This window comes from Paenibacillus sp. CAU 1782 (assembly GCF_054551715.1).
This window is the reverse complement of sequence record NZ_JBTOLL010000001.1, coordinates 1,166,459-1,397,144: the sequence shown is the minus strand read 5'-3', so window position 1 is coordinate 1,397,144 and position 230,686 is coordinate 1,166,459. Positions and strand designations below refer to the sequence as shown.

Here is a 230,686-nt window from a genome sequence, read left to right as displayed (position 1 = left end):
CCCCATTGACTTCAGCTGCCCCCGATAGCGATGAAGCAGAGCATAGGGATTATCCGTGTCGGAGTGGGTGGCGATATTTTTGACTGAGGAAGCGGATGCGGCGTCTTCGGCGTCGAGAGCGGGCACAATCAGCAGCGGCTCTTGGCCTGGAGCCAGCACTAATCCAAGAAAACGCTCATGCGGATTGCTTGCAAAACCGGTTAAATAATAAATGTGTTTGGGATCGGTAATCAGCGCGGCGTCAAGGCCTTGTGCCGTCAGACCGGCTTCCAGACGGGATAATGGAGATTCAATCATGACAGGAGTATCCACCTTTCGTTCTTATGTATCACTTTCTATTATAGGAGAAGATGGGCGTATGACAAAATACCGCTGGAAAAAGGATTTATTTTCATGCTGCCGCATGTAGTGGTAAAAAAGAGTTGACGGGCTTCGGCGAGATATGGTATATTATTTTTCGTTGAAACAAATTATGCGGTCATGGCGGAATTGGCAGACGCGCTAGATTCAGGTTCTAGTGTCAGCAATGACGTGGAGGTTCGAGTCCTCTTGACCGCACCATACCCTGCATATAAGCTTCCTCGTCCAGTGGCGATGGAAGTTTTTTTGTTGCTTGATTGTGAAGAAAAGAAGAACAAGCTTGTAATGTTTGATAAATTGCTTTACTATTAGTTAGTTAATGGATGTCTAGTCTGCCATTCAGTTATTATTCTAGAACTGGGAGATACTCCAGGGACTCGCACCATGACTATTTCCTAGTAAAGAGGGATGCCGAATGTTAGAACAAAAAAGGGATATTCCGGTTAGCACCCAGGTGTTGAATGAGTCAGCGGTTTTGGCGGCTATTGAAAATTCGTTGGCTATGATTGAATTTGATTTGCAAGGCAAAGTGCTTTGGGCAAATCATCATTTTGCCCAGGCGATGGGATATGAATCGACGGAAATGCCAGGTATGCTTCACAGGCAATTTTGCACGTCTTCGTTTGCGGACAGCCCGGAGTATGTGGAGTTTTGGCAAAAGCTCAACAGCGGGCGGCCCATTCAGGAGAAGATTTTCCGCGTTCATAAAAATAAACATTTATTGTGCTTTGAAGCTACATATACACCGGTGTTTGATGAAGAAGGCACCGTGCGGGGCGTCATCAAAATCGCTACGGATATAACGGAACGGGAAGAAGCCGTCAACGAGGTAACAAAAGGTTTGATTGGAATGGCTGAAGCTTTATTCGACCGAACGGAGGCAGGTATTTCCAGCAATCAAGAGATTGAAGTGGCGATGGAGCGGGTAGTCCAGAGCGCAAATGAAAATATGCAATCGCTGGATATGCTGAAGGAAAAGGTTCATGCCATGCGCGGGATTCTGCAATCCATTAAGGAAATTTCGTCCCAGACGAATTTGCTTGCCTTGAATGCGGCTATTGAAGCGGCTCATGCCGGCGAATACGGGCGCGGTTTTAGCGTGGTTGCCGATGAAGTTCGCAAGCTTTCCAAGCAGGTCGAGCTTGCGGTAAAAGAAGTTAACGGCAATCTGGAGGCTGTCACGGCGCAGGTTGGCGGTATCGCCAAAGGGACTTCCTTGTCCCAGAATGCGATAAAGGAAAACCGTGACCGGATACAGCAAGCCGTGGACGGCTTCAAGGAAATTGGCAAAGCGGCGGAGCAGCTTGAGCTGCAAGCCAAACAATTTGCCCAATTAGTTTAATTATCATTACTGCATATAGGGACTTCTTCTATCAGACTCGTCGTTGCTCAGGCAACGGCGGGTTTTTTTTGTGCGAAAAAGCGATCCGAATAAGGTTTTGTGAAATGCTGGGAAAAAATCAATTGACTAATTAGAATTACAAATGTAATATTAATAAAAGAAAATGAATTTACAAATGTAAAAGTTTAAGTCGGAGGAGGTGTACTTATGGAGGGAATCCCTAAAATATCGGAATCCGAGTGGGAAATTATGAAGGTGATCTGGAAGAGGAACCCCGTGACTGCGGAGCAAATCATGGAGCAGCTTCCGGAGGAGATTCAGTGGAGCGATCAGACGATCCGAACGTTTATTAACAGACTTTTGAAAAAAAGCGTCATCGGTTTTACGAGAACAGGCAGAAGCTATAACTATTTCCCTCTTTTATCGGAAAAGGACTGCGTGATGGCGGAAAGCCGCTCCTTTATTAAACGTGTATTTGGCGGCGTTTCAAATTTGCTTGTCACCAATTTTTTGGAGGAAGCCGAATTGTCCCCAAAAGAAATTCAGCAGCTTCAAAAAATATTAGAAGAAAAACAAAAGAAAAACGATGATGCCCCACATTCCTGATCCGGCGGCACGCTTGTTCCGAGAGGAAGGAAGAACATGGAGATGTTAGATAGCGCGTTCAAATGGTTTCTATTTTCAACGCTTGGGGGCAGCATAACCATTTTGGTTGTCCTTGCAGCAATTGGTTTGTTTCGTCGCCGGATTTCGGTTAGGCTCAGGCATGTGCTTTGGCTGATCGTATTGGTTCGATTGCTGTTGCCGGCTTTTCCAAGCAGCCCGGTCAATCTGTTTCAACTAACGAATATCAATCTGGGGCAGATGTTGTCGTTCGCCCCTTATTTTACGAGTAACGTAGAAACGGAAGGAGCTTCGGAAGCTATACCGCTTGCGCCTCTTATAGGTGGAAGGATCAAGGAAGCAGAGGAGTCGCCTCCATTCATTGAAAGCTTGTCTGCCGGCACACTCCAGATGGAGGAGAAGGCGATGCGAGGTATTATCTTTACCATGTTTTCATGGCTCTGGATTGCCGGTGTCGCAACCATGCTGGCCGTTATTCTGAGGCATTGGTGGAGATTGAAGACCATTTTTAGACAAATGCGGCTTATTGAGGAGGCCCGTCTGGTTGACATCCTGGAGGAATGCCGAGTCAAGCTAGGGATAAAAGGGCGGATCGGGCTTTATACCGGAGGAGCTGCTACGTCTGGCCCGTTTATATATGGCGTGTTCCGGCCCAAAGTGTATCTCCCGGAGGTATTGTGCCAGTCGCTAAACGGTGAGCAGTTAAGCCACGTTCTTATGCATGAATTGGCGCATCGCAAAAGATATGATGTCCTATGGAATTGGCTGGGGAGCGTTGCATTAGCTATTCATTGGATGAATCCGCTCGTATGGCTGGCGATTAAAAAAATGAAGGCCGACCGCGAGCTTGCTTGCGACGCTTGTGTACTGAATGCACTTGGATCGCGTGAGGTGCTGCCATACGGACAAACCATCCTTGAGGTGCTCAGAGCGTTTGCTTCCAGGCGCGAACAAGGGCAAGTGATAGGCTTTTCCGGGGCGGGCGCCCGCAAGCAGCTCGAAAGGAGATTAATCATGATCAAGGATTTTAAGAAGGGCTCGTATAAGCTTACCGCAGCTTCGGTATTATGCGTTATTGCCATTTGCGCAAGTACGCTGACCAATGCGGCAGCGCCTGCTCCTGATCGTCAGGCCGAGCAAACATTAAAGAGCAAGCCGGGTGAAAATACTGTTTTATTTGAAGCATCAACAGGATCGCGCACTTATAATAATGTGGAAAAAGCAGTTGCTGTTGCGGATTTTTCGTTTAAAATCCCGGCGGCAATTCCGGATACATACCGGTTTGAATCAGCCTCCCTATCGATGGGTCTTAATAAAGACGGGGAAGAGGGGCTGAATCAAGTGATAATCGTATTCCGAGCTACGGGAGACCAAAAGTACGATTTGAACTTGACTGCCGAGTCGAGAGGGACGGATATTGAACAAGCGTATGCTGCTATGGAAGAAAAAGAGAAATTTAATGCTAAAGAGTCTGATGTCGAGCTTCAACTCTCAAAGCAGATGGAAAATGTAAATGGGATGGATATCTTGAAAGTAGAGGTAAGCCGCGGGAAAGCGAACTACGTACGATACCTGTGGCAGGATGAGGGGATTCAATACGTGATGGGGCCATTCGGGATAGAAGAAAACAATGAAGCCTCCGCACTGATTGCATCCATGGATAAGCCGGAGCTCCCGTTATCGGACAGGCTTGTCAATAAAAGCTTGCTTCATGCAAAGATTTACGACACCGACGATATTTCCAGGGGAAGGGATGCATTGGGCTTCACGCCTAAATTTCCGCTTCATGTGTTAGAGCGTTATTTTGCGACTGACGCCAGCTATACGACGATGGTTAACTTTGGGTATGCAAACAACGAAGCTGATCGGGATCAACGGGTTTTATCGATCGGGTATGCTCCGCTGGATGTTGATGCTGGGAATGGCGAAGCGGAGCCAGGAGCCGAAGAGCTTCAGAGATTTAGCTTCAAACAAATAAAAAACAGCGGCATTATCCGGGAGTTGAAAAACAGCGGCGTTGCTTCTTTTCAAAGAATCGACAGGCAACGCTTTACGGCCCCCGTGTCTATGGTAACGCTAGAGGGACAAGAAGTGTACCGCACGGAGCCTTACAAAATCGACGGCGAACTCAGCAGTGCGGACGAACCGGATTTTACGAGTTATTTTTGGCAGGAGGACGAGGCGTTGTTCCAGGTCCAGTTTGTTGGCAATGGGGGCAGCGTGATGGATGAAATCGTTGCCGCTTTGATTTTGCAAAATCCCGTTGATTTGAATTAACGTGCCAGAAGGAGTAGGAGTTATGGGCAGAACTTGGCTGAAAAGCCTTGCTTACTGGGCGTAGCTGCTGTGGATAAACAACAAGGAAAAACCGTCAATTGCCGCGAGAGGGCAGTCGACGGTTTTTTATGTTCAGTCACTTATGTCGCCGTATGTTAAGAACGAATGGTTTTGAGCGCCCCGCTCCAGGCCAACACTTGATCCAGCATGCCATTAACATTGGTCAAATGCAGATCGGCAGGTTTGAACACGCCGTTTTCGAAATCGGTAAACAGCGAAAATGCGGGATGTACACGCACATCGGCAACGGACAACTCGCCCAAAATGCCGCGAAGATGCTCTGCTGCACGCGCGCCGCCTACGGAACCGTAGCTGACAATGCCTGCCGCTTTGTTGTTCCAGGCATCGCGAGCATAATCCAGCGCATTTTTGAGAGCGGCGGTAATGCTGTGATTATATTCCTGAACGATAAACACAAATCCGTCTAAACTTGCAAGCTTGGTGTTCCAGGCTGCAGCCTGCTCCGAAGCATCGGCTTCTCCCAGCAGAGGAAGACGGTATTCAGCGATATCTACGATTTCATAGTTCGCATCTCCGCGTTCATCTGCAATCTTTTTGATCCATTCTCCGACTTGAGGGCTAACACGTCCTTCACGCGTACTGCCCAAAATAATTCCGATGTTTAAGTTGGACATTCCAATTGCCTCCTCATGAAATAAATGGGTTTACTCCTAGATTATAAGCTTTGGTCAAACAAAAATCAAGTAACTCACTTAAAGTTTGTTTTGTGAAATATGTAAACCAAACGCTCTTGTTTCCTCTGAAATTATGTGTTCAACTTAGAGAGTAGGAAAAACAATCCATCAGGAGAGGATGAAGGCATTTGAAGGATATGAGTGGAAAAATTGTGCTTGTAACCGGCGCAAATGCAGGGATGGGGCTGGCAGCGGTTATTGAACTTGCCAAAGCGGGTGCGGAGGTTGTTATGGCATGCCGAAGCAAGCAGAGGGGGGAAGAAGCGCGAGCGAAGGCATTAGCACAAAGCGGCGCCGCCCATATCGAGCTAATGCTTTGCGATTTGGGCAATTTTGCAAGCATCGCTTCTTTTTGCGCCTTGTTTGCGGAGAAGTATTCGCGGCTGGATGTGCTCATCAATAATGCCGGCGTTGTCTCCCTTAAGCGAGAATTAACGGATGACGGCTATGAAAGCATGCTGGGCGTCAATCACCTTGGCCATTACTTGCTGACCAACAAGCTGCTTGGTCTTCTTCTGGCTTCGCCGCAAGGGAGAATTGTTGTCGTGTCCTCAGGCGCCTACAAGATCGGCAGAATCCATTTCCAAGATATCAATTTGCAGCACGGTTTTAATGTGGCGAAGGGGTATTCCCAATCCAAGCTGGCTAATATTTTATTTACCAGAGAGCTTGCACGCCGATTGGAAGGCAGTAAAGTAACGGTTAATTGTTTGCATCCTGGCGCTGTCGGGACGTCGCTTGGCGTTAATCGGGATACAGGGTTTGGCAAAAGCATGCATGCCCTGCTCCGGCCGTTTTTTCTGACTCCGCTGGAAGGCGCTGAAACGATGCTGTATTTGGCGAGCTCTGAGGAAGGCGGCGCTTCAAGCGGGAACTATTACTACAAGCGGAAGCGGCAAAAGCTTTCCGCGAGGGCGCTCGACGACGAAGCGGCAAAACGATTGTGGGACTGGAGCGAGGAACAAATTAGAAAACTGTGATAAATATTCCAGAATTTTTCGAAGACTTGTCTTATACTGGTGAAAGCGTTATCCACATAACGTTAATTTCCAATCCAGAGGAGAAGATGGTCAATGGAATACGTTCGGGTATTAGAAATTCCTCCTTGCAAAATGGTTTCATCGCAATGCGGCATGTTTGGCGACGGCAAGCTTGAAGCATTCGACGAGTGGTTCAGTACATTGGAGCGCGGCATCTATCCCAAAGATTTTTTGTGGCAGGACAACGAACGCGGCGGCTTTGTCTGGTATTATGTCCACAGCGAAGGCCTGCAGGTTCCCGACCAATTCGAAATCGTGGATTTTCCGGGCGGCTTGTACGCAGTTGCAAGCGAAATCGACGGTCAGGACAGCACGGACACCATTGCGGCAATCAAGCAATTTATTAAAGAAAAAGGCTGTTATGCCGAGGATGATTCACGTGTCTATTTGGGCACCATCCCAACGCCGCCGTCTGCAGCTAAAGCGATGGGCTACAATCAGATGGAATATTTTGTGCCCATTAAATTGGTTGACAAGCCGCACTTGACCTGACCGTGGCCTGTTAGGGCCGAAAACCTTTAAAGGCTTCATCTACAATGGATCTGACGTATAAATCGTCAATGGGTTCGCCAGTGACAAGAAGGCGGTAGAAAATGGGACCGTACAGCAAATCAACGCTTAATTCCTTGTCCAGGCTTTCCCTGAGCTCGCCCTTCTGAACGCCCCGCTCCAACAATTGAACCGCCTCCAGCCGGCGCGGCATAATATAACGTGTCCGATAAGCTTCGGCAAGCCCGGCGTCCATCTGTCCCTGGCCGATGATTTCCGTAATCATTTTTCCTTCGGCACTGCTCATAAACCGGCATAGCCCTGACGCGTGGGCATAAACGTCATCAACTGCCGAACCGCAATCCGGCAAGGGCAATCTATCCGCCGCAGCGGCAAAAAAACCGTCCATAATAACGGCCGCTTTATTAGGCCACCATTTGTAAATACTTGCTTTGCCAACCCCCGCGCGTTCTGCGATTTTTTCGATTGTAACGTTTTCAAATCCGCTTTCAAGCAGCAGCTCATAGGATGCCGACAGAATGTTTTCTTTGGTTTTTAAGCTGCGAGGCCGTCCTCGTTTGGCATTCACATTCTTTCCCCTCCCTATAAAACGATACGTATAGTATACAAAAAGAGCGGCATAAAAGAAAAGGAAGCCGCTGAGGAGAATTTGGCTATTTACAAAACGATACGTTCAGTATATCATAATGGCATAATTACTGAACGAAACGTTCAATAAATAGAGGGTGATAAGGAGTGAATGAGATGTCCAAAACGGAATCCGCAAGCAAAACCATTACAAGCGGCATGATTATTTTATTAGCTGCAGCATGCGGCCTCATCGTTGCAAATTTGTATTACGCTCAAACCTTGATAGGGCCGATTGGCGCCGATACGGGGCTTTCACACTCGGCATCGGGACTTATTGTTACCTTAACCCAGATTGGATACGTTGCAGGGTTGCTGTTTATTGTGCCATTAAGCGATATGGTGGAAAATAGGATACTTGTTGCTGCTTCGCTGGCCCTTGCGGTGATGGCGCTGCTTGGTGCGGCTTGGTCGCCGAATGCAGCTCTGTTTTTGCTCTCGTCGCTGCTGATCGGCCTTGGTTCGGTTGTGGCCCAGGTGCTTGTGCCGTTTGCTTCTTATCTGGCTCCTGAGGATCAACGCGGCCGCGTCGTGGGCAAGGTCATGAGCGGATTGCTGCTTGGCATTATGCTGGCGCGTCCTGTTGCCAGCCTGGTTGCCGATGCATGGGGCTGGCGCACGCTTTTTATGGGTTCCGCGGCAGTTTCCGCGCTGTTGGCTGTTTTTCTGATTTCTGCGCTTCCAGCCAGACAGCCCGCTGCGGGCGGAAGTTACGGGAAGCTGCTTGCATCCTTGCTGGTTCTGCTAAAGAAGACTCCGGTGCTGCGGCAAAGAGCCTTGTATCAAGCTTGTCTATTTGGAGCTTTCAGCCTTTTTTGGACGGCGGCGCCGCTTTATCTGGCTGATGTCTACGGCATGTCGCAGAAAGGAATTGCCCTTTTTGCCCTGGTCGGTGTGGGCGGCGCCGTAGCGGCTCCAATCATGGGACGTTATGCCGATAAGGGATTGATTCGTCCGCTTACCTTTGCGGCGCTTTTGACAGCTGTATTATCGTTTGCGGTGCCAGCCCTATTCCCAGGAGGAAGCAGCTTCGGTTTGATTCTGTTGTTCGTTGGGGCTATTTTGCTGGATATGGCGGTTTCGGGAAATCTGGTGTTGAGTCAGCAAGCTATCTATTCGTTAGGAAGCGAAGCTAGGGGACGTCTGAACGGGTTGTTTATGGCCATCTTTTTTATCGGCGGCGCTCTGGGATCATTTCTTGGCGGGTGGTCTTATGCGCAAGGCGGCTGGGGATTATCGGTCTGGGTTGGCTGCGCAATGCCGCTTTTAGCGCTGCTACTATTTTTGAGCGAACGTCCAAATAAAGGGGAATAAAACTGATAATCCGCCTGCGAAATTGTTGAACGTTCATTCTGGATAGGGGGATGGGAGTTTGTTGACTTCTGTTTGACTCAAGGATACAATGACGGAAATGAGAGGGGGTGCTTGCATGATCAGCAGCAGAATGACTGTTGCCGCGCATATCCTATCCATGGTTCATATCTTTGAAGGGCAGGTCACAAGCGAATTTATTGCCTCCAGCGTGAATACAAATCCAGCCGTTATTCGTAAACTAATGAGTATGCTGGGCAAGGCGGATCTCATCGAATCTCGCCCCGGCGTTACGGGGATTCGGCTGTTAAAGCCCGTTTCCCAAATTACGCTGCTTGATTTGCTTCGTGCAGTTGAACCGCCAGAGAAACAGGATTTGTTCGCCATACATCAAAACAGTAATCCTAAATGTCCGGTTGGCCGGAATATCCAAGATGTGATGCATGTTTCGCTTCATCAAGCGCAATCGGAGATGGAACGGTCCTTGGCGCAAACTACATTGGAGCAAGTCGTACAAGAAATTCAAAACCGTGAAAAAATGGTTTGACAGCTTTTAATGTAACTAGTATAGTTACATTTGTAAGATCAATGACATCGCGCTATGTAAAAGCACAAGAGGAGGCAACTTAGTATGAACGTTCTGGTTGTATATGCACATCCCAATGAAGGAAGCTTCAATGAAGCTATTCTGAAAACGGCGGTTTCCGCCCTGGAATCGAAGGGACACGAGGTTGTCGTTCGCGATTTGTACAAGCTTGGATTTAATCCTATCTTGTCGGCGGAGGATTTGGCCGCATTGCGCGAAGGACGAGTGCCAAGCGATATTGCCGCGGAACAAGAATACATTACAAAAGCGGATTTGATTACCTTCATCTATCCAATTTGGTGGACCGGATTGCCTGCCATTATTAAAGGATACGTTGACCGTGCCTTCTCTTATGGATTTGCTTATCAATACAATGAAGCGGGCGGCATCGACAAGCTGTTAAGCGGCAAAAAAGGGGTTATTATCAATACGCATGGTTCCCCAGGGGAGTATTACGACAGCGTTGGCATGACGGATTCGCTTAAACAAACATCCGGCACAGGCATTTACGAATTTGTCGGTATCGAAGTGACTGAGCAATTGATTTTCGGCGGCGTAAACGGTTATTCCGATCAAGCCGTATTGAAGCAATATCTGTCTCAAGTTTCCGACAAGCTTGGTTCCCTGTAAAGGGTTGTTTATAAAGCCTGATTTCCATTGACAGAACAAACACTGTTAAAGAAAAAAATCGCCCCATCCTTCCGGTAGCGGAGGGATGAGGCGTTTTTTTCTTATGCAGATATAGCGGCTGGTTTATTAGAACGAAGCAGCTGCTGTTGCTGTTCTTGCAATGCCGTCTGCAACGATTTCGGCAGTACGGTCAGGGTATTGGTTGTGGCCTTCCGTTACGATCACTTCAGGGTTTTGAATGCCCAAAAGGTTCAGAGCCGTAGCTACGTATTTAACAGCTACTTCGTAAGGCTGCATTTGAGGCAAGCTGTAGTCGCTGCCGCGAGCGTTCAACAGAAGCACTTTTTTGTCGCCAGCCAGACCAACAGGGCCTGCTTCTGTGTATTTGAAAGTAACGCCAGCTTGGGAAATGTAGCTGATGAAGTTAACAAGCGGAGCCGGAACAACCGTGTTCCAAGTCGGGAATGCAAATACGACTTTTTCTGCGCCCAGGAACAGGTCCAAATATTTTTTAACTGTTGCAGCCGCTTGAGCTTCCTCAGCAGTTGGCTCGAAGCCTGCATTCAGCTTGTAAAGGCCAGTCATAGCCACATTGCCGTAGTCAGGAAGAGCTTCTTTGAACAAATCAAGCTCTGTAACGTTGTCGCCAGGGTGGCTTTCCTTGTAGCTTTTTACAAAAGCGTCGTACATTTGAACGCTGACAGCCTGATCAGAAGGACGATCGTTTGCTTTAATAACCAAAACGTTTGCCATAATGTGATTACTCTCCTCTAGGTCTCTGTTTGCAGGCTTTCATAACGTTATGATGAAATCGATAAGGTTATGATGCTAAATCAACACATGTCGTTAATCCAACCTGTATTGCTTATAGTAAACAGGATTGTCCATTTTAGCAACCATCAAAAAACGAAAAGTATCGCTTAAACAACAAAAGCTGAATTGTGTTGGAAAGTATAATAAAATGTCGCATGAACGCAACAAATATTTTGGTGTTTAGTATGATATAAATTACAATGGGCCCCCCTCCGGCCCCCTTATAATGGAGGATAGGCATCATGCAGACAAAATACATAAGGGGAAGGGATTAGGTGTTCGGCATGGGATTGGCTCATAAAATTACATCCGCCATCATCGGGCTTTTGATGCTGGTAGGCACGGCAATCGGCATTTTCAGCTACAGCACGGCCTACAGGCAGGTCGAGGAGGCTGTCGGCATTGAACTCGTTGGTTGCGCTAACATTACGACGGGCCTGGTCAGTCCGGGCGATATTGAAGCGTTGCTAAAGGGAGACAGCTCCGGACTTGCCGCTCTGGAGGAGCGGTTGAACTGGACTGTGGATCACAAATCATTATTCAAGGAAGTTTTTATTCTATCGCTAGACGGTACCATTATTGCCGCCGATCAAAATCTGAAAGCTCGCGGATACAAAGCCGGCGACACCTTCTTTTTTGACCCCGACGCTCAAGAAATGATTAAATCCCTCAAACATTCCATGTACTCCAGCGTTTTTACCTTCGATAACACCAGTCTCATGACCGGGTACGGCCCCATTTATCAGGATCATGATCCCAATAAAGAAATTGTGGCTTTAATGGCGATTAACTTTGATGCATCCATTATTCAGGAACGTACGATGGACATTGTCAAAATACCGTTTATGATAGGAGCGGCTGTATTTCTTGTTGCCGCTGCGGCCGTTTATTTCTATATTCAAATGAGGATTAAGCCGCTGTCCGCATTAAGCGCGCAGGTGCATCGAGTATCTTCAGGCAATCTTACCGTACAGCCGCTAAATTATCGCAGCAGGGATGAAATTGGCTCCTTAGCCCGGGATTTCGACGAAATGACTACAAATCTTCGAACGCTGATCGTGGAGGTTAATGAGGCATCCGGCCAGGTGGCCGCCTCGTCGGTGCAGTTATCCGCCGGAGCGCAGGAAACGGGCCGTGCGAGCGAGCAAACCGTCTCCATCATCCAGGAGCTGACGGATGGCGCCGAGCAGCAGCTTGACCAATTGGAGGCGAGCTCGGACGGCATCCATCGAATGTCGGAGCATTTGACAGGGATCGCCCGTAATAGCGGACATGTTTCCGAGGTAGCCGCCCACTCTGCAGCGCTTGCAGACGAAGGCGGCAGGGCAATTACATTAAGCAATGAGCAAATGGTCATTGTGGATGACAAGGTCGCCGCTTTGTCGGCTATTGTACATGAATTGAACAGCCTGTCGCATGAAATCGAGGGTATTCTGGATATCATAACCAATATTGCAGGCGAAACCAATCTGCTAGCGCTAAATGCCGCTATCGAAGCGGCCCGAGCGGGTGAGCATGGCCGGGGCTTCGCGGTTGTCGCTGCTTCTGTCAGAAAGCTGTCGGAGCGGTCGGCAGAATCGGTAGGGCAAATTACGATACTTGTTGGCCAAATATTGCGGCAGATGGAGAATGCAACTACAACAATGGAAGAAACAAGTTTGGAGGTGGCCCGAGGGACAGAGCTTGTTCGCAGCGCCGGACAAGCTTTTGGCGGCATTGGGCAGTCGGCAGGCCAAACGATGCTTGCGATTGAAGAGGTTTCGGAGAGCGTAGGCAGTTTATCGCAGCAAGCCGAGAAGCTGGCAAAAGCGATGGAGAGTCTGGTCGATATCGCCAATACAACGGTTGGCGGCGCACAAAATATGTCGGCTGCATCGGAGGAGCAGCTTGCGGCAACCGAAGAGGTGGATGCTTCTGCCGCCATGCTCTCCAGCCTTGCCGAAAAGCTTCAGGCACAGGTCGAGCGGTTCAAAATATAATGGCTTCTTTAAATATTCCTTTACGGGAATATTCCCCGTGTGGTATATTTCAGGTGAGGCAGCGACGGCAGTTTTAATGATGCTGTTGCGGCATCGGGCTTTGGAGGAAGGAGAGAGTGGGAATGAACGCAAACATTTTCCAGGCTTTATCCGATCCGAGCCGATTGCGCATTGTTGAGCTGCTGCTGAGCAGCGCGATGACCGTAGGGGACATCGCGGTCATGCTTGGCATTCGTCAGCCCCAGGCATCCAAGCATCTTCGGACATTGCTGGATTCCGGTCTGGTGGAGGTCAAGGCGGAAGCCAACCGGCGAAGGTACATGTTAAGAACCGAACCGCTGCAGGAAATGGATCAGTGGCTTGAGAGCTACCGCACCTTGTGGGAAGAGCGATATGATGCGCTCGACTCATATTTGCAGCAGCTCAAGGCACGGGAGCAAACAAAACATGATATCTCGGAGGGATTGCCAAATGGGAAACAAACTGAAGCTGAAGGTTGAAGGCACGCTGCTGACTCTGGAAAGAGAGTTCGACGCGCCGAAGGAACTGGTATTCGAAGTGCATTCCTCTGCGGAGCATCTCAAGCAATGGTGGGGACCGCGCGGCTGGGAACTGACGCACTGCAGCATTGATTTTCGTCCGGGAGGCGTCTGGCACTACTGCATGACCTGCAAGGATAAAAATCAGGGTGAATACTTTGGCATGGAATCATGGGGCAAAGGCATTTACAAGACTATCGACGCTCCTAATGAAATACAATACACCGATTATTTCTCCGATGCGGAAGGCAATATTGCGGAAGGTATGCCTCCATCCCAGAATGTATGGGAGTTCAAGGCGCTGGAAGGCAACCGCACCTTGCTTGTTAACAAAGCGCGTTATGAATCGGAGGAGGCGATTCGCCAGGTGCTGGAGATGGGCATGGAGCAAGGCATTGACGAAACACTCGACCGGCTGGATGAATATTTGCAATCGTTGCGATAGAACAACAACAGCGGCTGCCCTGCGTGAAAAGCGGGGTGGCCGCATTTTTGCTGGATTCCCGTTATGATTTAGTAAGGGGAAGAAACAGGGCGGCCTTAAGGGTTGTTTGGGTAATCGGTTTACGTCGCGGCTTTCTTTTGATATAACGGAATAGAAGGGAAAACGCTTTCGGTTAACCCCGACCAATTACGGCATATACAATGTGCGGGAAGCGAGTTGCGCCAATGGAACTGAACAGACTGTGGAGACTTCAGGGATTTGATGTAGGACAAGCAAAACCGCTTGAGATGGCTTCGCCGGGACTTGATGACCGATTCTGGATAACAGCGGCCGTGCCCGGCGACGTGCATACGGCGTTGATGGAGCGCGGATTGATCGATCATCCGTATTTTGGCCACAATGACGCAAAAAGCCGCTGGGTAGAGGACAAAGAGTGGTGGTACCGCCTCCAATTCGATTATGAGCTGGAGCAAGGCGGCCATGAGCGCCATGAGCTTGTGTTTGATGGACTTGACACCTTTGCCACGGTTTACGTTAATGGTCTGGAGATAGGCAAAACCGATAACATGCTGATGGGTCATCATTTTGATGTCACCCGGGTGCTGCAAAACGGAAAAAACTGCATCGCGGTAAAATTTGATCCGCTTTTTCTTCATAACAGGGACAAGCTGCAGTTTCAGTGGTCCTCCTATACAAAAGAAAGGCCATGGCTGCGTAAAGCCGCCATGAACTTTGGTTGGGACTGGGGTCCGCGCATGGTAACCTCCGGGATATGGGGCAAGGTTTCGTTAAAGCGCTACAGCGGGGCCAAGCTGAAAAACGTGCGTGTGCGCAGCACCTCCATTGAAGAACATAAAGCTGTGGTAACAATAGACGCGGAGGTCAAGACGTATGCCGGCAAGAGAGAGGGGCTGGAATGCGCCGTTTCAATCCTGGACAAAAAAGGCCGCGAGGTTGCGTCTGGAAATGCTTTAGTCCAAAAAGGCAGCGCTTTCGTGGAGTTGGCCGTGGACAATCCTGAGCTTTGGTGGACTCATGATTTGGGTGAGCCTTATCTTTACCGGGTGGAAACGGAGCTTCGCAGCGAAGGCGGCAGCCTGGATCGTCATTCCGCGTCAATCGGCATCCGTTCGCTGGAGCTTCAGCTTCAAGAGGAGGATGGCAAACCTTCTTTTGCTTTTGTGCTGAATGGAGTCAGGCTGTTTGCAAAAGGGGCAAACTGGATCCCGGTGGACCACTTTATCGGGGCGGCTCCGGATCAGCGATACAGGGACCTGGTCAAGCTGTCCGTCGATGCCAACATGAACATGCTGCGCGTATGGGGCGGAGGCATTTACGAAAAAGATGTTTTTTACGAGTCATGCGATGAGTTAGGCGTGCTGGTCTGGCAGGACTTTGCGTTTGCAAATGCCTTGTTTCCGGATTTTAACCGCGACTTTATGGACAACGTGCGCCGCGAAGTCCGCTATAATGTGCGTCGGCTGCGCAACCATGCGTCTCTGGCGCTTTGGTGCGGCAATAACGAAATCGATTGGCTCTACGATATGAAGTCTTCCGGCGGCGATATTACGTGCCCTTTCTATGGTGAAACGATTTACCATGAGCTCATTCCGGAGGAGCTCGCGGCGCTTGACGGCGAGCGGCCTTATTGGCCTTCTTCGCCGTTTGGCGGCAATGACGCCAATGATCCCGAGATTGGCGACCGCCACAACTGGCAGGTTTGGCATGGCTCCGTCTACCCGCGACGTATGGGGGAGGCGCCGCTGCTGGACTACAGCATTCAAGGCGTCACCTTCAAAAACTATAAAAAGGATTTTACGCTTTTCAGCAGTGAATTCGGCATGCATGCTTCCGCCAATCGCTATACGCTGGAAAAAAATATTCCGGCCGGCCAGTTTTATTGGGGGAGCGTGGAGATGGCGTACCGAAACAAGGACACCAACCATCAAAAAGGCATATTGCTGATGGAAGGCTACACCGGCATCCCGCAAAACATTGAGGAATATATGAATTACTCCATGCTGACGCAGGCGGAAGGCTTAAAGTACGGTATCGAGCATTACCGGCGCAACAAGGCTCGAACAAGCGGCGCTTTAATCTGGCAGCTTAACGATAGCTGGCCAGGCACCAGTTGGTCGCTAATCGATTACGAGCTGCTGCCGAAAGCTTCGTATTTCTACGCGAGAAAGTTTTTTGCCCCGCTGCTTTTGACGTTGGAGCATGAGCCGGGCGAGCCGCTAAAGGTTTGGGTGGTAAATGACCATTTGAATGATTTTAACGGAACTGTGAGATTGGAGGTTGCCGATTTTGGAGGCGAGAGCTTATTTGCTGCCGAATTTGACGCCAAAGTGGGAGGCAACTGTGCGGTATTGATCGGGAGTGTTAATGAAAGCGAAGTGTTAGGCGGAATGGACGCATCCGCCGTTTTTGTTACATTGACGGCTTCCACGGACAAAGGAGAAGCTTTGGACGAACTAACCAATATCTATTATTTGCGCGATCACAAAGAGCTTCAACTGCCGGTCGCACAGCTGGAGTTTAGCGTGGATACGGTGGAGCAGACGGTTACGGTCAAAGCCATGAAAGGTTTGGCGCGTCTGGTGAAGCTGGAATTACCGCTTGGCAATGTCAGGTTCAGCGACAATTTCTTCGACCTTGCAGCAGGGCAGCAAAAAACCATTCATTTGTCGCTGCCAGGGGGTGAGGAGCAGCGGATCGCCGAAGTGCGAGTATCAGCAATCAACAGCTGAATAACCACTCCTTTTTGGAGAGCGATATGCTCCGAGTATCAAAGATGCCCCGATTGAGACACTCTCAAGATCGGGGTGTTTTTGCTATCTCCTTAATAGCAGACTTAAGACAATAGGCGCATAGCTGCAAATCTCAACCTATAGTTTTTGGTGCTGCCATGTGACTATCTCCGTCGGAAAAGCAGGTAACGTACATGATGCCTTTGCTGCGCAAAGCATTTTTGCATTGCTCTACCAGTTGCCGCCGCCCTTCTGAAAGAAACAAGTGCAGAAGATCGTAACTTGACACGTAATCATCAATAGTACGTAAAAAAGGATGCCTCCTCCCATTGAGACATCCTTTTTGATATAATTTCCTATAAAGTGACAATCGTTTCTTAGGTCCCTTGAACATTGACAACATGGGGACATCAGATTAGGGACAGGAGCGTTTGACCCATTTTTGAAAGGGGGATTTGTTTCTCGGCAGCCCCGAGTTCAAAAGCGGCCTTAGGCATGCCGTAAACGACGGATGAGGCCTCGTCTTGAGCCAATGTGCGCGCTCCGCGCCTGCGCATGGCGAGCAATCCTCTGGCTCCGTCATAACCCATTCCTGTCAGTATAATGCCAATGGATGCACTGCCAGCTTCTTTGGCCACCGATTGGAATAGAACATCGATGGAGGGACAATGCCCGTTGACCTTGCCCCCTTGAAAACAACGGATCTTGAATGAGCTTCCTGCTTTGACAACGTCCATATGGTAATCGCCGGGAGCGATGTACACATGTCCATGCTGCACTAAATCGCCATCTCGCGCTTCCCGAACCGTAAAAGGCAAAGTGGCGTTCAAGCGTTCGGCAAACATGCGCGAGAATTGCGAAGGAATGTGCTGTACGATTATGATTCCCGGCATGGCTGATGGAAGGGAGCGGAGCAACGCGTCGATCGCTTCAATTCCTCCGGTGGAGGCGCCTATTGCGATTAACGGCTCCTTGCTCCCGGATTTGTCCGCTCCTGCCGGAGAGCGGGACAATCCTGATTGGCCTTGCGCCTGCAGACTTCGGCGGACGGTTGAGCCGGCAGCGATTTTTATTTTTGTTATCAGCTCTTGAATAAATCGGCCGACATCCTGCGTTGATTTCATATCCGGTTTGGGCACAAATTCCACCGCGCCCGCAGACATGGCATCCAGAACCGCTTCGCTTGCCCCGCTGACAACAATGATCGGCAGCGGATATTGCGGCAGCAGGCGCCGGACAAAATCGATGCCGTTCATACGCGGCATTTCCACATCGCATAACATGACGTCGGGATGATAGTGCAGCAGCTTGTCCCTGGCATCAAAAGGGTCTTTGGCAGAAGGGACGACGGCAATAGCGGGATCTGTCGCGATGCCGCGGCTGATAACTTCGCGGTACAGCAAGGAATCATCCACAATCAGTACCTTGATCTGGCGCTTGGTCGTCACGCTGAACCTCCCGTCACGGCCGGTTAAACGGCTTATTCTTTTCGATAAACGGCGGGCCTTACATACCGGTAGCCGGTCAGCCGCGAATCCAGAGACTCGGTGTGGCTCATAAACAGATAACCTCCGGGTTCGGTAATGTCCAGAAAACGCCGCAGCAAACGCAGCTTTGTATCGGCATCAAAATAGATCATAACGTTGCGGCAAAAAACGACGTGAAACTTTTGGCGAAACGGAAATGAACCTTCCATTAAATTGAATTTTCGGAAGATCACTTCCCGTTTCAGTGAATCGACGACCTGGCAATCGCCAGCGGCTGTCCGGCTGAAATAGGAGCTGCGCCAGGTTTGCGGCAGTGCTTGCACTGCTTGCTGCGAATAAATGCCTCTGGCGGCTTTGGCCAATACAGCGGGCGACAGGTCAGTCGCCAGAACCTTTTTATCCCATTTTTCCATAATGGGCATGTTTTTGAAATAACGATCCAGAATCATCGCTATCGTATAAGGCTCCTCGCCGGAGGAGCAGCCCGCGCTCCATATGCGCAAATCGCGATCCGGTATGGTCCCGCATAACTGGGGAAGGACCTGCTGCTCCAAAAAGTGAAAATGCTCGGGCTCTCTCATAAAATAGGTGTGATTCGTCGTAATCCGTTCAACGAGCATCGACAAAGCTTCGCCCGTACGGTCAGCCTTCAAGTAATAAAAATAGTCGGTAAAGTTATCCATTCGAAGCTGCTGCAGCAAGGTCTCCAGCCTGCTTGCCAGCAATACTTTTTTCTCATCCTTAAGGTGAATGCCGCAGTTTGTTTTAATGTAATCCGCCAATTGCCGAAATTCACTGTGAGTAATGGCGAGCGTCATCCGTATTTTCCGAATTCGTTGTCACTCAACAATATACGGCCTGGTCCTCCGGCATTCCGGTCAGCGGCGATGTCGGGATATCCGTCATGCGCGGCGCTCCGATTGCGCTCCGACATGTTTTCCAGCAGGCGGACAATATCCGGGCTGAGCTCTTCAAGATCGCGGTAGCCGGAGCTGCGGCTGCTTTTGCGCAGGTTAAAGCGGCCAACCTGTTCCTTCAGCACTTCTGCCTGGCCGGCCAATTGCTCGCTAGCCGCGGCGCTTTCTTCTGAGGTTGCGGAGTTTGTCTGCACGACCTGAGATACTTGAATAATGCCTTGATTCACTTGCGAGATGCCTGCGGCTTGCTCGTTGGAGGCGTCCGTAATGCTGCCGACCAGGCTGGCGGCGCGGGTAATGCCGGTAACGATTTTGTCCAAGGCGGCGGCTGTTTCTCCAGCGATATGCATGCCGTCCTTCACTTTTTTGATGGAGCCTTCAATCATATCCGTTGTTTCTTTCGCAGCGCCTGCGGAACGCGCGGCGAGATTGCGAACTTCTTCCGCTACAACGGCGAAGCCTTTGCCATGTTGGCCGGCGCGTGCTGCTTCCACTGCGGCATTAAGGGCCAGAATGTTGGTTTGGAATGCGATTTCGTCAATCACTTTAATGATTTTGGAAATGTTTTCGGAAGAGGTATTGATTTCATCCATGGCGGTAAGCATACCTTGCATTTGCTGATTGCCTTGCAGGGCGTTGTCGCGCGCCTCTTCGGCAAGCTGATTGGCCTGAACCGCCGTATCCGCGTTGATGCGAGTTTGGTTGGAGATCTCCTCCAGCGATGCCGTCAGCTGCTGAACCGAACTTGCTTGTTCGGCCGCGCCTTGCGACAATACCATTCCGGTTTCGGAAATTTGCTGAGCGCCGGATGCAACTTGCTCCGAAGCGTTCTGAATGCTGAGCAAAGCTTCGTTCGTATTGCTCGACAGTTTGCGGAAGGCCGCAGCAAGCGTTCCTACTTCGTCCTTGCTGTTGATTTCGATATCGACATCCAGGTCGCCGCCGGCAATGCGGTCCGCCACTCTGATCAATTTATTGATCGGATTGCTAATGATGCGGGAGATAAAGATGCCCAGCATTAGCGCAACGGCAATGGCAAAAATAACGACAACGATCATCATCGTGACCGTATTATTGGATTGATTGGTTAATTCGCCGGACACTCTCAAGCCGCTGCTTTGCTTCTCCTCGAACAATTGGTTCAGCAGTTCGCTGACTTCATCGGAGATAGGCTGGGCTTTAGCCAACTCGTCGGTTGCTTCCGCCGTTTTACCGGCTATCGCCAGATTAATCGTTTCGTCGCGGATGATCTGGTATTGATCAAAATTATTTCTTAACGAAAGGAACACCGTGCGTGTGTTTTCGTTTATGATGCTGGTTTCAAACGCATTCAGAGCGCGGCTAATATCAGCATCACGCTTCTGGATATCCGAGAACAGCTTTTGCTTCTCCGAGCTTTGATCTGACATAACGATGCGCCGCACCGTTGCCCGGTTGTTTTGGAACAGAATGCCTGCTTCCCCCAAATTGCCGATGGATATGCCGTAATCAACGTACATATTGCTGTAATCACGATCAATATTTTTGAGATTCATTATGCCGATGACGCCAACTACGCCAGCCAGCAGCGCAACGAGAATAAATGCGATGGTTAGCTTCTTGGAAATTTTCATGTTGTAGATCCACTTCATTGGATTAGCCTCCCTGTGTTAGACCTGGCCGACGCCGGACAGGTTTTCCGCTTCATGATGATTAAGCAGTTCGTCGCAATTGAGCAATAGCTTGACTTCGTCGCCTGATTTGCCGATGCCTTGAATATATCGGCGGCTGAATTGGTTCAGATCGGGAGGCTCTACAATATTGCCTTCCTCTATGGTCATTACTTCGGCAACCGTGTCTACAATAAGGCCGATAGAAATCTCTTTGATATCCACGACGATAATGCAGGTCCGGTCGTTGTACTCCCGGAACGGTTTGCGGAAACGCAGTCGCACATCCATTACGGGAATAATTTTGCCCCGCAGATTGATGATGCCTTTAATGTATTCCGGCAGCTCGGGCACTGGCGTTATGGATTGCACGCCAATAATTTCGGTTACGTGCCGAATTTCGATTCCGTACACCTCGGAGCCAAGGGCAAACGTCAAATATTTGTTTTTGAGCGAATCTTCTTCAAGTTCAAGCTCCTGGAGGGCGCTTTGTTGCATGGATGTCAGCTCCTTTAGTGAAATGAAGATAAGGCGGGCGTTCTTGGTCGAACGGCGCCGCTCACCAACGCGGCAGGGTCCAGGATCAGACTGATGCTGCCGTCTCCGAGCAGTGTGCAGCCCGCAAGTTCTTTAATGTGTTTGATTTTTTTTATGTATGGCGGGAGAGTCTTGACGACTACCTGCTGCTGGCCCAGAAGTTCGTCCACGAGGACGCACACCTTGCGTTCATCTTGCTGTACCATGACAAGCACGCCTTGGGAAATATCGCAGGCGCTTCCGCGAGTGCTGAGGCGTTCATCCAGACGGAGAATAGGAAAACATTCCCCGCGAACCATTATCATCTCATTGCCGTCTGGATCATAGAGCAGATCTTGCATTTTGGGCTTAAAGGATTCCTGGATGGAGGTGGTAGGCAGCGTATAATGCGCTCCGCCTACTTTGATATTCATCCCGTCGATAATGGCAAGGGTCAGCGGGATCTTCAGCGATATCGTTGTGCCGGCCCCCGGCGTGCTTTCGACGAGAATGGTGCCGCCAACCTGCTCAATGTTTCGGAAGGCAACGTCCATGCCTACGCCTCGTCCGCTATATTGAGTAACGTCTTCTTTGGTCGAGAAGCCGGGCAAAAAGATCAGATTGTATATTTCCTTATCGCTGAGCTCAAGAGAGTCTTCTTGTATCATGCCTTGCTCCAGCGCGCGCCGCATTATTTTTGTTTTGTCCAGGCCTTTGCCGTCATCCTTGACGATAATCAGAACGTCGCTGCCGGCGTTTTTGGCTTCCAGCGTAACTGTACCTGCCAGCGGTTTGCCGGAGAGTGTTCGTTCCTGACTGGTCTCCAGGCCATGGTCAACCGCGTTCCGGACCAAATGCATCAGAGGGTCCGAAATTTGCTCGATTATATTTTTATCTACTTCCGTCTCTTCGCCGATGATTTGGATATGTACCTCTTTATCCAGATTTTTGCCCATGTCGCGAATGACGCGGTGCATCTTCTGAAAGGTAGTGGTTAATGGAACCATCCGGATGGACATCACAATATCCTGCAGCTCCCCGGTAATTTTGCGCAGATGGGCCGCCGATTTGAGAAAATGCTCGGATACGATGTTCCTTAACGCCTCGTGCTGGGTAACCATAGCTTCGGCAATAACCATTTCGCCAACCAGATCCATAAGCTTGTCCAGCTTGTCTACATTGACGCTGATCATGGAGGAAACGAGGTGGTCTTTTCTTCCTAAAGCCTGGCTGCGGGAGTCGCTATTTTCATCAGAATCATCATCGCCAGCCATTGCCGTTTCAGAAGCAGCAGCAGATTCAAAAGACGTAGATGCGTCATTTGCGGGAGAGAGTCGGACTTCCTGGATGTAAGCGGTTTGCTTAATTTGCTCAATAATTTGCTCTTTCGTTTCTTTGCTTTGCAGGAAAAAGACAAAACCGTTTTTGCGAATTGTTTCGGCGGTTTGTTCATTTTCAGCAATATCTTCCGGAAAAAAGCTGGTGATCGTCATAAGCTCCCGGAGCTGGTGAATCATGGCGAAGGCGCGAACGTTTTCCATGAGACAGTCGGGCGAAAAGGTAACCGTTGCTTCATAGTTACATACGGGAGCAGCCTCTGCGGAAAACGCGTCCAAATAATTGGTGACGGCTCCAACAATCTCCGAGGGATCACCGTCGGCGGGGTTGCCGTTGCGGATTTTATGGGTTTCGACTTTGATAAAATCAAGTCCGTCCCAAATCAACTCGAAAAGGGCATTAAAGTCATGGGGGGCTGAACGATTTTCTCGGATACGGTAAAATAAATCTTCGATAATATGCGCAGTCTCCGAAATGCTCATAATAGACATCATGGCGGCGGAGCCTTTAATGGTGTGCATATGACGAAAAATTTCTCCGATCGCCTCGCTGTTAAAGCATTTGGCGGATTCGCAGCGTAAAAAGGTGGCTTCCAATTGTTCGATCAATTGTGAAGATTCGAAGAGATACATTTCCAGCAAGGGGTCATCGGTGGACATAGGGCCTGACATTGTGATTTTCATCCTCCTTACCTGATAGTTAAAGTTGTTATGCTGGAGTTTGGGAGATCACCTCTGTTGTTCCGTCGTCGCAAGGAATGGATGGAGATGGAATAAAAAAAGATTAACTAGTTAGTCAATAGGAAAAATTGCCCTGTTTCCGACATTATAATCGTAAAAACGATTAATTACAATGATATTTTACGTAAATACGTGTGGCTTAGGTATAGTTTGCCAATAGACTTTTTTCCTGGTTAAAGAAAGACAGGAGTGATAATCATGGATGGAATTAAAGGAAGAATTAAATATTTGAGGAAAAAGCACGGATTGACTATGGCGGAATTTTCCGCCAGAATTCATGTATCGCCTGGTAATGTCGGGGATTGGGAAAGCGAAAAAAGGTCTTCTACGCCTGGAACAAAAGCGCTTATCGCTATCGCGGAGGAATTTAAGGTGTCGCTGGATTGGCTGCTGCTGGGAAAGGTGCCGAGCGGCACGCTGGAATCACCCGACAACGGGGAAGAAAGAACGCCTGAGCGACAAAGTGAAGGGGAAGCTGCGCCGTATCAGCCTTTCCAGACTTTAATGTCGATTGCTAGCAAATTGTCAACGAAGGATGTGGACCTGCTGTCGCAAGTCGCCAGCCGCTTCAAGACGACGACCAGAGACATCTAAGCTTGAATGAACTGAAAGCGGGCTTTATTAATATGCAATTGAAAGGGGCACGAGAATAATGAAAAGGAATGTGAAATGGGAGGAAGGGGCATGGACCCGCTCTCCGCAATCTTCCTATCGGGATGGCGAGAATCTGGTCGTTACGGCGGAGAAGGAGAGCGATTATTGGAGGCATACCCTTTACGGCTTCGTTCATGACAATGGACATGCATTGCTGAGCGATTGGGACAAGGAAAGGGCGGTTGAGGTCGCTTTCCGCCTGGAGTCCTTCACGGAGCTGTACGATCAGGCGGGAATGCTGCTTTACCGGGGAGAGGAGCAATGGATTAAGGCAGGCATCGAAATGAATGACGGCGTCCCTTGTCTTGCCATTGTTGTCACGGACGGTTTTTCCGACTGGTCGCTTACGCCAGTGCCCGATTGGGATGGCGAGGAAGTGACGATACGGGCATCTATCAAAAACGACGGGGTGATTATACGCGCGCGCAGCAGCCGTCATGGCTGGCAGACGCTGAGGGTAGCCAGATTCCCTTATCCGGACGGCGTTAAAGCCGGGCCAATGGTATGCAGTCCGGTTGGAGACTCCCTTCAAGTAACATTCACCCGATGGGAGCTGAAGGAACCGGATCGGGAGCTGCATGCCGCACCACCGCTGTAGGTTCATGCTCAAAAAAAACGATAAAGATGGGCAATCGTAAAAACGATTGATTCACGGCAAACACTCCGCTGCTGTTCTTGACGACAGAGCGGAGTTTTCATTAAACGCAGCGAATTCCCCCGACATTTCGGTCAGGTTGATTAAGCCGAGATATCTGTTGCAAAACTGTGAGCAGAAGGTATAAAATCGCGTGCATTTTCATATTTTCCTTCTTTATGCTTGGAAAATCCAGTACAATAGGAGGGGATCATGGTTGTCCATGATGACTATTTTACAGGCTTTGGCCATTTGGGAGGAAGTTTAATGTCAGCTCAGGATTTAACGTACAGCGGTTATTTGCTGGCCCACTTTATCGGCGAAGAGCCGGATGGCGAACAGGTTTATTTTTCCTACAGCGAAGACGGCTTGCACTGGAAGGATTTGAACGGCGGCCAGCCCGTGCTGCGTTCCGGCTTGGGTGAAAAAGGCGTGCGCGATCCATTCCTTGTCCGCTCGCCAAAAGATAAAAAGTTTTTCTTGGTTGCAACGGATTTGCGCATTGCCAATGGCAAAGGCTGGGGCGTTGCCGTTAACGAGGGAAGCCGCGATCTGATACTGTGGGAATCATCCGATCTCGTTAACTGGTCGCAGCCGTGGTCTGTTACGGTTGGCCTTCCGGGAGCGGGATGCGCATGGGCGCCTGAAGTAATCTATGACGAGCAAGCCGGCGATTTTCTTGTCTTCTGGGCATCCGCTACACAGGGACCAGACGAAAACGAGCGCAAGCAAAAGATTTATAGCGCCAGAACAACGGATTTCCGCAGCTTCAGCCCGTCCGAGCTTTATATCGAGCGTGAAAACCATATTATCGATACAACGATCATTGCCCATCAAGGGACTTATTACCGATTCTCCAAGGACGAAACGACCAAAAACATTACGGTGGAAAAAGGCGCCACGTTGGACAAAGACGCTTTTGCGCCTTTGAAAGCGCCAACACTGGAAGCCATTATGGGAGTGGAAGGTCCGCAAATTTTCAAAATGAACGACCGCGACGAATGGTGTCTGATTATCGACCGTTTCGCGGAAGGCAAAGGTTATTTGCCGCTCCTGACAAACGATTTGAACAGCGGGGAGTTCCGTGTGCTTGAAGACGGAGACTTCGATTTGGGCAAAAACAAAAAACGTCACGGAGGCGTTATTCCGATTACGGCAGAGGAAAGCAGCCAACTGCTGGCGGCTTTCGGAGACGGCCATCAAGTATTGCCGGGACAATTCGCCGATCCCGATCTTGCCAAGTTCGGAGACCGTTATTATCTCTATCCAACAACGGACGGCTTTGAAGGCTGGTCCGGCACACAGTTTCATGCATTTTCCTCAGCCGACCTGAAGGTCTGGAAGGATGAAGGCGTTATCGTGGATTTGCTGTCGCCGGACGTGCCTTGGGCAATCGGAAGCGCATGGGCTCCCGCTATCGCTACCCGCAACGGCAAGTATTACCATTATTTCTGCGGCAAAGAAGCAAGCGGCGTCAGCGCGATTGGCGTTGCGGTTGCCGATCATCCGGCAGGTCCTTTTGTCGCTCAGCCGGAGCCGCTTATTACAATGGATCAGATGAAACGCCTTGGCATCAAAATGGGCCAAACGATCGATCCATCCATTTATACGGAAGAAGGCGGAGCCGCTTACATGCTGTTTGGCAACGGCGATGGGGCGATTGTAGAGCTTGGCGACGATATGATTAGCGTTGTTGAAGATACAATGCGCAACCTGGACGGGCTGGAGGATTTCAGGGAAGCCGTCACAGTGCTGAAACGCGGCGGGCTTTATCACTTTACCTGGTCCTGCGACGATACCGGCAGCGAAAACTACCATATCAAATATGGCACTTCGGAGCAGCTGTACGGCCCTGTCACGTACCATTATCCTGTTTTGGTCAAAAACCCGGAGAAGGACATGCTGGGCACCGGCCATCATTCCATTATGCAGGAACCAGGCAAGGATGAATACTGGATTGCTTACCACCGTTTTGTAACGCCGCTTACCCGCTTCAAGGATGGAAAAGGCTTTCACCGCGAAACCTGCATTGATCCCATTTCCTTTGGGGCCGACGGGCTGATGCTTCCGGTGAAACTGTAGATCTCCAGCATACTGAGAAACCCAGTGACTTGTCTCCTAAGTCACTGGGTTTTTCTTTGTGCCGGCACAAAATCGGATCAGGCATAGTAAACTTGTAACTCCTGTAAAAATGATTTATTATATAATCAATTGATAGAAACATATATCAAAAAATCGAAACAATGATTCATATACCAAGGGGGGAGTTTGAAATTAAAAAGGAAATGTCGACGGTAAAACAAAGCCGGTTTAACTCAATTCTTGATGCGGCAACGTCGCTGCTTATTGAAAAACCAGGAGCTTCCATGGCGGATATCGCAGAACGTGCAGGCGTTGGCATTGCAACCTTGCATCGATATGTGGACAGCCGGGAGCAACTGATGGCCCAATTGGGATTTCGGGCAATCGAGGTAGTCAATGATATCGTTGGTTCCATAACATTTGATGAAGAGCGATACCAGGACTATTTTCCGGAATTAATCAAAGCACTGATTCCTATCGGCGATAAAATTTACTTTTTGGATCACGATGCTTCCGTTCATTACAACATAGAAATTGAAGAGGCGGATAAAAAGTTGAGAGAGCCGCTGCTGCGCGTCATCGGGCTATTGCAGGTAAAGGGTTACTTCCGCAAGACGCATCCAAAAGAGTGGATCGCGGATGTTTTGTATAGTCTTCTTTTTCTGACCTGGCAGCAGGTTCAAGACGGACATATCGCCAAAAATAAGGCGGCGGATTTGGTATTGGATACCTTTTTTCACGGCTTTAAATCAACGAAATAGAGGAGGGTTTTTATGAGATTGCAAAATGTGATGGGTTCAACCCATATTTCTACGATTGTGTTGTCCAAGCTGGTCGGAATGGCTGCCAAAATGACGGGTGGGATCGCTTCAATGCCAACGAGTTGGCTGGAGGGGATAAGCAATAAGCTGAGCGGGGGCAGCCTGCAAAACGGTATTGAATTAAAAGTAGATCAGTCGTCGCTGGAAATCAACATAAAATCGTCGTTAAATACGGAGTGAAACGATAGAACAGCTTACCGGGCTTACGATCGAAGCGATTAATATCAGGGTTGAAGGGATAGCGATGAAGGAAGCGGGAGCAAACGCATGAGCGAAATCATGATTGTGAAGGCGAAGACTGAATCTCTGGCGGGAGGCAGACTTAATTGCATGGCGCTGGGAGATGTATCTAAAACATTGGCGGGTTCCAAAGAGGATGCGGTTATCGATCACACTTTTGGCGAGCTGACGAATTTCATATTGGCTCATTGGCAGCTTTGCCGGAGAGCAGGGGGATGGGAATTGGATCGCGTTTGATCCGGTGTGCTGAGCGGCAAGCATTATTGCAGGATTTTTCCAAAGTTTCATTAACGGTCAATCAACATAATCATGGTGCGATTAGACTTTATGAACGCATGGGTTATCGTAAAACAGGAGAAATCAGAAGGCCCGCCTTATCGCTGTTCAGAATGTCGAGGGTACTGATTCATGCGTAAGGGAATTGTACCCGGCTTGTTTTATGATAGATGGAATGATGTAACATAAAACCGGCTTCTGTGGTATTGCAAAGAAGCCGGCTAGAAAGAAAGCAATCAATAGAAATATCTTTAATCCGCATTTTCCTTTATAGAGGTAATTTTGCTAATCTTGTACGAAGTCACAACGGTTTCTGTTCCTATGTCTACGATCTGAATTTCAATAACCAAGCTATCCTCGTTTTGCTGAATAAGCCCAACTATATCCTTCGGTACCTGTATATTGTCTCCACCTTGAAATACCTCTCCTGCCCCAAGCTCTATTCCCTCTCCCCCCATTATCTTATAGGAGGAATATTCGTTGAAACCTAATGCATCCGATAGAGTTTGTCCATGAACCACATAATTAACATAAACAGGACCTAGATTGTCCTTTGATTGATTCGTAATCCGATATTCAATACTAAGCAAATCTTCATTCTCATCATTAAGCCCCACAATATGAATCGTTGAATATTGCTCGTCAATAACAATATCACTACCTGCCGTTTTATTGGTCTCGACGTTACCATTGCTGCAACCGACTAAAGCGATCATTGAAATAAAAACAAATAAAATCTTTTTTATCAACTAAGGTCACCTCCCGTAAAATCATGTTGTACGCGTAGACTTTATTAATGGATAAGACTAATGATAGAGATGTGCGACTGCCAATGATCTAATCCATTATAAATTATTACATAGTTTCATTAATTTCTGAATTAAATAATTCTAACAAACGATCTCTGTAATCTGATGGATCTTCATTTTCCATTTTTGGATTTTTCTTCTCATATTCCGGCTGGATATTCGACCAAATATAACTTTGTTGATGGTGATCAAAGTCATATTCATAGAATAACTCATTGATATCTTTTAAACCAAGCCCATTTATTACATCATCTATAACTATCCTACCAGTATCAGAGTTTAGAGCTTGTCGTTTTTGATCCTCAATAAATTCGTTCAATTTATCATAATCTACTCCATATTTTTCAGCTAATAATAATATCGCGTCATGTCGTAAAACACTTTTTCTTGCTGCATTAATAATATCATTAGAATCCAAGCTTATCTTGTGGCCAGAATTTATCATGTTGATGGCAATTCTTTCAACCCATTTATCTACAGCCTCATCAATAAATATTGAATCGCCATTCTTTTTTTGTTCAGAAATGGTCGTACTATATTTCGTCAAAATCTCATTCTTAAGTTCAATTCCCCTTTTAATATCTTCAGATTGTAGTGTGGGTACATTCTTATCTATTCGTTCATTTGTAGTGAATTTTGGGGGAATATTATATACAACATCAGTAGTCGAACTAATGCTTCCTAAAAAAGTTGCTCCGAATCCGCCACATTCAGAAACGTAAATTCTAGCAGCAGTATCATATTTAAGATTTACGTTTTTATATGCTGCGCTCCATACATTTATGTCACTATGACCATACGTGAATGTCCAATCGCCTCCCATTAGTACACTATGCTCCATGTTTGTACCCCACTGATGATCTCCGATTGATCCCAAATTATTATTCGTCCCAGGATCAGTATAATTTAAACTCTTCATAATATTCACACTATACATATAAGGAATCTTAGAAGTCGTATTGACCCAAACCTCATGGTCAAATAAAAATAATAAACTTTCTCCATTTACAGTATCAATCCATAGTGTTTTTGTGTGATTCATAGTGCCTAAACCAGTACACGCGTTCCACCATGTACTATTTACATTCGACCACGTTCTCTCGTAAGACCAATGATGCGCTTGCACAAATGGTACCATAACCGTAATTGACAGAATAAGAGTTGTAAAAAAGACAAAAAACTTTTTCATAAAGGCAATCCTCCATTTTTTAATCGTGAAACAAAAAAATGTTAGCGCTTTCTTTAGTGGTAATATAAAAATATATAATTAAACGACACCTCACTTTCTTAATATTTATCCACTAATTGAATCAACTTCTTCACTTATATAAACACTTCAAATTAAAGTTTCGTTGCATTTTTTATAAAAATATTTCCTTCTCTAGAGAAGCATATTCTTCATATTTCATCGATGCTTTATTTTAAAGTGATGAGCATAAAAACAACCTATATCAACGTGAACTGGGAAAATGGCTAAGGTGATAGAAAAACCGCTGGAGCAAATGCATGAGCGAAATCGTGATTGTGAAGGCGAAGCCTGAATCCGAGGCAGGAGAGAAGTCAGAATGTCTGTGGTAAACAAAAAAGCTTCCCGTATGCCCATTGGCAAAGGAAGCTTGCTTTATAAAAAATATGGTGCGGTCGAGAGGACTCGAACCTCCACGTCATTGCTGACACTAGAACCTGAATCTAGCGCGTCTGCCAATTCCGCCACGACCGCATGTGTTTATTACAACGTAAGTTATAATAGCATGGCGGATTAGACCAGGTCAAGCATGAAGGAAAAAGTTCCAATTTTCAGCTAATTATGCCGTGGTTTAATTCGTTAAATTGTTATTCTACTGGTACCGGGTTTCCTTGAAAATGAGCATATTTTCCTGATGGTTCATCCATACTATGGTGCAAGACTGTGCAGAGGTGGAGGAAACTGTCATGAAAATAAAGACAACACGAGCAATGCTGGCAGCTGTCATAGGGATTTGTTTGTTGGCTTGGCAAGGCGCAGCGGCAGCTGGACTTGCAGATGCTGGACAAGGTGGTATCGGCAGCGACACTAAAGATGAGATTCGCAGACTGGCGATCGTTATCGACGATTTTGGCAATGGAATGAACGGGACAGAGGACATGCTTCAGCTGCCGGTAAAGTTTACGGCTGCCGTCATGCCGTTTATGCCTACTACCAAACAAGATGCCGAAGAGGCGCATCGTCTTGGCCATGATGTCATCGTCCATATGCCTATGGAGCCGAACAAAGGTCTCAAGAAATGGCTTGGCCCAGGCGCAATTACAACGGATCTGAGCGATGATGAAATTCGCAAGCGGGTGGAGGATGCCATAAACGATGTGCCCCATGCTATAGGCATGAACAATCATATGGGATCCAAGGTCACTGCGGATGAAAGGGTAATGCGCATCGTACTCGGCGTTTGCAAGGAGCGAGGATTGTTTTTTCTGGACAGCCGGACGACTTACAAAACCGTAATTCCCAAGCTGGCAGAGGAAATTGGCATCCCGCTCGCATCCAACAATGTTTTCCTTGATGATGTTTATACCGAGCAGCATATTGCCAAGCAGGTAACGGAGCTGCGCAAAAAGTTGAAAAGCCAAGGGGATTGCGTTACCATCGGCCATGTCGGGCCTCCCGGCAAAAAAACGGCGGCCGTATTGAAGATGAGCATCCCTGCCATTCAAAAAGAAGCCGTTGTCGTCAAGCTGTCGCAAATGGTTAACGGATCAATGGGCGATCCATTTGTATTGCCAAATCCCTGAAGCAATTGCTTCCGCAATCTCAAGCTGGCGCCGGGAATCCGTCAGCATGCTGCGATCCTCCGCGTTGCTGATAAAGCCCATCTCCACAATGACGGACGGCTGATCGACGCGCCGCAGCAAATAAAACGGTTTTCCCTCACGCGCAGCCCGTGATGTTTGCTGCTGACGGTTTAACGCATTTTGCAGGCAAAAGGCCAGCAGGGCGCTTTCGCCCTGGTCTTGATGAAGCACCAGCGGACCTCGTTTGGTTTTGTTTTTGACGGAATTGACATGCAGGCTGACCAAAATTTCACTATTAATTTCTTCTGTCAATTGGCGGCGCTGGGACAAATCGCGACGATGGCGGGATGACGTCTGATGCCAGCGATTGTCATCGCTAAGCGCATAGTCTCCTGTCCGATTCATAATGGCGGGTATGCCTTGGCTGCGCAGAAGCAAATACAGCTTGCTGGCGATAGCCAGATTAATGTCCTTCTCAAGCGTATCGCCAAAGAAGGCTCCGCCGTCGATTCCGCCATGGCCAACATCAATAATGACTGAGGTTCTCGGCATTGTCCAGCCATCGTTGTAATCGGGACGGGTTTCATGCATTGAGGCATTGTTTAAATCCAATGCTGCTGCTTTAGCTGCCAGCGCTGAAGGCATATCCGGCAGGCCGATGGCAATAACTGCACAAAAAATCAGGAAAAGTCGCATAGTGTGATCAGCCTCCACTAAATCGTGCATATCGCTTAGGCGAATGCTGTTATTAGCGTGTCTGATTATTGGGTAAGTCATGCATGGTTACATGGAGGAAGAATGGGGAAGGCTTTTAATGGAGACATTTTACGATAGGGCAGGGGGTGTAGAAATGGCAAAAGGAAAAGGCGATGACCTTGTGAAATTTATGACAGAGCAATTCGTAACGTATATGGAGACGCCCCGCGAGGTGCGGAAGCAAGCCCGAACGGAAGCCAAAGCTGTCAGAGAGCCTTGGCTGACCCGATGGTTTGGCTGGGGACCGCTCGGCCTCATGCTTTGGTGGCGAGGCCGAAACGGTCGGCAGCGTTAACGTTTAAGCAGAAAAGTCCGTTATTTATAAAAATCTCCCATTGCAAGCAGCCATTCCGCCGGAATGTAGCGACGGTCCGTGCCCTCCTCATCGGAATCAAGCGCCACATACAACTGGTCGTCGCTCCATCGGTTAAACCCGACCACGGACCAGACTGCGCGGTATTTATTTTCAAAACTCAGGGTTGTATAACGCAGTTTTTGCTCCTTTGTTAATCCGTTCAAAATAGCGGCAAGCTTGTCCGGCCCGTCCAGATTTAGCGGTTTGCGGGTTAACCAAGGCAATGTTTCGTAGGGGTTAAAAGAAGGCACGACGAGGCTTGCCGCCAATTTGCCATGTGTATCGCCAGTCCCGGCTCTATCCCCTGCCAAGCCATCCTCCGCTTTTTGACTTTGCTTGGTCCAGCCTTCCTCGTCCGCAGGCAGCATTTCCCCCGTGACGGCATCCATATAATGAACGTTTGAACCGTCCGTAATCCTCCAGGCATTCAGAAGCGGATGAATGTAAACTCGTTCCGATCTGGATTTTGCAGCTGGCTGCAATTGTATGCCTGTGAGCTTCAGCGAATGCTCGTTAAACAGCGGCCATTCCCCGGTTCCATATTCTCCAAGCTGAAAGCCGCCTTCCTCTTTGGCATGAATAATTAAATAACCTAACGTTTCCGCTTTTTTCTTCACAAGAACAATCCAGCTATGGGTTCCCGGCCCAAGCGGCGAAGTTTCCAGAGTCGCATTTCTCCATCCTGAAAAAGGGGAGGTTTTTCCTCCATCTTCGATCAATGAGCCAATCCACTCTTTGGCTTGCGATTCCAGCGGCGTTTCCGACAAAGCGTAATAAACAGGAGCTGCCTTTGGCAAATCATCGCTTTTGGCAACGTCGGCAGACGCATAGGGGGCCATTAGTGAAAAAAGCAGGGAAGCGGCAATGGATGCCGCCAACTTTTTTGTTCTATTTTTTCTGTACATCAAAAACACCTCAACTCGTTTTTGGCTTGTTTGCTACGAAGATTCTGTCTTTTATTGTAGAGGACAAGCTGCAAGAAGGCTGTTGCAACCTGTCGCGACACGGTGGAAATTAATCCGTCTTTTTTTGCCGGATATCTTCGATTCCCGTCTGTTCTTCTTTAATGGATGCCTTCCAGGTGGAAAAGACCGCAATTAATAGCGGAAGCCGTCACACGGGGCTCGTATTGCCACTTGATTTCCGCGCGGCGCTGACGGTATTGCTCCTGTATGGCCCCTTTATTTTCATCTAGAGCATTTTCAATAATGGGCGTGTAATAGGAGTCGATGCGTTCCAGCTCTTCCGCCAGCCTTGCTGACGCTTCCTGCGCCCATGTGTAGCTTTGACTCTTAAGCTTGCGCTCCAGCGTCGCTTCGATAATAGACAATGCTTTTGCGTAGGAGATGCCGTTTTTGGCGATATGCACATTGGCGGGCAGCCGGGGAGTCAGCTTGCGCGAAGTCAGCATGTCGTAAAATTGCTCAACGCAATTGCCGGTGGCAAGCGACACGCCAAAGCTGTATATTTCCTCGCGTTTGCGGTCGCAGCAAAATTCCACCTTGATATTAACGCCCAGCCATGCGGTATAGGGGGTGGAGTTGAAGGGACTGATTCCTCTGCGCTCCGGCTCCTGAAACAGACAAACATAACTCCCGTTGGCTTTAGCGGCGCCAAACAGCCGATCCAGCTTTCCGGCTCCAAAATACAAATCCTCCCGAGGTATTCTGACCCCCGTCGCCAAATTGTTTTGCACAAAACCAAAGGAGCGGGCAAGCGCGGCATCGGCGGCTCCTTGAGGAGCGGCTGCGCCATTCCCAGGGCCGGCCCCGGTAGGCGCTGCCTCCGCTTCGGCTTCGGTCCTGCTTGCGTCGTCGTACCGCTGCTTGTCCGTGACATACAGAAACGTCATGGTTTCAGGCTCGCTGCCTACCCGGTCCACAAAGCTCCAGTAATAGGGCCGATTTGTTAATTCGCGGTCGGCTTGGGGCGACAGCTTGACCATATAATGCGCCGGAGATTTTTCGATAACGGAGCAACCTGTCGCTTCCAGAAACCGGCCCACAAAACGGTGGATCTGCTTTTCGTTCATGTCTTCACCTCCACTGATGCGCCAAGCCGGTCCAGATTCAGCACGACATCCGGCTTTTGACTTGTAATAGACCCATCCCCCGTCTGTACTTCGCTGCTGATTTGGCTCAAGGAACTCCCAAGCTCTCTCAGGTTATGCTGAAGCTCCTGCTCATTTCCGGACTCCAGGAGCACCTTGGCGAGCCGCTGCTCCATCGTGCCGCCGCCTTCGAGCTTTTCCAAAATATGATCCAGCTCGCCGATGACCAGCTCGAACAGGTTGATTTTTTCATGCAGGAGATTGACGATATGCTCCTCAATCGTGCCAAGCGTGCATAAGTTGTAGATGCGGACGTCTTTGGTCTGGCCCAGGCGGTGCACCCGGCCGATTCGCTGCTCTACCCGCATGGGATTCCATGGCAGGTCGAAGTTGATCATATGGTGGCAAAACTGCAAATTGATGCCTTCGCCGCCGGCTTCCGTTGCTATCAAAACTTGAGCGCGCCCGCGGAACAGGTCCATCATCCAGTCTTTTTTCCCCCGGTTCATGCCGCCGCGATAGGGAACTGCGCTCAGGTTATGGCTGCGGAAAAATTGGAGCAAATACTCCTGGGTTGCCCGGTACTCCGTAAAGATGATGACCTTTTCATTCATTTCCTTAACGAGCTCCAAAACCTTTTCCGCTTTGGTATTGGCGGTAATGCCGCGAATTTTCTCCACCAGCTCCCAGATTTTCGGGCGAAGCGGGGAGTCTTCGGATGTTTTTTTGAAAAGGTTGACCAGAGTCAAAAAAACCGCGTCTCTGCTGCTGCACACTTCGCGCTGGAGCGTTACGAGCGAAAGCATGCTGCTCATATCGCCGCCGCTTTCGTCATAACGCTCCCTGACAAAACCGGTCACGGCATCGTACAGCGCTTTTTCCTCCGGTGAAAGCTCGAGCGGCACATTTTTGACATGGCGTTTCGTAAAATGAATGCCGCCGTCGCCCCGCCGATTACGGATCATAACGCCCGACAATACCTCCTGCAGCTGATCCTCGTTTTTGGGCAGCCTCTTTTCGACAACAAAGTTGGCTGCAAACTGGCTTTGTCCGCCAAGCTGTCCCGGTTTCAGCAGAGTGATCAGGTTGTAGAGCTCATCCAGGTCATTCTGGATGGGGGTGGCCGTCAGCAATAAGCAATACTTTTTTCGGAGCAATGTGGCAAATTGGTAGTTGGTCGTTTTTTTGTTTTTGAGCTTGTGGGCTTCGTCTATGATGATCAGATCGTAATCTGTGCCGAGTACGGTTTCGCGGTGCGGGTCGCGCTTGGCCGTGTCCATAGAAGCGACCACCACATCGTAACCCCAGGTATATGCTTTTTTCTGGGCAACGGCGGGAATGCCGAATTTCTGGTTCAACTCCCGCACCCACTGAAGAACAAGGGAAGCGGGCACCAGGATCAGCACTTTGGCCACCAAGCCGCGAACCATATATTCTTTGAGGACAAGACCGGCTTCTATCGTTTTGCCGAGTCCTACTTCATCGGCTAGAATAGCGCGACCGCCCATTTCGTGAAGCACCTTGCTGGCCGTCCCGATCTGATGAGGCATAGGCGTGAGGTCTGGGAGCGTTCGCAAGCATTGCAGCTCTTCAAAGCTTTCTACCCGCTTCGCTTGCTCGGCCTCCATCGTCAATTGATGCAATGTCCAATCATCCCAAGGGCCTCCGCGTTGAACGCGGTTTTGCAACTCTTGAAGCCAATCGTTTTCAACATGCAATTCAACCAGTTCATTCAATTTGCGTTTGGAACCGGACGCCGTTTGTTCTCTAGTCGATGAATCGTTCATGCCGTTTTCCCTCCCGATAAGTGCGTATTCAAGATCGTTAAAATTAGAGCTTCCAAGTAGTATTGCCCTCTTGGGTAATAAACATAATAAGGGATAAAAACAAAATGATTATCAACATATAGTGTGTTAAAATCGATACAATATACTACATGTGGATTTTCGGGCGAAATTTAACTGGGAGGGGAAGAGCAATGGCAAAGCTTGAGGGATTGGGCGAAAAGATTTTTTTGGACAGATATGCGGTGAAGCATAGAGACGCATCAGGCGTGAAACCGGGCGATCTTGTGCTGATTCTCGTGAAAGAAGATCCCAAATTTCCGGTAAAGGAGGTTGGCGAAGTAACGGAGCGGTCCGGAAGCAAGGTTAAGGTGACGCTGAGAAATGGCGAAACGATCGAAAGTGATATCGCAAAATTGTCTCATCCCCTTGAAACCACGCCGGAGCAGATGTGGGACAGAATTGCGGACGCGATTTCCGCAGTGGAACCCTCTGAAGAGAAGGCGGATGAGTGGAGAGGGAAGTTCAGAGAAATCTTGGAGGACTTCCGGCTTGTTCCAGGCGGTAGAATTGCGGCGGGAGCAGGAGCAAGTCAGGAGTTGACGTTGTTCAACTGCTATGTTATCCCTTCGCCAAAGGACAGTCGAGGCGGGATCATGGATTCGCTCGGTAATATGACGGAAATAATGGCCCGCGGTGGCGGCGTTGGCTTTAATCTGTCTTCTCTGCGTCCACGAAGCGCCGTAGTTGCTGGCGTTAACGGCACGTCGAGCGGAGCCGTATCCTGGGGCGGGCTGTTCAGCTATACAACGGGACTGATCGAGCAAGGCGGCAGCCGGCGCGGCGCCTTGATGCTGATGATCAACGATTGGCATCCCGATTTGTTGGAGTTCATAACGGTCAAGCAAAGTATGGGACAGGTGACGAATGCCAATTTATCGGTATGTGTCAGCAACGCTTTTATGAAAGCGGTCAAGGAAGATCTGGAGTGGAACCTCCAATTTCCGGATAGCAAAGACCCCGATTACAACGAGCTGTGGACCGGTGATCTTGACGCCTGGAAGGCTCTTGGCAAAGAAGTTGTTCTGTACAAAACGCTGCGCGCTCGCGATATCTGGCACATCATCATGGAATCTGCCTGGAAATCAGCGGAACCCGGCGTCGTATTTATGGAGTATTACAATGAAATGTCGAATAGCTGGTATTTTAATGAGATCAATAGCACTAACCCTTGTTTCCATCCAGGTACTCGAATATCGAGTGAATATGGCCTTTTGACCATCGCCCAATTATATGAGAAAACGAAAGGGGAACGTTTCCTAATCGGAACAGACGCTCGTCTAGTCGAGAAAGCAAAGGTTGTCGGAGGGCGTTCATATGAGGTTCCAGGCCTTGTGATGCGCCAAGCTAATGTGTTTTCTACCGGTATGAAAGAGACAATTGTAGTGACCTTGCGAAATGGAATGGATATTTCTGTAACAAAAGATCACCGGTTATATACGAATCATGGCTGGAAGGAAGCTCAGCACCTTACTCCAGAGGATTACGTTTATGTTCAATCCGGCAAAGGGAAATTCGCGAGCAGGGATGACCTGGGTGAACATTGGGGAGTGTTTCTTGGTTGGTTGACAGGCCATGGCTGGGTATCTAAACATGGTGATGTTGGAATGGTTTTTGGTGCCGGGGATAATGAAACGGTACGTAATCTTGTTGATGCAGGACAAAAAATCACTGGAGTCAGGGCGAAAGTATTTGAACGAAATAATGGGACGCAGCAGGTGTATTGGTGGAGTAAAGAGCTGCTTCACAAGCTTAATGAACTAGGCGTCAACGCTGTGAATGCACCTGAAAAAACAGTTCCTGAAAGCATATTTTCTTCGTCGGAAGTTACCGTGACAGCATTTCTCCAAGGGCTTTTCAGTGCAGATGGGACAGTCTATGAAAAGGATGAAGCTCGTTGCAGCGTTAGGCTGATATCTTCATCAAAGAAGCTGCTGCAAGGCGTTCAGCTGCTTTTGCTTAATTATGGCATTCATAGTTCAATTTACGCCCGTCCCAAAAAATCACAATCGCATTTTTTAGATGTAGCAAATGCCGGTGAGCTCCGCACATATGAAAGCAGAGGTTTTCATGAGCTTATTATGACAGGAAACAATATCCTTGTCTTTAAAGAACAAATCGGGTTTCGATATATTTCCAGAAAACAAGAGGCGCTTGAGCGAATTGCTCGCAGATCCCGCAAAACGGAAAAGTTTTTATCGGCAGTTGTTTCCGTTACGCAAGGAGAACTCGCAGACGTTTATGATATTACTGAGCCTGTAACTCACTCGCTTGTTGCTGGCGGGATGGTTGCTCACAATTGCGGTGAACAGGGACTGCCCGGCTGGGGCGTATGCAACCTGTCGGCAATTAATCTTTCTCTTTTTTATAATGAAGGAAAAGGAGATGTGGACTGGGAGGAGTTGGCGAAGGTGACGCGCTGGTCGGTGCGTTTTCTTGACAATGTTATCGATGCCACGCCGTATCACTTTCCTCAAAATGAAGCCAACCAGAAAAAGGAGCGAAGGGTTGGTCTTGGAACGATGGGGCTTGCGGAGCTGCTGATCAAGCTGCAAATTCGTTACGGCAGCCGGAAATGTCTTCTTTTCCTGGATAAGCTGTATGGGTTTATGGCCCGTGAAGCCTACCTGGTATCGGCTGAAATCGCTGCCGAGAAGGGAGCTTTTCCCGCTTTTGATGCGGAGCTTTTTCTTCAGAGCGGCTTTATGAAAAGCTTGACCTCACAGTATCCTGAAGTAGGCGATGCTATCCGGCAATACGGCATCCGTAATGTAACAGTGCTTACGCAAGCGCCAACAGGCAGCACGGGGACGATGGTTGGCACCTCGACGGGTATCGAGCCGTATTTTGCATTCCAATATTTCCGCCAAAGCAGGCTGGGTTATGACAAACAGTTTGTCCCCATTGCGCAGCAGTGGAGAGATGAACATCCAGGTGAAGAGCTGCCGGAGTATTTTGTAACGGCTATGGATTTATCCGCAAAGGATCATATCCGGGTGCAGGCTGCCATCCAGCGCTGGGTGGATAGCTCGATTTCGAAAACGGCGAATTGCCCAAATGATTTCACAATCGAGGAGACCAAGGAGCTTTACGAAATGGCATATGAGCTTGGCTGCAAGGGCGTAACCATCTATCGCGACGGCAGCCGGGATGTGCAGGTTTTGTCCACGGCTGCGACTGAAGAACAGGAGAAGGCAGGAGAGCAGGAACAAGAACTGGAGCAAGGACAGCTCCATGAGAATAAGGCTGGAGAAAATCAGCCAGTGGGCAGCGATACGATGGACAAAGCCTACAGAAGCCGTCCGCAAGTGCTGCGCGGCGCTACCTACAAAATAAATACGCCTTTTGGGATGGCGTATATTACGATTAATGATCTTTCCGGTTCGCCAGGCGAAATTTTCCTGAATGTCGGCAAAGCGGGCTCCGATGTTTTTGCGATGGCGGAGGCATTAGGCCGGGTTTGCTCCTTGTTTCTCCGTTATGGAGATCATGGTCATAAGGTTGAGCTTTTGATCAAGCATTTAAAAGGAATAGGCGGATCGGGCGCAATCGGCTTTGGCGCGAACCGGGTGGAGTCAATCGCGGATGCGGTGGCAAAAGCGCTGGAGCAGCATGTGGGTGGAGGGGAGTCAGGGATTACGGGATACCCCATGAATAAGGAGGACTCACAGCACCCAAAAGATCTGGAGCATCCAGAATCTTCAGCGTCAACTAAGTCCCCGCTTCATACGGAAATGGACTTTCAGGCGAGCGGCTCATTGGACCTTTGTCCGTCCTGCGGTTCGGCGTCGCTAATCAACATCGAAGGCTGCAAGCAATGCAGCAATTGCGGGTTTAGCAAGTGTAATTGAAGGTTTTCCTTTAACCATTTTCTTTTTTACAACCCAATCTCTACCATGATAAGATATCAATAGTTTATCAAGAATTGGGGGATATCCTATATGTTCGATGGAAAAATTGAAGCAAAAGAAATATTATTAAAAGAGCTTTTTTCATCAAAATTTCTATTTCAAATTCCTGGCTACCAGCGTCCATATTCTTGGGAAAAGGATAATTTTGACCAGCTTTTTGAAGATATTAAACAAGCTATGGAACACGCAGATACCCACAGAATCGAAGACAATTACTTTCTTGGTAGCATAATTCTTCAAGTGAAAGAAGAAAAATTGGATGGCGCTGGATTATATGATGTTGTTGATGGTCAACAGAGGCTCACAACGTTGACGATACTACTCGCAGTTTTACGCGATTTAGTACAGGTAGATGACGCAAAAAGATTTCTTCATGGGAAAATATTTCAAATGGGAAATGTTTACGAAAATGTTCCGGAAAAAGCTCGTTTGTTAGTCAGGGAAAAAGATCGTGATTTTTTCAAGAAATATATTCTAACAATCGATGCAACAGAGTCAGCAGCTTCACTGGATAAAAAGCTTCTTAGCGAATCACAGGCGAACATGGTTGAAGCTATAAGGACGTTTAAACAAAAGTTTTCTGACGGTAGTGATATTCAACAAAAATTATTAGACCAAATGATTAAATTTATATTCAATAATTGTGTATTAGTATATGTCAAAACGGGAAGCTTTACGTCCGCATATAGATTGTTCTCTATTTTAAATGATAGGGGCATGCCGCTATCTACAGCCGATTTGCTTAAAAGCGCAAATCTTGGAGAAGTAAAAGATGGATCGGAAAAGGATCGGTATCAAAGGAAATGGGAAGATGTTGAAGAAGACCTTGGGCGGGATAAGTTTGATGAACTGATTGGGCACATAAGAACCATTCTAATAAAGGATAAAGCAAAAAAATCAATTATTGCAGAATATGAAGAAATAATTTTCAAGAAACACCCACAACTAAAAGGGAAAACATTCATCGATACGATAGATGAAATTGCTGATATCTATAAAGAACAATTAATGAATGCACATGTTCGATCTAAAAACCCGAAACTATACAATTTGATGTCCATCATGAGAGATTATATACCTAATTCGGATTGGGTGCCTGTTTACATTAGTTTTGCTAGAAAGTTTACTGATGAAAAAGATATTTATGCTTTTTTAGTTAAACTAGAGAAACTTGTCGCAACTAATTGGCTTCTGGAAATTACACCAACTGCAAGAATAGTTGAAATGAATCGTCTGTTGCATATTATTGAGACGGAAAAAGACGCAGATAAAATACTTACCGATGCTCTCTTCGATACTGCTCAATATGAAGACGAAATCGAAGCTGCATTAGATTCCCAGAACTTTTATAAAAAGAAGTATTGCAAATATGTTCTACTTCGAGTTGACATGGCATTAAGTGAGAATGAAAATATTATGAAGGCTTATACAGGAATAGTAACTGTAGAGCATGTATTACCTCAGAATCCATCACCTTCATGGACTGCTAATTTTGATGTGAATACACGCGATACTTTGACACATCGTCTGGGCAACCTTGTACTACTTAGCCGAATGAAAAATTCATCTGCAAATAATAGATCATTTGATAATAAAATCCAGACGTATTTATCAAAAGGTATGACTGATTTTGCAATCACCAAAGATATATCGAAATATAAAGAATGGAACAAGTACACGCTGGAAGAAAGACATTTGGAATTAACCAAGATTCTTGCAGATATCTGGTTGTAGTAGTGATTTATAACGCTGAGTTATACGACTAATCCAATAGTGAAAAATTAACAATAAACGTAAAAATGCCCGCAACAACTAGCCCAACGATTAAACCATTAATGCACAAGGCGATGAGGGCTGACTTGTTTTTATAAGTAATGACACTAAGCAGACTCAAAAAAATGGTTGCTGCGCATACGGTTAAGGATAGCATGACTGGCAGGAAAAAAGATAAAATCGAAATGAATCCAAATAGATAGGCTAATTTAATCAGTGGTTTCAAGAGAATCCCTCCATTTTTAAAACAGCCCGCCCCTTTTTTAAAGGAGCAGGCTGTTTCTTCTTTGATGGTATAGGACGAACCTGTCTGGATCGTTGTCATTGCGGTTGCGCCGGTGGCGATTCCTCTTTTGGCGATTCCTCTTTGCTGTTGCGCGTTTTGACGTAAAGCTCATACATTTTGACAGCTACAATCTTAACGATGACGTAAATCGGAATAACAAGCAGGAAGCCGACAATTCCACCTATATCGCCGCCAACCAATACGAGAATAATCGTGGTCAAGGGATGGATAGCCAGCTTTTTGCCGAACACATAAGGCGCAATCAGATTATCCTGAATCTGCTGGGCCACGAGGATAATGATGAGCGACCAAATCGCCGTTGCTGGCGACTCGATTAGGCCGATAATAACAATCGGTATGCTTGACAAAATGGCGCCAATGAACGGGATAAAGTTCATTAATACGGCGATTAAAGTCAGCAGCAACGCGTATGGCAATCCGATAATGAGAAAGCCGATGTACATCAGTACGCCAAGCGCCACATTAACAATGACCCTTCCAACAATAAACCCGCTAAGCGCTTGATCGATTTCGCCCAAAACGGACCGTCCGTCTTCCCTGTAGCGAGCCGGGAAAAGGCGAACCAGGCTGTTATTAAATTTGCCGCCTTCCTTCAGCATGTAGAAGAGCATAATCGGGAAGGTAAAGAGCACAATTGCAAAATTGGATATAAAGCCAAACAACCCGGATACGGAGTTTCTAACGACCGTGAAACCATTGTTCAGAAACTCTGTGATCTGCTCCGAAATATTAATATCGGCGGGGATCCATGAGGAGATCAAATCGCTTTGCGTCCATTCGTCGATTTGCTTATTCATGGAATTGATCAAATAAGGCGCGTTGTGCACCAGATTTTGCAGCTGCGCTTTCAGGGAGGGCCAAACGCCGATAAAAAAGAAAACAAGCAGCACAAAGCTGATTAAATAAAGCAACAGGATTGAAAGCGTGCGATTTAATTTTTTTCTCTCCAGGTAATCAATTAAAGGTCGTAGCAAGTAGTAGAAAAAACCGGAAAGCAGAAGCGGCGTAATAATGATGCTGAGAAAGGACAGCAAGGGGGTAAAGATGAAAGGAACGAGCGAGCTTAAATAAATGATGCCAAGGGTAAGTAAAATCGCAATACAGATTCGGATAAAGATGTTTAACCTTCTCATGGGCTCTCTCCTGTTCATTCTTTAGCTGTGTATGTAGTCAAACCTATGGAGTATACGCAAAAGTCGGCTTGCGGTAGCAAAAATATTAAGCAGGGAGGTCGGCATCCAGCCCGAGCGAAACCTTATTTCTTCCAGCCGCGTAATGACGTGTAAAGGATGGGGAACGAATGAAACGAAAAAAGCGCGACCGACATGAAGCGGCTTCATTTATTATTGAAATCGTTCTGGAGCTGTTGGTGTATGTCCCCCGATTGCTCATAAGAGCCTTCAAGTGGATTTTTGACTAAAAACAACTTGATTACTGGATTGGTACAAACTCAACTCATAGTTCGTTAGACTGAGCCAAGCTTTTTTTACATATCATCTCTTATTTGAAAAAGGTGTGTGGGACTATTGAAGCTAATGAAACAAGGCAGAGTTGTGTTTCTGGTTGTAAAAGGTTCAACGATTAAGAAGTTCCTGATAGTAGATTTGATTGCCGGAACGGGTATTTATTATGTACTAAAAATCGTCTATTCAAGTGTAATCATTGCTTCTGCAGGAAGCTTTATTGGAACCGCCACGTTAAAGAAAATCGGGAAATAGAGTCCAAAAAGTAACCTACTTCATAGGCAAATATGGTGACGTATGTTAACATAATAGCTATATTTGGATAATTATGGAGGGTTGCAGGTGAATCAATTGGAATCTCCGAGCAAGTATGCAGGATCTGGCGGAATGTCCCGACGAACCATTGGACAAAGGATCGTGCATTATTGGCCGCATTATCTAATTATTGTTCCCGCCATCTTGTTTTTACTGCTGTTTAAAGGCGTCCCCGTTATTACTGGCATGATTGTGGCTTTTAAGGATTATCAGTTTTTTAAAGGAATGTGGAAAAGCGATTGGGCTGGCTTGTCCAACTTTGCGGAGCTGTTTCAACACACTAATTTCGGCACAGTGATATCCAATACGGTAACATTAAAACTGAGCATACTGGCTTTTTCCGGAGTTGTCGCTTTTTTGGCGGCTTTGGCTGTTAGCGGCATTGCATCCGCCCGGGTCAGGAATTGGATATCGGCAATTATGGTACTGCCCTATTTTATCCCTTCGACTATTCTGGCTTTCCTGGGATTGCATCAACTGCAATCGCTGTTGGGGCATCCGCTGGGAGCTGGTGTAGAGAACGAAAACGCTTTTTACCCGGCACTTCTATGGCTTGGGACCATGCTGCTTTATACCGTGAAATACGGCGGCATTACGTTTGTTGTTGCGCTTGCAGCGATTACCGTCAAACAAAACGCACTGCAAAAGGCAATGCGCCTTAACGGAACAGACGGAGGGTACTGGAAGTCGACCGTCGAACCTGCAGCAAGGGTCGTGGCGGCAGCGATTCTGGTTCAGTTGTCATTTGTGCTTTCGACAGATCGTGAACTGCTGGATATGTTTCTCGAGCCGATCGTCATAGGCGGAAAGGAAACCGTTGATTATTTTATTTTCAGGCAAGGGTTTATGATGGGCAATTTCGGTTTGGTCTCGGCTGCTTGGGTCATTCAATTTTTTGTCAATGTCCTGTTTATGATCCTGGCCTACTTGTTGGTCAGAACCCTCTTTAAGGGAGATTTGTTTCCGCAGGAGGACAGCAGAAATACTTCTACATATGGCGGGTCAAAAGTTGCCGGTTACACCATCGCTCTCATTGGATCGGGCGTTGCACTTTTTTTGTTATTCAAGCTGTATGTATACCCGCATCTAGGGAGCAGCCCGTACCCGGCTAAAGTGACGGATGCGCTGACTTTGTTTACTATGCTTCAATATGGCCTGGGTTATTTGGCGGTGACTCTGTTTTCAATCATTGCAACGGCTTTGCTTGCTTACCCTCTAACGGTGCGTGGATTGCCGGGAGGGATGGTTTACCGAATAAGCATACTCCTTGCGCTGTGCGCAACAAGCACGATAAGCGTTCATGAATATTTGATTTATCAAAACATGGGGTTAATCAATACGATATTCCCGGTTTTGCTTGCCGGCTTTCAACCTTTCTTCTTCGTGTTTGTGCTTAAAGCTATTTTCAACAGCCGTTACAGCCATCTCAGAGATCAGGCAGAGCTTGAAGGCAAAGGAGAGCTTGCAATTTTCATATCGTTGTTCATCCCGAAAATGTGGAAACCGCTGCTTGCGATTGGGGTGCTTCAGTTTGCAGCGATGTGGGGCAGCGCAATACCGTCAAGAATCTATATAAGCGACATGTCAAAGCAGTCCCCTATGATGATGATTTGGAATTTGAGTCTGCAAGGAGCGCCGCTGACAGAACAGAATCTTCCGTTCATTCTGCTTTTGGCAGGTATTGTCGCCTTGCCGCCGATCCTTTTGTTTATTTTGTTCCGCAAATGGCTGGTTTCCGAAGTGCTTGTCGGCGGATTGGTAAAGCGGTAAAATTATCTGGTTTCCATTTGTGCAATCTTATGCGGCAGGTAAAAGGGAGGCCCCGAAATTGTCGTTGATTGAGATCCAGACCGTATTTATGGGGAAAGACATTGCGTTTCTAATAACGGGAGGAGACGCCCACATCGGAGCAAGCGCTACCGCGTACTGGAATAGGGAGGGGGAAGTCGTATCGACGATCCAGCAGCTTCCAGGGCACAGGGAAGGGGAGCTGGCGGAGGAGTTGGCGGTGATGGCTGCTTCCCGGCTTGGTGTTACAGTGAATGTGCTTGCGGGAATTCATGTCGAAAGCCCGACAAGAGAGGAAATAGCCGATATCGTTGAAGAAACCCGCCTCAAAATGGCGGAAGCAATCCGGACTGCGGCGAACAATGCCGCAGAAGCAGAAAACGGGGCTGTCCAAAAAGCCGATCCGCGTATCTGATTCAATTAAAAACGCTAATGGACATCCGTGTCCGTTAGCGCTTATTTTTTAACTTTTTGCGTTTGTAACGGACATTGATGTCCGTTACAGTGAAAATTATCCAATAATTACCCATTTTGGGGCTCTAACGGACAAGGATGTCCGTTAGAATTTCAAAATCTGCGTTTTACGCGTCTAACGGACTTTCGTGTCCGTTAGAGCGTTTGACTTTTTGGACAGCCCCGTTTTAATTTGAAATGAACAACGGCAGTATAAATCATTTTTTCCTTGCCGGGATGAAATACGCTGTTGTGCTGAACGGCATAAACATCAAGCAGGAGCGCTTTATTGATTTCAATAGCGGATTGCATTAGTTTTTCCAACTCTTTAATCGTGTAAGCCTCGAAACATTCGATTTTTGTATCAATTAAATCTAATTGAAAGTCCAAACAGAATCTCCTCCATTTACGTAATAAAATACAAATTTCAAAAAAAGACTACTGATTGTGAGAAATATCATGTAAAATAAATGAAATAGAGAAAACGGTTGCAAACAGTATACTGTAGCGCAGCTTGTAAAGGAGGGGTGGCAATGGAGAAGGTTCCCGGCTCCGTTTGGTTTTGGTCGATTGTCATTATTGCATTGGTTACATGGGTGACCTTGTGGGTTACAAAAAAAGCTTACTCCAGAAAGTGGGATGAGCCTGATGAATAGATCCATGACAGCAAAAAACGCCTGTTGCAGAAGCAATTGGCGTTTTTTTATATAGGATCTGTCATTTTAATTTAGTTCTAAAAATAAAAAATGGTGCCGTCGAGAGGACTTGAACCCCCAACCTACTGATTACAAGTCAGTTGCTCTACCAGTTGAGCTACAACGGCACGTTTTTTATGTCGCGATGTTGTTCACCGCGTTGACTACATAATGTATTATGCACAGGATTCAAAAGAAATGCAAGCGTTTTGGCAAAGTTTAAATTTTCAAAAAAATCCTGCAATTAATTGAAATAAAAAACCGCCATATGCTGGTTCAACAGCATTGGCGGCAGATTGGGATATCGTATGAATAAGTTCTAGCGTGACTTGTTAGGGTCCGTGGCCGTGATTAGGCGGTTTCGCCTTCTAATTCGTGCTGTTCGATCAAAAGCTCGATTTTGCGAATGCGGTTTTTGCCTGTTTCTCGGATAATGAATTTGAGATTTTCGTGTTGAAAAACTTTGCCGGGTTTAGGATCTTGCAGCTTGCTGTAGAGCCATCCGCCAATCGTGTCTACTTCTTCTTCCTCGAAGTTATGTCCCGAAATCTCGCCTAACTCATCAAGCGATACTTTGCCATCCAGCAAATAACAATGCTCGGCAAGCTGCTCGATTTCCTTGCGTTCGTCGGCATCGAATTCATCTCTGATTTCGCCAACGATTTCTTCCAAAATATCTTCGATCGTGATCAGTCCGGAAGTGCCGCCGTATTCGTCAACAAGTATCGCGATATGGACGCGCTCCTGCTGCATCCGCTTCAGCAGCGTTTTGACCGGGGTGACCTCGGATACGCTCAACACGGGATGGATCAACGATTTAAAGTCGGTTTCCTTGTTTTCCTCATGCGAGAGGAACAACTGCTTCGTATTGATCATGCCGACAATATTGTCCTTGCTCTCCAGCGCAACGGGAAAACGCGTATATTGCTCCTTGCGGATAATATCCAGATTTTCCTGCAGCGTATTGTTGGTATAAAGGCAAATCATATCGGTGCGCGGCACCATAATTTCTTTGGCCAACAACTCGTCGAAGGCAAAAATGCGACTAACGTAACCGTATTCCGTATTATTGATCAGACCGCTCTGATAGCTTTCGTTCAGGATGATCTGAATTTCTTCCTCGGAATGCGCTTCTTCATGCTCCTTCATCGGTCTTAAGCCAAACATGCGAACCAGCGCGTTGGCAGAGCCATTCAGAAGCCAGATAAAAGGGAACATCAGCCTGTGGAAAAAAATAATCGGCTTGGCCGTCAAAAAGGTGATAAACTCCGCTTTTTGAATCGCCCACGATTTAGGAGCCAGCTCTCCGACCACAACGTGCAGAAACGTAATAAAAACGAACGCGATAACGATGGCTAATGCATGGCTGAGAGCATCGCTCAGCTGAATATCCGTAAATAAAGGTAGCAGAATTTTCTCTACTGTCGGCTCTCCCAAAAAGCCGAGGCCAAGCGCGGTAATTGTAATTCCGAGCTGGCATGCCGACAAATAGGCATCCAGATTGCCCGTAACCTTCTGAACAGCTAACGCGTTCTTCCGGCCCTCCTGTACCAACTGGTCAATTCGACTCGAGCGTACCTTGACGATCGCAAACTCCGTCGCGACGAAAAAAGCAGTCAATAAAATAAGAAGAGCAATCATGATTAAATTAATTCCTATACCAATATCCATGTCGGCGTCTCACTACCTTTTTTCATTTGAATTTTTTTTGCATATGAATAACTATAGCGAAAGATTACAGGTTATGACAACTGCCAAAAGAAACAATATGAGCGTTTTTGGTCCGAAATGGGGCATATTTGGGGGAAAGGGCTAGGTTCTCCCTGTTTTTCTCTGCTTTACATGTGAAATTTACAAGCTTAAGATGAGTTCATATGAACTTGTTCAAGGAATGGTTGCAATAATGGGGGGAGAGCGGCTGCATGGATGGCTTTAGAATGACCAGGAGCGAGCTGGCAAATGTGCTTATATCCTTAAAAAATGGCGATAACCGAAAAACGGCGGATATTTTGCGGCAAGCCTGGCATTCCTCCATGTCGGCCCGATCGGCGCGGAGCGGGGGTAACCTTCCCGACCCGCTTCCCGCCATTGTAGAGAAGCTAATGAGAAGCGGCGAACGCAAAGGATTGTCGCTGCATGAAATTGCCGAGCTTGGCCAACTGGCGGAATACGCCAATCCCGCCGCCACTTCTCTGCAGAACTGGGTGAAACGGGATTTCAAGGATTATTTTGAATCTCCGCAGGCGGGGAAAAAATATTCGCTGGACCAGGCCGCTCTTCTGCTAATTATCGATGATCTAAAAACAAATCTTGACTTCGAATCGCTCAGACGGCTGTTTTGTATTGTTTTTTTACCTGGGAATTTTCTGGCGCCACTGGATATATACGCTGCATATGCCGATATTTATGAAGAGCTAAAAAACGATCTGGCTTCTGACCGGCGCACGGCCAGGCGGCTGGAGAACGAGATCCGTCGGCGCGCCGAAGCGTCAATGCCGCTTTTACCGGAATGCAGCGCAGATGTTCGGGAAGCTATCAGGAACTTATTGCTCCTTGCGGTTATATCCGTCCAATCGGCTTTTTTTCAGGCTCTTGCGCGGCGTTATTGTCAAGAAACCTTATATTTGGGCAGGAAATAACGCTCCGTGAGGAGTCGCTGCCCAGGCGTGTTTGCAAACCCGCCCTAGTTGAACAGCCCATTGCGAAGGAGTCAGGCTATGCTGTTTGTATTGTTTGCATTGTGGGCAATCGCCGCAATTATTTGGATATCGGAACCGCGGTCGCCGGTTAATCGCTGGCTGGGCGCTTTTTCGTTTAGCGGAGGCACGGGCGCGCTTGCGGCCGTGCTGGATATGTATTGGCTGCCGCAGGCAGTCCAGGCCGGCGCGAGCCCGGGCATGCAAAGCCTCTTGTACGAGATGCAGGCGGCATCGTCGCTTTTTTCGTATTACGGCATCCCTTATTTTTTGTTGATGTTTGGATTGTCGTACAGCGGGCTCCCTATCCCCCGAAAAATCCGTTTGGCCCTGCCGGTGCTTCTGCTTCTGCCCGTTGTTCTGTGCCTGTTTTTGACGCCTTATTATAATACCATGTATCCCATTTCATATAAGGTTGTTGTCTGGTGGGCCGTGCCGTATATTTTGGTCAGTACGGTGCTTGTGTTAGCCAAGCGAGTGCCGCCTTCAATCTACGCGCGGACGCATTGGATCGTATGTTTTGCCGTTTTGCCGCCCGCGTTGTTCGTCATGTTTATGAATTATATTCTCCCTAGTATGGGGATGCTGCGAATGTGGGTATACAATACGTGGATCGTAAGTTTGGCAGCGGCTGTTTTTGTCATTGGACTATTTACATATGGATTTATGGGCATGCGCATCCTCATTGATCGCCGCCGTTACGATTCCACTCTGCGAGCGGTTACTTCGGGAACGGCCATGCTGAATCATGCGATCAAAAACGATGTTGGCAAGCTGAGGTTGTTTGGGGAAAAAATGAAGCGGCATGCCGTCGCAACCTCGCAGGAGGAATTGCTGAAGGATGCAGAGGCTGTGCTAGCGGCATCCCGACATATGGAGGAAATGATTAAGCGGGTTCATCGCAAAACGGAAGATTTGGAGCTGAAGCCGGAAACTTCCGATTTGACTGCACTGATCGCGGAAACGCTGGAGCTGCTTAAACCTGCAGCGCGTTCCGCTATTGTGGAATCCAGCCTTGAGGAAGGCTGGACGTGCGTAGTGGATAGGGACCAGCTGGCGGAAGCATTCAGTAATCTGGTGCTGAATGCCTTTGAAGCGATGGAGGGCCGCGAAGGCGCCAAGCTGCGAGTTACGCTGGAGTCAACCAAGCGCGAGCTTCTGATTCAGGTGGCGGACAATGGACCGGGTTTAAGCCGGAAACAGCGGATGAACGTATTTGAGCCATTTTTTACGACTAAACGCGGCGGAGGCAATTTTGGGCTGGGGTTATCCTACTCCTACCATGTAGCTAGAAAACATAAAGGTTCGCTTTATGTGCGCAGCCGTCCCGGGGAAGGCGCGATCTTCTCCATTTCGCTTCCAAAACGGGGTATCCAGGCGATACGCAACTGATTATTGAGCAGGAGTGTAAGGAATCCAGGCAAAAAATAAGGAGGGACGGCAGTGGATAACGGAAATCATATAAAAGTCGGGCTGTTGGAGGATGATCCGGATTGGCGGCGCGGGCTTGCCGATTTTTTGGGCTCCTTGCCTGACATTCAATTGGTATGGACGGCCCGGAACGGGGAAGAGCTTAGACAGGCGATTGGTCAAATGGAGAGCGACGCTACGGCATGGGCGGACGTGGTTCTGATGGATATTATGATCGACGGCAAACCCGAAGGCGTAAAGCTGGCAGAGGAAACGGCCATTTCGACCGGCGCTCGCATTATTATGCTGACCTCTATGGAGGAAAAAGAGCTAATTCTGAAATCCTTCCAAGCCGGAGCAATCGATTACCAGCTTAAATCCAGCTTTGAAAACTTGCCGGCTGCCATACGCGCCGCTTACGCAAGGCAATCCCCAATCAGTCCCGCGGCGGCGGAGCAGCTGCGCGAGGAGTTCAGACGGCTGAAGGTTATCGAACGGGAATTTGAAGCCAGAAAAGTCGGCGATCTCATAACGCCTTCCGAGCTTCAGTTGCTGGGCTTGATCGACGAAGGCTATTCCCAGCCGCAAATCGCAGACAAGTTGTTTATTACTCTCCGCACCGTCAAAAACCATGTAGGCAACATTTTGCGAAAGCTCGGCGCTCAAGGCTCGAAGGAAGCCGCCAGCAAAGCGCGGGAGCTTGGCTTGCTGGATATATCGAAGGACAAGGAATAGTACCATGAATAGTTGGTACTATTTTTTTATGAAAATAAAGGTAAGATGAGATTAAGGCCTGGTACTAAAATAAGTGATAGCAAAGGCGGAAAGGAAGTGGGACGGCATGTTTCAACTGTTTTCAGGAGCGCATTACGCCGCGTTGGCGGCAACGGTAATCGTCTTGTTAGCCATTGTCGTCGGCCGAAGGGCGCTTAGAAGTCCAAGGGCGGACGGGATATTCCGCAAGGGTCTGGCAGCGCTTCTGCTTCTCTGCGAAATATCGCTGCAGCTGTCTTATGTGCTGGAAGGAAGCTGGGGGGCGGGATCACTGCCATTTCAGCTGTGCAGTCTCACTCTGCTGCTATCCGCTTTGCTGCTCTTAACTGGTTGGAAATCTCTATTTCCGGTTATTGTTTTTTTGGGAATGCTGGGAGCGCTTCAGGCTTTACTAACGCCAAATCTGGATGAGACATTTCCGCAGTTCCGGTACTTTCACTTTTTTATCGCGCACATCGGCATTATGGCAACGGCTGTATATGCAGTTGCGGTTCGGCAATATCGCCCAACTCTGCGTTCGGCGGCCGCCGCATTGATCTGGCTTCACATACTTGCCGTTCCTGCCGCCATCGTGAATATGCTTACCGGAACAACCAACTTTATGTTTTTGGCGCGCAAGCCGTCAACAGCGTCTTTGCTGGATGCTTTGGCTCCTTGGCCTTGGTACCTGCTGCAGTTGGAGCTTGTGGCGATTGCCATGTGTCTGCTGCTGTACGGCGGAATGGTATGGATTGATAAAAGTGTCAGGAGGAGATCGCAATGAGAGAACTATTAAGAAAGCACTGGGCGTCGCTGCTAGGAGCCCTGTTCGTTGTTGCAGCTTTTATTACACTGTTTCAATATTCGGTTGATCAAGGATGGATCACCAACGTCATGAAAATCGGTTTTGGGTTGGCGGGGGGCATCGGCTTTGCCATTGGGGGAGCCAAACTCGCGCAAAAGCCCAAAGGAGTGATCATTGGAGAAATTTTGCTGGGCATTGGAGCGTGCATTTTGTATGCAACGTTTTCCTTTGCGGGCATCTATTACGATATGTGGTCGCCGCTTCTGGTATTGCTGAGCATGTCGGCGATTACGATCGGCATAACGTATTATGCCTTTAAGTTTCAATCCCGGATGCTGATGAACATTGCGCTGCTGGGCGGCCTGCTTGCTCCGATGCTGCTTCGTCCGGATTGGGATGCAGTCTTTACATTATTCCTGTACCTGCTTGTATTGAACGTGGCTTTTCTATACCTCAGTATTATAAAAGGCTGGCTTGAGCTTCGAATCATCGGATTTTTGGGAACATGGGTGCTTTATTTCGTATACTTTGTCCATTATTCTCCGTCGGTAAAAGGTCTCTGGAACATGCCGATCCGGTATGCCATTGCCGTCTATCTGTTCTATACGTTGGGATTGCTCCTCGCATCCTGGAAAAGCAAGTCCAGCTTCGATGGCGCCGATCTCTACATGAATGCTTTTAACGGCGTGTTGTTTGGTGTATGGGCGTTATTTATCTGGGCAAGTCCGCACAGCTATGGTTATGTTATTTTGTGCATGGGACTGCTGTATACGTTGTCGGGTCTTGGCATTTCAAGGCTCAGCGGAAAAATGTCGGTACCCGCGATCAGCTTTACGATAGCTGGCGTAGTGCTTATTCTCATCTCGCTGAATACGCTGAACGAAAGCGTATTGGTCAGAGTGCTGGTCTGGACATTATACGTAGCGCTGCTCACCTTTATCGGGCGGATATGGCGCTGGTATCCCGCAACTGTCATTGCCGCTGTCATCTGGCTGTATCTTGGGGTTTACTGGTATTCCGTAACCTGGTGGACGCCGCGCGGCGAATGGTTTGGCGTCTACATTCCTTTCCTGAACTGGGGCGCTATCGCCTGGATGGCGCTTGCCGCCTTAGGCTTCTACTATGCCAAAACATTTAAGGTGCCGAGTCTTTCCGTCAGCGGAAACCGGGTTTTGTCCCATATGTTTGCGCTGTTCTCTCATTTGATCGTGGGCGGTTTGATGGCCCGTCAAATTCAGAACGTATTTACCGAATATTTAACCGATCTGCCAAAAGTGTATATGGCTTTGACGCTGTCAATTGTTTGGGGCGTGTATGCGTTGCTTCTGATCTTGTGGGGAGCGTATTACCGGGAATCGCTGTTCAAGTGGTTTGGTTCCGCTGTTTTGGTCATCGTTGCAATTAAGGCGATTTTTATGGACCTGAGCGACCAGGATGCTTTGTTTAAAGTCATTGTGCTGCTTATTCTGGGGGCTATCTCATTTGCCGTCACCTGGATTAATGGCAAATGGCAAGGGAACGCCCCGCAAAATCCTGGTCCGGGTGCGCCGCCTGCATCCGGCGGTCCCGGCTGGCAGACCGGAAGCGCCGGTCACATGCCATACGCCGGAGGAATGCAAACCAATGCTGGAGCTGCGTCGTACAATGCCGGAACCGTTCCTAACCCGTGGGCTGCGCCAAACAGTGGGGGCCCCGTTCAAGGCCGCCCGGCGCATCCTAATAGCGGGCCAGCCAACTGGGCACCAGCGGGACCAAATGGCGCGTCCAACTATCCCGGCTACCCGCCAGCGGGTTTTCCTGTAGGGGGCCAGCCGAATCAAGGCCCAAGGCCTGGCAGCCAGGGCGCATATCCATATCGTCAAGGCCCTGCGTCTGGCAGCCAGGGAGGCCAGCCGTACAGTCAAGGAACTGCACCAGGCAGCCAGGGGGCCAATTTTAATAATCAAGATCCTGTACCTGGTAATCAGGATGGGTCGATGAACCGTGGTGCTGTTCAAGTCAATCCAGAAAGGAATTTTCCACGACATCCTTATCCCGGAGGGCAGGATGTCGAAATGGATTCCACAAGGGACTCGCACGAGACGCGCGGATCTCGGAATGATGGTGGACAGCGTAATGACGGTGGTCAAAATAAAGAGTAAGGCCTTTAGAATTATAGCCATTCGGCTCGTATCGCCGTCAACCTGCCTATAAACTTGCTGTTATGAACAATACCAGAAACATATCTGGTCATCTGCCTGATAAAGCCTTTTGGTCCTGCGCTGCGGAAGAAGCAAATCGTCCGCAGCGCAGGTGCCAAATATAGCTCTAAATCTGATAGTTACCTAAAAACCTCCATGCTCAAATTATTTGTTCATGATAATGTTTTACCCTCAACTTACTCCTCGAATGCCCTTATAGACAGATTCGCACAGTTCTGTTGTAAACCTGCCTGACATTCCTTCAAGCGCCGTATTGGTGAACGCTACAACACTAAGCTCCTCACTGGGATCAACAAACCAGGAGTGACCATAGGTGCCGCCCATCCGCCACGTTCCCGGCGATTCGGGTGTATTGGCATCCGCTGGGTTTTTAAGCAGCGTGAAACCAAGCCCAAAGCCTCTCCCCGGCCAATAGGGCATTTCAAGGTCACCAATTTGATTAGTTGTCATTTCTGTGACAAGAGCCCTCGGCAGAATCGGATTTCCTCCCTGCCGCAAAGCTTCCAGCAGTTTAAGAAAGTCTCCTGCGCTGCCAATCATGCCAGCTCCCCCGGAAGGATAAGCTTTCTTATCGGTAAACCTATTGGGTGAAAGGAGGAATCCTGCCGTCCCCTCTATGAAAGGAACGGTATCAAGATCGAACAAGCGCCGGGGCTCTCCAGCGCTGTCTGCGTAAGCCGCGGTTAATCTGTCCGTATCTACGGCTTTGAAATCCGTGTCCATCATGGAAAGCGGATGAGTTACAAGCATCCGTACAGCTTCAGGCAGCGGCATTCCAGTAGCCTTTTCGATGACCGCTCCGAGTACGTCTGTTGCTATGGAATACCTCCACATTTTTCCCGGCTCGTATAGAAGCGGGACGGAAGCGAGTCTTTGCAGATTCTCTTCAAGGGTAATTCCCGCCAGATCCATGCCGTCCGATACCCCCGCAAGCTCATAAGTTCCCTTTTCTTCCTGGAAGAAACGGTAGGTTAAGCCGGCGGTATGCGTCATCAGATGGTGAACGGTCAACGAGGCATATTGTCCGTTTGGCAGTTTTGGACGAAAGGCGGGCAACCATTCCTCCACCAGATCGTTTAACTGCAATCTCCCTTGCGAAATTAATACTAAAGCTGCCGTAGACACAACCGGCTTGGTTACCGAAGCATATCTAAACAAAGCATTTTCCTGCATTGGCCGTTTCTGCTCGCGGTCGGCTAAGCCGGCAGGTCTGCTATAAACGAGGTTTCCGCCTAATGCAATTTGGACGACGGTACCCACGATTCTTTTTTCCTCAAGTGTGCGGTCAATGACCTCATTTACGCTTTTTTGCACCAATTCCAGATCAATATTTCTCATGCTTCTCATCCTCTCCTGCTGCGATTTACTTGATTATTTAAAGTAAGTGTGTTTATTATATAAATAATTTCTGCCGACTCACATAAAGGAATCGAGTTATATGAATAAATACTCAATGATTATAAAGGCATTTGAAAGAAAGCACTTTAAAATTAAAGGCGGCGATTTTTTGGACGAAATCGATAAAAACATTCTGCTCCATTTGCAGAACCAGGCGAGATTATCAATGACAGATTTAGGGAAGCTGGTGGGGCTGTCTCAGCCAGCCGTAACCGAACGTGTAAAACGCATGGAAGAAAAGGAAGTTATCGAGGAATACCGAACCGTCATTTCTTCGCAAAAAATGGGTAAGCAATGCACGGCCTATATGCTTGTTCGGACCCGGAATTGCTATCCTTTCCTTGATTTTTGTCGTTCATCACCGGAGGTCACGGAATGTTATCGGATAAGCGGAGAGCATAATTATTTATTGAAGGTTCTTACGAAAACAACCCCGGAGCTGGAGGAGTTTGAAAACCGGTGCGATCAATACGGAACCTATACCACTCTGATCGTAATGTCTTCACCGATCGCTTACAAAAATCTCATTGGAGAAGCGGATTTGCTCGCATAAGATGTACTTCTCTAATCCACCCAAAAAAGGGGCTGCCCGAATAGTCTGTTACGGTGAATAATGATTCGGCAAAACCAGTCCCTCCCGGAAAAGGGTGTCTTAGAAGCTTCAAACCTGATTCTCCGATTTATTTCGGGCTCAAAACAGAAATTATCGCCTGACTTCGATGGAGGTCAAACCCTGCGGGACAAGGGGCGTCCCGTTGCTGAATTCAGCCTGTATACGGTGCGCGACGTCTTTGTGGAGTGCCAGGGCCGAAAGCTAGCCTCACACTACGGTCATCCATGACCATTAGAGCCTTATTTTGATACCATGATCATTTCTAAAGGTCATCCATGACCGTAAAAGCTTACATTCACCCCAAAAACGCGACTTTTGAGCGTTTAAAGGACACGCGTGACCGTTAGCTGTAGCCAATGCATCCATTTGGGGCTCTAACGGTCATCGGTGACCGCCAGACGGAGGGCAAAAGGCAGGTGTCGATGTCCATTTTGAAAAAGGGAGACCGTCTTTCGTATTTGCCACACTTGCTGGGTAAAATCATGCGCTGATGATGAGCTTGAGCCTTATTTTGATCCTATTAACACCCTTTCCCGTCCGGTCCTCTCTGCTGAATATTTATTCGTTCCACTTGACTTTTCGTAAAGCCCCTAGGAAGGAAAGCCGTGCTTTTTAGCTTGCCAAGCTGCAAGCAAAGCGGGAAGCAGCAGGATGATTAATGAGCCCGGAAGGAATCCGGCTCCAAGCATTTCGAGAAGAAACCCGCCGATAATGCCTCCTCCGCCAATTGCCACATTCCACGCGGTAACCAGCATCGATTGGGCTATATCCGCGCTTTTTCCCCCAGCTTGTGCTATTGCTGTCTGCAGTAAAGTGGCAGCCCCGCCAAATGTAAGCCCCCACGCCGTAACGCCAAGAATGATGATTGCAGGATGATTCATTCCGATGCCCAAAGCTGCAGAAGCTAAAGCAAATCCTGCGATGCTGATTATAACCAGTATTCTTAGAAAACGGTCAATCAGCATGCCTATCACCCAAATGCCGATAACCGAGGTAATTCCGAAAATAAGAAGAATCAAATCCACTCGCTGGGCAAACGCGGTTTCCGCAAGGTACGGAGCAATATAGGTGTACAAAATATTATGGGCTAGTACCCATGCCAAAACGACGAATAGAGTCGGTCTGACGCCGGGAATCAGGAAAACCTTGTGAATAGGGAGCTGATCACCGGCAGGCTCGCCGGCATAATCCGGCACCTTCCAGAGCACCCAGCCAATAAGGGCCGCAGTCAATAAAGATACAGCTCCGAAAATGAGACGCCACCCTGTGAATGCTCCGAAAAAAGTGCCAAGCGGAACGCCCAGCGCCAATGCCAGCGGGGTGCCAACCATGGCTACGGCCATCGCTTTTCCTTTCAGCGAATCAGGCACCATGCGCCGTGCATAACCGGCCGTCATCCCCCACAGAACACCTGCCGAGACACCCGCGAAGAAACGCGCGACAAGCGTCAGAGCATAAACGGAAGACAATGCGGTGATGGTGTTAAATACAAGAAAGCCGATGATGCACAGCAAGAGAAGCGGCCGGCGCCTCCATCCACGGGTAGCCGTTGTCAAAGGAATGGCGGCGAGAAGAGATCCAACCGCATAGAGAGTGACCAATTGTCCGGCAAGGGCTTCTCTGACACCAAGATCATGTGCAATTTGCGGCAGTAATCCAGCAGGAAGGCTTTCTGTAAGAATGCAGATGAATCCTGCCATAGCTAAAGCTAGCAGCCCGGCCCACGGAAGCCGTTTGGATGCCGGCACGTTTTCCCCGCCTTTTTTCATAAGAGCAGTATTTGAGTTCACGAAAAAATCTCCTTTATTTATTTTTTATCTTAAAAGCTTCGCTTCCGTATAAGCTTAAATAAATAAAACACGTTTTTATATGGATGATTAAAGGGAGAGGAAGTGAAATAAGAGGAAAATACTTTTATTTTCATAGAATTTCCATGATTTTAAAAGAAAGAAGGGAGCATCGTCAGATAGCGCTCAATAGGGCCCGTTTTGCTGCTATTTTGAAGCATTTCCTGTTGGACTAGCCGCAAACGCTAAAAACATGTACAATGGAAACCGATATACTTTCTGTAGAAGGTTGAATGAACAGGGAGGCGTCATAATGGGCATGGATCCCCGCACATTGCGAACAATGCTGCAATCGCAGCTGGCACCAAGCCTGAGCTTTGGCTCAGCGGCGAGGAAAGACGATAAGAACAGTGACGGCGCTTCTTCCGTTTTTAATACAATTTTGTCTGCGCAGTTAACATCCGCGACCGAAAGCTCCGCCACCGGGAACGCTGATGAGGCATTGGCTCTGGATGCATCGGGCCAACCGGTATGGGCCGGAGACGGCAGTTTGTGGGGGCGCGTGAATGCCGAAGCCGCAGGTTACAGCCCTATCTGGTCGAGCTTGTGGGGCAGCGGTGAAGCCGGAAGCAGCAATGAATCCGCCCCATGGAAGCAGGCAGGAGGAGATGCGGCGGCATACGCCGGACTCATCGAGGGGGCTTCCGCCAAATACGGCGTGTCCAGCTCGCTGATCGCTGCGGTTATTGCTACGGAGTCAGGCTTTAATTCCCAAGCGGAATCTCATGCGGGGGCCAAGGGGCTGATGCAGCTTATGGACGGGACGGCTAGAGGTCTAGGCGTGCAAAACTCCTTTGACCCGGCGCAAAACGTCGATGGCGGCACCAAATATTTGTCGCTGCTTTTGCGCAAATATAATGGAAATGAGCTGGTAGCTCTTGCAGCCTACAACGCAGGACCGGGCCGAATGGACCGGCTTGGCATCTACTCTGATGAAGAGCTGCTCTCTCGTATGGAAGAGCTGCCGCAAGAGACGCAGCGGTATGTTGTCAAGGTGCAGCAGGCGAAAGCATAGTTTGCAACGGGATCACGGCCGGCGCTCCGTTCGTACGGAAGCAGCGCAGGCGGCGGTCCCTTTCTTTTTACGACAGAGATATTAATGATAAAGCGGAAAGGAGATGTGCGGCATGAAGGAAACGCTGTATATGGATTACAGCGCGTCCGCGCCGCTTCTGAGCGAGGTGGCGGATACTTTGCTTGAGGTGACGCGGCAAATCTATTCCAACCCCTCTTCGCTGCATGAAGGCGGCATTCAGGCGGCCAAGCTGATCCAGCGCTCCAGGACGCTGGTGGGTGAAAAGCTGGGGACCTCGTCGGGGAACTGGCTTTTTACCTCCGGGGGAACGGAATCCAACAATTTGGCGATCAAAGGCGCGGCAAGGCAATACCGCAGCCGTGGCAACCATATTATTACAACGGCCATCGAGCATGCCTCGGTTCATGAATCCATGCTTCAACTTCAGGAGGAAGGATTTCACGTGACGTTTCTGCCGGTAGGGCCGGAGGGTCATGTTTCGGTTACCGATGTGGAGGCCGCATTGACCAAAGATACGATTCTGGTCAGCATTATGCATGTCAATAACGAAATCGGGACCGTGCAGCCCATTGAGGAAATCGGGCGTTTGCTGAGCCGGCGTCCGAAGACGCTTTTTCATGTGGATGCGGTGCAAAGCATCGGCAAGCTGCCGCTTGCTATCGAAAAATGCGGCATTCATCTGCTCAGCGCTTCCGCTCATAAGCTTGGCGGCCCAAGAGGAGTCGGGCTGCTCTATGTGAGGGACGGCGTAACGCTGCAGCCGCTGCTTTCCGGTGGTTCCCAGGAGTTCGGCCTTCGTCCCGGAACCGAAAATGTGCCTTCAATCGTCGCTGCGGCAAAAGCTGTAAGGCTGGCAGCCGAGAGCGCTGAAGACAATAGCGAGGTCCTGAAGGCGCTTAGGGACAAGCTGCGAAAATTCGTAGAAGCGACGCCGGAGCTGAAGTTGAACGGAGCGGAGCCGCTTGCTCCTCATATCGTCCACTTTTCTTATCCCGGCATGAAGCCGGAAGTAATTATTCATATGCTGGAGCAGCATGGCATATTGGCCTCGACGAGATCCGCTTGCTCCTCCAAAGACAGTAAGCCAAGCCGCGTGCTTCTGGCGCTGGGCGCAAGTTCCGCGCAAGCATCCGGCGGCGTAAGAATCAGCTTTGGCAACGGTCACCGCGAAGAGCACGTCGATGCGTTGATCCAGGCGCTGGGGAGCATAATAAGTCAACTGAAGCATTTGGAGAGGAGTACCTGATTTTGGTATACGATCAATTGGTTTTGCGTTACGGCGATCTGACCATGAAGGGCAGAAACCGCAATAAGTTTGAGAGCAAAATGCTCCGGCAGGTCAAAAACGCCCTTGCGGGATTTCAGGGAGTAACCTACTGGAAAACATACGGCCGGTTATATGTCCGACTGAACGGCCATCCCTATGGTCCGGTGGCAGACCGGCTGAAGGATTTGTTTGGCCTGGTGTCGCTAAGTCCCGTCCTCAGCTGTTCCGTAGAGCTGGAGGACATTCGGGCGGCGGCGCTTGCCGTTATGAACGCTCTCCCCAAAGCCCCATCCACCTTTAAAGTGAGCGTTAAACGCGCATGGAAAAAATACCCCCACAGCTCGCAGGAGATGAACCACCTTGTTGGAGCGCATGTTCTGCGCGCATTTCCGGCCCTTTCCGTCGATGTCCGCCAGCCCGAGGTTGAGCTGCGCGTCGATATCCAGGAAGAGTCGGCTTACATTTTCTGCGAGGTCATTCCCGCTGCCGGCGGTTTCCCGTTTGGTTCAAACGGCAAGGCGATGCTGCTGCTGTCGGGCGGCATCGATAGTCCAGTCGCAGGATGGATGGCCATGCGCAAGGGACTTGAGCTGGAGGCTGTCCATTTTCACAGCTATCCATTCACGAGCCAACAGGCTACAGACAAGGTAATCGAATTGTCCAAGCGGCTTTCGTATTTTAGCGGCACGCCGATCAAGCTGCATCTTGTGCCGTTTACCGATATTCAAACCTCGCTCGCCCAGGCTGGACAGGAGCATCTGATCATTACGCTGATGCGAAGAGTCATGCTGCGCATCACGGAGCAGCTGGCGGAGCGCCAAGGTGCGCTTGGCATCGTGACCGGCGAAAGCCTGGGCCAGGTTGCAAGCCAAACCCTGCCAAGCATGAATGTGATCGGCAGAGCTGCCAGCCTTCCCTTGCTGAAACCGCTGATTATGCTGGACAAGCAGGAGATCATCAATATGGCGGTAAAAATCGGCACGTACGAAACCTCTATTTTGCCCTATGAGGACTGCTGTACTCTCTTTTTGCCCAAATCGCCCAGCACAAACCCCAACATGCGCGTTGTGGAGCGAATCGAAGCCGGCATGACGGATCTTGCCGACAAAATCGCCGTTGCGGTGCAAAACACAGAGACGTTAACACTATCGCCGGACAGCGGCAGCAGTGCTGTGCAAACGGGCGAAGACAGCTGGTTCTGATCCGCTTACCGCGGCAAGTCCGCTAACGGTTCTCCAAACGGCCATCATATCCCCTTAACATGAAAAAAGCAGGAATCCCTTAATGGGATTGCCTGCTTTTTTGTGTCAGAGCCGCAGCTTGTTTACGTTTGTTGGTCCAATATCCCATAAAAACAGTTACCGCGACAACAACCGCGATAAAGCTCCAATAAATAACCGGGTTGCTGTCAAGCGCTCCGCCCAGTTTATGTTCGTGCGTGATCATTTTGGATGCGGTAAAGGCCAGTACGGCCGAACCTAAGTAAACGATCCATTGGAAACGGTTGATCAGCTTGATAAACAAGGTGCTGCCCCAGACAACGATCGGCACGCTGATCAGCAAGCCCAGAACAACGAGCACCGTATTGCCGTGTGCCGCTCCCGCAACCGCAAGGACATTGTCGATGCCCATGGCGGCATCGGCGATGATGATCGTGCGAATCGACTGCAGCAGCGTATTTCCGGCTTTTACGTCCCCGTGATCGTTTTCCTGCACTACCAGCTTGTAGGCGATCCAGATCAGCAGCAACCCGCCAACCAGATTCAGCCACGGCACATTGAGCAGATAAACGACCAGCAGCGTTGCGACCACCCTGATGCCGACAGCTCCCAAAGTACCCCAGATAACAGCTTTTTTCTGTTGCTCCTTAGGCAGATTGCGGGCGGCGAGCCCTATAACAATGGCATTGTCCCCGGCCAGGATCAGGTCTGTGAAAACAATGATTGCAAGGGCGGTGAAAAACTCGACCGAGAAAAAATCCATATGAAAATTTCCTCCTTTCCTTATGACTGAACATCTTGAAATCTAAATGAAGTCTACACCAAATACGGACAATAGAAAAGATAGGTTCATTAATTTTGGACATATTCTCCAAGGCTTGTTCATAACTCTGAAAATAAGGGGAGGGACAGCCGTGGACAACGTCATTATTTTTCTCGAAATTATGCTGATTAATGTATTGCTGAGCGGGGACAACGCCATTGTCATCGCCATGGCCAGCCAACATCTGCCGGAGCGGCAGCGCAGGAAGGCCGTCTGGTGGGGCGCGGCTGCGGCAGTGGCTCTTCGGTGCATACTGACTGTCGTTGCGCTGCAATTGCTGAAAATACCGTTTTTGCAGGCCGCCGGAGGCCTTCTGCTGCTCTATATCGCGGTCAAGCTGCTCATGGATGCCGGACATGCCTGCGAAAGCCACAGCGTCAAAAAGAACATGTCGATAGGAGCGGCCATCTGGACCATCGTAACGGCCGATTTTGTCATGAGCCTGGACAATGTCCTTGCGATTGCCGCCGTTGCGGACGGCGACCTTGTTCTTATTTTGCTTGGAATCGCGTTAAGTATTCCGATGATTGTGTGGGGCAGCCAATTGTTGGGGAAGCTGCTGTTGAAATTTCCCGCATTGTCCTACATCGGCGCCGCTTTGCTTGCGTTCGCCTCCGGTGAAATGCTCATGCAGGACCCTGGCCTGAACGAGCTGTTGTTTCACAGCTCCAAAATGCTGGCGGAGCTTATTCCGCTGCTCTGCGTTCCGTTTGTTATCGCCGCATCGATCCTGCTCCGAAGGGCGCAGTAGGTGATGACGGAACCGCTTCCCGCGCCGACGCCGACAAGGCGGCGGCTTTTTTTTGCGAAAGTTCGACTCTGCACACTGGTTTTTTTGCTTGACTTCCTATAAACTAATAAAGATAAAATCTGCCGACTTTCGTTGCCCATGCGAATGAGGTTGTAAGGAGCGGAATGGATATGCCTAAAAACAAATATTCCGCCGGGATTATTTTGCTGTTGGTCGGGGTCTTGATCTTGCTTGGCAAAGCTGGCGTTTTCAGTCTTTTGGGCGCCATCTTCTGGCCTTTGCTTGTTTTGATTCCGGGAGTGCTGCTGCATGTGCTCTATTTCGGCAGAGTTGTTCCGGCTGTTATGCTGGCGCCTGGCGGAATGCTTGTGTCTTACGCAGTTTTGTTTATCATTTGCAACATTGTCGGTTGGGATAGCCTGAAATACCTTTGGCCGTTGTTTATTTTGGGGGCAGCCATCGGTCTTTACGAATATTACATGTTCGGTTCCTCGGTTCCGCGCATTGTATTCACGGCTGCGATTGTACTGGCCGCCGCATCGGTTCTGTTTTTTGTAGTCATGCTGATGTGGAGCTGGGGCGTCTATCTCGTCGCCGCGCTCTTTATTGCCGCCGGAGCCTTCCTGATGTTCGGCACGCGCAAGCGTTGGTAGGAAGCACAGTAGTAGAGGTTGTTCAAAAACGCCCAGACCGGATTTTTTGAACATGTACCAGGAGTTCTATAAATAAAAACATTGGAGTGGATCATTTTTTATGCAAGCAAGAGAAAACATACGTAATATCGCAATTATCGCGCACGTTGACCATGGAAAAACAACGCTGGTCGACAAGCTGCTTCAGCAATCCGGAACCTTCAGGGAGCATGAAGCGGTTCAAGAACGTGCCATGGACTCCAATGATCTGGAACGGGAACGCGGCATCACCATCCTGGCCAAAAACACCGCTATTACGTACAAAAACTACCTGATCAACATCGTGGATACACCGGGCCACGCCGACTTCGGCGGCGAGGTTGAACGTATTATGAAAATGGTTGACGGCGTATTGCTCGTAGTCGACGCATTCGAAGGCTGTATGCCGCAAACCAAGTTTGTATTGCGCAAAGCGCTTGAGCACCAGCTGACGCCAATCGTTGTCGTTAACAAAATCGACCGTCCTAACGCTCGTCCTGAAGAAGTTATCGACGAAGTACTGGATCTCTTTATCGAGCTTGGCGCTAACGACGAACAGCTGGAATTCCCTGTTGTTTATGCTTCCGCATTGATGGGCACCTCCAGCATGGAGTCCGATCCGTCGAAGCAGGATGACAACATGATGGCGCTGTATGAAACGATTGTAGGCCATATTCCTTCTCCAACCGAAGATGTTGAACAGCCAATGCAATTCCTGGTTACGCTGCTTGACTACAATGAATACCTGGGCCGCATCGCCATCGGCCGCGTTAACCGCGGAAAAATCACGCAAGGGCAGCCGATTGCGGTTATTAATCGCGACGGAGCAATCAAGCAGGCGCGGATTGAAAAGCTGTTTGGCTTCCAAGGTCTGAAACGGATCGAAATTCCGGAGGCAGGCGCGGGCGACATCGTCGCAATTGCCGGTATCCGCGAAATCAACATCGGTGAAACGATTGCCGATCCGCAGCAGCCTGAGGCGCTTCCGGTTCTGAAGATCGATGAGCCGACGCTGCAAATGACGTTCCTCGTCAACAACAGCCCGTTTGCAGGACGCGAAGGCAAGTGGGTTACTTCCCGCAAGCTGCGCGAGCGTCTGTTCAAAGAGCTGGAGACGGACGTTGCTTTGCGCGTCGACGAAACGGAAAGCCCGGATGCTTTCATCGTATCCGGACGCGGCGAGCTGCATCTTGGCATCCTGATCGAAAATATGCGCCGCGAAGGATACGAGCTGCAGGTGTCCAAGCCGGAAGTAATCATCAAGGAAATTGACGGCATCAAGCAAGAGCCTTACGAGCGCCTGCTGATCGACGTGCCGGAAGAAAGCATGGGTTCCGTTATGGAAAGCCTTGGAACACGCAAGGCTGAAATGGTCAACATGATCAACAACGGAAACGGCCAGGTCCGCCTGGAGTTTATTATTCCGGCTCGCGGCCTGATCGGATACCGTACCTCTTTCCTGACGCTGACGCGCGGCTACGGCATTATGAACCACGCATTCGACAGCTATGGACCGCTTGCTGGCTCAAGCGTAGGCGGACGTCATCAAGGCGTATTGGTTGCCAGCGAAAATGGCACCTCCACGTTCTACGGCATGCTGGGGGTTGAAGACCGCGGTTTGCTGTTCCTGGAGCCGGGCGCTGAAATTTACGAAGGCATGATTGTTGGCGAGCACAACCGCGACAATGATATCATCGTCAACATTTGTAAGGAAAAACAATTGTCCAACGTTCGCTCCGCAGGCAAGGATGACACGGTTAAGCTGAAAACGCCGGTTATTTTCTCCCTGGAGCAAGCGCTGGAATACCTGAACGACGACGAGTATTGCGAAATTACTCCAAAAAGCATTCGTCTGCGCAAAAAGATTTTGGTGAAAAGCGAGCGCGAACGCGCCGAGAAACATCGCAAGATGTCGCAGGCCGGCGTATAAGTGTGCAATCGGCGCTGTCAAAGGGCAACCTTCGGCAGCGCATTAGCATTTCGCTGGGGAGGATATGGACATGCAGGCATGGCTAAGCGATCATAAGCTGGTGTCTTATTTGCTTATTTTGGGATTTACCATTTTTATCTTCAATCAGGTGTTCCGTCCTCAGCAGAAACTTCCGATTTTGAAAGAAGTAATGGTATATCTGCTAATGGCATTCGGTTCTTTCGTCCTCATGATTCTGCAAGTGGACAAACTGCCTATTATCCAATGTATGGGCATTGCCGTACTCATGATGCTGATGCTGCGCGGACGCCAGATGTATGACAAATGGAGAAACAAAAAATCCGCTCCCGGCAAGGATCGGCCCGAAAGCCAATAATCCTGGCAAGGGAAGGTTCAATTCATCCATTGTAGGTGGTACAGATGAGTCAAGAATCCAAATCAATGCCCCCGCGTTCGGAAGTGCGCGGAACCGTCAAAAAGAAGAAAAAGACAAAAAAGAAACCTCGGTTTCTGACGATATTTTTTAGTATTTTTCTCGTATTGCTGGTATCGATTGCGCTCTATTTAGGTTATCTGGTCATGAAAACCAATGATGCAATCACAAGCATTGGGGTTGGCGAGGACAAGGCGACCCAGGTTCCTATTCAGCAATCCGTCAAGGAAAAGCCTGTTGCCTTTGTTTTCCTTGGTCTTGACGCCAGGCCAAATGGAGGTTCGCTTAATACGGATGTCATCAAGGTTGCCGCTTTTGATCCTGGCACCAAGACAGCGACTGTTATTTCGATTCCTCGGGATACATATATTGACGTGGAAGGATACCGCCCGCGTAAAGCCAATGCTTTTTATGCCGATTTTTACAGCGCAGCCCGCAAGGAAGGCAAAGATCGCGAAGATGCCGATCTTGCCGGCAAAAAAGCGGTGCGGGACGTGTTTGGCAAGTTTCTCGGCATCGATATTAAATATGCAGCGAGCATCAACTTCCAAGGTTTCTCGGACGTTGTGGATGCCGTTGGCGGTGTTGACGTCAATGTGGATATTCGTATGAAATATATCGATAGGGCGGATGGAACAAATATTGACCTCCAGCCCGGATTTCAAAAGCTTGATGGCGACGAAGCGCTTGATTTTGTCCGTTACCGCAAATCCAACGGTGGCGGCCAGGAATCCAGCGACTTTGAACGCGGCCGCCGGCAAAGCGAAGTCATTGGAGCAATCCTGGACAAGCTGATATCGCTGGGCGGATTAACGAAGGTTGGCTCTGTTATTGATGCGGCAAGCGCCAATATCAACACGGATATGCCGGAATCGGAAATTCGGCGTATGCTGGAGACGTATGTTGGCGTGCGCAGCGATGATATTTCATTTATTTCCTTGGATGGCGTATGGGATAGCCCGTATGTATACGCGGACAAAACCAGCCTGGAAGAAGTCAAATCGGCATTAGGCTCCAAAATGGCTGAATGACCGTAGACTGCGGCACATATACTGGTTATAATAAAGTTGTAAAATTGCTTTATTAATCCGGGTTCCAAGGAGGGTATGCGGATGACCGATGCGAGAGTCAAAAGTAAGCTAACATTCAGCTCAACGCTCTCGTTCAAGCGGCCTAACCGTGTTGAGAAAGGAATCTGCATGACCCATAGAGACGGACAAGTTTCCAGCAATGGAAATGAGGCCATACAAGAAAGCCTAGCGATGGATATCACCATCGCTAGGCTTTCTCTGTCTCTTGGGGAGCTTTACAAAAGCTTTACTTACCGATCCCCGCTTTGGCCTTCTACGGGCTGAAGCACGCGGTCGATCGCATCAGGATCCGGCTGAACAGGGGACAGATAACGCGGGAGTTGGGGGACAAGGCGTCCAATCATATCGGCAAGCTCTTCGGCAAATCCCGCAACAGGTCGGCCATTGACGATATCCTCCCGAATTTCGGCAAGACGGTTGGACATATCAAGATCCGCCGTCACAAATGCGTCAATGCCATAAGGATCGTTGCGGAATGCTTCGGCAACGGCGTATTTAATCGTCCCGACACGGGAACGTTCAACCTCGCCGCCAACGTCAAGTCCTACGATAGCGGTATTGCCGATTATGACGCAATGCGCCGCTTCTACTCCGTCAACGCTCGCCGCAAGCTCTTCCAGATGGAGCTCTACGGCTCTGCGATCCTGAATCAGTTTTTTACCGGGTTCGTTCTGCTGAGCCTGAAAATTGTCAGCGGGTGTTTCGGCCGGGGGTCTATTAGTGCCTGCTCCATTGCCGCAGCCCGTCAGAATCAGTGCAGCGGTCAACGTCGCCAGTATCCATTTGGACATGTAAGCCACCTCATTATTGGTTGTATTGCTCATGCTCTGTAGTTTGTCCGCCGCCAGCCAAGGCTATGTATGAAACGCATTTATGATGCCGGGAGGGTTCACATGAAAAAAATTTTCGTGCTCGATACAAATGTGCTGCTGCACGATCCTCAGAGCCTTTATTCCTTTCATGACAACGAGCTGATTATACCGGCGGTCGTGCTTGAGGAGATTGATTCCAAAAAAAGGCTGGCAGATGAACTTGGCCGAAACGCCCGATCGGTGTCCAGGCTGCTTGACGGTATGAGAGAGCTGGGGCGCCTGCATGAAGGCATCAGCTTGCCGGGCGGCGGGGTGCTTAAGGTTGAGCTTAATCACCGCAGCTTCGTCCGTGTACAAGAGATGTTTGGAGAAATGTCTAGCGACAACCGGATTTTGGCGGTCGCTTTAAATTACCATCTGGAGCAGGAGAAGCTGCCGGAGGAGGAACGCCGAAGCGTTGTGCTTGTCAGCAAGGATGTGTTGGTTCGCATAAAAGCCGACGTTTTGGGGCTTGAAGCGCAGGATTATTTGTCCGATCGGGTTGTGGAATTTTCCGATTTGTACGGCGGCTGCTTAACGCTTCATGTCCATCCCTCCGTCATTGATGAATTTTATACGTACCGATTTCTTAGTGTAGGTCATCTCCAGCTGCGCAGCGCGCTGTATCCCAATGAATTCGTCATTCTTCGCGACGAGATGGGGACCAGCAAATCCGCGCTGCTTAAAGTCAGTCTGGACGGCGCTCGATTGGAGCCGCTTTTCCTTAGCAATGACCCCGTGTGGGGCATTACCGCCCGCAACGCGCAGCAGCGAATGGCGCTGGAGCTGCTGCTCAGCGACGATATTCCGCTTGTTACGCTTTCAGGTAAAGCGGGTACGGGAAAAACGCTTCTGGCGCTGGCAGCCGGGCTGATGAAGGTTGAAGATGAGCATAAATATAAAAAACTGCTCATTGCAAGGCCGGTTGTGCCCATGGGTAAGGATATCGGCTATCTGCCCGGTGAAAAAGAAGAAAAGCTGCGCCCATGGATGCAGCCGATTTACGACAACCTGGAATATTTGTTTGATACGAAAAAAGCAGGGGATATCGACAAAATTCTGATGGGCATGGGGAGCATTCAAGTTGAAGCCTTGACCTATATCCGGGGCCGTTCCATTCCGGGACAGTTTATTATCATCGACGAGGCGCAAAATTTGACCCGGCATGAAGTCAAAACGATTGTTTCGCGCGTGGGGGAAGGCAGCAAAATTGTGCTGCTTGGCGACCCGGGACAAATCGACCATCCTTATTTGGACTCCGTCAGCAACGGTTTAACGCATACGGTGGAGCGGTTTAAGGAAGAGAGCGTTAGCGGCCATATTACGCTGGAGAAGGGCGAAAGATCCAAGCTGGCCCAATATGCGGCGGATTTGCTCTAATCGGCATAACAAATGGAATGGAAACCGTGCGCGAGTCCCGTGCACGGCTTTTTTTTGCGCAAATCGACTTGGACAAATTGTCCTAATCCTGATATCCTATACGCAATAAGGGATTTGGAAAGGAAGAACAGAGTGTCTTCTCGCAAATATATGCCGATTGCAGGCGGCGCGCTGCTGCTTGCTGGATTGCTGCTTTTATTTTTAACGCGGGGACTTGATTTCAGCTGGAATGCCGGACAATCGTTAAATGATGAGGAATCCGTCATACCCGCCAGCGGCCAACGTTTCCCGGTTCAGGATGTTGAATTAAATGTAAACGTTTCCTTGCCAAAGGAATCCTATATTCAGCTGTTGGAATATAACGAAAGCTTTATGGCCAAATATCCCCACATAACCGTTCATCTCCATAATGAGGCTGATGAAGCCGGGCTGTACGGCAAATGGCTGGAACAGAGCAGGGGCGGAGTGGCTCCCGACGTGATGCTGATGGATAATGGCTGGGTTTTGCCCTTTGCCGTAAAGGGTTATTTGAAGCCGGCTGAAAGTCTGATGAGCGTGGACGCGCTATCGGATCAATTGGCGGGTTTAACGGAGCCGCTGCGTTGGAATGGTTACTTGTGGGGGGTTCCGAAAGAGGCGAATCCCGACTTGCTATTCTGGAGCAAAGGCTTGCTAGGCAAAGCGGGGCTGAGCGAACCGCCGCGTGATGAAGCCGCCTTGCAGGAGGCAGCAGCCGCGCTGGCTAATTTCGACAGTCAAGGCTCCGTCCTTGCTCAGGCCAACAAAAAGGAGTTGCGGCAGCTGATATTGTGGTGCATGACCTTTTATGGAAAGGGAGAGGAGCTTCTTAATCTGGAAGGAATGACGGGGCGGCAGCGCCAAGGTCTGGAGCTGCTTGATCCTACGCATTTGATGCTATTGGAGACTGGAAGGGGAGCGCAAGAGGTTTTAAACGAGCAGGTGGAGAAGGATGCGGCTTTAGCTTTTATGATAACGTGGGATCAATTTGCCAGGCTGCCGGAATCCGCTAAGGAAAAGCTGCTTCCCGATAAAAGGTTTTTGCCGTATGCCTGGCTTGGGGGCAGCAGCTTTACTGTGTCCTCCAGGAGCAAGGCGGCAGCAGAAGCGATGCTGTGGATTGAGGAGGTAACGGGAACTGACGCCGGTCGTCTTGCGTATGAATATTCCGCCAAACTTCCCGTTAGGGCATCCCTGTACGCCGAAATCGGCGGCGTGTTGCCCCGTACCGCAACGGCTCCGCCGATCTGGTGGTACGAGGCCGCCAGCGCCAAGCTGCCGGAGCAGAGCGTGCCCCGGCCGGATGCGGACTGGCCTCTGCGCTGGCAGCAATGGCAGAAGGATTTTGAAGTTGTGCATGAATCCGACTGGAGCCGTTTTCCGGATGGTTTTGTGACGTCTGACGCTATAACGATACCGCCAGGCGAATAATGAGCTCGCCATCCTTCAATTCGACCTCCTTGGCTTTGAGGAATGAAATCATCAGGCCGGGATAAAAGCCCAAATCAAATTCCTTTTCGAGCGAAGCTCTGGTTGTATCGGGCAACGTAAAACCGTTAAAGAGCAGCTCGTCGACATGAAATATAATGCCGTTTTTGGGTTCGTCCTGAACACTGTAATGTCCGGAAATGGCAATTTCGATATTGTCCCGTTTTCCGGAAGCCGTAATATTCCCTTCTTCGAAGCGGAATGCAAAATCGTTGAACACCTGATCCTGTTCCCTCAGAAATTGATTCAACCGGTCCTCGGGTACGGTAATTGTGTATTGAAACCCTTTGATCTGCAGCAAATCCTTGTTGTCCTGCACCCATTCCGGGAGATTTCCCATCGCCGACGACAAGGCCTTGAAATAGGTCCGAACCTCCGACAAGCCTTCTGCCTCCCAAAACGTATTCAGTTCCTTCATCAGCAGCAATATCCGCTCGCTATCGCTTCGTCCCGCCAGCTGCTCCGCCAGATCGCGTTCCAGCTCGACGACCCGTTGTCGCTGCAGCTTCAGTTTATTCTCCATGGCCAGCAGCTCTATTTGTTTGGTTTCCTGCGCTGCATACCGTTCCTGAAGACTTCGGTATTCCCCTATGTATTTCTCCAATATCTGTTTGTCATGGGACACGATGAGATCAATATAGTCTAGTATGGTAAAAAAACGAGTCCACGAATCCGAGGTCAGCAGAGAGGCAAACAATGCATCATGCTCGCCCATATAATAGGTCCGCAGCACTTTTCCGGCCTGCTCGCGTTTATCCTCAAGCTTTAACGCTTGCGCAGCCATTTCCGCATCTGTTTCGCTCATAGAGTCGAGCAACTGTTGCTTTTCTTCTGCAATCCGGGCCATTTCCTTGTCGATTTCGGCCAGCGACAAGCTTTTTTCCAACATATGATGCACATCGTCGTCCCCAGGGATTTCGTCGGGCTCCGCCATAGCGGGCAATGTGGCAGACAATAATGCGCACATCAGCAGGATCAGGAGCGCTGCCGCAGCGGATTTTCCCTTTATTTTGCTTTTCAACAGAATCCTCCCTCCCGCTAGCTAGGGCATGTATGCATACTCCACAGGGAGTGGAAAGGCGGTGAAAGATGCCCCTATGCGGGTTTATGCACACCCCCTAGTGTATGCGCCAGTCCTATCTATTATATCCGTTGCCGCCAAAAGGGGGAAGGCGTTTTAGAGTATGCCTGCGCATAGCAAAAGGAGCTGCCCTTGCGGGACAGCTCCTGTGGCCGTGTGGCATTTTCTCTATGTGTGTTTAGAAAGGCAAACCAAGCTTGAAGACGGACCAATAGGTAAATCCGACAAACGATACCCCCATGTACCCCCAGAACATCAATATGTATGTTCTTTCGGAGAAGTTCAGATAGCCCAGAAATACAAATGCGACGGCCTGCGCAAAAAACAGAAGCGCAAACTCGGTCATATGACCTGCAAAAGCCATAAGCCCGATAACTAGGCACCAGAAGCCCAGCACCCGATACATGCGTGCCATAATAATCCCCCTCAAGCCATTTTCTAACCCTCATTATAACGGTTGCGTATTAGAGTGTAAACCAGCAACTGTGATAAAAATCATAATTTTATGCAATCCCTTTCATTTCGTGTCCAAAAAGTCCGGTTTTTAGTAACGAGAACGATCTTTATAACCGGTTGCAAGATTAGTTTGTTCAAGAAAGACTGGTTTCATGTATGAGCACCCGAAAAAATGGTTATACATTTTAGTATCCGATAGATTCTATGAACTCTACCAAGGGCATAGAGATAAGTAAGCGCCTTTACGTTAGGAGGTTTTTGTTGCATGACAGCAGTTAGACAAGATGCGTGGAGTCCGGACGATGATCTTATTCTCGCCGAGGTTACGCTGCGCCATATTAGAGAAGGAAGCACCCAGCTTGCCGCATTTGAAGAAGTTGGAGAGCGGATTGGCCGCACATCGGCGGCTTGCGGTTTCCGCTGGAACAGCTGCGTACGCAAACGCTACGAGGATGCCATCCAGATTGCCAAACAGCAGCGGCAGAAACGCAGCTACTTGAGAAAGCAGAACGTTGCCGCAACATCGCAAGTGTCATCGCTTGCCGTGCTGGAGCAAGATGAACGCGGATTCAAAGGCGATATCGGAAGCCTGGATGAAGGTTTGTCAATTGATGCGGTCATTCGTTTTTTGCGCACATGGAAAACAACGTACCAAGAATTGTCTCGTCAAATCAGATCTTTTGAAAGAGATGTAAAAGACAGGGAAGAAGAGTTGATCCGGCTTCGCACGGAAAATGACCGTTTGTCGCAGGAAGTGAACAGCGCGCAAAGCGATTACCGTACGGTCAACGACGATTACAAGACGTTGATTCAAATTATGGATCGCGCTCGCAGACTCACGGTTTTGACAGACGAAGAAGAAGCGAAGCCGCGCTTTAAAATGGATGCCAACGGAAACTTGGAACGTATCGAATAGGTTGCCACCTTGTGGCTGTAAGCCCGCCGTTAACCCAACGGCGGGCTTTTCACGATCGTTGGAGGCACGGTATAATACGGAACAAAGGTTTGCATACTCGCTCTAGCGGAAGGAGTTGAAAATGTTGAGAATCCATATCATGGGCGGCGGAGCAATCGGATTGCTGCTTGGGTCCCGAATGGCATTGGGCGGAAGCCTGGTGACGGTGTGGACAAGAACGCGGGAACAGGCTGAATTATTAAATAGGGAAGGCATCAGACTGCAGGAGGCGAGTGAAAGCGGCCACATGGTTCATATAGCCAGGGTGAATGGCGCGTGGATGGATGAATTGGCTTTTCAGAGCAGCTCCGGCAGACATGGAAGCGGTTTGGGGGCAATGTACGGTAACGACAATTCGTTTCCCGCTTTTGATATAGGGGAGATAGGTTCTGGGAACGGCGACGAAAACGGCCGGTTTCATTGGCTGCTGCTGACTGTCAAACAAACCCATCTGGGGGACGAGCTGTTGAAATCCCTTCGGCTCTTTGGAGAGCGGGCGGGCGGCCGGGCAGGGATCTTGTGTCTTCAGAACGGAATTGGCCATTTGCAAAAAATAGTGGATGCAACGGATGGTAAAATTCCGGTTTATGCTGCTGTTACGGCGGAAGGAGCAAGACGAACGGGATTGAATGAAGTCTTGCATACCGGAAATGGAGGCATCTGGATCGGAGATTCCCCCGAAAATGGGCAGATCGGGGCGAATCCTTGCGATAATCAACAAAAAATGTTGCTGGATGCGCTGTGCAAGGCAGGATTTTCCTCGTTTCTGTCGAATGAAATTCATAACCGCATTTTCCATAAATTGCTGATCAATTCTGTTATTAATCCATTGACGGCTTTGTTCGATGTCTCGAACGGGGAATTGCCAAAGCATACCCGAAGGCTGGAGCTGATGAAGGGGCTGCATGCCGAAAGCCAGGAGATCCTCATTGCGGCAGGAATGGAAGCCAGGCCTAAAGCCTGGGAAGAGCTATTGGCGGTTTGCGGCAACACGTCACAAAATATTTCTTCCATGCTTAGCGATGTCCGCAATGGCAAGGAGACGGAAATTCAATCCATTAATGGAGCAATTCTTTCGCTCGGCAATCAATACGGTAAGCCGGCGCCGCTCAATCGTGCGGTTACCGACCTCATAGCGGCATTAGCCGCAATGTCCTGACAGAAAGGAGTGAAGGAACATGGGCGCGATTTGGGATATTTTCAAATCCATTTACGCCGCACTCGCAATCATACCCCTTCTGCCGTTTGCAATTGTATTTTTTGGCTATGGCGCTTACATACAAGATCGCAAGAAAGCGCTTCTGATGGCGATGGACGTTTCCACCGCTTTTCTGATCCCATGCGTTGGCGCGTTATTTGTACTCATGTTTAATACTAACTTTGGATTTTACGGCATTTTGCTGGCGATGCTGCTAGGCGGCGGATTGCTCGGCAACGCCCAATTCCGCAAACGGGGAGCGGTCAACGCCAAACGCATTTTTCGGGCCGTGTGGCGGATTACGTTTTTTCTTACCTCGGTTTTGTACATACTGCTGATGCTTGTGATGATCGGGAAATCCGTTGTAATTGCATTTTGAGAAACGCCTCCGGTTAATCGGAGGCGTTTTTGCTTTGACGGAATGTCGGGAATTCCTGTACAATGACTTTGGCGTTACTTTTTGGCAAATTATGAACAATCACGATAGAAGGCGGATATGACGAAGGTGAGGGCGATGGCAGAATGACAGCAACAGATACGTACCAACCGCCAATTGCGCAGCCTTTGACAAAGGCTTATGTGGATCGGTCGGATGAAAGACTGGCTGCATGGATTGGCTACCACCCCGGAAATGCGGGGGATTGGGAGCGGCGGTTTAATAGATTGAAGGCATCCGGCGCAAGTCGGGTGGATGCATCCGCGCTGGGAGATGTCCTGAGGCGCTACAATATGCATCATGGCGCTTCCGAAGAAACGTTGAAGGCGATTAATGCCATTGCGGAAGGCGCTCCGGTCGTCGTTGGAGGACAGCAGGCTGGATTATGGACCGGACCGCTGCTTGTGGTTCATAAAGCGGTGTCCATCATCGGAGCGGCACGGGAAGCGTCCAAAAAGCTGGGCGCTCCGGTTGTTCCGGTGTTTTGGGTAGCGGGAGAAGACCATGATTGGGACGAAGCGAATCATACGTTTGTGGTGACGCAGGAGCAAGAGCTGCGCAAGCTGGCGGTTTCGCGCCCCGAAGGGCCGAGGACTTCCGTCAGCCGGACAAAGCTGGATCACGATCAATGGGAGTCCGTTATTGCGGAATTGGAAGCGGCGTTGCCGCATTCCGAGTTCAAACCGCATATATTGGAAAAGTTGAGAGGACTGGCGCAGGATGCCGGCTCCTTATCGGATATGTTCGCGCGGCTGATGCTGCATCTGTTTTCGAAGGAAGGGCTTGTGCTGCTGGACGCTGACGACCGCAGTATCCGGGAGCTTGAATCCGGCATGTTCCGCAAGCTGCTGGAACGCAATGACGAGTTGGAAGAATCCTATTTGGAAGCGGCTCGCCACGTTCAATCCCTGGGTTATACGCTGCAAGCGGATGTGAACCCCGGCGGCGCCAATCTGTTTCTTTTCCATAAAGAGCGCGGGGATGAAAGGCTTCTTCTGTTCAAAAAAGACGGCAAGTTTCAGGACCGCAAGGAAAGCGACAGCTGGACGTTGGAGGAATTACTGGAGCTGGCGGACCGCGAGCCTTGGCAGTTAAGCAATAACGTCATGACACGGCCGCTTATGCAGGACTATTTACTGCCTGTATTATCGACCGTGCTGGGTCCAGGCGAAATTGCGTATTGGGCTTTAACAGCCGGCGCATTCAAGCAGTTGGGTATGGAGATGCCGATCATCACGCCTCGTATGTCGTATACGCTGGTTGAAGGCGTCATCGCCAAAAACATGGATAAATACGAGCTGACGTTTTCCGATGTTGTGGAGAGATTTCAGGAGCGCAAGGACGAATGGCTTAAGCGTCAGGATAATCTCTCCCTGGAGGATCGTTTTGAGGCAGTTAGAGCTAGTTTTACGGACCAATACAGCCAGCTGCTGGAGCTTGCGGCATCCATTCAGCCGGGTTTGGCCAAACTGGGCGAAACCAATCTGGCCAAAATCGTGGAGCAAATCAATTACATGGAAGGCAAAACAATTGATGCGCACAACAAGCAGTTTGAAGCCGCCACCCGCCAGCTTGACCGGGTTCGATTGTCGCTTGCGCCAAACGGAAAGCTGCAGGAACGCGTGTTGAGCATGGCTGCTTATTGGAACCGCTATGGCGATGATTGGCTGACCAAGCTGCTTGCTGCTCCATATCGCCTGACAGGCGGACACGAAGTCGTATATTTGTAAGTACAACTAGGGAGTGTCTTGGCGTTTAAAGATACCCCACTAACTGGAGGCGATTGAATTGACAAGCAAAGAAAATAGCATCATTAAGGATTTGGCGCTGGCGCCGGAAGGACATTTGAAAATCGCTTGGGCGAGCGCCCATATGCCAGTTCTGAATGAAATCAAAAAGCAATTTCAGGACGAACTTCCGTTTAAAGGACTGAAAGTTGCGATCTCGCTGCATTTGGAAGCCAAAACGGCTTACCTGGCTAAAGTCGTTCAAGCCGGCGGCGCGGAAGTAACGATTACAGGCAGCAACCCGTTGTCTACGCAGGACGATGTATGCGCGGCTTTGGTTGAAGACGGCATTACCGTTTTCGCCAAATACGACCCGACGCCGGAAGAGTTCAAGCAGTTGAACATGAAGGCGCTGGAATGCAAGCCGGACCTGCTGATCGATGACGGCGGAGACCTGGTTACTCTGCTTCATTCCGAAAGCAAGGAGCATGCGGTCAATTTGCGCGGCGGCGCGGAAGAAACCACAACTGGCGTCATCCGTCTGAAGGCGCTGGAGAAGGAAGGCGCTCTTGGATTCCCGATGGTTGCCGTAAACGATGCTTATTGCAAATATTTGTTCGACAACCGCTATGGTACCGGCCAATCCGTATTCGACGGCATTAACCGGACAACCAATCTGGTTGTTGCAGGCAAAACGGTTGTTGTTGTTGGCTATGGCTGGTGCGGAAAGGGCGTTGCGATGCGGGCCAAAGGACTTGGCGCCAATGTTATTGTAACGGAAATTGATGCAATCAAAGCCGTTGAAGCTTATATGGATGGTTTTGCTGTTATGCCAATGCTGGAAGCGGCCAAGCTGGGTGATCTGTTCGTAACCGTCACGGGCAACCGCGATGTCATTACCGGCAAGCATTACGAGGTAATGAAAGACGGCGCGCTTCTGTCCAATGCGGGCCACTTCGATGTTGAAGTGAACAAAGTTGAACTGGAAGCAATGTCCACAGGGAAACGCGTCGTTCGCCGCAATATTGAAGAGTATCAGCTGAAAGACGGACGGAGCCTGTATCTGCTTGCGGAAGGCCGCCTGGTCAACCTCGCCGCTGGCGACGGCCACCCGGCTGAAATTATGGATATGACTTTTGCGCTGCAAGCGATGTCGCTTAAATATGTCAACGAACAATACCAAGCAATCGGCAGCAAGGTTGTAAACGTGCCGTACGAGCTGGATCAGGAGGTTGCCCGCCTGAAGCTTGAATCGCTTGGGTTCGGCATCGACAGCTTGACCCCTCAGCAAGTTGCCTACCTGGACAGCTGGAACGAGCATTAATTTGGGTGCTTATTCCATAAAGATGTAATAACATCCAACTATTAACCTCATAAATTAATTTTCTAAAAATCCTGCTTATTAAAGCAGGATTTTTATTTTATGTGGCGAAATAGTGTTATCAGGTGGAGGAAAGTGGAGTGAAGTGGAGCATTGGGGGGAAGGAGTGGAGCGGAGACATGTTTTTGGGCGAATATCAGCACAGTATAGACGAGAAGGGACGTCTGATTATTCCTTCCAAATTCCGCGAAGCCCTGGGACCAACCTTTATTGCAACACGAGGCCTCGACAACTGCTTGTTTGTTTATCCCATGAGCGAATGGAGCGTGCTGGAGCAAAAGCTGAAGTCGCTTCCGCTTATGAAGTCCGATGCCCGCGCCTTTACCCGGTTTTTTTTCTCCGGAGCAACAGAATGCGAGCTCGACAAGCAGGGAAGGGTAAATATACCTTCGCATCTGCGCGACTATGCCAAGCTGGACAAAGATTGCATGGTGCTTGGCGTATCCGGTCGAATGGAGATCTGGAGCAAAAGTCTTTGGGACGGCTACTACGAGCAATCCGAGCAGAAATTCAACGAAATCGCAGAAACGCTTTCCGATTTCGATATCAACTTTTGACAAACATAATCAGCAAGGAGGCTGCAAGGCGTGTTTCAGCACACAACGGTATTATTGGAGGAGACGGTGGCGGGGCTTGCCATCAAGCCAAACGGCATTTACGTCGATTGCACGCTTGGCGGAGCGGGTCATAGCGAATTGATCGTATCCTCACTGGGAGACGGCGGCAGGCTTATCGCTTTCGATCAGGACGATTGGGCGCTGGACAACGCCCGCAAGCGGCTTGCCCCCTATATGGACAAGGTGACGCTTGTCCGGAGCAATTTTCGTTATTTGAAGGAAGAGCTTGCCGGCTGCGGCGTGCCCATGAAGGACGGCGTGCCGCAAGTCGACGGATTCCTGTTCGACCTTGGCGTATCCAGTCCGCAGCTGGATGAAGCAGAACGGGGATTCAGCTACAACCATGACGCCCCTCTCGACATGCGAATGGACCGCGAGGAGGAGTTGACGGCCCGCGTCATTGTGAATGAGTGGGAGGAGCGAGATATTGCCCGCATCCTGGATCGGTACGGCGAGGAGAAATTTGCCCGCTCCATTGCGCGAAGTATTGTCAAAGCAAGGGCGACTGCCCCGATCGAAACCACGTTTGAGCTTGCCGAGCTGGTGAAAAACGCAATTCCGGCGGCAACGAGACGGACTGGACCACATCCCGCAAGGCGTTCCTTCCAGGCGCTCCGCATTGCCGTCAACGACGAGCTTGGAGCGGAGGAGGAAGCGCTGGAGGCAGCTATTCAATGTCTGGCGCCAGGGGGGAGAATTTCGGTCATTACCTTTCACTCGCTGGAGGACCGGATTTGTAAAACGATTTTTGCGGGTTATGTAGAAAAATGCACCTGTCCTCCCGACTTTCCGATTTGCGTGTGCGGCAGAAACGGAGTGCTCAAGCTGGTGAGCCGCAAGCCGATTGTGCCAAGTGAGGAAGAACTGGAGCGGAATCAACGTGCAAGATCTGCAAAACTGAGAGTTGCGGAGAAGCTGTAAATTTTGATAAGTCGATCAATGAATAGAAACAAGCGTTAAGCCGATTCACATGGCGGGCCATTCGCTGAGCTATTATTGTTCAACTTGAACAGAACTTAGAACAAGGGGGATTGTGCAGTGGCGTATATAAATGGAAACCTGGCTCTTCAACCCAAACGGAAACAGGAGCAGGATTATAAAATCCGTGAAACGAAAAAAAGAGTTATTAAACGAAAATCTTTGCCTGTGCAAGAAAAACTGCTATACTTGTTTACCGTTCTGGTATGCGTTGTGGTAGCCGGCGTAATCATTTTCCGCTATGCACAAATCTATGATATGAACCTGCAAATCAGACAGCTTACGAATGAGCAGCAGACCATGAACGTAGAGATGGCAGATTTGAAGCGGCAGGTGGAGATGCTGAATGATCCCGAGCGCATCCGCAAGATGGCAGAAACGCAAGGCATGGCAAGCAGCCTGGATAAAGGCATTACAGTTAAAAAGGGCGACAGCGACCGCCAAACGGTCATGTCTGAATAGGTGAGCGGTTATGATCAAAAGGATAAGAATGCGCACGCTATTATTTGGAGGGATCATTACCCTCCTTTTTCTTGTTTTGATTGGTAGAATCTACTATTGGCAGGTTGTGGACGATTACTGGTTTGAAAAAGCGAAGGAACGCTGGGCTGCAGCGGAGACGTTATCGGCGAAAAGGGGGAACATTACGGACAGGGACGGCAACGTGCTGGCGATGGATACGATCGCCTACAATGTTTCGGTTAATCCCAAAATGATTTTTGAACAGGATATCGCAGACGATGTGGCAGCTGCGCTTCAGGAAACGCTAGGTTTGACCAAAGATGAAGCCATGACCTATGTAACTGCCAAAAACGATGCAGGCAATTACTATAGTCAACGCGAAATTCGCAATGGCGGCTGGGGCATCGACAAGGAAACAGCCGATAAGCTTACCGCTGCGAGCGACCTCATCAAGGATGAACTGGGCAAAGCAAAAAAAACGCGGGATGCCGGCATCTACATCCAGGAGACGCTGAAGCGTTATTACCCGCGAAATCAACTGGCTTCCCAACTGGTTGGTTATATTAGCCAGGATGGCGTCAATAAAACGGGTATCGAAGCTTATTTTGACGAGCAGCTTGTGGGGCATGACGGCTATGTTCGTTATGAAAAGGACGGCAAACGGGTTCAGCTTGCCAAAGGCGAATTTGAATACCAAGCGCCGGAGGACGGCAGCGATATCCAACTGACCATCGACAGCGATATCCAGCATTATGTGGAGGAGGCGCTGAGGGAAATCGTCGCCAAATATTCGCCAAAAAGCGCCACGGCAATTGCCGCTGACCCCAATACGATGGAAATATTGGCGATGGCGAACGTGCCGGATTACAACCCGAACGAATACAACAAATATCCGTATGCCAATTATTTCAACCATGCGGTTGGCTCCCTGTACGAACCCGGCTCTACATTCAAAATCGCCACGCTTGCCGCTGCGGTGGAAGAAGGCGTGTTTGATCCCGATGAACCCTATCAGTCCGGCAGCATAACGGTTCCGGGCGAGCCTCGCCCCATTCGCGACCATAACCGGAAGGGCTGGGGAACCATTACTTTTCTGGACGGTCTGAAATATTCCAGTAACGTTGCCTTTGTTAAACTGGGCTTTGAGCGTCTTGGCGCGGAGAAGCTGAGGGATTATTTTACCCGTTTCGGTTTTGGAAGCAAGACGGGCATCGAGCTGACGAATGAATTGGCCGGTCGGGTTAATTTCCGGTACAACCGCGAAATTGCGGATGCCTCCTATGGACAAGGCGTATCCGTGACGGCGATTCAGCAGGTGGCTGCTGTCGCTGCGGTAGCTAACGGAGGCAAGCTGATGGAGCCCCATGTGGTCAAAAGCATTACGGACCCCGTCACGCAAACAACGACGCTCCATGAGCCCAAGGTGGTTCGCCAGGTCATCTCGGCGGAAACTTCGAGACAGGTTAGCCAATACTTGGAGCAGGTTGTAGCCGACCAGGAAAAGGGCAGCGGTAAAAACGCCTACATCGAAGGCTACAGAGTTGCGGGTAAAACCGGTACAGCTCAAAAATGGATCAACGGCGGTTATTCCACCACCAAATTCCTGGTTTCCTTTATCGGATACGCGCCGGTCGACAATCCCAAAATTGTGCTTTATGTTGCGGTCGACGAACCTAATGATCCCGTTGTAAGCGGCGGCGGCGCAGTTGCGGCCCCGGCCTTTAAAGAAATTGTACTGAAAAGCCTGCGCAAGATGGGAGTAGCTCCAAACTATAGCTCCGATAAGGAAGCGGGCGGCAAAGAAGCGGTAGTAACGGTGCCGGATCTGGTAAATCTGGGCGTTGCGCAGGCGAAGTCTGACTTGACGTCCAAGGCATTTCATTTCGAGCTGGTCGGCAACGGCTCTACGGTCATCAGCCAAATTCCGAAAGCGGGCTCCGTTGTCCATCCGACTCAAGCGGTTTATCTCATCACGGAGCAAAAGCAAAACCTGGCCATTCCGGATCTAACCGGCGTATCGCTCCGCGATGCGCTGGAGCTGACCTCGCTAATCGGCGTCAAGCTGCTTGCCGAGGGAACAGGGTATGTGTACTCCCAGCAAGTCGAAGAGAAAAACGGCGAACGTTATGTCCGTGTTTTGCTGTCGCCTCCCGAAGGCTCCGATGCTTACGTGCCTCCAACCGAAACCGTAATCGAAGGTGAAGGGGAGGGCGGGCAGGATCAGACTGACGGTCAAAGTGATGGCGCGACAGCTGGCGGTCAATCCGACGGAAGTACGCCGGCCGATGGCGGCGGCTCGTCTGATTCATCGGCCGAAAATTCTCAAGCAGTTGTGCCGGAAGGCGTTCAGGGCGGCGAAAATTGACGTCGTCGTCCATGCCCCGGCTTGTTCTATCCCCCTCTTGTCCCGAATAGGCTGGGAATGAGCGTTAGCGTACGCTCCCTAGGGCGGAGGGGGGAAGCTTTATGAAGGTATCCGGTGTTACGGTAAGACGCAGATTGTTTCTGGTGATGATCCTTGCGGGCATCGCCTTTATCGCTTTATGCGCAAGGCTGGGTTACGTACAGCTATGGAAAGGATCGGAGCTTGCGGAGAGAGCGGAAAACTCTTGGCGAAGAGACATTCCTTATGCCGCGAAACGCGGCGAGGTATGGGACCGCAATGGTGTTCAGCTTGCCTATAACGTGACCACGCCAACCGTATGGGCCATACCGGTTCAGGTCAAAGAGCATGAGGCGGTAGCGGGCAAGCTTGCGCCGCTGCTGGATATGTCGCAAGAGAAGATATTGGAGAAAATTAAAACAAAAAAACTAATTGTACAGCTTGGTCCCGGCGGACGCAAAATGACGCCGGAAAAAGCGGATGAAATCCGTGATTTGAACTTGCCTGGCATTGTTGTGGCGGAAGACAACAAGCGCTTTTATCCCTATGGCGGGCTTGCCGCTCATCTATTGGGTTTTACCGGCATTGACAACCAGGGTTTGACGGGCATTGAAGCCAAATACGATGACGAGTTAAGCGGCAAGCAAGGCAATGTGTCCTTCTTGTCCGATGCAGCCGGGCGCCAGATGCCGAATTCCTCCGACACGTACGTGGAGCCAATGGAAGGATTGACGCTGCAGCTTACCATTGACAAAAATGTTCAGACTGTCATGGAGCGGGAGCTTGACAGCGCTATGACGGGATTGCAAGCGGACAGCGCAATCGCAATCGCGATGGACCCGACAACAGGCGAAATTTTGGGCATGGCTAGCCGCCCTTCCTATGAACCGGACAAATATCGGGAGGTCGCTTCCGAAGTATATAACCGGAACCTTCCCATCTGGATGACCTATGAGCCGGGCTCCACCTTCAAAATTATTACGCTCGCGGCTGCTCTGGAGGAAGGCAAGGTGGATTTGCAGAACGAGCGCTTCTTTGACCCCGGCGCTATTGAAATCGGCGGAGCGCGGCTGCGCTGCTGGAAAAAAGGCGGCCACGGCAGCCAAACCTTCCTTGAAGTTGTGGAAAATTCCTGCAACCCCGGGTTTGTAACGCTTGGCAACCGTCTGGGCAAGGAAACGTTGTTCAGCTACATCAAAAAGTTTGGCTTTGGCTCCAAAACGGGCATTGATGTTGGCGGCGAGGAAAATGGCATCCTGTTCAAGCTGAGCCAGGTCGGGCCTGTAGAGCTTGCGACAACCGCCTTCGGGCAAGGTGTTTCCGTAACGCCTATCCAGCAAATCACTGCTGTGTCGGCCGCCATCAACGGCGGCGTACTCTACAAACCGCACGTTGCCAAAGCGCTTATCAATCGGGACACGGGAGAAACGGTGCAAACAATTCAGCCGGAGGCGGTGAGAACCGTCATCTCCGAGGAGACCTCCAAAAAAGTGAGGGAGGCGCTGGAAAGCGTTGTGGCGAAAGGGACGGGGCGCAATGCATTTATTGATGGCTACCGCGTCGGAGGAAAAACAGGCACAGCCCAAAAGGTTATAAACGGACGGTATTCTCCAAACGAGCATATTGTATCTTTTGTGGGGTTTGCCCCTGCGGACGATCCCAAAATTGTTGTCTACGTTGCCGTCGACAACCCGGAGGGCATTCAGTTTGGCGGTTTGGTCGCTGCTCCGATCGTCCGCAATATTATGGAGGATGCGCTGCAAATTTTGGAGGTTCCGCGTCGAGAAGGCCAGATCGACCGGCTGTACCGGTATGGCGAAACTCCCATTGTCGCTGTTCCCAATCTGATTGGCAAGTCGGTTTCCGATCTGTACGAAGATTTGAATATGAACTTTAACCTGAACTCATCCGGCTCCGGCAAATATGTGATTCGTCAAGCGCCTGCTGCGGGCGAACGCGTAGACCGCGGCACGACGATCCGCATTTATTTGGGAGACGAGGATGATATAACGCACTCGCATTGACCATACTGGCAATTAACGCGATTGCTCTGGGCGGCATATAGTATCCCGTCAGAGTAATCGAGGGGGGCTGGTCGGCATGAAACTAAGCGAGCTTGCGAAGAGGTTGGTTGCGGCAGTGATTGTCGGAAACGGGGATACGGATTTTGACGGACTGGAGAAGGATTCCAGGGCGGTACGGCCCGGCATGCTGTTTTTATGCGTCAAGGGAGAACGGTCAGACGGTCATGATTTTGCACGTGAAGCGGTACTGCGCGGGGCGGCGGCTATCGTGACGGAGCGGCGGCTGGAGCTGGAGACGCCTCAATTAATTGTCAAGGACAGCAGGCTGGCAACCTCCATTATTGCGGATTACGTATACGGCCATCCAAGCGCTGAAGTGAAGGTGATCGGCGTCACAGGCACCAACGGAAAAACGACAACTACTTATTTGCTGGAAAAAATATTAAATGATTGCGGCCGGTCCGCAGGCGTGATCGGAACGATCGAAACGAGATATGGCGGGAAAAGTCTGCCAATGTCCGGCACAACGCCTGAATCCCATGAACTGCAGCGTCTGCTGCAAGACATGCGGAGCGATGGCGTCCAGTATTGCGCAATGGAGGTTTCCTCGCATGCGCTGGAGCAGGGCAGAGTGAAGGGCTGCAGGTTCCGCAGCGCGATTTTTACCAATCTGACTCAGGATCATCTGGATTATCATGGCACGATGGACAAATACGCGGAAGCCAAAGGGCTGCTTTTTTCCCGGCTTGGCAATGCTTACGGCGCGCCGGAGCACGAACGTTCATATGCGATTTTGAATGCCGATGACGAAGCTTCCGCCGCTTTCCGCAGGTTGACCTCTGTCGAGGTCATTACGTACGGATTGCACCATGCAGCCGATATTAGGGCGACCGATATCGCCATCTCCGCAGAGGGCAGCTCTTTTACGGTGGACGGGTTTGGCGGAACTGCAGCAATATCGCTCAAGATGCCGGGCAAGTTTAATGTCTACAATGCGCTGGCCGCTATCGCTGCCTCGCTGCTTGAGGGCATTCCGCTTGCGGACATCAAGGCCTCGCTGGAAAGGATTCAAGGCGTTCCAGGCCGTGTGGAGAAAGTGGATCTGGGCCAGCCTTTTTCAGTGATAGTGGATTATGCCCATACGCCCGACGGCTTGCGCAATGTGCTGGGCGCGGTGAGAGAGTTTGCGACCCAAAAAATAATTACGGTTTTTGGCTGCGGCGGCGACCGTGACAGAACTAAACGGCCCATCATGGGTAAAATAGCGGCGGAGCATTCTGACTACGTAATCGTAACCTCCGATAATCCGCGAAGCGAAAATCCCGATGCCATTATATCGGAGATTGAAGATGGGCTGACGCAGGCGGGACTTTCGCTTTCGCGATACGCGCTGGTGGCGGACCGGAGAAAAGCGATTCAAAAAGCGGTTGAAATGGCAAGCCAAGGAGATGTAGTATTGATTGCGGGGAAAGGTCATGAAACCTACCAGCTGGTGGGCGGACATACGTTCCCGTTTGATGATCGAATAACGGCGATGGAAGCCATAAGGGGAATTTTACATTGATTAAAAGAACGGCAGGACAAATCGCGTCCCTATGCGGGGCGGCGCAAAAAGGAGGAAGCAGGGATCTGCTTCTGGCGGGCATCATGAGAGATTCCCGCGCAGTCGGAAGCGGAGACCTGTTTGTCCCTATCGTGGGAGAGAGATTTGACGGACATGATTTTGCCCGGGACGCAGCGGCGGCCGGGGCAAAAGCCATGTTGTGGCAGCGCGGTAAAGAGATGCCGGAGGATTTGGTTGCGGCCGGCATGCCGTTCCTGCTGGTGAAGGACACGCTGGCGGCGCTGCAGAAGCTGGCCGCCGGATACCGGAGCGAGTTGATGGCCCGGATCGTCGCCATCACCGGCAGCAACGGCAAAACAACAACCAAAGATATGACCGCGGCGCTTCTCTCCACACAATACCGCGTACTTAAAACGCAAGGCAACCTGAATAATGAAATCGGACTTCCGCTCACCCTGTTGTCTATGGACGAGGAGACGGAGGTCGCCGTTCTGGAAATGGGCATGAGCGGTTTTGGCGAAATTGCGCTGCTGACCGACATCGCTCAGCCGGATGTTGCCATTGTGACCAACATTGGCGAATCCCATATGGAGCATTTGGGCTCAAGGGCGGGCATCGCCAAAGCAAAGCTGGAAATCAAAGGCGGACTGGCCGAAGGCGGCATCTTGCTCTACAACGGCGACGAGCCGCTGCTTGCCGCAGAGCTGGAAGCGTTGGGCGCGCCGGAAGGCGTGCAGCTGCGCACCTTCGGTCTTGAAAGCGGCAATCTGTGGACTGCCGGAGATATTCAATTGGACGCCACGGGAAGCAGCTTTGTGGTGCTGCAAGGGGGCGAACCCAGCAGCATTGGCTCGCTGCACATTCCCGTGCCGGGACGCCACAATATTAGCAATGCATTGGCTGCAATAGCCACAGCTCGCATCTTCGGTGTTCCCGCTTCGGCAATAGCGGAAGGATTTGCCTCGCTGAAGCTGACAAGCATGCGGCTGGAGAAGGTTGAGGCGTTTAACGGTTCCCATGTGTTAAACGATGCTTACAATGCCAGCCCAACCTCGACCCGCGCGGCTATCGACCTCGTGGCGGGTTTATCCGGCTACGGCCGCCGCTGGCTTGTGCTTGGCGACATGCTGGAGCTTGGACCCGACGAAGCTGCCATGCACGGCGAAGTCGGAGAATATGTAACCTCCGGCAAAGCGGAGGCGCTGCTGACCTATGGCCCGCTGTCGGTTCATATCCACCGTGCGGCGCTGCAAAACCTGCCTGAAGCAGCGGCTAACGGGCTGGTTCGCCATTTTGACAGCAAGGATGACTTGGCGGTTTGGTTGCGAGAGCGGCTGCAGCCACAGGATCTGGTGCTGGTTAAGGGCTCCCGCGGCATGGCGATGGAGCAGGTTGTCCAAGCTTTGACGGAGGAGGGATAAGGAAATGGATATGATGGTTATCCTGTTTTCTGCGGGAACAGCGTTCCTGCTGGCCGTTTTGTTAGGCCCTCTGTTTATTCCCTTGCTGCGCAGGCTAAAGTTCGGTCAACAGATTCGTGAAGAAGGACCTCAAAGCCATTTGAAGAAAAGCGGCACGCCAACGATGGGCGGCATAATCATCATGATCGCCATGCTGGTGGCGTTTCTTCGTTTCTCGGACAAAACCCCGGAGTTTTGGGTGCTGCTAACGGCTTCCTTCGGTTTCGGACTGGTCGGATTTCTTGACGATTACATCAAAATCGTATTCAAACGTTCACTGGGCCTTACAGCCAAGCAAAAGCTGGCTGGACAGCTGATCTTTTCTCTGATCGTCTGCGCTTTGCTCTATAATATGGGCCATAGCACGGTCATTTCGGTCCCTGGCACGGAATGGGGCTTCGATATGGGCTGGTTTTATTATCCCTTCGTTGTGATCATTCTGTTTGGGGCGAGCAACGCCGTCAACTTCACAGACGGCCTTGACGGCTTGCTGGCGGGCACCAGCGCAATCGCGTTTGGAGCTTTTGCGGTCATCGCCCTTCAACTGCTTTCCCATGAGTCTGCGGTGTTCTCCGCGGCGATGGTTGGAGCGGTGCTCGGCTTTTTGGTCTATAACGCGCATCCCGCCAAGGTGTTTATGGGCGATATGGGTTCGCTTGGCATCGGTGGCGGCATTGCCGCGGTGGCAATTTTGACCAAAACGGAGCTTTTGCTTATTGTGATTGGCGGCGTATTCGTTATGGAGATGCTGTCCGTCATTTTGCAGGTGGGCTCCTTCAAGCTGAGAGGTAAACGTATTTTCAAAATGAGTCCGATTCACCATCATTTCGAGCTGGTGGGCTGGTCGGAGTGGAAGGTCGTTACGGTTTTCTGGAGCGTGGGTTTGCTGCTGGCGGCCCTCGGCCTGCTCCTCGCGCTTTAAAGGTAGTTCAAAAATTTCGCTTTCCATTACGGGGCATGACTGGCGTCATGGCCGGCGTCGAATATGGCATTCAGCCGAAATAGCATATGCATATCAGAAAGGGATGTCGTCATGAGTCACTCATCAACCTACAAAGGCCGCAAGGTCGTCGTCCTGGGATTGGCCAGAAGCGGGTTCAGCGTAGCCAACGCACTTTCGAGCATGGGGGCCGAAGTTGTGGTCAACGACCTCAAGGAGCGGCACCTGTGTCCCGAAGCCGAGGAGCTTGAGCAAGCCGGAATAACTGTCATATTGGGCCACCATCCCGACGATCTCATCGATTCGGATACATCGCTGCTGGTCAAAAATCCTGGTATACCCTACTCCGCCCCTCCAGTTAAACGAGCGCAAGAGCTTGGCGTCGACATCGTAACGGAGGTGGAAATCGCCTATCAGCTATCCTCTGCGCCCATTATCGGCATTACTGGCTCTAACGGCAAAACAACAACAACATCAATGGTTGGACATTTGCTTGAGACGGCCGGGGTTTCCAATATTGTTGCAGGGAACATTGGAGTGCCCCTATGCGATGTGGCGGCTATTACGGAATTTAATGATTGGAAATGGATTGTTGCCGAACTCAGCAGCTTCCAGCTTAAAGGGACTGTTACGTTTAAACCGAAGGTGGCCCTGCTTCTCAATATTGCGGAGACGCATCTTGACTATCACGGAGACATGGAGGACTATGTTGCTTCCAAGCTTAAGCTGTTTGCCAATCAGGATGGAGAGGATTACGCTGTGCTGAATTGGGACGACCCTGTTTGCCGCAAGGCGGCGGAGGGCTTAACGTCCACTTTGCTTCCGTTCTCACTGTACAAAAGGCTTTCCACCGGCGTCTATGTCGAGCCTCCTTACGTAAAAGGAGTCGTGCCTGGCAAGTCGGGACAAGAAGAGCCGGAGCGTCATATCGTATATCGGGCTCCTGCTTCCGCCGGAGCAGCCGCAACATCCCAGGCCCAAAAGGGCAGCAAGGCGCAGGCTGGCGAAGAAGCGCAGCCGGTTTTGATCGCGGCTGTTAGCGAGCTTGGCGTACCCGGCATCCACAACACGGCTAACGCGATGGCTGCCGCGGCGGCCTGCTTGGCAGCCGGCGTTCCGTCCGAGCTGCTTGCGGAACCTCTGCGCACCTTTAAGGCGGTGGAGCATCGTCTGGAGTTTGTTTGCGAGAAACATGGCGTAGAGTACTACAACGATTCCAAAGCAACCAATTCAACAGCGACAACCATGTCCGTTCAATCGCTGAAAAAGCCGATTGTGCTTATTGCGGGCGGATTGGACAGGGGCTCCGACTACATGGACCTGCTGCCGCTGTTCCGCGGTCTGAAGGGCTTGGTTGCCCTGGGACAAACCAGAGCTAAGCTGGAGAAGGTGGCGGAGCTGGCGGGTTTAACGTCGGTCAAAACGGTGAACGATGAAAGTGACGCCGAAAGCGCGCTGCGCGAAGCCGTCGGGCTTGCCGCCTCCATGGCGGAGCCGGGCGACATCGTTTTGCTCTCTCCCGCCTGCGCAAGCTGGGATATGTTTAAATCCTATGAGCAGAGAGGGATCATTTTTAAGCAATCGGCGCATACCTTGTAAGTAGGGGGCTTGTCCCTACTTCAGCAGGATAAGAGGTGTGTCCGTTATGGCCAAGGCCCGTTCGGCTCCGGATATTTGGCTGCTCGCAGCCATTGGACTTATATTGTCAATCGGTTTGGTTATGGTTTACAGCGCCAGCGCCGTGCTGGCGTTCCATGAATTCGGCGACCGCTACTATTACGTCAAGCGCCAGCTGCTGTTCGCCGGTCTTGGCGCCGGGGCGCTGTTTCTGACGATGAATTATCATTATTCCGTCTGGAGAAGATGGGCGCCGTTTGCGCTGCTTGCCTGCTTCGGGCTTCTTGTGCTTGTGCTTATTCCCGGCGTTGGCGTTGTGCGCGGCGGCGCGAGAAGCTGGCTGGGCATTAGCTCCTTTGGCATTCAGCCTTCCGAATTTATGAAGCTGGCGATGATTCTGTTTCTTTCAAAATGGTTATCAGAGAAACAGGGAGATATTACGAGCTTTACGCGAGGCCTTCTTCCGCCGCTTGGTCTTGTCGGTCTGGCATTCGGCCTTATCATGCTGCAGCCCGATCTCGGCACCGGAGCGGTTATGGTAGGCGCTTCGCTTATTCTCATCTTCACCGCCGGCGCAAGAATCGCTCATCTGGGCGGTCTCGCCCTTGTTGGCGTGGCCGGTCTGGTCGGCCTGATTTTGGCGGCGCCTTACCGGCTTCAGCGCATCACCTCCTTTTTGGACCCATGGTCCGACCCGCTCGGCGGCGGCTATCAAATTATCCAGTCGCTGTTTGCGATTGGTCCAGGCGGCCTGGTAGGGCTTGGACTTGGGATGAGCAGACAGAAGTTCAGCTATTTGCCGGAGCCGCAAACCGACTTTATCTTTTCCATATTGGCGGAGGAGCTCGGTTTCCTTGGAGGCTCTATGCTGATTCTGCTGTTTTTGGTTGTCATCTGGCGCGGCATTCGCGCGGCGATTTTTGCTCCGGATACCTTTGGCAGCTTGTTGGCCGTTGGCATTACGGGCATTATTGGCGTTCAGGTGTTAATCAATATCGGCGTCGTGATTGGCATGATGCCGGTCACAGGCATTACGCTGCCGCTGGTCAGCTACGGCGGCTCGTCCTTGACGCTGCTGCTGACTGCGCTGGGCATCCTGCTGAATATATCGCGATACTCCAGATAGGGAGAGTCGGCGCCCATGGGCGATTGTCACATAACTCTCCGGCAGGGCATAGGATACATTATATTCGTGACCGCCATCCCGGCTCTGCAGTTGCGGGAGCTGTTCTTTTTTCAAGCTATTGGCATTGAGCGGTCCGGAGTTCGCGGGGGATTCCGGGCCGGTCAGCGGGCTGTCGCCGCAACGCCAATAACCAGGGATGTGACGCGCCGCGCATTTTTGTTACACGTATGCTGATTTTCTGCTGGAAACAGGAGAGTTGGTGAGGTACTCGCCCTCATGGCCCATATCCAAAAGCACCGTCGAGCCGTCTTTCGGAATCACGCTGGTGCCGGAAGTATTGGCGGTGGGCGAGCGGTAATTCGGAGGTGATACATTGGATAAATTGGTGATTGAAGGCGGGAAACCACTCTCAGGAACCATAGCGATCCAAGGAGCAAAAAATGCCGCTTTGCCGATTCTGGCCGCCAGTCTGCTGGCGGAAGGCGCGACGACACTTGAACGCGTGCCCCATTTGCTGGATATCGATGTGATGCTGAACATTTTGCGCGAACTGGGTTGCAGAGCGGAGCATTCGGACGGAAAAGTGACGCTGGACACATCGTCGCTTCATACTTCCCATGTGCCGGAATCGTTAATGAAACAGATGCGCTCCTCCATTTTTCTGATGGGGCCGCTTCTGTCGCGGTTTGGCGAAGCGCAGGTTTATTTGCCCGGCGGCTGCGCCATCGGGGAGCGGAAGATCGACCTGCACCTGCAGGGACTTAAAGATCTTGGCGCTGAGATCGAGGAGACCGGCAACAAGATTATTTGCCGCGCCGATAAGCTGACCGGCTGCGATATCCATCTGGCGTTTCCTAGCGTGGGGGCGACGGAAAACATTATGATGGCAGCCGTTTTGGCGGAAGGACGGACAACAATCAGCAATGCGGCGCGCGAGCCGGAGATTGTGGATTTGCAGTCATTCCTTATTGAGATGGGCGCAAAAATAATTGGGGCGGGCACGGATACGATTACAGTGGAAGGCGTAAAGTCTCTGACGCCTTGCAAGTACGGCATTATTCCGGATCGCATCGTTGCGGGCACCATTATGGTTGCTGCCGCGGCGACACGCGGCGTTGTGACGCTGCTGGATACGCAGCCGTCCCATTTATCGTCGCTTATCCACGTTCTGCGCCGCGCAGGTGTTCAAATCTCAATCGACGGTGATATAATAAAAGTCGATGGGGCGGCAAGACCAAGGGCCGTTGAGAGGATTGTAACCTCGCCGTATCCCGCCTTTCCGACCGATCTGCAATCGCAGGTCATGGTGCTGCTGGCTTTGGCGGACGGCGTCAGCATCATGAAGGAAACGATATTCGAAGGGCGGCTCAAGCATGTCGATGAATTGTCGCGCATGGGAGCCGATATCCGCGTCGACATGAATGCGGCCTTTATTCGAGGCGTATCCAGGCTCTACGGCGCCACTGTGGAAGCGACGGACCTGCGGGCGGGCGCGGCGCTTGTCATTGCCGGCTTGGCGGCACAGGGGCGTACGGTGGTAGAGCAGGTGCATCATATCGACCGCGGCTACGACCGCATCGAAGAGATGCTGAGGCGGCTCGGAGCAACGATTTCAAGGTATTCGCCCGTTCCTAATAATTAATCATATGAAATGAATGATAGAAACATTCGGCTTCCTCTTGCGTATTCATTAGGGCAGGAAGAAGCCGCTGTTTTGAGGAGATGATGGACAAGCTGTGAACACCCAAATGCCTGTACTGAGAGAACCGGAACGCAAGCGGAAGGGCAACAAGAAACTGCTTGCGGTTTTGCTTCTGCTGTTTGCGGCTTTGCTTGCTGTGCTTTTTTTCAATTCCTCTATCAGTAAAATATCGGAAATCCAAATATCGGGCAATCAATACGCGACCGCAGCCCAAATTGCGGGAGTGATTCCGGTTGCCAAAGGAGACGCTTTTTTCCAAACCTCGTCAAGCTCTATCGGGGATGCGGTCAAGGGGCTTCCTCAGGTTAAAGATGTAAAGGTTTCCAAAATTTTTCCTGGCGTTGTGAAAATTACGGTAACCGAACATCCCGTGGTTGCTTTCGAGATCACGACGGATGGCGTGCTGGCGGCACTGCTGGCAAGCGGCACGAGCGTCGCGGCGCCCAAGGACGGTGCCGGCCTGATGAACAAGCCGGTGCTGACCGGTTGGGAGGAAGAAGATCCCGTCAAGCTGGAGCTTACCAAGCAGCTGGCGCTTATTCCGGAAAAGCAGCTTTCGGATTTATCCGAAATATCGCCTATTCCGTCCAAGGCTTATCCCGACCGGATCCGAATGTTTACGAGGACCAAATTTGAGGTCGTAACGGCCGTGTCCGTGCTGCCCGAAAAAATCGAAGCGTTAAATGCGGTTATTGAAACGCAGGAGCCTGGCAAAATTACGATGCTTCTGGCAGATACGTATGTGCCTTTTGCCGGAGAAGAGGGAGAAAATGTGGAATCTGGGTCCTAAGTGACTACTTTTCCTCTTAAAACAATGTTAAAATCTTATGTACTACAATTTCGCACTTGCAATTTATCTGCCTGAAAATGCGTATAAACCGCGTAACGGCGCAGGACAAGCTTCCTCTCGACATTTTCTGAAACATTTCTGAAAAAAATGTTGAAACAAAAAAGAGGGAAATAATTAAGCACGTTGAATATGTAGATAGACTTGAGAGACCGCGACTATATAAACGCACTTATTATTTTTAAGAAACGGAGGTGCCGCGGGTTGAGCAGCAATGACATCATCGTTAGTTTGGACATCGGTACATCCAAGGTTCGAGCTATTATTGGCGAAATGAATGACGGAGCCATTAATATTATTGGAGTTGGATCTGCCGACTCAGAGGGTATACGCAAGGGAGCAATTGTTGATATTGACCAGACCGTCAAGTCGATTCGCAGCGCTGTGGAGCATGCGGAACGGATGGTCGGCATTCAAATATCGGACGTTTATGTCGGTATTCAAGGCAATCATATTGGCCTGCAAACCAACCATGGCGTCGTTGCCGTATCCAATGAGGACCGGGAAATCGGCGAAGAGGACATTGAACGGGTCCTGCAAGCCGCCAAGGTGGTTGCACTGCCGCCGGAGCGGGAAATTATCAATCTGGTGCCTAAGCAATATCTGGTTGACGGACTGGAAGGCATTTCGGATCCAAGGGGCATGATCGGCGTTCGCCTTGAGGTGGAAGCTACGATTGTCACAGGAGCAAAAACAGCGATTCATAATTTGATGCGCTGCGTGGAAAAAGCGGGTCTGCGTATTTCCGGCGTCATTCTTTTGTCGCTGGCTTCGGGCATGATGTCGCTTACGAAGGACGAGCGGAGCATCGGAACGGTGCTGGCGGATATCGGAGCCGGTTCCTGCACAATAGCGGTCTTCGAGCAGGGAGGCCTGGTAGCTGTGTCCAGCCTGCCGATTGGCGGGGAGTTCGTTACGAACGATATTGCGTACGGCTTGCGTACGCAAACGGAGCATGCAGAAAAGTTCAAATTGAAATATGGCTGCGCTAGCGCGGCCGATGCGGCGGACGACGTCAAATTCAAAGTGATGCGCATGGGCACCAATATGGAGAAAGAGTTTACGCAGCGCGATCTCGCAAGCATCATCGAGCCGCGCATGCAGGAAATTTTCCAATTGATTCGCCAGGAAGTGCGCAGGCTGGGCTACGGCGATAAAGTCAACGGCTATGTGCTGACAGGCGGCGCGGCTGCCCTGCCGGGCACGGTCGCGCTTGCCCAGGCGGAGCTTGAATCGTCTGTCCGCGTCGCATTGCCCGACTACATCGGGGTGAAGGATTCCGCATACAGCAGCGGGGTTGGCATGATTCAATACGTATCGAAATTTATGGGAGTAAAAGGTGCCGGCGCCATGAAGAAAGCTTCAAGCCGCAAGGCGAGTTCTCCAGCCACATCCAAACCCGGTATGTTTGAGCGAATCAAAAATATGTTTAATGAATTTATTTGACTGGGGGACACAAGACGATGTTGGAATTCGACTTGGAGCTTGAACAGCTTGCACAAATAAAAGTAATTGGCGTTGGCGGCGGCGGCAGCAATGCCGTCAACCGAATGATTGAAAATGGAGTAAAAGGCGTAGAATTTATTACGGTGAATACCGATGCCCAGGCGTTAAACCTGGCAAAATCGGAGCATAAGCTGCAAATCGGCGACAAGCTGACCCGCGGTCTTGGCGCAGGCGCCAACCCGGAGGTCGGACATAAAGCGGCTGAGGAATCCCGCGAGCAAATTATGAATCAGCTCAAAGGCTCCGATATGGTTTTCGTAACGGCGGGCATGGGCGGCGGCACAGGCACGGGAGCGGCTCCGGTTATCGCCGAAATCGCTCGTGAATGCGGTGCATTGACGGTTGGCGTTGTTACGCGCCCGTTTACCTTCGAAGGCCGCAAGCGTTCCAGCCAAGCGGAGCATGGCATTGAAGCCTTGAAGGAAAAGGTAGATACGCTGATCGTCATTCCGAATGACCGTCTTCTCGAGATCGTCGACAAAAAGACGCCAATGCTGGAAGCGTTCCGCGAGGCGGACAATGTTCTTCGTCAGGCCGTTCAGGGCATTTCCGATTTGATTGCCGAACCGGCCCTTATCAACCTTGACTTTGCGGACGTCAAAACGATTATGACGGAGCGCGGCTCCGCGTTGATGGGCATTGGCGTTGCTACCGGCGAAAATCGCGCAGCGGAGGCGGCTCGCAAAGCGATCATGAGCCCGCTTCTGGAAACGTCGATTGACGGCGCTCGCGGCGTTATCATGAACATTACGGGCGGCAGCAACTTGTCCCTGTATGAAGTCAACGAAGCGGCGGAAATTGTCATATCGGCATCCGATCAGGAAGTCAATATGATTTTTGGCGCCAGGATCGAAGAAGACATGAAGGATGAAATCAAGGTGACCGTTATCGCCACTGGTTTTGAAGCCAAGTCGGCCGCTCCTGCCGCTCCTGTGCGCAGAAGCCCGGGCCAGCCCGTTGAGCAGCAGGATTCGAGGCAATCCGCAAGCAATGCTAACGTCAAGCCTTTTGGCGCTGGCGTATCCAGCGATCAGCTGGAAATTCCTGCTTTCCTTCGCAAGCAACCGCGCAGCGATCGCTAATAAACAATGACCTAACGCTCTCCGCAATTATGCGGAGGGCGTTTTTTTTGTGCCTCCTCGACAAAAAAAGAGGCCCTTAGCCGTCATGAATAGACAGACTTTGAAATAGGATTACCCTATACTAGTCTCAATCGTTCTCCCGTGCCGAATGATGCCCGGTGTTACCCCAGACCGAGGAAGGACTAAACATGGCCATTTATATTGACATCTTGTTTTTGCGAGAGCTGCTCGTAGACGGAGCTGTGCTGCTGACAACGGCATGGGTCAGAAATTTGCGCCCCAACAAGTGGCGAATTTTAGTTGCTGCCGCATTTGGCGCGAGCTACGTCGTGCTTACCTTGTTTCCCCAGTTGTCTTTTTTGTTTTCGCTTGGAATCAAGGTTCTTTTTTCGCTCTTTATGCTCTGGATTGCATTCGGATTTCGTTCGCTGCAGCATTTTGCGGCAATAACGGCAGCATTCTATTGCGTCAATTTTGTCGCGGCCGGAGCGATTATCGGACTTTATTATTTGACCATGCAAGGCTCGGGGGAAATGTGGAGAACGATTACATTGGTCAGCGGGAGCGTAACTGCGGAATTCAAGATGGGCCTTTTTTATTTGGTCGCGGCTTTTCTCATCGGCTTATACCTGTTCCGTTCCGTCCTGAGAGGAAAGCGGGAAAAGGAACTGGTGCAGCAGCATATCGCCGAGGTGACCGTTGTGATCGGCTCTGCAACCTGCACATGCAGGGGATTGATCGACACGGGCAATCAGCTGTACGATCCGCTTACGCGCACGCCGGTTATGGTGATGGAGGCATCAAAATGGGAGAACGAATTGCCGCCCGCTTGGCTGAAGGGAATCCGCGACAGCCAGGTTGACCGCTTGATCGCGGGATTGGATTCAGAACCTTTTGCATGGCAAGACCGGCTGAGGCTGGTTCCGTTCCGGGGCATCAATCGCGGCTCGCAGTTCATGCTGGCGGTCAAGCCGGATTTCGTTGAGATCAATCGCGATGGACAAGTTTATGAAACAAGCAAGGTGCTTATCGGTTTGGACGGCGGCAAGCTTGCTGCAGACGGTGCTTATCAAGCGATTATCCATCCGTCAATGGTACAGCAGTAACAGAAGAATCCGCACAATTCATCGGGGAGGGATGGGCCTAATGCTCGTCAAGTATAAGCTCGTACTGCAGTTGTATTACTATCGTGTTTTATTTTTGTTTGGGCTGAAAAGCGAGGAACTCTACTATATTGGCGGCAGCGAGGCGCTTCCGCCGCCGCTGACCCGCGAGGAAGAGGAATATTTGCTGGAGAAGCTTCCCTCCGGCGATGCCGCAATCCGCGCGATGCTGATCGAACGGAATTTGCGGCTGGTTGTTTACATTGCCCGAAAGTTTGAAAACACGGGTATTCATATCGAAGATCTTGTATCGATCGGCGCAATCGGCCTGATCAAGGCGGTTAATACTTTTGATCCCGAAAAAAAAATCAAGCTGGCTACCTATGCGTCACGATGCATTGAAAATGAAATTTTGATGTATTTGCGCCGCAATAGCAAAACGCGTACGGAGGTTTCTTTTGACGAACCGCTGAACATTGACTGGGATGGCAACGAGCTGCTTCTTTCGGATGTATTGGGCACCGAAAACGACACCATCTACCGAAACATCGAGGAGCAGGTGGATCGCAAGCTGCTTCACAAGGCGCTCGACAAGCTCTCGGAACGGGAGCGGATTATCATGGAACTTCGTTTTGGCCTTGCGGACGGAGAGGAAAAAACGCAAAAGGATGTTGCGGATATGCTGGGCATTTCGCAGTCTTACATTTCGCGGCTCGAGAAGCGAATTATCAAGCGTTTGCGCAAGGAATTCAACAAAATGGTCTAATTGAGAGCGCAATTTGACAGGGACGGCTGTCATGCGCTATGACGCTAAAATAGAATCCGATGGTTGTCGCAAGGTTCAGCCAAAGGAATAAAATGAGGACCCGGGGAGATAATGTAGATTAATGTTTCTCCTTGGGAGGTAATGATGTTGACCCGAAACAAAGTCGAGATCTGTGGAGTGGATACTGCGAAGCTGCCTGTTCTGACCAATGTCGAAATGCGAGAGCTGTTTACAGCGCTGCAGACGCGGAAGGAATGGACGGCGAGAGAAAAATTAGTCAACGGGAATCTACGGCTTGTGCTAAGCGTTATCCAGCGGTTCAACAACAGGGGAGAGTTTGTGGACGACCTGTTCCAGGTTGGCTGCATCGGACTCATGAAGGCGATCGATAATTTCGACCTTGGCCAAAATGTCAAATTTTCCACCTATGCCGTACCGATGATCATCGGCGAAATTCGCCGTTACTTAAGGGACAATAACCCCATTCGGGTTTCGCGAAGCCTGCGGGATATCGCCTACAAGGCGCTTCAGGTGCGAGATAGCTTGACCAACCGCAATTCGCGCGAGCCGACGATTTTTGAAATATCGGAAGCGTTAAATGTGCCGAAAGAGGATGTCGTTTTTGCGCTGGATGCGATTCAGGATCCCGTTTCCTTGTTTGAGCCTATCTATCATGACGGCGGCGACCCCATCTATGTGATGGACCAAATTAGCGATGACCGGAACAAGGATGTTTCCTGGATAGAAGAGATTGCCCTTCGGGAAGCGATGCAAAAGCTGAACGACAGAGAAAAAATGATTCTGTCCATGCGTTTTTTTGAAGGCAAAACCCAGATGGAGGTTGCCGACGAAATCGGCATTTCCCAAGCCCAGGTATCCAGGCTCGAGAAATCTGCGATCGGCCAGATGCAGAAGCATGTCAAAACCTGAGTGCATTGACCCGTTATGAGGCTGATCCAAGAGCCGATCAACATCCTCAACATCCATCAACAGCTAATCAGGCTGCGTGCACTCCAAAACTCAAGTGTTGCCTAAAGGAAGGCCATTGCTGCGTTATGTTTGCGCGGCAGTGGTCTTTTTTTTCTCGTATGCTCCTTTTTGCGGCTCGTTTTTTGTGCGAGGGGACATTTTGGGCGGACGGCTCATATACTAATACAAACTTGCGGAGGCCAATCTCCGGCGGAAACGAAGGTGAGCCGTTATGAAGATATCCGATTTTCAAACCAAAGACGTCATTAATATCGTGGACGGTAAAAAGCTGGGGCATATTAGCGATCTTGAGCTGGATTTAAGGCAGGGACGCATTGATTCCATCGTAGTGCCGCAATTTACAAAAGTATTTGGTTTGTTCGGCAGCAACGGCACCGAAATCGTCATTCCTTGGCGGAACATCGTGAAGATCGGAGCGGACGTCGTGCTGGTCAGAATGGAGGAGACAAAAGCTCTGCGAAGCGACGACGAGGATTTTCACGGTTAAAGCTAGAGAACAAGCTAAAAAACATGTCAAAAAGAATAATACGGAATCCGCTCCCATTTGCAAGTTGACGTTTGGATTGAGTACACTTTAATCAGATCTGGGCTTGATTAGATTTATTGCTAGACGGAGGGGAACTATGGAACCGTTTCAATTAGAGGATGGAATAAAGGAGAATGAAGGGCCTCAGAACGCCGCCCTTTTTTTATTGAATGGCTGGATGGAGCAATATCAAGGACTCAGCGCTGGTTTTACGGGCAGACATGGAGGCGTTAGCCGAGAGCCGTGGCATACATTAAATCTGGGGCTGCATGTAGGGGATGAGGACAGCGATGTCATCAAAAACAGACAGCTGGTCGCGGAAGGGCTGGGCTGGAGCTTTGACGCCTGGACCTGCGGGGAGCAGGTTCATGGCTCCAGAGCGGTCAAGGTGACGTCTGAGGAGCGAGGCAAGGGCAGATTCTCCTTGCAAGATACGCTGCTTGGCTGCGATGCCATTGTAACGGATGTAAAGGGCGTGCTGCTGACGTCCCTGTATGCGGATTGTGTTCCGCTTTATTTTTACGATCCTGTTAAAGAAGCCATCGGACTTGCCCATGCGGGCTGGCGCGGCACGGCGGGCGCGATTGCGCAGAGCACCATCGATTTGATGGCAAGGGAATTCGGTTCTTCTCCCGGGGACATGATAGCGGCGGTAGGGCCGGCGATTGGAGCTTGCTGTTATGAAGTGGACGGACCGGTTATTGAACAAATGTCCAAGCTGATCGAAGGGATGGAGCTTGATACGCAATCTGCCCATGAAGCCATGGAGCTTGCCCCAAATGGGAAAGCAAGGCTGAACTTGAAAGAAATAAACCGACAGATTATGATAAAAGCAGGAATTTTGCCGAGCCGTATCGAATTAAGCAAGTGGTGCACCGGCTGCAGGTGCGATTTGTTTTACTCCCACCGGACGGAGGGAGGCAAAACGGGACGTATGGCCAGTTTTCTAGGCATGGCGGAAAGGTGAAGTTGATGAAATCGATTGAAGAGCATATTCAGGACGTTGAATCCAGGATTGAAGCTGCATGCCAGCGTTCCGGGAGACGGCGGGAGGACGTTCATGTCATTGCGGTAACCAAATATGTATCGCTGGAGCGGGCGCGCGAAGCATTCCAAGGCGGGCTGCGGCATCTTGGCGAAAACCGCTGGCAGGACGCAAAAAACAAATGGGTTGCGATGAATGGCGGGGACGATGTGGCCGGGGATAAACCCGTGTGGCATTTTATCGGCTCGCTGCAATCCAATAAGGCTAAGGACGTCATAGGCAAATTTACATACATTCACTCCCTGGACAGGCTGTCGCTTGCGGAAGCTATCCACAGAAGCGCGTCCGCATTGCAACTGGAGGTCCCTTGTTTTATTCAGGTGAATGTATCGGGCGAAGCCTCCAAGCAAGGAATTGAACCGCAGGAGCTGCTGCCTTTTCTGGACACCTTGCAGGCTTTTCCTTCCATCAAGCCGATCGGATTGATGACAATGGCTCCTTACGAGGCTGAGCCTGAGGAAACAAGACCGGTATTCCGGGCGCTGCGGGAGTTGCTGCAGGAAGCTCAACAAAAATCTCCTTTTGGAAATGAACTGATTCATTTGTCTATGGGGATGTCTAATGATTTTGAAGTAGCGATAGAGGAAGGTGCGACCTGGGTAAGATTGGGTACCATTCTGGTTGGAAAAGAGGAGGAATGAGTTATGGGCCTGATGAACAAATTTATGAACTTTTTCGGTTTGCAGGAAGAAGAGGAAATTATCGAACGTGAGCGCGTTCAGACGACGGATGAGCAAGAAGCTGAAACCTCGCCCTTCGAAGCCCGTAGAAACTCTTCGAAGAACAACGCCATAAACAGCGGCGGCAATGTGGTCAGCATCCATTCGCAAAAAAATACGCGCGTGGTGCTCAGTGAGCCGCGTTCTTATGACGAGGCGCAGGAAATTGCGGATCATTTGAGAAACCGCAGAGCTGTAATCGTCAATTTGCAAAGAGTCCGCAGCGATTTGGCCTTGCGGATTGTTGATTTCCTGAGCGGGACAGTGTACGCTTTAAACGGCAGCATTTCCAAGCTTGGCCCCAATATCTTTCTGTGTACGCCTGATTCGGTTGAAATACAAGGCACCATTACGGAAATGTTGGCAGAGGAGATCGATTACAACAAAATGAGGTGACCTTGGGTTGGAACTGTTTATTTTGAATTTTGTAGCAACTGCTTTGGAGATTTACCGGTATCTGATTTTTGGTTACGTGCTTCTATCCTGGTTCCCCAATGCGCGTGAAAGCTTTGTCGGCCAACTGCTCGGCCGGATCGTGGAGCCGTATGTCGGCATCTTCCGCAAGTTTATTCCTCCTATCGGCGGCGTAATCGACTTGTCGCCAATTGTTGCCTTGCTGGCGCTTCATTTTATTTCGCTAGGCATTGGTTCCGTACTTCGTTTCCTGTTTGGCTTGGTGTAAGGTAGCGGAAAATGAAAACGGCCATTTACCAGCATTTTCACCCCGACGAAAAACCGTTTGTCGACAGAGCTTTGGAATGGCTGGAACGGTCCGCCCGGCTGCATGAGCTGAAGCGGACCGATTTTTTGGACCCCAGACAAGCTCATATCTTGAGCACGCTGGCTGCGCGCAACCTTGACGCTGCGCTAAAGCTGGACGGTGGATATCAGGAAGCGGAACGGAAGCGTGCGTTGATCGCTCCCGACTATTATAATCTGGATGGCGAATCCGCCTGCATTGCCGTTCTTCGCGTGGAGGCTCCCGGCGGCGCCGGACTGGATCTGGATCATGGCGACTTTTTGGGCGCGTTGCTGGGACTCGGCATTAAGCGAGACCGGATCGGCGATATCCATGTCCATGAGGCGTTTGCTCATGTTGTTGTATGCGAAGAGATTGTGGACTACCTCAATGTGCATCTTCGCCAGGTTCACCGTTCCTCCGTGCTGACGGATGTGCTGCCGTTAACCGAACTTATGCCTGTTCCACAGACATTGGAGGAAATAGGACTGTCGGTTGCTTCCATGCGACTCGACGGCATTGCCAGCGATGTGTACCGGATCAGCAGAACCAAAATCGTGGAGCCGATCCGAGCGGGACGATGCAGGGTGAACTGGAAAACGGAAGAAGACCCGTCTCAGCAATTGCATGAAGGCGATGTCGTATCCATTAAAGGCCTTGGCCGTTTTAAAGTAATCGAGGTTGACGGTATTACCAAAAAGGGCAGGGTCAGGGTAAAAATCGGCAGATATGTGTAGTGTCAAAAGCCAAACGGCAGTGGTTCAACCACCGCGGTTTGGCTTTTTTTTTGCAAGAAATGCCGCGTCTGCTTGTCGAGTAAAGGTGATGAAATAAACTTTTATCGGCAATATGTCGGAAATAATGGCTTTTGCGCATAAATTGTTTTGCGGTACAGCAGGAAAAAGGGATGGCGCTGTCGAATCTCTACTTTCAGAAAGCTGGCGGCGTATAGCGAGCGGAGCAGTGATCGCCTGCCCAGAGACAATTTGTGATTAGGAGGTGCGCCAATGCCGCTTACGCCATTGGACATACATAACAAGGAATTTTCTCGGAGATTGCGCGGTTATGACGAGGATGAAGTGAATGAGTTTTTGGATCAGGTCATTAAGGATTATGAGTCGCTCATTCGTGAAAATAAAGAACTCCAGAACGGAATGCTGGGGCTTCAGGAGAGACTGAACCATTTCTCCAACATCGAAGAAACGTTGAGCAAAACAATAATCGTAGCCCAGGAAGCCGCCGACGAGGTGCGAAACAACGCCAAGAAGGAAGCGCAGCTTATTATCAAGGAAGCAGAAAAAAATGCCGACCGGATTGTAAACGAATCGTTGAACAAATCCCGTAAGGTCGCGCTTGAGGTCGAGGAATTGAAAAAGCAAGCATCCATCTACCGCGCGCGTTTCCGGACGCTGGTGGAAGCTCAGCTTGAGCTTTTGTCCCAGGATGGCTGGGACTCGCTGGATTCACAAGGCCGCGAGGCTGACCGCGAATTGCTTAGGGGTTAAGCTGACTTCTGCAAATTCCGGCTTTTGCCTGATGGAACTGCCCGATTGTCAATACATCCGCAAGAGGCGTTTGACAAGAGGCTGCAACTTGCGCTATAACTAAACGTATACAATTGGATTACACCATAATTTCCATGACGAGAACAAGTACGCTTTGAATTCATTCCCCAGAGAGCCTGGCGATTGCTGAAAGCCGGCGTTTGAACCCTAGCGGAATATCCTCTCCGAGAAGCGATGCAGAAACCTAATAAAAGTCATGTTCAAACAAGTGCGGTTTTCAGTAACTGTCGATTATGTCACTAGGCATGTTGCGCAATCCAAAGTCAACGTTTTGAACATCTTCTTTAAGAACAGGTAGTAAGCATCGACGGTATCCCCCGTTACAGGGAGTGCGGATGATTTGTCCGCAGCTAAGTGCCGCAGCCGGCCGGGCAAGATTGCCCCGCATGGCTTGTATTCGCCTTTTTTGCGAATGCTTTAGCGGAATCAGGGTGGTATCGCGAGCTATAGCCTCGTCCCTTTTTACAGGGGCGGGGTTTTTATTTTGTGAAGAGAAAGGGAGAAATCAACATGCAACGTGTAGATGTCAAGGAACGCGCGCGCAGCCGCGAACTGCGGGTATTGAAGCAATGGCAGGAAGAGGATACTTTTAAACAATCGATCAAAAGCCGCGAGGGCAGCCCTAACTTCGTTTTTTACGAGGGACCCCCAACGGCTAACGGAGCGCCTCATATCGGCCACGTGTTGGGACGCGTCATCAAGGACTTTATTTGCCGCTACAAAACAATGTCGGGTTACCGCGTCGTGCGCAAAGCGGGCTGGGATACGCATGGCCTGCCGGTTGAGCTAGGCGTGGAGAAACAGCTTGGCATCTCCGGCAAGCAGGAAATCGAAAACTACGGCGTTGAAGCATTCGTGAAAAAATGCAAAGACAGCGTGTTCGAATACGAAAAGCAATGGCGTGAGCTGACGGAAGCAATCGCTTATTGGACGGATCTCGACAATCCGTATATCACGCTCAAAAATGAATACATCGAAAGTGTATGGCACATCCTGTCCACGATTCACAAAAAAGGATTGCTGTACCGCGGACATCGCGTAAGCCCATATTGCCCTTGCTGCCAAACGACGTTAAGCTCGCACGAGGTTGCCCAAGGATATGAGGATGTCAAGGATTTGAGCGCAACAGCCAAATTCAAGCTGGCATCCAGCGGCGAATTCGTGCTGGCATGGACGACAACGCCTTGGACGCTTCCTGCAAACGTGGCGCTGGCGGTTAATCCCGAGCTGGAATACGTGCGCGCGGCTAAGGACGGCGAAGTGTACATCGTTGCAAAAGCGCTGGCCGAAAATGTGCTGAAGGAAAATTACGAGATTTTGTCGACGTTAAAAGGCGCGGAGCTGGTTGGACAGTCTTACGAACCTCCGTTCCGTTATGTAGCCATCGAGAAGGGGCACATTGTGATCCCTGGCGATTTTGTCAGCGACACCAGCGGTACGGGCATCGTTCATATCGCCCCGGCGCATGGCGAAGACGACTACAAGGTATCCCGCCAAAACGGCATCAGCATGTTGAGCGTAGTTAACAATGCCGGCCGTTATGTAGACGAAGTAACCGATCTGGCTGGCCGGTTCGTAAAGGACTGCGATGTCGACATCGTCAAAATGCTGAGCGAAAAAGGACTGCTCTACTCCAAAGAGCGCTATGAGCACAGCTATCCGTTCTGCTGGCGCTGCAAATCGCCGCTGCTCTATTATGCGACGGAGAGCTGGTTTATCGAAACGACCAAGGTGAAGGAACAACTGATCGCCAACAACAATGGCGTTGACTGGTATCCCGGTCATATCCGCGAAGGCCGCTTTGGCAAATTCCTGGAGGATTTGGTGGACTGGAATATCAGCCGCAACCGCTACTGGGGAACGCCGCTTAACGTATGGGTATGCGAGGCGACGGGCAAAGAATACGCGCCGGACAGCATTGCCGATTTGCGCGCTCGCGCAGTTGGCGAGGTATCGGAGGATATCGAGCTTCACAAACCGTACGTGGATGACATTTTGCTGAAATCCCCGTTTGCGGAAGGCGCGGTCATGCGACGGACTTCGGAAGTTATCGACGTCTGGTTTGACAGCGGCTCTATGCCTTTTGCCCAGCAGCATCATCCATTCGGCAACGAGGAGCAATTCAGCGAGCAATATCCGGCGGACATGATTTGCGAAGGCATCGACCAAACGCGCGGCTGGTTTTTCAGCCTGTTAGCCGTATCGACGCTTTACAACGGCAAAGCGCCTTATAAAGCCGTTATCTCGACGGGCCATATCCTGGACGAAAACGGACAAAAGATGTCCAAATCAAAAGGCAACGTTATCGATCCTTGGGAAATCATCAACGAGTTTGGAACGGACGCGTTCCGCTGGGCATTACTGGCTGACAGCGCGCCGTGGAACAGCAAGCGGTTTTCCAAAGGCATCGTAAGCGAAGCGAAATCCAAAGTCATCGATACCATCGTCAATACACATGCTTTCTATGCCCTGTATGCCTCCATTGACGGTTACAACTATAAGGAGCATGAGGCCAAAGCTTCCGACAACAAGCTGGACCGCTGGATCATCTCCCGTCTGAACAGCCTGATCGTTACGGTAACCAAAGGTCTGGAAGCCAACGACTTCCTGAATCCGGCCAAAGCGATTGAAATATTCGTCGACGAGATGAGCAACTGGTATATCCGCCGTTCGCGCGACCGGTTCTGGGGCAGCGGCTTGTCCGAGGACAAGGTGGCAGCTTACGGAACGCTGCGCGAAGTTCTGCTGACGCTGTCCAAATTGATTGCGCCGTACACTCCGCTGCTTGCGGATGATGTCTACCGCAATTTGGGCGGCGAAGGAAGCGTTCATCTGACCACCTTCCCGGTAAGCGATTCCGCGCTTGTAGACGAAACGCTGGAACGCGACATGGATAGCGCCAAAGGCATCGTTGAGCTTGCGCGCAATGTTCGCAACGAAACATCCATCAAAACGCGTCAGCCGTTATCCGAGCTGATTCTTTCGCTGGACCGCGAATTCGCTCTTGAAGACTACGAAGAAATCATTAAAGACGAAATCAACGTGAAGCAAATAACGGTGCAACATTCCGATAGCGGCTTTGTTGATTTTACGCTTAAGCTGAATTTGAAGGTTGGCGGCAAAAAATACGGCAAGCTGGTTGGTCCGATCCAGGCCGCGCTGAAGGGCCTTAGCCCCGAAGCTGCTGCTGCGGTCGTATCCGGCGGAACCTTTGTATTTACTTCGGTGGAAGAGGATGTATTCAATATTCCGCTGGAGGAGCTGCTTGTGGAGAAACAAGCGAAAAGCGGCTTTGCTTCCGCATCAGCAGGCGGCGTTACGGTTGCTCTGAACACGGATATTACGCCGGAGCTTGAGCAAGAGGGCTGGGTGAGAGAGGTCATCCGCGCCGTCCAGGATAACCGCAAAAAGCAAGATTTGCCGATTGAAAAACGGGTTGATCTGGTGTTGAACGTGGATACCGAGCTAAAGGCGGCTCTTGAAGCCTTCCGTCATGTTCTTTTCGATAACGTCCTGCTTCAAAGCGTTGAATACGGGGTAGTTGAAGATATGGAAACCGTAGACGCTGGTGAAAAGCAAATAGGCATTTTCATCAAGGGTTAAGGATATAGTATGGAGATAAGAAGCCTGCCCCGCTGCCTTGCCGGCGGGAGGCAGGCTTCTCCTGTTGCTGGAGGTGAAATCCTGACATGAGCGAACGGGGCAGCCACAAGCGGGGGCGGGGCCGGAACGGCGCGTCGCCTGGCGTAAACGAGGAACCTCAGGATTTGAACACGCTAGAGAAATCCCTGGGTGTTCTCAACAGACGAATGGAGCATATTGCTTCCGAGATGGAAAGAACACACATCGCGGAATATGTGGACTTGCTTAACCGTCCATTCAGCCTGATATGGCGGAATTTGCTGGCAGGGACAGCACGCGGCGTCGGCATTGCGATCGGGTTTACGTTTTTTGCGGCAACCATATTGTATTTGCTTCAGCTGCTAGGCGCGCTTAACTTGCCCATTATCGGGGACTACATTGCGGAAATTGTAAAAATTGTACAAATCCAGCTGGAGGGTAAAAGCTATTGATTTCAATAGCCTTTCACGGCAGCTGCAGCGAAGAAAGGCGGCCTTATTCCTCAAGAGTATGGTCGCCTTCGTTGCTGTGCATATAGTCGTCGTAGTGGGAGTTGCGGACGATTGTTACATGCCTCCCGGTAATGTCGGTGGCAAGAAAGCTTTCGATGGTTTCCACACAGCCGGCCAGCTCTTCATCGTCGCCGCCTAAATCATCGTAATTATCCACTTCGCGATGCTGCGACATGGCTGGAGAATCGGAGTTTCCCCATTTTTCGACGGTCTGCCAGGAAAATTCATCTTGAGGCCGGCTATGCTCAGGCCGGTCAATACCGGCACGGCCCATGGATGGCGTCAAATCGCCAATGGGGGCTGAATCGGGAGCATGTGCTTCCCACAACTCGGCATGCTTGACGCAATAAAGACTGTCCGGAACGGCTTCAAGACGTTCAAGCGGTATAGGAGCGCCGCATGCTGCGCAGACCCCGTAGCTTTTGCGGTCCATGGCGGCCAAAGCGGCTTCGATTCGTTGCAGATGCAAGTGCTCCATTTCCAGGAGCGTCTGATCCTTTTCCCGTTCGTATAATTCGCTTGCCATATCCCCTGGATGGTTATCGATGGGAGTAAGCTCGCCTGTCCAGTCGCGCATGGATTGGGACAAGCCAAAGCGCTGTCCGCTGTGGATTCGTTCCCTGATGTCATCGCGCTCCTGCTCCAGCTTGCGGCGAAGGGATGCCATCCGAAGTCCGGCAGTTTTAGTCATATAAGCACCTTCCTTAAGACAAAATAAAATAAGCGCTGGCAACCTCTACAAGTACATGTTCAAATGGAAATTGGACTTTTTGAACTACCGCTAATAGGATATGCGTTTGCCGCGCCTTTCACTAAGGGGATGCATGGAAGGCCGGCGGCCCTCGCCGACTGGCTTCTTCCTTTGCTCGTATGCTACACTTATGCTGCAAACTTTTTTGCATAGATTTCCATAGGAGTGATAAGATGCGTTCTTTCTATTATTATCTGCTGGCTGTTGCGGTTCTGGTTGTTGACTTTTTCACAAAAAAATGGATAGCTACTGAAATAAATCAGGGAGACGCGATTAGCGTCATCGGCGATTTTTTTCTGATTACCTCGCATCGGAATAAAGGGGCCGCCTTTGGCATTCTGCAGGAGCAGCGGACCTTTTTTATCATTATTACCATCGTTATTTTAATCGGTCTGGTCTGGTACATGCAGGCGATGCGCAAAAAAGGAAAAGGCATATTGCTCGCAGGGCTTGCGCTTGTGCTTGGCGGCGCAATCGGCAACTTTATCGACCGTGTTCGTTTTGGCGAAGTGGTGGACTTTTTTCAATTTAACTTTGGAAGCTACACGTTCCCGATTTTCAACATCGCGGATTCCGGCATTGTCGTTGGCGTAGCATTGATCCTTCTGGACACGCTGCTGGGAGCAAGAGAGGAAAAAAAGGCACTAAAACAAGCAGAGGGCAAGGAGCAGGCGCAGCATGAATAACGAGTTTGCAGAACATGGAAGCAACCCCTTGGAATGGCGGGCGGAAGCCGAAGGTATCGGCGACCGAATCGATAAATACATAGTGGATCGGATGGAAGAGGAAGGAACGGGAGGCATTTCGCGCACCCAGGTACAGGAATGGATCAAATCCGGGGCGGTTACGGTCAATGGCCGAATCGTTAAAGCCAATTACAAGCTGAATCATGAGGATCAGGTTCAGGTTGACGTACCCGCGGCGGAAGACCCGGAAATCGAAGCGGAGAATATCCCGCTGGATATTGTTTATGAGGACTCCGATGTCATTGTCATCAACAAACCGCGCGGTATGGTTGTCCACCCCGCTCCCGGCCATACATCGGGTACGGTCGTTAATGCGCTTATGTACCATTGCCAGGATCTCTCCGGCATCAACGGCGTATTGCGTCCCGGCATCGTCCATCGGATCGATAAGGACACGACGGGCCTGCTTATGGCCGCCAAAAACGATTTGGCGCATGTTTCGCTGGCGGAGCAGCTCAAGGAGCATTCCGTGAGCCGGACATATATCGCGCTTGTGCACGGCAATATGCCCCATGACCAAGGCACGGTGGACGCGCCCATCGGCAGAGACAGTCAAGACCGCAAGCTGTTTGCGGTGACGGATCGCAACAGCAAGGAAGCCGTGACCCATTTTACCGTAATGGAACGGCTTGGCGATTATACACTGCTAGAACTGAAGCTGGAAACGGGCAGAACCCATCAGATCCGGGTACACATGAAATACATCGGGTATCCTATGGCGGGAGATCCCGTATACGGCCGCAGCAAAACCGTTGACCTTAACGGTCAGGCGCTTCATGCCGCAGAGCTTGGTTTTACTCATCCCCGCAGCGGGGAACGGCTTCATTTTGAAGCGCCGCTTCCTGATGATTTCCAGCATGTGATGTTATCGTTACGTTCACGTTAATCCATAAGTGCAAACTTTTGCTCATATTGTTCATTATGTTGAAGGTGGAAGTGGGTTATTCTTAACCTAATTCCATACAAATGATCCATTAAGGACAGGTGAGATAAGTTGACAACGATAAATCAAAACTATCTGGAGCTGCAGGGCAGCTATTTATTCTCTGAAATCGCCAAACGCCGCACGACTTTTATTCAAAACAATCCCAATGCGGAAATTATCAGCCTCGGCATCGGCGATGTAACGCGCGGCTTGCCAAGCTCGGTGCTGAATGCAATGCATGCGGCGGTGGACGAGCTGGCTGAACCGGCATCCTTCCGCGGTTACGGTCCGGAGCAAGGCTATGACTTCCTGGTGCAAGCCATTATCGAAAATGACTACAAATCGCGCGGCATCGATCTTGCTGCCAACGAAGTGTTCGTAAGCGACGGCTCCAAGTGCGATGTCGGCAATATCCAGGAAATCTTCAGCAACGATGCCATCGTTGCCGTGCAAGACCCGGTTTATCCTGTATATGTTGACACCAACGTTATGGCCGGCCGTTCCGGCTCTTTTAATCCCGACACCAAACGCTACAATAATATCGTTTATCTGGAATGCACGGCTGAAAATCAATTCAAGCCTAGCCTGCCAACCCAGAAGGTTGACTTGATTTACCTCTGCTACCCCAACAACCCGACCGGCATGACGCTGACTAAGGATGAGCTGAAGGTTTGGGTGGACTATGCAAGGGAAAACAAATGCCTGATCCTGTTCGACTCCGCATACGAAGCTTTTATTCAGGAGAAGGATGTTCCGCACAGCATCTACGAAATCGAAGGCGCCAAGGAAGTTGCGATTGAGTTCCGCAGCTTCTCCAAAACGGCCGGATTTACCGGCGTGCGCTGTGCGTATACCGTTGTGCCTCGCGAGATCAAAGGATTCGATGCCGCTGGCAATACGGTGCTTGTGAATGATCTGTGGAATCGCCGCCATACAACGAAATTCAACGGCGTATCCTATGTCACTCAACGCGGCGCCGCAGCCATTTATTCGCTCGAAGGCAAAGAGCAAATTGCATCGCTTGTCGACTACTACATGACCAATGCCGGCATTATCCGCGAAGGTCTTGCATCCATTGGCCTTGAAGTTTACGGCGGCGTCAACGCCCCGTACATTTGGTTGAAAACGCCAAGCGGCTTGGATTCCTGGAGCTTCTTCGACAAGCTGCTGGGTGAAGCCAACATCGTTGGCACGCCAGGCGTTGGCTTTGGCCAAAGCGGGCAAGGATATTTCCGTCTGACAGCCTTTGGCAGCCGTGAAAATACGGAAAAAGCCGTTGATCGTATTCGCAAACTGTCCCTGTAAGGAATACCGGCAAACACGCTTGACATCTTTTGTCGAACGTGGGATAATTCCTATGATACAGAGCAGAACCTTTAAATCAGTCCCGTGAGGCTGGCAAGGTGTCGTGAATAATGGTCAAATGGTGAAGTGAAAACGGAGAACCGTCTTTGTTTGCGCCTTCCTTCGGGAGAGGTGGACAAGAGGTTGGGACCAACACGTTTTCTTTCATGACTAATCACAAACTCCTTGCGGACTCCGCAAGGAGTTTTTTGCGCATATGAGCGCAAATACACCACCTTAACGATGAATGGATTACCCAGCAAGGTCGGAAGGAGATAAGGCTATGGCGGATGAAGAACGTTTGGTCATCATGGACGAAACGGCGATACGAAGAGCGTTGACCCGTATTGCCCATGAGATTGTCGAAAAGAATAAAGGCATCGAGAATTGCGTCATTGTAGGCATACGAACAAGAGGCATTTACCTGGCGAACAGGGTAGCGGAGCGGATTGCCGAAATCGAAGGCAAGCCGGTTACGGTCAAAGAGCTGGATATTACGGGATACCGCGATGACCGGTTGCCAGAAGGAAACGGCAAAGCCGGCAGGGAGCCCCTTTCAACCGGACTATCGCCGCTCAGCGTAAAAGACAAGATTATCATTCTTTTCGACGATGTGTTATACACGGGCCGAACCATCCGAGCCGCGATGGACGCGTTAATGGATTGCGGCAGACCGCAAAGCATTCAACTGGCGGCGCTTGTTGACCGCGGTCACAGAGAGCTTCCAATCCGACCCGACTTTGTAGGCAAAAACGTTCCCACCTCCAGACAAGAGCAAATCGAGGTTTCGCTGCACGAAATCGACGATTCAGACGAAGTAATCATCATCCATCAAAGGGGGCAGGCCGTATGACGCTGACGCAGTTGAAGCAACGCAGTCTGTTGGGTCTTAAGGAACTTGGCAAGGAAGAAATTGAAAGCATTCTGGATCGGGCCTCTTATTGGGAAAATCATCCTGACAAAATTCATAAGGAGCTGCAGGGCAAAATTGCGGCTAACATGTTTTTTGAAAACAGCACGCGTACCCGCTTCTCCTTCGAAGTAGCCGAAAAAAGGCTTGGCGCGGAAGTCATCAATTTTGCGGCAGCAGCCTCCAGCGTCGAAAAAGGCGAGTCCATCTACGATACAGTCCGCACGCTGGAATCCATGGGGATTGACGTAGGCGTGATCCGCCTCAAGCCAATCGGCTTGCTGGCAGAGCTTGCGGATAGCATCAAGGTTCCGCTGGTCAACGCGGGCGACGGAAACAACGAGCATCCTACGCAAGCGCTGCTGGATCTGTACACGATGCGCAAGCAGTTCGGCAATCTGGCCGGCCTGAACGTATCGATTATCGGAGACATCCTGCACAGCCGCGTAGCAAGATCCAATCTGTACGCGCTGCGTAAGTTTGGCGCCAACGTCAGCTTCTGCGCACCTCAAAATATGCAAGCCCGCGAGCTTGACGCGCCATATGTTACAATGGATGAAGCCATCAAAGCGGACGTCGTGATGATGCTGCGCGTCCAGCTGGAGCGTCACGACAGCGGCATGATCAAATCGGCGGAGGAATACCGCGAGCAATACGGGTTGACCGTCGAGCGGGCCAAATCCATAGCAAACCATGCCATAATCATGCACCCCGCTCCGGTTAACCGGAACGTGGAAATTGACGGAGATCTGGTTGAACATCCACAGTCGCGCATCTTTCCCCAGATGGAAAACGGCGTGCCGATCCGGATGGCGGTTATCGAACGCGCGCTGACCTGATGCGCCGTTGCGATTCATGACAGCAGTGCATCAAAGCGGTTATTCGGCAATACGCCGGAGGCGCTATGAAATCGGAGGTTATTTACGGTATGTCATTATGGATCATAAACGGCAAGGTCTGGAACGAAGAAGAAGGAACCCTGCAAGTTCGCCACATCCAATTGGCGGACGGAGAAATTGTTAACATCGTTGATGGGAACGAAACGGTCGATACGGGCAGCTCCGAGGTTATCAATGCCGAAGGCAAGCTGGTTTCTCCGGGATTTATCGATATGCACGTCCATTTGAGAGACCCAGGCTTTGAACATAAGGAAGATATCGCGACAGGATCGCGTTCGGCGGCAAAGGGCGGTTTTACGACAATCGCTTGCATGCCTAATACAAGACCGGTGATCGATACGCCGGAAACGGTACGATATGTGCTTGAAAAAGCAGAGAAGGAAGCCATCGTCAAGGTGCTGCCCTACGCTGCAATTACCAAAAACGAGCTGGGACGCGAACTGACGGATTTTGCAGCACTGAAGGAAGCGGGAGCCATCGGCTTTACCGATGACGGGGTAGGCGTTCAGAATGCGCAAATGATGAAAAACGCGATGGCGCTGGCGAAGTCGCTGGATATGCCGGTCATCGCCCACTGCGAGGATGATTCACTGGTAGAAGGAGCTTGGGCTTCGGAGGGCGAGTTTTCTCGCAAGCACGGCATCAAGGGCATTCCGAATGAATCCGAAGCGATCCATGTTGGCCGGGATGTGCTTCTTGCTGAAGCTACCGGCGTACACTACCATGTATGTCACGTCAGCACAGAGCAATCCGTACGCCTCATCAGGCTGGCAAAGTCGGTGGGCATTTCCGTAACGGCTGAGGTTTGTCCCCATCATCTCGTGCTCAGCGACGAGGACATTCCCGGTCTGGATGACGCCAACTGGAAAATGAACCCGCCGCTGCGTACGCCGCGAGATGTGCAAGCGGTGATTGAAGGACTGGAAGACGGCACGATCGACATGATCGTAACCGATCACGCGCCTCACAGCGCGGAGGAGAAAGCTCGCGGGGTTGATCTTGCGCCTTTCGGAATCGTAGGTTTCGAAACGGCGTTCCCACTGCTCTACACCAAGTTTGTCGCAACGGGCAAGTGGAGTCTCGGCTTCCTTCTGAAACGAATGACGGAAGATCCGGCGCGAGTCTTTTCGCTGGAGTCGGGAAGGCTGGCGATTGGCGCTCCCGGGGATATTACTATTGTAGATTTGGACGGCGAGAAAGAGGTTGATCCGTCGACCTTCCTGTCGAAGAGCAATAACACGCCGTTTGGCGGCTGGAAGCTTCAAGGCTGGCCGGTTCACACGATCGTGGACGGCAAGCTGGTATGGTCGGAACAGAGCAAATGAACATCAGAGGAGTGAATGGAATGCAGGCAAGATTGTTGCTGGAAGACGGAACGTTGTTCACCGGTCTTTCCTTTGGCGCTGAGGCGCAAATGGCAGGCGAGGTGGTTTTTAATACAGGGATTACAGGTTATCAGGAGGTATTGTCGGATCCTTCGTACTGCGGTCAGATCGTAACGATGACTTACCCGCTGATCGGGAACTACGGCATTACGCGCGACGATTTTGAAAGCATACGTCCGTTTATTCACGGCTTTGTCGTTCGTCGTCATGAGCCGGTGCCAAGCAACTGGCGCGCACAATATTCGCTGGGCCAACTGCTCAAGGAATACGGCATTCCAGGCATCAGCGACATCGATACGCGCATGTTGACTCGCAAGCTTCGCCACTATGGCACTATGAGGGGCCTGATCACCACTGGCAATGAGTCGGTTGAAGAATTGACAGAGCGTCTTGGCGCAACGTCCTTGATGAACGATCAAGTTGCCCGCACGTCCACCAAGCATGTTTTCTCCAGCCCCGGCAAAGGTGAGCGGATTGTGCTGGTCGACTTTGGCGCCAAAAGCGGCATCCTGCGCGAGCTGACGCAACGCGGCTGCGACGTAGTGGTTGTGCCGCATGATACCACTGCGGACGAAATTCGTCGCCTGGTGCCTGACGGCATTCAGCTGTCCAACGGCCCAGGGGACCCTAAAGACGTGCCGCATGCCGTCAAAATGATCTCCGAGCTGCTGGGCGAATATCCGATCTTCGGCATTTGCCTGGGCCATCAGTTGTTCGCTCTGGCTTGCGGAGCCGACACAACCAAGCTGAAATTCGGCCATCGCGGCGGCAACCACCCCGTGAAGGAATTGTCTTCCGGCCGCTGCTATATTACGTCGCAAAACCACGGCTACACCGTGCTGGAGGATACAATTGCCGGCACAGGGCTGTCCGTAACGCATATCAACAACAATGACAAAACGATTGAAGGCCTGAAGCATGACAGCTATCCGGCATTTTCCGTGCAGTACCATCCGGAGGCGGCTCCGGGACCGTTCGATTCCAGCTATCTGTTCGACGAGTTCCTGGAGATGATCCGCGAGCACAAGGCCACTAACCCGCAAAAACCTCGTCAGGCCGTGTTGTCGGAGACGTTGAAAGGAGAGCTTCAGTATGCCCAGAAATAATGAACTGAAAAAAATTCTCGTGATTGGCTCCGGCCCAATTGTCATCGGACAAGCGGCGGAATTTGACTACGCAGGAACTCAAGCTTGCCAGGCTTTGAAGGAAGAAGGTTACGAGGTAGTGCTGATCAACAGCAACCCTGCAACCATCATGACGGATACGAATATGGCCGATAAGGTTTACATCGAGCCGATTACGCTTGATTTCGTTTCGCAAATCATCCGTCAAGAGCGTCCGGACGGCTTGCTGCCAACGCTTGGCGGACAAACAGGCCTGAACATGGCGGTTGAACTGGCGCGCGCAGGCGTGCTGGAACGGGAAAACGTAAAGCTGCTGGGCACCCAACTGACAGCGATCGAAAAAGCGGAGGACCGCGATTTGTTCCGCGACCTGATGCGCGAGCTTGAGCAGCCGGTACCTGAGAGCGAAATTGTAACAACGGTTGAAGACGCGGTTAATTTCGCTAATAGCATTGGTTATCCGATCATCGTTCGTCCTGCCTACACGCTGGGCGGAACAGGCGGCGGCATTTGCGCCAATGAGGAAGAGCTGCGCGAGATCGTTGCTTCCGGCATTCGCTACAGCCCCATCAGCCAATGTCTGATCGAAAAATCGATTGCCGGCATGAAGGAAGTTGAATATGAAGTAATGCGCGATGCCAACGACAACTGCATCGTGGTCTGCAACATGGAAAACTTCGACCCGGTTGGCGTTCACACGGGCGACAGTATCGTTGTTGCTCCATCGCAGACATTGTCTGACCGCGAATATCAAATGCTGCGTTCCGCATCGCTCAAAATCATTAGAGCGCTGAACATCGAAGGCGGCTGCAACGTGCAGTTTGCGCTTGATCCGCACAGCTATCAATATTATGTAATCGAAGTTAACCCGCGCGTTAGCCGCTCCTCGGCGCTGGCTTCCAAAGCAACGGGCTACCCGATTGCCAAAATGGCAGCCAAAATTGCTGTCGGCTACACGCTGGATGAACTGGTTAACCCTGTTACGGGCCAAACCTACGCCTGCTTCGAGCCAACGCTGGATTACATCGTTTCCAAAATTCCGCGTTGGCCGTTCGATAAATTCGTAAACGCCAACCGCAAGCTGGGCACTCAAATGAAAGCGACAGGCGAAGTTATGGCGATTGGCCGTACGTTCGAAGAGTCCATTCATAAAGCGGTCCGCTCGCTGGAAATCGGCGTGCACCGCCTGCACTTGAAGGATGCGGCATCCTTAAGCGACGAGGTTCTGCGCACCCGCCTGGAGAAGCCGGACGACGAGCGCATGTTCCTGGTGGCTGATGCTTTCCGCAGAGGTTACAGCCTGCAAGAACTGCAGGACATTACAAAGATCGACTGGTGGTTCCTGGACAAAATCCAAGGCATTGTAGCTTTCGAGGATGCCCTGCGCAAGGAAGCGACCTTGACTCCGGCGAGACTGTACGAAGCGAAACGCAAAGGGTTCTCCGACCGTTCCATTGCGGAAATCCGCAGCGAAGGCTTCCCGAACGGCAGCCATACGAAGGAAGACGAAGTGCGCAAGCTCCGTCTGGAAAACGGATTTAAGCCGGTTTACAAAATGGTTGATACATGCGCAGCGGAGTTTGAAGCGACGACGCCTTATTACTACTCCACGTACGAAGTGGAAAATGAAGTTATTGAAACTGACAAGCAAAAAGTATTGGTGCTGGGCTCCGGACCTATCCGGATCGGCCAAGGCATCGAGTTCGACTACTCCACGGTTCACGCCGTATGGGCGATTCAAAAAGCAGGCTACGAAGCCGTTATTATCAACAACAACCCGGAGACGGTTTCCACCGACTTCAGCACCTCCGACCGGCTGTACTTCGAGCCGCTGTTCCTGGAGGATGTCCTGAACGTAATCGAGCAGGAAAACCCGATCGGCGTCATTGTTCAGTTCGGCGGGCAAACGGCCATCAACTTGGCAGCTCCGCTGGCTAAAGCGGGCGTTCGCATCCTTGGCTCCAGCCTGGAGAGCATCGACGCAGCGGAAGACCGCAAAAAATTCGAAGCTTTGCTTCGCAAGCTGGACATCGCCCAACCGGAAGGCAGCACGGTAACGTCGGTTGACGAAGCGGTAGTAACCGCGCAAAAGCTGGGGTATCCCGTTTTGGTTCGTCCTTCCTACGTACTCGGCGGTCGTGCGATGGAAATCGTATACTCCGACGAAGAGCTGCTCAGCTACATGGAAATCGCGGTTAAAATCAATCCGGAGCATCCCGTTTTGATCGACCGTTACATGCTGGGCAAAGAAGCTGAGGTTGACGCGATTTGCGACGGCGAAACGGTGTTGATCCCGGGCATTATGGAGCATGTCGAGCGCGCAGGCGTTCACTCCGGCGACTCCATCGCGGTATACCCGCCTCAATCGCTTTCCGAAGAGATCAAGGCGCAAATTGTGGACATTACGATCAAAATCGCCAAAGAGCTGGAAGTTATCGGTCTGGTCAACATCCAGTTTGTTATCCACAACGAGCAAGTGTACGTCATCGAGGTTAACCCGCGTTCCTCGCGTACCGTGCCATTCTTGAGCAAAGTAACCAATCTGCCAATGGCAAATCTGGCTACGCAAGCCATTTTGGGCACGAAGCTGGCTGATCTGGGACATAAAGACGGACTGTGGCCGGAAGACGAATACGTCTCCGTCAAAGTGCCGGTATTCTCCTTCGCCAAGCTGCGCCGCGTAGACCCTACGCTGACCCCGGAAATGAAATCGACGGGCGAAGTAATGGGCCGCGACGTACAATACGCAAAAGCATTGTTCAAAGGCCTTATCGGCGCAGGTATGAAAATCCCGAATTCCGGCGCTATCGTAGCGACGGTTGCGGACAAAGACAAAGCAGAAGCGACGGAATTGCTGCGCGGCTTCTACAATATCGGCTACAAAATTTTTGCAACTGGCGGTACGGCTGACGCGCTTGAGGCGGCTGGTCTGTATGTAACCCGCGTCAACAAGCTGAGCGAAGGCTCGCCTAATATTCTGGATCTGGTTCGCGAAGGCAAAGCCAACTTTGTGGTCAACACGCTCACTAAAGGCAAAACGCCTGAGCGCGACGGCTTCCGTATTCGCCGCGAAGCGGTTGAAAACGGCGTTGTCTGCATGACCTCCCTGGATACCGTACGCGCATTGCTCCGGATGCTGGAGACGATCAACTTTTCGTCCCATTCCATGCCGGTAGCATCGCAGAAATAAATGAATTAAACAGGAAGATTGAAGAGCAACACCCTTACATTCACTGTTCATTAAGTCCGCTTATCGACATCAAGAAGAGAGCGGGCTTAGGGGCGGCCGATTAAAGGGGGGTTGCTCTTGGTCTGGAAGGGGGAAAAAGAATGAGTCTGACAAAGGAAGAAGTGGCAAAACGCATCATGGTTGCGCTGGATTACCGCAATGCCGGAGAGGCAGAGCGCCTGCTGAACGAGCTTCGTGGCATTCCGTGTTATATGAAGGTTGGCATGCAGCTTTTTTACGCAGCGGGACCCGCTTTTGTGGAAAGCTTGAAAAAACGCGGCTACTACGTCTTTCTGGATGTCAAAATGCATGATATTCCCAATACGGTAAAAGGCGGCGCGGGCAGCATCACTACGCTTGGCGTGGATATGTTCAACGTCCACGCGGCTGGCGGCTCTGCGATGATGGAGGCTTGCCTGGAAGGTGTAGACCAAGCGTTATCGGCCGGAGCGGACCGGCCAAAGGTTATTGCGGTAACTCAATTGACCAGTACAAGCCGTAGTGTGTTGAACGATGAAATCGGCATTGCCGGAAGCGTTGAAGATGCGGTCATTTCTTATGCGAAACTAGCCAAAGCTTCGGGACTGGACGGCGTCGTCTCTTCGCCGGCCGAAGTGATTTCCGTAAAGGCGGCATGCGGTACGGAGTTTGCAACGGTTACTCCGGGCATTCGTCCGACGGGTGCCGCCTTAAACGATCAGACCCGCATCATGACTCCTTCGCAGGCTATCGCGCAAGGCACTGATTATATGGTGATCGGCCGTCCGATTACGGCTGCGCCAAACCCAAGGGAAGCAATGGAATCCATAATTGAGGAGTTGACAACCGTATGAGTAAACCAACCATATCGGAACTGCCTGGCGTAATTGCAGGAAAGCTGCTGGACATTGGCGCTGTCGCCTTAAGCCCCGGCGAACCGTTCACATGGACTTCCGGGCTGAAATCGCCGATTTATTGCGATAACCGGCTGACGATGTCTTTTCCCGAAATTCGCGATTTGATCGCAGAAGGTTTTGCTTCAATTATCTCGGAACGTTTCCCCGATACTGAAGTGGTGGCGGGAACGTCGACGGCAGGTATTCCCCATGCGGCATTTGTATCGCAGAAGCTGAATTTGCCCATGGCGTACATTCGCGACAAAGCAAAGGGACACGGAAAGAAAAATCAAATCGAAGGCCGGGTTTTGCCGGGCCAAAAAGTGGTTGTTATCGAAGATTTGATCTCTACCGGAGGCAGCTCGCTTAAGGCGGCGCAAGCCGTGCGCGAAGCCGGGGCAGAGGTTGTAGCCGTGCTGGCGATTTTTACATACCAGTTCCCGGCAGCGGCTCAAGCCTTTGCGAACGATGGTTTTACGCTTGAGACTTTGAGCAATTATACGGCCTTGATCGATACTGCCCATAAGCGCGGAATCGTTTCGGAAGGTGATTTGGATAAGCTGCAAGGCTGGAAGGAAAATCCAGATCAATACGGCCGTTAATTGGATCAATTAATAAGGATCAGAGATGCCTTTGTGCCGCATGAAGTGGGCGCAGAGGCTTTTTTTATTTTTTGCTGAAAAAGAGATATTTAAAAGAAGCAAAAATGCCGATATACAGCTTGCAAGCCAACTAGAGCGAGAGGGTGGTCCATTATGAAATTGTCACTGCGCATGAAGCTTATTTTGATAGGTGCAATCCCCATATTTTGTTACGCCGTATCCAGCATTGTGTTATTGGAGCAGCAGCGGGATATGTACCATACGATGGCGAGGGATATTTACGGTGTTGCCAATCAGGTAAACACGCTTGTACTGAACGGCGACCGGGACATGTATCAGTCTTATTCCGCCTATCTGCAGATTGCGTCGGGCCAATTGGACGAAAAGGGCAAAGAAGCTGCCAAAAATGAAATGTTGTTGAATCGTGACCAGGCCATCGACAACATCGGAAAAGCCAAAACCATTCTGGAAGGCGCAAATTTGCTGAATCTGACTTATCCCGGTTCGGGGAAATCGGCAGGAGCTATTTTTGAACAATTCGACGTTCATTTTTCGAGATGGAGCGAGCAGGCGCTCCAGGCAGTCGAAGCGGGAGGAATTCCTTCGGCTACGGACAGCTTTCATGAGGATTTCTTTACAAGCCGGAGCGGCATAGACGAGGTAGGCGGAAGCGTGGATGCCTATTCCAAACAGCGCATGGACGAAATCGAAAAAAATATGGATCAAGCCCAAATGGCGTTATATGGAGCCATCGCTCTAGTGACGTTGATTCTAAGCGCTATTATTGCCGTCATTGTTAGACAGATCACTAGAACGATTCGCACGGTTGTCCGCAAAACGTCCCAGGTTGGGGCAGGCGACCTGACGGCGCCGGCCGAGACCAAATACGGCACCGACGAAATCGGGCAAATTTCCAAATCGGTGGATCATATGATTGAAAGCATGAATGCGCTAATTGCGGGAATCGTGCGGGGCACGCGCGAGGTGTCGCAATCTTCGACCATGCTGTTGTCCGCGTCATCTGAATCCTCATCGGCCGCTCAACATGTCGCCGCCAATGTGCAGGAGGTCGCAAGCGGTTCGGAGACGCAAGCGAGGGGGGCGGACGAGGCGTCGAGGGCCATGGAGGAAATGGCCGTGGGCATCAGCCGAATCGCCACCAATACCTCTGTTCTGGCGGATCATTCCGTTATAACGTCAACCCAAAGCCAGGAAGGGCAGCAAGCGCTGGAACGGTTAGTGGAGCAAATGAGCGGCATCAGCCATTCGATCGGCACGTTGTCCGGCATCATTGGTTCTTTGGAAAACCGTTCGCGCCAAATTGGCGAAATTGTTGAAAACATTACTGCGTTTGCGAGCCAAACGAATATTTTATCGCTTAACGCTTCGATTGAGGCTGCAAGAGCAGGCGAGCAGGGCCGTGGTTTTGCGGTAGTCGCCGGTGAAATTCGCAAGCTGGCGGCAAGCTCCATGGAATCGGCGGAAGGAATCAACGAGCTGATCACGTTAACGAGGGGCGAGATCAACCAGGCATCCCGCTATATGGGGGAAAGCCAGCGAGAGGTGGAAGTTGGCGGAGAACGAGTGCGGGATGTTGTTCGCAATCTGGATGTTATCGCAGCCGCTATTGCCGGGATGGCGGAGCAGCTGCAGGAAAATTCCGCGATTGCCCAGCAAATGTCGGCCAGCTCGGAGCAGGTCAGCGCATCGATGGACCAAACCGCTCACACGGCTTCTCAAAACCTGCAAAAAGCGGAAACGGTGGCGGCTGCGACAGAAGAACAGCTTGCTCTGATGGACAACATCAATGCCGCGGCGCTAAGGCTGGACGAAATCGTAAACGAGTTGAATGGCTCAACATCGAAGTTTAAGGTTAATGTGTAACGACCGTCACAAGGAAAGTAAAGTGCCCCTTTTGCGGTGGAAACCATGCGTCTAGTCCGCATGAATCCGCAAAAGGGATTTTTTTTCAAAAAATGATGAAATGATTGAGGGAATATGTAACTTTTTCTACATGAGCTCCGTCTAAGATGTTAGATTAGAATTATGAAATACATACAGAGTTTTTGGAGTGTCTTATAACTCCAAAGGGGGGAGTGAGGAGATCGATGGCCATATCTCAAGGAGTGGAGACAGAGGCCGCACCGCAGGCCGACGAAGAAGGCTTCAATGGAGCCGGGGATGAAGCGGTTGATACAGAAACTGCGGCTCAGGAAGCAGCAGTCCAGAACCAGGGCAAACTTCTGGTCGTCAACCAGGTGGAGCGTATTTTCCAGGTCGGCGGCAATGCCCTGCATGTGCTCAAAGGCATTCAGATGGAAGTGAAGCAGAAGCAGCTTGTCATGCTCAAGGGGCGTTCCGGCTCCGGCAAAACAACGCTGCTTAATTGCCTGGGCGGACTGGATACGCCGAGCAAAGGCGAGATCCTGTTCAAGGATCTGCCTTTTAGCAAAATGAATGACGATCAGCGCACGCTGGTTCGGCGCAAGGATATGGGATTTATTTTCCAAGCCTTCGCTTTGATGCCGTTGTTGTCAGCCTATGAAAATGTCGAGCTGTCTCTCCGCATGGCGGGGAAACCGCGTTCGGAATGGAAGAGCCGAGTGATAGAATGCCTGGAGCTTGTAGGATTGGGCAAACGGATGCATCACAGGCCTTTCGAGCTTTCCGGGGGCGAGCAGCAACGCGTTGCGATTGCGAAGGCGATTGCCCATAAGCCGGTATTGCTGCTTGCGGATGAACCAACCGCGGAGCTGGATACAGGGATGTCCGCACAAATTATGGCGGTCTTTCAAAATATTATTGCCACTGAACACGTTTCTATTTGTATGACTACACATGATCCTACGATTTTGGAGGTTGCCGACCATGTCTATGAAATGGTGGACGGAAAATTTATTTAAACGTTCAATGATTGTTGCGTTAAGCGCTTCGCTGGCATTTACCAGCGGATGTGCCTTGCTTCCCGATGAGAAGGAAGAGGAGGTGCTGCCAGAGATCGTTCCGGCGCAAATTTCCAAGAGGCCGGAATACGAGGTTACGACCAAAACGCTTGAAAACAAGGTTTCCGTGATCGGCAAGCTGATTTCCATGGAAGAGGAAACGATGCATTTTACGCTGGATGGGAAAAACCTGAAGGAATTGTACGTCAAGGTTGGCGATAAGGTTGAAGCTGGCGATATCGTCGGCGAACTGGATGTCGAGGATATGAAGAAGACGCTTCGTCTGGAGAGAATCGCCTTCAAGTCACAGGAGAACGACATGAAGCAGACGCTTCGCGAACGCGACGAGATGGACCCGCTGGATTTTGAAGCAAAACAAATCGCCTTTGAGGAAAAGCGGCAGAAGCTCGCCGATATGGAGGAAGAAATCAATAACGCAGTTCTGTATGCTCCATTCTCCGGCACAATCGTTTCGGTCAGCGTGCAAAAAGGCGATGTGATTAAAAAATACGCTCCCGTTGCCATCGTGGCCGACACGTCACTCATTACGCCAGCCTCAAAGCTGACAAAAACGGAGCTGGAAAAAGTGGCGCCAGGCATGGATGCCATCGTCAGCATCAGCAGCGTCGGCAATTTCGTCGGCAAAATCAAGCAGCTTCCGATTAAAAGCGAAGATAACAACAATAACGGAGGCGGCGGAACCGGCGGGGAAACCAAGCCGGAACGTCCTGAAGATTTTATGCTGATTGATGTAAAAGATCTGCCTGCCGGGTTGAATCGAGGCACTCCTATTTCCATTAATATCATTACGAAACGTACGGAAAACGCGATTGTAATCCCGCCGTCCGCGCTGCGCAGCATCGGTTCCAGAACCTATGTGCAGGTGGTAGACGAGGATGGTAAACGGGAAGTTGACGTAGAGGTTGGCCAACAAACTGCAACCGACGTCGAAATCTTGCAGGGGCTGAAGCCTGGACAGAAAGTCGTAGGTCGATAAGCCATGGGTATTCCGCTGTTCCGATTCCTATTCCGCAAAATGTGGAATACTCGCTGGCTAACCCTTAGTACGCTGGCGGGGCTCATTTTGGCTGTAGCGTTTGCGACCAGTATTCCGATGTATGCGGATGGCGCGCTGAAGCGGGTTGTCGCGGAATCGCTTCAAGAAAAAAGCACAGGATTGCCTGCGGGCTCCTTGCTGATGCGGTACCAATCAACGCCGGGACAGGCGACAGACCTGGCTGCATTGGCAGCTCTGGAAAGCTACATCAAAGAAACGGTGCCGAAGGATATCGGTTTTACCTACGACACCTATCTGAATCTGTACTCTATCCGCAGCGCGGACGTAACGCCGGAGGATCCCACCAAGGTGGATGCCGGACGCAACCGTCAGCTGGCTTTGGCGACGATGGCAGGACTTGCCGATCATACTGAAATCGTGCAGGGAAAATGGTTTTCAGAGAATCCCGGCGACGGAGAATTGATTGAAGCCGTTATGCTTGAAGAAGCCATGTTCCGCAATGATGTTCATATCGGCGATATTTTTGAATACCCCGTATACGGCGGATTGAATCTGACGCTGCGGGTCAAGATCGTAGGGGCTTATAACCCGCTTGATACAACGGATTCCTATTGGTATCAAGGACTGGAAGGCCAGCTTAGCACGCTGCTCGTAAGCGGCGACACCTTCCAGAAGCTGCTGCTCGAAAAGTTCAAAATTCCGCTTCACAACGGAAGCTGGTATTACGCCTTTGACTTGTCGGAGGTGCAGACCAGCCAGCTGTCGCCGCTAGGGCGTACGCTTAACCGGTTGAATATCGAGCTCTACCAGCTTTTGAAAGACACCAGAGTGGAGATTTCGTTTGCCTCCACTTTGACAGAGTTTAAAAAACAGAGCTTGCAGCTGCAAACGATGCTGTTTACGCTCGCAGCTCCAATGATCGCAATGGTCTTTTTCTTCATCGCGATGAATGCAAGGCAGTCGCTGGATAAGCAAAGAAGCGACATTGCCGTGTTACGAAGCCGCGGCGCAGGCACTCGGCAAATCATCTGGATTTATTTGCTGGAAGGTTTGCTGCTGGGAGCGATTGCGCTGGCGACGGGGCCGTTTATCGGCTGGTTCATGGCCAAAAGCATCGGCTCCGCCAATGGTTTCCTCTCCTTCGTTAACCGGAAGTCGATTCCGGTAGGTTTCTCGACGGAAGCGATGATTGCAGGCGGCGCAGCGGTGCTGCTGGCTATTCTGGCAACGGTCATTCCGGCCGTTATCTATGCCCGCTCCTCCATTGTCAGCTATAAGCAGGAGCTTGCCCGTTCCGACCGGAAGCCGATATGGCAGCGCTGGTTCCTGGACGTGCTGCTGTTGGCGGCATCGGCTTATGGCTGGTATATGTTCAACGAAAGGCAAATGCTGACGTTCCAAACCGGCATGACAACGGATCAGCTTAATGTTCAGCCGTTTCTGTTTTTTGTGCCGGCCCTGGCGATTTTTTCGCTAGGATTGTTTTTCCTGCGGGTATTCCCGTGGCTGCTGAGTTTGTTTAATTGGCTTGGCCGGAAGTTTTTGCCGGTGCCGCTTTATTTGACGCTCACGCAGCTGTCCCGCTCATCCAAAGGCTATTATCCGTTGATGATCCTGCTGGTGCTGACGCTTGGACTTGGCGTATACAACGCATCCGCGGCGAGAACCATCGATCTGAACTCCACGGAACGGACCTTGTACAAATACGGTTCGGACGTCATTGTTCAAAGCGTATGGGACGGCACTCCCGAGGTCACCAGACCGACGACAGGCGGAGGCGGCCAAGGTGGCGGAGGAACCGGCGGAGGCGGAACGGGTGGCGGTAATGGCGGCGGTGGAAATTCCGGCGGCGGGGGAGGCGGTGGCGGAGGCAACCAAGGCAACGTGCCTACCAAAATCCTCTATAATGAACCGCCTTTTGAAATCTACCGTCAGCTTGATGGCGTAGAAGCCGCAGCGCGCGTGCTGCAGACAAAAGGAAATGTCGTTGTTTCCGGCAAGTCGATCGGACAGGGAACTATTCTCGGGATCGACAATAAGGATTTTTCCGAGGTTGCATGGTTCCGCGACGATTTGTATCCCGTTCATCCGTTTCACTATTTGGCTAATCTGGGGCTGTATGAGCACGCCGCGATTATTCCGACAGGAGTGGCGGAGAAGTATCAGCTTAAGCTGGGGGACACCATTTCGGTTGGTTTTACGGACGGCATGATCGATTTCTCGATTGTCGGCATTTTGCCTTATTGGCCTAGCCAATATCCGGACAAATCGCCGTTTGTGATTACGAATCTGGATTATATCTATGATCAGCTGCCGATGATTCCGTATGAGGTTTGGCTCAAAATGAAGCCTGATGCTTTAGTAGGCCCGATTGTTGAGGAGCTTCAGAAACATAACATTGAGCTGGTATCCGTTAAGGATGTGCGCAGCGAGCTGCTCACGCAATCCAAACATCCTACAAGAGGCGGAGTATTCGGCATTCTGAGCTTGGGCTTCCTGGTGTCGGTTGTCATTACGCTTGCCGGTTACATTCTGTATTGGTTCTTCAATCTGTCGGGGCGTTCGGTTCAGTTTGGCGTATTGCGAGCCATGGGCCTCTCTCGCAGGCAATTGACGGGCATGCTGCTGCTGGAGCAAGTATTTACGGCAGGCCTTGCGATTGGCCTCGGCGTTTTGATTGGCAAAGGGGTCAGTCTGATCTTCCTTCCGTTTCTGCAAACAGCCGATAATGTCGCGGAGACGGTTCCGCCGTTCCGGGTTGTTTTTGAAGCCAGCGATACGAATCAACTGTTTATTGTAGTTGGCTTCATGATGCTCGTCGGAGCGCTGCTGCTCTTCATGCGCATTCGCAGTCTTCGGGTGCATCAAGCGGTCAAAATGGGAGAGGAGAGTTAACGTCAGATGATTCATTGCGAAGGCCTGGTTAAGATTTACAAAAGTGATGATCTTGAGGTTGTTGCGCTTCAAGGCTTGAATTTGACAGTGGAAAACGGCGAGCTGATGGCGATCATCGGCAACAGCGGCAGCGGCAAGTCGACTCTTCTGAACACGCTGGGCGGTCTTGACCGCCCTTCCGCCGGACAGGTGCGCGTTGGAGAGTGGGATCTGCTCAAAATTTCCGAAGAGGATCTTGTGAAATACAAGAGAGACACCGTCGGATTTATTTGGCAAAATAATGCCCGCAACCTGCTGCCTTACCTGACGGCATTGGAAAATGTGGAAATGCCGATGATGCTTTCCGGCAAGATGGATCGGCCGTATGCCAAGCAGCTGCTGGAATGGGTTGGCTTGGGCCATCGGATGAACAACAAGCTGCACCAGCTGTCAGGCGGCGAGCAGCAGCGGGTGGCCATCGCGATCTCGCTGTGCAACCGTCCAAAGCTGCTGCTGGCGGATGAACCAACCGGTTCCGTCGATACGGCCACATCGGATATGATTATGGGGATTTTCCGCAAGCTGAACAAGGAACTGGGCGTAACGATTGTTATCGTAACGCATGACATGACGCTTGCGGGCAAGGTTGACCGGGTGGTGGCAATACGGGATGGATTGACCAGCACGGAGTTTATTAAACGCAACCCCAACATTGCGGAGGGGGGAGCCGAGCTGCCTTTTCAGAGCGGTAAGCTTGGAACGGTACACGAAGCTTATGTTGTCGTCGACCGCGTAGGGCGTCTTCAAATTCCGAAAGAATATTTGACATCCTTAGGCATCAAAGATAAAGCATCCATGGAATTCGACGGGGAAAAAATTATTATCTCGTCGCCAAAATCTCTAGGGGGAAACGATCATGAAAAGTAATAATGTGATCAATATGGGTTTGTCAAAATGGTTGAAAACAGGTATGGCCCTGACAATGGTAACGGGCACTCTGGCTGCTTGCAGCGGAAGCAATACCCCTTCGGATGCTGAAAATCGTGTACTGCGTATTGGCGTTTTGTACAGCAGCTCGGACAACGAGCCGTATTTCCGCCAGCAATATACCGACATGTTTGAATTTAATCATCCCAATATCCAGTTTGAAATTGTAGGGGCAATCAATTACGAAGATCAGCGCTTCCAGAGTACGACTTCCGAAGAGCCTGTAAAGCAGCCTGACCCCTATGAAAAAATGAAAGAAATGATGACGGGCACCAACCCGGTTGACGTAGTCGTCATAGACTACAGCATGCTGCGTAAATTTACGCAGGACAATTTGCTCCAGCCGCTGGATCCGCTTATTGCCCAAGACAAATTCGACTTAACCGACTACGTGCCAACGGTCATCGATGGCATCAAAGCGGTTGGCGACAATCAAATTTTTGCGCTGACTCCAACTTTTACTTCTTCGGCGCTATATTACAATAAGAAAATTTTTGCCGACCATAATATCGAGCCTCCAACCGATAAGATGGAATGGAGCGAAGTCTTTAACAAAGCACGCCAGGTAACGAGCGGCGAAGGCGCTGACCGGACTTTTGGATTTATGCTAAACCGCTGGTCATCAGATCCCTACAATGATGTGCAAAACTACGCAAATGCGCTTCAGTTGAAAATCTGGGATGACAAAGCCGAAAACATGCTGGTCAACAGCGAGCAATGGATCAACGCAACAGAGCAAATCGTTTCCCTGTACAATGAGAAAATTGTGCCGAATCAAGAGTTTATGAATCAAATGTACGAAAAAATTAGCTCCGAGGGCGGAAATGATCCATTCTATGGCGATTTGTTTGTGCAAGGCAAAGTAGCCATGATGGTTTCCGATTCCAGCTATGTGAATGAACTGAAGCGTTTTTCGGATAATGCGGGAAGCATCAATGATTTTCAAATGGTGGATTGGGATATTGTAACGGTTCCGACAAGCCCTGCTAACCCGTCTGCAGGCGGAAACATCGGCCTTAGCCAGCTGATGGGCATTAATGCCAAGGCGCAAAACGCTGACGATGCTTGGGAATTCATCAAGTTCACCAACAGCAAGGAATGGGCAAAACTTAAATCCAGAAGCAATTACGAAATGGTGGCGCGTAAGGAATATCTTCTGCCGGTCGGCGGCATGAGCTACAATATTGACGCGTTTACACTGTTGACGCCACTGCCGCCTACAAATTCTTCGGATAACATTTATAACGAAAAGCCGGGACTTTGGGAAGTAACGAACGTTGGTTATCAGGTGTTCGAAGGCATCAGAGACGGCTCCAAAACCGTTGCAGAGGCCATGGCAGAGTGGGAAACAAGAGGCAATGCCATTCTGCAAGGCCAAAGCGAAATGGGCGAAGATGGCGGCGGTGTTGTACGTCCCTTTGAGGGAGAAGTCAATATGAAGGAAGCGGAAGCGCTAAAAGCAGCATCTGGCGAAGCTGAGGCTGTTCAGGAAGAAACTGCTGAATAAATAGGTTGTACCGTCGAATAGAAGGCTTAGTGATCTCTACTGGCCGTTAAAGGCCGCCAGAAGCCGACTAGTCATTTCAAGCCTGCGGTGACATCTGTGAATGCGTGATCTATAATGTAGGCTGCCAGAGCAGTTGTGATGTGCGTCTTATACAAAGGCTGTCATAAAAGCCGTTATGAGTGACTTAAACAAGGGCTGTCCCAACAGTTGTAATGAGTGGACTAATACAATGGGCTGACACAGCAATTGTGATGAGTTTCTTACACTAAGGGCTGTCATTGCTACTTGTGTGCCTGTTCTCATTTCAAAGTAAATTTAACATACAAGGCCGTTTCTTCCGTGTTTGATGACACAGGGGAAACGGCCTTGTATGGTTAAGGTAACAATTCCATGCTTGAATTTAGCAAATATGGGCATTATAAGTGCAGCATCACTTTTGGTTGAATGGTTATGGGGTACGGGAGGTTATGAGCGATGAAGTGGATTTATTGGCTGAGGCTGTACGAGACCAAGTTTCAAGCCGGGTGTCTGCAGCGCAGGATGGAAAATGACTGGTGGATATACGGTTACGATAGCCCCCGAGAAATTGAAATCTATCGCGCTCGCAGCGGCAGATACGGTGTTCGTTACTTGCCTTGAACCTGTAAAATCAGGGTAGCAAATAAAAAAATCAAGAAAATCCGAAAAAGTGTTGACTATTGGTGGGATATTATAGTATATTAATTGAGTCGCCATTAAAGGTGCTTGAAATGAATGGAATAATGTCGCGGGGTGGAGCAGCTCGGTAGCTCGTCGGGCTCATAACCCGAAGGCCGCAGGTTCAAATCCTGCCCCCGCAACCAAAACTTCGATCAAACGTTAACATAAACGTTCTTCGAGGGCCCTTAGCTCAGTTGGTTAGAGCGGTCGGCTCATAACCGATTGGTCGGGGGTTCGAGTCCCTCAGGGCCCACCATTTGTTCACAAGTATCTCCACATGCCGGGGTGGCGGAACTGGCAGACGCACAGGACTTAAAATCCTGCGGTGGGTGACCACCGTACGGGTTCGATTCCCGTCCTCGGCACCACAATCTTAAACGCAAATCCCTTGATTAACAAGGGATTTTTTGCTTTTTTATGAATGAAATAAATTATGACTTGAGATAGTGGGTAATCAGTTTTTCTTTTGGGGGCGGATTGGGGACGAACTTTGGCCGAGGATTTCTAGATGCGAAGTTGTCTTGCGACAAAGCTTCTTCGTGTTATGAGCGTAAGTGCCAGTGATTATTTAAGTATTTGATTGCCGGAACCGATGTTGTATCTTTTTAATCGACTCGTCAATCTGTAGCCTGATGATTCGTCTTCTTCATAGTATTTATTTCGATCTCTCGATGCCTTTTTCTGTTATCGTTGTAGTGGTTGTTAGAACATATTACTTCTAAGCTTCGATATTACTGAAGTGGAAAAAGCCCATTTTGTGGGCTCAGAATTTCTCAGGTTTTGCAATTTTTATTGAGGCTACCTCTCCGCAGGTTTTGCAGAATGTGTATATAACTGGGGAGCCAGTAGATAAAAATTTATTGACTGGCATTACGTTAGCGTACCCATTGCTTATTTGACCTTTAGTAAATGTATTACTACCGCAAGCTTTACAAGTTAAATTATCATGATTCATAGTCATCACCTTCATTGAAGTATTTATTTGTTAATACGTTTTATTCCAAACAGGAGTTTCGCTATTTATAACTTCATAGCAAAGCTGCTGATGGTGCCAAACCAATACAGGAACTGCACAACGCACCTATTCGACATCATCACTCTTAATGCGACAAATTACGGTTATTTGGTCCCATTAATACCCAAAGAAATATATGGTAGAATAGGGTAAAGATAGCTGGCCGGCTTCTAAACATGTCAAGGAGTGAACCGTAAATGGTGATCAAGAAATTTAGCAAAAAGCTTGTCATTTCTGCAGTTATGTCCGTCATGTTGTTGTTTGGTGCTAGTTCATCTGCGTATGCATATGATGGCTGGGCTGACACATTCCAAACCGCATATTCATTAAATGGCCCGATTAACGGAGTGTCAACAACCATAAATTCAAGTGTAGATGTGGATTGGTATTCTTATACCGTTACTGGCCCAGTTCAATTGAGAGTAACGCTTCAATCCCCGGCTGGTTTGAATTATGATTTTCATATTGCAGTTGGAGCAGGTACCGGGCTTTTTCCAACAGCCTCGGGATGGGATGCTGGTAAAGGTGGGCTGGATTACACCACAATTACATACAATACTGCACTTCCAATAACCTATTATTTTCAAGTTAGGGGACAAACGGGATCGGATTATTCAAGCACTGGGCAATATGTATTTACAGTCGTAGAGCTATAAAAGAACAGTCTAATCAGGGTTCATCCAAATGGATGACTCTTTTATGTTAGAGGAACTCAGAGTTTTATGCCGGTTAGAAAAAGATTCTTGCATCAGTTGATATATTGGAACATTAGCCCAATATAATTAAAGGAAACCCTAACAATAATGAGGTTGAAAAGAAATTCCCTTTGCAACCTCCAAATCTGTGGCAATCAGCTAAAACAAATAAATCCAGATCTAAGGTGTAATGCAAGACTTCGACAAATTTCGACAACCATAAAACTACCATAATCCAATTAACCATGGAATTGTGCATGTGTCATCATTAACTGATGCCTCCGATGTTGATTATTATGTCTACTATAACAACTCACCACAATTTCAACTAGTATCAGTTAATTTAAGTTTCAATCTGTTTGATGGTTTTGAATTACATGGTAGAATCGTATATGCATCAGGAACAGAAACTGGATTGTTCAGCGCAGCAAAAGAAGGTGTCGTTCGGGGGTTCTATAATCTCTTAGTTCCTCCAGGGGCTAAATTGTATCTCAGAACGTCAACTGAAAATTTTATTGCATCACATCATACGTATAAACTATCAGTCTATTACACTCCATTCAATGGATAAAGTGTGAAATGAATGATCACAGCCGCTCGGGTTACTCCCGTTGCGGCTTTTTAACCTTTCATGTTTGACCGACTTTTATTATTTTACCTACAAACGAAAAGTTTATATCGATAACTGCAACATAACCCTTTTGTGAGGTGTTAATTAAAGGAGCACTCCTTACAATTTAAAAGTTTAAAGTTTGATTAATCATAAGAGTTCAAATTAAATGAATAAAGATAATCAGACTAAAACTATTGGACTAAGCAAAAAGAATGAAAAATAAAAAAGAATTTTTATATACACAATATGTTAAATATGGTATTATATATGTGTAAGTTGGCCAACTCTTTCAACTATGACATACCTTCAAATAATATTTAGGAGGTAATTTTATAATGAAGTTTGCTAAGTCGATTATACTCACTCTTGTTTTGATGTTGTCCCTAGCAACTGTAGCATCAGCCACTCCAATGGATCAGGACTTCTCTGAGCCTGCGAATAATTCGCCACTAACAACATTTCAATTTAGTCAAAACGAGATCTCTTCGTGGATTCAATCACCAACAGATATTGACTTTTGGAATTTTGTTTCGCCTAAAACAGGTGTTCAACAAATCTGGTTGCAACCTCCAAGTGGAACGTTCTATGAAATGGCAATATTTGAATATCCTGGGGGTAGTTCTTTAGCGCATGTACTTGCATATGGAGGCACTGCTTCTTCACTATATGTTTATCTTCAAGCAGGCAAAAAATATTCTATTATGATAAAGTCACATAATGGCTCCTTTGATGACAGCCCAACCAACTTTTACATAGTCGGGTTGCCTGGTCTATTCTAGTCTAATCTAATCGCCTGCCATCAATATGATGGCAGGTTTTTCAGATCATTCTGACTTATGAAGTTATGAGAGCGTGAATAAATGAAAGGCTAGACTACGCTGGATGACAACAGCCAGCATAAAGAGGTAATGGAGCTGTCTGGAACGAATACGAAAATGGGAGATGAATATGTGAAGAGATACTCGACACCAGAGAAGTTTATACTTTGTGCCTGTGAATGATATCGAGGTATTGAGTTAACTAAACTTATTTAATTATGGGTTAAGGCAATTTCCATTATCATGAAAAAGCTTTAAAATAACCTTTTCATCTTTATTAGAAACTGACCGTCATCTAGCAGGATGGCGTTTTTTATTTGGAAAATAACATTTTGTTTAATTGAAAAAGTATTCTTCAACCTTTAAACATACTGGTAAATGGAAAAAACAAACAGGCTGTTATTTTAATTTTTTATTGTATAAAATTGAATCAAACAGACTGAGGAGTGACATGATTTGAAGAATTACAAAAAAATGAAATTAATTATGGCTTTTTTTCTCGCATTAATGGTAGCCTCACTGGGAATCCCCTCAATCTCTGATGCTGCTGCAGTTGGTGATCAGCTGAAGTCTCCTGAGAATGGTTGGAGTCGGTATGATGATACTAATAGTCTATTTTCTTATGAGGGAGCCTGGACTTCGAGTGGTTATGGTGATTCGGAGCTATACTATAATAATTCAAACCATGTTGCTACAGTTGAAGGTTCAACAGTAACCTTTACTTTTAAGGGCTCGAAATTAAGAATAATTGGCTCGGTAAGATCGGATAAATCCAATACTATGAATATTACCATTGATGGAGCAACTGATACATTTTCAGCATATGCAACTACAGGCCTTACACAAGTCTTGCTTTATGAAAAAACAAATTTGACACCAGGATACCATCAAGTGACTATTAAATTCGTGAAATCATCTTCATCGGTTGCCAATTTTGTATTTGATGCAATTGATATAGATGCTAATGGAGAGTTGTTAGACCCAGATTATGTTGAACCTGAACCCACTCCAACTGCAACACCTGAACCAACCTTTGAGCCGACTCCAACTCCTGAACAACCAACGGACAACCGTGCAATCCTTGTTGTGACACTGACTACCGGCCTTGAAAAGGAATACGATCTCAGCATGCAAGAAGTGAATGCTTTTATTGACTGGTATGAGGCGAAACAAGAAGGAACAGGAAAGGCATCGTATGCAATTGACAAGCATGAAAACAATAAAGGCCCCTTTAAAAGCCGCAAAGACTACATCTTATTTGATCGGATCCTGACTTTTGAAGTAAGTGAATATTAGAAGACATCAAATCTCGCTATCCATCAGGATGGCGGGATTTTTCTGTTTAATACGTCTCAGGATGTAGTGTTCGAGATACTTTAGAAAACCCGGAATTATTCATGCAGCCTATCCAAGTGCCAAACATGCAGCTTAAAAACGACCAGCAGAGTGGAGGGGGCTGTGGCACTATGCAAAGACCTTATTACAAGACCTTATTACAAGACCTTATTACAAGACCTTATTACAAGACCTTATTACAAGACCTTATTACAAGACCTTATTACATCTCTCTGAGCTTTTAAAAACTTTCGATCAAGTGCCCGGAGAAAAAATGTAAAGAGTGCTTTACATTTTGTATCAATTTAAAGTATACTTCATGTAAAGGGTGCTTTACATGAAGGGCAGGGATTTGGATGAATCATCGACTGAAGGAATTAAGGGCTCTGAATGGATGGACGCAAGAGAATTTATCTGAGCAAGTTGGGGTTTCACGGCAAACGATCATCTCGATTGAAAATGGTCGATACAATCCATCATTGGAGTTGGCTTATAAGATTGCTAAAGCATTTCATTGCAAAATTGAAGATGTTTTTATTTTTGAGGAAGGAAGTGAGGAGTCATGAATTTGGAACAGCTTAGTGGGTTGTTAGGGATACTTGTCGGAGCTTCATTAGGGGGCATTGGATTATGGTGGGGAATCAAAAAAGCAGCGAAAGTAAGAGGGATCGACGAGCGATTAAAAGTTCTTGCAGCCAAATCGCATAGAACGTCATGGTTTATTACATTAGGCTCAATCTATTGTTTATTTATATTACACTTGTTAAGTGTGGAGTTTTCAGTTGCAGCGGCGCTTGGTATTCTTATTTTTATTCAGTTAGCAGGTTGGTCAGTATCGTTCTATTTCTTTAATAAGAGGTATTAAAAAAAGCTAAGTGGTGGAACTGACAGGCGCGTAGAACTTAAAATCTTACGATGGGCGACCACTTGTACGGGTTCCATTTCCGTCCGTGCCACCACAATCAAAAAGGGGATGTCCGAAAAGTCAAGTGGAACGAATAAATATTCAGCGAGAGGAACGGACGGGACCGGTTTTGCTGAATGAACATTCACCGTTTCAGACTTTTCGGACAACCCCTGTTGTAACAAAGAATTAAATTTACTTGAGATAAGTGATAATCAGTTTTTTCTATTGCAGTAGTTCAAACAACTACAATTTTGAAAATGATACTAAGACTATCTTCTCCGAATCAACAGGGTTAAGAGTTATTTTATATCCGAGTATTTCCAGAACATCACTTAAGACGACATACTTTTGGGAGCCATTTATAAACGTTCCCTTTTCAGCCTTGTTATTGGTACTTATAACAAACTTTTCTCCATTATGTGGGCTTGTATATGATACTTCATTATACGATTGAGTGGCTGATGAAAAAATAGTTTCAGAACTTATATATTTTGAAATTGCGTCACGATTTATTTCGATAATTCCCTCCACATATGGATTCTCTGTCTCTGTTATTACATAAAAGTCCGCGGCAATGGCTAAATAGGTTGATAATGAACTGCTGAACATGGGGACGTATAGTTTTCCATCCCGGTCAATTTCCGCGCTACTGATGTAGGAATTTAAGTATTTATTTCCATTTATATCAATCAAGAACTCATAGTCTCTGTACGACTGGAATTCAACTTGTGGTTTCCCTTCTTCAGCTCTTCTTGCCCCTTCACCTAACCAAACTGTATTATTGCTTGCCTCCCATCCAACTTCAACTCCAAGTGCTTCACCTGCAGAACGAATGGGAAGGTATGTTGTCCCATTGTATGTAATCGGATAAACATTTTTTCCTTTTGCATCTTTGGGAATCCATGATTCTCCATTTAATTTAAATTGCAGGCCAAGATTGAGATTTGCTTTAATGGCTTGAAGATTCGTAGCACCATAGGCTCCTGCAGCAGCAGATGTAAGTATAAGTGCGCCAGCGGCTAAAGTTACAAGTAGTTTTTTTTTCATATGATTTCCCCCGTAAAACGTTTTAGGTGAGCCAATTTCCCTGGAATCCTACTATATTTTACCACTCTTATAAAGTGGCTGTCGAATGAAGCTTTAGTTCATATTGGTGGAAACACTGGCACAGATAGGAGGGAGCTGCTTCTACGCAGCCTCTCATTTCTTTTTAGGAAGTTCAAAAGAAACCGTTGTGCCGTTGCCAGGTTGGCTGACGAGAGTAACGCCTTTGCCATTGAGCTGGCGCACCCGCAAGTGGGTGTTGTACAAGCCGACGCCGCTGCCGCCTTTGCCGCTAAGCTGCAATTGGATTTGATCGTCGCTCATGCCAATGCCGTTATCCGTGATTTTAAACAAAACTGTGCTGCCTTTGTCCATCACCGATATATGGACAATCCCACCGCAGTTGCGCGACAGGATGCCGTGCGTCACGGCATTTTCAACAAGCGGCTGAATGATAAGCGGCGGTATTGTCATCTCCAACTCTTCATCAAGCTCCCATTGAATGGATAAACGTTCATCAAAACGTTCCTGTTGAATACGCAGATAAGCTTTAACAAGCGTTAGCTCCTGCGCCAAGCTGATTTCCTGGGCCGTATTGTGCATTTCGTAGCTTGCGCGAAGGTAGACGGAAAATTCTTCGACCAGCTCGATCATTTTATCTTGATCGTCGCTGCTTAACGCCACAATGGAATTCAACGTATTCATAACAAAATGAGGCTTGATCTGCGCCTGCAGCCAAGCGGCCTCCAGATTGAGCCGCTCGCGCACGGATTGTTTTAACCTAAGCAGCATGCGAACTCTGGCACGAAGCTCGATCGCGTTAACCGGCTTGGCAATGTAATCGCTCGCCCCGGCCAACAGCCCGGCTTCCACATCCTCCGGCTGGCTGCGTGCGGTAAGCAGCAGGACAGGCAGCTCATGCAGCTCGAAGCTGTCTCGAATAAGGCTGGTCAAAGTGTAGCCAGACATCTCTGGCATCATCACGTCGGATATCACAAGGTCCCAACGCCTCGTTTTGAGTTTCTCCAGAGCTTCCAGGGCGCTAGTTGTGGTGTGCACTTTAATGTCACCATCCATGGATAAGATATGTGTGATGACTTGCAGATTCACGGGTTCGTCATCTACAGCCAAAATGGCGATGTCGCCTTCCTTGTAACCATCCATCGACTGATTATGGCTTTCTTCCAAGGACGCAGCTGTCAATCTTGCTGCTTCCATGATTGGGGAGGGGAGCAAGGCGGCTTGAGTAGGAGCCTTTTCAGGTGCCCCTCGAAAATCCCTCTCATAAACTTCTTCAAGAGTTTCTTCATTAATACAAGCCTGAATATCACCCTGTTTGGCCAAGGGCAATTTGAAGGCGAATACCGAACCTGTTCCTTCCCGGGATTCGACGGTCAGGCTGCTCCCGTGAAGTTCCACAAGCTGCTTGCAGATACCGAGACCTAGGCCAAATCCGCCCCCTTGCAGGTGATCCTCGGTTTTGCCTTGTTGATAAGGCTCGAAAATGAGCTCAAGCTTTTCCGGAGAAATGCCGATTCCGGTATCCCGAACCGCAACTTCGGCAAAGCCGTTATGTTCCTTGGCGGTTACTGTAATGTTGCCTTCCGGCGTATATTTAATGGCATTGTGCAGCAGGTTAAACAGAATTTGCGCTAGACGGTTTTCGTCGGCGTAAACCGGTTTTAGTTGAACCGGTATTTCATTCAACACGAATACGGGTTTGCTGCCCGACAGAAATTGCAAGGAGTCGATCGTTTTATCAACGATCCTATGCAAATGAACATTGCCTTTATGCAATTGAATGCCGGTGCCTTTTAACTTTGATACATCCAGCAAATCGCCGAGCAGAATGTTCATACGCCTGCCGATTGACAGCACGGTTTGCAGGTCAACAATACTTTTTTCGTCCAATCGTTTGTAATCCCGTTCCAGCACCGTATGGGACAAATTCAAGATGCCGTGAAGCGGGTTGCGCAATTCATGCGAGGTATGGGCCAAAAATTCATCCTTGATTTTGTCCTCCTGCTGAAGCTTGGCGGCTAGTTTATTGTTGCGGTCAGCGATTTGCAGATGGTTTTTAAACATAATGGATGAAATGCAGAAGATGGATATCAGCAAATCGATTGGGTAAAAAACAGCGTTGATGCCTGCGAACAACCCTATGTACTGCCATATAATCGCATTAAACAAAGAAACAAACAGGAGCGTCAAAAATAAATCCCGGCGCATCCATGATCGATGCAAACGCAGCATGGCAAAGACGGCAAGGACCGCGCAAGCAATGACGTACAACGGGAAAAGAATATAGCTAGCGCCGGATACGCCTTGCTGCATGACCAGGCAATAGATCACAAGCGCGGTGCCGATAGCAGTAAATAAGCGGCGTATTCTATTGGGCCACCGCAAGTCCGAATGCGGCATGGTTCCTCTGATTGCGGCAATTCCGCCAATGGCGAGACAAATGCCTTTTATCCGGAAGTCCCATGCATAGGACAGCGGAAACCATTCAAACAACAGCTTGTCGTTATTGCCTGCCAGCGCTATCGACATGACAAGCAGAACGATCGCGAGATTAATCAAGCTGCTTTTTTTGATCCCCATAAAATAGAGCAATGCGGCATACAGAGCATGTGACAAAAATACGGTAAACACAATTTGCTGCATCGTTTCCGATAAGCGAATCCGGTCGTTCAGCACGTTTTTTTCTCCGAACTGCATGGAAAGCTCAACGCCCCCCGAAGGCGAAAAAATATAATTGGATACCTGAAGCACAACTTCGATTATTCCATGCTCATCCGGCATGGCTTCGACGGTATACGGCAGGTTGAGAGGGATGTAATTATCCTCATGCTCTGCCGGTTGTCCCGAACCTCCGGCGTATTTGCCGTTAATATACAGCTCCGATGCAGTAAGCACGCTTGCTGCGCGAATAACATAAGTCTGCTCGTCCCCGGGCTGAAGCTGAATGGATAGTCGATAGGTGCCATAACCGAAGGTCCGGTTTTCTTGATTCCCCAAAGCTTCTTCCCAGGAGCCGGGAACTTTTAGCCATACAGGTGATGCCGGTTCCAATGAATCATTTTTATCCAAAAGAAAGGTATGGGGATAGAAGGCCCATTCCCCGTTCAATTCCAGGGTTTGCTTGCCTTTTGCATCCCAATTCCGCAAGTCGAGCTGGCCCTTTTCAATACTTCCGTACGTAGTGGTCGAAAAGGAATAAAGCCATGTTATATGCAAACCGGTCATAACCACAATCGCAACCAAAATGACCCACACATTGCGGCGTCGGCGAAAATGGCTCTGCAGTTTTCCAATCATCTCTTAAACTCCCTGCATGTGATGTAATAGAGCAAATTTAGCACTCATTCCAGTATAGCATTATTCCCTCATGAGAGATAAAGTGGAATTCAATGTTTAGTAGAGCCTTATGGTATACTAAAGAGGTATGTATAAAGCGAGACTTAGTTACTGGAGGTTACAGCAAATGATTGCTTTGCCAGATAATGAATGGCGGAACAAGCTGCAGGATGAGCTTGAAAAGCCTTATTTTCAGAAGCTTTGGGCATTGATGGAACAAAACTATCAGGAGAAAAAAATATATCCTGCCAAGGAAAATATTTTTAACGCTCTTCATTTTACGCCATATAGTGGGGTCAAAGTATTGATTCTGGGACAAGACCCGTATCATGGAGAGGGTCAATCGCATGGACTCAGCTTCTCTGTACGCAGGGGAGTCAAGCAGCCGCCTTCGCTCAAAAATATTTTTAAGGAGCTGGAAGCGGATTTGGGCCATCGCGCTCCTGCGCATGGCGAGCTTGAGGCATGGGCGAAACAAGGGGTGTTGCTGCTTAACACCGTTCTGACGGTAGAGGATGGTCAACCCGCCTCGCATCAGAAGCTTGGCTGGGAGAACTTTACGGATCGCATTATTAGCCTGTTGAACGAACGCGAAACTCCGGTTGTTTTTGTGTTGTGGGGCAGACATGCGCAAGCCAAAAAAGCGGCAATTGACACCTCGCGACACTGTATCATCGAATCGGCTCATCCAAGTCCTTTGGCTGCACGCACCGGATTTTTTGGCAGCAAGCCATTTTCCAGAGCAAACGAGTTTTTGAAGCAGCAAGGCATTGACCCGGTGGATTGGCAAATTCGAGATTGATCGGGTTCAAAAAAGCGCGTGTTCAAAAAGTCTGGTTTTCAGTACCGAGAAGATGGCTAAAAGAATAAAAGCTGCGCCACACTGTACTTGATAGATACAGGGGCGCAGCTTTTTCATTTGTTTGCTGTCTGTTTTATTGCAGTGGATGTTGCTCGGAAATCGGCTGATCTTCACCGGAAGAACCTTCCATGCTTTGTTGACCGTTTGCCAATACAGGCTTGAAGGCTGCATCCACATAAGTAGTCACCTCTACAGTTGTGATGACTTGAGGATACATGCTATCAGGATCGGGAAGGGTCGGCTCAGTGTAAATAATCGCCTGATCGCCATCAAACACGATGGAAGAAATGCGCAAGCCATATCCTGGGTGTGGCAATTCTGCAGACACGGTTACTTTGTTGATGTCGCTATTAACTGCCTTTACATCCAGTTTTGTGTCGTAAATCGGGTATGGCTGCAAAACTATTGCGTGATCCTCAACGAATGTTAATCCGTCAAACAACCAGCCAGCCGCTTCGCCGCGTGTAATGACTTTTTTAGGCAAGAAGTTGTTGTCTTTGTCCAGCTCTGCGAATTTGCTCAACAGAAGCTTTTGGATGCTGTTCATGTAGTCGGGATTAACGTCGGCTTCATCCTTCACCAAGATGTACATTTCGATAAAGGCATAGTCACCCGTTTTTTGGATAGCCTGGAACAGATGATGAGCAAATTGCTCTTTTGTCACAGGATCGTTTGCTTTAATGTCGCGTGGAATTTCAAGGCCGTTTAATTGAGCAATAATGAAGGCTTCCGAATACCAAGCGTCATTGCTGAGATTCGGGAAGCTGTCAGTTGCCAGCGGTTTTTTCACAAAACGGATGTTGTCGATGTTCAGGTCAAAAGCTTTAACCAGCAGGGAGATCGCGGCGGCGTAAGTCAATTCGCCATCAGGCTTGAATTGGTCATTGCCGGTACCGCTCAGAAGACCTCTTTCTTTCAAAGCTTTGATTTTTTCGGCGTTAGGGCTGCTGCCCGTATCCGAAAAGGCGAATACGCTTTGTCCTAGGACAAGCATCATCAGTGCTGTAATGGCCAAAATCAAAATCGGTTTTTTCTTCATGTCGTCACCTCGTCCGTTTTTTGCAGCTGCATACCCTTAGACGGCAGGTTCCTCCGATAGGTTGCAGGTGTGATAAAAATGATTGTTAATTTTATCATTGACCCCATTCATGGACGATATGAATATCTGTATTGTTTTATCTGCGCAATCCGGCTGTCCATTCAATTTGTGATATACATGGTGCAATTTCCCCGGAATTGACGGGATGTGAATATAGAGGTTTTCGTCTTAACCGCCAACACAGCACTCTTTTTTGCAGCTAACTTGGATTTTTCTTGAAGGCTCATCACAATTCCATTCAAAATTGTTAAAATAAATGGAAAAAGAGACGCGTGGAGGTCACATGACAAAAGTAACGGTTTATCATTATGATGCGTTTAGCGCTGAGCCCAATATGGGCAATCCGGCAGGAGTTGTCATAGACGGCGAAAAGCTTACGGAGGAACAAATGCAGAGGATAGCCGAAAAAGTTGGTTTTAATGAAACGGCGTTCCCTTTGCGGTCGGATAAGGCAGATCTTGGCATTCGCTTTTTTACGCCAGGCCACGAAATCAATCTTTGCGGCCATGCAACCATGGCTACTCTTTACGCTTTAAAGACAAAGGGGCTGCTTGGAGGAAATGCCAATTTGACGTTGGAAACAAAAGCAGGTATTTTGCCAATTGAGCTTCATGCAACGGACGGCGGTTACTATATCACGATGAGACAAGCTGCACCTCAGTTTTACCCTTACAATGGATCGCGTAAAGACCTTGCCCGCTGTATGGGGATTGAAGTGAGCGATCTTGAAACCGAACTGCCAACCGTATACGGCAGCACCGGCACATGGACATTATTAATTCCCGTTAAAACCCTTGCTGCCATTAAAAAGATGGTGCCCGATAATCAACGTTTTCCTTCAATATTAAAGGAAATGCCTAGGGCTTCTATTCATCCGTTTTGTTTAGAGACCCACGACCCCAACGCGCATATGCATGCACGTCATTTTTCCTCTCCCTATTCGGGCACCGTCGAAGATCCGGTTACCGGAACTGCATCGGGGGTCATGGGAGCGTATTACGCTAGATATATAAACAAGCAGAATTCTTCGTTTAATCTTTTGATTGAGCAAGGGCATGAAATGGGGAGGGACGGAAGAGTCAGAGTGAGGGTTGGCGAAAATGGGGATTTGATTGAGGTAACGGGCAACGCCGTTTATGTAAACGAATTTGAGGTAATCATTGAGGATTAAGTTTGATCAGGCCCGTTAACCACAAATGGTTAACGGGCCTGGAACCTGCTGCAAACTTTATTGCTCTAACGCTTCGGGAAAAACTCGTGTGCTGAATACTTCTTTTGTCGACTCATCCTGTGCATTAATGGTGATCTTTAAATCGTCGGACGAAACGCCATTAAATAATTGATAGTAGGAAGCTGCAACGACGATGCCCAGCGATGCCATGCCATCAAAGCCGCTCTCGTAAGCTGCTTTATCAACGATCAAAGTAAATTCGGAGAATGATTTATTATGAGTCACGTCTTTGATGGAAGCAAAATCCGTTCCGCTTTTTAATTCGTTGACATAATCAAGGAGACCTTGTTCCATTTCGTCCATCATTGTTTTATAAGCGGATTTGGACATCTTGTAAGTAATCGAGCCGTCATCATTCTGGATGACCTCGCCAATGCCTTCCTCTTTGGCCTGTGCAACAATCTGCTCAAAATCTTGCCCTTCAAACATGCTTGCAGGCAATGTAACCTCGTTGCTGAATAACCCCTTATCCACCTCGACAGCAGCGCTATTTTCTTCTTTAGCCGCTTCAGTAGGCGTAGCGCTTTCTGTTGCTGCGCTTTCTGTTTCTTTTGATTCGATTCCTGTGTTTTCGTTTTTGTTCTGAGCTGCTCCACACGCAGACAGTAGCAAAGTGGAAACTGCAGTCATTACAAGTAGAAGCTTTTTCATGGATGATTCCCCCCAAAAAATAAATAATTTATCTTACAGATAACTGTATACTTCCAAACAGGCTTAATGGTTTCAACAAAATTTTCAAGAATCTGTGAAAGATTTATTTGTTGCCTCTATATTTCAGTCCAAAATGGAATAGCTGCGCTAAAAAGCCGACCGTGGTAAGGTCGGCTTTTCAATAAATGGTAACTCATTTCCTTATTCTTCGCTTTCGACGAACATTTTTAGAGCAAGCAGTTTTTCATCCCAATATTGCTCGAAGAAAGCCAACCATTGTTTCAACTCAGTCAAAGGTTCCGGTTGGAGCGTATAACGTGTCTCCCGTCCGGCTTTCTTGCTGCTGACCAGTCCGGCGTTGGACAAAACATGTAGATGCTTATTCACGGCTGTCCGGGTGATCGGGAACTGTTCTGCTATTGCTGCAATCGGCATTTCCTTGTCGGCAAGCAGCTTAAGCATACTACGGCGAGTGGGGTCGGCGATGGCCTGAAATACGTCGTGTTTGAGGGCAGGCGCTCCCATCTTAATTCTCTACGAACTGGACAAGATTTTTATGCACAATGCCTTCCCAGCCGCCGTTCATCACATCGCGAATGATTGGATGCGGCTGACCAAACTCGGTCACTTTTGTCGCATCCCAGCCGGAGTGGATCAACGTAAATTCCGTTTTATGCGCTTCGATTTGTTTCAATTCAAACGTCAAATGCCAATCTTTACCCCAGTCGAAGCTAACTTTGTTCGGTGGATCAATCGCTGTTACTTTGCAAGGGGAATCTCCAAAATGCCCCGAATGCAGAATGAATTCTTTACCCACAACTGGTTCAAACGTATTGGCCATCCACCATCCGGCAATACCTTTAGAAGTAGATATCGCTTTCCATACTTTTTCAATAGGTGCATTTAGTAAGATCGATTTGCGGATTTCTGGAATGGATTCATTCGTTTGCATGTGTTTGCCTCCTGATTTGTGACACCTTTTGGTTTCGGAATTAAATATAACACCATTTGGTGTTATAAATCAAATTGTTTTTGCCATCCTATTATCATCCCAAGCTGAAAATAATTTAACAAAGGTATTGACGAGCTTGCATCAATTTGGTATATTATTTCTTGTCGCTAGTTCATATGCGATCTGTTAGCTCAGCTGGGAGAGCACCATCTTGACAGGGTGGGGGTCAGTGGTTCGAGCCCACTACAGATCATCAAGAAAAACCCTTGTATATCAAGGGTTTTTTGCTGTTTATGGAACTTAATAAGAAAGATGACCAACAAATTTAAAGTCGAATGGTCAAGAATTGGTCAAGAACGCTCTTTTTTCTCGCCTTTTAACATCATTTCCTTGTCATTTTTCTTCTTATGTCCTCAACCGTCCATGCAAATAAATTATTTTCTCCATCTTCACTCTAACTTACAGCAAAGATTAACTTGGGATTTTGAACAAATATATTTCCAATATGATTTTTATATTTTTTACTTATGAAAAAAATACTTACTTATTTAGTTATAGTGCTTTATATACCAGCATACATTAAAACATTAAGAAGAAAGGAGGTTCTAGCATGATAATTCGAATAATAAGACGATTGAAACTGCGCTGCTTTCCCCTCTTCGATTTTGAATGTGAGATTGTTACAGTTAGGGAAGTAAGCAAGATTTAAGTAGCTAAAAATGTATCTCAGACATGAGGGGGAGAACTCCCCTTCATGATCAGAGTTCAAATAATAGATGAAAAATATAAAACCATTGCCATTAACTTGAGCAATGGTTTTATATTTTAAAAAGTAGTCGGTAAGCCTGTTGTCCCCATAGACAAAGCTTTTTACGTGTCTAAATTTTCTTCCTTAGTTTCACCAAACAGCATTTCTCCAAATTTCTTAGCTGTTTCCTTTTGCATACTTGGGAGCAAATGTGAGTAGGTATCTAAGCTTATTCGTACATCCGCATGTCCCAATCGCTCACTCACTATTTTCGGATTAACACCTTGTAATAATAAAAGTGTTGCATGAGTATGCCTTGTATCGTGAAATCGAATTCTAGGCAAGTTTAAACGTTTGATTTCGCTATTGAAATAGCGTCTGATGTTACTCTTATTGGTTGGAGTTCCAAACACCGTGCAAACTACCAAGTCCAAATTCTGGTATAGAGAATGCTTTTTGTCTTCTTCAAAGCGTTTCTTATGAATTTTTAAATACGATATAGCTTCAGGTGAAAGATCAATCGTTCTCATTCCTGAGGATGTTTTCGCATGAGGCATTAATTCTTTACCATCACTGCTTAATATTTGCGTAATCCGAATACAGCCTTTCTCCAAATCAACATCTTTCCACCTCAATCCAAGTATTTCACCAATACGCGCTCCTGTCATTAGCCCTAAAAAAGGAGCTATATAATACCTTGCTTTCACATCCGCATCTTTTAAAAATATCCTAACCTGTTCAATGTTCCATACTTTTACTTCCTTTTTTATTGCTTTAGGGCGATCTACTAAGGCAGCAGGATTTTTTGAAATTAGCCCCCAACGCTCGGCCTTCTTTAGCGAATCGTTGATAAGTGTATGGATTTTCTGAATATTTTCGTCTGATAAAGCCTTCTCTTTGGTTAGTCTATTATACAAACTCTGAATAATGATTGGTGTAAGCTCTGATATTTGAAACTGACCTAATGATGGTAAAATATGTTGTTCTACTAGCCAGCGATATGTTTCAACGGTCTGTTTCTTAACTCTAGTCTGCTTATCTTCAAGCCATTGCTCTATCATATATTCTTGATAAATAATCTTATTTGGCTTTACAAAAGTGCCTTGAAGCAACTTATGCTCAAGTTCGCTTAAGGCGTTAAGTGCATCTCGCTTAGTTTTAAATCCCCGTTTTTTGTATTGAACAGGTCTCCCATTAGTATTTTTCCCATGTGTTAATACATAGTACCAACTACTTCCTTCTTTCTTCACCGTTCTTCCAGCCATCGTTGCTTTCCCCCTATAATAATAAAATATAAAAAAGCAGGTGCATAAGATTCCTGCCTATTACACTTTGGTTATCAGTAAAATCAATTTTTAATCACTGTCTTTTTTTGTAATAGAAGATCACGTTCTATCCGAATTTGGGTTATTTCTATCTTTATCAACTCTTTTCGTTCAGTACTCGTTTCTCGTTGGAAAAATTCTAAAGTGAGTTTTACATGTCGCACAATAAGTACCAGAAGTCGCTTTTCATATATAAGATTATTTGCACCATTCATAGGCTTCATTTAATGACCTCATTGTGTTTGAAATTAAAAGAAAACAAAAACAAACCACGAATTCCGTGGCTTGTTTTATAATGTAAATTCGAGTTGGTTCCCACAATTAACTAGAGCAATAAAGACAAGGTAGATCAAATCTTTCATAATTACTTTGTTTAGTAGGTTCCCTCCGTTTCAAAACTTAAAATTTGTATTTAAGAAATTTCAATGCTTTAGCACGACAAATAAGCGTTTGTCTCTTCGAAACATCCAAATACTTATTAATCGCAATTCCTTATTTTCACTTGTACACTAATTAATAATGTATAATTTTAAAGAAAGTTCATACGCTTTAAGTTTTGCTCATTGGGAATTTCTCAAGACTGCTTGTAGCAATAGTTACTTTCAAAAAAAGTTTAATTGAATGCAACAAAAATGTGATAATGTGTTTAATTTGGTTGAATTGCATCACATAATCACTTTTTATATCAAAAGGAGAGGTCAACAGGTGAATATTAATAGAAGCATCGAAGTGCTTGATTTTATAGACATGTTTAGGAGTAGGTTTAAAGATGAGGATTTCAGCGTAAACGATAATGGAGAATTATGTGATATAAGCAGTGGAGAATACGTTCCTATTGCAAATTTTAGCCTTGTACCTGAAACGGTTCACTACAATGAAAATGGAGAAAAATCATTTGTATTTCTCGGTATTATATTTGATGGGAGAACAACTTCAAAATTAAATCAATTCAAAGTTCCATATAAAGATTTGGCAACAAAAAAATGGTTGAAAAGCCATGTTCCTTTTGGAACGTTTGTTAAAGAAAGTAGCGGATTTAAATCTTTGAAAAATTTTCTTTTAAGAGCAGTCACTAAGGCTTTACCAGAAGTACGTGAGGTCAATAGCGCCGGATGGCATGACATTAATGGCAAATTGGTGTATGTACATAGTGGTGGGGTTATTGGAGATAAAGAGATTAAACTACTGCTGGTAGATAAAAATTCAAACTTAAAAGTAGATAATCAACTTCCACCTAAACAAGCATTTCGGGAAAGTCTTAATATGTTGAATATGTGTGAATCTAAACTATCATATGCTCTTCTTTCGTTACTATTGGTTTCTGTCAAAACCTCACCGCTTATAAATAATGGCTTGGCTCCAAAGTTCAGTGTGTGGATTGAAGGGAAATCTGGTATGGGTAAAACTAGCATAGCAAAACTGTTTACACAAATTTTTGAGTCACCTAAGATCGTTCATGCATATGATTTCAAAAAAGATATCACTTTTAACATTTCAAGTAGAGATTGTGTATCAATTATTGATGATTATGGTGTTGATAAAACAAAAAGAACCGCTGACATAACGAATGAAAAGGTTGAAAAGCTGATAAGAGATATTGGAGATCGGGAACAAAATGCGAATTTTTCAATTCGTCCTGAAGGTATGCTTCTGTTTACTGGCGAAAAGTTTCTATCCATGGGCAATAACGATATTACATCATCAGCAGGACGAGTAGTGCGAATTCCAATGGACAATATCTTTGATAAAACTCAAGTTTTAACATATAGCTATGAAAAGGAAGAGAAGTTCAAATATTTTGAGAAGACTAATTATTTATCTACCAGCATTACATTTTATTTGGAATGGCTTAGCAGAAAATTCAGTTCTCCTTTTTTTGATAATTATAGAGCTGATTTTGAATCGCTTCGACAACACTTCGGAAAAGTTTCCAGCGCCAATACTCATAGTCGGCAAAAAGATAGCCTAGCTCATTTAGCTGCTGCTTTTAGGTATTATTTAAAATATGGCCAAGAAAGAGAATTTATAACAACGGAAGAGATGGATAGTTACCACAGAATAGCTATAAAGGTTTTCGAGGATATATTAAGGTTCCAATCCAATCCGCCAATTGATACTAAAGTTTCTCTGTTTCTTGAAGTTTTAGAAATACTAATCAAAAATAAAAAGATTAAGATAGTTAAGCGATCTGATGTAGAAATAGAACGTGATTATTGCGGAATATTGGACATTGCAGATGAAACTTTAAGTTTGTCTTGGCAAGAGGTATATGACAAGGTCGTTAGTTATATCCACACAAATCTTGAATTAGGTGAGTTTATTAGTGATAAGATGCTAGGGAAATTATTGTGGCAAGCAAATTTGATTTACAGGACTAATGAAAAAACTACTAAATCTGTAAATGGTCTTAAACAACGAGCAATACAATTTAATACTGATAAAATCTCGGATTTAGTTGGAATTATTGAAGAAATTATTAAAATGGAATCATATGATGAACTGTTGAACGCTTATTCAGAAATCAGTTCAGAGCATTATTAATTATGCCTATAAGGTCATTATAATACTTACTATGATTGAACTAGGTATCTCTTATATGATATTTTTCAACTCAACTCAAGACAATCCGTTGACTTAAATAATGATCCCCCTCCGCTAGCGTGATGGTCTGGGGCTTGCTCTCCCTTAGCGCTTGTCTGAGGGGTAGGGGAAGGGTTGCGGAGTATGAGTAGGGTTGATATGTTGTACTTAAGGCACCAATTGACTAGGTCAGAGTATTGCAGTTCATTTATTTTGATTAACGAATATATGTCAGCACATTATCCGAAAGGAAAGTTGAGGAGAGATCCGGAATTTAAAAGATCATATTTAACAAATGGGTTGCACAAATTTGGATTTCAAGAAATTAGGCTAGTTATAGGGAAATATGGATACTTCACGATAGAAATCAGGTTTCGTCCTGCATTGTTACTTGATCCACAGAATGGATATTACCAACTGATATCCGTATCTGATTTCAATCTTGTTTATGAAAAGTTCAATGCATTAATCGTAGATGAGATGAAGCTTCCAGTTCCCAAACTTTATCAATGGAGAGTAGAGAGAGTAGAGGCGGCTATTGATTTAAGATTAAAACATGAACTAATAACACTGTATATTCAATTGTTTAAGCGAGGGTATATACCTTCATATTTCATGAAAGATGAAACTACAATCAAATACTTGGACTCGACAACAAATTTATATTTGAAGGCATCTTCAATAACTGTTAATTGGTACAATCGTTATGAAACTTTAAAACTAAAAGAACAGGAATGTGGTAAAAAGTATGACGATTACACTGAAACAAAAGGTATTCTGCGTTTTGAAACACAGGTTAGAAATGGTGTAGGCTATCTACATGAAATATTAGATGCAGAGTTTCTTAAAAAAGAAGTGTTAAAGTTCTATAAAATGATAGTCGGTCATGGAGATTTTTACTCCATAAGCAAAGCAACTGAAATCCTTCATCACAAAGTAATTAATCAGACTAAAAAAATGCGATTAACAAGACTATTAAGACTTATTGATGAACATGGCAGTATCTACGAAGCTAAGGAAGTTATTTTGAATGAAGGGACATACTCAGCAGATAGCTTTAGCAAACAAATTAACCAATTACGAAAACTAGGCATCAGCCCTATTCCAATCCCCAAAGAATGGGGAGTTGACAAACTCCTAAATTTTATCGACTTATTGAAATAGTGAACTGATGCCATATTTATGCTTAGTATACTGTTTGTATATTACAAACTTTTGGAGTATTTCCGCTTTTCTTGTGGAATGAGATTAACAATTGAATCCAGTAAGGAGAAAATGTTGTATTCATACAACGTCGAATAATAAATAGGTCGAACTTGAACACCAGTTGACTCGTCAATCCTTCTGCTCACGGAATCGACCTTTGCATTTAAAAATGCTGTAAGTTGCGGAGAAGGCTTGTTTTTTGAGATATCCCAGCCGCTCCCCTTCATTGCCATGTCGCATTGATTTAGTGCCACAAGTGTTCTTTGCGAGTGATGAAAGTTCGGGATAATAATTTCATTAATTAATTTGTAGGTCGTACCCAAATCCTTACTCCCAGCATCCACAATAATCAGCACCAAATCAATAAAGCCATATTGCTCCATGGTTCCATATGTTTTATGAAGCAATTGAATGATCTTTTGAGAATGTCTGGTATCAGCTTCAGCACCGTCTCCAAGACCAGGGGTATCCCAAAACCGGATTCCCCCGTTATTAAATGAGTATGATTCGATATCCATAGTTTCAGATTCGGTGCCTTCTCCAACCTTGGCTACATATTGCTCAAATAAAGTGTTTAATGTGCTTGATTTTCCTGCCCCAGTAACCCCTGTCACCATTACATCAAGTGGATTAAAGCCAGCAGAATTTAGTTTTTTTCTCACTTCATCAAATCGGTATCTACAATATTTGCTCATAGATTCTCCAGATTACATATAGTTGTTTTATCCAAATAACCAATCCCATGTAGCTCTAAGGCCCCCAGATATCCCGCCAATTAGCCCACCAGCAAGTCCAGCACGCTGATACCCTTGAATGGCTCCATCCGAAATTCCGTTGAATACTGAGCCCAATAAGGAGTCTTTAACTTGACCAACATAATCATCTTTTCCATCATCAGTAGATGAATCGACATTGTTGGTATTTATAGAGTTAACATAACCCGGCCTTTTCTCGACAGGAGTGCATCTGATTATAAAACTTAAGAGTTTGGAGATGTTGTAGTTCTGAGAAGCAGAATAATATATTGGCTCGATATTAACCCCTGTTCCCTCATAAATTCTTCGTCTTATAGAATTGACTTTTTCGTGGAGAAATAATTCAAGTTCCATATCAGGACCTCGCAATTGTGGATTCCAGCCCTTTCCTTTCATCGCGATATCACATTGATTAATAGCTACTAAGATACGATTTTTTTCAGGCATATTAGGTATAATAACTTCATTTATCAGTTCGTATGAAGTTCCTAAGTCCTTGCTTGATCCATCAATTATGACCAGAGCTACATCAATCAAGGCAAGCCCGTTTATATCCTTCTCTCTTAAAACATTCGTGATGATCTTTCTGTGGCGTATATCAGCCTCTTTCCCATCACCCAGTCCAGGTGAGTCCCATAGAGTAAGGTTTTTAATCTCATATTTTTGAATATCCATAGTCTCAGGATCAACACCATATCCAACTTTGGCAATACTGGTATTGAAGATTGCATTTATTGTCGAGCTTTTACCACTCCCTGTAGCGCCTGTAATTAAAATGTTAACTGTCTGTGATTTTAGACGCAATAGATTGCTAAACATAGCTTTCTTTTCATCTTCATTAAGATTCGAGTTGTGTATTTGTTGTTCGATATGCTTCCAAGTATCTTCTTGATCTTCAACTAATGGAGTCATGAGTGTTCCATCCCTTAATAGTAAAATATTTATCTTAGAAGCCAGAACTTACTATTGATACTTTATTTGCTTCAATCCAGCTATTAGCTTTATATCTGATACCACTTAGTGAAGCCCAGAATCCTTCATCGCCATTAGGAACAAGGGTAGACTTGGTATCCCAGTATACAAGGATTTTGGTCCCATTAATTTGTTTTACTTCTCCACTAAATACTCCGACTGATACGATGTCTGTAACATGAATTAACTTTCCTTCATTATCTAGAGGATCGGTTGTATTAAGTGTAGGTTTTACTTCTGGTGACGATACTGGTGTTTGTGAAGTTGTCGGTTTGTCTGGTAGCGGTTGATCTACCTCCTCGCTCGAAGTAAACAGACTTGTATAAAATTCAGAATCTAGAGCCATTTCCTTTTTAAACCATGGACGATAGAGAATGATAATTTGATTGCCTTTATCCCAAAACAATTCCATGCCTAGGTTCTCAGTTACAAATCTTAATGGAACCATTGTTCTGCTTTTCATAATAGTCGGACTCACATCTAAGATTTTTTGTTCTCCATTAACAATTGCTTTTGTTTTATCAATCCATACCTCAACGATGTTTCCATTCAGAGTAATTGATACTTTTCGTTCTTTTGCATCCCACTGAACGGAACCGCCTAACTGCTCGATCAGCGTTGCAATAGGTAATAATGTTCTGCCATCTTTTATTACAGGAGTTGCCCCTTTCAATGGATCAACTTGAGTTTCAATAGTAGCACTAAAATTGGATACAAATAAGCGAGGATCATTAATCTTCAAAAAGACACCATTATTTTCATCTAACTCAAAAACGTTTTCAGGTTTAGACGCAGCAGTGTTGATATAGACAATCTTAGATACAGCATCCCAAGAAACATCAAGACCAATGTCGTATTTGAAATAATCGAGAGGAACACCGACAGATTTTGTTCCGATATCGGCAGCAAATGTTTGGAAAAATACGATTTCATAAAACTTTTCAGTTTTTGCATCCGTCACTTGAAAATGATCCATACCAGTACGAGCGCCGTATTTTAGCCCTGTATAAACAACGGTGGCTTCAAGTCCAAATTCATCAATTTGAGTATCAGTGACATATCCAGCGGCTTCAAAAATCTCTGCAAATGGGAACATTAAAACTCCGTTTGAAATTACTGGAGCTGGAATAGTTCCTGCGTTTGAGCCATCCACATAAACATCTACGTTATCTCCATCAGCAAATACGATAGTAGCGTTAATGAAACTCATAAAAAACGCAGAAATTAGGATACTAACAATTACTTTCTTCATAGAAATAACCCTCCAATTGTTTTCTCTTTTCTTTTTCATTTTTCTTACTTGATTATTCGCGACTAGAGTTGCAATTGTTCTGCAATTTTCTAATGATTTATTTGCAACACCTCTTTCTTAAGACCTATGTAATGTGAACCACATATTGAAGTATAACCCAAATGAAACTAATGGTAAACATTTTGAAACTATCAGCAGGTTAAGAGATTTCCTCCTTTCATCTACTGTTAAATGGGAGGGATTAATTATGGATTATGCTTTGTTAGGTTCGCGGATAAGACAAGAACGGTTGCGCTTAAACATGACACAGGAGAAGTTAGCGGAAAAAATTGAGGTTACACACGCCTACATAGGACAAATCGAGCGTGCAGAGCGTTCCGTTACTCTAGATACATTAGCCCGCCTAGCAAGTCAGCTTGAGGTAACCATAGACGATTTACTTCAAGACTCAATAGAGTTTAGCAATAAGCATTATGTGAACAAAATCAATCGCATCATAATGAATCGCTCACTCAATGAACAGCAGTTAGCTTTAGAAATGCTCGAATTAATGTTTTCTCACATGGATAAAAGAACTTCGAACTAAGGGAGCAGTTAAACATAAAGAAAGAGCAGAGGCTTAATGCTTCTGCTCTTTCTTTGGAATATAGTAACGTTTCAACACAGGACTAATTGATGGAATCAATTAAATTAGGTATAGTAATATTATTGAAGTGTATGTACCTATTACCTGTTTTGGATATCGGAAGTGATTTCATAAATTTCCGTTCTCCTTTAAGCTATAGTATTCTTTTTTGGCAATAATGACATGATCAAGGACTTCTATACCTAGGATGTTTCCGGCTTCTGCAAGGCGTTTAGTTAAAATTATATCTTCTTTGGATGGAGAAGAATCACCACTTGGATGATTATGGACGCATATAATTGAAGCACTGCATCGCTTAATTGCCGCTTGAAATACTTCTCTAGGATGGACAAGAGCAGCATTAAGCGTGCCAATTGAAATGATTTCTTTATGAATCAATCGATTTTTAGTATTGAGGCAGAGACAAATGAAATGTTCCTTAGTCAAATGAATTAACTCTGGTGATAGTAAAGTATATACATCATTAGGAGTTCGGATGGTACTGCCATTCAGATTCGGTATTGTAATGATTTTTGCAAGATGGAGCAAAGCGGTAATTTGTCGGGCCTTCGCTCTACCGATTCCTTTTATCGAAATTAGTTGTTGTTCAGTAACCTCAAGTAGTTCTGTAGTGGTAGGGAAATGCTCGAAAATCTGCTGAATTGTGTAGCTACCTTGCTGCTCACGAAGTGATTGGGATAGAAGGGTTTTCAAGTTTTCGGTGAAATGAGTGTTCATCTTTTCTCCTCCAGTTATTTAGAATGGAAATTAAAATAACCGAACACAGGGAATGAATTCGGTTGCAAAAGAGTATCTGATTTATCTCAATACAAAGTAATAATATATAAATAAAAGTGAACCTCTTCCTATAGTAGAATAATAATCTGAATGGGAGTTGACTATATGAAAATTGTTAAAATTAAAGTTGAAAACTACAGGTTACTTAAGACCTTTGAACTCGATCTTGAGAAAGATTTATCTGTTGTGATTGGTAAAAATAACAGTGGTAAAACATCCCTTCTCTCAATTTTAGAAAAGTTTATTGGTAAGCGTTCATCTTCAAATTCGTTCACCTACGATGATTTCAATATTGATTTTCAGAAACATATACAGCATATAATTACTACGAGTTTAGATTCTAACTCATATGCTAATTTGGGGATATCGTTAACAATTATTATTTCATATGATGAAACTGATAATTTAGCGAATATAAGTAAGCTTATGATGGACTTGAATCCATGTAATAATTACATAGTTTTGAAATATGAATACACTATCCCCCTCGAATCGTTAAAAAAAATAAGAACTGATTACTTAGATTTCACTAGGGAAAAAGAACAAGCAGGCAAGCCTGTGAAAAGTATAAATGAATATTTGAAGGATACTCATAACAGATATTTCATTATTGGAAAGAAAGCTTTGGGATATGATCCTGACAATTCTAAAGTGATAGAAAATGAACACGTTGATTTATTAAAAGAGAATCACATTTTAGACAAAGTTATTAACTTTAAACTAATTAGTGCGAAAAGAAATGTAACGAACAATGATTCGGATAGAACATTGTCTGCCCTGTCCTCAAAATATTATGAAAAGAAAGAAGATAAAGAAAATGAGGCTCTTGAAATCCAGAATTTCAAGGAAGTACTTAGCTCAACTGACTTACATTTAAATAAAATCTATGATGGTCTTTTTGTCAATGTCATTGATAAGGTTAAAAAGTTCGGAGGTATTAGTAAAGGTGATTCTATTATTAAAATCGCCTCTACGTTACAGCACAGAGAACTACTGAAGGGTAACACGACAGTAATGTACCATCACGATATGGATCATTCTTTACCTGAAAATTATAACGGTCTCGGGTATTTAAATTTAATAACAATGATATTTGAAATTGAGATTTTACTAAGTGAATTTAGGAAGGAGTCTAATATTCACGAGTCCCCAGCAGATATTAATTTGCTCTTTATTGAAGAACCGGAAGCGCATACGCACCCTCAGATGCAATATGTATTTATAAAGAATATAAAAGAAATTCTGAATCAAGCGAGTCAAGGTATTGGAGGAGAAAAATTTAATTTACAAACTTTGATTACAACGCATTCATCTCATATAACATCAGAATGCGATTTTAATGATATCAAGTATTTTTGTAGAACTGACAGAAATGAGGTTTGCTCAAAAAATTTAAAGGATCTTGAAAAGGAATATGAAAATGATAGACAAGCATTTAAATTTTTAAAACAATACCTGACACTGAACAGAGCTGAATTATTTTTTGTAGATAAAGCAATTTTCATTGAAGGAGATACTGAAAGAATACTTTTACCTGCCTTTATGAAAAAAATAGACCAGGAGTTCCCGGAGAATCCATTGCTTTCACAAAATATTTCTATAGTTGAAGTTGGGGCTTATTCACATATCTTCGAAAAATTCATCAATTTTATTTCAATAAAAGCTTTAATTATTACAGATATAGATTCGGCTAAGATTACGTTAAAAAAAGACATCACGGGAAAAGTGAGCAAAGAATTAAAAAAGTGTAAAGTGCAAGGGAAAGGCGATTTGATAACAACTAATTCGTCATTAAATTTTTTCTTTGCAACATCTTTTGAGTTTTTTAAGAAATCGAATTCAGATGTCGCTTCTGCAAAAGAACCTGAATTAGTTTCTATGGATATAGGAAATACATTAGATTTTTTAAAGAGTTTAGATTTACGCGGGAAATCACTCATTAAGGACTCAAAAATAAAAAAATGGGTTCAAAAAGATGATGGTAACTTGCTGGTTATCTTTCAAACTCCAGAGAAAAATTCTTCGAAGAAGACTTATCATGCGAGAAGTTTTGAAGACGCATTTATTCACTTAAATCAAAAATTCATTACAGAGAATGAAGATCAATTTAAAAGTCTCAAAAATAGAAAATACTTTAAACTGAAATCTGATCCATATTTTTTAGCAGAAAATTGTATTGATAAAAAACCCAATTTTGCTATGGATGTATTACTTAATAGTAGGAGCGAAAACGGTATCGATTTTTGTAATTGGATGATTCCAGCTTATATAAAGGAAGGATTGCTATGGCTGAAAAATTAGAAAAAGAAGTTGAGCAGGTATTAGAGTGTATAGAAAGAAAGCAAAACTTTTTACTGAGTGGTGGAGCCGGATCGGGAAAGACTTATTCTTTAGTTCAAGTTATTAAAAAGGCTATTTCAAAAAATCCATTGGCTAAAATAGCCTGTATAACGTACACAAATGCAGCAGTAAAAGAAATCGAGGAAAGAGTGAGTCATCAAAATTTACGTGTTTCAACCATTCATGATTTTTTGTGGGACAATATTAAGAACTATCAAAAGGATTTAAAATTGGGACTTATTAATCTCATAAATTCTGAAGACACTAAAATAATTAAAGACGGGAAAGTAGAAATAACATATTTTAATGATTTAAAGGATGGAATACAGTATAAAGAGTACACTCGAATTCAAGAAGGAATAATCTCTCATGATGAGGTCTTAGAGTTAGCGAACCATATGTACAGAATGCACCCTGTATTATGTGATATTTTGAAAGACTCGTTCCAATTTATTTTCATCGATGAATATCAGGATACTAGTCCCGTAGTCATGGAAATATTTCTTGAACATCTAAAAAAAAGTAAGAAGTCAAGTATTGTTGGTTTCTTTGGAGATTCAATGCAATCAATTTATGATGGCGGTATTGGTGATATAATCGAATACATTAATTCTTGTCAAGTTATTGAAATTCAGAAAAAACAAAATAGAAGAAACCCAAGGTTAGTTATAGAACTTGCCAATAAGTTGAGATTGGATAGCTTAATTCAGGAACCATCATTGGATGTTACAGCTCCAAATATGTTTCAAGGGAAAATTAAGGAAGGAAATATAAAATTTCTGTATTCTTCTAATGTTACTATTGAACAGGTAAAGGAAACTACTTTTTTTCAGGACTGGAACTTTAGTGATTCAAGTCAGACTAAGGAGCTATATCTTACTCACAATCTCATAGCAGCTGAGGCGGGATTCTCTAGGCTCATGGAGATATACGATAAAGATCCAATAATAAAGTTCAAAAATGCTGTTAGAAGTAAGATTAAAGATGAAAACCTAACGATTGATGAAGACAAAACTTTTGATCAAATTGTTGATTACGTTGCTCTGATAGATAAAAGACAAAAAAAATTAAAGAAAGATATTTTACTCGAAGATCCCCAAAATCGTATTTTATACAGTCGCTTGAAAGACAAACCTTACAGTGTCGTTAAGGGAATATACCTAGACAAAGATTCGCTTATTGATGATAAGAAACAAGTCGATTCTGACGAGAATAAAAAGGGTTCTAAAAGAGACCCATTAATGAAACATTTATTTAAAATTCAGCATATTATTGATCTTTATAACACAGGAAAATACAATGAATTTATTAGGAGAACTGAGTTTCCAGTTACGACAATCAAAAGAAAAAAAGAATTGCATGAAATTATCAAAAGTTTCAGGGATATTCAAAGTGAAAAAATTGAAGATATTATTGATTTGGCTGATTCCAGTGGTCTATGCCGTAAGGATGACAAGTACTATAATTTCATCCAAGATAATGAATATGTTTTTAGCAGAGTAAAGGACATTAGTTATGCTGAATTTCAAAAGTTATTTTACTATTTGGAAGGATTCACTCCTTTTTCTACACAACACAAGATAAAAGGTGCGGAGTTTGAAAACGTACTTGTGATCTTGGATAATGGGAAGTGGAATAGCTTTAATTTCGATTACTTATTTACTGAGCGAATAGAAAAAGAATCCGTTTACAATAGAACCAAGAAAATTTTTTACGTTTGCTGTACGAGGGCTAGGAACAACTTAGTTGTCTTTTATCAAAACCCAAATGATACTGTCATAAATCAAGCGAAAAATTGGTTTGGTAATGAGAATGTACATATGATTTGAATTATTGATGAGCCCAATTAAGTTGCTTCTCTAAACTTTGTTTTCTAAAAGTGAGTTATTATATGTAATCTTTTTTGGTCAAAAATATGGTCAAGAATTAAAGTTTTCTTATGCCTTAGAGTTCTTAAATATAAGAACATGTAAAAGCTAGAACCATTGATATGACTAGCATTGCGCCAATCCCACCTTAGCGTACAGAATCCTAGTTCACATCTTGACAGGGTGGGGGTCAGTGGTTCGAGCCCACTACAGATCATTCCTGAGAAGCCTTGTGTAGCAAGGCTTCTTTTGTTTTTTATTACTTTAAAAAGACCTGCAAAAAGGAATTTGGGGACAATTTGGGGACGATAGTCATTTTACATAACTGAAACTTACTGAAAAGCGGTAATGATTTCTAATGAGATAGTCGTCGCTATGGTATAATGGTTGCACAAAACAGGGTGCCGAACAATGAAAAAGGTGGCGCTTTATTCACGGAGCAGTGCATGGATTAGATGCTAAACCCGGGAGGTAAATTGTGAAAATAATCAGCTATATGATTGTTGGCATAATGATTGCATACTTCTCATTATATTTGGGTGAAAATGGGCTGGTCTTGCTTGGGGGAGCGGCTTTTGGGCTCCTTTTGTATATCGCAACAACGGTTTCAAAAAAGAAATAGACGCCCTAATCCTGTATAATGAATGAAATCGGGTCATTTAGTGATTGACAATATTTTATTATATGTCATAATGATAATATCAAATAGACATTTTAAATCGGCCAGATATTATTAAAGGAGTTGACCGTCTTGATCGAAAATCAAACCACGTATTCTCCCAGCAATTATCGGACGCCGGATGGGGCTCCAAGCGATATTGTCATCTTTACGATTGAAACAAAAGAAAAGGCAGCCGGAAAAAAAGCGCTGCCGGACCGCGAACTTCAAGTCATGCTCATTCAGCGGAAGCGTTGGCCGTTTGCCGGGGCATGGGCGCTGCCGGGAGGCTTCTGCGGCGAAAATGAAAGTATGTATGATTGCGCCAAGCGGGAGCTGCAGGAGGAAACCGGCGTTGACCGGATTCACATGGAATATTTCGGCGTATACAGCACGCCAGGCAGGGATCCCAGGGGTTGGATGATCTCTCATGCTTTTTTTGCTCTCGTTAACGAAAAGCTGCTTGCGGGAAGATCGGCAAGCGATGATGCGGCGGATGTCAGACTTTTTCCATATCATGAAGCGTTGAAAATGGAGCTGGCATTTGATCATCGCGAAATTTTGAGCGACGCCTTCCATAAAGTTCAGCAAAAAATGCTGACTACCACAATTGCTAAAGAGTTTCTTCCTGAAGAATTTACGATCAGCGAGCTGTACCAGGTCATTCAGACCGTAGTGCCGGAATTTCAGGAACGAAATTTTATTCGCAAGATCACATCGACGCAAAGCCGTAAGGGCATAATTGAAGAGGTATTGGATCATAAAGGAGAAAAGAAGCTCTCCAACCGATATTCACAGCGAGCAGCCCAACTGTATCGGTTTACGGAGCATATGCCTCCGTTGTTGTCCATCTATACCTGAGCTGAGCCGTGCATGAGCAGCAGCGGTCGACCAACGCCGCCTGCTGCCAAAGCCATCTACAAAGGATGAGCGGTTTAGCCCGCTTTTTTTGAAACTCTGATAATGTCCCATTAATAATATTAAAATAACTTTATAATGGAGGGGTTAAAATGAAAGCTTTGATCGTAATCGATTATACCGTTGATTTTGTGGTTGGAAAATTGCCTTGCGGCGAACCGGCGGTTGCTATTGAGGAGCGAATTTGCCAATTGACGCAGCAGTTTGTCGAGGCGGGCGACGAGGTTGTTATGGCGGTTGACCTGCACGAAGAGGGTGATCCGTATCATCCCGAAACGGCTTTGTTTCCGCCTCACAATATTAGAGGCACCGAGGGCAGACAGCTTTACGGAAGACTGGATGATGTCTATAAGCAAAACAAGGATGCCATTCATTGGATGGACAAAACACGGTATAGCGCGTTATGCGGCACTGACCTTGAGCTGAGATTGCGCGCCAGAGGGATCAAGGAGCTGCATCTGGTTGGTGTTTGCACGGACATTTGCGTGCTTCATACAGCAGTTGATGCCTACAATAAAGGCTTTGACATCAAGGTGCATGAAGACGCGGTAGCCAGCTTCAATCCAGCCGGGCATGACTGGGCATTAGGACATTTCCGAGGTTCGCTTGGGGCGGAAGTATTGAAGAACGGGGGGACTGCGGATGAGCTATAACAATCTTACTCTTCACACCGACAAATATCAGATCAATATGATGTATGCCCATTGGAAGCAAGGCACGATGCATCGACGCGTTGTGTTCGATATGTATTTTCGCAAGCTGCCCTTCGGCAATGGATTTGCTGTTTTCGCCGGCCTGGAGCGGGTAGTACGCTATATTGAGAGCCTTTCGTTCGGAGAAGAGGAGCTGCGTTTTTTGGCGGAGCAGGAAGAGAATTACGAACCGGCATTTTTGGAGGAGCTTCGGAATTTCCGGTTTCGGGGTCATTTGCATTCCGTAAGGGAAGGTGCAATTGTATTTCCCAACGAACCTTTGATCAGAGTGGAAGGTACGATTTTTGAGGCGCAATTGATTGAAACGGCGATTCTTAACTTCGTTAACTACCAGACGCTGATCGCAACAAAAGCAGCCCGGATCAAAGGCGTTGCGCCAGAGGATACGCTTATGGAATTTGGCACCCGGCGAGCCCAGGAAGCCGATGCTGCGATATGGGGAGCGCGGGCAGCCTATATTTCGGGCTTCCATGCGACGTCGAACATGAGAGCGGGCATGCTGTTCGGCATCCCGGTCAAGGGAACCCATGCCCATGCCTGGGTCCAATTCCACAGCAGCGAGGATGAGGCGTTTAAGCGTTATGCGGACAGTCTGCCGGATGGCGTTACCTTGCTTGTTGATACCTATGATACGCTCAAAAGCGGTGTGCCGGGTGCTATCGCGGTTGCCAAAGAGCTTGAGAGCAGGGGCAAAAGAATGCGCGGTATCCGCCTGGACAGCGGAGACTTGGCCTATCTCTCCAAGAAGGCCCGGGCCATGCTTGACAAGGCAGGGCTGGATTATGTTCAAATCGTGGCATCCAATGATCTGGATGAAAATATTATGTTTAACCTCAAGGCGCAAGGTGCTGCGATTGATTCCTGGGGGGTTGGAACACAGCTTATAACGGCAGCGGATAATCCTGCGCTGGGCGGCGTCTACAAGCTGACTGCCAAGGAGGAAGAGGGCGAGTGGCATCCCGTTATCAAAATATCCGGAAACCCAGAGAAAGTAACTGTTCCCGGGGTCAAAAACGTTTTTCGGATTGTGGACCGGGCCTCCGGCAAGGCCGAAGCTGATTACATTGCGTTAATCCATGAGAGTGACGTAACGAAGGGAGAAGCGATCAAGCTGTTTGATCCCAAACATCCCTACCTTCATAAATTCGCAACGAATTATGATGCGATTCCTATGCTGGAGCCGGTGTTCCAAGATGGAGAGCTAGTTGCCCGGCTGCCTGATCTAGAGGAAATAAGGCGATACCATAGAGATCAGCTGGCCCTGTTTTGGCCTGAATATTTGCGCAAGCTGAACCCGGAAAAATACCCCGTTGATCTCAGCGTCAAAGTGTGGGAGCTGCAGAAGGAATTGATTCGGCGTTTTCTTCCTCATTGATGCTATACACTTGCCTATTCGCCCATACCATCCCGGCTGGAATGAATAGACTGCTATCATACCATGAGGATGGGCGGGGAATGGGGGATGTCGAGGAAACAGGAGCGCGAAGAAACCCAGAACGAGTTAACCTCCGATGATTTAGCATTGCTGGCTGCGGTTTTGGTCGTTATCGCTGATGCGGTTGCCTTGTGGGCCGTGGTTGCAGCTCGAAATGAAAAAAGCAATGGCGATGATACGACCAGCGGCATTATTAGCCCACTAGCCGCGGTCATTAGCCAATTTACTGGTTTTCCGGCCAAGTGCAGGAGTAAGAAGCTGAGGTCTGCGCTAAAATCTTCCCATATGAAAAAGCGCAAGAGAAAGCGGACCGGAAGGTACCCGAAAAAAAAAGGGGCAATAAAAAGCAACAGGGAAAATGCGGAATAAGGAGTCCAACGCCGTGGCATAGTATATTCGTATGCCGAATATGTTTTCCACGGGAGGATGACCAATTGGACAACGGTAATCAAGGCGTCGGGAATACGCGTGAAACCTTTGTGGCCGTCCAGAAAAACGGCGATGGAGACTTGATTTCTTTTAAGACAGATAGCGGACGAGTGTTGGATTATCCAACGGCTCTGCAAGAGGTGCAGAACGGGCTTATTGCTGGCGTTAACGTGTTTAAAGGCAGAGATGGCGATCTGTACATCCGCGGCGACGCCGATGGCGATCCAACGAACAACTTGGACCAGCTTCCTATGTTCTAATGGAGCATTGGAGCATAAGAAAAAACGCTTGAGACCGGGAAGGTCATCAAGCGTTTTTTTGTAGATTGTTCTGGCTAAAAGTCATAGGTCAAACGCTGTTCCACAAAAGTCATTTTCCCCGTTTTGCCGCGGTAATCCTCCATGGCATCGCCATAATGCATTAGCCAAAGATTCTCCTGAATCTCCGGAGGCAAAGTCAGCAGCTCGTCCAAGCAAGCATGTACAGCGCCAGGAGCTTCCAATTGGCAGTCATGCATAATACTTTCGGCACGCCCTTCCGCAAGCAAGGAAGCCAGCAGACCGGCGTCAAAACGCATGTCCGCCGTAAAGAACAAACGTTGGTTAAACAGGAATGAAAAGCTGTCTTTGCCCGGTATATGCCGGGTTTTGATTAATTCAACCGTCAGGCCTGGAATAATGGTGTAGCTGACGCCTTCCTTCAGGGGACGAACATCAAAAAAATCGTCCAAACTGCCAAGCGGACCTTGCGTCAACCCTCCGCGCAGCGTATTTTCCCAAAGCGGCGCGACCAGTCGTTCTTCTATATAGAGAACAGGCTTGCGGTTATACTTAAACATCATTTGGAATGCCAGCTCTTCCAGCCCTCCGACATGATCGCCATGAATATGGCTGATCAGAACAGCGTCCAGCTCATCGAAGCTGCGTCCCATTTCATATAGGGCTTTGGGAAGCGTAATGCCGCAATCAACGAGAAGCGTATGGCCTTCCGTTTGGATTAATGCATTGTTATTATCGTATTTTTTGGCAAAAGCGCTGCCGGTTCCCACCATGGTTACTCTCATGGAGACCTTCCCTTCAACAAGTTCTTACCTCCACTGTATCAAAAGTAAGGGAGCCTTGACAATCTGCTCTCTGCAAATTGTTGGAATCAGGCAATAGGAAATGAAACGGATTATTTCCCAGGCAAGCGCAGCTTTCAACAACATTTGACAAATTCGGTTTTTTCTGATTTAGCTCAAAAAAAGTTTGGCGAGACTCGCAACTTTACGGCAAAGCATGAGTATAAACTTACATCCAGAACAGGCGGATGGAGGTTAGAGCAGCAATGAAGTTCAGAAAAGTTGCGATTTGGTTGATGCTGCTGTCGCTATGGGGCGGGAGCATGATATTTGCCAATACCGCTTCCCAGAAGGTGCGGGTCATCGTAAACGGCGCAGAATCCGACGAAGGCGGGGTGTTGATTGAAGGGAGATCCTATTTGCCGCTTCGGCAAATGGCGGTAACACTTGGCGCTATGCTGGATTGGGACAACTCGGCCAAAAAGGCTGTTTTGAGCAAACCCAATGTGCACATGTTCATGTACAATGGCAATTCTCCGTTTGGCATGGTCGACAGAGGTTACCAGGGCAAGATTAAAGTGTTTGCCCAAATTGACAACGTCACAACCGATATCAGCGCGGTGAAAATTACGATGACGGACCCTTCCGGCAAGGAGCGATTGATTGAAAGCAAAACGATAGATAAACAAAGCGATAATTTCTGGTTTGTGACTCAGGAGTTTGATTACAAATTCGACGCAACCGGCAAATACACCGTTAAATTTCATATGAAGCAATCCAGCACGGACGAATGGTTCGTAGTTTCCGAAAAGCTCATTACTTCGATTCCGAAGTAATGAATGTCAGCCCCCAATTCCACCAAAACAGTGGATGGGGGCTTTTGATTTAGATAATGTATTGCTGCTTGTCCGGCCAGTCCTTTTTATCGAGCACGTAATGGTTATAATCATCGGCATCAATTTCGATTTTATCTTGATACCTAAAACCACATTTTTGTATGACTCTATCGCCACTTCTATTTTAATTATTTTTTCCTGCTGGAAAAACGCAGCATTTATTTGACCCGTTGCAACTTGTCATGGTACGATGGGCAGGTATGATTAATTAACTGAAATGGGGTAACAATCATGAGCGAGCATCAGCACGGGGAAGATTGCGGCTGCGGACATGATCATGAGCATGAAGAGCATGTTTTTATCGTTTCCAACGATGAGGGCGAAGAACGCGAAATGGTCATGGTGTATACATTTGAATCCGAAAATAATGCATACGCCGTATTGCTGGACCGTAATAATCCAGAAGAAGACGGCGTAATTTTCCGCATTGAGGAAGAAAACGACGAAGCTTTCCTGGTAGGCATTGAGGATGATGCCGAGTGGGAACGCGTAACGGCAATCTATGAAGAAATCGCTAAAACCGAAAACGGCGAAGCGTAAAAGACCGATCCTTCAGGGATGGGTATAAGAAAAAGGCACCCCGATGCGGCTTGATCGCCGCGGGATGCCTTTTTTATGTAAATGACCGGTTGTTGATGACCGGCCTGGTTTGTGAAGTAACGGCTTAGAAAATAGCCGTTTCCTCCACAATAACCTTTACATTTTGAATGCTGCGGTCTTCGGGGCCTTTGACAGGCAAGCCGACTTCCACGTGATCAACAATGTAGTCGATATTTTTCTGCGAGATGACTTCGCCCGGCAAAAGGATCGGAATGCCCGGCGGGTAGACGTAAATAAATTCTGCAATGATCCGGCCGGCGGATTCTTTGAACGGAACCACTTCCGTTTCGGCGTAAAACGCATCGCGCGGCGTTAGCGACAATTGAGGGATATCCGGGATTTTGACAACCAGCTCGCGCGCTTCGGCGCCTTCGTGGAATGCTTCCGATAATCCTTTTAGCGCTTCGATCAGCTTGGCGAGTGATTCCTCGTTGTCGCCCGGCGTTACCAAGCACAGGATGTTGTACATATCGCTAAGCTCGATTTCCAGGTTGTAATGCTCGCGCAGCCAGTTTTCGGTTTCGTAGCCCGTAATGCCGAGATGGCGCACATGAATCGTTACTTTAGTCGGGTCATAATCAAAGGTAGCTTCCCCGCCCAGAATTTCCTCGCCGAAACAGTACAAGCCTTCGATAGTATTGATCTGCTCGCGGGCGCTGTTCGCAAGGGAGATAGCCTTTTCTGCAATGTCATGGCCATTGAGCGCCAGGTTGCGTCTCGACGTATCCAGCGAAGACAACAGAATATAGGAAGTCGAAGTTGTCGTCAGCATGCTGATGATCGTTTGCACGCGATGCGGATTAATCCGGCCTTTACGGACGTTTAACACCGAACTTTGCGTCATGGAGCCGCCAAGCTTGTGAACGCTGGTAGCCGCTATATCCGCTCCGGCCTGCATAGCCGACATCGGAAGCTTTTCATGGAAGTGGATCAAGACGCCATGCGCCTCGTCGACCAAAACCGGAATATCGTAGCTGTGCACAAGCTCAACAATTTCTTTAAGATTAGCGCAGATGCCAAAATAAGTCGGATTGATGACCAATACGGCCTTAGCATCGGGATGGCGCTCCAAAGCCCGGCGAACGGACCGAGTGGTAATGCCGTGGTCAATCCCCAGATTGCTGTCCCGGGCAGGCGAAATAAAGACAGGCCTTGCGCCTGCAAAAATAATTGCCGACATTATGGATTTATGCACGTTGCGGGGAACGATGATTTTGTCGCCTGGCGAGCAGACGGTCAGAATCATTGTCATGATGGCTCCGCTTGTGCCTTGGACGGAAAAGTAAGTATAATCGGAACCAAAGGCATCGGCGGCCAGCGCTTGCGCTTCCGCAATTACTGCTGTTGGCTGGTGCAGATCATCCAGAGGCGCTATATTGATCAAATCGATCGACAATGCGTTGTCGCCGATAAATGCTCGGAATTCGGAATCGCTGCCCAGTCCTTTTTTGTGACCGGGAATGTGAAACTGAACGGGATTATTCTCCGCATGATTGCGAAGCGCTGTAAAAAGCGGAGTTTTATTATGGTCCATTGTAGTAATCCCTGCCTTTCATTCTTGAGATGTACAAACAAAGTTGAGTATAACAAAAACAAGAGGGAATGCAAGATTATTTTGTTGTAAATGTGATAGGATATATGGACAGGGGGATTGTGACATGAGAGATAAACGTCTATTGATTGTAATGGCGATATTGATGATTACCTTTATCGGGTTTGGCATTATCATACCGGTCATGCCTGAAATTATTCTGGCCGCGGACAAAGAAGGGGCGGAATTGCATACCGGGCGGATGCTTGCGCTATATTCAGCAATTTCCTTCCTGTTGTCTCCGATTTGGGGGAACTGGTCGGATCGCATCGGCCGCAGAAAGATTATATTAATTGGACTTTTGGGTTTTTCCGCCAGCTTTTTGCTGTTTGGCTTGTCGTCTGGCAATCTGTTGCTTATGTATCTGTCCCGGGCGCTCGGCGGACTGTTTTCAGGCGCTGTAGCCTCCGTAATCGTGGCTTACGTGGCAGATATCACACCGCCGGAAGAGCGAACCAAAGGAATGGGACTTGTGGGCATGTCCATTGGCCTCGGCTTTACCTTCGGTCCTGCTGTTGGAGGTTTTCTGAGCGTTGTATCGCTGGAGACGCCGTTTTTTGCTGCGTCAGCGCTGGCATTTATTACGTTTCTGCTGGCAGCCGCCAAGTTGGGTGAATCGTTGCCTCCAGAGAAGCGCAAAAGCAGCCAGACCAAAGCCGTATCCAGGTGGACTGCATTTCGCGGACCGCTCAAATATTTATACATATTGGCCTTTTTCGTCACCTTTACCTTGGCGGGATTGGAGGCGACCTTGCAGTTTTTTGGCATCCAGCGCTTTGGCGTGACTCCGCTGCAGGTCGGGCTGCTGTTTTTTGTATGCGGCTTTGTTGGCGCTCTTGTACAGGGTGGCGTGGTGCGCCGCCGAATCCGCAAAGGCCAGGAGCCGCAATATATTATCGCGGGGCTGATTATTTCGGCAATCGGATTTTTCCTGCTCCTGTTTGCGCATTCTCTGTGGTGGGCAATTATGTCGCTTGCCATTTTCGGAATCGGAAATGCCTTGATTCGCCCTTGCGTAACGTCGCTGATTACTCAGAAAACGACGGTAGGCCAAGGCGTTGCTTCCGGGTTAAGTTCATCGATGGACAGCCTGGGCCGTATCGCCGGACCGATGATGGGTTCGCTGCTCTTTACGGTAGAGCTGGGCTTGCCTTATGTGGCAGGCGGCATTCTCTGTCTTGCCGCATTAAGCCTCGTATTCCGTTTCCTCTATCTGGACAAGTCTTCATTGCCGTCACCTAGTTAAACTTTGAACAATCAAATCTCTTTACCCGCTACGCTTGCATCAGAATGATGCAGGCGTTTTTTGTGTTCGTATTATTCCAATTGCTGTTATTAGACCAAAGACGGAGAAAGCTTCCTTCCAAGGGCGGTTCGGAAATCCGGTCTCTGGACGTTTTTGCGGCAGTACCACTCCCGGTATGATGGATGGCAGAGGTGAATATAACCGTTATTTGGGAGAGGGAGAAGAAAAAAGAATGAGTAAACTGACGGAGTGGTCGTTCCGAAACAAAGCAGCGATTGGCCTTTTGGTAGTCATGTCGCTAGTATTTGGATTTTTAAGCTATTTGAAATTGCCGATGGAATTTTTGCCCGCCGCGGACAATCCCCAGGTAATGATTACTGCAATCGGAGCGGGAAGCAGCGCCAAATCGATGGAAGAAAACGTAACCGCACCGCTGGAGAATGCCGTACAGTTTATCGGCGGAAAAACGTCCATGTATTCCACAACAGGCGATGGCTATACGCAAATCAGCCTGAATTTTGATTCCAAAAAAAATATGAAAGAGGCTAAAACGGAAGTGGAATCTGCGGTGGCAGGCGTTTCGCTTCCTTCCAATGTGATGAAGCCGTTTGTAGTACAGCTTAATACATCCATGATCCCGATTGCCTGGATTACGTTATCGTTCCCGGATGGTATGAACCAGCATGAACGTGCGCTGCATATCGCCGAGGTTGAAACCGAGCTGAAGAAGCTGGACGGGGTGGGACAAATCTCGGTTTCCGGACGAAGCAATCCGATTGTTCAGGTGGAGCCAAAGCTTGAGGAGCTGACAAAAGCGGGAATGCCGCCCGGCATCCTGATGGGCGCCTTGCAAGGACGGTCCGTCAACTCATCGCTGGGCGAACAGACAATTGGCGGTCAGACCGCCAATGTCAATGTGTTTGCGGAAATCGATTCTCTGCAAGGTTTGAAGTCGCTATCCGTCGCTCCCGGCGTTACTCTGGGAGAGATTGCCGACGTAGGGCTGGCACAGCAGCAGGAAAGCGTCAGCCGCATGAACGGCCAAGACGCGGTCATGATGACCATTACGAAGACGGCCGATGCCAATGCGGTGACTGTAGGCCGTCTTATCTCCGATAAAGTAGAAGCTTTGAACGACAATGCATTGGGTATAGAGGCAAAAATGCCGCTAAGCACTGCGGAATCGGTCGTAACCTCCGTGGAAAGCATGCTGCGCGAAGTATTGCTTGGCGCTTTGTTCGCAACAATCGTTATCCTGATTTTTATGCGAAATTTCAAAGCAACGATCGTTACGATTGTTTCGATCCCATTGTCGCTTGGCATTACACTGTATTTGCTGGATTTGTCCGGCGTTTCGCTCAACATTATTACTCTAGGCGGGGTAGCGGTGGCTGTTGGACGATTGGTGGATGACAGCATCGTTGTGATCGAAAACATTTATCGGAGGCTGCAAAAGGAAGCTTTTTGTATCGAGCTGGTTACATCGGCAACCAGAGAAGTAGCGTCGGCGATAACGTCCTCCACGATCGTTACCGTTGCCGTCTTTTTGCCGATGGGACTGCTTCGGGGATCGCTGCAGGCGTTTCTGCTGCCGTTTGCGCTTACGGTAACCTATTCGCTTTTGTCCTCTCTGGTCGTTGCTTTAACGGTTGTACCGCTGCTTAGCGCTGTTTTGCTCAAGGGAACAAAAGAAAAGGAACATGGCGGCTCACCGCGGTTCGCATCGTTTCTGGCGTGGAATTTGCGCCATAAATGGATAGCGCTGACTGTAGCATCCGCTTTGCTGGTAGGCTCCGTTGGCTTGTACCTCAATATGCCTAAGGGCGCTCTTGATTCCTCCAGCGCTGAAAACATCAGCGTGTCCCTGGAATACCCAAGCGATACGCCTCGGCCAGAGCTGCTTGAAGCCAGCAAAAAGATGGAGCAGGAGATGATGGGGAGCGGGGATACGGACTGGGTCATGATGTGGCTTGGAAACAGCAGCGAAAATGCTCAATACGGTTCCGTCTCATCGCCAACCTTGATTACGTATATTGCAGATTTGAGAACCGGTGTGGATGCCGAAGTTTATATGGAGGAGCTGCTTTCGAAAAAAGGAGATTATCCCGGGGCGGAGCTTCAGGTGAACGCAACGGATCTCATGATGGGCGGAGGTTCGTCGGAAATTTTTATCGATATTATGGGCGATGATCTTCAATTGCTGGAGGAAACGGCTGGAAATCTGAAAGCCGCGATAGCGCCGGCCTCCGGCGTGCTGAAGGTGGAGAGCAACCAGGAAGAGCGGAAGACGGTCTATACTTTCCGCCTGAAACCGGATCAAGCCAAAGGCGAGGAAGTTGCCCTGCAGCTTTACGGTGCCCTAAATCCCGTTCCGCTCGGCAGCATCAAGCTGGACGGCGAATCCACGGCGGTTATGCTTGCGCCGGCGGCGAGCGCCGACTCCGAGCAATCCCTAGCTGCTTTGACGGTTCTTACGGAAAACGGGCCGGAACCCATTACAGCGATTGCCGAGCTGGTACGAAGCCAGGAGCCAAGCCTGTATTACCATAAAGAAGGAAAACCTTACCTGAGAGTGACGGCAAGCGCGGATCCCAAGCTTTTGTCACAAGCTGGAAATGGCATCGATAAAGCGATTGAAAAGTTAAGTGTGCCGGAAGGCGTTACTTTAGCGGTTGGAGGCGCTTCGGCTGAACAAAGCGGAGATTTCGCCGACTTGGGCATGACCGCCTTAATATCGATCGGACTGGTTTATCTGATCATGGTTTTGACCTTCAAGACGCTCAGGGCGCCGCTGGCTATTATGATTTCGCTGCCGCTCGCCGCGATCGGGGCGGTCACGGCGCTTATCGTATCCGGCGTCACGCCAGATTTTACAGCTATGTTCGGCGCATTGATGCTGATTGGAATCGTTGTGACAAACGCGATCGTATTGATCGATCGCGTCAAGCAAAATGAGGAAACCATGACAATCCGTGCTGCGTTGATTGAAGCGGCGGCAACCCGGATGCGGCCGATCTTGATGACGGCTTTGGCGACCATAAGCGCCATGCTTCCGCTGGTGTTTGGTTCGCACGAAAGCGGCAGTATTGTATCGCAAAGCTTAGCCGTTGTCGTAATCGGAGGTTTGGTAGCCGCCACGCTGCTTACGCTTGTTATCGTTCCTTGCGTGTATGAATTGCTTTATTTCCGCAAATCCTTCAAGCAACGCAAGGCAGACCATGCTTGACAAAATGAATCTTCCTGACTAGAATGATAAAAACCATAATATCCCAAAGGCTATCATCAAGGACATAGCAATGGAATGCGCTGAATACAGAGAGAATGCCGCCGCTGAAAGGCATTTATCAGATGCGCCGTAGCTCCCGCCTTGCCAGCCGCAGCGACTCCCCATGGAGCAAGCGCTGACGGAATGAAAACATTCCGTTATAACAATGAAGCGTACAGAAACCGCCACAGGTATGTTTTTGTACGGCAACAGGGTGGTACCACGAGCATATTCGTCCCTGGCGAATATGCTCTTTTTGTGTTTGGGCTGTTTTAAACGAGCCTTCAATCATTATGGACGCAGGGAGTGTGAAGAGATGATTCATTATCAAAGCAAACAGTTATTGCCTACCCTCCGTGAAACGCCTGCAGAAGCTGAGGCGCTCAGTCATCGTCTGCTTCTGCGCGGGGGACTGATTCGCCAGCTTGCCTCCGGTGTATATACCTATATGCCGCTTGGGCGAAGAGTGCTGCGCAAGCTCGAGAACATCATTAGAGAAGAATTGGATGCCGCCGGTGCCCAAGAGGTGTCCATGCCCGTGATGCAGCCGTCCGATCTTTGGCGGCAAAGCGGACGCTATGATGATTACGGCCCGGAGCTGATGAGGGTTAAGGACAGGAGCAATCGGGAATTTGCGCTGGGCCCGACCCATGAAGAGGTGGTAACGGCGCTAGTACACGGAGATGTGGATTCGTACAAGCAATTGCCACTGACGCTTTACCAGATCGGCACCAAGTTTCGCGATGAAAAGCGCCCGCGTTTTGGTCTTCTGAGGGGGCGCGAATTTGTTATGATGGACGCGTACTCTTTTAGTGAAGATATGAAGGGGCTGGATGTCTGCTATGAAGCCATGTTCCAGGCGTATAAGGCGATTCTCACCAGAGTTGGCCTGAATTATCTGGCAGTCGAAGCCGACGGAGGCGCAATCGGAGATGCCGGCGGAACGCACGAGTTTATGGCGCTTGCGGATATCGGCGAAGATACGGTCGTTACCTGTTCCCGCTGCAATTACGGCGCCAATCTGGAGAAAGCTTCGGGCAGGCTGCCGGGCAAGGATTCTTCAAACGCCCCTTTGATTGAAGCAGTTAGCAAAAACGAAGCGACAAATACGACAAGCGAAGTCAACGGAATCGCCGATTCCCGTCAACGCCTTCATACGCCCGGAGCCTCCACTATAGCGGAATTGTGCGCGCTGCTTGGCATCGGACCACATGAAATCATCAAAACGCTGATTTATGAAGCGGATGGCAAGCCGATAGCGGTTCTTGTCCGTGGCGATCACGAGGTTAACGAAACAAAGCTTCAGCATGCTGTCGGAGCTGCGAAAATAGAGTTGGCGTCCACCGATGTTACAGAAGCGGCAACGGAAGCAGACAAAGGGTTTGCGGGGCCAATCGGACTGAACATTCCTATTTATGCCGATGAAGCCGTAATGGCGATGGCAACCGCCGTAGTCGGGGGCCGGGAGCGGGATTGGCATCTTGGCGGAGTTAGGCCAGGCGTTGATTTTCATCCATTATCGGTCGCGGATCTCCGCAACGTCCAGGAAGGAGAGGTTTGTCCAACATGCAGCCAGGGGAAACTGGTCTTTCGCCGGGGCATCGAAGTGGGGCATGTCTTTAAGCTAGGCGTCAAATACAGCCTTCCGCTGGGAGCGGCGTTCACTGACCGCAAAGGGCGGCAAGCGCATTATGTGATGGGTTGTTACGGTATTGGCGTATCGCGCCTGATGGCTGCTTTGGTCGAGCAGCATGGCAGCGAAACCGGCATCGCCTGGCCGCAGCAGGTCGCGCCTTACGATGTTCATATTGTCGTGATTGCGCCAGCTGACGGCAAGCAATGGGAACTGGCAGATAAATTGGCGTCGGCGTTAAGCTCTAGAAGCCTTGAGGTGCTGGTGGACGACCGGAACGAGCGGCCTGGCGTAAAATTAAAAGATGCGGATTTGATCGGCATACCTGCAAGGCTGATCGTAGGCCGCGGGGCTGCGCATGGCACAATTGAATGGAAGAGCAATGGGGAGAGCCGAGAACTTCCATGGGAGCAAGCGGCTGAAGAGATTTTGTTGCGGAGCGGGAATGGCTGCTAATCCTTTTATTATATAAGTAGAAGGAATGCGAATCAGTCGTGCAAACTCAATCGTGAGAAAAGCTAACCGATAAAATGGGGGTGGGGAGACCACTATCCTCATCCCTTGTCCTTTCTTTGCATTTATAGTCAGGCTGCCAATAAAATTAGTCAATAAACCAAGTTGCCAGAACATAAGATGAAGTATAAGATAAAGGTAAGAACAAATTATCTGAACATTCCGTTAATTTCCGGGGAGGGATTGCCGTGAATAAGAACTACGAGGTCGAATATTGCAATTTGGAGTTGCGGTTCGAACGCCGGCAAATCCAGAATCTGATCCGCGAGCTCATCCAGGAAGGTTACTCTTTATACTGGAGCGAAACCGAAGGGCAATTTCTGGTTTCGATTCGTACCGGACGAAAGCTGGTAAAGCTGCAATTCCAGCGTCTCGGCAGCCGGTACCGTATAGTGGGAGACTATGTGATTAAGGATGAGAAGCTATCGGAGCTGCTTGAAAAGCTGATCAACGACTCACGCGGACATGCAGTTGTCAAACGAATCAAGGATCGTCAAATCGTTATTGAAAGCATTATGTTCGGCGAAATTATTCGACTTGTGGAGGTGTCTGGCATGGAGCATCGCATTATTTACCAGAAAAAGCCGTTTGTCACTATAGAGGAAATGATCAAGGCTTTTCAATCGAAACGTGCGGAGGAAAGAGCTTTGGTGCTGAGGTACGAGTTGGACTACGAGCTGTCCGTTTTGCACGAAGCTTTGGAATCCGGTGACGGGGAAGCGGTTGCAGCTTCCAAGGATAAGCTCCGCGGCTTACGCAGCGAGATGCTTCAATTGGAGCTTTAAGACGTGGGGGTACTCGCTTTAAAATGGTATTGCTAACATGAGCTTTAATGAGAACAGGCTGCTTGCAGCGTATGGCATGGAGGTTGCAAAGGATGATGACGGCGTTTTCTGCCCGCAATGTAAAAAACGGTTCTTAGTCATCCGTCAGGATGAGATAAGAACCGTTTTTTTGTTCGTCGGCTCGGCCTGAAAGAAACCTGCCAACTCTGCATCCAACTTCCCGTTAAACGTGTGCCTTCGCCGCACGCAGCGAGAAGCGGTAAGACGATATCGTATAAACGAGAAGCGCGCACCAGATAAAGCCGAAACTAATGAAACGGGCGGTATCGAAGCTTTCCTTGTAAATCACAACACCGATCACGAGCGTAATGGTTGGGGCAATATATTGAACGATGCCGATGGTGGAGAGAGGCAAGGTTTTTGCCGCTTGCGCGAACCAATATAAAGGCATCACCGTAGCCGCTCCAGCCAGAAGAAGCAAAATCCAGCCGCCTGTGCCCAGCGTATCCGTTCCGGAAATTCCAGCCCCCTGCAAATAAAGCAGATACCCGGCAGCAACAGGGGTAACAAACGCTGTTTCCCAGGCCAAGCCCACGGTGGAATCCAGCCCGGCCTTTTTCTTCAGTAATCCGTAAAGGGCAAAGGAACCCGCCAGCACCAGCGAAATCCAAGGCAGCCGGCCATGCTCTACCGTAACGATGACAACGCCCGTCAGGGCAAGGCCAATCGCAACCCATTGTCCGGCATGCAGTCTTTCCCTGAGGAAAAGCACGCCAAGCAACACGTTTAGCAGGGGATTCATATAGTAGCCAAGGCTGCTTTCCACCATATGTCCGTTATTAACGGCCCAAATGAAAACAAGCCAGTTGCAGCTGATGAGCAGCGAGGAGGCAATAACCAGGTATACAGCTTTCTTATTCCGCAGCGCCGTTCGAAAAGCCCGGATTTTTCTGGACGCGACCAACAGCACCGCAACAAAAACCGCCGACCAGAGTACCCGGTGTCCTAATATTTCCCATGCAGGCACATGGTCAAGCGCCTTCCAGTAAAGGGGCAAAAACCCCCATGCCAAATAGGCGAGCAGTGCATATCCAAGTCCTTTTGACATTCCAGCATCCTCCATTGCGCATAAGCCAGTCTGTTCAGCGGGAAAGCTGAGCCGGCAATTCACTCATTATAGCAAGCGGCGTCCGGAGCGGCCAAACAAAAAAAGGGAAAATGCCGGGCTTTGTCCCGAAAGATCGGGTTCATAAGTAAAACTGAGGCTTGACTTCAATAAATTTGATGGCTTCAAAATGACATTTTTCGAGGCAGACGGTTTTCATATCGGCATAAAAAGAGTAGAATAAAGACATTGGCGACCTAAAAATAAAGATGAAGGATGGAAAAACCTGATGTCAAAACAACAAATCGGTGTAATCGGTCTGGCTGTAATGGGTAAAAACCTTGCCCTTAATATCGAAAGCAGAGGTTTTACGGTATCGGTATACAACCGCTCCCGCGAAAAAACGGATGATCTGGTAAAGGAAGCAGCAGGCAAAAACCTGGTGCCTACGTATACAATTGAAGAGTTTGTACAATCCCTTGAAACGCCGCGCAAAATTTTGATCATGGTTCAAGCCGGCGCAGGCACTGACGCTACAATCGATTCCCTGGTGCCGTTCCTGGACCAAGGCGATATCATTATCGATGGCGGCAACGCTTATTTCCCTGACACGCAGCGCCGCAGCAAAGAGCTTGAAGCCAAAGGCTTCCGCTTTATCGGCACAGGCGTATCCGGCGGCGAAGAAGGCGCGCTGAAAGGCCCGTCCATCATGCCAGGCGGACAAAAATCTGCTTATGAGCTTGTTGAGCCGATTCTGACGGCGATTTCCGCAAAGGTTGGCGAAGACGCTTGCTGTACGTACATCGGTCCGGACGGCGCTGGCCATTATGTCAAAATGGTCCACAACGGTATCGAATACGGCGACATGCAGCTGATCTGCGAAGCTTACGACTTGCTCCAAAACGTGCTGGGTCTGGGCGTGGAAGAGCTTCATGAAATCTTTACGGAGTGGAATAAAGGGGAGCTTGACAGCTACCTGATCGAAATTACGCGCGATATTTTCGCGAAATACGATCCTGAAACCGGCAAACCGATGGTGGACGTTATTTTGGACTCTGCGGGACAAAAAGGTACAGGCAAATGGACAAGCCAAAGCGCATTGGATCTCGGCGTTCCGCTTTCCATCATCACGGAATCCGTATTTACCCGCTTCCTGTCCGCAATGAAGGAAGAGCGCGTAGCGGCAAGCAAAGTGCTGAGCGGCCCGCAAAAAGCTCCGTTCCAAGGCGACAAAGCAGCCTTTATCGAAGCCGTTCGCAAAGCGCTGTTCGCCAGCAAAATCTGCTCCTACGCCCAAGGCTTCGCACAAATGCGCGCCGCATCGGAAGAGTACGGCTGGGATCTGCGCTACGGCGACATCGCGATGATTTTCCGCGGCGGCTGCATTATCCGCGCCCGCTTCCTGCAAAACATCAAGGACGCATATGACCGTGATCCTGAATTGCGCAACCTTCTGCTGGATCCTTACTTCAAGGATATCGTGCAATCGTACCAAGGCGCATGGCGTGAAGTTGTATCGGCTGCAGTAGGATGCGGAGTACCTGTTCCTGCATTCTCCAGCGCGCTGGCTTATTTCGACAGCTACCGCACCGAGCGTCTGCCTGCCAACCTGCTTCAGGCGCAGCGCGACTACTTCGGCGCTCATACGTTCAAGCGCGTTGACAAGGAAGGTTCCTTCCACTTCAACTGGCTGCAGTCCTAATCCCTTTTTTCGGAGGTCAGCCCGTATGAGGCCTCCGACAGCCAACGCCGAAGCCTTCCGGCTTCCTGATCGGAGTAATGTCTACGCTCGATCAGCGCCATGGAGGCTTCGGCGAAAGCAAGAAAGTTAAGCAACAAGCGTGGCTGCGACAGATTCAGCATAGCTGGGTCTACGTCAGCCACCTTTTTTTTGATGTAACCAAGCATCCATACCACGTCCTCGCGGCAAAGAGGGTGCCCGGCATCCAGAATTGTACGGATGCGCCGTTCCACGGAATCGGCTGAACGGTAGGCGGCATCGCCCGTCATATCGACATCACTCCTGAAAGAAATGGAATAAACAGACTCATTATTCACCATACGGCTTAATCCGCTTTTTTATACCCCGTGCTAGCAAAAAAATGATATGATGTGAGAGATGCAGACAACCTCTCACAGGCAAAGGATGAACCATATGGAATCCACAGCAACAAACAAGCTGGTGCTCGTCGGATTTATGGGAACAGGCAAATCCAGCGTTTGCAGCTTGCTTAGCGAGCGGCTTGGCTGGAGCCGGAGGGACGCGGACGAAGAAATCGTTGCGGCCGAGGGCCGAAGTATCGCTGATATCTTTGGGAGCGATGGGGAAGAGGTGTTCCGGGATATGGAGACGCGGACACTGAAGCGGCTTCTACTGGATGCTGAACCCGCTGTAATTGCTACCGGCGGAGGTGCCGTGCTGCGCGAGCTTAATTGTCAGGCTATGCTGCAGAACGGATTTGTGGTGGCGCTCACGGCCGAACCGGAAACCATTGTCTCCAGAGTCATGGGAGATAAAGGACGTCCGCTGCTTCAGGGCGATGTTGAAACGCGCGTTCGCACGCTGATGCAGCAACGCAGGAACGCATATGATTTTGCCCACTTAAATCTTGACACCACGGCTTTATCGACTGAAGAAGTTGCAGAGCTTATTATGAAGGCTTTACTGGAGAAATACCCTAATCTAACACGTAAATAAAGGAGATATCGCCCATCATGGATGTTATCGTAACGCCGACACCCAAGCTTCAGGGAGAGCTGCAGGCGCTTTCCTCCAAAAACTATACGACCCGTTATTTGCTCGTGGCCGCATTAGCGGAAGGCACAAGCACAATTTATTATCCGGCTCATAGCGAGGACAGTGACGCCATGCGTCGTTGTATCCGTGATCTTGGCGCAATCGTAGAAGAGGATGACGAAAAAATCGTCATCACCGGTTTTGGACGAAACCCCAAACCCGTGAAAGAACTCGACGTGGGCAATGCCGGAGCTGTACTTCGCTTTTTGATGGCGATTGCAAGCTTATGTCCGGACATTACCTTTATTAATCGATACCCCGAATCGCTTGGAAAGCGCCCGCATGACGATCTCATTCAATCGCTTGAAAGCATGGGCGTTTCCATTGAACATAGAGAAGGCAAACTTCCCATCAACATTAAGGGCGGCGCGCCCAAGGGCGGACATATCAAAGTATCCGGCAATATCAGCTCCCAATTTTTAAGCGCTTTGCTCTTCTTGACACCGCTTCTGGAGGAAGACAGCGAAATTGAAGTATTGCATGACCTAAAATCCAAGGTGGTTGTTGGTCAAACGCTGGAAGTGCTGGAGCAAGCGGGCATCGTTATTCATGCTGACGAGGACTATATGCGTTTCCGCGTTCCAGGCAAACAAAGCTACGCTGCCAAAACGTATTCCGTGCAAGGGGATTATCCCGGTTCCGCGGCTATTCTGGCTGCCGCTGCCGTGACTGAATCCGATGTAACCGTACATCGCTTGGTGGAAAACAGCAAGCAAGGCGAACGCGCCGTCGTTGACGTGCTTCGCATGATGGAGGTGCCGCTGAGCCACACTAACGATATCGTTACCATTAAAGGCAACGGGAAATTGAAAGCGGTGGAATTCGACGGAGACCACGCGACAGACGCGGTGCTTGCCATGGTTGCGGCTGCTGTGTTTGCGGAGGGGACTTCCCGATTCTATAACGTCGAAAATCTGCGCTATAAGGAATGCGACCGCATCACCGATTATTTGAACGAGCTTCGCAAGGCGGGGGCTTCTGTAGAAGAACGCCAAAGCGAAATTATCGTTCATGGCCGACCGGAAGGCGTGGAAGGCGGAGTAGAAATCAATGCGCATTACGATCATCGTGTTATTATGGCGCTTACGATTGTAGGTCTCCGTTCCAAAAAGCCGATCACCATTCGCGATGCTCACCATGTAGCCAAGTCTTATCCGATTTATTTTGACCATTTGAAGGCGCTTGGCGCGCAGGTGGAATGGGTGGAATCCGGACAGGCAGAGTAACACACATTTGGAAACGAGGTGTTAGCGATGGCATTCCAGAATCCTTCACGCGATGAAATCCGCGAAATATTGAACGAAAGTCAAACCATTGCGGTTGTAGGTTTATCGGATAATCCGGAGAGGGTCTCCTATATGGTTTCGGAAGCTATGATTCAGAAGGGATACACCATTATTCCAGTTAATCCCAACGCCGAAACCATCCTGGGGCAAAAGAGCTATAAGTCGCTCAAAGACGTGCCCGTTCCGGTAGATATCGTTAATGTATTTAGACGCAGCGAGCATACGCCTCCCGTGGCGGAGGAAGCCGTAGCCATCGGCGCTAAAACGCTTTGGCTTCAACTCGGCGTGCAGCATGAGGATGCTGCTGCGATTGGCGAGGCAGGCGGTGTGCGGGTAATTATGGACCGCTGCATTAAAGTGGAAGACTCCATTTTGCTGCCACATGGAAAATCCAAAACCTGACGGTAATAAAATTAGCGGTTCTCCAGCACAATAAGAAAGGCTTCCAGTCGGAAGACCCTAGCTTAGGCCAAGGAGGACTTTACGTGAATCAATTTTCGCAGCAGTCGACAACGTACCAAGGACAAGGCTTCCAGCAACAGCAGCAATACGAGCCAAGCGGCTACGTGCAATCCCATTATCAGGGGCAGCTAAGCCAACCGACGTTTAATCAACAGTCAAGCTCGATTGTAGGAAGACCGCAAGGCGGTTATTCCGGCATGCAATCCGGAAACTTCGGCAGCATGGGGCAAGCCGCGCCTATTTCCCGTACGTTTACGCAATCGGCTGTTCCGAACCAATCGTACACGTCGCATGGGCAGGTACAGAGCCATGCAAGCTCGCCGGCAACGGCATTTGGCAATGTAGGACCGGTCATCGCCCATGTCGGCTATCAAGCCGGCACACAGCAACAGTACGGTGGCCAGCATTCACTGTACCAGCCATCTAACTTTGGTTACCAGCAGCAAGCCCATGCGCCGTTTGCAGGCCAGAATTACGGCAACATGAATGCTTCCCAAAACTTCGGCACGCCCGCGCATTCCCAAACGCCATTAAGCCCGGTCTATCAAGCGACTCATGCTTATGAGCAAGCGGGTCCGGTTATCGCCCATTTTGGCGGCTGGCAAAACAACAGCCAAGGCGGATATCAAGGCGGCAGCCGATAACAAGCCGTTTTTTTTAAACTGCTCCAGCCTGTCAGCAAAAGAATCATCAACAGAGCGGGCCGCCGGCCCGCTTTTTAATGTCTGTTTTTAGATGCAAAAGAGTTTTGACAAAAGGCAACGGAGCGCGTAACATCGAGATAGAGAAAAAAGGGAGCGCTTTCTGTCTTGTCATTTGCTTTTTATCCATTTTGTCCCTGGTAGGAGGTCCATTATGTCATTTATGGGAAACCTGCAGCAGTTGGGCCGGGCGTTTATGCTGCCAATGATTGTGCTACCGGCGGCCGCGGTGTTTCTCAGCCTTAGCCAACTGCCGTGGGATTACATAGGTTTACCCGGCATGTCCCAGCATCTGAAAGCAGCAAGCGATGTTATATTTTTGTATTTGCCGTATATATTTGCAGTAGGGATAGCCCTGGGCATGACGGGAAATGCCCTTTCCGCAGGGTTGGCTTCGCTCGTAAGCATGTTTATTTACAGCGGCATTACAAGTTCGGCCAATCCCGACATCGAAATCACGGTATTAATCGGCGCCATTATCGGGATCGCGTCAGGCATGAGCCACGAACGGTTTAAGGATTTAAGGCTGCCGGAATACATCCAATTTTTTGGCGGACCGCGTTTTGTCCCGCTATTTATGAGCTTTGTGTCGCTGCTGTTTGCGATCGGCATGATTAATTTTGCTCCCCATCTGGAGCATTTGCTCATACGGCTTGGCGAGTTGACCGCGGAAAGCGGCGGCTTTGGCGTTTTTTTATTTGGCTTTATCCAGAGAATTCTCGTTATTTTTGGGCTGCATCATTTGGTAAGCCACGTTTTCTGGTTCCAGATCGGGGGATACGAGACGGCGGCGGGAAATATCGTTTATGGCGATTTGCCTCGTTTTTTTGCCGGCGATCCTACGGCGGGCTCCTATATGGCGGGATTATATCCCACAATGATGTTTGCGTTGCCTGCCATTGCGTTTGCCATTATCCATGAAGCGCGGGAAGATTTAAAGCCCAAAATCCGCAAAACGTTTCTTTATGCTGCGTTGGCTTCCTTTTTGACTGGAGTCACAGAACCGGTAGAGTTTGCATTCCTGTTTGTTGCGCCATACTTGTACATCGTGCATGCCATCTTGTCGGGCATCATTATGTGGGTGACCTACGAACTTGGCATACTGCATGGTTTTTCGTTTTCCGCCGGCGCGATTGATTATTTGCTGAATCAGCATTTGGCGACACGCGGGTGGTTGATCATCCCGATCGGCATTGTTGTCAGCGTGTTTTATTACACGTTGTTTCGATGGGCGATCCGAAGATTCCGTATCCCGACGCCCGGGCGCGAGGAGGGTTCGCAGCTGGATGAATGGGCGGGCGACATCCCTTACCGTGCTCCGCTTATTCTTCAGGCAATCGGTGGCAAGCAAAATATTGTGCAGATGGAGTCCTGTATCACCCGTCTCAGACTAAAGCTGGCCAATGAGCGCGTGCTGGATATTAACGCCTTGCGCAGCTTGGGAGCGGCTGGCGTTATACAACTGGGCGGGGGCCATGTACAGGTTGTTTTCGGCACCTATTCTGAATTGATACGGGCGGAGATGCTGAAGGCGATTCAGCGCGATCAGGAGCAGGTGTTGTTCCACTCGCCGATGCAAGGCCGCATGATTCCGCTGGAGGAAGTGCCGGATCCTATTTTTTCGGGCAAGCTGGTGGGGCAAGGCGTTGCTTTCCTGCCGGATAAGGGAGAACTGGTTTCTCCGGTAAAAGGGACGGTTATTCATATTTATCCTACGATGCATGCGCTTGGCATCCGAACGCCGGAAGGGCTCGAGGTGCTGCTGCATATCGGAATCGATACGTCCGGTCTGGCTGGCAAAGGGTATTTCGAGGCGTTGGTCGGTGAAGGCGACGAGGTTACGCCCGGCATGCTGCTTGTGCGCTTTAACTTGCAGCGAATTCGCAAAGAAAGCAAATCGCTTGCTACGCCTATGGTCATTACAAATCCCGATATGGTACAGTCCTGGCGGTATGCGCCGTTTAAAGCGGTCAAGAAGGGACAGTCCTCAGTCATGTCGGTTGTACTTAAAGAGAGAAATGGTGGAGGGGAAAGGCAATGATTACAGGAATTGGAGCTTCGCCGGGTATAGCGATCGGCAAGGCGTTTGTGCTGCCGAACTGGGAATGGGAGGTGCCTGAGCAGCGAATCGACGTGGCGGATTTTGCCAGAGAGTTCGAACGGGTCTACGAGGGGATCCGAACGTCCAAACACGAAATTCAGCAGATTAGAGATGAACTGTGCGAAGTGGTTGGCCGGGAAGAATCCCATATCTTCGACGCTCACATCGCCATTTTGGACGATCCTGTTTTCATGAACGAAATTCAAGGCATTATTCAGCGTCAATACAAAGCGGCCGAAGTAGCGGTTAAGGAAGCCATCGACCATTTCGTGACCATGTTTGATTTGCTTGACGACGACTATATGAAGGAGCGAGCTCTGGATATCAAGGATGTTGGCAACCGGCTGCTCAAGCATCTGCTGGGCGTTCCCGAAATCAAGCTTCCGTCGGATACGCAGCCATTTATCCTGATCGCCAAGGAGTTGTCTCCTTCCCAACTGGTCAACACAAATTCCGACCATGTATTAGGTATTGTGACCCTTGCGGGCAGCACAACCTCCCATACTTCCATCATGGCGCGCGCGCTTGGCATTCCGCTGGTTGTTGGCGTGGAAGCCGCCTTAAAGGAGCCGATAACTACGGGACAGTCATTAGTCATCAATGGAACCGACGGTTCGGTCTATATCCATCCCGACAAAGATACCGTTGCCTTTTACAGGCAGCTGCAGCAACGGCAGAGCGAAGACAAACGCAGACTGCAGCATTTGGTAAACACCCCGTCGGTGACGCCGGACGGCAAGGCGCTGAGGCTGGACGCCAACATCAGCTCGCTGAAGGAGCTCGATATCGCTTTGTCTGGAGGCGCAGCGGGCGTGGGCTTGTTCCGAACGGAATTTCTGTATATGGACCGCAACCGGTTTCCGAAGGAAGAGGAGCAGCTGGCTGTGTACCGCAGCGTTGCGGAGAAGCTTGGCGGCGAAAATTTGGTTATCCGCACGCTGGATATTGGCGGCGACAAACATCTGGACTATTTTGAACATCCGGAAGAAGATAACCCTTTTATGGGATACCGAGCCATCCGAATTTCGCTGGATCGCAAAGATTTATTCAAGACGCAGCTTCGCGCGATTTTGCGGGCGAGCGCATACGGAAATATCAAGTTGATGTACCCGCTCATTACGTCGGTGGACGAGGTTCGGGCCGCCAACGAAGTGTTGGCCGAAGCAAAAAGCGAGCTGGATGCGGAAGGGCTGGATTATGACCGGGATATCGAGGTCGGGATCATGATTGAAGTTCCGGCTGCGGTCATGATTGCGGACCTGTTGGCATGCGAGGTTGATTTTTTCAGCATCGGCACAAATGATCTGGTCCAGTTTACGCTTGCGGTAGACCGGATGAACGAGGAAATCTCCCATCTGTACGAGCCGTTTCACCCCGCCTTGCTTCGGATGCTGAAGCTGACGGTGGAAGCTGCGAAGGCGCAGGGCATTCGGGTTGGCGTTTGCGGCGAATTGGCCGGCGATTTGCGGGCTTTGCCGTTATGGCTCAGTCTGGATGTGGACGGGCTGAGCATGTCGGCTCATTCCATCCTGCCGATGAAGGAGAGAGTGCTGCTGACTGAGCGCGAGGCTTGCAGCGGAGTTGCCGACAAGCTTCAGGGCTGCCGAACCAGCCGCGAGCTGATTGCGGCGCTTCAGTCATTCATGGATAAGCTGGATAAAAAAACAGCGAATGGTTAACCCATTCGCTGCTCCAGCGCATCAACAAACGCTTTGGCATAAGGCGGCAGATCGGGCGGACGGCGAGCTGAAATCAGATTGCCGTCAACTACAACCGCTTCGTCGTACCAGGTTGCCCCGGCATTTTCCATATCATCACGGATGCCAGGCGTAGAAGTGACCTTCCTGCCCTCCAAAATTTTGGCGGAAATCAAGACCCAGCCCGCATGGCAAATTTGGCCAATCGGCTTATCCTGCGCATTCAACTCCTGAACAAGCTGAAGCACTTTGGGATAACGCCGCAGCTTGTCCGGCGCCCAGCCTCCCGGAACCAGAAGCCCATGGATATCGCTGCTTGCGACTTCGTCGAAGGACAGGTCGGCAACGGCGGGCACGCCATATTTGCCGATGTGGGTTTTCCCCTTTTGCGGCCCTGCATACAATACGGTTGCTCCGGCTTCTCTGACCCGGTATACGGGATACCACAGCTCCAGATCCTCAAATTCATCATCCAGCAGGCAGATGACGGTTTTGTTCTGCAACGTCATGTTCCGAATTCCTCCTTTACGTTTTTAAGTAGAATAGCGATACAAAACTATTGTAACGAAGGAGCAATCATGAAGCAAATCCACAAAGCCGCAAGCGGAGATTGGCTCCGTCGAGCGGCAAGATTTATTCCCGCCCTCATCTGGATGGGCGTCATCTATTGGCTGTCCTCCAAGACGGGAGACGAAATCGGCAGTGTGCTGCCGTTTTTCCAAACGTTTTTTCCCCGCATGACGGATTTTAATTGGGGCCATTTTGTGTCTTATTTTATTTTGGCCGCAGCTTTCGACTATGGTTTCGGCAAGCGCAGCGAACGGTTCCTGTTTAAGCTGCTGATTATTTTGCTTTGCGGACTCTACGGGGTGACGGACGAATACCATCAGCAGTTTGTAGGCGGGCGGATGATGGACGCGGCCGATGTGCGAAACGACATGATCGGGGCTGCGATCTGGTGCATCGTTGTATCCATTCCTTTTGCAAGGCGGAGATGGAGACGATGGACGGGGGAGTAAAGCGGTTTTTTGAACACTCATTTGTAGCAAAAATTACATACGTCAGACAAGCAGGAGTTTTGGCAAAAAAGGTCGAATATTTTACTCAATCTCATTATGCTAGTGCAAGGATGTATAGCGTTGACGCGCTATGAGAAGGAGTGGACCCATTTGCGGAAAAAATGCAATTGCGGAGAAATGATGACCATGAAGTTGCGTACAGTCATTTATTCCGGCAAAGTTGAAATTGATAATGTACCGATTTTCTCCTGCGCGGCTTGCAGCAGAAGCGAAGTCATACCTGAGGTAAAACCGGATCTGACGGGACTGATTGCAGGACTTGGCTCGGAGCCCGACAAACAAACCTTCCTGTTTAACGAATGCAATGAATGGGCAGATTTGTTAGTGGAGGCCAAGGTGAACAAAAGCAGGCCCGAACCGGAAGACGTGGAGCAATTGATCGCTCACCGGGTCAATGCTCTTCTGGATATGTACTTACTGGCGCAAAGCCTGAATGACGAAACCTGGCTGGCCGATTTGAAAAAAAGGCTGGGCCAGTTAAGCCGCCGCAAGCTACATACATAGGCATTCCTCTACTCATGATTAACCTTCATATGAAGTTTAGGATCATTCTCACAGGCGCCGTTTTCATTCCATTTTCAAGGTAACATTGCGAAAAGTAATATTTTGTCGTATGATTACGTTATTATGCGTCGAGCGATAGATTAAAAATCTGAGCAAATGGGGAGAGAATCCGTGACGGTAACAATTTATGATGTAGCAAGAGAAGCAGGTGTATCCATGGCTACGGTTTCCCGGGTCGTCAACAACAACCCCAATGTGAAACCGGCTACCCGAAAAAAGGTTTATGAAGCAATCGAGCGTCTCGGTTATCGCCCCAATGCGGTTGCCCGCGGTCTCGCGAGCAAAAAAACCACGACGGTTGGCGTCGTTATTCCCGACATTTCCAACGCTATTTTCGCGGAAGTTGCGCGTGGCATAGAAGATATCGCCAATATGTATCACTATAATATTATTTTGTGCAACGCCGACAAGAAAAAGGACAAGGAAATCCGCGTCATCAATACGCTGCTGGAAAAGCAGGTAGACGGTCTGCTGTTTATGGGCGGAGCGGTGACGGAGGATCATGTTGGAGCGTTCAAAAGCGCCAATGTTCCTATCGTTCTTTGCGCAACAAGCGACGATCATAATGTTATTCCTTCCGTGGATATTAACCATGAGGAAGCTGCTTATGACGCCGTGATGAAGCTAATTAGCCAGGGTCATTCCAAAATTGCGATGATTAGCGGTACGCTTCAGGATCCTTCCAATGGTTATGCCAGATTCCAAGGCTACAAACGCGCGTTGGAATCCGCAGGTATTTCGTATGACGAAAGCCTGGTTCGAATCGGCAACTATCGTTATGAATCCGGCGTAGAGGCGATGAAATATTTTATCGAGCTGCCTCAACGCCCCACTGCGGTTTTCTCCGCTACGGACGAGATGGCGATTGGCGCCATTCATTGCATTCAGGATTCCGGTCTTCAAGTGCCGGGCGATATCTCCATCATTAGCGTGGACAACAGCCGCATGGCTTCGATGGTTCGCCCTCAGCTGACGGCCGTTGCACAGCCAATGTATGATATTGGCGCGGTGTCGATGCGACTTTTGACCAAATTAATGAAAAAAGAAAATGTCGAACAATCCAAAGTGGTATTGCCACATGAAATTGTTGTGCGTCAGTCCGTTGGAGGAATTTAGTCAGCATGTCTATTCAGAAAATCGGCATCATCGGCGCCATGGAGGAAGAAATCGAGCTGCTGCATCAGCAGGTCGAAAAGGCGTCGCATTTTGTAAAAGCAGGTATTTCGTATTACGAAGGCCTTTTTCATGGCAAGGAAGTTATCTTCTGCAAATCCGGTGTAGGGAAAGTTAACGCGGCTGTCTGTACGCAAGTGATGCTGGATGCGGGAGCAACCAGCGTATTGTTTACTGGAGTCGCAGGAGCGTTGGATCCCGTATTGAATATTGGAGACATCGTTATTTCCTCAAGCTGTATCCAGCATGACGTTGATGTGACGCCCCTGGGCTTCAAGCGAGGAGAAATACCGTACCAGGCCCGCTCGGAATTTATGGCCGACAGAAAGCTGGTTAAGCTGGCGCAGGACGCGGGGGACAGACTGTTCCCGGGCCGCTGCCTAGTCGGCAAGGTATTGTCGGGCGATCAATTTATCGCCAGCCGAACTATTGTCGATGAGCTGTATAGTTCCTTTGGCGGAGCTTGCGCCGAAATGGAAGGTGCCGCAGTAGCTCAGGTATGCGATATGAACGAGACACCTTATGTCGTCATTCGTTCCATGTCTGACAAGGCAGATGGTTCAGCTCATGTCAACTTTGCGGAGTTTACTTTACAAGCCTCGGAAAATTCTTTCCTGATGATTCAGGAACTGGTTAAAGGCCTTTAATTGAAAGAGCAGCAGGGACAACAATTCCCTGCTGCTCTTTTTTTGCGGCCTCTTCTAAAGGTCTTGGATAGCGATCTCCAGCATGGACCGGTTGGCTTCGGTAATTTGCTGACGCCTGGGAATGGCGGAAATCGCGTTCCTTTCATCCAGCCAATAACGTGGCAAGGGAAACGGACTGCGAGCCTTCCAGCGCTTTAGCCAGCCGCCAGGCAGCCTCAGCTTTTTGTGGCCAGCAATTTCCTTTGCTAGCTTATGGTCGGTCATCTCCAGCCAAACCATTGACCAGGCGCGCGGTACAACGCGCCAGTGGTCATACCCGCCGCCTCCGACGGCTATCCATCGGCCTTGGCAATAGTCATGGGCTAACTCATGAATAAGGGCAGGAATGCGGGAGTAAATGTTCATACTGCAGTGGATATGGGACAATGGATCAAATGCATGAGCGTCGCAGCCATGCTGGCTCAAAATGACATCGGGCCGAAAGCTGGCCACGACCTTCCGCAAGCTGCCTTCAAAGCATTCCAGCCAGGATTCATCTTCGGTATAAGGCTCCAAAGGGAGATTAAAGCAGCTTCCGAACCCTTTGTCAGCTCCTTTTTCGTAAACATATCCGCTCCCCGGAAAAAGAAACTTTCCGGTTTCGTGGATGGAATACGTACAAACCTCGGGATCATCATAAAAGCACCATTGAACGCCGTCGCCATGATGAACATCGGTGTCGATATACAATACTTTTGCACCGTAGCGCTGACGGATGTAGGCAATAGCAATGGCTGCGTCATTATAGACGCAAAAGCCGGCAGCGCGGTCTGGAAAGGCGTGATGGAGCCCTCCTGCCATATGGTATGCATGCTGAACTCGACCGCTCATAACAGCTCCTGCGGCGGATAAGGTGCCCGACACGATGCTGGAGGCCGCTTGGTGAAGGCCGGGGAAAAAAGGGGTATCGTCTCCATCCTGGAGCCCGTATTGCTCGCTAAGAACGCTTTTGCTGCGGGGATCTGCTTCATCGTCCAGTTGTTTTACTGCTCTTATATAATCGGTTCGATGGATGAGGGAGAGCAGCTCGTCGCTGGCATCAATATCGGGTTCCCTTATTTCCTCATCCGTTAATGCACCGCTTTCCTTCAACAGGTCCATACTTAACATTAGCCTGACAGGATCAAACGGATGCTCCTCATTAAATTTGTAAGCTTCCGCGCCGCGATGATGAAAGAAAAAAGCATTCCAATCCATAAAGGCCTCAAGTCCTTTCCCGCCTGAAGCGGTTCGATATCAATACATATAGCGGTTGCGGAAGCGAACGCTGTCAAATTTCTGAATGGAGTCCAGCGGCACCTCCTTGCCAATGCGAACCATCAGACAGTTGGCGGGATGGGAGCAGATTTCGGGATCATCCGTAGCGTACCAGATCATACCTGCGGACTTCATCAGCTTTTCCATCATGGTCCGGTAATCCCATACGCTGAGACCGGTTCCCTCCAGATCCCAGTGCCAATAATATTCCGTTGTAAAAACAATCATGTTTTCGAACTGATCCTCTTCAAAAGCGAGAGCAATCATTTTTTTTCCAAGTCCAAGCGATCGGTAATCCTTCGCCACTTCCACGGCGCCAAGCTCCAGTAAATCCGCCATACCGCCTTCAGACCAGCGTTCCAGTTCGTCGGGATAATGAAAGGTGACATATCCCACAATGGTTGATTGATTTCGCGCGACATATATTTTTCCTTCAGGCAGCCCGGCAATGTCAATCAAGGCTTCATGCTGTTCCGCTGGACGGCGAAAGGCATCCAGAGAGGGATGCATATCGAATAGAGCCAGCTTATCCGGCGGCACGGGACCTTCAATAAGGAGAGAGGCGCTATCTCCGCAATCTCGGCCATCTCTATCCTTCAGTTGAATTTGTAGATAATGTTTGCGGTGCTCCATATCACAGTTGCCCCTTTCGTAGGGAGTGAAAACCGTAGTGGAAATGAAATTAGATGTGCTATAATGGGGTAGGCATTTTTGTAAGCGCATACTCTTTTCTTATCACAATAGGAATGGATAGGAGAGTGAACCCATGATCAACTTGCATCAAGAACGTATACCGGCAACAGCAGCAGACAGTCATCTTAAGCAATACGACGAAGCAGCGGCTTCCTTCTCTTGGGGGGAAGTTGAAAAGCAGTTCAGTTGGCATACCACAGGCAAGGTGAACATGGCATACGAGGCGATAGACCGTCACGTGGAAGCCGGAAAAGGCGATAAGACAGCGCTCCACTATAGCGATGGCATACGCGATGAAGCGTATACCTTCCGCGATTTGGCGCAGTTATCCAACCGATTCGCCAATGTGTTGGGCAAACTCGGCATTACGAAGGGCGATCGGGTATTTATTTTTATGCCGCGAACGCCAGAGCTGTATGCCAGCGTGCTTGGAGCTCTCAAGATCGGCGCAGTCGTTGGTCCGCTGTTCGAGGCTTTCATGGAAACGGCGGTAAAGGACAGGCTGCAGGACAGCGGCGCTGTCGCTATCGTAACGACTCCGGCGCTGTTGTCTCGCATTAAGAGAGAAGAGCTGCCTCTTTTGAAGCATATTATTGTGTATGGAGACGATATGCCGGAAGATTCCGGTTTAATCAGCTATAAGGATGCAGTAAACGAAGCATCCGATCATGCGGATATCGTCTGGCTTGACCGGGAAGACGGTCTTATTCTCCATTATACATCAGGCTCCACCGGCAAGCCAAAGGGTGTTTTTCATGTCCAAAATGCGATGATTCAACATTACTATACCGGCCGGATCGTGCTGGATCTGCGCGAGGACGATGTTTATTGGTGCACCGCGGACCCTGGTTGGGTTACTGGCACCTCGTACGGCATTTTTGCTCCCTGGCTAAACGGCGTAACAATGGTCGTGCGGGGAGGGCGCTTCAGCCCAGGAGACTGGTACAGCGTCATTCAAAAATATGGCGTTACCGTCTGGTACAGCGCTCCAACGGCTTTTCGCATGCTGATGGGTGCAGGGGATCATCTGGTCAATGACTATGATCTCACAAGCCTGCGCCATGTGCTTAGCGTGGGGGAGCCGCTTAATCCGGAAGTCGTGCGCTGGGGACTTAAAGTTTACGGCAAGCGCATCCATGATACCTGGTGGATGACGGAAACCGGCGCGCAATTAATTTGCAATTATCCCAGCATGGATATTAAACCCGGCTCTATGGGCAAGCCGATTCCCGGCGTAAAGGCCGCCATCATCGACGACGGAGGGAACGTGCTGCCGCCATACCGGATGGGTAACCTGGCTATAGCCGTGCCTTGGCCGTCCATGATGCGCAAAGTCTGGAATAATGACAGCAAATACAGCGAGTATTTCCGAATCAAAGGCTGGTATGTATCCGGCGATTCCGCCTACATGGATGAAGACGGCTATTTCTGGTTTCAAGGCCGTATCGACGATGTAATCAACACGGCAGGGGAGCGGGTTGGCCCGTTTGAGGTGGAAAGCAAGCTGGTGGAGCATCCCGCGGTGGCGGAAGCCGGAGTTATCGGCAAACCGGACCCTGTGCGGGGAGAAATTATTAAAGCGTTTATCGCGCTTAGAGAAGGCTTCCAGCCCTCCGAGGAATTAAAGAAGGAGATTGCTTCATTTGTAAAAGCGGGTTTATCCGCGCACGCGGCTCCAAGAGAAATCGAATTTAAGGAAAAGCTGCCCAAAACGCGCAGCGGTAAAATTATGCGCCGTGTGCTTAAGGCATGGGAGCTTGATTTGCCGACGGGGGATTTGTCGACTATCGAAGATTAAAGCGGCAAGGAACTGCGAAAACAGCATACACTCCCTAGCAAAAAAGGCCTCAATCTCCACTACATAGTGGAAATTGAGGCCTTTTCGTATGCAACTCATTTTCGCTAATTTGATCAGCGGCAGGGGCGGGAGTTACCCGCCAATTACGATTTTGGCCGATGGCGCTGAGGAGCCTGCACTATTTTCAGCGATGACATAATAAGCGCCTGATGCGAGTGGAGCCGCATGCTCAAAGCTGGTTTGATTCGTAGACGCCAGCTTGACGAAATGACTGTCGTTAGCGGCGCTGTAATAAACGCTGTATTGAGTGACCTGATCCGAGACGGGATTGGACGCCCAGCTTAGAGTGACGCCGAGATCGGTGCTTTCCGCATGAAGGCCGCTTGGCGCTCCAGGCGCTGCAACGGCATCCGAACCACCGGCATTGTTACCGCCTCCGGCGTTGCCGCCGCCTTCATTGCCCGGCAAACCAGGTACTCCTGGTGTTTCAGGCAGCTCCGGTATTTCCGGCAGTATCGCCGAGGCGCCGTATTCCATACCCGGAGTTGATCCGGACTCCTTGCCGACTACATCAACAGCAGCGACATAATAGGATGTTTTCTCAAGCGGATTTGCCGTTACTTTGAACACATATTCTCCGTCGAGCAGGATCGAATCGCCCAGTTTGGCGAATGCGCCGTCGTTTACGGAACGATACAGTCTGTAGCCGACAACATCCGGCGATTTGCTTCCAGTAAAGGTAATAGTCAAATTGCCTTCTCCAGCCACAGTCAGCTTGGCATCGTTTGGCGGCGCAGGGTTTGCCCCGTCGTCTTGACGAGGGTCGACCTTGGACGGCGCATCGTTGCCTGCGTCGGCCGGCAAATAGATTTCCATCGCGCGGCGATCTTTGGCCGGGAGTTTGGATTGAGCTTGCTTGATTTCGTCCATCAGCGCGTCAAGCGGTTTTTTGCGTTTGACGACAACCTTTTCCTTGAGCATGTCGGCTGGCGTCAGTTCGTTAGGCACATAGTTTACGCCTTCGTACGTAATGTACGCCATTTTGACCAATGCATCATCTTGTTTCTTCGGCAAATATTCTCGATTAAACCAGTCGGTAACCGTCATGCCGGCTTCACGTGTCAGGGCTGTAGGGAGAAGGCCGCTGGCGGAAGATACGGTTGCTTTGACGATTCCGTCTGGCTGAGGGAACGCTTCAGTAGCGAACATCTCCGGTTTTTGCTCTGTCACCTGGTTCATAATGAGCGCCCAGATGGAGCGGGCTCTTGTTCGTCCGTCGTTGGACAATGCGTTGATTTGCTCCTCGTAGCCTGCCCAAACGCCAAGTGTAACGTCCGGGGAGAAACCGACGAACCATACATCGCCATAGCTTTGGGTTGTGCCTGTTTTACCGGCAATCGGAATTTTTCCGTATTGATTAAATTGTTTTGTCAAGGAATTGCCTGTACCGGAACGGTCCGAAATAACGGTGCGAAGCATATCCGTCATCAAAAAGGCCGTTTGCTCGGAAAATACTTGTTTTGGATTGGCTTTATGCTCATATACGATTTTACCGTTGGCATCGGTAATTTTTTCGATCATGTAAGCATCGTTCAATACTCCGCCATTTGGTATCGCACCGTAAGCGTTGGTCATTTCCTCGACGGAAACGCCTTGGCGCAAGCCGCCGATAACACCTGTCTGAGCACCTTCATCCTCAGGCGTTAACGTTGTGATTCCCAAACTTCTCACAAAATCCAACGCGACGGGAATGGTTAGTTCCTCGTTAAAGATTTTTAGAGCGGGCAAGTTCATCGATTTGTTAAGCGCTTCGCGGGCTGTTACAAGTCCTGCGAATTTCCGGTTAACGTTCATTGGAATATGGTAGCCTTTTTGGCCGTCTCGCAGAACGACTGGAGCGTCGTCCAAAATGCTGGCCGGCTGTACAATCCCTTTGTCGATGGCGGGCAAATATGCCGCAAGTGTCTTCATTGCCGAACCTGGCTGGCGAATCATTTGTGTAGCAAAATTCATTTGCTCTTCGTAGAAATCGCGGCCTTCCAACATGCTGATGATCGCGCCGCTTTTGTGGTCGATCATCATGGCGGCAATTTGCTCCAGCCCTTTTTCTTCGCTGTAAGGGGAGAAGTTGTCCGCGTTGCTGCCGATATCTCTCATGATGCTGTAAACCTGCTTGTCGATCGTGGTATAGACGTGATAACCGCCGCGAAGCAATTGGTCGCGGGCTTCCTCGATAAGCGGCGCATTTTCCTTCTTGCGCAGATCCTCCTGCGTCAAATCCGGATTTTGCTGCAGCAGCAGCGCTTCTGCGGCTTGGCGCTCCGCTTCCAGCATGAGGTACGGATAAGTCGTATACGCTTTTTCAGCCGGCGGAGCCAGCGAAGCTTTTACGTCGAATTTCAAGGCTTCATCGTATTGGGCCTGCGTGATCCGGCCTTTCTCCAGCATCTGGGCAAGCACCCGCTGCTGTCGCTTCATTGCCCGCTCAAAGCCGGCTTCATTAAATTTGCCGGAGCCTGTAAATGCATTGTACAGGGAAGGCAACTGCGGCAGACCCGCCAAATATGCGGATTGTGCAATATTCAGCTGCTTCAGATCAGTAATGCCGAATATGCCTTTTGCCGCAGCTTGAATGCCAAATACCTGATAACCGTTCGAGCCGTTGCCAAATGGCATTTTGTTCAAATATGCGGCCAAAATTTCATACTTGGTCAGGAAACGCTCCATCCGCAGGGAAAGGAATATTTCTTTGATTTTGCGGCTGTCCGTCTGATCAAGACTCAGGAAGACACGACGCGCAAGCTGTTGAGTAAGCGTACTGCCGCCTGTTTGCGTATCTTCATTAAAGAGCTTTTGCTTGACGGCGCGGCCCAGACCGTTAACGCTGATGCCGCTGTGCTCGAAAAACTCATTGTCTTCGATCGCGAGCAGGGCGTCAATCACGTTTTGAGGTATATCATCGTATTCAACAACGATGCGGTCTTCGTCTGTGCGTAATTGCCCCACAAGGGAGTCATCGCGGAAATAGACATAACCTGTCATTGAATATTCGCCGACTTTATTTTGTATTTCCGCTTCCGGCCGAATTTCTTCATCCTTGACCAGTGCGGCGACATAACCTGTTACCGCTCCGCCTGCCAGCAAGCCGAAGAAAATTCCGAAATAAATAATCCACTTTACAGTGATAAACGAGATCAGGCCGAATAGCCGCCATTTGCTGTATTTTGCCGGCGGTGATTGTTGTTCCTCTTGCATTCTTTATTCTCCTCCTCCAAAATAGCATTCTTATTATAGCATAAATCGCCAAATGGTACATGAGCGGCGCTTCACAGGAACAATTGACTTCCGATAGGGCCTATGGTATAAAAGTCTATATATTTAAGGCGATGAAGGACATGAGTAGGAAGCGTGACGTTAAAGCACAGAGAGCCGGTGGTTGGTGCAAACCGGTTGGCGCCGCTTGTTGAATTACCGTCCGGAGCCAAACGGAGGAACGGGGCTTGGCCCTCAGTAGTCCGTTTCGGAGTGAAGCTCCGTTATCAAGCAACGAAGTGAGAGCGCGTCTACTCTAAATAAGTGCGTGTTCAAAACGTTCGGTTTTCAGCAACGGAAGTTTACGCTGAATTCCCTATTCGAGGCCGATCATGCCGCCAGGCATGCATCGGGATCAAAAACGAACTTTTTGAACAACCTTTTCAGAGCTCCGGCATGTCTCTAACGAGGGTGGTACCGCGAGCTGATCCTTCTCGTCCCTTGGGGCTGGAAGGATTTTTTGTGTTTTCTTTTGAACACCATCTTATTATTGGACGCATGAAAGGGAGGAAAAGTTTTATGGCAGAGTGGAAAGATTTGACGCCTGAGCAGCAGGCAGAGGTAGAAAGACAGCTGGATACGCTGAAGAGAGGCGCGGTGGAGATCGTGCCGGAGGAAACATTGAAGGAGAAGCTGATCAAATCGATTAGCAAGGGACAACCTCTGAAGGTTAAGCTGGGTCTTGATCCATCAGCTCCTGACATTCACGTGGGGCATACCGTTGTGCTGCACAAGCTGCGCCAATTTCAGGAGCTTGGCCATGAGGTGCAGCTGCTGATCGGCGATTTTACAGGCCAAATCGGGGATCCTACAGGCAAGTCGGAAACTCGGAAGCAGCTTACGCCTGAGGATGTTAAACGAAATGCGGAAACCTACCAGAAGCAAATCTACAAAATTTTGGACGAGCAAAAAACAAAGCTGTTTTTCAACTCGCAATGGCTGGCGCCGATGCAGTTTGCGGACGTTGTTACGCTGGCGGCCAAATTGACGGTTGCCCGGATGCTGGAGCGGGATGATTTCACCAAGAGGTACACCAACGGGCTTCCGATCAGCATCCATGAGTTTTTCTACCCGCTGATGCAAGGTTACGATTCCGTTGCGATGGATAGCGACGTCGAGCTTGGCGGAACGGACCAAAAGTTCAACCTGTTGATGGGACGCACACTGCAGAAGGAATACGGCAAGGAAGCTCAGGTTGCGATCATGATGCCGCTGCTGGAAGGGCTCGACGGCGTTAACAAAATGAGCAAAAGCCTGGGCAACTACATCGGGATCGACGAAGAGCCGGGTCAAATTTACGGCAAATCGATGTCGATACCGGATGAGCTCATGCTCAAATACTATGAGCTGGCTACGGATATCGGCAAGGAGAAGCTTGTCGAGTTGAAAGCGGGACTGGAGAACGGCAGCGTTCATCCGCGTGACGCCAAGATGGCATTGGCCCATTCCTTCGTCCGCATGTACCATGGGCAAGAGCAAGCAGATGCTGCCCAGCAGCATTTTATTACCGTATTCCAGAAACGGGCATTGCCGGATGACATAGAAGAGGTGCTGGTACCTGCGGCGGAGCTTGAGAATGGTTCCATCAAGCTGGTTAAGCTGCTTGTTGTTTTGGGTCTGCAATCGTCGGCCAGCGAAGCAAGACGCAGCATTCAGCAAGGAGCAGTGCGTATTAATGAAGAAAAATGGAGCGACCCTGCAGCCGATGTAACGCCGCAAGCCGGCGATGTACTGCAGGTAGGCAAGCGCAAATTCGTCAAGCTTACAGTATAGCGGATGTTCAAAAAGTCTATTTCCCACATAGTGGAAACCGGACTTTTTGAACTTTATAGGCTGCTGGATGCGCTTTGGACAAGTTCTGTCGAAATTCGACAGTGATTATTGAAACTTATTTCACGCAATAGCGTAATAAATAAGGAAATGATAGCAGGTTATGGATGATACATGTGAAGGAGGGGGAAGATGGAAGGCCTGTATATGGCGTGTTTGATCGGTGGAGTGGTGTATGCTTTGGTCAGCGTTATTTTCGGCGATTTGCTGGACGGCATTTTTGACTTCTTGTCGTTGGATTTTTTACAGCCGATGACGTTGGTTGGAGGAATCACGGTGTTTGGCGGAGCCGGCGTGATGCTCTCCGGCTATACTTCGCTGGGAGAGTGGCCCGTCGTGTTGATTTCGCTGTTGATAGCCGTCGTAGCGGGCATAGCCGTCTTCTTCCTGTATGTCAAGCCAATGGAGAATAGCGAAAATTCGATTGGCTTTACCATGCAGTCGCTGTCCGGAGCGCTGGGCGATGTTACAATCCCCATTCCTGTAGGAGGCTATGGCGAAGTAATGGTCAAAGTTGGCGCAGGCCACACCAACCAAATTGCAGCCAGCTTCGACAACAAGGAAATTCCATCCTCCGCTCGAGTCGTAGTGGTGGAAGTGAAAGACAGTGTGCTTTACGTATCGGAAATCGACCTGAACGTCTAAGGGCGGCTAGTCCGGCAACCATTAGGTTAGCATTCGCGTTACCCGGACGGGCAGCCCGTACATGAAAGGAGAAATGGTATGGGAGACATTGAGTTGTTGTCAATTCCGATTATTGTTGTTGCTGTTCTGGTTGTATTGGGTCTTGCATTTTGGGCCAGGTACAAAACGGTCAGCCCCGATGAAGCGATGCTGATTACAGGTTCGTTTCTGGGGAGTCGCAATACGCTGGTGGATGACTCCGGCCGCAAAGTAAAAATTATCCGAGGCGGCGGCGCATTTATTTTGCCGATCTTCCAGAAAGCGGAGTTTCTATCCTTGCTGTCCCACAAACTGGATGTTTCCACTCCCGAGGTGTATACGGAGCAAGGCGTTCCGGTCATGGCGGACGGTGTAGCAATTATTAAAATTGGCGGAGCCATCGATGACGTAGCGACAGCCGCCGAGCAATTTTTGGGCAAGCCAACGGAAGCGCTTAAAGGAGAGGCCCAGGAAGTGCTGGAGGGTCACTTGAGAGCGATCCTTGGTTCAATGACCGTCGAGGAGGTTTACCGAAACCGCGACAAGTTTGCCCAGGAAGTTCAGGGCGTAGCCGCGAAAGACCTGAAAAAGATGGGCCTGCAAATCGTATCCTTCACAATCAAGGATCTGCGCGATAAGCATGGTTATCTGGATGCGCTGGGCAAACCACGAATTGCTGCGGTAAAACGCGACGCCGAAATCGCAGAAGCCGAAGCGGTGCGCGATGCGCGTATTCAAAAAGCGCATGCGGCGGAAGCGGGACAAAAGGCGGAGCTTCTGCGCGATACCAATATCGCTGAAGCCGAAAAAGACAAGGAAATGAAGGTTGCTTCCTTTAAACGCGACCAGGATACGGCAAAAGCGGAAGCGGATCAAGCCTATTCCATTCAGGAAGCTCGCGCCAAGCAAAGCGTGGTCGAGGAGCAAATGAAGGTTGAACTGGTCCGCAAGGAGCGCGAAATCGACCTGGAGGGAAAAGAAATCTTGCGTCGCGAGAAGCAATACGACGCCGAAGTGAAGAAAAAAGCGGATGCCGACCGCTATGCGGTAGAGCAGGCGGCAGAAGCGAACAAAGCCAAGCAATTGCGTGAAGCCGACGCGCTTCAATACCGCATCGAAGCGGAAGCAAAAGCGCAGGCGGAGCAAAAACGTCTCGAAGGTCTTGCGGTTGCGGACGCGGAGCGGGCGAAAGGTACGGCGGAAGCTGAAGTTATTCGTTTGCGAGGTCTTGCGGAAGCGGAAGCGAAGGAAAAGCTGGCGGATGCGTTTGCCAAGTTCGGCGAAGCGGCTGTCCTGGACATCATCGTCAAAATGCTGCCTGAGCTTGCTGGCAAGGTTGCGGAGCCAATCAGCTCCATCGACAAGCTGACCGTTGTGGATACAGGCAATGGCGAAGGCGCAGCTCGCCTGAGCAACTACGTAACTTCACTGATGTCGACAGCGCCTGAAATGCTGAAGAGCGTGTCCGGCATCGACGTCAATCAGCTTATTCAAGGATTGACTTCCAAAGCGATTACGCCTTCCGGCGCGGCGTCGCCAGCTCCAGCGCAAGCCGTTCCCGCAATAAGCGGAGAAACAGTGGCAGCTATCGCCAAAAACATTAAATCGTTGAACACAACAGATCCATCTTGATCTGCGGATTCTAATTAAAGAAACAGCCCGGCTAACAAGCCGGGCTGTTTCTTTGCCGTAAAACGGCTGTCGTCAGGAAGATTATCCGCATTATGAAAGGGGGCAGCCTCATAGAAACACAAAAAAACAACATTGCATGTCCAGGACACACAATGTTGTTTTGAAGTTTGGCTTAACGGCTGTAGAATTCGACGATTTGTTTTTCGTCGATTTCTTGCGTAAGCTCGGAGCGGTCTGGAAGACGGATGTACTTGCCTTCAACAGCTTGCTCGTTGAATTCGATGTAGTTAGGAAGGTGATGACGAGCTTCGATCGCTTCTTTAACGGATTTCAGGCTGCGGCTACGCTCGCGCAAGCTGATTACGTCGCCTACGGAAACCGTGTAGGATGCGATGTCTACTTTATTGCCATTAACAGTTACGTGACCGTGAGCAACGAGCTGACGCGCGCCTGCACGGGAGTTAGCAAATGCCAAACGGTACACGAGGTTGTCCAGACGGCTTTCCAGCAAGGCCAGGAAGTTTTCGCCGGCTTTACCTTTTTGCTTAGCCGCTTTGTTGTACAGGTTGCGGAATTGCTTCTCGTTCAAACCGTACATGTGGCGAAGCTTTTGTTTTTCTTGCAATTGAACGCCATAGCCGCTCATTTTTCTGCGTTGGTTAGGTCCATGCTGTCCAGGAGGGAAAGGGCGTTTCAAGTCTTTGCCTGTTCCGCTCAGGGAAATACCAAGGCGGCGGCTCAATTTAAATTTAGGTCCAGTATAACGTGACATGTGTCTTATTAACTCCTTCATCAAAGTAAATTTTGAGAATGGGGTTGTGTTGCGCGGAATAACACTCTACGGACAATTGCTCGTCCCAAGCAAACACTTCAGCCGCTGGCTTGCTTGCGAGTCCTACTCCTGAGGGTGACACAAAACCGTACGCCCATGTTTCCAACAACTTATATTATATGAAATACAGCGAAAATGTCAAGTAAATCCTATTGCGAAAACAAAAAGAGGGAGTGAACCGTATGCCGGCGAAATGGAAAAATGCTGCTGGTATGTATAGGAAAGCGACAAGCAAGGAAGGAGATTGGAGATTTCGGACAGGAATGACTAAAGGCAATATACAATGACGCGTCTAAAGTCCTATAAAATTTGGATATTGCTAGTGCAAAATTCTTAAAAATAAAGTATGATACTGAATAGAAAAGCTTATCTCCCTGGTTACAAAGGAAAGGGTTGGACGCTGCATGGTTAATGAATGGAAGATGAATCATCCCATTTGGATTACCAATGAAGATATTCATGACGCGGACGAGCCTTATCTTCCGTCCTTGCTGGAAGAAAGCTTTCTTCAGTGGAGATCGGAAAATGACGAGCTGCCTGCTTTTGTAAGCGGGCTATATCGATTATACAGCAAATCGCTTCAATGTCACGGCGCTGCCGGCAGAGCGGAGCTTGCATCCAGTGCCGGCCTTGACGCATCGGTGAACGGAGCTCTTCAAGCCGCGCTTCTCAGCGATGAAATCAGCATTATTGCGGCAGGCGACATGCATGCGTGCGCCATTCCCGTTAGAAGGCGTTCAAACAATGGCGTGTTTGCGCTGCTGGTATATGCGGCTCCTGCCGATGAAAGCCTTCCAATGGGCGAGCTCCAGGCTTGCGCTCGCCATTACCGAAGCTTGTTTTATCGCAGCTTTGAGCATCTTTATGTGAAAGAGATTCTGGAGCAGCAGCAGCGCTCGGATCGCGAGGCAAGCCGAAGGGACGCCTTGTTCCTGACCGCCAAAAAGCTGTATGACCAAATCGATGCCACCACCGTGCTTTCGGAGATGCTGCAAAGCCTCGAAGCTCTGTATCCGGAGTCGCAAGTCAATTTGTTTCTGTCCCAGGATTACGTGGAGGGCGATCCCCGGGTCAAACCTCTTGTGTTCCGCAATACGGCGCATGATATAGTTGCCAAGGCGTTTCTGGACGGCAAGCCCGCAAGAGAGCATGACCGCCATGGCAATATGCGCCTTGCGGTGTCGTTGACTGGCAAACAGGCGGCCTACGGCGTTTTGTGCATTTCCATGGAAGCGCAGAAATGGGACGAAACCAATTTGCCCGCATTTCTTCTGCTCGCTGACACCGCGGGTTCCGCGTTTGAAAACGCCAAGCTTTACGAGCAGTCCAATCTGCTGATTAATGAGCTGAGGCTAATTAATGAAATGACCAAACGTCTTAATCAATCATTGCGTTTGAAAGAAATTTTTCAGTTTGCGACTGCCGAGCTGCTGACTATATTTGAGGCAGATTATTGCTGCGTTCTACAATTGGATAGAAGCAACGGCATTTTTGAAGTTAAAGCCAGCAATATTCCGGCTTTGTCCAGCGAAGCGTTTTCCACGGAATATGGCTTCTGCGGCATTATTTATCGTACAAAGGAACCGTTGATTATTTCCGATTATTGGAATACGAGAGTCGTTACCTCCAGATTGATGGACAATACCGGCTCACGCTCGCTGATTGCCACGCCTATTTTTGTGGAAGGCGAAGTGGTAGGGGTTATTTTTGTTGCCAACAAAATTCCGAATTTCTTCTCCTATGAGAATTATAAGCTTCTGCAGGTGATGAGCACGCATATCGGACTCGCCGTAACAAATGCTTCACTGCATGCCGAGGTCCGAAGAATGGTCATAACGGATAATTTGACGGGACTCCATGCCAGACATTATCTCGACGAGCAAATTCAGAACCGGCAGCATAAAGATACCTTCGGGTCGCTGATTTTGGTGGATATCGACTATTTCAAGCAAGTTAATGATACATTCGGACACCAGGTAGGCGATCAAATTTTGATCAAGGTTAGCGAAATTATTCAGAGCGTCATCCGCCAAGGCGATATAGCGGCGCGTTGGGGAGGCGAGGAGCTTGCGGTTTATTTGCCCGATGTGCGCAAAGAGCAGGCCCAGCTTATCGCTGAACGAATCAGGCAGCGAGTGCTGGATGAGACAGAACCATCCGTAACCGTGTCCTGCGGGGTTTCGGAATGGGCGATGGATCACGAGAAGATTAGCGTTGAATCCCTGTTCTACAGAGCGGATATGGCGCTTTACGATGCCAAGAATAGAGGCAGAAACTGCATAATGGTTGGCTGACGCCCGGAACGCAATCCTGAAACTGCAGGAATACGTAAAAGGGCGTTCTTTTTTTTGCGAATAAGACCGGCTCATTCCAGAAACGCTATAGGACAGGTACGGGATTTCCGTCCGTAAAAAGAAATAGCCGTTGACGGGGTGACAAGGGATGGTCAAAAGTAGAAAACTGCGCTGGGGAATGCTAAGCCTGGCTCTTATGATTGCGTTAATTCTTTGGGGATGTGCGGGAATGGCCGAGCGCAGAACGCCGCAGGAATGGCTGAGTCTTTCTTATTCGGGACTTGCTGCGTTGGATGAGTTTTCTTTTGCGGGTTCGCTTACAATGGGAATGAATGAAGGGGTCATGTATAAGCCGCAGACCTTTGAAGGCAAAGTCGTCGATCATCGCCAGCTGACGCTGCAAGCTCAGGGACAGCATACGCTATATGGTAATCCGGCAGACGTGCTTGACCGATTAAACCGCAGCAATGACGGCGTTGCGATTGATAGTTCAGGACAGGGAGACGGAGAGTTTCCTGCAGAAGATATCGTTTGGCTTAAAGTAAAAGAAAAACCGAATGAAACGACAGAGCGTTGGCGTCAGCATCTCAGAGCAGGGATGGCAGATCTGAAGGGGACTGATTTGACAGCCGCAAGCCGTGACACGGCTTCCTTAAAAGAGCAGACGCTGCAGCAGGCGAACGAGGAGCTTGAAGGAATGTTGGCGACCTTAACCGCTACCTCTGTCTACGATATCGGCATCCACCGGATAAAGCTGCTTCCGCTAAAAATCGTGGAAAACACGGAGTTTGTATATAAACGGAACGGCGTTCCTATGGAGGAGACGCGTTACACGTCGATCCGGTTTCAGCATTTTTGAGAACTGCGCGCGACTAAAGTGCATTGGAGGAGGAATCGTGGTAGGATGTTAGGGAGTTCAAGTTATTTCCAACCATGAAGGAGCAGATAATCCATGAGAGATCCGCGTTTGCAGACACTTGCCCGCAACCTGGTGCAATATTCAATTAATGTCCAACCGGGCGAGAATGTACTGATTCATATGATCGGAAACGAAAGAGAATTAGCAAAATGCCTGATTGAAGAAGTGGCTAAGAGAGGCGGCAATCCGTTTCTTGACTCGATGGACCGTTCCATGCTTCGCACGCTGCTGACCCATTCCACCAAGGAAAGCCTTGAGCTTTGGGCAAAGCAGGATCTGGAGCGGATGAAAAAGATGCAAGGTTACATCGCGGTAAGATCGGGAGACAATGTGAACGAACTGTCCGACGTGCCGGAAGAAAAGATGAAGCTGTACAATCTGATCTACAATACGCCCGTACATATGGAACAACGCGTTAAGCATACAAAATGGGTTGTGCTTCGTTACCCGAGCCCGTCGATGGCGCAATTGGCGCAAATGAGCACCGATGCCTTCGAAAACTTCTATTTTGACGTCTGCAATCTGGATTATGCCAAAATGGAACAGGCTATGGAGCCGCTCAAAAATCTGATGGACCGCACAGATCGGGTACGCATTGTAGCTCCGGGCACGGACCTGTCGTTTTCCATTAAGGGCATCGGCTCCAAAAAATGCTCCGGCCATCGCAACATCCCTGACGGAGAGGTGTATTCGGCTCCGGTGCGGGATTCCGTACAAGGAATCATTTCGTACAATACGCCTAGCGTATATTCCGGCGTGACGTTCCAGAACATCACGTTTACGTTCAAGGACGGCAAAATCGTCAAAGCGGAAAGCAATGACACTGCCCGCCTGAACGAAATTTTGGATACGGATGACGGCGCGCGTTTTATCGGCGAATTTGCCATCGGCTTCCACCCGCATATTCTTCATCCCATGAATGACACGTTGTTTGATGAAAAAATCGCCGGAAGCCTGCATTTTACGCCGGGTCAGGCTTACGAGGAAACCGATAACGGAAATCGTTCCGCGGTGCATTGGGATCTGGTGTTGATCCAGCGTCCGGAATATGGCGGCGGCGAAATCTATTTTGACGATGTGCTGATTCGCAAAGACGGCATTTTTGTTATTCCTGAATTGGAAGGGCTAAACCCCGATAACTTGAAATAATTGAAAATGAAGCGTTTAATTTCGCAAAACCTATTGATGGATAGGTGGTTTCGAGTTATCATGATGGAAAGGTAAGCTTTACTAATCTAACTGGAGGGATCTCCCATGTCCAATAACGCAGCTATCGTAGAAATTTCTCAAACAGCCGGCAAATTCACATCTTCCATCGTTCTTCAAGCCGAAAGCAAATATATCGATGTAAAGAGCATTTTAGGATTGTTCACAACCCTGGTGGGAGGCCATGATTACGAGCTGCATGTACATGGACCGGATGCAGATGAAGCCAAAAAAGCAATGGCAGAAGTGTTCGCTAAACACAATTTGAACGTAAATATCGTTGCTGAATAAGTCTGCATCCCGTTAAATGAGTGCTTCCTCCTTCAAGGGAGAGGCGCTCATTTGTTTTGTCCTTGTGTATTCATTCGTTTTCGTCTAATATAAAGGATATAGATGCTGGCGGGTACGCGCACAGGGGGGAGAAGTATGACTGCACCGGAAATCACAGATGTTCTGCATGAAAAAGCGCTTCGTCTTCTTCAGGAAGACGCGAGTAAGATAGAGAAGCTGATTGAAGTACAGATGGAAAACTTGACGACTCGTCATTGTCCGCTGTATGAAGAGGTGTTGGACACGCAGATGTACGGCTTGTCCCGTCAAGTCGACTTTGCTACTCGCGCCGGTCTGATCGGCGAGCTAGCGGGCAAGGACATTGTCAGCAAGCTGGAACGCAATCTTGCTGTGTTATATGAAGCTATGGAACGCAAAGGGTAGACTCCTCGGAGTCTGCTTTTTTTTTGTCTCGGAACCGGCGTAAGGGGAGCTTATTCGCCTTGCTTCGAGCCTTCCGTTCTATTACAATGAACATATATGGCAAAAACGAGGAGTGAATGACATGACCGAAGAACTTCAAACAGGCATTATCCGAATTTCCGACGATGTAGTAGCTACCATAGCGGGACTTGCAGCACTCGAAACGCCGGGTATTGCCGCCATGTCGGGCGGCATATCAGAAGGTTTGGCAAAACGGCTTAGCGGCAAAAACGTGCAGAAGGGCGTTTCGGTCGAAGTCGGACAGCTGGAAGCCGCCATCGATTTGCGAATTATTGTTCATTATGGCATTCCGATTCAGGAAGTTTGTCGCCAATTGCAGCTTAATGTACGCGAATCCGTGGAAAATATGACAGGTTTGCAGGTTGTGGAAGTTAACGTAAAGGTAGAAGGCGTTGCTTTCAAGGAAGAAGAAGTTGAAGAGCCGCAGCAACGGCTGAAATAATAAGTAAAGCAAAAACGGCGCTCCCTGTTGTCTGGGAGCGCCGTTTTGCATGAACAGAGCGGTTAGCCGGCCGTGATAGTGTTAAGCTCTTGTTTTGCGCTTGTTGCCAGCGGGTTCAATCCGGTTGGATTCCCTGGAGATGCTGAGCAGAATCCCCATGCCGAGCAAACAAAACAGTAGAGAGGAGCCGCCATAGCTTATAAACGGCAATGTGACGCCTGTAAGCGGTATGGTGGATGTAACGCCTCCAATATTGATGAAGGCTTGTACCGCGAGCAGCGCAACGATCCCGATTCCTACGACCGTACCGTACAGATCGGGACATCTGAGGGCAACAATCAATCCGCGCCAGAGAAAAAACAGATAGAATAGCAGGAAAATCGTACTGCCGATAAACCCAAATTCCTCCGCAATCACTGCAAAAATGAAATCATTATAAGCAAATTTCAAATAATGAAGCTTTTGCACGCTTTCCCCAAAACCCGCGCCTGTTAATCCGCCATGGCTTAACGCCTGCAACGACGAGATAATTTGAAAAGCGCCATCCTGTGCATTGCCTTCGGGATCCATGAAGGAGGTAAACCGTTTAATCCGGTATACCCAGGCATCCGGGTTGACAGCCATGGAGATGCTGACCAAAAGCGCCAGAACGACGCCTCCAATGGCGCCAACGGCAAATACCTGCTTTAGATTGGCTCCGCTTGCAACGATCATTACAATAGCGCAGGTCGCGAGGACCAGACAGGAGCCAAGGTCGGGCTGCAGCATGATGAGGCCGCATATAAAGCCGACAATGATGATGACAGGAAGCAAGCCGCGCTTGAAGTCGCGGAATTTCTCTCCCTTTTTGGCAATTAGAGCTCCCATATAAAGGATAAGCGCCAACTTGGCGGGTTCCGTCGGCTGGATGCCAAAAGAACCGATCCGAAACCAGCTTCGCGCGCCATGAAGAGGTTCGCTGACGATCGGAACCAAAATCAGCATGATGACAACGGGGATAAAAAATAGAATATAACCTTTTTTAAAGGCCTGATAGCGGATATTCATCACCCACAGCATTAAGAAAATGCCTAATACCGCAAAGGCAAGCTGCCGCTTTGTAAAATATAACGCATCATTTTGAAACTTGGGATCTACTACAGCAATGCCGGAGCTGGCACTGAAGACCATCACCAGACCAAATCCAACCATCAGAAGTGTCATGATGAGGAGCAAAAAGTCAGGCCTTCCCCGGCTGCCTTTTTCTGTCGCTTTCATGGAGTGTCTCTAATCTAACGCTTTCTTCAATTGAGCGAGCCGTTGCTCAGCCGTGTCCAAAATATGCTGCGGAACCGGGGATTCGTATTCCATGCCGTGCGGGAAGGTGGCGCGGCCAATGTAAACGGCTTCGATAGCAAGCACGGCATGGGGAGATTCCAGCTTGCCTTCCACCGCGCGCGTATTAATACGAAGGAAATATTCGTTTCCGCTAGCCCGTTCAACCAGCTTCAAGTCGTATGTAGCGCGGTAATATTCCCATTGCCAACGAACAAAACCGGCCTTTTCCGCCTCGTCATCCAAATGCGCAAGCTCACTCTGAAGGCCATTCAGCCCGGAGTTTTCAATGATCATCTCAGTTCCTCCCAAATTCATCAATCATATGTTGTGCATTCTTTACCCATGATAGTATGTTTCCCCAGTCAGCGCAAGCCTTAGTCGGCATATCCAGAGTCTCAAATGCATATTGGGCACGATAGAGGTTTTCTCAACAAATCATTCAACTTTGTATATAGAAAATGAAAAAAGGATGGAGTTATTGGCTTCAATGCTGGTAAACTTGTCATTAGAGGAAGCAAGCGCCGGAAGTGCGGCTTCAAGTGGTTGTACAGGATAAGGAAAACGAAAGCACTTTAAAGGGAGGTTGCGGAGATGAAGCTGGACAGTCTGGCGAAGGAATGGCTCCCAGGGAATTACGACAAAATGGTCGCCTGGCGTCGACATATGCATCAATATCCGGAGATCTCCTTTCAGGAGAAGCGGACGGCAGCTTGGATCAGCGACCGGCTGAAAGAACTGGGCTGCAGCGTTTCGGAGGGGATCGGCGGCAACGGTCTGGTCGTTTCAATTAAAGGGGAGTTGCCAGGCCCAGTCGTAGCGCTGCGCGCGGATATGGACGCATTGCCGATTCAGGATGAAAAAAACTGTGCTTATGCATCCCGGGTGCCTGGAGTGATGCATGCATGCGGTCACGACGGACATACGGCGGCGTTATTGGCCATAGCCGAATTCTATGAAGAACATAAAAGCTCGTTGCAAGGGGAGCGCAGGCTGCTGTTTCAGCCCGCTGAGGAGGTTACGCCCGGCGGGGCGATTCAGATGATACGCGACGGAGTCCTTGAAGGCGTCGATGTGATCTATGGCGTCCACTTGTGGACACCGCTGGCCTATGGCTCCTCCTTTTCCAGAGCCGGCGCTTTGATGAGCGCGGCTGATGAATTTGTTCTGGAAATCGTGGGCCGTGGCGGACATGGCGGAATGCCGCATCAAACAACGGACACAGTTATGATCGGCTCGGCGCTTGTGCAGGCAGCGCAGACGATTGTAAGCCGCAATGTGAGCCCTACTCAGCCTGTGGTCGTGACGTTTGGATCTTTCCAGGCGGGGACCACCACAAATGTAATTGCTGAGAAATGTATCCTCAAAGGAACGGTTCGCTCCTTTGAAGAGGAAACGCGCCAGCTTGCAAGGCAACGGCTGGAGGACATCATCCGGCATACGTGCGAAATGCACGGAGCCGCCTATCAATACGACATGCGCATCGGATATCCGCCCGTTGTGAATGACGAAGCAGAAGCAGGGCGTTATTTCGAGGTGGCGGGAGCTGTTTTTGGTGAAGGCAACGTGGCGGAGACGGAGCCGCTTACGGTCGCCGAGGACTTTTCCTATTATCTGCTGCAGAAGCCGGGATGCTTTATGTTTGTAGGCGCCGGAAACCCGGAATGCGAAGCGGTGTATTCCCATCATCATCCCAAGTTCGACTTTGACGAGCGGGCGATGCTGAAAGCGGCGGAGCTGATGATTGCAATGGCGGAGAACTATGCGGCAGAGCATGCTGATTAAACGGAACGTGAAAAATGAGCTTGCAGCGCGGAAGACGAAGGATCATTCGTCTTCCCATAGCGCTACAAGCTCATTTTTGTCATTATACAATTCCGCAGGATCGGATTCGTTATTATTCCAGACATTGTTGACTTCCCATAACAACACGCCTTCTTTGGCGACAGCGTCTTCGCCAGAAGCCAGGATGAGGCTTTCTTTGGCGTTAAGCACATAAGGTTCAAAGGTATAGGTCTGATTGCCCCGAACGCTAATCAGCTTCCAGCCGTCCAGATCAATGGATTGCGGAGTGGTGTTGGTTATCGTAACGATTTCCGCTTGTTTGTCCACCTCAAGCTCGATGCCGATCTGCTGAGCCTTGCGCACCGGCAGGTCGCTTTGGCTGGTTTCGGTGCCCGTGCTCCAGATGCCCAGCTTGTTTTGTTTGGCTTCCTGCTCCAATTGTTTATATACGTTTTCCATTTTGGTATTTGGTTCGATAATCATCACTTTGGCAAGGCCTTCCTGCAGTAGTAGCTCGTTCAGAATGCCGCCATCCTTCAGCTCGACAATTGCCAGCGTCCGATTAAACCGGTCCTTGATTTCTTTATCAAAGGACAAGCGGACTTCGACGGAGTCTTCCAGCAGTTGGGCGGTTAGCTGCGAGGCTTCCGGTCCAAAGGGTTCGACCGGTGTATTGGCTTTTTTAGTTTCGGGCGTATCAATATATAACATACGAATGGTGGCATGTCCGGAACCCGTGTCTATTTTGAATGTATCGCCGTCGACGTAGCCGGAAACGGGATACCAGGTATCGCTTTTCACCGTTGGCGCTGCCGGGGAGTTGGAAGCGGCACAGCTGGCGAGCAGGAGAGACAACATCGTTCCTATAATGAAAATAAGCTTTCTCATGGTTCAAATGCCTCCAGCAAAAAATGAAATGAAGTCTCCATTTTTTAATCTTACTATACAGTACGGCAATCCGGCAAATAATCGGGCCTGCCATGACTAGGGATAAAATGCGGCAAAACCCTTCATACTGATGAAAGAATATCGAAAAGAGGGTAGCTGACTATGACAACCGGCAAAGGCGCATTGATCGTTCAATCCGATATGACCGTACTTCTGGATGAGCAAATAGAAACGGCGGGCGAAGCGAGGGAACTGCTGCTGATGTTTGGCGAAGTTGTCAAAACGGTAGGCAGCATGCATACCTACAGGCTTACGCCGCTTGCATTGTGGAACGCCATGAGCGCCGGCGTTTCCTGGAAAACCCTGCTGGATGGTCTGGAGCGCCATGCGCGTTACGGACTGCCCCTTACTGCTGCTGCGGCGCTACGGGGCTGGGGGCAGCGTTTTGGCAAGCTGAGACTTGAACTGAAGGAGGGTGAGCTGGTGCTTGGCGGGGACGCGGAGCTACTGTCGCAATTAGCTCGACAGCGGCAAGTGGCCGCCTGGATCAAGGACAAAAACGGCGAAGGGGAATGGCTGCTTCAAGGCCACTGCCGCGGACTTGTCAAGCAGGAGCTTACGAGACTTGGTTATCCCGTGCTGGATTATGCCGGATATCATGACGGGGAGGCGCTTGATATTGGATTGCGGCGCCAGACGCTCCGGGGCAGGGCGTTTGGTTTGCGGCCCTACCAGGCTGCCGCCGTGGACCGTTTCTTGCAGGATGGAGCGGTGCAAAGCGGAAGCGGGGTTGCTGTATTGCCCTGCGGCACGGGCAAAACGGTCGTTGGGTTAGCGGCTCTCGCCGGCGTCGGAGCGGCGGCGCTGATTCTGGCCTCCAGCCACAGCGCGGCGCTCCAGTGGAGGGACGAGCTTCTGGACAAAACGACGCTTGATATTTCCTCAATCGGGATATACAGCGGCAAGCAGCGCGAGGTTGCGCCAGTCACAATCGCTACCTATAACTTATTGACGAGACGCGCGACCGCGGGTGATGAATATCGTCACATGGAGCTGCTGACTAAACGGGATTGGGGACTTGTCATCTACGATGAGGTTCATTTGTTGCCAGCTCCCGTATTCCGAATGACGGCTTCCATTCAAGCGACAAGGCGGCTGGGTCTTACGGCAACGCTGATTCGCGAGGACGGTTGCGCCGAAGACGTTTATTCCCTGATCGGACCCAAGCTTTACGATATGGCGTGGAAGGATGCGGAAGCGGGAGGTTATATCTCGACGGTCAGCTGCAAGGAAATTACGGTTCCGCTTCATCCGTCGCAGCGTGAGACTTACCAGGCGGCCGGGGGCAGGGGCCAGCTTCGGATTGCCGCCGAAAACCAAAACAAGCTTCATGTCGTGAAACGGCTTTTGCGTCAGCATGAGGGCAAACCCGCCTTGGTCATCGGCCAATACCTGAAGCAGCTTCATGAAATTGCAAAAAGTCTGAACGCGCCGATTTTGACCGGCGAAGTGCCTCCTCAGGAAAGAGCAGAATTGTACAGCCGTTTCAAAAGAGGCGATATTTCGGTGCTTATCGTATCCAAAGTGGCCAATCTGGCGATTGACTTGCCCGATGCCGCCGTCGCGATCCAAATGTCGGGCAGCTTTGGCTCCAGACAGGAGGAAGCTCAGCGGATTGGCAGGCTTCTGCGGCCGAAGGCGGGAAGCAATAAAGCCTGGTTTTACAGCATCGTTACGGAGGGGACAAAAGAAACCCAGTTTGCGCTTAAACGCCAGCTGTTTATGATGGAGCAAGGTTATGTTTATGAACGGACGGCCGAGCAAGCGGAAATCGACAATGTCTCACGCGCCGGGGAGATGACACGATGAGGCTGAAGGAAGTGGCGGATCAGCTGGCCGAGGAGCGTTTGCTTGACCCGGCATGCTTTTGGCATTGTGAATCTGCAAACGGCGCTTTCCGCACAAACGGCGGGCGAGGCGTACTGGAGCTGGCTGCTTCAGGCATACCCTTGGAAGGTTTAAACGCTGCCGAGCTTCGGGTGCTGCGACTGCATGTAAGCCTTCATGGCGCATCACCCATAGAGGAAGAGACGCTTGTGTCTGTTCTCCGGAGACGAACGGCACTAACGGGAGCAGAATGCAGGCTGGCGCTGGATAGGCTTGAGCGGAGAGGGTTTATGTATGCGTTGCGCAAAACCTGGGGCGAACGATTCGTTTTTGTGCCGTCTGATCTTTATGCCGCTTTGTTGGCTGGTTTGCCAGACACTCTACCGGTTGCTCCATGCAGCGATGGCGTATTTCCCGCAGCTCCATTGAACACGGGGCAGGGCATCGGCGGGCCGCTGCCATTGGGCAGAGCATTGATTTATTGCTTGTCCCAGCTGCGCCGGGAATCTTCAACTGCTTTTACGGCCAAGGGAATCTTATCCAAAAAAATGAGCGACAAGCTGGAGAGGGCCTTCCCGATCCCGGCTGATGTTCTTGAGCGGTTTGGTTTTTGGGCGAAAGGGGAGGAGCGTTGCTCCACAGGCGTTGCTCTATTGCTTGAGGCGGCTTCGAGGCTCAACTTGCTTGTTGATGCAGGCAAGGGTGTTCGCGTTAACGAGCAAGGTCTTGAAAAATGGCTGGAGCAAAGCGATGGGGCAAGGGAAATGGAGCTTAGGGACTGGCTGTGCGACTTGATTTTTGCCGCAGCCGGCCCAGCTGCGCATTACGGAGCGAAGATGCTTTGGCTGCCCGATGGAGAGTGGCATCGGGCTCAAGATTTGCATATTGACGATCTTACGGAGAATGGAGTCCCGGATGACGGGGTTTGGGAGGAAAGTCCATCCCGTGATTACTCCGCCCAAAACTGGCTGAAGCTTTTTTTTGCATGCGGATGGCTGGAGTGCGGTTATGTGGAGGGCGAAGGCACAGAGCCCGTGTTTCGTTGGCGATCCTTCAGCGATGTGGTGGAGAATGAAGTGATCGTACAACCCGACGGCGAGCTTCTTGTAGGACCGCATACAAGCGGCGGTGTTCGTTGGAGGCTGGAGGAAATAGCGGATCGGATCAGCGATGATCTGTTTACGCTTTACCGTTTGTCAGAAAACCGCCTCCATTGGAATCTGGACAACGGAGCGTTAATAGAAGAAATTGGGTTGATTTTGACTAGGTTAAGCGGCCAACAAAGTCTTCCGGAATCTGTGGAAAGCATGCTGCAGCAGTGGTGTCAAAGCTGGGAGCAAAAAGGGGGTCGACCAGCTGGCTTTCAAGCTCGAAACAAGTCAGTCCCCACGGCTGAAGAACCGACGTCGCAAACCGGCATGGTTTCACAACGACGTTTTCTGGACGGGGCACAACCGCTAAGCCAAAATCAATGGGATCAGATTCAATTGGATCACGATCAGAAGTCTCCATTCCGATTGGATCGGTTTAGAGAGCAAATTGCTTCCGTACCAGCGATGTGGATGAAGCATCGGCGATCTTATCACCATTCCACCTGCAGGGAACTTATAACAACAGCGATTTCTCTGGAAACGGCTGTGGAATTGTCTATGGACGGAGTTCGCGTCTTGTTTATCCCCGAAGCGACGGAGCAACGGGGGAATCTGTGGTCGGTAACCGGCAAGTTTTACGGTGATTGCAAATTGGAAAATCGTGCCTTTGGCCCGGAGAAATGGGATGAAATCAGACTGGTGCTTCCATCGGGCACAGCAATAAGCGGGAATCGGTAATGCTGCGCGATGCCGAACTTCCCCTTCATCTATTGGCTAATAGTTTGTTATGTGATAATGTAGTAGCAAGCTATAGGAAAGAGGTGGATCAATGGCGGTTGCCGAATATAGAGACTCGGCTGCACATCTAACAGGAGTTGACGCCTATGCTTCACTGGATATGGCGTCATTGCTGCTCAGAGCTTACGAGCTGGGCGATATGGTCAATTTATCGGCTGAAGTAGCCGAATATGCATACTGGAAGAAAGCAGTAAACGAAAGTGCGGAAGCCAAAAAGCTGCAGATCGCATTTCTAAAAGCCAAGGAGCAATTTGCGGATTGCGAGCGTTTTGGCCGATTTCATCCCGACTTCCACGAAGCGCGCGGCAAGCTGAAAGAAGCGGAAAACGCGCTGGGCGAGCTGGAAGAGGTTCGGCGCTTCAAGCTGGCGGAGTCGGCGGTAGACGACATGCTGCATGAAATGGCGACGATTATCGCTGAATCGGTATCGTATACCATCAAAGTCCCCGGAAATGAAAAAGGCGGGGGCGGTTGCGGAAGCGGCGGTTCGTGCGGCTGCGGAAGCGGCGGCTGCGGATAATTTCTGTAAGGGGGAAGAAGGCATGTTGCCGGATCGGACAGGCTTTATTATATGGGTTAGCGATTTGAAGGCAGCACGATCCCTGGAGCGTTTCGGGAATGTTCACTATATGTCCAGAAAGCTTCATTATGTAGTGTTGTACATGAATGCCGACCGGGCGGAGGAAGCAGTCAAGCAAATGTCGCGGCTTTCCTTTGTGCGTAAGGTTGAGCGTTCCTATCGCAGCGAGTTGAAGACGGAATACACCAAAGACAGCGAAGATAAAACCAGATTCTACAGCTTGTAGGATGTGCCTTCGAACTCCGCAGGGGGCGAAAAAGCCGTGACAGACGCCCTTGAGCGAATGTGAAGACACGCTCTAGCCCAAGCGTTTCAATAGAAGCAAAATAACGCTTTTGCGCCCGTTAATCTCGCGCAGAAGCGTTATTTATTTGCAATGAATTACAATTATTTACATAAATGTCTTCCGTTTATTTTATTGTTGAAATATCGGACGGACATGGTAAAATAAACATTAGATATATAGGCACAAAGAACTGGTTCTGTGGGAGGAGAGCGGGACGATATGAAGGATAAAATGACTAGAAGATGGAATACATATGAATCTTTTTATGTAGAGCTAGGTGAGAAAAAAATATCCGACATTATCATTACGAACCATGCTCAGACCCGCTGGCTGGACCGCGTGGAAAGCGCCAATACCGGATACGACGACATTGCCGAATTTTTATGGGAGTGTTTGAAAAAAGGAAGGGTTGAATCCTATTATCGAAACGAAGAAGATGTCTATCTGATTGACGGCGATTTGGTGTTTGTCGCCGAATTTGCCGATGCTCCCAATGATCTGGACTTGCTGGGCAACCCTCTGCAAAAAATGATCGTGGTTACGTTTCTTGGGCGGATGTCGGAAACGATCGAGCTTAGAGACCTTAAATCCTATTATTCCTGGCTGCGCCATTCTCGCCGCATGACACTGGTCAAAAATAGCCGCAAGCGGAAATAAATCCTAATAATTGAATATAGCAATGCAGAGCAAAGCTTCACGATATTTAACAAAGCGCCTCCTTGCGGGATGGCGCTTTCTGTCGTTTTGTGTACAATTGCTTGGCTGCATTGTAGTATAATAACAGCAAGAAGAAAGGACGGATTGGACCTTATGGCACTTAACTTCCATCAGCTGCACATCTTTTATACCGTAGCGGAACGCGGCAGCTTCTCGGCGGCCGCTCAAGCTTTGCATATGACTCAGCCTGCGGTGACGATGCAGGTTCAATCCCTGGAGGATTATTTTGGGACAAAGCTGCTGCACCGATCAACAAAACGCATCGATTTGACTGAAGCCGGTCTGGCATTAATGCCTTATGCCAAAAGCAGCATCGAGTTGATTCGCGACACGGATCAGGCGATGTCGGCTTTTACGCGCCAGCTTAAGGGCAAGCTGCTGCTAGGCTCAAGTCTTACGATCGGGGAATATATTATGCCCAGATTATTGGGGCCGTTCGGTCAGGAATATCCTCATATTACGATCAGCATGAAAGTTATGAATACGACGCAAATTTTGGACGAAATTCTGAATCATCAGCTCAACTTCGGATTGGTGGAGGCTCCGGTCAGCCATCCCGATATGCATATGGAAGCAGTGATGAACGATGAACTGGTTCTTGTCGCCGCAAGCAGTCACCCGCTCGCGTCAATCGGCAAAGCTACGCTTGAAGAGGCGCTGGAGCATGTTTTTGTTTTGCGGGAAAAGGGTTCCGGCACCCGGCAGGTGATGGAGGAGGAGCTTGTTCGCAGAGGCATGAATCCCGCCTCCATGAAAATCGGGATGGAGCTTGGCAGTACCGGTGCGGTTAAATCGGCGGTCGAAGCGGGGTTGGGCATTTCCATCTTGTCCTCCTCCTCTGTCAAACATGAAGTTGCGCTGGGCTTGATCAAAATTATCGAACTAAGCGACACCTCGTTCAAGCGTCAATTTTACTCCATTTATTTGAATTCTGCGCTTTTGCCTATTTCCGCCGTTACCTTCCTAACCTTTTTGAGAGAGAGGGATCTACAACAATGGCTATAATCGAACTCGCGGATTTGCATACCCACACAACGGCGTCCGATGGCTTGCACTCTCCTTCGGAGGTTGTGGCTATGGCGGCGAAAGCTGGATTGGCCGCAATCGCAATAACGGATCATGATACGATAGCCGGGGTTTCCGAAGCGCAGGAAGCAGGCAAAAAGCTGGGGATTCAAATTGTACCTGGCGTAGAGCTGAGTACAAATGCCGAAGGACAGGATGTCCATGTGTTAGGCTACTTCACGGATAACGGCAACGACCAATGGCTGTCCAGACTTAAACGGCTTAGAGGCGGCCGTTCCCAGCGCAACGAAGAGATTTTGAAAAAATTGCGGCATTTGGGTCTGGAAGTGCAAATGGAAGATGTGCATGCTGCAGCGATGAGGAGAGCCGGGGTTGGGCTGGACGCTTTGTCCACGCTGACTATAGGGCGGCCCCATATTGCGCAAGCGCTGATCGATAAAGGTTTTGCCGCCGATATGGAGGAGGCTTTCCGTCAATATTTGGCGGAAGGAGCTGCTGCTTATGTCTCCCAATCGCGAGTGCATCCGATGGAGGCGATCGGGTGGATCAAGGAAGCGGGAGGAGTTGCCGTTATTGCCCATCCTGGTCTTTACGGCGCGGATGATTTGGTGGAGGAGCTTTGCCGCAGCAGCGCGGACGGTCTTGAAGTTTTTCATTCCGATCACGGCCCTCAGGAAGAAGAACGATATTCGGCAATGGCCAAACGCTGCGGTGTGCTGATGACCGGGGGCTCCGATTTTCACGGTTTGCGCGGCGACCAAAGCTATCATGGCGCATTGGGGAGCACGAACGTACCTTTAAGCAGGGTTGACGAGCTGCATGCACGCCGTCGCCAGCCTGCTGCTACCTGATCTCAAAAAAGGGATGATGCCCATTACCTGACCGCAGGTATCGGCATCATCCCTTTTTGTGTTTTCGAGAAGGAGCATTACGCCTTGATTTCGGAAGCAAGGCCTTTCAATCGGCTTTCGTCAGGCGTAATAAAGAGGGTTTTTTGATTGTCGTAAATAACAAAACCGGGTTTTGCTCCGTTTGGCTTGCGAACATGCCTGACCTGGGTATAATCCACGGGCACCATGCTGGATGCTTTGGCTTGGCTGTAGTGGGCTGCCAGCATGGCGGCCTCCTCCAGAGTCGCATCGCCGAAGCTGTTGCCCCGAATGACGACGTGGGAGCCGGGAATATCTTTGGTATGCAGCCACGTATCGGAAGCGGAAGCAAGGCGGTTAGTCAAATATTCGTTTTGGGTATTGTTTTTGCCGACATAAACGGGAATGCCCTCCGAAGATGTATAGCATAAAAGAGAAGGTTTGCTCGCCTTTTTGCGTTTCGGGCCGCGCTTGTGGCGCTCTCTCATATAGCCTTGCTGGACCAGCTCGTCCCGCATTTCTTCAATATCGCCGAGAGAGGCATTTTCCAATTGCTGCAGCAAGTTTTCAAAATAGAGAATTTCACTATTCGCCATATCCATCTGTTCGTTGACGACGGAAATGCTGTTGCGGTGTTTGGTGTAACGGCGGAAATATTTCTGCGCGTTTTCCGAAGGCGACAGCTGCGGGTCCAGGGCGATCGTTACTTCCGCTCCGTTTTCATCGTAAAAGTTGACCACGGTAACTTCGCTGTCGCCACGATTGATGCTGTGCATATAAGCCGTCAGCAGTTCGCCCAGCACGCGGTATTTCTCTGCGTCCCTCGCTTCTTGCAGCGTGTCCTGCAGCTTTTTGATTTTGAGAACGTTTTTGGCGCGTTCATTCTGGACGAATCGGATCAGATCCGCAGCGCGCTGCTTGACCGTATCGCGTTCCGCTTTGTCCCCGTAGAAATCCTCCAGACACTCGCTAGCCGTTTGAAATGTTTTGACGTCCGAATCGCCAATATGGGTCAGCTCCGTGATGGAGAAAAACGCTTTTCCGCTCCCGCGCTGCGTGGCAATGACTGGCGTGAACTGATGGGTTCTTGCCTGCTCCATCAAGCCGTTGAAGCTGCGCCATAGGGAGGAATGCTCCGGCTGCCCATCGCTCTCCGATGCGCGGTGCACAATTTCCTTCGCCAGGAGCGGGCTTATGCCGCTGAAGACATCCACAAGCGCCTTGTGCATCGGAACCTCTCCGTCTTCTATCGCGTTCAAGCTGTCATGAAGGGAGGACTCGCTGTCAACGGCAAGCGGATCCGTTTTCCCTTGATGCGGCGGCGGAGTATACATACTTCCCGGCAAAATAATGCGATGGCTGCTGATTGCAGGCGTAACGTGATGAATACCGTCATGAATGGTACCGGAGCCGCTGTCCGTCAAAATAATATTGCTGTGCCTGCCCATAATTTCCACGATGATGGTTTTGTGCGAAGTATCGCCGAGCTCGTCCCGATGTCTGATCCCTATATGGATAATCCGCTCTCGTCCCACCTGGGAAACGGCCGTAATAACACCGCCTTCGCAATGCTTGCGGAGCAGCATGCAGAACATAGGGGCTTCCAGCGGGTTGCTGTAAGCCGCATTTGTAAAGTGAACGCGGGGATATGTAGGGTTTGCGGACAGCAGCAGCTTGCCTCCGAAGCCGCCTCCCCGAATGCTCAGAACCAGCTCGTGATTTGTCGGCTGGTGAATTTTATGAATGCGCGCGCCTACGCAGCGCTGAAGCTCGTGTACGATTGCGGCCGTAACAATACCGTCCAGTGACATGTTGCTTATTTCCTTTCTTCTTGCAGTATGACTCTATCATGCCATATTACGGACAAAAACTTAAGTGCCGCTGGGATATTTTATAGGCTGTCCGAATACATTTCCTTATAGGTTGTTCAAAAAGTCCGCTTCCATTGCGGGTCATGCTTGGCGGCATGGTCGGCGCCCGATATGGAATTCAGTCGAAACAAGCGCATGCTTACGAAGGATGTTTCCTCCAGAAACATTGGAGGTCCTCACGTAGCTTCCACTACGCTCCGGTCCTCTATTTCTAGCTTCATTCCATCTTCTCGGCACTGGAAACCGAACTTTTTGAACTTTCATTTTAGGAACAAATTTTCAAACTATTTAATTTGGGAATGTCACCGTAACAGGCAACCTACGGGAGGGAAAGGGATCATGGAGCAAAAAAAGTGGCATCAACTAAGCGCGGAGGAGTTGTCCGAAGCGCTGGGAAGCTCGCTGGATAAGGGGCTGGAAATAGGGCAAGCCTCGGACCTGCTGGCCAAGCAAGGACATAATGAGCTGTCGGAAGGGAAGAAAATATCTCCTCTCGTATTGTTTCTGAATCAGTTTAAAGATTTTATGGTGCTGATTCTGATGGGAGCAACGCTTATTTCCGGCCTGCTTGGCGAATATTTGGACGCCATCACGATTATCGCTATCATCGTCATTAATGCCGTGTTAGGCTTCGCTCAGGAATTCCGCGCGGAGCGCTCTCTCCGGGCCCTCAAGGAGCTTTCGGCTCCGTCCGCCAAAGTATTCCGCGATGGCGAGCTGCGCAGCATCGCGGCACGGGAGCTGGTAGCAGGGGATATCGTCTATCTGGAAAGCGGCGACCGTATTCCGGCGGATATCCGCTTTGTTGAAAGCAACAGCTGCTACGTCGAAGAGTCGGCGCTAACGGGAGAGTCGGTTCCCGTAGGCAAATATACAGAGGCGATTCAAGAAGCGGATTTGCCGCTTGGCGACCAGCGCAATATCGGCTTTATGGGCACGATGCTGACGCGGGGCACGGCCAAGGGGGTTGTCGTGCGTACAGGCATGTCAACGGAAATGGGCAAAATCGCAGAGATGATTCAAGACGCGGTCAGTATGGAAACGCCGCTTCAGCATCGCCTGGAGCAGCTTGGCAAAATATTGATAGCCGTGGCTATTGGACTGACCATCATGGTGGTCGTTGCCGGGATTTTGCATGGACAGCCGGCTTACGGCATGTTTCTGGCGGGCGTCAGCCTTGCCGTGGCGGCCATTCCAGAGGGGTTGCCCGCGATTGTCACCATTGCGCTTGCGCTTGGCGTGCAGCGGATGATCAAGCGCAAGGCGATTGTGCGAAGGCTGCCCTCCGTGGAAACCTTGGGCTGCGCTTCGGTCATTTGCTCTGACAAAACAGGGACCTTGACCCAGAACAAAATGACCGTGACCGCCGTATGGCTCGGCGGCCGCAGCCTGCAAGTAACGGGGGAAGGGTACGAGCCTTCCGGAGGCATTTTTGAAGACGGAAAAGCGCTGGACACCAAGGGAGAGCAGCCGTTAAAGCGGCTGCTGCAGATCGGGGCGTTATGCAATAACGCAAGACTGGTGCGAAGCGAGCAGGAGGATTCGAAAAAACGCAAAGGCAGGGAATCCGCGCCGGAATGGAGCCTAAACGGCGATCCTACCGAAGGGGCGCTTGCCGTCCTGGCAGAGAAGCTGGGCTCCTCCGCCAGGACGCTGGAAAAGCTGTATACCCGGGTTAAGGAATTTCCGTTTGATTCCGAGCGCAAGCGGATGTCGGTTATTTTGGAGCATCAGGGAGGCCGGCTGGTTTGCACCAAGGGGGCGCCGGATTCCTTGATGGAGCTATGCTCGTATGTGCTGTGGGACGGCAAGGTTACTCCGTTTACCTCGACGCTCAAGCGCAAATGCGCCGAGGCGGGGGAAGGGATGGCGCAATCGGCGCTCCGGGTGTTGGGTTTTGCTTATCGCGAGCTTAAATCAAGCGAACGCTGCGAAACGGAAAGCGATGCGGAAAACGGTCTCGTTTTTGTCGGCTTGACCGGGATGATCGATCCGCCGAGACGGGAAGTGAAGGAGGCGATCACCACTTGCCGCAGAGCGGGCATCAAAACCGTCATGATTACCGGAGACCATCAGTTGACGGCGGAAGCTATAGCGGCACAACTCGGCATCATTCCCCGCGGCGGCGTTGCAATGAGCGGCAAGCAGCTTCAGGCGTTAAACGATGATGAGCTTGATCGCGTGGTCGACAACGTATACGTCTATGCGAGAGTTTCGCCGGAGCATAAGCTTCGCATCGTCAAAGCGCTTCAGCGCAGGGGCCATGTCGTGGCAATGACCGGCGACGGCGTCAATGACGCGCCGGCAATCAAGGCGGCGGATATCGGGATTGCCATGGGCATCACGGGTACGGATGTATCCAAGGAAGCTTCATCGCTCATATTGGGCGACGACAATTTCTCTACGATTGCGGCGGCGATCGAAGAGGGGCGCGGCATCTATGAAAATATACGCAAGTTTATCCGCTATCTTTTGGCTTCCAATGTCGGCGAAATTATGGTGATGTTCCTGGCCATGATGGCGGGACTGCCGCTGCCCCTTGTCCCGATTCAGATCCTGTGGGTCAATCTGGTCACGGACGGCCTTCCCGCGATGGCGCTTGGCGTAGACCAGGCAGAAAAGGATCTCATGCAGCAGAAGCCGCGGCAGGCCAAAGAAAATATTTTCGCCAGGCGGCTTGGCTGGAAAATCATTAGCCGAGGCATATTGATCGGCATATGTACGCTAGGCGCGTTCTGGATCACGCTAAAAGAGGTTGGATCTGGTTCGCAGGGGCTGATGACGGCGCAAACGGTGGCATTTGCCACGCTGGTAATGGCGCAGCTGATCCATGTGTTCGATTGCCGCAGCTCCAGATCTATTTTCCACCGCAATCCGTTCCAAAATAAATATTTGGTTCTGGCGGTCTTGTCGTCGCTGCTGCTGATGCTGGGGGTATTGTACATCGATGCGCTTCAGCCTATCTTCAAAACGGTGCCGATTGGCTTCCGGGAATGGTGTCTGGTATTTGTAGCCGCCGGTATTCCATCCTTCGTTATGGGCATCGGAAGCGTTCTGGGCAAACCGGGCAAAGGGAAAAACGCCAAATGGCCTCTGGGTCCCCAGGCTGCTTCCCGCTAAACTAAAAACACCGGTTTCCGAGATAAAGCTGGAAATCAAGCGCCGGGCGTTCACATGCAGCCGGGGGGCGGCATTGTGCCAGCCTCCCGGTTTTTAATGCAAATGTTGATGCAAATTGTGAATAGCGTTTCTTCCTTCTTTAAGGTATGCTAGTAGGAATAATAGAGAGGCGAGATGCACGTTGGATAAGTCTGAAGGCGGGCGTGCAGACTTGCTTGGCAATCGCTGAAGGAGAGGGAACGTAATGAATTTTACAAAAATGCATGGTTTGGGCAATGACTTTATTGTAGTGGCAGGAGAGCGTCAGCTTCCAGAGAACGCATCGGAGCTGGCGCTTGATCTATGCAATCGCTTCTTCGGCATCGGAGCGGACGGTTTGGTTTATATTTTGCCTTCCGACAATTCGGACTTTGCCATGCGAATCATCAATTCCGACGGTTCGGAAGCCGAGCAATGCGGCAACGCTATCCGCTGCGTCGCCAAATATGTTTATGACAATGGTATGACCGACAAAACGGAAATTACAATAAAAACGCTGGGAGCCGGCGTGCAGAAGGTAGACTTGACAGTTGAAAACGGAAAAGTTCAAACTGTTCGCGTCGATATGGGACAGCCGGTGCTGAATGGCCTGCAGGTTCCTACTACCGTAGATGCAGACCCGGTAGTTAATCACCCGATTGAAGTGGATGGAACAACGTTCCATTTTACGGCTGTATCCATGGGCAATCCGCACTGCGTCATCTATGTTGACGACGCGACAAGCTTTGATCTGGAAGCGTGGGGACCCAAGCTGGAGACACATCCCATGTTTCCCCGCCGGATCAATGTAGAGTTTGTAACGGTTAACTCCCGTTCTCAGGCCGACATGCGGGTATGGGAGCGCGGAGCGGGCCCGACGCTGGCTTGCGGCACCGGGGCTTGCGCGACATTGGTTGCATCCGTGCTGACTGGCGTATCGGATCGCAAATCGACGGTATCGCTGAAGGGCGGAGACTTGTTTATCGAATGGAACGAAGAGGATAACCATGTCTATATGACGGGACCGGCCGCAGTCGTATTTTCCGGAAAACTGTAGGGGGAGGGTATTAGGAGAAGTGGAACGTCAGAGAGAAAGTTTGCGCCAGGCGCTTAAAGAACGCATCCTGATCGGGGACGGAGCGATGGGCACTTACCTGTATCAGTTGGGATTTCCGATTGGAGTTTCCTATGAGGAATTAAACGTTCTTCGCCCCGAGGTCATTCAAAATGTGCATCGCCTTTATTATGAAGCCGGAGCGCGGATCATTGAAACCAATACGTATTCCGCCAACCTGGTGAAGCTGGCCAAATACGGCCTGGAAGACCAGATGGAGGCCATCAACCGGGCAGGCGTATCCATTGCCCGTTCGGCTGTAGGGGATGATGCCTTTGTCATTGGCTCCATTGGCTCCGTTCGGGACGGCAAGCTCAATAATGTGCGAACCTCCAAGGTGGAGGAAGCTTATGAACGTCAGATGAGAGCGCTTGTCGAAGCTGGAGCGGACGGCTTGCTCCTTGAAACCTTCTACGATTTGAAGGAAATGAAGCTTGCCCTGTCCATTGCGCGAAAAATCGGAGATATCCCCGTTATTTGCCAATTTGCGGTGGAGGATAGCGGACGCACCCGGGACGGCGTAGCGCTTGCCGATGCGTTCCAGCAACTGAAGAAGCTGGGCGCAGATGTCGTTGGCTTCAACTGCCATAGCGGTCCAAACGGCATTTTGAAAGCGGTAGAATCCATTGATGGTCCCGTTCCTTTGCCGCTGTCGGTATATCCCAACGCCGGGATTCCAGACTATGTTGACGGCAAATACAGTTATTCCGCGGGAGCTCAATATTTCGGGGAATGCGCGCGCCGCTTCGCCGACCGCGGCGTCAAAATTATCGGCGGCTGCTGCGGCACCACGCCGGATCATGTTGCCGCGATGGCTGCGGCGATTGCCGGCTATGCGCCTCAGACGGGGGCTGCCGATCAACGTCCTAAAGCGGCGGTTGCGGAACCTGCCCCACAATCAGCATCAACGGCTGTTGGCGAGTCAGGGACCACTGCAGGCTCTGGCGTGAACGTTCCAACCATCGTGGATCTCGTAAAAGAGCGCCATACGGTTATCGTGGAGCTGGATCCGCCTCGCGACCTCGATATCAGCCGGTTTATGGCTGGAGCAGCGGCATTGAAGGCAGTTAACGCCGATGCGATTACAATGGCTGACAACTCGCTTGCCGTCACTCGTATGAGCAATCTGGCGCTGGGAGCGCTGCTGAGGGAGCAAGTGGATATTACGCCGCTTGTCCATATCGCGGCACGCGACCGCAACCTGATCGGCACACAGTCACATATGATGGGGCTGGATGCGCTGGGAATCAACCATGTTTTGGCTGTAACGGGCGATCCCGCCAGATTCGGAGATTTGCCGGATTCCAGTTCGGTGTATGATTTGACCTCCTTCGAAATGATCCGTATGATCAAGCAGTTAAATGAAGGAACGGCGTTTTCGGGGAAACCGCTGAAGCAAAAAGCGAACTTCATCGTTGGCGCGGCGTTTAATCCCAATGTCAAACATCTGGACAAAGCCGTGCAGCGGCTGGAACGCAAAGTGTCCTCCGGCGCGGATTATATTATGACGCAGCCTGTCTATGATCCCGAGCTGATGGTGCGCATTGCGGAATCCACCAAAAATCTCGGGGTTCCGGTATTTATCGGCATTATGCCGCTAGCCAACGGGCGCAACGCGGAATATTTGCATAACGAAGTGCCCGGCATTCAGCTTTCGGACGAGGTGCGCAGCCGGATGGCGGGACTGGAAGGCGAAGCCGGCCGTGCGGAAGGCGTGCGAATCGCGCAGGAGCTGCTGGATGCGGCGCTGCCTCATTTTAACGGCATCTATTTGATTACGCCGTTTATGTACCATGATATGGCCGTTCAATTAACCCGATATGTGTGGCAAAAAACAAAAAAATAATGGCCGTTTTTTTAAAAGTGACGCTGCCATGTTATTTTTTGCTTGTTCATGGCCCCAAAATCAATTAAAATAGGCATACGAGTCGAAGCATGCGGAAATACGTTTGCTTGTTCGTTTTTTTGTCCAAACTAAAGAAGATATGTATGCGGGTAAGCCGTGGAAGTTGGAAATGGGACAGTTGCGTTCACGACGAACGCGGAGGGGGATCTGGCTTGGCTATAAAGCTGATTAACATCGGATTCGGCAATATCGTTTCGGCGAATCGCATTATTTCTATTGTGAGTCCGGAATCGGCTCCTATCAAACGGATTATTCAGGAGGCGCGCGACCGTCATATGTTGATTGACGCAACCTACGGACGCCGTACCCGGGCTGTCATCATTACGGACAGCGACCATGTAATTTTATCAGCGGTTCAGCCGGAGACGGTTGCCCATCGTTTGTCCACCAAGGATGACGATAACGACGAATAGTACGGGGAGCTTGGAGCAAATGGGATTGTTAATTGTTTTGTCCGGTCCTGCCGGAGTAGGCAAAGGCACGGTATGCACCGCACTGAGGCAACGGATGCCCGAAATCGTTTATTCGGTATCCGCCACCACCAGGCAGCCGAGACAGGGCGAGATAGATGGCGTCAATTATTTTTTCAAATCCAGAGAGCAGTTTCAGGACATGATCAAGCGGGACGCTTTGCTTGAGCATGCTGAATATGTCGGCAACTACTACGGCACGCCGCGTGATTTTGTGGATACTACGCTGGCGAGCGGCAAAGATGTCATTCTGGAAATTGATGTTCAAGGCGCGTTAAAGGTTAAAGATAAGTTTCCTGAAGCGATCTTTATTTTCCTCCTGCCGCCATCGTTTGACGTGTTAAAGGAGCGGATTACGGGACGCGGAACGGAATCCCAGGAAACCATTGAACGCCGCATGAATGAGGCGTCCAGGGAATTGGGTCTTCTTAGCCATTATGATTACGCTGTTACGAACGACGAAATTGATGCGGCATGCGACCGTATCCGCAGCATTATTATTGCAGAGCATTGCAAGGGTTTCCGGGTTATGCCGACTGTAACCCATATGAGAACGGCAATCGAGAAAGCTTGAGTGAGGAGAATGTACAATGTTATATCCGTCCATTGATGAAATGGTGAAAAAGGTTGACAGCAAATATACGTTGGTCGTAGCGGCCTCCAGAAGAGCCCGCATGCTTCGCAACGGTGAAAAAACGGAGCTGGTCAATCCGCGCTCCCACAAGTTTGTTGGTGTAGCGCTGGAAGAAATTTACGGTGACATTGTGCAGGTTGAGACGATCGCCAGCAAGGAAGAGTAACGTCTAGCCTATGACGTTCTTGTGTACCGCAAAGCACAAAGCAGCATGATAAGTGGAAATCCAGAAAAGGGGTGCGCGCTGGCAACAGTAGACACCTCTTTTTTTGTACAAGCGGGAGGTGGGACCATTGACTGAACCAGGAGCCCGTCACGACAAATCCCGGCGTTATGAACTACATATTTGTTACAGCCCGTTAAAGTAAAATTGCAAGTTGCAAAAGTTCGGCAGTAACGGCTCGAAAAATAATCGATCAATCAGGAGGGGTTTGTTATGGATGCTTTGCGTTATCCTATTGGACGTTATCGGTTTGAAGGCATGAATGCCGCGAGACAGGAAAAGTGGATTTCCGAACTGGAGGAGCTGCCTAAGGTGCTGCGGGAAACGATAAGCGGTCTGGATGATTCTCAATTGGATCTTGCTTATCGCAAAGGCGGCTGGTCTTCCAGACAAGTGGTCCATCATCTGGCCGACGCCATTATTAATAACTACAGCCGCTTCAAGCTTGCCTTGACGGAATCCAATCCAACCATCAAACCTTTTGATGAGGAAGCGTGGGCGGCTACTGCCGACAGCCTTCAGGCCCCGACTGATATGAGCATTAGCATGATTGAAGGCACCTGTGCCAGATGGGCGCTGCTTCTTCGTTCTCTGGACCGGGCGGATTTTGAACGCGAATTTTATCATCCCGGAAAAGGGAGACAATTTAAACTTTCCTACTATCTGGGATATGTGACCTGGCATGCCAGACATCATGTTGCCCACATTTCCGGACTTAGGGAGCGCAATAACTGGTAAGACCAACCAGAACGAACAGGAGTTGTCGTCATGATTCAGGGCAAAACCGTGTTGCTGGGCATTACGGGCGGAATTGCCGCCTATAAGGGAGCGGCATTGTGCAGCAAACTGGTACAGGCCGGAGTTAATGTACATGTTCTGATGACCCGGTCCGCAACTCAATTTATTACGCCGCTCACGCTGCAAACATTATCTCGAAATCATGTTTACGTGGATACATTTGATGAGCAGGACCCGTCCGTTGTTTCACATATTCACCTGGCGGATCATGCCGATTTGGCTATTATTGCGCCTGCAACCGCCAATATAATCGGGAAGCTGGCAAACGGTCTGGCAGACGATATGGTCAGCACTACGATGCTGGCCGTTACTTGTCCGGTATTGATCGCTCCGGCGATGAACGTGCACATGTACGAGCATCCTGCTGTTGTGGAGAACATGAATCGGCTGGCTCAGCGCGGAGCGCTGTTTGTTGAGCCGGGAACGGGGCAGCTCGCATGCGGCTACGTGGCCAAAGGAAGACTTGCGGAGCCAGAAGATATTGTCGAGGCCGCAAGGAATCTGTTTGCAAAATCCAATGTTTTGCAGGGGAAACGCGTATTGATTACGGCGGGAGGCACGATCGAGCGTCTTGATCCGGTACGTTATTTGACCAATGATTCTTCCGGCAAAATGGGATTTGCACTGGCCGAAGCCGCAAAGTTGATGGGTGCGGATGTTACGCTCATTGCCGGGCGCACCTCGGGGCAAGCGCCGGCGGGTGTAAACATTGTGCCTGTTGTTTCGGCGCAAGATATGCTGGATGCGGTATTGCAGCGGTTTGACGGGGCGGATATTGTCATTAAAGCGGCAGCTGTGGCCGATTACCGGCCCGTCCAGATCCACCAGGAAAAGCTGAAAAAAACAGGCGATCGCTATCAGCTTGAGCTCGAGCGGACAACGGATATTTTGCAGCTGCTGGGCGAACGCAAGAAAGGACAGCTGCTGGCTGGATTTGCGGCCGAGACGGGAAATCTGGATCATTATGCCATGGACAAGCTTCAGCGCAAAAACTGCGATTTGATCATCGCCAACGACATCGGCATGGCAGGCGCAGGGTTTAACGTGGATACCAACGCAGTGTCTGTTTTTGATGCAGATGGCCTGGTGGAACGGTACCCCGTCATGTCCAAGCGGGAATTGGCCGGACGATTAATGAACATGATGGCCACCAGGCTTGCCTCATCGCCTTTCGGGGGACAAGGTGAATGATTGCCAATGTAATCGTGGATGTGCCGAGCCGGCAGAACGACAGGCCGTTTGATTATTTGGTTCCAGAAGGAATGGAACAATGGATTGAATGCGGCAGCCGCGTTGGTGTTCCTTTTGGGGGAAGGGTGCTACAGGGATTTGTCATTGGGC

General features: G+C 49.1%; 202 protein-coding genes, 7 tRNA genes, 1 pseudogene and 2 other annotated features (2 of these 212 cut by a window edge). Of the genes and pseudogenes, 158 read left to right on the top strand and 52 right to left on the bottom strand.

Features of this window, described 5'->3' with window-relative positions:
• Positions 1 to 294, bottom strand: partial view of a M24 family metallopeptidase gene (locus ACX93W_RS06870; RefSeq protein WP_459392027.1) — the 5' end (the start) only. Its footprint begins 792 nt before the window's first position; the window shows 294 of its 1,086 coding nt (coding positions 1-294); its start codon is at positions 292 to 294; the stop codon falls past the left edge of the window.
• 180 nt (positions 295 to 474) lie between these two features.
• Between ACX93W_RS06870 and ACX93W_RS06865 the strand changes: the two genes are divergently transcribed.
• The 4 genes from ACX93W_RS06865 to ACX93W_RS06850 all read left to right on the top strand — a co-directional run bounded on the left by ACX93W_RS06865 (position 475) and on the right by ACX93W_RS06850 (position 4,603).
• Positions 475 to 561 (top strand) — tRNA-Leu (locus ACX93W_RS06865).
• A 214-nt stretch (positions 562 to 775) separates the two neighbouring features.
• Complete coding sequence (locus ACX93W_RS06860) at positions 776 to 1,702, top strand: methyl-accepting chemotaxis protein (protein ID WP_459391547.1); 927 nt, start codon at positions 776 to 778, stop codon at positions 1,700 to 1,702.
• A gap of 207 nt (positions 1,703 to 1,909) precedes the next feature.
• Complete coding sequence (locus ACX93W_RS06855) at positions 1,910 to 2,308, top strand: BlaI/MecI/CopY family transcriptional regulator (RefSeq protein WP_459391546.1); 399 nt, start codon at positions 1,910 to 1,912, stop codon at positions 2,306 to 2,308.
• Between the two features lie 36 nt (positions 2,309 to 2,344).
• The gene (locus tag ACX93W_RS06850) at positions 2,345 to 4,603 is read left to right on the top strand and encodes a M56 family metallopeptidase (protein WP_459391545.1); all 2,259 of its coding nucleotides are present in this window, start codon (positions 2,345 to 2,347) and stop codon (positions 4,601 to 4,603) included.
• A gap of 155 nt (positions 4,604 to 4,758) precedes the next feature.
• On the opposite strand, the gene ACX93W_RS06845 is transcribed toward ACX93W_RS06850, so the two are convergent.
• On the bottom strand, positions 4,759 to 5,298 hold the full coding sequence (locus tag ACX93W_RS06845) for an NADPH-dependent FMN reductase (RefSeq protein WP_459391544.1): 540 nt from the start codon (positions 5,296 to 5,298) through the stop codon (positions 4,759 to 4,761).
• A 197-nt stretch (positions 5,299 to 5,495) separates the two neighbouring features.
• Between ACX93W_RS06845 and ACX93W_RS06840 the strand changes: the two genes are divergently transcribed.
• Both ACX93W_RS06840 and ACX93W_RS06835 read left to right on the top strand, forming a co-directional pair.
• Positions 5,496 to 6,338 (top strand): SDR family oxidoreductase, encoded by an 843-nt coding sequence (locus ACX93W_RS06840; RefSeq protein ID WP_459392026.1) that lies wholly within the window; start codon positions 5,496 to 5,498, stop codon positions 6,336 to 6,338.
• Positions 6,339 to 6,431: 93 nt separating this feature from the next.
• Positions 6,432 to 6,890 carry a GyrI-like domain-containing protein gene (locus ACX93W_RS06835; RefSeq protein WP_459391543.1) on the top strand — a complete coding sequence of 153 codons (459 nt, stop codon included), beginning with the start codon at positions 6,432 to 6,434 and terminating at the stop codon, positions 6,888 to 6,890.
• Between the two features lie 10 nt (positions 6,891 to 6,900).
• Here ACX93W_RS06835 and ACX93W_RS06830 read toward each other — a convergent pair whose 3' ends face one another.
• Complete coding sequence (locus tag ACX93W_RS06830; protein WP_459391542.1) at positions 6,901 to 7,476, bottom strand: TetR/AcrR family transcriptional regulator; 576 nt, start codon at positions 7,474 to 7,476, stop codon at positions 6,901 to 6,903.
• A gap of 176 nt (positions 7,477 to 7,652) precedes the next feature.
• Between ACX93W_RS06830 and ACX93W_RS06825 the strand changes: the two genes are divergently transcribed.
• The 3 genes from ACX93W_RS06825 (at position 7,653) to ACX93W_RS06815 (ending at position 10,062) form a co-directional block, all read left to right on the top strand.
• Positions 7,653 to 8,849, top strand: coding sequence for an MFS transporter (locus ACX93W_RS06825; RefSeq protein ID WP_459391541.1), 1,197 nt, complete (start codon positions 7,653 to 7,655; stop codon positions 8,847 to 8,849).
• Positions 8,850 to 8,964: 115 nt separating this feature from the next.
• Positions 8,965 to 9,393, top strand: a complete 429-nt coding sequence (locus tag ACX93W_RS06820) for an Rrf2 family transcriptional regulator (protein WP_459391540.1) — start codon at positions 8,965 to 8,967, stop codon at positions 9,391 to 9,393.
• A gap of 84 nt (positions 9,394 to 9,477) precedes the next feature.
• Positions 9,478 to 10,062: an NAD(P)H-dependent oxidoreductase gene (locus tag ACX93W_RS06815; protein WP_459391539.1), complete on the top strand. Its 585-nt coding sequence runs from the start codon at positions 9,478 to 9,480 to the stop codon at positions 10,060 to 10,062.
• 126 nt (positions 10,063 to 10,188) lie between these two features.
• On the opposite strand, the gene ACX93W_RS06810 is transcribed toward ACX93W_RS06815, so the two are convergent.
• The gene (locus ACX93W_RS06810; protein WP_459391538.1) at positions 10,189 to 10,815 is read right to left on the bottom strand and encodes an FMN-dependent NADH-azoreductase; all 627 of its coding nucleotides are present in this window, start codon (positions 10,813 to 10,815) and stop codon (positions 10,189 to 10,191) included.
• A 344-nt stretch (positions 10,816 to 11,159) separates the two neighbouring features.
• On the opposite strand from ACX93W_RS06810, the gene ACX93W_RS06805 reads away from it, so the two are divergent.
• The 4 genes from ACX93W_RS06805 to ACX93W_RS06790 all read left to right on the top strand — a co-directional run bounded on the left by ACX93W_RS06805 (position 11,160) and on the right by ACX93W_RS06790 (position 16,588).
• Positions 11,160 to 12,854 (top strand): methyl-accepting chemotaxis protein, encoded by a 1,695-nt coding sequence (locus ACX93W_RS06805; protein ID WP_459392025.1) that lies wholly within the window; start codon positions 11,160 to 11,162, stop codon positions 12,852 to 12,854.
• A 122-nt stretch (positions 12,855 to 12,976) separates the two neighbouring features.
• Entirely contained in the window at positions 12,977 to 13,354 is a 378-nt protein-coding gene (locus ACX93W_RS06800; RefSeq protein WP_459391537.1) for an ArsR/SmtB family transcription factor, read from the top strand.
• Positions 13,326 to 13,838 (top strand): SRPBCC domain-containing protein, encoded by a 513-nt coding sequence (locus ACX93W_RS06795; protein ID WP_459391536.1) that lies wholly within the window; start codon positions 13,326 to 13,328, stop codon positions 13,836 to 13,838. Before ACX93W_RS06800 ends, ACX93W_RS06795 begins: the two co-directional genes overlap by 29 nt.
• 224 nt (positions 13,839 to 14,062) lie before the next feature.
• Positions 14,063 to 16,588 carry a beta-mannosidase gene (locus ACX93W_RS06790; protein WP_459391535.1) on the top strand — a complete coding sequence of 842 codons (2,526 nt, stop codon included), beginning with the start codon at positions 14,063 to 14,065 and terminating at the stop codon, positions 16,586 to 16,588.
• 410 nt (positions 16,589 to 16,998) lie between these two features.
• On the opposite strand, the gene ACX93W_RS06785 is transcribed toward ACX93W_RS06790, so the two are convergent.
• From ACX93W_RS06785 to ACX93W_RS06765, 5 genes are read right to left on the bottom strand one after another with little or no spacing between them, the layout of a single operon-like run.
• Entirely contained in the window at positions 16,999 to 18,036 is a 1,038-nt protein-coding gene (locus ACX93W_RS06785; RefSeq protein WP_459391534.1) for a protein-glutamate methylesterase/protein-glutamine glutaminase, read from the bottom strand.
• A 32-nt stretch (positions 18,037 to 18,068) separates the two neighbouring features.
• Entirely contained in the window at positions 18,069 to 18,893 is an 825-nt protein-coding gene (locus tag ACX93W_RS06780; RefSeq protein ID WP_459391533.1) for a CheR family methyltransferase, read from the bottom strand.
• Positions 18,890 to 20,623, bottom strand: coding sequence for a methyl-accepting chemotaxis protein (locus ACX93W_RS06775; protein WP_459391532.1), 1,734 nt, complete (start codon positions 20,621 to 20,623; stop codon positions 18,890 to 18,892). The genes ACX93W_RS06780 and ACX93W_RS06775 overlap by 4 nt, the downstream gene beginning before the upstream one ends.
• Before the next feature lie 18 nt (positions 20,624 to 20,641).
• Complete coding sequence (locus tag ACX93W_RS06770) at positions 20,642 to 21,139, bottom strand: chemotaxis protein CheW (RefSeq protein ID WP_459391531.1); 498 nt, start codon at positions 21,137 to 21,139, stop codon at positions 20,642 to 20,644.
• 14 nt (positions 21,140 to 21,153) lie between these two features.
• Positions 21,154 to 23,166: a chemotaxis protein CheW gene (locus ACX93W_RS06765; RefSeq protein WP_459391530.1), complete on the bottom strand. Its 2,013-nt coding sequence runs from the start codon at positions 23,164 to 23,166 to the stop codon at positions 21,154 to 21,156.
• 267 nt (positions 23,167 to 23,433) lie between these two features.
• On the opposite strand from ACX93W_RS06765, the gene ACX93W_RS06760 reads away from it, so the two are divergent.
• The 7 genes and pseudogenes from ACX93W_RS06760 to ACX93W_RS06730 form a co-directional block, all read left to right on the top strand.
• The gene (locus ACX93W_RS06760; RefSeq protein WP_459391529.1) at positions 23,434 to 23,829 is read left to right on the top strand and encodes a helix-turn-helix domain-containing protein; all 396 of its coding nucleotides are present in this window, start codon (positions 23,434 to 23,436) and stop codon (positions 23,827 to 23,829) included.
• Between the two features lie 58 nt (positions 23,830 to 23,887).
• Entirely contained in the window at positions 23,888 to 24,487 is a 600-nt protein-coding gene (locus tag ACX93W_RS06755; RefSeq protein WP_459391528.1) for a DUF1349 domain-containing protein, read from the top strand.
• A 303-nt stretch (positions 24,488 to 24,790) separates the two neighbouring features.
• Positions 24,791 to 26,605, top strand: a complete 1,815-nt coding sequence (locus tag ACX93W_RS06750) for a family 43 glycosylhydrolase (RefSeq protein WP_459391527.1) — start codon at positions 24,791 to 24,793, stop codon at positions 26,603 to 26,605.
• Positions 26,606 to 26,796: 191 nt separating this feature from the next.
• A complete protein-coding gene (locus ACX93W_RS06745; RefSeq protein WP_459392024.1) occupies positions 26,797 to 27,366 on the top strand; it encodes a TetR/AcrR family transcriptional regulator in 570 nt (189 codons plus the stop codon).
• A gap of 12 nt (positions 27,367 to 27,378) precedes the next feature.
• Positions 27,379 to 27,606 (top strand): Asp23/Gls24 family envelope stress response protein, encoded by a 228-nt coding sequence (locus ACX93W_RS06740; RefSeq protein ID WP_459391526.1) that lies wholly within the window; start codon positions 27,379 to 27,381, stop codon positions 27,604 to 27,606.
• Positions 27,607 to 27,693: 87 nt separating this feature from the next.
• Positions 27,694 to 27,903 carry a hypothetical protein gene (locus ACX93W_RS06735; RefSeq protein ID WP_459391525.1) on the top strand — a complete coding sequence of 70 codons (210 nt, stop codon included), beginning with the start codon at positions 27,694 to 27,696 and terminating at the stop codon, positions 27,901 to 27,903.
• Positions 27,834 to 28,082, top strand: a pseudogene (locus ACX93W_RS06730) (GNAT family N-acetyltransferase); the annotation flags it as partial. The gene ACX93W_RS06735 and the pseudogene ACX93W_RS06730, both read left to right, overlap by 70 nt.
• Before the next feature lie 111 nt (positions 28,083 to 28,193).
• On the opposite strand, the gene ACX93W_RS06725 reads toward ACX93W_RS06730, so the two are convergent.
• The 3 genes from ACX93W_RS06725 to ACX93W_RS06715 form a co-directional block, all read right to left on the bottom strand.
• Positions 28,194 to 28,691: a putative periplasmic lipoprotein gene (locus ACX93W_RS06725; RefSeq protein WP_459391524.1), complete on the bottom strand. Its 498-nt coding sequence runs from the start codon at positions 28,689 to 28,691 to the stop codon at positions 28,194 to 28,196.
• A gap of 106 nt (positions 28,692 to 28,797) precedes the next feature.
• The gene (locus ACX93W_RS06720; protein ID WP_459391523.1) at positions 28,798 to 29,940 is read right to left on the bottom strand and encodes a hypothetical protein; all 1,143 of its coding nucleotides are present in this window, start codon (positions 29,938 to 29,940) and stop codon (positions 28,798 to 28,800) included.
• Positions 29,941 to 30,384: 444 nt separating this feature from the next.
• A tRNA-Leu gene (locus ACX93W_RS06715) sits at positions 30,385 to 30,471 on the bottom strand.
• Positions 30,472 to 30,683: 212 nt separating this feature from the next.
• On the opposite strand from ACX93W_RS06715, the gene ACX93W_RS06710 reads away from it, so the two are divergent.
• Positions 30,684 to 31,520 (top strand): divergent polysaccharide deacetylase family protein, encoded by an 837-nt coding sequence (locus ACX93W_RS06710; RefSeq protein WP_459391522.1) that lies wholly within the window; start codon positions 30,684 to 30,686, stop codon positions 31,518 to 31,520.
• On the opposite strand, the gene ACX93W_RS06705 is transcribed toward ACX93W_RS06710, so the two are convergent.
• Entirely contained in the window at positions 31,485 to 32,216 is a 732-nt protein-coding gene (locus ACX93W_RS06705) for an N-acetylmuramoyl-L-alanine amidase family protein (protein WP_459391521.1), read from the bottom strand. The two genes, ACX93W_RS06710 and ACX93W_RS06705, sit on opposite strands and share 36 nt — an antisense overlap.
• Positions 32,217 to 32,370: 154 nt before the next feature.
• Between ACX93W_RS06705 and ACX93W_RS06700 the strand changes: the two genes are divergently transcribed.
• Positions 32,371 to 32,571 carry a YqzE family protein gene (locus ACX93W_RS06700; protein WP_459391520.1) on the top strand — a complete coding sequence of 67 codons (201 nt, stop codon included), beginning with the start codon at positions 32,371 to 32,373 and terminating at the stop codon, positions 32,569 to 32,571.
• A gap of 20 nt (positions 32,572 to 32,591) precedes the next feature.
• On the opposite strand, the gene ACX93W_RS06695 is transcribed toward ACX93W_RS06700, so the two are convergent.
• From ACX93W_RS06695 to ACX93W_RS06685, 3 genes are all read right to left on the bottom strand, one after another.
• Complete coding sequence (locus ACX93W_RS06695; RefSeq protein ID WP_459391519.1) at positions 32,592 to 33,536, bottom strand: hypothetical protein; 945 nt, start codon at positions 33,534 to 33,536, stop codon at positions 32,592 to 32,594.
• A gap of 158 nt (positions 33,537 to 33,694) precedes the next feature.
• Positions 33,695 to 34,663 carry a YqhG family protein gene (locus ACX93W_RS06690; protein WP_459391518.1) on the bottom strand — a complete coding sequence of 323 codons (969 nt, stop codon included), beginning with the start codon at positions 34,661 to 34,663 and terminating at the stop codon, positions 33,695 to 33,697.
• The gene (locus ACX93W_RS06685) at positions 34,660 to 36,468 is read right to left on the bottom strand and encodes a DEAD/DEAH box helicase (RefSeq protein ID WP_459391517.1); all 1,809 of its coding nucleotides are present in this window, start codon (positions 36,466 to 36,468) and stop codon (positions 34,660 to 34,662) included. The genes ACX93W_RS06690 and ACX93W_RS06685 overlap by 4 nt, the downstream gene beginning before the upstream one ends.
• 191 nt (positions 36,469 to 36,659) lie before the next feature.
• On the opposite strand from ACX93W_RS06685, the gene ACX93W_RS06680 reads away from it, so the two are divergent.
• Both ACX93W_RS06680 and ACX93W_RS06675 read left to right on the top strand, forming a co-directional pair.
• Positions 36,660 to 40,376, top strand: a complete 3,717-nt coding sequence (locus ACX93W_RS06680) for an LAGLIDADG family homing endonuclease (protein WP_459391516.1) — start codon at positions 36,660 to 36,662, stop codon at positions 40,374 to 40,376.
• A 90-nt stretch (positions 40,377 to 40,466) separates the two neighbouring features.
• Positions 40,467 to 42,170, top strand: a complete 1,704-nt coding sequence (locus tag ACX93W_RS06675) for a DUF262 domain-containing protein (RefSeq protein ID WP_459391515.1) — start codon at positions 40,467 to 40,469, stop codon at positions 42,168 to 42,170.
• Positions 42,171 to 42,198: 28 nt separating this feature from the next.
• On the opposite strand, the gene ACX93W_RS06670 is transcribed toward ACX93W_RS06675, so the two are convergent.
• Entirely contained in the window at positions 42,199 to 42,534 is a 336-nt protein-coding gene (locus ACX93W_RS06670; protein ID WP_459391514.1) for a hypothetical protein, read from the bottom strand.
• Positions 42,531 to 43,649, bottom strand: a complete 1,119-nt coding sequence (locus tag ACX93W_RS06665) for an AI-2E family transporter (RefSeq protein ID WP_459391513.1) — start codon at positions 43,647 to 43,649, stop codon at positions 42,531 to 42,533. The genes ACX93W_RS06670 and ACX93W_RS06665 overlap by 4 nt, the downstream gene beginning before the upstream one ends.
• 402 nt (positions 43,650 to 44,051) lie before the next feature.
• Here ACX93W_RS06665 and ACX93W_RS06660 point away from each other — a divergent pair, with 402 nt between their 5' ends.
• From ACX93W_RS06660 to lpdD, 3 genes are all read left to right on the top strand, one after another.
• Entirely contained in the window at positions 44,052 to 44,234 is a 183-nt protein-coding gene (locus ACX93W_RS06660) for a hypothetical protein (protein WP_459392023.1), read from the top strand.
• A gap of 87 nt (positions 44,235 to 44,321) precedes the next feature.
• Positions 44,322 to 46,064, top strand: a complete 1,743-nt coding sequence (locus tag ACX93W_RS06655; RefSeq protein ID WP_459391512.1) for a hypothetical protein — start codon at positions 44,322 to 44,324, stop codon at positions 46,062 to 46,064.
• 58 nt (positions 46,065 to 46,122) lie between these two features.
• Complete coding sequence (lpdD, locus tag ACX93W_RS06650) at positions 46,123 to 46,497, top strand: prenylated flavin chaperone LpdD (protein ID WP_459391511.1); 375 nt, start codon at positions 46,123 to 46,125, stop codon at positions 46,495 to 46,497.
• A gap of 194 nt (positions 46,498 to 46,691) precedes the next feature.
• Here lpdD and ACX93W_RS06645 read toward each other — a convergent pair whose 3' ends face one another.
• Complete coding sequence (locus tag ACX93W_RS06645; protein ID WP_459391510.1) at positions 46,692 to 46,925, bottom strand: DUF2536 family protein; 234 nt, start codon at positions 46,923 to 46,925, stop codon at positions 46,692 to 46,694.
• A gap of 143 nt (positions 46,926 to 47,068) precedes the next feature.
• Here ACX93W_RS06645 and ACX93W_RS06640 point away from each other — a divergent pair, with 143 nt between their 5' ends.
• A complete protein-coding gene (locus ACX93W_RS06640; protein ID WP_459391509.1) occupies positions 47,069 to 47,191 on the top strand; it encodes a hypothetical protein in 123 nt (40 codons plus the stop codon).
• A 91-nt stretch (positions 47,192 to 47,282) separates the two neighbouring features.
• Here ACX93W_RS06640 and ACX93W_RS06635 read toward each other — a convergent pair.
• Together ACX93W_RS06635 and ACX93W_RS06630 are read right to left on the bottom strand one after the other, a co-directional pair.
• A tRNA-Thr gene (locus ACX93W_RS06635) sits at positions 47,283 to 47,358 on the bottom strand.
• 223 nt (positions 47,359 to 47,581) lie between these two features.
• Positions 47,582 to 48,901, bottom strand: a complete 1,320-nt coding sequence (locus ACX93W_RS06630; RefSeq protein WP_459391508.1) for a hemolysin family protein — start codon at positions 48,899 to 48,901, stop codon at positions 47,582 to 47,584.
• A gap of 251 nt (positions 48,902 to 49,152) precedes the next feature.
• On the opposite strand from ACX93W_RS06630, the gene ACX93W_RS06625 reads away from it, so the two are divergent.
• The 5 genes from ACX93W_RS06625 to ACX93W_RS06605 all read left to right on the top strand — a co-directional run bounded on the left by ACX93W_RS06625 (position 49,153) and on the right by ACX93W_RS06605 (position 55,035).
• Positions 49,153 to 49,869, top strand: a complete 717-nt coding sequence (locus ACX93W_RS06625; RefSeq protein WP_459391507.1) for a DUF1836 domain-containing protein — start codon at positions 49,153 to 49,155, stop codon at positions 49,867 to 49,869.
• A 78-nt stretch (positions 49,870 to 49,947) separates the two neighbouring features.
• Positions 49,948 to 51,318: a sensor histidine kinase gene (locus tag ACX93W_RS06620; RefSeq protein WP_459391506.1), complete on the top strand. Its 1,371-nt coding sequence runs from the start codon at positions 49,948 to 49,950 to the stop codon at positions 51,316 to 51,318.
• A gap of 51 nt (positions 51,319 to 51,369) precedes the next feature.
• Positions 51,370 to 52,071, top strand: coding sequence for a response regulator transcription factor (locus tag ACX93W_RS06615; protein ID WP_459391505.1), 702 nt, complete (start codon positions 51,370 to 51,372; stop codon positions 52,069 to 52,071).
• A 106-nt stretch (positions 52,072 to 52,177) separates the two neighbouring features.
• On the top strand, positions 52,178 to 52,873 hold the full coding sequence (locus tag ACX93W_RS06610) for a YwaF family protein (RefSeq protein WP_459391504.1): 696 nt from the start codon (positions 52,178 to 52,180) through the stop codon (positions 52,871 to 52,873).
• Positions 52,870 to 55,035, top strand: coding sequence for a DUF2339 domain-containing protein (locus ACX93W_RS06605; protein ID WP_459391503.1), 2,166 nt, complete (start codon positions 52,870 to 52,872; stop codon positions 55,033 to 55,035). Before ACX93W_RS06610 ends, ACX93W_RS06605 begins: the two co-directional genes overlap by 4 nt.
• Before the next feature lie 231 nt (positions 55,036 to 55,266).
• Here ACX93W_RS06605 and ACX93W_RS06600 read toward each other — a convergent pair whose 3' ends face one another.
• Positions 55,267 to 56,433, bottom strand: coding sequence for a serine hydrolase domain-containing protein (locus ACX93W_RS06600; protein ID WP_459391502.1), 1,167 nt, complete (start codon positions 56,431 to 56,433; stop codon positions 55,267 to 55,269).
• 169 nt (positions 56,434 to 56,602) lie between these two features.
• Between ACX93W_RS06600 and ACX93W_RS06595 the strand changes: the two genes are divergently transcribed.
• Positions 56,603 to 57,046, top strand: a complete 444-nt coding sequence (locus tag ACX93W_RS06595) for an Lrp/AsnC family transcriptional regulator (protein ID WP_459392022.1) — start codon at positions 56,603 to 56,605, stop codon at positions 57,044 to 57,046.
• 650 nt (positions 57,047 to 57,696) lie between these two features.
• On the opposite strand, the gene ACX93W_RS06590 is transcribed toward ACX93W_RS06595, so the two are convergent.
• Positions 57,697 to 58,896, bottom strand: a complete 1,200-nt coding sequence (locus ACX93W_RS06590) for an MFS transporter (protein WP_459391501.1) — start codon at positions 58,894 to 58,896, stop codon at positions 57,697 to 57,699.
• Positions 58,897 to 59,206: 310 nt separating this feature from the next.
• On the opposite strand from ACX93W_RS06590, the gene ACX93W_RS06585 reads away from it, so the two are divergent.
• The 3 genes from ACX93W_RS06585 to thiI all read left to right on the top strand — a co-directional run bounded on the left by ACX93W_RS06585 (position 59,207) and on the right by thiI (position 62,458).
• Positions 59,207 to 59,968 carry a lytic transglycosylase domain-containing protein gene (locus tag ACX93W_RS06585; RefSeq protein WP_459391500.1) on the top strand — a complete coding sequence of 254 codons (762 nt, stop codon included), beginning with the start codon at positions 59,207 to 59,209 and terminating at the stop codon, positions 59,966 to 59,968.
• 112 nt (positions 59,969 to 60,080) lie between these two features.
• Positions 60,081 to 61,235 carry a cysteine desulfurase family protein gene (locus ACX93W_RS06580; protein ID WP_459391499.1) on the top strand — a complete coding sequence of 385 codons (1,155 nt, stop codon included), beginning with the start codon at positions 60,081 to 60,083 and terminating at the stop codon, positions 61,233 to 61,235.
• A gap of 2 nt (positions 61,236 to 61,237) precedes the next feature.
• Complete coding sequence (gene thiI, locus ACX93W_RS06575) at positions 61,238 to 62,458, top strand: tRNA uracil 4-sulfurtransferase ThiI (RefSeq protein ID WP_459391498.1); 1,221 nt, start codon at positions 61,238 to 61,240, stop codon at positions 62,456 to 62,458.
• 79 nt (positions 62,459 to 62,537) lie between these two features.
• On the opposite strand, the gene ACX93W_RS06570 is transcribed toward thiI, so the two are convergent.
• Positions 62,538 to 63,239, bottom strand: a complete 702-nt coding sequence (locus ACX93W_RS06570) for a TerC family protein (RefSeq protein WP_459391497.1) — start codon at positions 63,237 to 63,239, stop codon at positions 62,538 to 62,540.
• A gap of 151 nt (positions 63,240 to 63,390) precedes the next feature.
• Between ACX93W_RS06570 and ACX93W_RS06565 the strand changes: the two genes are divergently transcribed.
• From ACX93W_RS06565 to ACX93W_RS06545, 5 genes are all read left to right on the top strand, one after another.
• Complete coding sequence (locus ACX93W_RS06565) at positions 63,391 to 64,050, top strand: YjbE family putative metal transport protein (protein WP_459391496.1); 660 nt, start codon at positions 63,391 to 63,393, stop codon at positions 64,048 to 64,050.
• Between the two features lie 170 nt (positions 64,051 to 64,220).
• A complete protein-coding gene (locus ACX93W_RS06560; protein ID WP_459391495.1) occupies positions 64,221 to 64,703 on the top strand; it encodes a hypothetical protein in 483 nt (160 codons plus the stop codon).
• 100 nt (positions 64,704 to 64,803) lie between these two features.
• Complete coding sequence (gene typA, locus ACX93W_RS06555) at positions 64,804 to 66,651, top strand: translational GTPase TypA (RefSeq protein ID WP_459391494.1); 1,848 nt, start codon at positions 64,804 to 64,806, stop codon at positions 66,649 to 66,651.
• Positions 66,652 to 66,721: 70 nt separating this feature from the next.
• Complete coding sequence (locus tag ACX93W_RS06550) at positions 66,722 to 67,027, top strand: YlaH-like family protein (RefSeq protein WP_459391493.1); 306 nt, start codon at positions 66,722 to 66,724, stop codon at positions 67,025 to 67,027.
• A gap of 44 nt (positions 67,028 to 67,071) precedes the next feature.
• On the top strand, positions 67,072 to 68,115 hold the full coding sequence (locus tag ACX93W_RS06545) for an LCP family protein (RefSeq protein WP_459391492.1): 1,044 nt from the start codon (positions 67,072 to 67,074) through the stop codon (positions 68,113 to 68,115).
• Positions 68,116 to 68,405: 290 nt separating this feature from the next.
• Here the strand turns inward: ACX93W_RS06545 and ACX93W_RS06540 are convergent, their stop codons facing one another.
• Entirely contained in the window at positions 68,406 to 68,966 is a 561-nt protein-coding gene (locus tag ACX93W_RS06540; RefSeq protein WP_459391491.1) for a YhcN/YlaJ family sporulation lipoprotein, read from the bottom strand.
• 102 nt (positions 68,967 to 69,068) lie between these two features.
• Here ACX93W_RS06540 and ACX93W_RS06535 point away from each other — a divergent pair, with 102 nt between their 5' ends.
• Positions 69,069 to 70,406: a PhoH family protein gene (locus ACX93W_RS06535; protein ID WP_459391490.1), complete on the top strand. Its 1,338-nt coding sequence runs from the start codon at positions 69,069 to 69,071 to the stop codon at positions 70,404 to 70,406.
• A gap of 132 nt (positions 70,407 to 70,538) precedes the next feature.
• The gene (locus ACX93W_RS06530) at positions 70,539 to 71,855 is read left to right on the top strand and encodes an extracellular solute-binding protein (RefSeq protein WP_459391489.1); all 1,317 of its coding nucleotides are present in this window, start codon (positions 70,539 to 70,541) and stop codon (positions 71,853 to 71,855) included.
• On the opposite strand, the gene ACX93W_RS06525 is transcribed toward ACX93W_RS06530, so the two are convergent.
• Entirely contained in the window at positions 71,830 to 72,933 is a 1,104-nt protein-coding gene (locus ACX93W_RS06525; RefSeq protein ID WP_459391488.1) for a coiled-coil domain-containing protein, read from the bottom strand. The two genes, ACX93W_RS06530 and ACX93W_RS06525, sit on opposite strands and share 26 nt — an antisense overlap.
• Before the next feature lie 238 nt (positions 72,934 to 73,171).
• Complete coding sequence (locus ACX93W_RS06520) at positions 73,172 to 73,408, bottom strand: DUF2626 domain-containing protein (protein WP_459391487.1); 237 nt, start codon at positions 73,406 to 73,408, stop codon at positions 73,172 to 73,174.
• Positions 73,409 to 73,714: 306 nt separating this feature from the next.
• On the opposite strand from ACX93W_RS06520, the gene ACX93W_RS06515 reads away from it, so the two are divergent.
• From ACX93W_RS06515 to ACX93W_RS06365, 31 genes are all read left to right on the top strand, one after another.
• Positions 73,715 to 74,365: an RsfA family transcriptional regulator gene (locus ACX93W_RS06515; protein ID WP_459391486.1), complete on the top strand. Its 651-nt coding sequence runs from the start codon at positions 73,715 to 73,717 to the stop codon at positions 74,363 to 74,365.
• A 121-nt stretch (positions 74,366 to 74,486) separates the two neighbouring features.
• Positions 74,487 to 75,563 (top strand): ketopantoate reductase family protein, encoded by a 1,077-nt coding sequence (locus tag ACX93W_RS06510; RefSeq protein WP_459391485.1) that lies wholly within the window; start codon positions 74,487 to 74,489, stop codon positions 75,561 to 75,563.
• A 19-nt stretch (positions 75,564 to 75,582) separates the two neighbouring features.
• Entirely contained in the window at positions 75,583 to 75,981 is a 399-nt protein-coding gene (locus ACX93W_RS06505; protein WP_459391484.1) for a DUF3397 domain-containing protein, read from the top strand.
• A 143-nt stretch (positions 75,982 to 76,124) separates the two neighbouring features.
• A complete protein-coding gene (gene bshC, locus ACX93W_RS06500) occupies positions 76,125 to 77,768 on the top strand; it encodes a bacillithiol biosynthesis cysteine-adding enzyme BshC (protein ID WP_459391483.1) in 1,644 nt (547 codons plus the stop codon).
• A gap of 58 nt (positions 77,769 to 77,826) precedes the next feature.
• The gene (locus tag ACX93W_RS06495; protein ID WP_459391482.1) at positions 77,827 to 79,089 is read left to right on the top strand and encodes an adenosylhomocysteinase; all 1,263 of its coding nucleotides are present in this window, start codon (positions 77,827 to 77,829) and stop codon (positions 79,087 to 79,089) included.
• 176 nt (positions 79,090 to 79,265) lie between these two features.
• Entirely contained in the window at positions 79,266 to 79,703 is a 438-nt protein-coding gene (gene mraZ / locus ACX93W_RS06490) for a division/cell wall cluster transcriptional repressor MraZ (RefSeq protein ID WP_459392021.1), read from the top strand.
• 30 nt (positions 79,704 to 79,733) lie between these two features.
• Positions 79,734 to 80,684: a 16S rRNA (cytosine(1402)-N(4))-methyltransferase RsmH gene (gene rsmH / locus ACX93W_RS06485; protein WP_459391481.1), complete on the top strand. Its 951-nt coding sequence runs from the start codon at positions 79,734 to 79,736 to the stop codon at positions 80,682 to 80,684.
• 117 nt (positions 80,685 to 80,801) lie between these two features.
• Entirely contained in the window at positions 80,802 to 81,203 is a 402-nt protein-coding gene (gene ftsL, locus ACX93W_RS06480) for a cell division protein FtsL (protein ID WP_459391480.1), read from the top strand.
• A gap of 10 nt (positions 81,204 to 81,213) precedes the next feature.
• Complete coding sequence (locus ACX93W_RS06475; protein WP_459391479.1) at positions 81,214 to 83,568, top strand: penicillin-binding transpeptidase domain-containing protein; 2,355 nt, start codon at positions 81,214 to 81,216, stop codon at positions 83,566 to 83,568.
• Positions 83,569 to 83,669: 101 nt separating this feature from the next.
• Positions 83,670 to 85,610: a stage V sporulation protein D gene (locus tag ACX93W_RS06470; RefSeq protein WP_459391478.1), complete on the top strand. Its 1,941-nt coding sequence runs from the start codon at positions 83,670 to 83,672 to the stop codon at positions 85,608 to 85,610.
• A 76-nt stretch (positions 85,611 to 85,686) separates the two neighbouring features.
• Positions 85,687 to 87,174, top strand: a complete 1,488-nt coding sequence (locus ACX93W_RS06465) for a UDP-N-acetylmuramoyl-L-alanyl-D-glutamate--2,6-diaminopimelate ligase (protein ID WP_459391477.1) — start codon at positions 85,687 to 85,689, stop codon at positions 87,172 to 87,174.
• Entirely contained in the window at positions 87,171 to 88,595 is a 1,425-nt protein-coding gene (locus ACX93W_RS06460) for a UDP-N-acetylmuramoyl-tripeptide--D-alanyl-D-alanine ligase (protein ID WP_459391476.1), read from the top strand. Before ACX93W_RS06465 ends, ACX93W_RS06460 begins: the two co-directional genes overlap by 4 nt.
• Positions 88,596 to 88,599: 4 nt before the next feature.
• The gene (gene mraY / locus ACX93W_RS06455; protein ID WP_459391475.1) at positions 88,600 to 89,556 is read left to right on the top strand and encodes a phospho-N-acetylmuramoyl-pentapeptide-transferase; all 957 of its coding nucleotides are present in this window, start codon (positions 88,600 to 88,602) and stop codon (positions 89,554 to 89,556) included.
• Positions 89,557 to 89,667: 111 nt separating this feature from the next.
• Entirely contained in the window at positions 89,668 to 91,173 is a 1,506-nt protein-coding gene (gene murD / locus ACX93W_RS06450; RefSeq protein ID WP_459391474.1) for a UDP-N-acetylmuramoyl-L-alanine--D-glutamate ligase, read from the top strand.
• A 46-nt stretch (positions 91,174 to 91,219) separates the two neighbouring features.
• Positions 91,220 to 92,317 (top strand): stage V sporulation protein E, encoded by a 1,098-nt coding sequence (gene spoVE, locus ACX93W_RS06445; protein WP_459391473.1) that lies wholly within the window; start codon positions 91,220 to 91,222, stop codon positions 92,315 to 92,317.
• Between the two features lie 373 nt (positions 92,318 to 92,690).
• Positions 92,691 to 93,959, top strand: coding sequence for a UDP-N-acetylglucosamine 1-carboxyvinyltransferase (gene murA / locus ACX93W_RS06440; RefSeq protein WP_459391472.1), 1,269 nt, complete (start codon positions 92,691 to 92,693; stop codon positions 93,957 to 93,959).
• Between the two features lie 94 nt (positions 93,960 to 94,053).
• Positions 94,054 to 94,809: a cell division protein FtsQ/DivIB gene (locus tag ACX93W_RS06435; protein WP_459391471.1), complete on the top strand. Its 756-nt coding sequence runs from the start codon at positions 94,054 to 94,056 to the stop codon at positions 94,807 to 94,809.
• 261 nt (positions 94,810 to 95,070) lie between these two features.
• Positions 95,071 to 96,312, top strand: a complete 1,242-nt coding sequence (gene ftsA / locus ACX93W_RS06430; protein ID WP_459391470.1) for a cell division protein FtsA — start codon at positions 95,071 to 95,073, stop codon at positions 96,310 to 96,312.
• A gap of 17 nt (positions 96,313 to 96,329) precedes the next feature.
• The gene (ftsZ, locus tag ACX93W_RS06425) at positions 96,330 to 97,454 is read left to right on the top strand and encodes a cell division protein FtsZ (RefSeq protein WP_459391469.1); all 1,125 of its coding nucleotides are present in this window, start codon (positions 96,330 to 96,332) and stop codon (positions 97,452 to 97,454) included.
• Positions 97,455 to 97,642: 188 nt separating this feature from the next.
• Positions 97,643 to 98,560, top strand: a complete 918-nt coding sequence (spoIIGA, locus tag ACX93W_RS06420; protein ID WP_459391468.1) for a sigma-E processing peptidase SpoIIGA — start codon at positions 97,643 to 97,645, stop codon at positions 98,558 to 98,560.
• 40 nt (positions 98,561 to 98,600) lie between these two features.
• Entirely contained in the window at positions 98,601 to 99,323 is a 723-nt protein-coding gene (gene sigE, locus ACX93W_RS06415) for an RNA polymerase sporulation sigma factor SigE (RefSeq protein WP_068684208.1), read from the top strand.
• A gap of 147 nt (positions 99,324 to 99,470) precedes the next feature.
• Positions 99,471 to 100,253, top strand: a complete 783-nt coding sequence (sigG, locus tag ACX93W_RS06410) for an RNA polymerase sporulation sigma factor SigG (RefSeq protein ID WP_459392020.1) — start codon at positions 99,471 to 99,473, stop codon at positions 100,251 to 100,253.
• A 271-nt stretch (positions 100,254 to 100,524) separates the two neighbouring features.
• Positions 100,525 to 100,800 carry a YlmC/YmxH family sporulation protein gene (locus ACX93W_RS06405; RefSeq protein ID WP_459391467.1) on the top strand — a complete coding sequence of 92 codons (276 nt, stop codon included), beginning with the start codon at positions 100,525 to 100,527 and terminating at the stop codon, positions 100,798 to 100,800.
• Between the two features lie 136 nt (positions 100,801 to 100,936).
• The gene (pgeF, locus tag ACX93W_RS06400; RefSeq protein ID WP_459391466.1) at positions 100,937 to 101,806 is read left to right on the top strand and encodes a peptidoglycan editing factor PgeF; all 870 of its coding nucleotides are present in this window, start codon (positions 100,937 to 100,939) and stop codon (positions 101,804 to 101,806) included.
• 5 nt (positions 101,807 to 101,811) lie between these two features.
• Positions 101,812 to 102,525: a YggS family pyridoxal phosphate-dependent enzyme gene (locus ACX93W_RS06395; protein WP_459391465.1), complete on the top strand. Its 714-nt coding sequence runs from the start codon at positions 101,812 to 101,814 to the stop codon at positions 102,523 to 102,525.
• A 3-nt stretch (positions 102,526 to 102,528) separates the two neighbouring features.
• The gene (locus ACX93W_RS06390) at positions 102,529 to 102,999 is read left to right on the top strand and encodes a cell division protein SepF (RefSeq protein WP_459391464.1); all 471 of its coding nucleotides are present in this window, start codon (positions 102,529 to 102,531) and stop codon (positions 102,997 to 102,999) included.
• A gap of 7 nt (positions 103,000 to 103,006) precedes the next feature.
• On the top strand, positions 103,007 to 103,285 hold the full coding sequence (locus ACX93W_RS06385; RefSeq protein WP_459391463.1) for a YggT family protein: 279 nt from the start codon (positions 103,007 to 103,009) through the stop codon (positions 103,283 to 103,285).
• 11 nt (positions 103,286 to 103,296) lie between these two features.
• Positions 103,297 to 104,079 (top strand): YlmH family RNA-binding protein, encoded by a 783-nt coding sequence (locus tag ACX93W_RS06380; RefSeq protein WP_459391462.1) that lies wholly within the window; start codon positions 103,297 to 103,299, stop codon positions 104,077 to 104,079.
• Between the two features lie 270 nt (positions 104,080 to 104,349).
• Positions 104,350 to 104,847, top strand: a complete 498-nt coding sequence (locus tag ACX93W_RS06375) for a DivIVA domain-containing protein (protein WP_459391461.1) — start codon at positions 104,350 to 104,352, stop codon at positions 104,845 to 104,847.
• Positions 104,848 to 104,972: 125 nt separating this feature from the next.
• Positions 104,973 to 105,370 (top strand) — a binding site (T-box leader).
• A gap of 47 nt (positions 105,371 to 105,417) precedes the next feature.
• Positions 105,418 to 108,510 carry an isoleucine--tRNA ligase gene (gene ileS / locus ACX93W_RS06370; RefSeq protein ID WP_459391460.1) on the top strand — a complete coding sequence of 1,031 codons (3,093 nt, stop codon included), beginning with the start codon at positions 105,418 to 105,420 and terminating at the stop codon, positions 108,508 to 108,510.
• Positions 108,511 to 108,596: 86 nt separating this feature from the next.
• Positions 108,597 to 108,980, top strand: coding sequence for a DUF5665 domain-containing protein (locus tag ACX93W_RS06365; protein WP_459391459.1), 384 nt, complete (start codon positions 108,597 to 108,599; stop codon positions 108,978 to 108,980).
• A 43-nt stretch (positions 108,981 to 109,023) separates the two neighbouring features.
• On the opposite strand, the gene ACX93W_RS06360 is transcribed toward ACX93W_RS06365, so the two are convergent.
• On the bottom strand, positions 109,024 to 109,731 hold the full coding sequence (locus tag ACX93W_RS06360; protein WP_459391458.1) for a TraR/DksA C4-type zinc finger protein: 708 nt from the start codon (positions 109,729 to 109,731) through the stop codon (positions 109,024 to 109,026).
• A gap of 233 nt (positions 109,732 to 109,964) precedes the next feature.
• Here ACX93W_RS06360 and lspA point away from each other — a divergent pair, with 233 nt between their 5' ends.
• The 25 genes from lspA to ACX93W_RS06235 all read left to right on the top strand — a co-directional run bounded on the left by lspA (position 109,965) and on the right by ACX93W_RS06235 (position 137,198).
• A complete protein-coding gene (gene lspA / locus ACX93W_RS06355; protein WP_459391457.1) occupies positions 109,965 to 110,477 on the top strand; it encodes a signal peptidase II in 513 nt (170 codons plus the stop codon).
• Entirely contained in the window at positions 110,470 to 111,423 is a 954-nt protein-coding gene (locus tag ACX93W_RS06350) for an RluA family pseudouridine synthase (RefSeq protein WP_459391456.1), read from the top strand. Before lspA ends, ACX93W_RS06350 begins: the two co-directional genes overlap by 8 nt.
• Before the next feature lie 108 nt (positions 111,424 to 111,531).
• A complete protein-coding gene (locus ACX93W_RS06345; RefSeq protein ID WP_459391455.1) occupies positions 111,532 to 112,767 on the top strand; it encodes an LL-diaminopimelate aminotransferase in 1,236 nt (411 codons plus the stop codon).
• Between the two features lie 322 nt (positions 112,768 to 113,089).
• Positions 113,090 to 113,659 carry a bifunctional pyr operon transcriptional regulator/uracil phosphoribosyltransferase PyrR gene (gene pyrR, locus ACX93W_RS06340; RefSeq protein ID WP_459391454.1) on the top strand — a complete coding sequence of 190 codons (570 nt, stop codon included), beginning with the start codon at positions 113,090 to 113,092 and terminating at the stop codon, positions 113,657 to 113,659.
• Complete coding sequence (locus ACX93W_RS06335; protein ID WP_459391453.1) at positions 113,656 to 114,555, top strand: aspartate carbamoyltransferase catalytic subunit; 900 nt, start codon at positions 113,656 to 113,658, stop codon at positions 114,553 to 114,555. Before pyrR ends, ACX93W_RS06335 begins: the two co-directional genes overlap by 4 nt.
• Before the next feature lie 89 nt (positions 114,556 to 114,644).
• Complete coding sequence (locus ACX93W_RS06330) at positions 114,645 to 115,940, top strand: dihydroorotase (protein WP_459391452.1); 1,296 nt, start codon at positions 114,645 to 114,647, stop codon at positions 115,938 to 115,940.
• 20 nt (positions 115,941 to 115,960) lie between these two features.
• Entirely contained in the window at positions 115,961 to 117,106 is a 1,146-nt protein-coding gene (locus ACX93W_RS06325; protein ID WP_459391451.1) for a carbamoyl phosphate synthase small subunit, read from the top strand.
• Positions 117,093 to 120,314 carry a carbamoyl-phosphate synthase large subunit gene (carB, locus tag ACX93W_RS06320; protein WP_459391450.1) on the top strand — a complete coding sequence of 1,074 codons (3,222 nt, stop codon included), beginning with the start codon at positions 117,093 to 117,095 and terminating at the stop codon, positions 120,312 to 120,314. The genes ACX93W_RS06325 and carB overlap by 14 nt, the downstream gene beginning before the upstream one ends.
• A gap of 140 nt (positions 120,315 to 120,454) precedes the next feature.
• Entirely contained in the window at positions 120,455 to 121,186 is a 732-nt protein-coding gene (gene pyrF, locus ACX93W_RS06315; protein WP_459391449.1) for an orotidine-5'-phosphate decarboxylase, read from the top strand.
• The gene (gene pyrE, locus ACX93W_RS06310) at positions 121,183 to 121,830 is read left to right on the top strand and encodes an orotate phosphoribosyltransferase (RefSeq protein ID WP_459391448.1); all 648 of its coding nucleotides are present in this window, start codon (positions 121,183 to 121,185) and stop codon (positions 121,828 to 121,830) included. The genes pyrF and pyrE overlap by 4 nt, the downstream gene beginning before the upstream one ends.
• A 153-nt stretch (positions 121,831 to 121,983) precedes the next feature.
• A complete protein-coding gene (locus tag ACX93W_RS06305) occupies positions 121,984 to 123,714 on the top strand; it encodes a methyl-accepting chemotaxis protein (RefSeq protein WP_459391447.1) in 1,731 nt (576 codons plus the stop codon).
• Between the two features lie 224 nt (positions 123,715 to 123,938).
• Positions 123,939 to 124,733, top strand: a complete 795-nt coding sequence (locus tag ACX93W_RS06300; protein WP_459391446.1) for an ABC transporter ATP-binding protein — start codon at positions 123,939 to 123,941, stop codon at positions 124,731 to 124,733.
• The gene (locus ACX93W_RS06295) at positions 124,699 to 125,769 is read left to right on the top strand and encodes an efflux RND transporter periplasmic adaptor subunit (RefSeq protein ID WP_459391445.1); all 1,071 of its coding nucleotides are present in this window, start codon (positions 124,699 to 124,701) and stop codon (positions 125,767 to 125,769) included. The genes ACX93W_RS06300 and ACX93W_RS06295 overlap by 35 nt, the downstream gene beginning before the upstream one ends.
• 3 nt (positions 125,770 to 125,772) lie before the next feature.
• Positions 125,773 to 128,685: an ABC transporter permease gene (locus ACX93W_RS06290; protein WP_459391444.1), complete on the top strand. Its 2,913-nt coding sequence runs from the start codon at positions 125,773 to 125,775 to the stop codon at positions 128,683 to 128,685.
• A 6-nt stretch (positions 128,686 to 128,691) separates the two neighbouring features.
• A complete protein-coding gene (locus tag ACX93W_RS06285; RefSeq protein ID WP_459391443.1) occupies positions 128,692 to 129,591 on the top strand; it encodes an ABC transporter ATP-binding protein in 900 nt (299 codons plus the stop codon).
• Positions 129,581 to 131,158 carry an ABC transporter substrate-binding protein gene (locus tag ACX93W_RS06280; protein WP_459391442.1) on the top strand — a complete coding sequence of 526 codons (1,578 nt, stop codon included), beginning with the start codon at positions 129,581 to 129,583 and terminating at the stop codon, positions 131,156 to 131,158. The genes ACX93W_RS06285 and ACX93W_RS06280 overlap by 11 nt, the downstream gene beginning before the upstream one ends.
• Before the next feature lie 474 nt (positions 131,159 to 131,632).
• Positions 131,633 to 131,797 (top strand): hypothetical protein, encoded by a 165-nt coding sequence (locus ACX93W_RS06275; RefSeq protein ID WP_459391441.1) that lies wholly within the window; start codon positions 131,633 to 131,635, stop codon positions 131,795 to 131,797.
• 126 nt (positions 131,798 to 131,923) lie between these two features.
• Positions 131,924 to 132,000: transfer RNA gene (locus ACX93W_RS06270), tRNA-Met, on the top strand.
• Positions 132,001 to 132,036: 36 nt separating this feature from the next.
• A tRNA-Ile gene (locus ACX93W_RS06265) sits at positions 132,037 to 132,113 on the top strand.
• A gap of 23 nt (positions 132,114 to 132,136) precedes the next feature.
• Positions 132,137 to 132,225, top strand: a tRNA-Leu gene (locus ACX93W_RS06260).
• 844 nt (positions 132,226 to 133,069) lie between these two features.
• Positions 133,070 to 133,528 carry a hypothetical protein gene (locus ACX93W_RS06255; RefSeq protein ID WP_459391440.1) on the top strand — a complete coding sequence of 153 codons (459 nt, stop codon included), beginning with the start codon at positions 133,070 to 133,072 and terminating at the stop codon, positions 133,526 to 133,528.
• Positions 133,529 to 134,515: 987 nt separating this feature from the next.
• Positions 134,516 to 134,959 carry a hypothetical protein gene (locus tag ACX93W_RS06250; RefSeq protein ID WP_459391439.1) on the top strand — a complete coding sequence of 148 codons (444 nt, stop codon included), beginning with the start codon at positions 134,516 to 134,518 and terminating at the stop codon, positions 134,957 to 134,959.
• Between the two features lie 495 nt (positions 134,960 to 135,454).
• Positions 135,455 to 136,294 (top strand): bacterial surface protein, encoded by an 840-nt coding sequence (locus ACX93W_RS06245; protein WP_459391438.1) that lies wholly within the window; start codon positions 135,455 to 135,457, stop codon positions 136,292 to 136,294.
• Positions 136,295 to 136,689: 395 nt separating this feature from the next.
• Positions 136,690 to 136,899, top strand: a complete 210-nt coding sequence (locus tag ACX93W_RS06240; RefSeq protein ID WP_459391437.1) for a helix-turn-helix transcriptional regulator — start codon at positions 136,690 to 136,692, stop codon at positions 136,897 to 136,899.
• Positions 136,896 to 137,198 (top strand): hypothetical protein, encoded by a 303-nt coding sequence (locus ACX93W_RS06235; RefSeq protein WP_459391436.1) that lies wholly within the window; start codon positions 136,896 to 136,898, stop codon positions 137,196 to 137,198. The genes ACX93W_RS06240 and ACX93W_RS06235 overlap by 4 nt, the downstream gene beginning before the upstream one ends.
• Positions 137,199 to 137,483: 285 nt before the next feature.
• Here ACX93W_RS06235 and ACX93W_RS06230 read toward each other — a convergent pair whose 3' ends face one another.
• On the bottom strand, positions 137,484 to 138,287 hold the full coding sequence (locus ACX93W_RS06230) for a stalk domain-containing protein (RefSeq protein WP_459391435.1): 804 nt from the start codon (positions 138,285 to 138,287) through the stop codon (positions 137,484 to 137,486).
• A 153-nt stretch (positions 138,288 to 138,440) separates the two neighbouring features.
• Complete coding sequence (locus ACX93W_RS06225; protein ID WP_459391434.1) at positions 138,441 to 141,602, bottom strand: hybrid sensor histidine kinase/response regulator; 3,162 nt, start codon at positions 141,600 to 141,602, stop codon at positions 138,441 to 138,443.
• Between the two features lie 166 nt (positions 141,603 to 141,768).
• Between ACX93W_RS06225 and ACX93W_RS06220 the strand changes: the two genes are divergently transcribed.
• Positions 141,769 to 142,443 (top strand): uracil-DNA glycosylase, encoded by a 675-nt coding sequence (locus ACX93W_RS06220; protein WP_459391433.1) that lies wholly within the window; start codon positions 141,769 to 141,771, stop codon positions 142,441 to 142,443.
• Between the two features lie 133 nt (positions 142,444 to 142,576).
• Here ACX93W_RS06220 and ACX93W_RS06215 read toward each other — a convergent pair whose 3' ends face one another.
• On the bottom strand, positions 142,577 to 143,542 hold the full coding sequence (locus tag ACX93W_RS06215) for an S-layer homology domain-containing protein (protein ID WP_459391432.1): 966 nt from the start codon (positions 143,540 to 143,542) through the stop codon (positions 142,577 to 142,579).
• A gap of 343 nt (positions 143,543 to 143,885) precedes the next feature.
• On the opposite strand from ACX93W_RS06215, the gene ACX93W_RS06210 reads away from it, so the two are divergent.
• On the top strand, positions 143,886 to 144,773 hold the full coding sequence (locus ACX93W_RS06210) for a PhzF family phenazine biosynthesis protein (protein WP_459391431.1): 888 nt from the start codon (positions 143,886 to 143,888) through the stop codon (positions 144,771 to 144,773).
• Positions 144,774 to 144,830: 57 nt separating this feature from the next.
• Here ACX93W_RS06210 and ACX93W_RS06205 read toward each other — a convergent pair whose 3' ends face one another.
• From ACX93W_RS06205 to ACX93W_RS06195, 3 genes are all read right to left on the bottom strand, one after another.
• Positions 144,831 to 145,484 carry a hypothetical protein gene (locus tag ACX93W_RS06205; protein WP_459391430.1) on the bottom strand — a complete coding sequence of 218 codons (654 nt, stop codon included), beginning with the start codon at positions 145,482 to 145,484 and terminating at the stop codon, positions 144,831 to 144,833.
• 201 nt (positions 145,485 to 145,685) lie between these two features.
• Complete coding sequence (locus tag ACX93W_RS06200; RefSeq protein WP_459391429.1) at positions 145,686 to 146,009, bottom strand: ArsR/SmtB family transcription factor; 324 nt, start codon at positions 146,007 to 146,009, stop codon at positions 145,686 to 145,688.
• Between the two features lies 1 nt (position 146,010).
• The gene (locus ACX93W_RS06195; protein WP_459391428.1) at positions 146,011 to 146,436 is read right to left on the bottom strand and encodes an SRPBCC family protein; all 426 of its coding nucleotides are present in this window, start codon (positions 146,434 to 146,436) and stop codon (positions 146,011 to 146,013) included.
• 180 nt (positions 146,437 to 146,616) lie between these two features.
• Between ACX93W_RS06195 and ACX93W_RS06190 the strand changes: the two genes are divergently transcribed.
• Positions 146,617 to 146,689 (top strand) — tRNA-Val (locus ACX93W_RS06190).
• Positions 146,690 to 147,306: 617 nt separating this feature from the next.
• Here the strand turns inward: ACX93W_RS06190 and ACX93W_RS06185 are convergent.
• Complete coding sequence (locus ACX93W_RS06185; protein ID WP_459391427.1) at positions 147,307 to 148,449, bottom strand: site-specific integrase; 1,143 nt, start codon at positions 148,447 to 148,449, stop codon at positions 147,307 to 147,309.
• A gap of 765 nt (positions 148,450 to 149,214) precedes the next feature.
• Between ACX93W_RS06185 and ACX93W_RS06180 the strand changes: the two genes are divergently transcribed.
• Positions 149,215 to 151,050 (top strand): hypothetical protein, encoded by a 1,836-nt coding sequence (locus ACX93W_RS06180; RefSeq protein ID WP_459391426.1) that lies wholly within the window; start codon positions 149,215 to 149,217, stop codon positions 151,048 to 151,050.
• 252 nt (positions 151,051 to 151,302) lie between these two features.
• Positions 151,303 to 152,253 (top strand): hypothetical protein, encoded by a 951-nt coding sequence (locus tag ACX93W_RS06175; protein ID WP_459391425.1) that lies wholly within the window; start codon positions 151,303 to 151,305, stop codon positions 152,251 to 152,253.
• 41 nt (positions 152,254 to 152,294) lie between these two features.
• On the opposite strand, the gene ACX93W_RS06170 is transcribed toward ACX93W_RS06175, so the two are convergent.
• The 3 genes from ACX93W_RS06170 to ACX93W_RS06160 are packed head-to-tail and all read right to left on the bottom strand — an operon-like array spanning position 152,295 to position 155,274.
• On the bottom strand, positions 152,295 to 152,990 hold the full coding sequence (locus ACX93W_RS06170) for a GTPase family protein (protein WP_459391424.1): 696 nt from the start codon (positions 152,988 to 152,990) through the stop codon (positions 152,295 to 152,297).
• 27 nt (positions 152,991 to 153,017) lie between these two features.
• Positions 153,018 to 153,962: a GTPase family protein gene (locus ACX93W_RS06165; RefSeq protein WP_459391423.1), complete on the bottom strand. Its 945-nt coding sequence runs from the start codon at positions 153,960 to 153,962 to the stop codon at positions 153,018 to 153,020.
• A 34-nt stretch (positions 153,963 to 153,996) separates the two neighbouring features.
• Positions 153,997 to 155,274, bottom strand: a complete 1,278-nt coding sequence (locus ACX93W_RS06160; RefSeq protein WP_459391422.1) for a stalk domain-containing protein — start codon at positions 155,272 to 155,274, stop codon at positions 153,997 to 153,999.
• A 247-nt stretch (positions 155,275 to 155,521) separates the two neighbouring features.
• Here ACX93W_RS06160 and ACX93W_RS06155 point away from each other — a divergent pair, with 247 nt between their 5' ends.
• The gene (locus tag ACX93W_RS06155; protein WP_459391421.1) at positions 155,522 to 155,860 is read left to right on the top strand and encodes a helix-turn-helix domain-containing protein; all 339 of its coding nucleotides are present in this window, start codon (positions 155,522 to 155,524) and stop codon (positions 155,858 to 155,860) included.
• Positions 155,861 to 156,028: 168 nt separating this feature from the next.
• Here ACX93W_RS06155 and radC read toward each other — a convergent pair whose 3' ends face one another.
• Positions 156,029 to 156,637, bottom strand: coding sequence for a RadC family protein (gene radC / locus ACX93W_RS06150; protein ID WP_459391420.1), 609 nt, complete (start codon positions 156,635 to 156,637; stop codon positions 156,029 to 156,031).
• A gap of 165 nt (positions 156,638 to 156,802) precedes the next feature.
• Here radC and ACX93W_RS06145 point away from each other — a divergent pair, with 165 nt between their 5' ends.
• From ACX93W_RS06145 to ACX93W_RS06110, 8 genes are all read left to right on the top strand, one after another.
• Positions 156,803 to 158,998: an ATP-dependent nuclease gene (locus tag ACX93W_RS06145; RefSeq protein ID WP_459391419.1), complete on the top strand. Its 2,196-nt coding sequence runs from the start codon at positions 156,803 to 156,805 to the stop codon at positions 158,996 to 158,998.
• Complete coding sequence (locus ACX93W_RS06140; protein ID WP_459391418.1) at positions 158,983 to 160,866, top strand: UvrD-helicase domain-containing protein; 1,884 nt, start codon at positions 158,983 to 158,985, stop codon at positions 160,864 to 160,866. Before ACX93W_RS06145 ends, ACX93W_RS06140 begins: the two co-directional genes overlap by 16 nt.
• A gap of 517 nt (positions 160,867 to 161,383) precedes the next feature.
• Positions 161,384 to 161,527: a hypothetical protein gene (locus ACX93W_RS06135; protein WP_459391417.1), complete on the top strand. Its 144-nt coding sequence runs from the start codon at positions 161,384 to 161,386 to the stop codon at positions 161,525 to 161,527.
• A 129-nt stretch (positions 161,528 to 161,656) separates the two neighbouring features.
• Positions 161,657 to 162,424 carry an NUDIX domain-containing protein gene (locus ACX93W_RS06130; RefSeq protein ID WP_459391416.1) on the top strand — a complete coding sequence of 256 codons (768 nt, stop codon included), beginning with the start codon at positions 161,657 to 161,659 and terminating at the stop codon, positions 162,422 to 162,424.
• Positions 162,425 to 162,573: 149 nt separating this feature from the next.
• Positions 162,574 to 163,134: a cysteine hydrolase family protein gene (locus ACX93W_RS06125; RefSeq protein WP_459391415.1), complete on the top strand. Its 561-nt coding sequence runs from the start codon at positions 162,574 to 162,576 to the stop codon at positions 163,132 to 163,134.
• Positions 163,124 to 164,569 carry a nicotinate phosphoribosyltransferase gene (locus tag ACX93W_RS06120; protein ID WP_459391414.1) on the top strand — a complete coding sequence of 482 codons (1,446 nt, stop codon included), beginning with the start codon at positions 163,124 to 163,126 and terminating at the stop codon, positions 164,567 to 164,569. The genes ACX93W_RS06125 and ACX93W_RS06120 overlap by 11 nt, the downstream gene beginning before the upstream one ends.
• An 87-nt stretch (positions 164,570 to 164,656) precedes the next feature.
• Complete coding sequence (locus ACX93W_RS06115; RefSeq protein WP_459391413.1) at positions 164,657 to 164,998, top strand: hypothetical protein; 342 nt, start codon at positions 164,657 to 164,659, stop codon at positions 164,996 to 164,998.
• Between the two features lie 65 nt (positions 164,999 to 165,063).
• The gene (locus ACX93W_RS06110) at positions 165,064 to 165,318 is read left to right on the top strand and encodes a DUF3892 domain-containing protein (RefSeq protein WP_459391412.1); all 255 of its coding nucleotides are present in this window, start codon (positions 165,064 to 165,066) and stop codon (positions 165,316 to 165,318) included.
• 74 nt (positions 165,319 to 165,392) lie between these two features.
• Here the strand turns inward: ACX93W_RS06110 and ACX93W_RS06105 are convergent, their stop codons facing one another.
• Positions 165,393 to 166,121, bottom strand: a complete 729-nt coding sequence (locus tag ACX93W_RS06105; protein WP_459391411.1) for an MBL fold metallo-hydrolase — start codon at positions 166,119 to 166,121, stop codon at positions 165,393 to 165,395.
• A gap of 263 nt (positions 166,122 to 166,384) precedes the next feature.
• Here ACX93W_RS06105 and ACX93W_RS06100 point away from each other — a divergent pair, with 263 nt between their 5' ends.
• Together ACX93W_RS06100 and ACX93W_RS06095 are read left to right on the top strand one after the other, a co-directional pair.
• Positions 166,385 to 166,954 carry a stalk domain-containing protein gene (locus tag ACX93W_RS06100; RefSeq protein ID WP_459391410.1) on the top strand — a complete coding sequence of 190 codons (570 nt, stop codon included), beginning with the start codon at positions 166,385 to 166,387 and terminating at the stop codon, positions 166,952 to 166,954.
• A 291-nt stretch (positions 166,955 to 167,245) separates the two neighbouring features.
• Complete coding sequence (locus tag ACX93W_RS06095; RefSeq protein ID WP_459391409.1) at positions 167,246 to 167,554, top strand: DUF1292 domain-containing protein; 309 nt, start codon at positions 167,246 to 167,248, stop codon at positions 167,552 to 167,554.
• Between the two features lie 124 nt (positions 167,555 to 167,678).
• Here ACX93W_RS06095 and ACX93W_RS06090 read toward each other — a convergent pair whose 3' ends face one another.
• The gene (locus ACX93W_RS06090) at positions 167,679 to 169,148 is read right to left on the bottom strand and encodes an aminotransferase class I/II-fold pyridoxal phosphate-dependent enzyme (protein ID WP_459391408.1); all 1,470 of its coding nucleotides are present in this window, start codon (positions 169,146 to 169,148) and stop codon (positions 167,679 to 167,681) included.
• A gap of 124 nt (positions 169,149 to 169,272) precedes the next feature.
• Between ACX93W_RS06090 and ACX93W_RS06085 the strand changes: the two genes are divergently transcribed.
• The 4 genes from ACX93W_RS06085 (at position 169,273) to ACX93W_RS06070 (ending at position 176,647) form a co-directional block, all read left to right on the top strand.
• A complete protein-coding gene (locus ACX93W_RS06085) occupies positions 169,273 to 170,451 on the top strand; it encodes an MFS transporter (RefSeq protein WP_459391407.1) in 1,179 nt (392 codons plus the stop codon).
• Between the two features lie 232 nt (positions 170,452 to 170,683).
• The gene (locus tag ACX93W_RS06080; protein ID WP_459391406.1) at positions 170,684 to 173,677 is read left to right on the top strand and encodes an efflux RND transporter permease subunit; all 2,994 of its coding nucleotides are present in this window, start codon (positions 170,684 to 170,686) and stop codon (positions 173,675 to 173,677) included.
• A gap of 355 nt (positions 173,678 to 174,032) precedes the next feature.
• On the top strand, positions 174,033 to 175,805 hold the full coding sequence (locus ACX93W_RS06075; RefSeq protein WP_459391405.1) for a proline--tRNA ligase: 1,773 nt from the start codon (positions 174,033 to 174,035) through the stop codon (positions 175,803 to 175,805).
• 245 nt (positions 175,806 to 176,050) lie between these two features.
• Complete coding sequence (locus ACX93W_RS06070; RefSeq protein ID WP_459391404.1) at positions 176,051 to 176,647, top strand: hypothetical protein; 597 nt, start codon at positions 176,051 to 176,053, stop codon at positions 176,645 to 176,647.
• Positions 176,648 to 176,870: 223 nt separating this feature from the next.
• Here ACX93W_RS06070 and rarD read toward each other — a convergent pair whose 3' ends face one another.
• On the bottom strand, positions 176,871 to 177,755 hold the full coding sequence (gene rarD, locus ACX93W_RS06065) for an EamA family transporter RarD (protein ID WP_459391403.1): 885 nt from the start codon (positions 177,753 to 177,755) through the stop codon (positions 176,871 to 176,873).
• A 286-nt stretch (positions 177,756 to 178,041) separates the two neighbouring features.
• Between rarD and gndA the strand changes: the two genes are divergently transcribed.
• Positions 178,042 to 179,454 (top strand): NADP-dependent phosphogluconate dehydrogenase, encoded by a 1,413-nt coding sequence (gene gndA, locus ACX93W_RS06060; RefSeq protein WP_459391402.1) that lies wholly within the window; start codon positions 178,042 to 178,044, stop codon positions 179,452 to 179,454.
• Here gndA and ACX93W_RS06055 read toward each other — a convergent pair.
• Positions 179,451 to 179,762 carry a hypothetical protein gene (locus tag ACX93W_RS06055; protein ID WP_459391401.1) on the bottom strand — a complete coding sequence of 104 codons (312 nt, stop codon included), beginning with the start codon at positions 179,760 to 179,762 and terminating at the stop codon, positions 179,451 to 179,453. The genes gndA and ACX93W_RS06055 overlap by 4 nt on opposite strands.
• A 145-nt stretch (positions 179,763 to 179,907) precedes the next feature.
• Here ACX93W_RS06055 and ACX93W_RS06050 point away from each other — a divergent pair, with 145 nt between their 5' ends.
• The 6 genes from ACX93W_RS06050 (at position 179,908) to ptsP (ending at position 186,778) form a co-directional block, all read left to right on the top strand.
• Positions 179,908 to 180,450, top strand: a complete 543-nt coding sequence (locus ACX93W_RS06050) for a shikimate kinase (RefSeq protein ID WP_459391400.1) — start codon at positions 179,908 to 179,910, stop codon at positions 180,448 to 180,450.
• Between the two features lie 17 nt (positions 180,451 to 180,467).
• A complete protein-coding gene (gene aroA, locus ACX93W_RS06045; RefSeq protein WP_459391399.1) occupies positions 180,468 to 181,775 on the top strand; it encodes a 3-phosphoshikimate 1-carboxyvinyltransferase in 1,308 nt (435 codons plus the stop codon).
• A gap of 27 nt (positions 181,776 to 181,802) precedes the next feature.
• Positions 181,803 to 182,237 (top strand): CoA-binding protein, encoded by a 435-nt coding sequence (locus ACX93W_RS06040; RefSeq protein WP_459391398.1) that lies wholly within the window; start codon positions 181,803 to 181,805, stop codon positions 182,235 to 182,237.
• 83 nt (positions 182,238 to 182,320) lie between these two features.
• On the top strand, positions 182,321 to 182,941 hold the full coding sequence (locus ACX93W_RS06035; RefSeq protein WP_459391397.1) for a hypothetical protein: 621 nt from the start codon (positions 182,321 to 182,323) through the stop codon (positions 182,939 to 182,941).
• Positions 182,942 to 183,152: 211 nt separating this feature from the next.
• The gene (locus ACX93W_RS06030) at positions 183,153 to 185,039 is read left to right on the top strand and encodes a glucose PTS transporter subunit IIA (RefSeq protein WP_459391396.1); all 1,887 of its coding nucleotides are present in this window, start codon (positions 183,153 to 183,155) and stop codon (positions 185,037 to 185,039) included.
• Positions 185,036 to 186,778 carry a phosphoenolpyruvate--protein phosphotransferase gene (ptsP, locus tag ACX93W_RS06025; RefSeq protein WP_459391395.1) on the top strand — a complete coding sequence of 581 codons (1,743 nt, stop codon included), beginning with the start codon at positions 185,036 to 185,038 and terminating at the stop codon, positions 186,776 to 186,778. The genes ACX93W_RS06030 and ptsP overlap by 4 nt, the downstream gene beginning before the upstream one ends.
• Here the strand turns inward: ptsP and ACX93W_RS06020 are convergent.
• Positions 186,775 to 187,305 carry a type 1 glutamine amidotransferase domain-containing protein gene (locus ACX93W_RS06020; RefSeq protein WP_459391394.1) on the bottom strand — a complete coding sequence of 177 codons (531 nt, stop codon included), beginning with the start codon at positions 187,303 to 187,305 and terminating at the stop codon, positions 186,775 to 186,777. The genes ptsP and ACX93W_RS06020 overlap by 4 nt on opposite strands.
• 69 nt (positions 187,306 to 187,374) lie before the next feature.
• On the opposite strand from ACX93W_RS06020, the gene ACX93W_RS06015 reads away from it, so the two are divergent.
• From ACX93W_RS06015 to ACX93W_RS06000, 4 genes are all read left to right on the top strand, one after another.
• Positions 187,375 to 187,815, top strand: a complete 441-nt coding sequence (locus tag ACX93W_RS06015) for a VanZ family protein (protein ID WP_459391393.1) — start codon at positions 187,375 to 187,377, stop codon at positions 187,813 to 187,815.
• A 186-nt stretch (positions 187,816 to 188,001) separates the two neighbouring features.
• Positions 188,002 to 188,379 (top strand): hypothetical protein, encoded by a 378-nt coding sequence (locus ACX93W_RS06010; protein ID WP_459391392.1) that lies wholly within the window; start codon positions 188,002 to 188,004, stop codon positions 188,377 to 188,379.
• A 171-nt stretch (positions 188,380 to 188,550) separates the two neighbouring features.
• Positions 188,551 to 189,555 carry a catabolite control protein A gene (gene ccpA / locus ACX93W_RS06005; protein WP_459391391.1) on the top strand — a complete coding sequence of 335 codons (1,005 nt, stop codon included), beginning with the start codon at positions 188,551 to 188,553 and terminating at the stop codon, positions 189,553 to 189,555.
• 5 nt (positions 189,556 to 189,560) lie between these two features.
• A complete protein-coding gene (locus tag ACX93W_RS06000; protein ID WP_459391390.1) occupies positions 189,561 to 190,259 on the top strand; it encodes a 5'-methylthioadenosine/adenosylhomocysteine nucleosidase in 699 nt (232 codons plus the stop codon).
• A 54-nt stretch (positions 190,260 to 190,313) separates the two neighbouring features.
• Here ACX93W_RS06000 and ACX93W_RS05995 read toward each other — a convergent pair whose 3' ends face one another.
• Positions 190,314 to 191,495: an acetoin utilization protein AcuC gene (locus ACX93W_RS05995; RefSeq protein ID WP_459391389.1), complete on the bottom strand. Its 1,182-nt coding sequence runs from the start codon at positions 191,493 to 191,495 to the stop codon at positions 190,314 to 190,316.
• 39 nt (positions 191,496 to 191,534) lie between these two features.
• Positions 191,535 to 192,188: a GNAT family N-acetyltransferase gene (locus ACX93W_RS05990; protein WP_459391388.1), complete on the bottom strand. Its 654-nt coding sequence runs from the start codon at positions 192,186 to 192,188 to the stop codon at positions 191,535 to 191,537.
• A 133-nt stretch (positions 192,189 to 192,321) separates the two neighbouring features.
• Between ACX93W_RS05990 and acsA the strand changes: the two genes are divergently transcribed.
• Positions 192,322 to 194,046, top strand: a complete 1,725-nt coding sequence (gene acsA, locus ACX93W_RS05985) for an acetate--CoA ligase (RefSeq protein ID WP_459391387.1) — start codon at positions 192,322 to 192,324, stop codon at positions 194,044 to 194,046.
• A 132-nt stretch (positions 194,047 to 194,178) separates the two neighbouring features.
• Here the strand turns inward: acsA and ACX93W_RS05980 are convergent, their stop codons facing one another.
• Positions 194,179 to 197,301, bottom strand: coding sequence for a transglycosylase domain-containing protein (locus ACX93W_RS05980; RefSeq protein WP_459391386.1), 3,123 nt, complete (start codon positions 197,299 to 197,301; stop codon positions 194,179 to 194,181).
• 122 nt (positions 197,302 to 197,423) lie between these two features.
• Positions 197,424 to 197,803: a binding site (T-box leader), on the top strand.
• A 74-nt stretch (positions 197,804 to 197,877) separates the two neighbouring features.
• On the opposite strand from ACX93W_RS05980, the gene tyrS reads away from it, so the two are divergent.
• The 3 genes from tyrS (at position 197,878) to ACX93W_RS05965 (ending at position 201,483) form a co-directional block, all read left to right on the top strand.
• The gene (gene tyrS, locus ACX93W_RS05975; RefSeq protein ID WP_459391385.1) at positions 197,878 to 199,131 is read left to right on the top strand and encodes a tyrosine--tRNA ligase; all 1,254 of its coding nucleotides are present in this window, start codon (positions 197,878 to 197,880) and stop codon (positions 199,129 to 199,131) included.
• A 189-nt stretch (positions 199,132 to 199,320) separates the two neighbouring features.
• Positions 199,321 to 199,833 carry a protease gene (locus ACX93W_RS05970; RefSeq protein ID WP_459391384.1) on the top strand — a complete coding sequence of 171 codons (513 nt, stop codon included), beginning with the start codon at positions 199,321 to 199,323 and terminating at the stop codon, positions 199,831 to 199,833.
• Between the two features lie 78 nt (positions 199,834 to 199,911).
• A complete protein-coding gene (locus ACX93W_RS05965; protein WP_459391383.1) occupies positions 199,912 to 201,483 on the top strand; it encodes a flotillin family protein in 1,572 nt (523 codons plus the stop codon).
• A 172-nt stretch (positions 201,484 to 201,655) separates the two neighbouring features.
• On the opposite strand, the gene rpsD is transcribed toward ACX93W_RS05965, so the two are convergent.
• Entirely contained in the window at positions 201,656 to 202,255 is a 600-nt protein-coding gene (rpsD, locus tag ACX93W_RS05960) for a 30S ribosomal protein S4 (RefSeq protein WP_459391382.1), read from the bottom strand.
• Between the two features lie 464 nt (positions 202,256 to 202,719).
• On the opposite strand from rpsD, the gene ACX93W_RS05955 reads away from it, so the two are divergent.
• From ACX93W_RS05955 to ACX93W_RS05930, 6 genes are all read left to right on the top strand, one after another.
• A complete protein-coding gene (locus tag ACX93W_RS05955) occupies positions 202,720 to 204,609 on the top strand; it encodes a diguanylate cyclase domain-containing protein (protein ID WP_459391381.1) in 1,890 nt (629 codons plus the stop codon).
• Positions 204,610 to 204,838: 229 nt separating this feature from the next.
• Positions 204,839 to 205,468 carry a hypothetical protein gene (locus tag ACX93W_RS05950; RefSeq protein ID WP_459391380.1) on the top strand — a complete coding sequence of 210 codons (630 nt, stop codon included), beginning with the start codon at positions 204,839 to 204,841 and terminating at the stop codon, positions 205,466 to 205,468.
• Positions 205,469 to 205,561: 93 nt separating this feature from the next.
• Positions 205,562 to 206,677: an aminopeptidase gene (locus ACX93W_RS05945; RefSeq protein WP_459391379.1), complete on the top strand. Its 1,116-nt coding sequence runs from the start codon at positions 205,562 to 205,564 to the stop codon at positions 206,675 to 206,677.
• A 105-nt stretch (positions 206,678 to 206,782) separates the two neighbouring features.
• Positions 206,783 to 207,025, top strand: coding sequence for an HPr family phosphocarrier protein (locus ACX93W_RS05940; protein WP_068684041.1), 243 nt, complete (start codon positions 206,783 to 206,785; stop codon positions 207,023 to 207,025).
• A 135-nt stretch (positions 207,026 to 207,160) separates the two neighbouring features.
• Positions 207,161 to 207,448: a DUF1507 family protein gene (locus ACX93W_RS05935; protein ID WP_459391378.1), complete on the top strand. Its 288-nt coding sequence runs from the start codon at positions 207,161 to 207,163 to the stop codon at positions 207,446 to 207,448.
• 121 nt (positions 207,449 to 207,569) lie between these two features.
• On the top strand, positions 207,570 to 207,950 hold the full coding sequence (locus ACX93W_RS05930; RefSeq protein WP_459391377.1) for an Asp23/Gls24 family envelope stress response protein: 381 nt from the start codon (positions 207,570 to 207,572) through the stop codon (positions 207,948 to 207,950).
• A gap of 81 nt (positions 207,951 to 208,031) precedes the next feature.
• Here the strand turns inward: ACX93W_RS05930 and ftsW are convergent, their stop codons facing one another.
• Together ftsW and ACX93W_RS05920 are read right to left on the bottom strand one after the other, a co-directional pair.
• Positions 208,032 to 209,207 (bottom strand): putative lipid II flippase FtsW, encoded by a 1,176-nt coding sequence (ftsW, locus tag ACX93W_RS05925; RefSeq protein ID WP_459391376.1) that lies wholly within the window; start codon positions 209,205 to 209,207, stop codon positions 208,032 to 208,034.
• A 9-nt stretch (positions 209,208 to 209,216) separates the two neighbouring features.
• Positions 209,217 to 209,561 (bottom strand): YugN family protein, encoded by a 345-nt coding sequence (locus ACX93W_RS05920; RefSeq protein ID WP_459391375.1) that lies wholly within the window; start codon positions 209,559 to 209,561, stop codon positions 209,217 to 209,219.
• Between the two features lie 297 nt (positions 209,562 to 209,858).
• Between ACX93W_RS05920 and ACX93W_RS05915 the strand changes: the two genes are divergently transcribed.
• Positions 209,859 to 211,049 carry an amidohydrolase gene (locus tag ACX93W_RS05915; RefSeq protein ID WP_459391374.1) on the top strand — a complete coding sequence of 397 codons (1,191 nt, stop codon included), beginning with the start codon at positions 209,859 to 209,861 and terminating at the stop codon, positions 211,047 to 211,049.
• A 42-nt stretch (positions 211,050 to 211,091) separates the two neighbouring features.
• Here ACX93W_RS05915 and ACX93W_RS05910 read toward each other — a convergent pair whose 3' ends face one another.
• Entirely contained in the window at positions 211,092 to 211,937 is an 846-nt protein-coding gene (locus ACX93W_RS05910; RefSeq protein ID WP_459391373.1) for a thermonuclease family protein, read from the bottom strand.
• A gap of 162 nt (positions 211,938 to 212,099) precedes the next feature.
• On the opposite strand from ACX93W_RS05910, the gene ACX93W_RS05905 reads away from it, so the two are divergent.
• From ACX93W_RS05905 to ACX93W_RS05875, 7 genes are all read left to right on the top strand, one after another.
• On the top strand, positions 212,100 to 213,806 hold the full coding sequence (locus tag ACX93W_RS05905; RefSeq protein WP_459391372.1) for a DNA repair helicase XPB: 1,707 nt from the start codon (positions 212,100 to 212,102) through the stop codon (positions 213,804 to 213,806).
• The gene (locus ACX93W_RS05900) at positions 213,803 to 215,653 is read left to right on the top strand and encodes a hypothetical protein (protein ID WP_459391371.1); all 1,851 of its coding nucleotides are present in this window, start codon (positions 213,803 to 213,805) and stop codon (positions 215,651 to 215,653) included. Before ACX93W_RS05905 ends, ACX93W_RS05900 begins: the two co-directional genes overlap by 4 nt.
• Before the next feature lie 91 nt (positions 215,654 to 215,744).
• Positions 215,745 to 216,233: a YlbF family regulator gene (locus tag ACX93W_RS05895; protein WP_459391370.1), complete on the top strand. Its 489-nt coding sequence runs from the start codon at positions 215,745 to 215,747 to the stop codon at positions 216,231 to 216,233.
• 22 nt (positions 216,234 to 216,255) lie between these two features.
• Positions 216,256 to 216,519, top strand: a complete 264-nt coding sequence (locus ACX93W_RS05890) for a YlbG family protein (RefSeq protein WP_459391369.1) — start codon at positions 216,256 to 216,258, stop codon at positions 216,517 to 216,519.
• A 279-nt stretch (positions 216,520 to 216,798) separates the two neighbouring features.
• Positions 216,799 to 217,236, top strand: coding sequence for a hypothetical protein (locus tag ACX93W_RS05885; protein WP_459391368.1), 438 nt, complete (start codon positions 216,799 to 216,801; stop codon positions 217,234 to 217,236).
• A gap of 153 nt (positions 217,237 to 217,389) precedes the next feature.
• On the top strand, positions 217,390 to 218,301 hold the full coding sequence (locus ACX93W_RS05880) for a selenium metabolism-associated LysR family transcriptional regulator (RefSeq protein ID WP_459391367.1): 912 nt from the start codon (positions 217,390 to 217,392) through the stop codon (positions 218,299 to 218,301).
• Positions 218,292 to 219,173 carry a PHP domain-containing protein gene (locus ACX93W_RS05875; RefSeq protein WP_459391366.1) on the top strand — a complete coding sequence of 294 codons (882 nt, stop codon included), beginning with the start codon at positions 218,292 to 218,294 and terminating at the stop codon, positions 219,171 to 219,173. The genes ACX93W_RS05880 and ACX93W_RS05875 overlap by 10 nt, the downstream gene beginning before the upstream one ends.
• A 77-nt stretch (positions 219,174 to 219,250) precedes the next feature.
• Here the strand turns inward: ACX93W_RS05875 and ACX93W_RS05870 are convergent, their stop codons facing one another.
• Positions 219,251 to 221,002: an Rqc2 family fibronectin-binding protein gene (locus ACX93W_RS05870; RefSeq protein ID WP_459391365.1), complete on the bottom strand. Its 1,752-nt coding sequence runs from the start codon at positions 221,000 to 221,002 to the stop codon at positions 219,251 to 219,253.
• Positions 221,003 to 221,401: 399 nt separating this feature from the next.
• Here ACX93W_RS05870 and ACX93W_RS05865 point away from each other — a divergent pair, with 399 nt between their 5' ends.
• The 9 genes from ACX93W_RS05865 to priA form a co-directional block, all read left to right on the top strand.
• Positions 221,402 to 224,182 carry a calcium-translocating P-type ATPase, SERCA-type gene (locus tag ACX93W_RS05865; RefSeq protein WP_459391364.1) on the top strand — a complete coding sequence of 927 codons (2,781 nt, stop codon included), beginning with the start codon at positions 221,402 to 221,404 and terminating at the stop codon, positions 224,180 to 224,182.
• A gap of 244 nt (positions 224,183 to 224,426) precedes the next feature.
• Positions 224,427 to 225,257 (top strand): diaminopimelate epimerase, encoded by an 831-nt coding sequence (gene dapF / locus ACX93W_RS05860; protein ID WP_459391363.1) that lies wholly within the window; start codon positions 224,427 to 224,429, stop codon positions 225,255 to 225,257.
• Positions 225,258 to 225,342: 85 nt separating this feature from the next.
• Complete coding sequence (locus tag ACX93W_RS05855; protein ID WP_459392019.1) at positions 225,343 to 227,160, top strand: bifunctional homocysteine S-methyltransferase/methylenetetrahydrofolate reductase; 1,818 nt, start codon at positions 225,343 to 225,345, stop codon at positions 227,158 to 227,160.
• A 212-nt stretch (positions 227,161 to 227,372) separates the two neighbouring features.
• Complete coding sequence (gene remA / locus ACX93W_RS05850) at positions 227,373 to 227,633, top strand: extracellular matrix/biofilm regulator RemA (RefSeq protein ID WP_005548256.1); 261 nt, start codon at positions 227,373 to 227,375, stop codon at positions 227,631 to 227,633.
• Positions 227,634 to 227,652: 19 nt separating this feature from the next.
• Positions 227,653 to 228,264, top strand: coding sequence for a guanylate kinase (gmk, locus tag ACX93W_RS05845; RefSeq protein WP_459391362.1), 612 nt, complete (start codon positions 227,653 to 227,655; stop codon positions 228,262 to 228,264).
• A 16-nt stretch (positions 228,265 to 228,280) separates the two neighbouring features.
• On the top strand, positions 228,281 to 228,490 hold the full coding sequence (gene rpoZ, locus ACX93W_RS05840; RefSeq protein ID WP_068684013.1) for a DNA-directed RNA polymerase subunit omega: 210 nt from the start codon (positions 228,281 to 228,283) through the stop codon (positions 228,488 to 228,490).
• A 270-nt stretch (positions 228,491 to 228,760) separates the two neighbouring features.
• The gene (locus tag ACX93W_RS05835; RefSeq protein WP_459391361.1) at positions 228,761 to 229,285 is read left to right on the top strand and encodes a YfiT family bacillithiol transferase; all 525 of its coding nucleotides are present in this window, start codon (positions 228,761 to 228,763) and stop codon (positions 229,283 to 229,285) included.
• Between the two features lie 30 nt (positions 229,286 to 229,315).
• A complete protein-coding gene (coaBC, locus tag ACX93W_RS05830) occupies positions 229,316 to 230,536 on the top strand; it encodes a bifunctional phosphopantothenoylcysteine decarboxylase/phosphopantothenate--cysteine ligase CoaBC (protein WP_459391360.1) in 1,221 nt (406 codons plus the stop codon).
• Positions 230,533 to 230,686, top strand: the 5' end (the start) of a protein-coding gene (gene priA, locus ACX93W_RS05825) for a primosomal protein N' (RefSeq protein ID WP_459391359.1). The gene runs 2,327 nt beyond the window's last position; only the first 154 of its 2,481 coding nucleotides appear in the window; the start codon lies at positions 230,533 to 230,535; the stop codon falls past the right edge of the window. The genes coaBC and priA overlap by 4 nt, the downstream gene beginning before the upstream one ends.

Bases quoted from the DNA above. Each gene is read 5' to 3' on its own strand.
- ACX93W_RS06620 (WP_459391506.1), top strand. From the start codon at position 49,948: ATGCTGTTTGTATTGTTTGCATTGTGGGCAATCGCCGCAATTATTTGG.
- ftsW (WP_459391376.1), bottom strand. From the start codon at position 209,207: ATGAAAGCGACAGAAAAAGGCAGCCGGGGAAGGCCTGACTTTTTGCTC.
- ACX93W_RS06790 (WP_459391535.1), top strand. From the start codon at position 14,063: ATGGAACTGAACAGACTGTGGAGACTTCAGGGATTTGATGTAGGACAA.
- ACX93W_RS05990 (WP_459391388.1), bottom strand. From the start codon at position 192,188: ATGGAGCACCGCAAACATTATCTACAAATTCAACTGAAGGATAGAGAT.
- ACX93W_RS06205 (WP_459391430.1), bottom strand. From the start codon at position 145,484: ATGAAAAAGCTTCTACTTGTAATGACTGCAGTTTCCACTTTGCTACTG.
- gndA (WP_459391402.1), top strand. From the start codon at position 178,042: ATGTCAAAACAACAAATCGGTGTAATCGGTCTGGCTGTAATGGGTAAA.
- ACX93W_RS06100 (WP_459391410.1), top strand. From the start codon at position 166,385: ATGAAGTTCAGAAAAGTTGCGATTTGGTTGATGCTGCTGTCGCTATGG.
- ACX93W_RS05945 (WP_459391379.1), top strand. From the start codon at position 205,562: ATGAGAGATCCGCGTTTGCAGACACTTGCCCGCAACCTGGTGCAATAT.
- ACX93W_RS06855 (WP_459391546.1), top strand. From the start codon at position 1,910: ATGGAGGGAATCCCTAAAATATCGGAATCCGAGTGGGAAATTATGAAG.
- ACX93W_RS06520 (WP_459391487.1), bottom strand. From the start codon at position 73,408: ATGGCACGCATGTATCGGGTGCTGGGCTTCTGGTGCCTAGTTATCGGG.
- ACX93W_RS06285 (WP_459391443.1), top strand. From the start codon at position 128,692: ATGATTCATTGCGAAGGCCTGGTTAAGATTTACAAAAGTGATGATCTT.
- rpoZ (WP_068684013.1), top strand. From the start codon at position 228,281: ATGTTATATCCGTCCATTGATGAAATGGTGAAAAAGGTTGACAGCAAA.
- ACX93W_RS06660 (WP_459392023.1), top strand. From the start codon at position 44,052: ATGAAACAAGGCAGAGTTGTGTTTCTGGTTGTAAAAGGTTCAACGATT.
- ACX93W_RS05835 (WP_459391361.1), top strand. From the start codon at position 228,761: ATGGATGCTTTGCGTTATCCTATTGGACGTTATCGGTTTGAAGGCATG.
- ACX93W_RS06140 (WP_459391418.1), top strand. From the start codon at position 158,983: ATGGCTGAAAAATTAGAAAAAGAAGTTGAGCAGGTATTAGAGTGTATA.
- ACX93W_RS06225 (WP_459391434.1), bottom strand. From the start codon at position 141,602: ATGATTGGAAAACTGCAGAGCCATTTTCGCCGACGCCGCAATGTGTGG.
- ACX93W_RS06780 (WP_459391533.1), bottom strand. From the start codon at position 18,893: ATGACGCTCGCCATTACTCACAGTGAATTTCGGCAATTGGCGGATTAC.
- ACX93W_RS06120 (WP_459391414.1), top strand. From the start codon at position 163,124: ATGAGCTATAACAATCTTACTCTTCACACCGACAAATATCAGATCAAT.
- ACX93W_RS06585 (WP_459391500.1), top strand. From the start codon at position 59,207: ATGGGCATGGATCCCCGCACATTGCGAACAATGCTGCAATCGCAGCTG.
- ACX93W_RS06515 (WP_459391486.1), top strand. From the start codon at position 73,715: ATGACAGCAGTTAGACAAGATGCGTGGAGTCCGGACGATGATCTTATT.
- ACX93W_RS06295 (WP_459391445.1), top strand. From the start codon at position 124,699: ATGTCTATGAAATGGTGGACGGAAAATTTATTTAAACGTTCAATGATT.
- ACX93W_RS06535 (WP_459391490.1), top strand. From the start codon at position 69,069: ATGAAAAAAATTTTCGTGCTCGATACAAATGTGCTGCTGCACGATCCT.
- ACX93W_RS06195 (WP_459391428.1), bottom strand. From the start codon at position 146,436: ATGCAAACGAATGAATCCATTCCAGAAATCCGCAAATCGATCTTACTA.
- ACX93W_RS06085 (WP_459391407.1), top strand. From the start codon at position 169,273: ATGAGAGATAAACGTCTATTGATTGTAATGGCGATATTGATGATTACC.
- ACX93W_RS06810 (WP_459391538.1), bottom strand. From the start codon at position 10,815: ATGGCAAACGTTTTGGTTATTAAAGCAAACGATCGTCCTTCTGATCAG.
- tyrS (WP_459391385.1), top strand. From the start codon at position 197,878: ATGGCAGAGTGGAAAGATTTGACGCCTGAGCAGCAGGCAGAGGTAGAA.
- ptsP (WP_459391395.1), top strand. From the start codon at position 185,036: ATGATTACAGGAATTGGAGCTTCGCCGGGTATAGCGATCGGCAAGGCG.
- ACX93W_RS06815 (WP_459391539.1), top strand. From the start codon at position 9,478: ATGAACGTTCTGGTTGTATATGCACATCCCAATGAAGGAAGCTTCAAT.
- radC (WP_459391420.1), bottom strand. From the start codon at position 156,637: ATGAACACTCATTTCACCGAAAACTTGAAAACCCTTCTATCCCAATCA.
- ACX93W_RS06600 (WP_459391502.1), bottom strand. From the start codon at position 56,433: ATGAGAAATATTGATCTGGAATTGGTGCAAAAAAGCGTAAATGAGGTC.
- ACX93W_RS06640 (WP_459391509.1), top strand. From the start codon at position 47,069: ATGGAGAAGGTTCCCGGCTCCGTTTGGTTTTGGTCGATTGTCATTATT.
- ACX93W_RS06610 (WP_459391504.1), top strand. From the start codon at position 52,178: ATGTTTCAACTGTTTTCAGGAGCGCATTACGCCGCGTTGGCGGCAACG.
- bshC (WP_459391483.1), top strand. From the start codon at position 76,125: ATGACAGCAACAGATACGTACCAACCGCCAATTGCGCAGCCTTTGACA.
- ACX93W_RS06305 (WP_459391447.1), top strand. From the start codon at position 121,984: ATGAAATTGTCACTGCGCATGAAGCTTATTTTGATAGGTGCAATCCCC.
- ACX93W_RS06275 (WP_459391441.1), top strand. From the start codon at position 131,633: ATGAAGTGGATTTATTGGCTGAGGCTGTACGAGACCAAGTTTCAAGCC.
- ACX93W_RS06090 (WP_459391408.1), bottom strand. From the start codon at position 169,148: ATGGACCATAATAAAACTCCGCTTTTTACAGCGCTTCGCAATCATGCG.
- acsA (WP_459391387.1), top strand. From the start codon at position 192,322: ATGATCAACTTGCATCAAGAACGTATACCGGCAACAGCAGCAGACAGT.
- ACX93W_RS06210 (WP_459391431.1), top strand. From the start codon at position 143,886: ATGACAAAAGTAACGGTTTATCATTATGATGCGTTTAGCGCTGAGCCC.
- ACX93W_RS06580 (WP_459391499.1), top strand. From the start codon at position 60,081: ATGAAGGAAACGCTGTATATGGATTACAGCGCGTCCGCGCCGCTTCTG.
- dapF (WP_459391363.1), top strand. From the start codon at position 224,427: ATGAATTTTACAAAAATGCATGGTTTGGGCAATGACTTTATTGTAGTG.
- ACX93W_RS05955 (WP_459391381.1), top strand. From the start codon at position 202,720: ATGGTTAATGAATGGAAGATGAATCATCCCATTTGGATTACCAATGAA.
- ACX93W_RS06540 (WP_459391491.1), bottom strand. From the start codon at position 68,966: ATGTCCAAATGGATACTGGCGACGTTGACCGCTGCACTGATTCTGACG.
- ACX93W_RS05910 (WP_459391373.1), bottom strand. From the start codon at position 211,937: ATGAGAAAGCTTATTTTCATTATAGGAACGATGTTGTCTCTCCTGCTC.
- ACX93W_RS06075 (WP_459391405.1), top strand. From the start codon at position 174,033: ATGATTCATTATCAAAGCAAACAGTTATTGCCTACCCTCCGTGAAACG.
- ACX93W_RS05940 (WP_068684041.1), top strand. From the start codon at position 206,783: ATGTCCAATAACGCAGCTATCGTAGAAATTTCTCAAACAGCCGGCAAA.
- ACX93W_RS05890 (WP_459391369.1), top strand. From the start codon at position 216,256: ATGTTGCCGGATCGGACAGGCTTTATTATATGGGTTAGCGATTTGAAG.
- pyrR (WP_459391454.1), top strand. From the start codon at position 113,090: ATGGCGGATGAAGAACGTTTGGTCATCATGGACGAAACGGCGATACGA.
- ACX93W_RS06630 (WP_459391508.1), bottom strand. From the start codon at position 48,901: ATGGATATTGGTATAGGAATTAATTTAATCATGATTGCTCTTCTTATT.
- ACX93W_RS06550 (WP_459391493.1), top strand. From the start codon at position 66,722: ATGCAGGCATGGCTAAGCGATCATAAGCTGGTGTCTTATTTGCTTATT.
- ACX93W_RS05950 (WP_459391380.1), top strand. From the start codon at position 204,839: ATGGCCGAGCGCAGAACGCCGCAGGAATGGCTGAGTCTTTCTTATTCG.
- ACX93W_RS06680 (WP_459391516.1), top strand. From the start codon at position 36,660: ATGGCAAAGCTTGAGGGATTGGGCGAAAAGATTTTTTTGGACAGATAT.
- ACX93W_RS06700 (WP_459391520.1), top strand. From the start codon at position 32,371: ATGGCAAAAGGAAAAGGCGATGACCTTGTGAAATTTATGACAGAGCAA.
- ACX93W_RS06475 (WP_459391479.1), top strand. From the start codon at position 81,214: ATGATCAAAAGGATAAGAATGCGCACGCTATTATTTGGAGGGATCATT.
- ACX93W_RS06765 (WP_459391530.1), bottom strand. From the start codon at position 23,166: ATGTCAGGCCCTATGTCCACCGATGACCCCTTGCTGGAAATGTATCTC.
- ACX93W_RS06030 (WP_459391396.1), top strand. From the start codon at position 183,153: ATGTCATTTATGGGAAACCTGCAGCAGTTGGGCCGGGCGTTTATGCTG.
- ACX93W_RS06395 (WP_459391465.1), top strand. From the start codon at position 101,812: ATGAAATCGATTGAAGAGCATATTCAGGACGTTGAATCCAGGATTGAA.
- aroA (WP_459391399.1), top strand. From the start codon at position 180,468: ATGGATGTTATCGTAACGCCGACACCCAAGCTTCAGGGAGAGCTGCAG.
- ACX93W_RS06470 (WP_459391478.1), top strand. From the start codon at position 83,670: ATGAAGGTATCCGGTGTTACGGTAAGACGCAGATTGTTTCTGGTGATG.
- ACX93W_RS06690 (WP_459391518.1), bottom strand. From the start codon at position 34,663: ATGAACGAAAAGCAGATCCACCGTTTTGTGGGCCGGTTTCTGGAAGCG.
- ACX93W_RS06505 (WP_459391484.1), top strand. From the start codon at position 75,583: ATGGGCGCGATTTGGGATATTTTCAAATCCATTTACGCCGCACTCGCA.
- ACX93W_RS05920 (WP_459391375.1), bottom strand. From the start codon at position 209,561: ATGATCATTGAAAACTCCGGGCTGAATGGCCTTCAGAGTGAGCTTGCG.
- ACX93W_RS05900 (WP_459391371.1), top strand. From the start codon at position 213,803: ATGAGGCTGAAGGAAGTGGCGGATCAGCTGGCCGAGGAGCGTTTGCTT.
- ACX93W_RS06230 (WP_459391435.1), bottom strand. From the start codon at position 138,287: ATGAAAAAAAAACTACTTGTAACTTTAGCCGCTGGCGCACTTATACTT.
- lspA (WP_459391457.1), top strand. From the start codon at position 109,965: ATGCGTTCTTTCTATTATTATCTGCTGGCTGTTGCGGTTCTGGTTGTT.
- ACX93W_RS06350 (WP_459391456.1), top strand. From the start codon at position 110,470: ATGAATAACGAGTTTGCAGAACATGGAAGCAACCCCTTGGAATGGCGG.
- ACX93W_RS06160 (WP_459391422.1), bottom strand. From the start codon at position 155,274: ATGAAGAAAGTAATTGTTAGTATCCTAATTTCTGCGTTTTTTATGAGT.
- ACX93W_RS06685 (WP_459391517.1), bottom strand. From the start codon at position 36,468: ATGAACGATTCATCGACTAGAGAACAAACGGCGTCCGGTTCCAAACGC.
- ACX93W_RS06155 (WP_459391421.1), top strand. From the start codon at position 155,522: ATGGATTATGCTTTGTTAGGTTCGCGGATAAGACAAGAACGGTTGCGC.
- ACX93W_RS06665 (WP_459391513.1), bottom strand. From the start codon at position 43,649: ATGAGAAGGTTAAACATCTTTATCCGAATCTGTATTGCGATTTTACTT.
- ACX93W_RS05995 (WP_459391389.1), bottom strand. From the start codon at position 191,495: ATGGATTGGAATGCTTTTTTCTTTCATCATCGCGGCGCGGAAGCTTAC.
- ACX93W_RS06330 (WP_459391452.1), top strand. From the start codon at position 114,645: ATGTCATTATGGATCATAAACGGCAAGGTCTGGAACGAAGAAGAAGGA.
- ACX93W_RS06290 (WP_459391444.1), top strand. From the start codon at position 125,773: ATGGGTATTCCGCTGTTCCGATTCCTATTCCGCAAAATGTGGAATACT.
- ACX93W_RS06220 (WP_459391433.1), top strand. From the start codon at position 141,769: ATGATTGCTTTGCCAGATAATGAATGGCGGAACAAGCTGCAGGATGAG.
- ACX93W_RS06405 (WP_459391467.1), top strand. From the start codon at position 100,525: ATGAAGATATCCGATTTTCAAACCAAAGACGTCATTAATATCGTGGAC.
- ACX93W_RS06240 (WP_459391437.1), top strand. From the start codon at position 136,690: ATGAATCATCGACTGAAGGAATTAAGGGCTCTGAATGGATGGACGCAA.
- gmk (WP_459391362.1), top strand. From the start codon at position 227,653: ATGGGATTGTTAATTGTTTTGTCCGGTCCTGCCGGAGTAGGCAAAGGC.
- ACX93W_RS06325 (WP_459391451.1), top strand. From the start codon at position 115,961: ATGCAGGCAAGATTGTTGCTGGAAGACGGAACGTTGTTCACCGGTCTT.
- ACX93W_RS06010 (WP_459391392.1), top strand. From the start codon at position 188,002: ATGAAGTTGCGTACAGTCATTTATTCCGGCAAAGTTGAAATTGATAAT.
- ACX93W_RS06335 (WP_459391453.1), top strand. From the start codon at position 113,656: ATGACGCTGACGCAGTTGAAGCAACGCAGTCTGTTGGGTCTTAAGGAA.
- ACX93W_RS06170 (WP_459391424.1), bottom strand. From the start codon at position 152,990: ATGAGCAAATATTGTAGATACCGATTTGATGAAGTGAGAAAAAAACTA.
- ACX93W_RS05865 (WP_459391364.1), top strand. From the start codon at position 221,402: ATGGAGCAAAAAAAGTGGCATCAACTAAGCGCGGAGGAGTTGTCCGAA.
- ACX93W_RS06560 (WP_459391495.1), top strand. From the start codon at position 64,221: ATGCCTAAAAACAAATATTCCGCCGGGATTATTTTGCTGTTGGTCGGG.
- rpsD (WP_459391382.1), bottom strand. From the start codon at position 202,255: ATGTCACGTTATACTGGACCTAAATTTAAATTGAGCCGCCGCCTTGGT.
- ACX93W_RS06055 (WP_459391401.1), bottom strand. From the start codon at position 179,762: ATGACGGGCGATGCCGCCTACCGTTCAGCCGATTCCGTGGAACGGCGC.
- sigE (WP_068684208.1), top strand. From the start codon at position 98,601: ATGCTCGTCAAGTATAAGCTCGTACTGCAGTTGTATTACTATCGTGTT.
- ACX93W_RS06040 (WP_459391398.1), top strand. From the start codon at position 181,803: ATGGCATTCCAGAATCCTTCACGCGATGAAATCCGCGAAATATTGAAC.
- ACX93W_RS06080 (WP_459391406.1), top strand. From the start codon at position 170,684: ATGAGTAAACTGACGGAGTGGTCGTTCCGAAACAAAGCAGCGATTGGC.
- ACX93W_RS06280 (WP_459391442.1), top strand. From the start codon at position 129,581: ATGAAAAGTAATAATGTGATCAATATGGGTTTGTCAAAATGGTTGAAA.
- ACX93W_RS06255 (WP_459391440.1), top strand. From the start codon at position 133,070: ATGGTGATCAAGAAATTTAGCAAAAAGCTTGTCATTTCTGCAGTTATG.
- ACX93W_RS06015 (WP_459391393.1), top strand. From the start codon at position 187,375: ATGAAGCAAATCCACAAAGCCGCAAGCGGAGATTGGCTCCGTCGAGCG.
- ACX93W_RS05875 (WP_459391366.1), top strand. From the start codon at position 218,292: ATGGCTATAATCGAACTCGCGGATTTGCATACCCACACAACGGCGTCC.
- ACX93W_RS05895 (WP_459391370.1), top strand. From the start codon at position 215,745: ATGGCGGTTGCCGAATATAGAGACTCGGCTGCACATCTAACAGGAGTT.
- rarD (WP_459391403.1), bottom strand. From the start codon at position 177,755: ATGTCAAAAGGACTTGGATATGCACTGCTCGCCTATTTGGCATGGGGG.
- ACX93W_RS06795 (WP_459391536.1), top strand. From the start codon at position 13,326: ATGGGAAACAAACTGAAGCTGAAGGTTGAAGGCACGCTGCTGACTCTG.
- ACX93W_RS05915 (WP_459391374.1), top strand. From the start codon at position 209,859: ATGAAGCTGGACAGTCTGGCGAAGGAATGGCTCCCAGGGAATTACGAC.
- ACX93W_RS06710 (WP_459391522.1), top strand. From the start codon at position 30,684: ATGAAAATAAAGACAACACGAGCAATGCTGGCAGCTGTCATAGGGATT.
- ACX93W_RS06670 (WP_459391514.1), bottom strand. From the start codon at position 42,534: ATGACAACGATCCAGACAGGTTCGTCCTATACCATCAAAGAAGAAACA.
- coaBC (WP_459391360.1), top strand. From the start codon at position 229,316: ATGATTCAGGGCAAAACCGTGTTGCTGGGCATTACGGGCGGAATTGCC.
- pgeF (WP_459391466.1), top strand. From the start codon at position 100,937: ATGGAACCGTTTCAATTAGAGGATGGAATAAAGGAGAATGAAGGGCCT.
- murD (WP_459391474.1), top strand. From the start codon at position 89,668: ATGAGTCACTCATCAACCTACAAAGGCCGCAAGGTCGTCGTCCTGGGA.
- ACX93W_RS05980 (WP_459391386.1), bottom strand. From the start codon at position 197,301: ATGCAAGAGGAACAACAATCACCGCCGGCAAAATACAGCAAATGGCGG.
- ACX93W_RS06185 (WP_459391427.1), bottom strand. From the start codon at position 148,449: ATGGCTGGAAGAACGGTGAAGAAAGAAGGAAGTAGTTGGTACTATGTA.
- ACX93W_RS06145 (WP_459391419.1), top strand. From the start codon at position 156,803: ATGAAAATTGTTAAAATTAAAGTTGAAAACTACAGGTTACTTAAGACC.
- ACX93W_RS05930 (WP_459391377.1), top strand. From the start codon at position 207,570: ATGACCGAAGAACTTCAAACAGGCATTATCCGAATTTCCGACGATGTA.
- ACX93W_RS06365 (WP_459391459.1), top strand. From the start codon at position 108,597: ATGAGCGAACGGGGCAGCCACAAGCGGGGGCGGGGCCGGAACGGCGCG.
- pyrE (WP_459391448.1), top strand. From the start codon at position 121,183: ATGAGTAAACCAACCATATCGGAACTGCCTGGCGTAATTGCAGGAAAG.
- ACX93W_RS06545 (WP_459391492.1), top strand. From the start codon at position 67,072: ATGAGTCAAGAATCCAAATCAATGCCCCCGCGTTCGGAAGTGCGCGGA.
- ACX93W_RS06300 (WP_459391446.1), top strand. From the start codon at position 123,939: ATGGCCATATCTCAAGGAGTGGAGACAGAGGCCGCACCGCAGGCCGAC.
- ACX93W_RS06625 (WP_459391507.1), top strand. From the start codon at position 49,153: ATGGATGGCTTTAGAATGACCAGGAGCGAGCTGGCAAATGTGCTTATA.
- ACX93W_RS06570 (WP_459391497.1), bottom strand. From the start codon at position 63,239: ATGGATTTTTTCTCGGTCGAGTTTTTCACCGCCCTTGCAATCATTGTT.
- ACX93W_RS06825 (WP_459391541.1), top strand. From the start codon at position 7,653: ATGTCCAAAACGGAATCCGCAAGCAAAACCATTACAAGCGGCATGATT.
- ACX93W_RS06200 (WP_459391429.1), bottom strand. From the start codon at position 146,009: ATGGGAGCGCCTGCCCTCAAACACGACGTATTTCAGGCCATCGCCGAC.
- ACX93W_RS06375 (WP_459391461.1), top strand. From the start codon at position 104,350: ATGCCGCTTACGCCATTGGACATACATAACAAGGAATTTTCTCGGAGA.
- ACX93W_RS06215 (WP_459391432.1), bottom strand. From the start codon at position 143,542: ATGAAGAAAAAACCGATTTTGATTTTGGCCATTACAGCACTGATGATG.
- ACX93W_RS06705 (WP_459391521.1), bottom strand. From the start codon at position 32,216: ATGCGACTTTTCCTGATTTTTTGTGCAGTTATTGCCATCGGCCTGCCG.
- ACX93W_RS06850 (WP_459391545.1), top strand. From the start codon at position 2,345: ATGGAGATGTTAGATAGCGCGTTCAAATGGTTTCTATTTTCAACGCTT.
- mraZ (WP_459392021.1), top strand. From the start codon at position 79,266: ATGTTTTTGGGCGAATATCAGCACAGTATAGACGAGAAGGGACGTCTG.
- ACX93W_RS06835 (WP_459391543.1), top strand. From the start codon at position 6,432: ATGGAATACGTTCGGGTATTAGAAATTCCTCCTTGCAAAATGGTTTCA.
- ACX93W_RS06775 (WP_459391532.1), bottom strand. From the start codon at position 20,623: ATGAAGTGGATCTACAACATGAAAATTTCCAAGAAGCTAACCATCGCA.
- spoIIGA (WP_459391468.1), top strand. From the start codon at position 97,643: ATGGCCATTTATATTGACATCTTGTTTTTGCGAGAGCTGCTCGTAGAC.
- spoVE (WP_459391473.1), top strand. From the start codon at position 91,220: ATGGCCAAGGCCCGTTCGGCTCCGGATATTTGGCTGCTCGCAGCCATT.
- ACX93W_RS06770 (WP_459391531.1), bottom strand. From the start codon at position 21,139: ATGCAACAAAGCGCCCTCCAGGAGCTTGAACTTGAAGAAGATTCGCTC.
- ACX93W_RS06390 (WP_459391464.1), top strand. From the start codon at position 102,529: ATGGGCCTGATGAACAAATTTATGAACTTTTTCGGTTTGCAGGAAGAA.
- ACX93W_RS06115 (WP_459391413.1), top strand. From the start codon at position 164,657: ATGTCGAGGAAACAGGAGCGCGAAGAAACCCAGAACGAGTTAACCTCC.
- ACX93W_RS06720 (WP_459391523.1), bottom strand. From the start codon at position 29,940: ATGAAAAAGTTTTTTGTCTTTTTTACAACTCTTATTCTGTCAATTACG.
- ACX93W_RS06235 (WP_459391436.1), top strand. From the start codon at position 136,896: ATGAATTTGGAACAGCTTAGTGGGTTGTTAGGGATACTTGTCGGAGCT.
- pyrF (WP_459391449.1), top strand. From the start codon at position 120,455: ATGAGTCTGACAAAGGAAGAAGTGGCAAAACGCATCATGGTTGCGCTG.
- ACX93W_RS06165 (WP_459391423.1), bottom strand. From the start codon at position 153,962: ATGACTCCATTAGTTGAAGATCAAGAAGATACTTGGAAGCATATCGAA.
- ACX93W_RS05965 (WP_459391383.1), top strand. From the start codon at position 199,912: ATGGGAGACATTGAGTTGTTGTCAATTCCGATTATTGTTGTTGCTGTT.
- ileS (WP_459391460.1), top strand. From the start codon at position 105,418: ATGCAACGTGTAGATGTCAAGGAACGCGCGCGCAGCCGCGAACTGCGG.
- ACX93W_RS05885 (WP_459391368.1), top strand. From the start codon at position 216,799: ATGAAGGATAAAATGACTAGAAGATGGAATACATATGAATCTTTTTAT.
- ACX93W_RS05905 (WP_459391372.1), top strand. From the start codon at position 212,100: ATGACAACCGGCAAAGGCGCATTGATCGTTCAATCCGATATGACCGTA.
- ACX93W_RS06820 (WP_459391540.1), top strand. From the start codon at position 8,965: ATGATCAGCAGCAGAATGACTGTTGCCGCGCATATCCTATCCATGGTT.
- ACX93W_RS06735 (WP_459391525.1), top strand. From the start codon at position 27,694: ATGAGCGAAATCATGATTGTGAAGGCGAAGACTGAATCTCTGGCGGGA.
- ftsZ (WP_459391469.1), top strand. From the start codon at position 96,330: ATGTTGGAATTCGACTTGGAGCTTGAACAGCTTGCACAAATAAAAGTA.
- ACX93W_RS06675 (WP_459391515.1), top strand. From the start codon at position 40,467: ATGTTCGATGGAAAAATTGAAGCAAAAGAAATATTATTAAAAGAGCTT.
- ACX93W_RS05870 (WP_459391365.1), bottom strand. From the start codon at position 221,002: ATGTCACTGGACGGTATTGTTACGGCCGCAATCGTACACGAGCTTCAG.
- ACX93W_RS06000 (WP_459391390.1), top strand. From the start codon at position 189,561: ATGTCTATTCAGAAAATCGGCATCATCGGCGCCATGGAGGAAGAAATC.
- ACX93W_RS06050 (WP_459391400.1), top strand. From the start codon at position 179,908: ATGGAATCCACAGCAACAAACAAGCTGGTGCTCGTCGGATTTATGGGA.
- ACX93W_RS06095 (WP_459391409.1), top strand. From the start codon at position 167,246: ATGAGCGAGCATCAGCACGGGGAAGATTGCGGCTGCGGACATGATCAT.
- ACX93W_RS05855 (WP_459392019.1), top strand. From the start codon at position 225,343: ATGGGCACTTACCTGTATCAGTTGGGATTTCCGATTGGAGTTTCCTAT.
- ACX93W_RS05935 (WP_459391378.1), top strand. From the start codon at position 207,161: ATGACTGCACCGGAAATCACAGATGTTCTGCATGAAAAAGCGCTTCGT.
- ACX93W_RS06750 (WP_459391527.1), top strand. From the start codon at position 24,791: ATGTCAGCTCAGGATTTAACGTACAGCGGTTATTTGCTGGCCCACTTT.
- ACX93W_RS06840 (WP_459392026.1), top strand. From the start codon at position 5,496: ATGAGTGGAAAAATTGTGCTTGTAACCGGCGCAAATGCAGGGATGGGG.
- ACX93W_RS06695 (WP_459391519.1), bottom strand. From the start codon at position 33,536: ATGTACAGAAAAAATAGAACAAAAAAGTTGGCGGCATCCATTGCCGCT.
- ACX93W_RS06105 (WP_459391411.1), bottom strand. From the start codon at position 166,121: ATGAGAGTAACCATGGTGGGAACCGGCAGCGCTTTTGCCAAAAAATAC.
- ACX93W_RS06020 (WP_459391394.1), bottom strand. From the start codon at position 187,305: ATGACGTTGCAGAACAAAACCGTCATCTGCCTGCTGGATGATGAATTT.
- ACX93W_RS06250 (WP_459391439.1), top strand. From the start codon at position 134,516: ATGAAGTTTGCTAAGTCGATTATACTCACTCTTGTTTTGATGTTGTCC.
- ACX93W_RS06860 (WP_459391547.1), top strand. From the start codon at position 776: ATGTTAGAACAAAAAAGGGATATTCCGGTTAGCACCCAGGTGTTGAAT.
- ACX93W_RS06845 (WP_459391544.1), bottom strand. From the start codon at position 5,298: ATGTCCAACTTAAACATCGGAATTATTTTGGGCAGTACGCGTGAAGGA.
- typA (WP_459391494.1), top strand. From the start codon at position 64,804: ATGCAAGCAAGAGAAAACATACGTAATATCGCAATTATCGCGCACGTT.
- ACX93W_RS06465 (WP_459391477.1), top strand. From the start codon at position 85,687: ATGAAACTAAGCGAGCTTGCGAAGAGGTTGGTTGCGGCAGTGATTGTC.
- ACX93W_RS06755 (WP_459391528.1), top strand. From the start codon at position 23,888: ATGAAAAGGAATGTGAAATGGGAGGAAGGGGCATGGACCCGCTCTCCG.
- mraY (WP_459391475.1), top strand. From the start codon at position 88,600: ATGGATATGATGGTTATCCTGTTTTCTGCGGGAACAGCGTTCCTGCTG.
- ACX93W_RS06125 (WP_459391415.1), top strand. From the start codon at position 162,574: ATGAAAGCTTTGATCGTAATCGATTATACCGTTGATTTTGTGGTTGGA.
- ACX93W_RS06800 (WP_459391537.1), top strand. From the start codon at position 12,977: ATGAACGCAAACATTTTCCAGGCTTTATCCGATCCGAGCCGATTGCGC.
- ACX93W_RS06805 (WP_459392025.1), top strand. From the start codon at position 11,160: ATGGGATTGGCTCATAAAATTACATCCGCCATCATCGGGCTTTTGATG.
- ACX93W_RS06760 (WP_459391529.1), top strand. From the start codon at position 23,434: ATGGATGGAATTAAAGGAAGAATTAAATATTTGAGGAAAAAGCACGGA.
- ACX93W_RS05970 (WP_459391384.1), top strand. From the start codon at position 199,321: ATGGAAGGCCTGTATATGGCGTGTTTGATCGGTGGAGTGGTGTATGCT.
- ACX93W_RS06740 (WP_459391526.1), top strand. From the start codon at position 27,379: ATGAGATTGCAAAATGTGATGGGTTCAACCCATATTTCTACGATTGTG.
- carB (WP_459391450.1), top strand. From the start codon at position 117,093: ATGCCCAGAAATAATGAACTGAAAAAAATTCTCGTGATTGGCTCCGGC.
- ACX93W_RS06605 (WP_459391503.1), top strand. From the start codon at position 52,870: ATGAGAGAACTATTAAGAAAGCACTGGGCGTCGCTGCTAGGAGCCCTG.
- ACX93W_RS06380 (WP_459391462.1), top strand. From the start codon at position 103,297: ATGAAAACGGCCATTTACCAGCATTTTCACCCCGACGAAAAACCGTTT.
- ACX93W_RS06510 (WP_459391485.1), top strand. From the start codon at position 74,487: ATGTTGAGAATCCATATCATGGGCGGCGGAGCAATCGGATTGCTGCTT.
- ACX93W_RS06360 (WP_459391458.1), bottom strand. From the start codon at position 109,731: ATGACTAAAACTGCCGGACTTCGGATGGCATCCCTTCGCCGCAAGCTG.
- ACX93W_RS05880 (WP_459391367.1), top strand. From the start codon at position 217,390: ATGGCACTTAACTTCCATCAGCTGCACATCTTTTATACCGTAGCGGAA.